Annotated in this window: 213 protein-coding genes, 1 tRNA gene, 2 pseudogenes and 1 riboswitch (1 of these 217 running past the window's edge); of the genes and pseudogenes, 110 read left to right on the forward strand and 106 right to left on the reverse strand. The window is 59.6% G+C overall.

The features are described 5' to 3' along the window. From GVN17_RS12630 to GVN17_RS12670, 9 genes and pseudogenes are all read left to right on the forward strand, one after another. Positions 1–1327 (forward strand): annotated as a pseudogene (locus GVN17_RS12630) (EAL domain-containing protein) (its annotated part extends 1631 nt beyond the left edge of the window); the annotation flags it as partial. 16 nt (positions 1328–1343) lie between these two features. Further along, a tRNA-Ile gene (locus GVN17_RS12635) sits at positions 1344–1420 on the forward strand. A 459-nt stretch (positions 1421–1879) separates the two neighbouring features. Further along, positions 1880–3070, forward strand: coding sequence for a DegT/DnrJ/EryC1/StrS aminotransferase family protein (locus tag GVN17_RS12640; protein ID WP_166595612.1), 1191 nt, complete (start codon positions 1880–1882; stop codon positions 3068–3070). Between the two features lie 62 nt (positions 3071–3132). Continuing rightward, complete coding sequence (locus GVN17_RS12645) at positions 3133–3915, forward strand: ABC transporter permease (protein ID WP_166595613.1); 783 nt, start codon at positions 3133–3135, stop codon at positions 3913–3915. Continuing rightward, entirely contained in the window at positions 3912–4658 is a 747-nt protein-coding gene (locus GVN17_RS12650) for an ABC transporter ATP-binding protein (RefSeq protein WP_166595614.1), read from the forward strand. Before GVN17_RS12645 ends, GVN17_RS12650 begins: the two co-directional genes overlap by 4 nt. An 11-nt stretch (positions 4659–4669) precedes the next feature. Beyond that, positions 4670–6979 (forward strand): glycosyltransferase family 4 protein, encoded by a 2310-nt coding sequence (locus tag GVN17_RS12655; RefSeq protein ID WP_166595615.1) that lies wholly within the window; start codon positions 4670–4672, stop codon positions 6977–6979. Continuing rightward, a complete protein-coding gene (locus tag GVN17_RS12660; protein ID WP_166595616.1) occupies positions 6970–8622 on the forward strand; it encodes a glycosyltransferase in 1653 nt (550 codons plus the stop codon). Before GVN17_RS12655 ends, GVN17_RS12660 begins: the two co-directional genes overlap by 10 nt. Further along, the gene (locus GVN17_RS12665; protein ID WP_166595617.1) at positions 8612–9253 is read left to right on the forward strand and encodes a NeuD/PglB/VioB family sugar acetyltransferase; all 642 of its coding nucleotides are present in this window, start codon (positions 8612–8614) and stop codon (positions 9251–9253) included. Before GVN17_RS12660 ends, GVN17_RS12665 begins: the two co-directional genes overlap by 11 nt. Before the next feature lie 117 nt (positions 9254–9370). Next, entirely contained in the window at positions 9371–10417 is a 1047-nt protein-coding gene (locus tag GVN17_RS12670; RefSeq protein WP_166595618.1) for an FUSC family protein, read from the forward strand. Positions 10418–10511: 94 nt separating this feature from the next. Here the strand turns inward: GVN17_RS12670 and ppk2 are convergent, their stop codons facing one another. The 6 genes from ppk2 to GVN17_RS12700 form a co-directional block, all read right to left on the reverse strand. Next, positions 10512–11423 carry a polyphosphate kinase 2 gene (gene ppk2, locus GVN17_RS12675; RefSeq protein ID WP_166595619.1) on the reverse strand — a complete coding sequence of 304 codons (912 nt, stop codon included), beginning with the start codon at positions 11421–11423 and terminating at the stop codon, positions 10512–10514. 164 nt (positions 11424–11587) lie between these two features. Then, positions 11588–12358, reverse strand: a complete 771-nt coding sequence (locus GVN17_RS12680) for a DeoR/GlpR family DNA-binding transcription regulator (protein ID WP_166595620.1) — start codon at positions 12356–12358, stop codon at positions 11588–11590. Positions 12359–12411: 53 nt separating this feature from the next. Further along, positions 12412–13413 carry a 4-hydroxythreonine-4-phosphate dehydrogenase PdxA gene (gene pdxA / locus GVN17_RS12685; protein WP_166595621.1) on the reverse strand — a complete coding sequence of 334 codons (1002 nt, stop codon included), beginning with the start codon at positions 13411–13413 and terminating at the stop codon, positions 12412–12414. Beyond that, positions 13410–14702: a four-carbon acid sugar kinase family protein gene (locus GVN17_RS12690; RefSeq protein WP_166595622.1), complete on the reverse strand. Its 1293-nt coding sequence runs from the start codon at positions 14700–14702 to the stop codon at positions 13410–13412. Before GVN17_RS12690 ends, pdxA begins: the two co-directional genes overlap by 4 nt. Further along, positions 14699–15703, reverse strand: coding sequence for a 2-keto-3-deoxygluconate permease (locus tag GVN17_RS12695; RefSeq protein ID WP_166595623.1), 1005 nt, complete (start codon positions 15701–15703; stop codon positions 14699–14701). Before GVN17_RS12695 ends, GVN17_RS12690 begins: the two co-directional genes overlap by 4 nt. 172 nt (positions 15704–15875) lie before the next feature. Beyond that, a complete protein-coding gene (locus tag GVN17_RS12700; RefSeq protein ID WP_166595886.1) occupies positions 15876–16463 on the reverse strand; it encodes a helix-turn-helix domain-containing protein in 588 nt (195 codons plus the stop codon). A 430-nt stretch (positions 16464–16893) separates the two neighbouring features. Between GVN17_RS12700 and GVN17_RS12705 the strand changes: the two genes are divergently transcribed. The 12 genes from GVN17_RS12705 (at position 16894) to GVN17_RS12760 (ending at position 30145) form a co-directional block, all read left to right on the forward strand. Then, entirely contained in the window at positions 16894–17931 is a 1038-nt protein-coding gene (locus tag GVN17_RS12705; protein ID WP_256665207.1) for an ABC transporter substrate-binding protein, read from the forward strand. A 32-nt stretch (positions 17932–17963) separates the two neighbouring features. After that, entirely contained in the window at positions 17964–18731 is a 768-nt protein-coding gene (locus GVN17_RS12710) for a class II aldolase/adducin family protein (RefSeq protein WP_166595625.1), read from the forward strand. A gap of 295 nt (positions 18732–19026) precedes the next feature. Further along, positions 19027–19488, forward strand: a complete 462-nt coding sequence (locus GVN17_RS12715) for an Lrp/AsnC family transcriptional regulator (protein WP_166595626.1) — start codon at positions 19027–19029, stop codon at positions 19486–19488. A 132-nt stretch (positions 19489–19620) separates the two neighbouring features. After that, entirely contained in the window at positions 19621–21315 is a 1695-nt protein-coding gene (locus GVN17_RS12720; RefSeq protein ID WP_166595627.1) for an NAD(P)/FAD-dependent oxidoreductase, read from the forward strand. A 10-nt stretch (positions 21316–21325) separates the two neighbouring features. Further along, on the forward strand, positions 21326–22126 hold the full coding sequence (locus GVN17_RS12725) for a carbon-nitrogen hydrolase family protein (protein ID WP_166595628.1): 801 nt from the start codon (positions 21326–21328) through the stop codon (positions 22124–22126). A 269-nt stretch (positions 22127–22395) separates the two neighbouring features. Next, on the forward strand, positions 22396–24831 hold the full coding sequence (pqqF, locus tag GVN17_RS12730) for a pyrroloquinoline quinone biosynthesis protein PqqF (RefSeq protein WP_166595629.1): 2436 nt from the start codon (positions 22396–22398) through the stop codon (positions 24829–24831). 174 nt (positions 24832–25005) lie between these two features. Next, complete coding sequence (gene pqqA / locus GVN17_RS12735; RefSeq protein WP_003422658.1) at positions 25006–25080, forward strand: pyrroloquinoline quinone precursor peptide PqqA; 75 nt, start codon at positions 25006–25008, stop codon at positions 25078–25080. 119 nt (positions 25081–25199) lie between these two features. Beyond that, on the forward strand, positions 25200–26111 hold the full coding sequence (gene pqqB / locus GVN17_RS12740) for a pyrroloquinoline quinone biosynthesis protein PqqB (protein WP_166595630.1): 912 nt from the start codon (positions 25200–25202) through the stop codon (positions 26109–26111). Positions 26112–26166: 55 nt separating this feature from the next. Continuing rightward, on the forward strand, positions 26167–26922 hold the full coding sequence (pqqC, locus tag GVN17_RS12745; protein ID WP_166595631.1) for a pyrroloquinoline-quinone synthase PqqC: 756 nt from the start codon (positions 26167–26169) through the stop codon (positions 26920–26922). Continuing rightward, a complete protein-coding gene (pqqD, locus tag GVN17_RS12750) occupies positions 26919–27194 on the forward strand; it encodes a pyrroloquinoline quinone biosynthesis peptide chaperone PqqD (protein WP_166595632.1) in 276 nt (91 codons plus the stop codon). Before pqqC ends, pqqD begins: the two co-directional genes overlap by 4 nt. Beyond that, positions 27166–28353, forward strand: a complete 1188-nt coding sequence (gene pqqE, locus GVN17_RS12755) for a pyrroloquinoline quinone biosynthesis protein PqqE (RefSeq protein WP_166595633.1) — start codon at positions 27166–27168, stop codon at positions 28351–28353. Before pqqD ends, pqqE begins: the two co-directional genes overlap by 29 nt. Then, on the forward strand, positions 28319–30145 hold the full coding sequence (locus GVN17_RS12760; protein WP_166595634.1) for a S9 family peptidase: 1827 nt from the start codon (positions 28319–28321) through the stop codon (positions 30143–30145). Before pqqE ends, GVN17_RS12760 begins: the two co-directional genes overlap by 35 nt. 159 nt (positions 30146–30304) lie before the next feature. Here the strand turns inward: GVN17_RS12760 and GVN17_RS12765 are convergent, their stop codons facing one another. Next, entirely contained in the window at positions 30305–30466 is a 162-nt protein-coding gene (locus tag GVN17_RS12765) for a YqaE/Pmp3 family membrane protein (RefSeq protein WP_081564967.1), read from the reverse strand. A gap of 180 nt (positions 30467–30646) precedes the next feature. Continuing rightward, positions 30647–31348 (reverse strand): aminotransferase class III-fold pyridoxal phosphate-dependent enzyme, encoded by a 702-nt coding sequence (locus GVN17_RS12770; protein WP_166595635.1) that lies wholly within the window; start codon positions 31346–31348, stop codon positions 30647–30649. Positions 31349–31530: 182 nt separating this feature from the next. Between GVN17_RS12770 and GVN17_RS12775 the strand changes: the two genes are divergently transcribed. Next, a complete protein-coding gene (locus tag GVN17_RS12775; protein WP_166595636.1) occupies positions 31531–32439 on the forward strand; it encodes a LysR family transcriptional regulator in 909 nt (302 codons plus the stop codon). 247 nt (positions 32440–32686) lie between these two features. Here GVN17_RS12775 and GVN17_RS12780 read toward each other — a convergent pair whose 3' ends face one another. From GVN17_RS12780 to bioB, 9 genes are all read right to left on the reverse strand, one after another. Continuing rightward, positions 32687–34465 (reverse strand): acyl-CoA dehydrogenase C-terminal domain-containing protein, encoded by a 1779-nt coding sequence (locus GVN17_RS12780; protein WP_166595637.1) that lies wholly within the window; start codon positions 34463–34465, stop codon positions 32687–32689. 222 nt (positions 34466–34687) lie between these two features. Next, on the reverse strand, positions 34688–35983 hold the full coding sequence (locus GVN17_RS12785) for a GGDEF domain-containing protein (protein ID WP_166595638.1): 1296 nt from the start codon (positions 35981–35983) through the stop codon (positions 34688–34690). 205 nt (positions 35984–36188) lie between these two features. Next, positions 36189–37994: a phenylacyl-CoA dehydrogenase gene (locus GVN17_RS12790; protein WP_166595639.1), complete on the reverse strand. Its 1806-nt coding sequence runs from the start codon at positions 37992–37994 to the stop codon at positions 36189–36191. 366 nt (positions 37995–38360) lie between these two features. Next, a complete protein-coding gene (locus GVN17_RS12795; RefSeq protein WP_166595640.1) occupies positions 38361–38657 on the reverse strand; it encodes a pyrroloquinoline quinone biosynthesis protein PqqE in 297 nt (98 codons plus the stop codon). Between the two features lie 136 nt (positions 38658–38793). Next, the gene (bioD, locus tag GVN17_RS12800; RefSeq protein ID WP_166595887.1) at positions 38794–39474 is read right to left on the reverse strand and encodes a dethiobiotin synthase; all 681 of its coding nucleotides are present in this window, start codon (positions 39472–39474) and stop codon (positions 38794–38796) included. Between the two features lie 88 nt (positions 39475–39562). After that, positions 39563–40411 (reverse strand): malonyl-ACP O-methyltransferase BioC, encoded by an 849-nt coding sequence (gene bioC, locus GVN17_RS12805; protein WP_256665208.1) that lies wholly within the window; start codon positions 40409–40411, stop codon positions 39563–39565. Next, positions 40404–41135 carry an alpha/beta fold hydrolase gene (locus tag GVN17_RS12810; RefSeq protein WP_166595642.1) on the reverse strand — a complete coding sequence of 244 codons (732 nt, stop codon included), beginning with the start codon at positions 41133–41135 and terminating at the stop codon, positions 40404–40406. Before GVN17_RS12810 ends, bioC begins: the two co-directional genes overlap by 8 nt. After that, positions 41128–42318: an 8-amino-7-oxononanoate synthase gene (bioF, locus tag GVN17_RS12815; protein ID WP_166595643.1), complete on the reverse strand. Its 1191-nt coding sequence runs from the start codon at positions 42316–42318 to the stop codon at positions 41128–41130. Before bioF ends, GVN17_RS12810 begins: the two co-directional genes overlap by 8 nt. Before the next feature lie 173 nt (positions 42319–42491). Next, positions 42492–43547, reverse strand: a complete 1056-nt coding sequence (gene bioB / locus GVN17_RS12820) for a biotin synthase BioB (protein WP_166595644.1) — start codon at positions 43545–43547, stop codon at positions 42492–42494. A gap of 106 nt (positions 43548–43653) precedes the next feature. On the opposite strand from bioB, the gene GVN17_RS12825 reads away from it, so the two are divergent. The 7 genes from GVN17_RS12825 (at position 43654) to GVN17_RS12850 (ending at position 50742) form a co-directional block, all read left to right on the forward strand. Then, complete coding sequence (locus GVN17_RS12825; RefSeq protein ID WP_166595645.1) at positions 43654–44388, forward strand: ComF family protein; 735 nt, start codon at positions 43654–43656, stop codon at positions 44386–44388. Between the two features lie 209 nt (positions 44389–44597). Next, positions 44598–44732: a hypothetical protein gene (locus GVN17_RS29670; protein WP_256665210.1), complete on the forward strand. Its 135-nt coding sequence runs from the start codon at positions 44598–44600 to the stop codon at positions 44730–44732. 56 nt (positions 44733–44788) lie between these two features. Then, positions 44789–45016: a hypothetical protein gene (locus GVN17_RS29510; protein WP_218576198.1), complete on the forward strand. Its 228-nt coding sequence runs from the start codon at positions 44789–44791 to the stop codon at positions 45014–45016. Between the two features lie 259 nt (positions 45017–45275). Then, positions 45276–46538, forward strand: a complete 1263-nt coding sequence (locus tag GVN17_RS12835) for a hypothetical protein (RefSeq protein WP_166595646.1) — start codon at positions 45276–45278, stop codon at positions 46536–46538. 178 nt (positions 46539–46716) lie between these two features. After that, positions 46717–47481 carry a TOBE domain-containing protein gene (locus GVN17_RS12840; RefSeq protein WP_166595647.1) on the forward strand — a complete coding sequence of 255 codons (765 nt, stop codon included), beginning with the start codon at positions 46717–46719 and terminating at the stop codon, positions 47479–47481. Between the two features lie 105 nt (positions 47482–47586). Continuing rightward, the gene (locus GVN17_RS12845) at positions 47587–49515 is read left to right on the forward strand and encodes a PhoX family phosphatase (RefSeq protein ID WP_166595648.1); all 1929 of its coding nucleotides are present in this window, start codon (positions 47587–47589) and stop codon (positions 49513–49515) included. A 252-nt stretch (positions 49516–49767) separates the two neighbouring features. Beyond that, a complete protein-coding gene (locus tag GVN17_RS12850; RefSeq protein WP_166595649.1) occupies positions 49768–50742 on the forward strand; it encodes a serine/threonine protein kinase in 975 nt (324 codons plus the stop codon). Between the two features lie 261 nt (positions 50743–51003). On the opposite strand, the gene GVN17_RS12855 is transcribed toward GVN17_RS12850, so the two are convergent. Further along, entirely contained in the window at positions 51004–51519 is a 516-nt protein-coding gene (locus GVN17_RS12855; RefSeq protein ID WP_166595650.1) for an ACT domain-containing protein, read from the reverse strand. 433 nt (positions 51520–51952) lie between these two features. On the opposite strand from GVN17_RS12855, the gene GVN17_RS12860 reads away from it, so the two are divergent. Further along, the gene (locus tag GVN17_RS12860) at positions 51953–54130 is read left to right on the forward strand and encodes a malate synthase G (protein ID WP_166595651.1); all 2178 of its coding nucleotides are present in this window, start codon (positions 51953–51955) and stop codon (positions 54128–54130) included. Positions 54131–54371: 241 nt separating this feature from the next. Here the strand turns inward: GVN17_RS12860 and GVN17_RS12865 are convergent, their stop codons facing one another. Further along, positions 54372–54818: a response regulator gene (locus GVN17_RS12865; protein ID WP_166595652.1), complete on the reverse strand. Its 447-nt coding sequence runs from the start codon at positions 54816–54818 to the stop codon at positions 54372–54374. Between the two features lie 226 nt (positions 54819–55044). Between GVN17_RS12865 and GVN17_RS12870 the strand changes: the two genes are divergently transcribed. The 8 genes from GVN17_RS12870 to GVN17_RS12905 all read left to right on the forward strand — a co-directional run bounded on the left by GVN17_RS12870 (position 55045) and on the right by GVN17_RS12905 (position 64339). After that, positions 55045–56979: a putative nucleotidyltransferase substrate binding domain-containing protein gene (locus GVN17_RS12870; protein ID WP_166595653.1), complete on the forward strand. Its 1935-nt coding sequence runs from the start codon at positions 55045–55047 to the stop codon at positions 56977–56979. A 10-nt stretch (positions 56980–56989) separates the two neighbouring features. After that, positions 56990–57709, forward strand: coding sequence for a PolC-type DNA polymerase III (locus tag GVN17_RS12875; RefSeq protein WP_166595654.1), 720 nt, complete (start codon positions 56990–56992; stop codon positions 57707–57709). Positions 57710–58127: 418 nt separating this feature from the next. Beyond that, positions 58128–58646, forward strand: a complete 519-nt coding sequence (locus GVN17_RS12880; protein WP_166595655.1) for an RNA polymerase sigma factor — start codon at positions 58128–58130, stop codon at positions 58644–58646. 2 nt (positions 58647–58648) lie between these two features. Continuing rightward, positions 58649–59632 (forward strand): FecR family protein, encoded by a 984-nt coding sequence (locus GVN17_RS12885; protein WP_166595888.1) that lies wholly within the window; start codon positions 58649–58651, stop codon positions 59630–59632. A gap of 153 nt (positions 59633–59785) precedes the next feature. Beyond that, on the forward strand, positions 59786–62221 hold the full coding sequence (locus GVN17_RS12890; RefSeq protein ID WP_166595656.1) for a TonB-dependent siderophore receptor: 2436 nt from the start codon (positions 59786–59788) through the stop codon (positions 62219–62221). Positions 62222–62304: 83 nt separating this feature from the next. Beyond that, entirely contained in the window at positions 62305–63438 is a 1134-nt protein-coding gene (locus GVN17_RS12895) for a PepSY domain-containing protein (protein WP_166595657.1), read from the forward strand. Beyond that, positions 63435–63626, forward strand: a complete 192-nt coding sequence (locus GVN17_RS12900) for a hypothetical protein (RefSeq protein ID WP_166595658.1) — start codon at positions 63435–63437, stop codon at positions 63624–63626. Before GVN17_RS12895 ends, GVN17_RS12900 begins: the two co-directional genes overlap by 4 nt. Before the next feature lie 98 nt (positions 63627–63724). After that, the gene (locus GVN17_RS12905; protein WP_166595889.1) at positions 63725–64339 is read left to right on the forward strand and encodes a glutathione S-transferase family protein; all 615 of its coding nucleotides are present in this window, start codon (positions 63725–63727) and stop codon (positions 64337–64339) included. 196 nt (positions 64340–64535) lie between these two features. On the opposite strand, the gene creD is transcribed toward GVN17_RS12905, so the two are convergent. The 4 genes from creD to GVN17_RS12925 form a co-directional block, all read right to left on the reverse strand. Next, positions 64536–65909: a cell envelope integrity protein CreD gene (creD, locus tag GVN17_RS12910; RefSeq protein WP_166595659.1), complete on the reverse strand. Its 1374-nt coding sequence runs from the start codon at positions 65907–65909 to the stop codon at positions 64536–64538. A gap of 87 nt (positions 65910–65996) precedes the next feature. After that, positions 65997–67412, reverse strand: coding sequence for a two-component system sensor histidine kinase CreC (gene creC, locus GVN17_RS12915; protein ID WP_166595660.1), 1416 nt, complete (start codon positions 67410–67412; stop codon positions 65997–65999). Beyond that, entirely contained in the window at positions 67412–68095 is a 684-nt protein-coding gene (creB, locus tag GVN17_RS12920; protein ID WP_166595661.1) for a two-component system response regulator CreB, read from the reverse strand. Before creB ends, creC begins: the two co-directional genes overlap by 1 nt. A gap of 76 nt (positions 68096–68171) precedes the next feature. Next, a complete protein-coding gene (locus tag GVN17_RS12925; protein ID WP_166595662.1) occupies positions 68172–68672 on the reverse strand; it encodes an ATP-dependent zinc protease in 501 nt (166 codons plus the stop codon). A 195-nt stretch (positions 68673–68867) separates the two neighbouring features. On the opposite strand from GVN17_RS12925, the gene GVN17_RS12930 reads away from it, so the two are divergent. Next, on the forward strand, positions 68868–69761 hold the full coding sequence (locus tag GVN17_RS12930) for an acyltransferase (protein ID WP_166595663.1): 894 nt from the start codon (positions 68868–68870) through the stop codon (positions 69759–69761). Between the two features lie 4 nt (positions 69762–69765). Here the strand turns inward: GVN17_RS12930 and GVN17_RS12935 are convergent. Both GVN17_RS12935 and GVN17_RS12940 read right to left on the reverse strand, forming a co-directional pair. Then, a pseudogene (locus tag GVN17_RS12935) lies at positions 69766–70683 on the reverse strand (Abi family protein). A 319-nt stretch (positions 70684–71002) separates the two neighbouring features. Next, positions 71003–71551: a DUF2780 domain-containing protein gene (locus GVN17_RS12940; RefSeq protein ID WP_166595890.1), complete on the reverse strand. Its 549-nt coding sequence runs from the start codon at positions 71549–71551 to the stop codon at positions 71003–71005. Between the two features lie 243 nt (positions 71552–71794). Between GVN17_RS12940 and GVN17_RS12945 the strand changes: the two genes are divergently transcribed. Together GVN17_RS12945 and GVN17_RS12950 are read left to right on the forward strand one after the other, a co-directional pair. Further along, the gene (locus GVN17_RS12945; protein WP_371928539.1) at positions 71795–72433 is read left to right on the forward strand and encodes a sigma-70 family RNA polymerase sigma factor; all 639 of its coding nucleotides are present in this window, start codon (positions 71795–71797) and stop codon (positions 72431–72433) included. Beyond that, positions 72430–73104 carry an anti-sigma factor domain-containing protein gene (locus GVN17_RS12950; protein ID WP_166595665.1) on the forward strand — a complete coding sequence of 225 codons (675 nt, stop codon included), beginning with the start codon at positions 72430–72432 and terminating at the stop codon, positions 73102–73104. The genes GVN17_RS12945 and GVN17_RS12950 overlap by 4 nt, the downstream gene beginning before the upstream one ends. Positions 73105–73111: 7 nt before the next feature. Here GVN17_RS12950 and GVN17_RS12955 read toward each other — a convergent pair whose 3' ends face one another. The 13 genes from GVN17_RS12955 to GVN17_RS13015 all read right to left on the reverse strand — a co-directional run bounded on the left by GVN17_RS12955 (position 73112) and on the right by GVN17_RS13015 (position 87933). After that, the gene (locus GVN17_RS12955) at positions 73112–73768 is read right to left on the reverse strand and encodes a DUF1190 domain-containing protein (protein WP_166595666.1); all 657 of its coding nucleotides are present in this window, start codon (positions 73766–73768) and stop codon (positions 73112–73114) included. A gap of 186 nt (positions 73769–73954) precedes the next feature. Beyond that, positions 73955–75109 (reverse strand): glutathionylspermidine synthase family protein, encoded by a 1155-nt coding sequence (locus GVN17_RS12960; protein ID WP_166595667.1) that lies wholly within the window; start codon positions 75107–75109, stop codon positions 73955–73957. A gap of 11 nt (positions 75110–75120) precedes the next feature. Then, complete coding sequence (locus GVN17_RS12965; RefSeq protein WP_166595668.1) at positions 75121–75789, reverse strand: DUF1190 domain-containing protein; 669 nt, start codon at positions 75787–75789, stop codon at positions 75121–75123. A 9-nt stretch (positions 75790–75798) separates the two neighbouring features. Then, positions 75799–76224 (reverse strand): DUF350 domain-containing protein, encoded by a 426-nt coding sequence (locus GVN17_RS12970; RefSeq protein ID WP_178115728.1) that lies wholly within the window; start codon positions 76222–76224, stop codon positions 75799–75801. Between the two features lie 148 nt (positions 76225–76372). Further along, positions 76373–77572: a formaldehyde dehydrogenase, glutathione-independent gene (fdhA, locus tag GVN17_RS12975; RefSeq protein ID WP_166595670.1), complete on the reverse strand. Its 1200-nt coding sequence runs from the start codon at positions 77570–77572 to the stop codon at positions 76373–76375. Positions 77573–77727: 155 nt separating this feature from the next. Further along, positions 77728–78585 carry a formyltetrahydrofolate deformylase gene (gene purU, locus GVN17_RS12980; RefSeq protein ID WP_166595671.1) on the reverse strand — a complete coding sequence of 286 codons (858 nt, stop codon included), beginning with the start codon at positions 78583–78585 and terminating at the stop codon, positions 77728–77730. A gap of 129 nt (positions 78586–78714) precedes the next feature. After that, on the reverse strand, positions 78715–79347 hold the full coding sequence (locus tag GVN17_RS12985; protein WP_166595672.1) for a sarcosine oxidase subunit gamma: 633 nt from the start codon (positions 79345–79347) through the stop codon (positions 78715–78717). Between the two features lie 156 nt (positions 79348–79503). Next, complete coding sequence (locus GVN17_RS12990) at positions 79504–82524, reverse strand: sarcosine oxidase subunit alpha (protein WP_166595673.1); 3021 nt, start codon at positions 82522–82524, stop codon at positions 79504–79506. Beyond that, positions 82521–82835, reverse strand: coding sequence for a sarcosine oxidase subunit delta (locus tag GVN17_RS12995; protein WP_166595674.1), 315 nt, complete (start codon positions 82833–82835; stop codon positions 82521–82523). The genes GVN17_RS12990 and GVN17_RS12995 overlap by 4 nt, the downstream gene beginning before the upstream one ends. Positions 82836–82855: 20 nt before the next feature. Next, positions 82856–84106, reverse strand: a complete 1251-nt coding sequence (locus GVN17_RS13000) for a sarcosine oxidase subunit beta family protein (RefSeq protein WP_062385335.1) — start codon at positions 84104–84106, stop codon at positions 82856–82858. A 15-nt stretch (positions 84107–84121) separates the two neighbouring features. Continuing rightward, complete coding sequence (locus GVN17_RS13005) at positions 84122–85375, reverse strand: serine hydroxymethyltransferase (RefSeq protein WP_166595675.1); 1254 nt, start codon at positions 85373–85375, stop codon at positions 84122–84124. 334 nt (positions 85376–85709) lie between these two features. Beyond that, the gene (alaC, locus tag GVN17_RS13010) at positions 85710–86927 is read right to left on the reverse strand and encodes an alanine transaminase (RefSeq protein ID WP_166595676.1); all 1218 of its coding nucleotides are present in this window, start codon (positions 86925–86927) and stop codon (positions 85710–85712) included. Positions 86928–87186: 259 nt separating this feature from the next. Further along, positions 87187–87933, reverse strand: coding sequence for a TraX family protein (locus tag GVN17_RS13015; RefSeq protein ID WP_166595677.1), 747 nt, complete (start codon positions 87931–87933; stop codon positions 87187–87189). 114 nt (positions 87934–88047) lie between these two features. Between GVN17_RS13015 and GVN17_RS13020 the strand changes: the two genes are divergently transcribed. Then, on the forward strand, positions 88048–89088 hold the full coding sequence (locus tag GVN17_RS13020) for a low specificity L-threonine aldolase (RefSeq protein ID WP_166595678.1): 1041 nt from the start codon (positions 88048–88050) through the stop codon (positions 89086–89088). A 143-nt stretch (positions 89089–89231) separates the two neighbouring features. Here GVN17_RS13020 and GVN17_RS13025 read toward each other — a convergent pair whose 3' ends face one another. Further along, a complete protein-coding gene (locus GVN17_RS13025; protein ID WP_166595679.1) occupies positions 89232–89534 on the reverse strand; it encodes a cell division protein ZapA in 303 nt (100 codons plus the stop codon). After that, positions 89531–89764, reverse strand: coding sequence for a hypothetical protein (locus GVN17_RS13030; protein WP_166595680.1), 234 nt, complete (start codon positions 89762–89764; stop codon positions 89531–89533). The genes GVN17_RS13025 and GVN17_RS13030 overlap by 4 nt, the downstream gene beginning before the upstream one ends. 321 nt (positions 89765–90085) lie before the next feature. On the opposite strand from GVN17_RS13030, the gene GVN17_RS13035 reads away from it, so the two are divergent. Both GVN17_RS13035 and GVN17_RS13040 read left to right on the forward strand, forming a co-directional pair. After that, entirely contained in the window at positions 90086–91711 is a 1626-nt protein-coding gene (locus tag GVN17_RS13035; RefSeq protein WP_166595681.1) for a methyl-accepting chemotaxis protein, read from the forward strand. Between the two features lie 216 nt (positions 91712–91927). Further along, complete coding sequence (locus GVN17_RS13040) at positions 91928–93553, forward strand: methyl-accepting chemotaxis protein (protein WP_166595682.1); 1626 nt, start codon at positions 91928–91930, stop codon at positions 93551–93553. A gap of 138 nt (positions 93554–93691) precedes the next feature. Here GVN17_RS13040 and gbcB read toward each other — a convergent pair whose 3' ends face one another. Further along, positions 93692–94792: a glycine-betaine demethylase subunit GbcB gene (gene gbcB, locus GVN17_RS13045; RefSeq protein WP_166595683.1), complete on the reverse strand. Its 1101-nt coding sequence runs from the start codon at positions 94790–94792 to the stop codon at positions 93692–93694. 331 nt (positions 94793–95123) lie between these two features. On the opposite strand from gbcB, the gene gbcA reads away from it, so the two are divergent. The 3 genes from gbcA (at position 95124) to GVN17_RS29680 (ending at position 97967) form a co-directional block, all read left to right on the forward strand. Further along, on the forward strand, positions 95124–96422 hold the full coding sequence (gene gbcA, locus GVN17_RS13050) for a glycine-betaine demethylase subunit GbcA (RefSeq protein ID WP_166595684.1): 1299 nt from the start codon (positions 95124–95126) through the stop codon (positions 96420–96422). A 1030-nt stretch (positions 96423–97452) separates the two neighbouring features. Then, positions 97453–97680: a hypothetical protein gene (locus GVN17_RS29675; RefSeq protein ID WP_256665212.1), complete on the forward strand. Its 228-nt coding sequence runs from the start codon at positions 97453–97455 to the stop codon at positions 97678–97680. A 149-nt stretch (positions 97681–97829) separates the two neighbouring features. Beyond that, on the forward strand, positions 97830–97967 hold the full coding sequence (locus tag GVN17_RS29680) for a hypothetical protein (RefSeq protein WP_256665213.1): 138 nt from the start codon (positions 97830–97832) through the stop codon (positions 97965–97967). 48 nt (positions 97968–98015) lie between these two features. Here the strand turns inward: GVN17_RS29680 and GVN17_RS13060 are convergent, their stop codons facing one another. The 6 genes from GVN17_RS13060 to GVN17_RS13085 all read right to left on the reverse strand — a co-directional run bounded on the left by GVN17_RS13060 (position 98016) and on the right by GVN17_RS13085 (position 105746). Then, the gene (locus GVN17_RS13060) at positions 98016–98819 is read right to left on the reverse strand and encodes an electron transfer flavoprotein subunit beta (protein ID WP_166595685.1); all 804 of its coding nucleotides are present in this window, start codon (positions 98817–98819) and stop codon (positions 98016–98018) included. Beyond that, the gene (locus GVN17_RS13065; protein WP_166595686.1) at positions 98809–100029 is read right to left on the reverse strand and encodes an electron transfer flavoprotein subunit alpha/FixB family protein; all 1221 of its coding nucleotides are present in this window, start codon (positions 100027–100029) and stop codon (positions 98809–98811) included. Before GVN17_RS13065 ends, GVN17_RS13060 begins: the two co-directional genes overlap by 11 nt. After that, complete coding sequence (dgcB, locus tag GVN17_RS13070; protein WP_166595687.1) at positions 100029–101975, reverse strand: dimethylglycine demethylation protein DgcB; 1947 nt, start codon at positions 101973–101975, stop codon at positions 100029–100031. The genes GVN17_RS13065 and dgcB overlap by 1 nt, the downstream gene beginning before the upstream one ends. A gap of 112 nt (positions 101976–102087) precedes the next feature. Beyond that, positions 102088–104148 carry a dimethylglycine demethylation protein DgcA gene (dgcA, locus tag GVN17_RS13075; RefSeq protein ID WP_166595688.1) on the reverse strand — a complete coding sequence of 687 codons (2061 nt, stop codon included), beginning with the start codon at positions 104146–104148 and terminating at the stop codon, positions 102088–102090. Between the two features lie 15 nt (positions 104149–104163). Further along, positions 104164–104694 carry a DUF5943 domain-containing protein gene (locus GVN17_RS13080; RefSeq protein WP_166595689.1) on the reverse strand — a complete coding sequence of 177 codons (531 nt, stop codon included), beginning with the start codon at positions 104692–104694 and terminating at the stop codon, positions 104164–104166. 74 nt (positions 104695–104768) lie between these two features. Further along, entirely contained in the window at positions 104769–105746 is a 978-nt protein-coding gene (locus tag GVN17_RS13085) for a dipeptidase (protein WP_166595690.1), read from the reverse strand. Between the two features lie 228 nt (positions 105747–105974). Here GVN17_RS13085 and GVN17_RS13090 point away from each other — a divergent pair, with 228 nt between their 5' ends. Next, positions 105975–106379, forward strand: coding sequence for a lysozyme inhibitor LprI family protein (locus tag GVN17_RS13090; RefSeq protein ID WP_166595691.1), 405 nt, complete (start codon positions 105975–105977; stop codon positions 106377–106379). Positions 106380–106427: 48 nt separating this feature from the next. Continuing rightward, the gene (locus GVN17_RS13095) at positions 106428–106850 is read left to right on the forward strand and encodes a DUF3010 family protein (protein ID WP_166595692.1); all 423 of its coding nucleotides are present in this window, start codon (positions 106428–106430) and stop codon (positions 106848–106850) included. Positions 106851–106922: 72 nt separating this feature from the next. On the opposite strand, the gene GVN17_RS13100 is transcribed toward GVN17_RS13095, so the two are convergent. Further along, entirely contained in the window at positions 106923–107882 is a 960-nt protein-coding gene (locus tag GVN17_RS13100; protein WP_166595693.1) for a GlxA family transcriptional regulator, read from the reverse strand. 221 nt (positions 107883–108103) lie between these two features. Between GVN17_RS13100 and GVN17_RS13105 the strand changes: the two genes are divergently transcribed. The 3 genes from GVN17_RS13105 (at position 108104) to GVN17_RS13115 (ending at position 110783) form a co-directional block, all read left to right on the forward strand. Next, a complete protein-coding gene (locus GVN17_RS13105; protein ID WP_166595694.1) occupies positions 108104–108991 on the forward strand; it encodes a 3-keto-5-aminohexanoate cleavage protein in 888 nt (295 codons plus the stop codon). Between the two features lie 184 nt (positions 108992–109175). After that, positions 109176–110141 (forward strand): L-carnitine dehydrogenase, encoded by a 966-nt coding sequence (locus GVN17_RS13110; protein ID WP_166595695.1) that lies wholly within the window; start codon positions 109176–109178, stop codon positions 110139–110141. A 165-nt stretch (positions 110142–110306) separates the two neighbouring features. Then, positions 110307–110783, forward strand: a complete 477-nt coding sequence (locus tag GVN17_RS13115) for a thioesterase family protein (protein WP_166595696.1) — start codon at positions 110307–110309, stop codon at positions 110781–110783. Positions 110784–110863: 80 nt separating this feature from the next. Here GVN17_RS13115 and GVN17_RS13120 read toward each other — a convergent pair whose 3' ends face one another. The 9 genes from GVN17_RS13120 to tkt all read right to left on the reverse strand — a co-directional run bounded on the left by GVN17_RS13120 (position 110864) and on the right by tkt (position 120751). Beyond that, positions 110864–112132, reverse strand: a complete 1269-nt coding sequence (locus GVN17_RS13120; protein ID WP_166595697.1) for an MFS transporter — start codon at positions 112130–112132, stop codon at positions 110864–110866. Between the two features lie 91 nt (positions 112133–112223). After that, entirely contained in the window at positions 112224–113102 is an 879-nt protein-coding gene (locus GVN17_RS13125; protein WP_166595698.1) for an alpha/beta fold hydrolase, read from the reverse strand. A gap of 74 nt (positions 113103–113176) precedes the next feature. Beyond that, on the reverse strand, positions 113177–114196 hold the full coding sequence (locus GVN17_RS13130) for a PdxA family protein (RefSeq protein WP_166595699.1): 1020 nt from the start codon (positions 114194–114196) through the stop codon (positions 113177–113179). A 314-nt stretch (positions 114197–114510) separates the two neighbouring features. Continuing rightward, the gene (gene fba, locus GVN17_RS13135; RefSeq protein WP_093468420.1) at positions 114511–115575 is read right to left on the reverse strand and encodes a class II fructose-bisphosphate aldolase; all 1065 of its coding nucleotides are present in this window, start codon (positions 115573–115575) and stop codon (positions 114511–114513) included. A 124-nt stretch (positions 115576–115699) separates the two neighbouring features. Then, positions 115700–116023: an MliC family protein gene (locus GVN17_RS13140; RefSeq protein WP_166595700.1), complete on the reverse strand. Its 324-nt coding sequence runs from the start codon at positions 116021–116023 to the stop codon at positions 115700–115702. Positions 116024–116122: 99 nt separating this feature from the next. Beyond that, entirely contained in the window at positions 116123–116350 is a 228-nt protein-coding gene (locus GVN17_RS13145; RefSeq protein WP_166595701.1) for a hypothetical protein, read from the reverse strand. A 28-nt stretch (positions 116351–116378) separates the two neighbouring features. Then, on the reverse strand, positions 116379–117542 hold the full coding sequence (locus tag GVN17_RS13150; RefSeq protein ID WP_166595702.1) for a phosphoglycerate kinase: 1164 nt from the start codon (positions 117540–117542) through the stop codon (positions 116379–116381). 16 nt (positions 117543–117558) lie between these two features. Next, the gene (gene epd / locus GVN17_RS13155; protein WP_166595703.1) at positions 117559–118608 is read right to left on the reverse strand and encodes an erythrose-4-phosphate dehydrogenase; all 1050 of its coding nucleotides are present in this window, start codon (positions 118606–118608) and stop codon (positions 117559–117561) included. 145 nt (positions 118609–118753) lie between these two features. After that, entirely contained in the window at positions 118754–120751 is a 1998-nt protein-coding gene (gene tkt, locus GVN17_RS13160) for a transketolase (RefSeq protein WP_166595704.1), read from the reverse strand. 258 nt (positions 120752–121009) lie between these two features. Here tkt and GVN17_RS13165 point away from each other — a divergent pair, with 258 nt between their 5' ends. Continuing rightward, the gene (locus GVN17_RS13165) at positions 121010–122005 is read left to right on the forward strand and encodes a metalloregulator ArsR/SmtB family transcription factor (RefSeq protein ID WP_166595705.1); all 996 of its coding nucleotides are present in this window, start codon (positions 121010–121012) and stop codon (positions 122003–122005) included. A 20-nt stretch (positions 122006–122025) separates the two neighbouring features. Continuing rightward, positions 122026–123216, forward strand: coding sequence for a methionine adenosyltransferase (gene metK, locus GVN17_RS13170; RefSeq protein WP_166595706.1), 1191 nt, complete (start codon positions 122026–122028; stop codon positions 123214–123216). A 75-nt stretch (positions 123217–123291) separates the two neighbouring features. On the opposite strand, the gene GVN17_RS13175 is transcribed toward metK, so the two are convergent. Then, the gene (locus GVN17_RS13175; protein ID WP_166595707.1) at positions 123292–123912 is read right to left on the reverse strand and encodes a LysE family translocator; all 621 of its coding nucleotides are present in this window, start codon (positions 123910–123912) and stop codon (positions 123292–123294) included. A 193-nt stretch (positions 123913–124105) separates the two neighbouring features. Here GVN17_RS13175 and ligB point away from each other — a divergent pair, with 193 nt between their 5' ends. Together ligB and GVN17_RS13185 are read left to right on the forward strand one after the other, a co-directional pair. Further along, the gene (gene ligB, locus GVN17_RS13180; RefSeq protein ID WP_166595708.1) at positions 124106–125791 is read left to right on the forward strand and encodes an NAD-dependent DNA ligase LigB; all 1686 of its coding nucleotides are present in this window, start codon (positions 124106–124108) and stop codon (positions 125789–125791) included. 57 nt (positions 125792–125848) lie between these two features. Continuing rightward, positions 125849–126265: a DUF1090 domain-containing protein gene (locus GVN17_RS13185; RefSeq protein ID WP_166595709.1), complete on the forward strand. Its 417-nt coding sequence runs from the start codon at positions 125849–125851 to the stop codon at positions 126263–126265. Between the two features lie 186 nt (positions 126266–126451). Here GVN17_RS13185 and GVN17_RS13190 read toward each other — a convergent pair whose 3' ends face one another. The 3 genes from GVN17_RS13190 to GVN17_RS13200 all read right to left on the reverse strand — a co-directional run bounded on the left by GVN17_RS13190 (position 126452) and on the right by GVN17_RS13200 (position 128252). Then, positions 126452–126877: a cytochrome c gene (locus GVN17_RS13190; protein ID WP_371928546.1), complete on the reverse strand. Its 426-nt coding sequence runs from the start codon at positions 126875–126877 to the stop codon at positions 126452–126454. A gap of 135 nt (positions 126878–127012) precedes the next feature. Beyond that, complete coding sequence (locus tag GVN17_RS13195; protein WP_166595711.1) at positions 127013–127399, reverse strand: MAPEG family protein; 387 nt, start codon at positions 127397–127399, stop codon at positions 127013–127015. 13 nt (positions 127400–127412) lie between these two features. Further along, positions 127413–128252, reverse strand: a complete 840-nt coding sequence (locus tag GVN17_RS13200; RefSeq protein ID WP_166595712.1) for a DMT family transporter — start codon at positions 128250–128252, stop codon at positions 127413–127415. Between the two features lie 226 nt (positions 128253–128478). On the opposite strand from GVN17_RS13200, the gene GVN17_RS13205 reads away from it, so the two are divergent. Then, complete coding sequence (locus tag GVN17_RS13205) at positions 128479–129297, forward strand: DeoR/GlpR family DNA-binding transcription regulator (RefSeq protein ID WP_166595713.1); 819 nt, start codon at positions 128479–128481, stop codon at positions 129295–129297. A gap of 141 nt (positions 129298–129438) precedes the next feature. Here GVN17_RS13205 and GVN17_RS13210 read toward each other — a convergent pair whose 3' ends face one another. Continuing rightward, positions 129439–129906 carry a hypothetical protein gene (locus GVN17_RS13210; RefSeq protein WP_166595714.1) on the reverse strand — a complete coding sequence of 156 codons (468 nt, stop codon included), beginning with the start codon at positions 129904–129906 and terminating at the stop codon, positions 129439–129441. A gap of 579 nt (positions 129907–130485) precedes the next feature. On the opposite strand from GVN17_RS13210, the gene ltnD reads away from it, so the two are divergent. From ltnD to otnI, 5 genes are all read left to right on the forward strand, one after another. Further along, entirely contained in the window at positions 130486–131391 is a 906-nt protein-coding gene (gene ltnD, locus GVN17_RS13215) for an L-threonate dehydrogenase (RefSeq protein ID WP_166595715.1), read from the forward strand. A gap of 10 nt (positions 131392–131401) precedes the next feature. Continuing rightward, complete coding sequence (gene otnK, locus GVN17_RS13220; protein ID WP_166595716.1) at positions 131402–132694, forward strand: 3-oxo-tetronate kinase; 1293 nt, start codon at positions 131402–131404, stop codon at positions 132692–132694. Beyond that, positions 132691–133341, forward strand: a complete 651-nt coding sequence (locus tag GVN17_RS13225) for an aldolase (protein ID WP_166595717.1) — start codon at positions 132691–132693, stop codon at positions 133339–133341. Before otnK ends, GVN17_RS13225 begins: the two co-directional genes overlap by 4 nt. A 235-nt stretch (positions 133342–133576) precedes the next feature. Beyond that, complete coding sequence (locus GVN17_RS13230) at positions 133577–135034, forward strand: SLC13 family permease (protein WP_166595718.1); 1458 nt, start codon at positions 133577–133579, stop codon at positions 135032–135034. 68 nt (positions 135035–135102) lie between these two features. Continuing rightward, entirely contained in the window at positions 135103–135894 is a 792-nt protein-coding gene (otnI, locus tag GVN17_RS13235) for a 2-oxo-tetronate isomerase (RefSeq protein WP_166595719.1), read from the forward strand. An 87-nt stretch (positions 135895–135981) separates the two neighbouring features. Here the strand turns inward: otnI and GVN17_RS13240 are convergent, their stop codons facing one another. Then, positions 135982–136386: an acyl-CoA thioesterase gene (locus GVN17_RS13240; RefSeq protein WP_074752526.1), complete on the reverse strand. Its 405-nt coding sequence runs from the start codon at positions 136384–136386 to the stop codon at positions 135982–135984. A gap of 190 nt (positions 136387–136576) precedes the next feature. Next, positions 136577–136685, forward strand: a riboswitch (S-adenosyl-L-homocysteine riboswitch). 20 nt (positions 136686–136705) lie between these two features. Here GVN17_RS13240 and ahcY point away from each other — a divergent pair. From ahcY to GVN17_RS13265, 5 genes are all read left to right on the forward strand, one after another. Next, on the forward strand, positions 136706–138115 hold the full coding sequence (gene ahcY / locus GVN17_RS13245) for an adenosylhomocysteinase (RefSeq protein ID WP_166595720.1): 1410 nt from the start codon (positions 136706–136708) through the stop codon (positions 138113–138115). A gap of 187 nt (positions 138116–138302) precedes the next feature. Next, complete coding sequence (gene metF / locus GVN17_RS13250) at positions 138303–139148, forward strand: methylenetetrahydrofolate reductase [NAD(P)H] (protein WP_166595721.1); 846 nt, start codon at positions 138303–138305, stop codon at positions 139146–139148. 106 nt (positions 139149–139254) lie between these two features. Further along, positions 139255–140337 carry a hypothetical protein gene (locus GVN17_RS13255; protein WP_371928540.1) on the forward strand — a complete coding sequence of 361 codons (1083 nt, stop codon included), beginning with the start codon at positions 139255–139257 and terminating at the stop codon, positions 140335–140337. 83 nt (positions 140338–140420) lie between these two features. Beyond that, positions 140421–141245: an ABC transporter substrate-binding protein gene (locus GVN17_RS13260; protein ID WP_166595722.1), complete on the forward strand. Its 825-nt coding sequence runs from the start codon at positions 140421–140423 to the stop codon at positions 141243–141245. Positions 141246–141463: 218 nt separating this feature from the next. Beyond that, positions 141464–143383, forward strand: a complete 1920-nt coding sequence (locus tag GVN17_RS13265) for a DEAD/DEAH box helicase (RefSeq protein ID WP_166595723.1) — start codon at positions 141464–141466, stop codon at positions 143381–143383. Positions 143384–143514: 131 nt separating this feature from the next. Here GVN17_RS13265 and GVN17_RS13270 read toward each other — a convergent pair whose 3' ends face one another. The 3 genes from GVN17_RS13270 to GVN17_RS13280 all read right to left on the reverse strand — a co-directional run bounded on the left by GVN17_RS13270 (position 143515) and on the right by GVN17_RS13280 (position 146828). After that, entirely contained in the window at positions 143515–144111 is a 597-nt protein-coding gene (locus tag GVN17_RS13270; protein ID WP_166595724.1) for a YceI family protein, read from the reverse strand. A 29-nt stretch (positions 144112–144140) separates the two neighbouring features. Continuing rightward, complete coding sequence (locus GVN17_RS13275; RefSeq protein WP_166595725.1) at positions 144141–144692, reverse strand: cytochrome b; 552 nt, start codon at positions 144690–144692, stop codon at positions 144141–144143. A 357-nt stretch (positions 144693–145049) separates the two neighbouring features. Then, positions 145050–146828 carry a flavin monoamine oxidase family protein gene (locus GVN17_RS13280; RefSeq protein WP_166595726.1) on the reverse strand — a complete coding sequence of 593 codons (1779 nt, stop codon included), beginning with the start codon at positions 146826–146828 and terminating at the stop codon, positions 145050–145052. Between the two features lie 235 nt (positions 146829–147063). Here GVN17_RS13280 and GVN17_RS13285 point away from each other — a divergent pair, with 235 nt between their 5' ends. Both GVN17_RS13285 and GVN17_RS13290 read left to right on the forward strand, forming a co-directional pair. Then, positions 147064–148470, forward strand: coding sequence for an adenosylmethionine--8-amino-7-oxononanoate transaminase (locus GVN17_RS13285; RefSeq protein WP_166595727.1), 1407 nt, complete (start codon positions 147064–147066; stop codon positions 148468–148470). 147 nt (positions 148471–148617) lie between these two features. Then, on the forward strand, positions 148618–149337 hold the full coding sequence (locus tag GVN17_RS13290; protein WP_166595728.1) for a 16S rRNA (uracil(1498)-N(3))-methyltransferase: 720 nt from the start codon (positions 148618–148620) through the stop codon (positions 149335–149337). Positions 149338–149503: 166 nt separating this feature from the next. Here GVN17_RS13290 and GVN17_RS13295 read toward each other — a convergent pair whose 3' ends face one another. After that, positions 149504–150121, reverse strand: coding sequence for a hemolysin III family protein (locus GVN17_RS13295; protein WP_166595729.1), 618 nt, complete (start codon positions 150119–150121; stop codon positions 149504–149506). A gap of 164 nt (positions 150122–150285) precedes the next feature. Between GVN17_RS13295 and GVN17_RS13300 the strand changes: the two genes are divergently transcribed. After that, positions 150286–151206, forward strand: a complete 921-nt coding sequence (locus GVN17_RS13300; RefSeq protein WP_166595730.1) for a LysR substrate-binding domain-containing protein — start codon at positions 150286–150288, stop codon at positions 151204–151206. 182 nt (positions 151207–151388) lie between these two features. Here GVN17_RS13300 and madM read toward each other — a convergent pair whose 3' ends face one another. The 16 genes from madM to pilG all read right to left on the reverse strand — a co-directional run bounded on the left by madM (position 151389) and on the right by pilG (position 170129). Further along, on the reverse strand, positions 151389–152153 hold the full coding sequence (gene madM / locus GVN17_RS13305; protein ID WP_166595731.1) for a malonate transporter subunit MadM: 765 nt from the start codon (positions 152151–152153) through the stop codon (positions 151389–151391). 1 nt (position 152154) lies between these two features. After that, a complete protein-coding gene (gene madL, locus GVN17_RS13310) occupies positions 152155–152589 on the reverse strand; it encodes a malonate transporter subunit MadL (protein WP_166595732.1) in 435 nt (144 codons plus the stop codon). A 63-nt stretch (positions 152590–152652) separates the two neighbouring features. Next, on the reverse strand, positions 152653–153588 hold the full coding sequence (gene mdcH, locus GVN17_RS13315) for a malonate decarboxylase subunit epsilon (protein ID WP_166595733.1): 936 nt from the start codon (positions 153586–153588) through the stop codon (positions 152653–152655). Next, a complete protein-coding gene (locus GVN17_RS13320) occupies positions 153585–154223 on the reverse strand; it encodes a malonate decarboxylase holo-ACP synthase (protein WP_166595734.1) in 639 nt (212 codons plus the stop codon). Before GVN17_RS13320 ends, mdcH begins: the two co-directional genes overlap by 4 nt. Next, positions 154217–155017 carry a biotin-independent malonate decarboxylase subunit gamma gene (gene mdcE, locus GVN17_RS13325; protein ID WP_166595735.1) on the reverse strand — a complete coding sequence of 267 codons (801 nt, stop codon included), beginning with the start codon at positions 155015–155017 and terminating at the stop codon, positions 154217–154219. Before mdcE ends, GVN17_RS13320 begins: the two co-directional genes overlap by 7 nt. Beyond that, positions 155014–155865 (reverse strand): biotin-independent malonate decarboxylase subunit beta, encoded by an 852-nt coding sequence (locus tag GVN17_RS13330; RefSeq protein WP_166595736.1) that lies wholly within the window; start codon positions 155863–155865, stop codon positions 155014–155016. The genes mdcE and GVN17_RS13330 overlap by 4 nt, the downstream gene beginning before the upstream one ends. Then, positions 155858–156157 carry a malonate decarboxylase subunit delta gene (locus GVN17_RS13335; protein ID WP_166595737.1) on the reverse strand — a complete coding sequence of 100 codons (300 nt, stop codon included), beginning with the start codon at positions 156155–156157 and terminating at the stop codon, positions 155858–155860. The genes GVN17_RS13330 and GVN17_RS13335 overlap by 8 nt, the downstream gene beginning before the upstream one ends. Before the next feature lies 1 nt (position 156158). Further along, positions 156159–157046 (reverse strand): triphosphoribosyl-dephospho-CoA synthase, encoded by an 888-nt coding sequence (locus GVN17_RS13340; RefSeq protein ID WP_166595738.1) that lies wholly within the window; start codon positions 157044–157046, stop codon positions 156159–156161. Continuing rightward, a complete protein-coding gene (gene mdcA, locus GVN17_RS13345; RefSeq protein WP_166595739.1) occupies positions 157046–158719 on the reverse strand; it encodes a malonate decarboxylase subunit alpha in 1674 nt (557 codons plus the stop codon). Before mdcA ends, GVN17_RS13340 begins: the two co-directional genes overlap by 1 nt. 106 nt (positions 158720–158825) lie before the next feature. Further along, positions 158826–160016 (reverse strand): Fic family protein, encoded by a 1191-nt coding sequence (locus tag GVN17_RS13350; RefSeq protein ID WP_166595740.1) that lies wholly within the window; start codon positions 160014–160016, stop codon positions 158826–158828. A 167-nt stretch (positions 160017–160183) separates the two neighbouring features. After that, positions 160184–160654 carry a chemotaxis protein CheW gene (locus GVN17_RS13355; RefSeq protein WP_166595741.1) on the reverse strand — a complete coding sequence of 157 codons (471 nt, stop codon included), beginning with the start codon at positions 160652–160654 and terminating at the stop codon, positions 160184–160186. Further along, positions 160647–166628: an Hpt domain-containing protein gene (locus GVN17_RS13360; RefSeq protein ID WP_166595742.1), complete on the reverse strand. Its 5982-nt coding sequence runs from the start codon at positions 166626–166628 to the stop codon at positions 160647–160649. The genes GVN17_RS13355 and GVN17_RS13360 overlap by 8 nt, the downstream gene beginning before the upstream one ends. 36 nt (positions 166629–166664) lie before the next feature. Then, the gene (locus GVN17_RS13365) at positions 166665–168707 is read right to left on the reverse strand and encodes a methyl-accepting chemotaxis protein (RefSeq protein WP_166595743.1); all 2043 of its coding nucleotides are present in this window, start codon (positions 168705–168707) and stop codon (positions 166665–166667) included. A gap of 44 nt (positions 168708–168751) precedes the next feature. Then, the gene (locus tag GVN17_RS13370) at positions 168752–169291 is read right to left on the reverse strand and encodes a chemotaxis protein CheW (RefSeq protein WP_166595744.1); all 540 of its coding nucleotides are present in this window, start codon (positions 169289–169291) and stop codon (positions 168752–168754) included. Between the two features lie 16 nt (positions 169292–169307). Beyond that, positions 169308–169673 carry a twitching motility response regulator PilH gene (pilH, locus tag GVN17_RS13375; RefSeq protein WP_093468272.1) on the reverse strand — a complete coding sequence of 122 codons (366 nt, stop codon included), beginning with the start codon at positions 169671–169673 and terminating at the stop codon, positions 169308–169310. A gap of 45 nt (positions 169674–169718) precedes the next feature. Then, a complete protein-coding gene (gene pilG, locus GVN17_RS13380; protein ID WP_074752373.1) occupies positions 169719–170129 on the reverse strand; it encodes a twitching motility response regulator PilG in 411 nt (136 codons plus the stop codon). 264 nt (positions 170130–170393) lie between these two features. On the opposite strand from pilG, the gene gshB reads away from it, so the two are divergent. The 7 genes from gshB (at position 170394) to GVN17_RS13415 (ending at position 176630) form a co-directional block, all read left to right on the forward strand. Next, positions 170394–171347, forward strand: coding sequence for a glutathione synthase (gene gshB, locus GVN17_RS13385; RefSeq protein ID WP_166595745.1), 954 nt, complete (start codon positions 170394–170396; stop codon positions 171345–171347). A gap of 245 nt (positions 171348–171592) precedes the next feature. Beyond that, complete coding sequence (locus tag GVN17_RS13390) at positions 171593–172495, forward strand: energy transducer TonB (RefSeq protein WP_166595746.1); 903 nt, start codon at positions 171593–171595, stop codon at positions 172493–172495. Positions 172496–172736: 241 nt separating this feature from the next. Next, complete coding sequence (locus GVN17_RS13395; RefSeq protein WP_166595747.1) at positions 172737–173306, forward strand: YqgE/AlgH family protein; 570 nt, start codon at positions 172737–172739, stop codon at positions 173304–173306. Then, positions 173306–173746, forward strand: coding sequence for a Holliday junction resolvase RuvX (ruvX, locus tag GVN17_RS13400; protein ID WP_166595748.1), 441 nt, complete (start codon positions 173306–173308; stop codon positions 173744–173746). Before GVN17_RS13395 ends, ruvX begins: the two co-directional genes overlap by 1 nt. Before the next feature lie 77 nt (positions 173747–173823). Then, positions 173824–174345 (forward strand): bifunctional pyr operon transcriptional regulator/uracil phosphoribosyltransferase PyrR, encoded by a 522-nt coding sequence (gene pyrR / locus GVN17_RS13405; protein WP_166595749.1) that lies wholly within the window; start codon positions 173824–173826, stop codon positions 174343–174345. Between the two features lie 12 nt (positions 174346–174357). Beyond that, the gene (locus GVN17_RS13410) at positions 174358–175362 is read left to right on the forward strand and encodes an aspartate carbamoyltransferase catalytic subunit (protein WP_166595750.1); all 1005 of its coding nucleotides are present in this window, start codon (positions 174358–174360) and stop codon (positions 175360–175362) included. Beyond that, the gene (locus GVN17_RS13415; RefSeq protein WP_166595751.1) at positions 175359–176630 is read left to right on the forward strand and encodes a dihydroorotase; all 1272 of its coding nucleotides are present in this window, start codon (positions 175359–175361) and stop codon (positions 176628–176630) included. The genes GVN17_RS13410 and GVN17_RS13415 overlap by 4 nt, the downstream gene beginning before the upstream one ends. A 95-nt stretch (positions 176631–176725) precedes the next feature. Here GVN17_RS13415 and GVN17_RS13420 read toward each other — a convergent pair whose 3' ends face one another. After that, positions 176726–177145 carry a TM2 domain-containing protein gene (locus GVN17_RS13420; protein ID WP_166595752.1) on the reverse strand — a complete coding sequence of 140 codons (420 nt, stop codon included), beginning with the start codon at positions 177143–177145 and terminating at the stop codon, positions 176726–176728. 250 nt (positions 177146–177395) lie between these two features. Here GVN17_RS13420 and GVN17_RS13425 point away from each other — a divergent pair, with 250 nt between their 5' ends. Further along, entirely contained in the window at positions 177396–178121 is a 726-nt protein-coding gene (locus GVN17_RS13425; protein ID WP_166595753.1) for a C40 family peptidase, read from the forward strand. A 157-nt stretch (positions 178122–178278) separates the two neighbouring features. On the opposite strand, the gene GVN17_RS13430 is transcribed toward GVN17_RS13425, so the two are convergent. Further along, complete coding sequence (locus GVN17_RS13430; RefSeq protein WP_166595754.1) at positions 178279–179313, reverse strand: type IV pilus twitching motility protein PilT; 1035 nt, start codon at positions 179311–179313, stop codon at positions 178279–178281. Positions 179314–179367: 54 nt separating this feature from the next. Between GVN17_RS13430 and GVN17_RS13435 the strand changes: the two genes are divergently transcribed. The 9 genes from GVN17_RS13435 (at position 179368) to GVN17_RS13475 (ending at position 186092) form a co-directional block, all read left to right on the forward strand. Further along, positions 179368–180054, forward strand: coding sequence for a YggS family pyridoxal phosphate-dependent enzyme (locus tag GVN17_RS13435; protein ID WP_166595755.1), 687 nt, complete (start codon positions 179368–179370; stop codon positions 180052–180054). 24 nt (positions 180055–180078) lie between these two features. Next, the gene (gene proC / locus GVN17_RS13440) at positions 180079–180897 is read left to right on the forward strand and encodes a pyrroline-5-carboxylate reductase (protein ID WP_166595756.1); all 819 of its coding nucleotides are present in this window, start codon (positions 180079–180081) and stop codon (positions 180895–180897) included. An 11-nt stretch (positions 180898–180908) separates the two neighbouring features. Further along, entirely contained in the window at positions 180909–181499 is a 591-nt protein-coding gene (locus GVN17_RS13445) for a YggT family protein (RefSeq protein ID WP_166595757.1), read from the forward strand. A gap of 193 nt (positions 181500–181692) precedes the next feature. Beyond that, positions 181693–182832 carry a homoserine O-acetyltransferase gene (locus GVN17_RS13450; RefSeq protein WP_166595758.1) on the forward strand — a complete coding sequence of 380 codons (1140 nt, stop codon included), beginning with the start codon at positions 181693–181695 and terminating at the stop codon, positions 182830–182832. Positions 182833–182839: 7 nt separating this feature from the next. Next, entirely contained in the window at positions 182840–183460 is a 621-nt protein-coding gene (gene metW / locus GVN17_RS13455; RefSeq protein ID WP_166595759.1) for a methionine biosynthesis protein MetW, read from the forward strand. A 23-nt stretch (positions 183461–183483) separates the two neighbouring features. After that, on the forward strand, positions 183484–183930 hold the full coding sequence (locus tag GVN17_RS13460; RefSeq protein WP_166595760.1) for a DUF4426 domain-containing protein: 447 nt from the start codon (positions 183484–183486) through the stop codon (positions 183928–183930). After that, complete coding sequence (gene rdgB / locus GVN17_RS13465) at positions 183927–184535, forward strand: RdgB/HAM1 family non-canonical purine NTP pyrophosphatase (RefSeq protein ID WP_166595761.1); 609 nt, start codon at positions 183927–183929, stop codon at positions 184533–184535. The genes GVN17_RS13460 and rdgB overlap by 4 nt, the downstream gene beginning before the upstream one ends. Further along, the gene (gene hemW, locus GVN17_RS13470) at positions 184532–185746 is read left to right on the forward strand and encodes a radical SAM family heme chaperone HemW (protein WP_166595762.1); all 1215 of its coding nucleotides are present in this window, start codon (positions 184532–184534) and stop codon (positions 185744–185746) included. The genes rdgB and hemW overlap by 4 nt, the downstream gene beginning before the upstream one ends. Positions 185747–185768: 22 nt before the next feature. Further along, positions 185769–186092, forward strand: a complete 324-nt coding sequence (locus GVN17_RS13475; RefSeq protein WP_062385487.1) for a DUF3392 domain-containing protein — start codon at positions 185769–185771, stop codon at positions 186090–186092. A 109-nt stretch (positions 186093–186201) separates the two neighbouring features. Here the strand turns inward: GVN17_RS13475 and trmB are convergent, their stop codons facing one another. The 4 genes from trmB to GVN17_RS13495 form a co-directional block, all read right to left on the reverse strand. Further along, a complete protein-coding gene (gene trmB / locus GVN17_RS13480; RefSeq protein WP_166595892.1) occupies positions 186202–186915 on the reverse strand; it encodes a tRNA (guanosine(46)-N7)-methyltransferase TrmB in 714 nt (237 codons plus the stop codon). A 55-nt stretch (positions 186916–186970) separates the two neighbouring features. Further along, the gene (locus GVN17_RS13485) at positions 186971–187765 is read right to left on the reverse strand and encodes a thiazole synthase (RefSeq protein ID WP_166595763.1); all 795 of its coding nucleotides are present in this window, start codon (positions 187763–187765) and stop codon (positions 186971–186973) included. A gap of 67 nt (positions 187766–187832) precedes the next feature. Beyond that, on the reverse strand, positions 187833–188033 hold the full coding sequence (gene thiS, locus GVN17_RS13490; protein ID WP_166595764.1) for a sulfur carrier protein ThiS: 201 nt from the start codon (positions 188031–188033) through the stop codon (positions 187833–187835). A gap of 111 nt (positions 188034–188144) precedes the next feature. After that, positions 188145–188528, reverse strand: coding sequence for a DUF423 domain-containing protein (locus GVN17_RS13495; protein WP_166595765.1), 384 nt, complete (start codon positions 188526–188528; stop codon positions 188145–188147). A gap of 79 nt (positions 188529–188607) precedes the next feature. Between GVN17_RS13495 and mtgA the strand changes: the two genes are divergently transcribed. Further along, complete coding sequence (gene mtgA / locus GVN17_RS13500; protein ID WP_166595766.1) at positions 188608–189318, forward strand: monofunctional biosynthetic peptidoglycan transglycosylase; 711 nt, start codon at positions 188608–188610, stop codon at positions 189316–189318. A 188-nt stretch (positions 189319–189506) separates the two neighbouring features. Here mtgA and rpoH read toward each other — a convergent pair whose 3' ends face one another. The 4 genes from rpoH to ftsY all read right to left on the reverse strand — a co-directional run bounded on the left by rpoH (position 189507) and on the right by ftsY (position 193737). Then, positions 189507–190361 carry an RNA polymerase sigma factor RpoH gene (rpoH, locus tag GVN17_RS13505; protein ID WP_065991120.1) on the reverse strand — a complete coding sequence of 285 codons (855 nt, stop codon included), beginning with the start codon at positions 190359–190361 and terminating at the stop codon, positions 189507–189509. Positions 190362–190499: 138 nt separating this feature from the next. Then, complete coding sequence (gene ftsX / locus GVN17_RS13510) at positions 190500–191525, reverse strand: permease-like cell division protein FtsX (RefSeq protein ID WP_166595767.1); 1026 nt, start codon at positions 191523–191525, stop codon at positions 190500–190502. Continuing rightward, a complete protein-coding gene (ftsE, locus tag GVN17_RS13515) occupies positions 191522–192193 on the reverse strand; it encodes a cell division ATP-binding protein FtsE (RefSeq protein ID WP_166595768.1) in 672 nt (223 codons plus the stop codon). The genes ftsX and ftsE overlap by 4 nt, the downstream gene beginning before the upstream one ends. Then, positions 192190–193737: a signal recognition particle-docking protein FtsY gene (gene ftsY, locus GVN17_RS13520; protein ID WP_166595769.1), complete on the reverse strand. Its 1548-nt coding sequence runs from the start codon at positions 193735–193737 to the stop codon at positions 192190–192192. Before ftsY ends, ftsE begins: the two co-directional genes overlap by 4 nt. Before the next feature lie 294 nt (positions 193738–194031). On the opposite strand from ftsY, the gene GVN17_RS13525 reads away from it, so the two are divergent. The 9 genes from GVN17_RS13525 to GVN17_RS13565 all read left to right on the forward strand — a co-directional run bounded on the left by GVN17_RS13525 (position 194032) and on the right by GVN17_RS13565 (position 202564). After that, a complete protein-coding gene (locus GVN17_RS13525) occupies positions 194032–195384 on the forward strand; it encodes a pitrilysin family protein (RefSeq protein WP_166595770.1) in 1353 nt (450 codons plus the stop codon). Continuing rightward, positions 195381–196877 (forward strand): M16 family metallopeptidase, encoded by a 1497-nt coding sequence (locus tag GVN17_RS13530; RefSeq protein WP_371928542.1) that lies wholly within the window; start codon positions 195381–195383, stop codon positions 196875–196877. Before GVN17_RS13525 ends, GVN17_RS13530 begins: the two co-directional genes overlap by 4 nt. Continuing rightward, positions 196877–197497 carry a 16S rRNA (guanine(966)-N(2))-methyltransferase RsmD gene (gene rsmD, locus GVN17_RS13535; RefSeq protein ID WP_166595771.1) on the forward strand — a complete coding sequence of 207 codons (621 nt, stop codon included), beginning with the start codon at positions 196877–196879 and terminating at the stop codon, positions 197495–197497. Before GVN17_RS13530 ends, rsmD begins: the two co-directional genes overlap by 1 nt. Beyond that, a complete protein-coding gene (locus GVN17_RS13540; protein WP_166595772.1) occupies positions 197481–198485 on the forward strand; it encodes a hydrolase in 1005 nt (334 codons plus the stop codon). The genes rsmD and GVN17_RS13540 overlap by 17 nt, the downstream gene beginning before the upstream one ends. A 196-nt stretch (positions 198486–198681) precedes the next feature. Beyond that, on the forward strand, positions 198682–199410 hold the full coding sequence (locus tag GVN17_RS13545) for an AzlC family ABC transporter permease (protein ID WP_166595773.1): 729 nt from the start codon (positions 198682–198684) through the stop codon (positions 199408–199410). Then, positions 199407–199730: an AzlD domain-containing protein gene (locus GVN17_RS13550; protein WP_166595774.1), complete on the forward strand. Its 324-nt coding sequence runs from the start codon at positions 199407–199409 to the stop codon at positions 199728–199730. Before GVN17_RS13545 ends, GVN17_RS13550 begins: the two co-directional genes overlap by 4 nt. 151 nt (positions 199731–199881) lie before the next feature. Beyond that, complete coding sequence (locus GVN17_RS13555; protein WP_166595775.1) at positions 199882–200886, forward strand: methionine ABC transporter ATP-binding protein; 1005 nt, start codon at positions 199882–199884, stop codon at positions 200884–200886. A gap of 18 nt (positions 200887–200904) precedes the next feature. Beyond that, a complete protein-coding gene (locus tag GVN17_RS13560) occupies positions 200905–201573 on the forward strand; it encodes a methionine ABC transporter permease (RefSeq protein WP_166595776.1) in 669 nt (222 codons plus the stop codon). A gap of 64 nt (positions 201574–201637) precedes the next feature. Further along, on the forward strand, positions 201638–202564 hold the full coding sequence (locus tag GVN17_RS13565; RefSeq protein ID WP_166595777.1) for a MetQ/NlpA family ABC transporter substrate-binding protein: 927 nt from the start codon (positions 201638–201640) through the stop codon (positions 202562–202564). A 43-nt stretch (positions 202565–202607) separates the two neighbouring features. Here the strand turns inward: GVN17_RS13565 and GVN17_RS13570 are convergent, their stop codons facing one another. The 5 genes from GVN17_RS13570 to GVN17_RS13590 form a co-directional block, all read right to left on the reverse strand. Next, positions 202608–203462 carry a sulfurtransferase gene (locus tag GVN17_RS13570; RefSeq protein WP_166595778.1) on the reverse strand — a complete coding sequence of 285 codons (855 nt, stop codon included), beginning with the start codon at positions 203460–203462 and terminating at the stop codon, positions 202608–202610. 63 nt (positions 203463–203525) lie between these two features. Beyond that, a complete protein-coding gene (locus GVN17_RS13575) occupies positions 203526–204215 on the reverse strand; it encodes a TetR/AcrR family transcriptional regulator (RefSeq protein WP_166595779.1) in 690 nt (229 codons plus the stop codon). Between the two features lie 114 nt (positions 204216–204329). Next, complete coding sequence (locus GVN17_RS13580) at positions 204330–205457, reverse strand: DegT/DnrJ/EryC1/StrS aminotransferase family protein (RefSeq protein WP_166595780.1); 1128 nt, start codon at positions 205455–205457, stop codon at positions 204330–204332. Positions 205458–205460: 3 nt separating this feature from the next. Continuing rightward, positions 205461–205907: an FdtA/QdtA family cupin domain-containing protein gene (locus GVN17_RS13585; protein ID WP_166595781.1), complete on the reverse strand. Its 447-nt coding sequence runs from the start codon at positions 205905–205907 to the stop codon at positions 205461–205463. 102 nt (positions 205908–206009) lie between these two features. Further along, positions 206010–206942 carry a phytanoyl-CoA dioxygenase family protein gene (locus GVN17_RS13590; RefSeq protein WP_166595782.1) on the reverse strand — a complete coding sequence of 311 codons (933 nt, stop codon included), beginning with the start codon at positions 206940–206942 and terminating at the stop codon, positions 206010–206012. A 61-nt stretch (positions 206943–207003) separates the two neighbouring features. Between GVN17_RS13590 and GVN17_RS13595 the strand changes: the two genes are divergently transcribed. From GVN17_RS13595 to ggt, 6 genes are all read left to right on the forward strand, one after another. Beyond that, on the forward strand, positions 207004–208311 hold the full coding sequence (locus GVN17_RS13595) for a formyltransferase family protein (RefSeq protein WP_256665222.1): 1308 nt from the start codon (positions 207004–207006) through the stop codon (positions 208309–208311). Between the two features lie 159 nt (positions 208312–208470). After that, the gene (locus GVN17_RS13600) at positions 208471–210042 is read left to right on the forward strand and encodes a glycosyltransferase family 61 protein (RefSeq protein ID WP_166595783.1); all 1572 of its coding nucleotides are present in this window, start codon (positions 208471–208473) and stop codon (positions 210040–210042) included. Between the two features lie 82 nt (positions 210043–210124). Then, complete coding sequence (locus GVN17_RS13605; RefSeq protein WP_166595784.1) at positions 210125–211564, forward strand: coniferyl aldehyde dehydrogenase; 1440 nt, start codon at positions 210125–210127, stop codon at positions 211562–211564. A gap of 138 nt (positions 211565–211702) precedes the next feature. Continuing rightward, a complete protein-coding gene (gene coaD / locus GVN17_RS13610; RefSeq protein ID WP_166595785.1) occupies positions 211703–212188 on the forward strand; it encodes a pantetheine-phosphate adenylyltransferase in 486 nt (161 codons plus the stop codon). A 91-nt stretch (positions 212189–212279) separates the two neighbouring features. Continuing rightward, the gene (locus GVN17_RS13615) at positions 212280–212531 is read left to right on the forward strand and encodes a YfhL family 4Fe-4S dicluster ferredoxin (protein WP_074752410.1); all 252 of its coding nucleotides are present in this window, start codon (positions 212280–212282) and stop codon (positions 212529–212531) included. Positions 212532–212614: 83 nt separating this feature from the next. Next, positions 212615–214357 carry a gamma-glutamyltransferase gene (gene ggt / locus GVN17_RS13620; protein ID WP_166595786.1) on the forward strand — a complete coding sequence of 581 codons (1743 nt, stop codon included), beginning with the start codon at positions 212615–212617 and terminating at the stop codon, positions 214355–214357. On the opposite strand, the gene GVN17_RS13625 is transcribed toward ggt, so the two are convergent. From GVN17_RS13625 to GVN17_RS13635, 3 genes are all read right to left on the reverse strand, one after another. Continuing rightward, entirely contained in the window at positions 214339–214677 is a 339-nt protein-coding gene (locus tag GVN17_RS13625) for a multidrug transporter (RefSeq protein ID WP_166595787.1), read from the reverse strand. The two genes, ggt and GVN17_RS13625, sit on opposite strands and share 19 nt — an antisense overlap. A gap of 107 nt (positions 214678–214784) precedes the next feature. Beyond that, positions 214785–215597: a bifunctional DNA-formamidopyrimidine glycosylase/DNA-(apurinic or apyrimidinic site) lyase gene (gene mutM, locus GVN17_RS13630; protein ID WP_166595788.1), complete on the reverse strand. Its 813-nt coding sequence runs from the start codon at positions 215595–215597 to the stop codon at positions 214785–214787. 39 nt (positions 215598–215636) lie between these two features. Next, a complete protein-coding gene (locus GVN17_RS13635) occupies positions 215637–216449 on the reverse strand; it encodes an HDOD domain-containing protein (protein ID WP_166595895.1) in 813 nt (270 codons plus the stop codon). A gap of 213 nt (positions 216450–216662) precedes the next feature. Between GVN17_RS13635 and GVN17_RS13640 the strand changes: the two genes are divergently transcribed. The 4 genes from GVN17_RS13640 (at position 216663) to ilvD (ending at position 220692) form a co-directional block, all read left to right on the forward strand. After that, complete coding sequence (locus GVN17_RS13640; protein ID WP_166595789.1) at positions 216663–217859, forward strand: class I SAM-dependent rRNA methyltransferase; 1197 nt, start codon at positions 216663–216665, stop codon at positions 217857–217859. Between the two features lie 40 nt (positions 217860–217899). Beyond that, the gene (locus GVN17_RS13645) at positions 217900–218076 is read left to right on the forward strand and encodes a hypothetical protein (RefSeq protein WP_166595790.1); all 177 of its coding nucleotides are present in this window, start codon (positions 217900–217902) and stop codon (positions 218074–218076) included. Positions 218077–218110: 34 nt separating this feature from the next. Then, complete coding sequence (locus tag GVN17_RS13650) at positions 218111–218572, forward strand: transposase (protein ID WP_166595791.1); 462 nt, start codon at positions 218111–218113, stop codon at positions 218570–218572. 272 nt (positions 218573–218844) lie between these two features. Beyond that, a complete protein-coding gene (ilvD, locus tag GVN17_RS13655) occupies positions 218845–220692 on the forward strand; it encodes a dihydroxy-acid dehydratase (RefSeq protein ID WP_166595792.1) in 1848 nt (615 codons plus the stop codon). Positions 220693–220917: 225 nt separating this feature from the next. On the opposite strand, the gene GVN17_RS13660 is transcribed toward ilvD, so the two are convergent. Beyond that, complete coding sequence (locus GVN17_RS13660) at positions 220918–221973, reverse strand: haloacid dehalogenase-like hydrolase (protein ID WP_166595793.1); 1056 nt, start codon at positions 221971–221973, stop codon at positions 220918–220920. A 291-nt stretch (positions 221974–222264) separates the two neighbouring features. Next, positions 222265–222777: a dihydrofolate reductase gene (locus GVN17_RS13665; protein WP_166595896.1), complete on the reverse strand. Its 513-nt coding sequence runs from the start codon at positions 222775–222777 to the stop codon at positions 222265–222267. Positions 222778–222958: 181 nt separating this feature from the next. On the opposite strand from GVN17_RS13665, the gene GVN17_RS13670 reads away from it, so the two are divergent. Continuing rightward, positions 222959–224338, forward strand: coding sequence for a DUF2868 domain-containing protein (locus GVN17_RS13670; RefSeq protein WP_166595794.1), 1380 nt, complete (start codon positions 222959–222961; stop codon positions 224336–224338). Next, positions 224331–225716 (forward strand): DUF3482 domain-containing protein, encoded by a 1386-nt coding sequence (locus GVN17_RS13675; RefSeq protein WP_166595795.1) that lies wholly within the window; start codon positions 224331–224333, stop codon positions 225714–225716. The genes GVN17_RS13670 and GVN17_RS13675 overlap by 8 nt, the downstream gene beginning before the upstream one ends. A gap of 156 nt (positions 225717–225872) precedes the next feature. On the opposite strand, the gene GVN17_RS13680 is transcribed toward GVN17_RS13675, so the two are convergent. Then, entirely contained in the window at positions 225873–226439 is a 567-nt protein-coding gene (locus GVN17_RS13680) for a phosphonate degradation HD-domain oxygenase (RefSeq protein ID WP_166595796.1), read from the reverse strand. A 172-nt stretch (positions 226440–226611) separates the two neighbouring features. On the opposite strand from GVN17_RS13680, the gene GVN17_RS13685 reads away from it, so the two are divergent. After that, a complete protein-coding gene (locus GVN17_RS13685) occupies positions 226612–227067 on the forward strand; it encodes a YkgJ family cysteine cluster protein (RefSeq protein WP_166595797.1) in 456 nt (151 codons plus the stop codon). 194 nt (positions 227068–227261) lie between these two features. On the opposite strand, the gene typA is transcribed toward GVN17_RS13685, so the two are convergent. Together typA and thiI are read right to left on the reverse strand one after the other, a co-directional pair. Further along, positions 227262–229082 (reverse strand): translational GTPase TypA, encoded by a 1821-nt coding sequence (typA, locus tag GVN17_RS13690; protein WP_166595798.1) that lies wholly within the window; start codon positions 229080–229082, stop codon positions 227262–227264. 140 nt (positions 229083–229222) lie between these two features. Beyond that, positions 229223–230677 (reverse strand): tRNA uracil 4-sulfurtransferase ThiI, encoded by a 1455-nt coding sequence (gene thiI, locus GVN17_RS13695; RefSeq protein ID WP_166595799.1) that lies wholly within the window; start codon positions 230675–230677, stop codon positions 229223–229225. Between the last annotated feature and the right edge of the window lie 9 nt (positions 230678–230686).

A 230686-nucleotide genomic window follows, 5' to 3' on the forward strand; every position in this document is an offset into this window, starting at 1 on the left:
GGCCCATCACGACCCTCTAACAGGTCTGCCAAATCGGACGCTGTTCGAAAGCAGGCTGCATGCCGCGCTGACACACAGCAAAGAAGCGAACAGCCTGGGCGCCGTGCTGTTCCTCGACCTCGACCGCTTCAAACACATCAACGACAGCCTCGGGCACCCGGTCGGCGACCTGTTGCTCAAAGGGATTGCCCAGCGCCTGAAAGAGAACCTGCGTGACATCGACACCGTCGCACGTTTGGGCGGCGATGAGTTCATCATCCTGCTCCCCGGCCTGCAAACCGACAGCGACGCCGAAGCGATCGCCACCAAGCTGCTCAACAGTTTCTCCGCCCCCTTCCAGGCGGGTGAACACGAGTTTTTCATCAGCACCAGCATTGGCACTGCGCTCTTCCCGTCAGATGGGGCCGACGTCGCCACCCTCATCAAAAACGCCGATGCCGCGATGTACCGCTCAAAAGCAAAAGGCCGCAACCGGGTCGAAAGCTACACCCGCGACCTCACCGCCCAGGCCAGTGAGCGCATCGCGCTGGAACATGAACTACGACGCGCCATCGAACGCAACGAATTCACGCTTTCCTACCAACCCAAGATCAGCCTTCTGACACAACGATTGGTCGGCGCCGAAGCTCTGATTCGCTGGACCCACCCGACCTTCGGAGAAGTCCCACCTGAGCGGTTCATTCCTCTGGCAGAGGAAAACGGCATGATCCTGCAGATCGGCGAGTGGGTGTTGGAGAAAGCCTGTCAACAGCTGTATCGCTGGAATCAGAGCTACGACGTTTTCGGCCCCCTCTCCGTGAACCTGGCCGGCGCCCAACTGCGCCAACCCAATCTGGTCACCCGCATTGAGCACCTGCTCCAACAATACGAACTGCAGCCAGGCTGCCTGCAACTGGAAATCACCGAAAACTTCATCATGTCCCAGACCGAAGAGGCACTCTCCGTGCTGCACCGCCTGAAAAAACTCGGCGTGCAACTGGCCATCGACGACTTCGGCACCGGCTATTCATCACTGAGCTACCTCAAACGTTTGCCGCTGGACATCCTGAAGATCGACCAGTCTTTCGTACGCGGCCTGCCAGACGACCAGCACGACGCCGCCATCGTCCGCGCCATCATCGCCCTGGGCCGCAGCATGCAACTGACCGTCATCGCCGAAGGCGTGGAAAGCCTTGAGCAACAGCAATTCCTCGCCGACGAAGGCTGTGAACAGATCCAGGGCTACATCGTCAGCCTGCCCCTGCGCCCGGAAGAATTCTGCGCGACGTTTCTTCGTATAACCGTTTCAGACTTTTCGGATAGCACAGCACGGAAACCATCGTTATAATCCGCCGCCTGACTGAGGGCCTATAGCTCAGTTGGTTAGAGCAGAGGACTCATAATCCTTTGGTCCACGGTTCGAGTCCGTGTGGGCCCACCATCTTGAAAGCCGCGCATTGCGCGGCTTTTGCGTTTTTTGAAGCGTGCTTATCCAGCCCACCCCTAAGCTGCATCTGGTCCAAATAGGTCAAATCTTGGCCTAACGCTTTGGCTCCACCAAGGCCTTTGAAACAGTTAGTACATTTTCCTACAGAGGAAGGTATTTATTCACCGGAACTCTCAGACTCGTCCGTATTTATAAAAAACCTTAACGTCTGTAGAGTCTCCGCCATCAATAACCAGCAACTACTGAGCAGTAAATATCGTTACCGAACAATTACCCAATAGAGATCGCCTATCAAGTCCCTGACATTTCTTTAGAATATGTTCTGAAAAATCATCGCGCTCAAATCACTGCCCAAACAAGGCTTAGTCATACCTTCACTGAAGATAAATCACTAATCTTTATTGTGGACATGCGGGCTTCAGCACACGGCAACCCCATACATGGAGAAACGTTATGTACAAACGCTCGGACGCCATTGCCACGCCCGAAACATGGCCGACTATCGACAATAACGCGATACGCTCCACCGTCGCCGACAAACCAGTCAAAAGCGCCCTTCGCATTCCTGTCTATCAGCCTTATCTTGCTGGTCAAGAAGCTGAGTACGTTAATACATGCCTCAACACGAACTGGATTTCGTCACGGGGCGAATTCATACAACGTTTCGAAGACAAATTCGCAGCGTTCACTAAAGCATCATTTGCAACTGCGGTGTGCAACGGCACCACCGCCATTCATCTGGCTTTGGCTGCACTTGATATTGGGCCAGGCGACGAAGTCATCGTACCGACGTTTACATATATCGCTTCAATTAACCCTATTCTTCAAATGGGGGCCGTACCGGTCTTTGTTGACTCGCTTGAAGACACTTGGCAGATGGACCCCGCTCAAGTCGAGCAGAGAATCACACCCCGTACCAAAGCAATCATGGTAGTCCATCTGTACGGTTTGCCCTGCGACATGAATGCATTAAGCGAGCTATGCAAGAGGTACAACCTCCTGATGGTGGAGGACTGCGCTGAAGCATTTGGCACTTTCTACCAAGGCCAGCACGTAGGGACATTTGGCGACGCAGCCACCTTCAGCTTCTTTGGCAACAAAACCATTACTACTGGTGAGGGAGGGATGGTCATCGCACGATCGCAAAGCGTGATCGAGCGCGCCCGCCATCTGAAAACTCAAGGTGTATCAGCGATACGCGAGTATTGGCACGACCAATTGGCATATAACTATAGGATGACCAATCTGTGCGCGGCCATTGGCGTGGCGCAGCTGGAACAGGCTCAGGAAATACTGACTCGTAAGCGGAAAATTGCTGAGTGGTATATGGAGGAGTTTGCAGGCCTTCCCATTGCACTGCACGCGGAGCAATCCGGAACCACTCACTCGTTCTGGATGTGCTCTGCGTTACTTGAAACTTTAAAAGACCGGGACGATCTCCGCTCACACCTTAGAGCCAGCGGCATTGAGACACGCCCCTTGTTTCATCCAGCACATACCATGCCTCATTGTAAGAGTGATGAAATATTTCCGGTTGCCGAAATGTTAAGCGAACGGGGGCTTAACCTACCCAGTTATCCAGCGTTAGAACGAGATGACATCCGATATATTGGTGATGTCACGCGCAAATATTTTGGTCTCTAGTTTAGCTTTTGAAAAAAGGCACCATTACACGCCTCAACTCGCTGATCAGTGGATAACTATTTATGAATGCATATTGGGCGGGCATCTGGGATGCCCGCTATTTTTGGGCGCATCTGGCACTGTCCGATTTGCGTGCGCGCTGGCGTCGCTCTTTTCTGGGCATGTTATGGTCCATTCTTCAACCGCTAGGGCTGGCGTTATTACTGGCGGCGGTATTCAGCCGTCTATTGCAGACGGACATCATTGCCTACGCCCCCTACATCCTCTCAGGGATTGTGGTATGGGAGTTCCTGGTTTCTGTTGTTACATCCGGCTCAATGGCGTTCGTACAAGCGGATGCCTACATCAAACAATGTCGGCATCCCCTGGCCATCTACACGCTGCGGACCACGCTGAGCAGCCTGATTATTCTCATTGTGGCCAGCAGCACCCTTCTGGGATGGTCAGGGCTGGCGCTGCCTCAGAACTTTGGAATTACCTGGCTAGCCCTGATCAGCTTGCCGCCTGTTCTTCTTCTTATAGGTTGGCCTTTCGCAACCCTGCTCGCCTACATAGGCACGCGATTCCGCGATTTGACGCCTGCACTGGCGCTGGCCATGCAGGCGCTATGGTTCATCTCCCCAGTCTATTTTGAGGAGGATCTATTCCGTCGAGGTGGATTGGAATTCTTGGTCGATAGCAATCCTATCTACCACATACTGCAAATCGTCAGAGCCCCATTGCTTCATGGCGTATGGCCGACGCCGACAAATTACGCATTTGCTTTTGGCACCTCAGCCGTGCTCGCGCTGGCCGCATGGCTCGTTGGGCGCCAGGCAGAACGCAAAGTGATCTTCTACCTATGAATAATGCAAGCATCAAACTGTCCAAGGCCAACCTGCACTACGCTGCCACTGCATTTAAAGAGCGCTCACTCAAATCGTTGATTACTCAGCCCCTGCGTGAACGAAAGCCCGTTTCAGATATTCACGCACTTCGAGACGTCAGCTTTGAAATAGGTGGCGGAGAGCGGGTGGGCTTGCTCGGGCACAACGGCGCCGGCAAGAGCACGTTACTCAAGGCGATCGCAGGGCTTTACCCTCTCTCAAGCGGCGCGCGAGATGTCCAGGGCCGCATTCGTTCACTGTTCGACATCAGTCTTGGTTTTGAACCCGATGCCAGCGGCCGGGAAAATATTCTGTATCGCGGCTTGCTCATGGGCATGACCCCTCGGGACATGCGCATATGTGAAGCCGAAATTATCGCTTTTGCGGACCTCGGCGAATTCATCGACTACCCCATAAAAACCTATTCAGCAGGCATGCAGGTGCGGTTGGCGTTTGCAATTTCCACTCAGATAGGCGGGGAAGTGTTGCTGCTTGATGAAGTGATCGGCGCGGGTGACGCAGCTTTTCTCGCAAAAGCACAGAAACGCATAGCCGAATTGATGGAGGACGCCGACATCATCGTCCTCGCCTCCCATGACCTTGGTGCACTTAAACGATGGTGCCAACGAGGCCTGGTTCTTCAAAACGGTCGTCTCGTTTTCGACGGTGCCATCCAGAACGCAATCGAGCACTACCAGCGTATTTATCCGGTAGCCCAATGACGCACGCACTCATGAATGAAATTTTGCCACCCGCCGGGGAGCGCCCGCTAAGGGCAATGTGGTTACTCAATCACTCGGCAGCAAGACGCTTTGAAATCCCGATGTTGAAGCGCATGGGTATTGATGAAATTTTTTTGCCGAAATCATTCCCTAGTGATCCTACATTTAGAAGCGCTTCGATTGACTGGAGCGAAGACGCTAACCTGAGTATTCCCACACACGATCTTGCACTGCTGAACTCAATAGACTGGTACAGCGGGGGAACTCGTGAAGGGTGGGAAGTCGCAAATCGTCACTTCGATGTGGTGTTCTTTATCGTCCACACACATCACCTGCTTGAACAGATTGCCTATCGTTTCGAAGGCATCGCGTTGTGGAGAGCTTATGGCCTGCAGAAAAGTTCTAGCTACGACCTGTTAGTGAATCAGTTTAGAGATGGGCGCTTGCGCCACGCTATCGATACTTTGGGAAGTCGCTTCTATTTTGCTGAAGCGTATCCTCATCTGGCAGACGATGAGCCGGAATACCTTAAAAGCAGGCGGTTATGTCTGCCATTGGGCATTGCACAAGACGGAAAATTATCCGCTTGGGAAGGCCATCTGAAGCAGATTATGTTCGTATGCCCGGACATCGCACTTAATACCTACTATTCAGGTATTTACGATGCGTTCAAGCGGGACTTCGGGGATCTCCCACACATCATTGGAGGCGCACAGCCTCTCATTGTTGATGACGATACAGTGCTCGGATTCGTAACGGCAGAGCAGCATACGCACAATATGACTCAAAGCCGCGTGATGTTTTATCACGGCACCGAGCCAAATCATGTTCACTACCACCCGTTCGAAGCTATCCAGACCGGGATGCCTCTTCTGTTCATGGCAGGAGGATTGCTGGATAAATTGGGGGGCGTCGACTTGCCGGGTAGATGCCGGTCTATCGGGGAAGCGCGACGCAAGCTCCAGCAGGTTCTCGGCGGTAATCAGCGCCTGATCGACAATCTCTGCTCCACTCAAAAAAAGCTGCTTGACCCCATGAAGGCCGAGTCATGTCTCCCTCATTGGAAATCCGGCTTCATAACGATACGCTCCAGGCTGGCTGCGTTAAAGCTGGAGAAAACTTCCAGACCCATGGTGCCGCGCAAGAAGCGAGTAGCGGTGTGCCTGCCTATCGGCTACCAAGGAGGCACGCTCCGTGGCGCGCGAATGCTCGCCCACGCAATCTGGCTCGGTAGCTGCCACGCGGGGGAAGAAGCAGAGGTCGTGATGCTCTATCCGGCGGATGGAGATTACACGCCAGAAAGCTGGAAAAGACTGCCGCAGCAAATACGGCGCAGGGTCTTCAGTTGGCGGATCCTGGACGCATCAGAAGCCACTCGCGCCATGCATTACGCTGGATTCACGGGATGGCAGCCTTATGCTGAGCGTTTCATTATCCCTGACGACGGTATAAACCAACTGCAAGATTGCGATCTCTGGGTGTTTGTCTCCGATAGGTTATCGCTGCCGTTGCTTCCCCTGCGGCCCTACATCTTGATGGTTTACGATTACCTACAACGCTATGAAGCTGTAATGCCTCCGGACCATGATCGTTCATTCCTGGATGCCGCCCGGCGTGCCAAGCAGGTTTGGGTGACCACTTTATTTACCAAAAACGACGCACTTCAATATGCCGGAATTAAACCGCAGAACGTCCGCAAGCTTCCCATGCTGGCATCGGAAATTACACGGCCAAACAGTTCGACGTCCACTGATCGATATTTTTTATGGCCTACCAATATCGGTGTCCACAAAAACCACGGCTGTGCCACTCAAGCGTTGAAAATTTACTACGAAGAACTGGGTGGAGTATGGGACTGCTGGATAACGGGCATTAGCCGTAACGATTTGCTGAGCTCTGAATTGCCCCAGCTGGTCATCATGAAAGAGGCTTTTAAAACCTCCAGACACTTGCGCAACCGCGTCAAATGGAAAGGAAACCTGAGCGACAGCGGCTACCGCCAAACCTTGGCGGGGGCCAAATTCCTGTGGCTGCCTACTCGTATAGACAATGGTAGCTTTAGCGCTGTGGAAGCAGCCGCATCTGGCGTGCCATCAATGTGTGCGAACTACCCAGCAATGCGTGAGATGAATTGTAATTTTAACCTCGGCCTGACATGGATGAATGTCGATGACCCGGACCAGATGGCTCGGCAACTCAAGTCCATGGAAACTCAGGCTGCAGCGCTGAGACATCAATTACGGGACAGTGATTGCCTAGCCGGAAACAGATTGGACGATCTGGCTAGCCCCTATTGGCAGGAGATACGGGAATGCCTGTAAAACGATATGGAATCTATCTAGCTTACGCCCCTACGGTTGATCTTCGTAATGAAGGCCTGGGGCGTTATCTCGCCAACTTCGTACGGGGTGGCACACAGTCAGCTGACGTAGAGTTCGTGATCGCATGCCCAAGCTGGTCCAGAGAATCATTGGAGGATCTCTTCAAGAGTGAAGCCGTGAGTGCTGAAGTTTCCGTGATTTCACCGAGCGGGAAGCCCTATTTACTGTACGCGTATGAAACCTACAGATGGCTAGTGCTAAAAAAATCCGCCAAGTCAGGGGGCGAAGATACGTTATTAAAAAAACTAAGTGCTTACCGGGACGACGTTGAAATACGGGTGAGCCAGACCCACAGCCTACTGTCTACCCTACCGCTTATATTTTCTATAGCGCGGCTGCTTCTACTGTTTCTCTGCTTGGTGCCTCTTGTGATGTCCAGATCAATAGGGAGCAGACTTTGGAGGATGATCAGATTTACAGCAAGGCCGATTTTCAAAAAGCTCGAAAACTTCATCGCACGCGTGACACATTCCCCCAAAAATAACGAGTGGGTGCGATTGCGATTTCAGTCCATGAGCGAGACCGAAAACAAGCGCATGAAGGTTTTGATCGAGGCCCAGACAGACGTTATCGCCTGGTACAGCCCGACCTCCTTTTGGCCCGCATTCAATGAATTGAACGTGCCGAAACTGATGTGTGTTCCCGATGTCGTCATGACCGACTTCTCCGTGGGTTTTGCGGGCGTGGGAGGCAATCGCTTTCTGGAAACTTTCAATACGGTCGAAAAAGCGCTTCGTGGTGCGCAACATATCGTCACGTACAGCCAACATACTAAATGGCATACGTTAGTCGACCGCTTTTGCGTGAGCCCTCCACGCATTCGAGTGGTGGAACACGCACCGAATCCCCTGGACCACTTGATTGACGTCAATGGTTTTCCCGATGCGCTAGAGACTTCGCGCACTTACTGCAAAAACCTGCTCCTTTCTGCTATGCAACGCACCCAGAATGTCTACACAGCGCTATTTGCAAATCAGGACGTTGAGTACATTTTTTATCCAAGCCAAATCCGCCCAAACAAGAACATCCTGACCCTGCTCCGAGCTTACAAACATCTACTCCATAACCGCAGACTGGGGCTGAAGCTCATTCTCACAGGTGATGTATACGGCTCGGCGGCACTTAGCGCATTTATTGACGAACATCGACTTCAAGCCGATGTTATTTGCCTGCGCGGTCTATCAACGAGTGAGCTTGCCGCATGCTACCGGCTCGCCTTGCTTGCGGTGAACCCAAGCCTCAGTGAGGGTGGGTGCCCTTTCACCTTTTCAGAAGCCCTGTCAGTCGGTACTCCTGCTGTGATGTCGCGAATCCCAGTAACCCTGGAAGTGCTTACCGACCCAATCTTGCAGGAAACCAGCCTCTTTGATCCCTACGACTGGGAGGACATGGCCGAACGAATCGAATGGGCCATTAAAAATCGAGCAGAGCTCCTCACCTCCCAGCAGGAGGCTTACGCACTCTTGAGCAAGAGGAGCTGGGCGGATGTCGCGCGCGAACACATCATCCTTCTCGACGCCATTGCCCGCGAGAGTCATCACGGCGATTTGCCTCAACTCGTGGAAGAGACGTATGCAAGCTAATACATATCCGAAAGGACTGATTATCTTCGGTTTCGGCGGTCACGCCCGCAGCGTCGCCGATGTCGCGACAGTAATGGGCATAATGAACCTCCGGTTTATCGACTCCACAGCGCGAGATAACGAACGATATCTTGACCATCCTGTAGAGGCGGATTGGGAACAAGAACTGCCGACAGGCTGGGCCGTATTCTCTGCCTCCGGAAATAACGGCCAACGTCGTGCTCACCTGGAGGAAGCTCAGCGCCGCGGATGGCCTGTCGCAACACTTATCGCGCCCAGTGCGAGCTTGGGTGCGTCGTGCCGGATATCTCCTGGATGTTTTATCGGTCAGCACGCTCACATTGGGCCGCAAGCTCACATAGCTGAAGGATGCATCATCAACACTGGTGCAATCGTGGAACACGAGTCAAGGGTGGGTGAGTACTCCCATGTGGCTGTGAACGCGACTGTCGCAGGCAGGAGCGCAATTGGAGCCGACAACTTTATAGGCGCAGGCGCCACCGTGATTGATGGCGTTTCCCTCACCGACCGAGTCCAGCTCGGCGCGGGCGCGGTGGTCACTCGGAATCTAACGGCTGCTGGTTTATATCTGGGTATTCCTGCGCGCCTGTATCGAAGCAACCAATCTTGACTCATAGCTCGTCCCACCTTGAACTGCATCTGCGGTTCAAGGTTCGCCGCTTCCCTCAGCTTTCAGGTAGTTTACGAAAACGCGGAATTACCGCTTTTCTCAACGGTCAGTTAGCCCATGAACTTGCCTTCCCTCCCCCTGTTCCTCCGCCGCCTCCTCCGTCCACTTCTGGACCCTTACCGCCGCTACCGCCACGCGCGCTATATCCATGCGGGTCGCATTGTCGTCGGCCTTTTGGTCTCCATTCTGCTCACCACCGGCATCCATCTGCCCCACGGCGAGTGGGCGTCGGTGACGATGTTGATTGTGATCGGCGGTTTGCAGCATCACGGCAATATCGGCAAGAAGTCGGTGGAGCGGGCGTACGGGACGCTGATTGGTGCGGCGTTGGGATTGGCGGTGGTGGCGCAGGAGAATTACCTGGGCATGCCGTTGCTGACGTACGTGGTCATGTCGCTGATCTGTGGTTTTTTCGCGTATCACGCGATTGGCAAAGGCGGGTACACGGCGCTGTTGTCGGCAATCACGCTGTTTATCGTCGCAGGGCATGGCGATAACCCGATTACAGACGGGCTGTGGCGGACGGTGGATATTCTGATCGGGATCGTTTTGGCGCTGGCGTTCTCTTTCGCGTTGCCGCTCTATGCGGTGTATTCGTGGCGGTACAACCTGGCCAGCGGTTTGCGGGATTGCGCGAAGGTGTATGAGCGTATCAGCAGTGGCCAGTCGATTGCGGCGGACGAGCATTTGAAGCTGATGGCCAGACTCAACGCGACGATGTTGCAGTTACGCTCGCTGATGCCATCGGTGTCGAAGGAAGTGAAGATTTCGCTGGTCGAACTGGACGCCATTCAGGGGCATTTCCGGATGTGCCTGAGCACGCTGGAGATCCTTTCCAACCTCAGGCCGGCGGACCTGGGGAATGTGGGAATGAGCGCTGAGCAGCGTCGGATTCGGCGTATGTTGATCGGCATGGCGAGGGCGTTGCAAAGCGGTGCTACTGAGCGTCTGGCGCGGCCAAGCGAATCGTTGGCGGTCGGACCGGAGGCGCCTGCGGTGTCGGCAGACGTGTTGGGTTATCAGTTGATGAATCGACAGCTCGCGCTGAACATTGAGGGCCTGCAGCAACGGCTGGCGAAAACGGCGAAGAAGTGGAAGATTTGAGCCGCGACACATCACGCACTGCTTCCGTCAAACGTGTCGGCGGCAGCGATTTCCAGATCGCTACCACCGGCAAGTCATGGGGCTACAACGGCACTCAATAAACCGACGGGACAACCATGTCACGCGGCACCGGCGCACGCAGGTAGTTGGCGTTGTATTCGCGCTCCGGCAGCAAGATCTGCGGCGACTCCACTTCGCCACGCGGGATTTGCTCCAGCAAGTGATGGATGCAGTTCAGACGCGCGCGCTTCTTGTCATCTGCCTCGACGATCCACCAGGGTGCGACGTCGGTGTGCGAGCGCGTCAGCATTTCTTCCTTGGCGCGGGTGTAGTCTTCCCAGCGACGGCGGGATTCCAGGTCCATCGGCGACAGCTTCCACTGTTTCAGCGGGTCGTGGATGCGCATGAGGAAGCGGCGATATTGCTCGTCGTCGGTGATCGAGAACCAGTATTTGATGAGGATGATGCCCGAGCGCACGAGCATTTTTTCGAACTCGGGAACGGTGCGGAAAAACTCCTCGTACTCGTTGTTGTTGCAGAACCCCATGACACGCTCGACGCCTGCGCGGTTGTACCAACTGCGGTCGAACAGGACCATTTCACCTGCGGCTGGCAGGTGCGAAACGTAGCGCTGGAAATACCACTGCGTGCGCTCGCGTTCGCTCGGTGCGGTCAACGCTGCCACTCGGCAGACCCGTGGGTTGAGGCGCTGGGTGATGCGTTTGATAGCGCCGCCCTTGCCCGCTGCGTCGCGGCCTTCGAACAAGACAACGACTTTGAGCTTCTGGCTGACAACCCAATCCTGAAGCTTCACCAACTCGCCTTGCAGACGCAGTAGTTCGCGGAAATACACGCGTCGATCGATGCCTTTCGGCACTTCCTCGCCCAAATCGGAGAGCAGGCCATCCAGGCGCGCGTCGTCGTATTCCATCTCCAGCTCTTCGTCGAAGCTGTCGAGGATGTCGGCTTGGATGTAGCGGGCGGTTTCGGATAGATCCAGAGTCATGACAGAGCTCCCGGCGTGGATTCAAGGGTCAGGGACCGAATTTAGACACGCCGGGGGTGACAGCAGAATGACAACGCGGTGACAACGGGGAAAAGTCCTACAAATAGGAGTTGAAAGAGCTACACAACCTTAAGCAAGACAGCTCCCTCAGAGGCATCACGCGCTCAATTGCCTGCGGTTTCCACCGTGATCTGTTGCACCGCTCTGAACGGCGCCAGCAACGACTCATCCGCCTCGACCGCAGTGATCAGCGTCCACTCCCGTTCGATGGGCGTCCAGTGTTGCTGGCGCGCGCGGCCAAGTTTGTCGGCGTCAGCAAGAACGAAAACCTGCGCGGCGCGTTTGATGATGCATTCCTTGAGATAGGCCTGCTGATCGCTGGCTTCACACAGACCGAATTCAGCGACCACGCCATCCGCCCCCATGAACGCTTTGTCGACGCTCAAACGGCTGAGTGTCAGCTCGGCGAGTGGACCAAGCGTGCTCATGCTTGAACCGCGCAGATCGCCCCCGATCAACGTCAAACGAATGCCCGACGCATTGGCGAGGGTCATCACGGCCAACAAGTTATTGGTGACGACGTGCACGTTTTGCCGCGAGCACAGGTGCAACGCCAACGCCGCGCACGTGGTGCCGCCATCGAGCAGCACGGTGTCGCCATCCTGGACATGCATCGCCGCTGCCTTGGCAATGGCGTCTTTCTGATCGCGCTGCGCAGACTTGCGCTCGTCGAGGGAGGCTTCCGGTTCATGGACGCCAATCAGCGCGGTCGCACCGCCGTGGGTGCGAACCAAATGCCGCTGCTTGGCGAGCATGGTCAGGTCGCGGCGCACGGTCGCTTCCGACACCCCCAAAGCCGCGCTCAACTGCTCGACATTGGTGTCGCGAGCGCGGACCAATTCGAGAATGGCGCGATGACGGTCGGTGGCTTTCATGGGCGGCCTCGTTGCGGAAAGGCCGTGATCTTACACGACCGCGCCGTCACACCTCATCCTCGACGCGTGGCCAGTTCGGCACCCTGACGCAGCGCTTCCAGCAAGCTGCGCTCGTCGGCGATGCCCTTACCGGCGATGTCGAATGCGGTGCCGTGATCCACGGACGTGCGAATCACTTCCAGACCCACCGTCACGTTGACGCCCGCTTCCAGCCCCAGCACTTTCACCGGGCCATGGCCTTGGTCGTGATACATCGCCACCACCAGATCGAAATCGCCACGACCGGCGCGGAAGAACAGCGTGTCAGCAGGCAACGGGCCAGTGACGTCCAGACCTTGCTCTTGCAGCAGCTTCACAGCCGGGATGATCTTCTCTTCTTCCTCGCCGTAACCGAACAGGCCGTTCTCGCCCGCGTGAGGGTTGATGCCGCACACGCCGATGCGTGGCTTGGCGATGCCGGCCTTGATCAACGTCGCGTTGCCGCGTTCGATCGTGCGCTGAACCAGACCCGGCTCGATCTTGCGAATCGCGTCGATGATGCCGATGTGAGTGGTGACGTGAATGACGCGCAGGTGCGGCGCAACGAGCATCATCGACACTTCGTCGACGTTGGTCAGGTGCGCGAGCATCTCGGTGTGGCCCGGGTATTTGTGGCCGCCAGCGTGCAACGCTTCTTTATTAAGCGGCGCGGTGCAGATCGCGTCGATCTGCCCGGCCTCGGCCAGTTGAACGGCGCGGGCGATGTACTGAAACGCAGCGTCACCGGCAATCGGCGACAGCTGGCCGAACGGCAGGCCAGTCGGGATCAGGTTGAGGTCGATGCAGTCAATGGTTCCCGGCTGGTATTGCGCTTCGGCCGCTTCTTTGATGCGACGCACCTTCACGCTGCCTTTGACGATCTCGTTGGCCAATTCCAGACGCCCCGCATCGCCGATCACCAGCGGGCGGCATTGCTGGTACACAACGTCGTGAACGAGGCTTTTGACGATGATTTCCGGGCCAACGCCAGTCGCGTCGCCCATGGTGATGCCAATGATGGGCAAATAGTTACTCATGATGTTTTACCTTGTGAAGCAGGAATCGGGACAGGTTCTGCGCTGTATCGCGCAGGTTCTACAGCGTTATTCATGTGCAGCCAGGCCGCGTACAGCGCGTGGTCGGTGCCGAACGCGCCGGCTTTGGTGACCACACCGGGGCGGTGGCCTTCGCGGGTTGAAATGGGATGGCCAAACGCGACACCCGCTTCGATTTCACACAGCAATTGCAGGCTGCCGATGCCCACGGCGCCGAGCATGGCGCGGGCCGTTTCGCCACCCGTCGCCACCAGACCGCCGACATGGGCGAAATGCGGACGGACCATGGCGGCCAGCTGGGTCGAGAGTTGAGCGCCTTCAGCGGGGTTGAACGCGTCGTCGCGGCCAATACGCAGCAACAAATCGTCGCCGCCGCGCAGATATGCACGAATACGCAGTTCCCAGCCCGCCCAATCGGGGTGCGACGCGCCTTGCCGCAGAATCGCAGGCGGCACCACAAGTTCGCCAATACCTGTGCGCTCTTTCAACAAGGCGCATTGCCGCTCCGAAACGCTCGACAAGCTGCCGACCAGCACCAGCGTCGGCGCGTATTTTTCACCCGGCGCCATGGATGTCCGGGACGGCGCCGATAACAGATCCGGCAGCCCCGCCAGCTCGCGGGCCAGTCCTCCAGAACCCACCCAAAACAGTGGCTCACTCATCTGAGCGGTTACCACGGCGAGGGTGTGCAGGTCTTCCGTGGTTTGGGCATCAACAATCAGCGCGTTGGTATCGCTGCGGGCCATTTCGGCGATGTGTTGCGCCAGCGCAGCTGCATCACCGCGCAGTATGTCCAAGGAGAGCTTGGCGACACTCAGACCGGCATCGCTCAGCATCGATGTAATGTCCGCCGAGCGATCGGCGTGTTCGAGCTTCCAGGTGTCGGTGGTTTCAAGCGGCTGACCGTTGACCAGCACCTGGCCGCGCAATGTTGTCCGACCGGTGGCAGGAAACGCTGGGGCGATGATGGCCAGCCCGGCCTGCGGTTGTAGTGCCGCCACTTCCGCCGCCCAGTTGCCACGCAGGGTCGAGTCGATTTTCTTGTACAGACGTTGACCGGGTTTGCGCAGGGTCTGCCATGCCGTCAACGTGCGTTCGCCCGCTTGGGCTATCGACAAGCGACGGGTGTCGGTGTCGATGGCAACCACGCTCGCGTCGCCCGTGTCGTGGGATTCATCAAGGGTCACCACCGTGCTCAATCCGGCACCGGCGAAGGCGATCGCGCAATCCGCAGCACCCGACAGGTCATCGGCAATGATCAGCAATGTCATCGAGCGACCTCCCGTTCCGCGTTCACGTCCGCTGTTTTTGCAGCGTGACGCTCTTTGTAGCGTTTGGCGACAGAGGCCGTAAGAATCGGCGACAGCACGGCGGTGACCACGACGCACGCGGCGACCAGCAACGTCGCGGAGTTAGCGGCCTCGGTGTAAACCGGGTTTGCAGCTGCCACCAGGGCAGGCACCGCCGCAGCGTTGCCCGCCGTGTTCGCGGCGGCAACCCCGGCCACGCCTGTACCACCCGACACGCGGTCAGCGAAATACAACGGAATGCCGGTCAGCACCACGACCGCCAGGCCGAGGCCGATGCCCAGCAGCCCAGCTTGCCAGACCTTGTGCAGGTCCAGGCTCGCGCCCAACGCCAAGGCGAAGAACGGAATCATCACCGGCACGGCCTTGGCCAGGAAGTCACGCATCTCGCGGTCGAGATTGCCCAAGAGCATGCCGAGCAGCAACGGAAGAATCGCACCGACCAGCGTTGGCCAAGGAAACGCCGCCAGACCTGCAACACCCAGCGTCACCATGGTCAGGAACGGGCCGGACTCCAGCGACATCACTGAATACGCGCCTACATCTTCGGAGCGCCCGTATTGCCCCATCAACGCCATATAAAGGCCGCCGTTGGTGTCGTTCATCGCGGCCACGACCGCGAGGGTCGAAAGCCCGGCAAAAATGCCCGACGTAATCGGCTGTTCGCCCAGGAAGTGACCCATGATCACACCGATCACAATCGCGGTGCCGACTTTGGTGCCGAACAGCACCCCGCCTTTCTTCAGCAAGTAAGGCGTGGCTTTGATGTCGATGCTGGCGCCCATGCACACGTAGAACACCGCCAGAATCGGCAGCGAACCGGTGAACAACGCATTGGTGAACGAACCGAAGAATTTAGGCATGTCAGGGAGAAAGGTCGCGACGAGGGAGCCGATCAGCAGCGGCACGATCATCATGCCACCGGGTACTCGTTCGATACTGCGCTTGATAGGAATCTGGGCCATGGCGGGTACTCTTTGTTTTTATAGTGCGTGCGATTGGAGCATCTGAATTTGAGCGAAATGATCATTTTGGTGATCGATTTGCTCAAGCGAGCTTATTCCAACGACGCGAATTGCGCAAATCGATCAGCCAAATGATCGATTTGAGCATTTCAACAAAGAGCGGCCGGAAAGATCAGTACGTTGGGGGTGTGATCACCCAGAGCACGACAGCATCGGTTTCGCCGGGGTTGCCGTAGCGATGAGGCTCGTTGCTGGAGAACCGGAAGCTGTCGCCTTCGCCAAGCTCGAAGTGCCGCTCCCCGACCCACAATTCGAACGTGCCGCTCAGCACATAGCCGACTTCCTCGCCTTCATGGGTGTAGCTGGTGCGGTTGTATGCGCCCGGCGGAAATCGCGAATGGACCATCTCGATCTGACCACTGGGGCTTGGCGTGAGGAGCTGGTCGTAGATGCCGTCGTCGTAATGGATGTTTTGTCGACTCTCTTTGCGCACCACATACCCGGCATCGGCTTCGCTGGCCTCGGATCTGGTAGAGAAAAACCACTGAATGTTCACGCCCAGACAGCGGCCGATTTTCAGCAAGGTGTCCACCGACGGGCGAGACAGGTCGCGCTCCAGTTGACTGATGTAGCCCACTGACAGCTGACTCCGTTTCGCCAGCTCGGCGAGGGTCAGCCCTTGTCGCTTGCGCAGGCCACGAATGCGCTCACCCAGAAAGCTCTCGCCAGCCGTGAGGTCATCACCCACTGAATCCGCCATCCTGGCGCTGTCGTTGATTTTTCCGTCGCTCATCGTGCTGCTCCGATGCCTGTGTGCTGAGTCTGCGAAACGTGGCGCAGTTTAAGCGGCTGAAGGTGAAAAAAGTCTAATCGCTGAGAGGCTCATGCCGTTGTTTTTTACTCATTGTGAAAATCTAGCTATTTTTTTCACTAAATAATCATTCCCATCTTCTTTTTTCAGAAAGCGTGGATTAGTCTCTAGCCACGCCCGCCTCCCATCTCGCGGGTCAACAACAATAATGAAACACCCCACGCGACCGTCCATGCAGTCGTCGCGAAGTTGCAGTCCAGCGTTCCCGTTTTTCACACCATTGCCTGTTTCTGTCCGTTTACCCCTGTGCAGCAGAGGGTCAGCCTGTGTGCGCCTTCGTCTGCGAAAAAAAGAGCCTTACGGCCAAAGGAAAATGTCGATGAACAGTAAGAACCTGAAAATTGCGTGTGCGGTATTGATGCTTTCCCCCCTGTCCGCATTCGCGGCGGAAAATCTGGTCATCGTCGGCTTCGGCGGCGCCGCGCAGAAAATCCAGAACACCACCATTTTCGAACCCTTCGCCAAGAAAGCCGGTGTGGGCGTCGTGCAGACCGAATACAACGGGGAAATGGCCAAGATCAAAGTGATGGCCGAAACCGGGCATGCGGACTGGGACGTGGTTCAGGTCGAAGCGCCAGACCTTGAGCGCGGGTGCGCAGAGGGGCTGTTCGAGAAGCTGGAGTGGCCAAAGCTCGCGGGCGGCCAACAATTGATCGAAGGTGCTCAGCAGGAGTGTGGCTCGGCAGCGTTGGTGTGGGGCATGCCGTTGGTGTACGCCACTGACAAGGTCAAAACCGTGCCGTCGAGCTGGGCCGATTTCTGGGACACCGAAAAATACCCCGGCAAGCGCGGCCTGCGCAAAGGCGCCATGTACACCCTCGAATACGCGCTGCTGGCGGACGGCGTCGCGCCTGCCGATGTCTACAAAGTGCTGGCCACTCCGGCTGGCGTCGATCGTGCATTCGCCAAGCTGGACAAGCTCAAGCCCTACATTCAATGGTGGGAAGCCGGATCGCAGCCGATGCAATGGCTGGCCTCGGGCGACATCGTCATGACCACCACTTTCAGCGGCCGTGGCGCAGTGGCGGCAAGCGAAGGCCTGAAAGTGGCGCCGATCTGGAAAGGCTCGCTGTACAGCATGGATTACTGGACCATCGTCAAAGGCTCACAGCACAAAGACGCGGCGAATAAATTCATCACCTACGCCAACGACAGCGCGCCGCAGCAGGCATTCTCACAATCCATTGCCTACGGCGTGACCAACAAGGCCTTGAGCGACAAGTTGGACCCGAGCAAAGCGCCATGGATTCCGACTTCGCCACAAAACATGGCCGTGGCCGTGCCGTTGAACATCGAGTTCTGGGTCGATCATGGTGAAGAGCTTGAAGAACGTCTGAACGCCTGGCTCGCACGCTAACCGGGTCAGCGACTGACAGCATCGGAGGAAAAATGACACACGCGTACAGCCCGCAGGAATGGCAACTCAGGCAGGAATTGGCGGCCTGCTATCGCCTGATCGCTCATTACAGGATGACCGATCTGATTTACACCCACCTGTCCCTGCGCATACCGGGGCCGGAGCATCATTTCCTGATCAACCCGTACGGGCTGATGTTCGAGGAGATCACGGCGTCGAATTTGGTGAAGATCGACCTCGACGGCAACAAAGTCGAGGCCTCTCATTACCCGGTCAACCCGGCGGGCTTCGTTATTCACAGCGCGATTCACCGCGCCCGTGAGGATGCCCAATGCGTGCTGCACACGCACACCAAAGCCGGTTGCGCGGTGGCGGCGCAGGAAGCGGGTTTGCTGCCGGTGAACCAGATCTCGATGGAGTTTTATGGTCGCGTCGGTTATCACGACTACGAAGGCATCGCCTTGGACTTCAGCGAGCAGCAGCGTCTGGTTGCCGATCTGGGTGACAACTCGGTGATGATCCTGCGCAACCATGGTTTGTTGACAGTCGGTAACACGGTCAAGCAAGCGTTTTTGCGGATGTATTACCTGGAGAAGGCCTGCGAGATTCAGATCGCGGCACAGGCGGGCGGCACGCTGCGATTGCCGCCTGAAGACGTGCGTGTGCGTACTGAGCGGCAGTTCAACGCGCCGGGCCAAGGGGTGGCGGAAGGCGAGCTGAGCGATACGGATTCCGTTGATTTCGCCTGGGCCGCATTGCTGAGAATGCTGGACCGCGTTGCGCCGGATTACAAAAACTAACGACTGCAGACACGCCCTCTGTGGGAGCGAATTTATTCGCGATAGGCCGGTACAGACGATGCAGATTCGTCGACCATGCCATCGTCATCGCGAATGAATTCGCTCCTACAGTTAGGCCGCGTTAGGCGCATATCTCACGGTGTTCCCGAACCTCTGTAGGAGCGAATTCATTCGCGATAGGCCGGTACAGACGATGCAAATTCGTCGCACATGCCGGGCCGCTATAGGCGCAGCAGCCTGCCATCCATCCTCGGCAACGGGTAACATCACCCGCTTGCCGATGGAGATCAACCCCTTGTCCGATTTACGCCCACCTGCCCTCGATGACGTCGACCGCCAACTGATCGCCGCGCTGCAGATCAACGCGCGCGAGCCGGTCGCCAACCTCGCCCGTCAGTTGGGCATCGCGCGCACGACCGTCACGTCACGTCTCGCGCGTCTGGAAAAGGCAAAGATCATCACCGGTTACGGCGTGCGCCTCAGTCAGCGGGTGGTGGACGGCGGCTTGCAGGCGTATGTCGGCATTACCGTTCAACCACGTTCGGGCAAAGAGGTGCTGCGTCGCTTGAGTGCGTTGGCTCAAGTGCAGCAATTGTGCGCGGTGAGTGGCGAGTTCGATTACGTGGCCTGGCTGCGCACCGACTCCCCCGAACAACTGGACCAATTGCTCGACCTGATCGGCAGTATCGATGGCGTCGAAAAGACCACAACGTCCATCATCCTCAGCAGCAAAATTGATCGTGGACAGCCGGTCTGATTCGTCATTAGGACCAACTATCTCGTCACATAGCGCAAATTCTCTACAAAACGACGACACTCTGCGTCTTATTAACGTCTCAACTGTTATCTAGACTCTCCTCTTTCGCGCCACAGCCGATTAAGGTCAGCCATGAAGAACAATCGCCACCCCGCCGACGGCAAAAAACCGATCACGATTTTTGGTCCGGATTTCCCCTTTGCCTTCGACGACTGGATCGAGCATCCAGCCGGACTGGGCAGCATTCCGAGCGACAATCTGGGCAAGGAAGTGGCAATTGTCGGCGCTGGCATTGCCGGGCTGGTTGCGGCTTATGAGCTGATGAAGCTGGGCCTCAAACCGGTTGTTTATGAAGCCTCGAAAATGGGCGGTCGTTTGCGCTCGCAGCAGTTCGAAGGCGCAGAGGGCATCATCGCCGAGCTGGGCGGCATGCGTTTTCCGGTGTCTTCCACGGCGTTCTATCACTACGTCGACAAGCTCGGCCTTGAATCCAGGCCCTTCCCTAACCCGCTGACTGCCGCGTCGGGCAGCACGGTCATCGACCTGGAAGGCACCACTCATTACGCACAGAAGCTGTCGGACTTGCCTGCGCTGTTTCAGGAAGTGGCTGACGCCTGGGCCGACGCACTGGAAGATGGCGCGCAGTTCGCCGACATTCAGCAGGCCATCCGTGATCGTGACGTGCCTCGGCTTAAAGAGCTGTGGGACAAGCTCGTGCCGCTGTGGGATGACCGCACGTTCTACGATTTCGTGGCCACCTCCAAGGCATTTGCCAAGCTGTCGTTCTACCACCGCGAAGTGTTCGGCCAAGTGGGTTTCGGCACCGGCGGCTGGGACTCCGATTTCCCGAACTCCATGTTGGAAATCTTTCGCGTGGTCATGACCAACTGCGACGATCACCAGCACCTGATCGTCGGCGGCGTCGAGCAAGTGCCGCTTGGCATCTGGCGTCATGCCCCGGAGCGATGCGCCCACTGGCCCGAAGGCACCAGCCTTTCGACCCTGCACCACGGCGCGCCACGCACTGGCGTCAAACGCATCGCCCGCGCCGCGGACGGCAAGTTCGCAGTCACCGATAACTGGGGCGACACCCGCCATTACGACGCGGTGCTGGCGACCTGCCAAAGTTGGCTGCTGACCACCCAGATCGAATGCGAAGAAACGCTGTTCTCGCAAAAGATGTGGATGGCGCTGGACCGCACGCGCTACATGCAGTCGTCCAAAACCTTTGTCATGGTTGATCGTCCGTTCTGGAAGGACAAAGACCCGGAAACCGGTCGCGACCTGATGAGCATGACCCTCACCGACCGCCTGACCCGTGGCACTTATCTGTTCGACAACGGCACCTACTCCAACGGCACCGAAAAACCGGGGGTGATTTGTCTGTCGTACTCGTGGATGAGCGACGCGCTGAAAATGCTGCCGCACCCTGTGGAAAAACGCGTGAGCCTGGCCCTCGGCGCGTTGAAAAAGATCTACCCGAAGGTGGATATTGCCGCGCGCATCATCGGAGATCCGATCACCGTATCGTGGGAAGCTGACCCGCACTTCCTCGGCGCCTTCAAGGGTGCGCTGCCGGGTCACTACCGCTACAACCAGCGGATGTACGCGCATTTCATGCAGAAGGACATGCCTGACGAACAACGTGGCATTTTCATCGCCGGCGATGACGTGTCATGGACCCCGGCCTGGGTTGAGGGCGCAGTACAGACCTCGCTGAACGCCGTGTGGGGCATCATGACCCACTTCGGCGGCAAGACTCACGCCGAGAATCCTGGCCCCGGCGATGTGTTCCACGAAATCGGCCCGGTTGTGCTGCCGGAATAAGGAGGCCGCCATGCGCGTTGCTTTGTATCAATGCCCGCCGCTGCCGCTGGACATCAGCGGCAATCTGCAACGTCTCAACACTCAAGCGATTGAAGCGGCCGCCCAAGGTGCTGCGTTGTTGGTGTGCCCGGAGATGTTTCTCAGTGGTTACAACATCGGCGCTCAGGCAGCGCGCGCGCTCGCGCAACGTAGCGATGGCCCGGCAGCGCAAGCCATTGCGGCCATCGCTCAGGCCACCGGCGTGGCAATTCTGTATGGCTATCCTGAGTTGGGTGCCGAGGATCAGGTCTACAACGCTGTGCAGTTGATCGACGCAAAAGGTGCACGTCTCTGCAATTACCGTAAGACGCATCTCTATGGCGAGCTGGATAAGTCGATGTTCAGCGCAGGAGATGAGCATTTCCCGGTGGTGGAATTCAACGGATGGAAGCTGGGATTCCTCATCTGCTATGACGTGGAGTTTCCCGAGAACACCCGGCGTCTCGCGCTATCGGGGGCTGATCTGATTTTGGTGCCGACCGCCAACATGGCGCCTTACGACTTCGTCTGCGAAGTGACGGTGCGAGCCAGGGCATTCGAAAACCAGTGCTATCTGGTGTACGCGAATTACTGCGGCAGCGAGGACGAGATTCAGTACTGCGGACTGAGCAGCATCTGCGCGCCGGACGGCAAACAGGTCGGACTGGCGGGTCTGGACGAGGCGTTGGTGATTGCGGACCTGGATCGGCAGGTGATGAGCGAGTCCCAAGCGATCAATACCTACTTCAAGGATCGACGGCCTGGGTTTTATTCGGGGTTGGCGAGAGACTGAAGCACGCCCGCTTTTCTCTGACCTATTCGCTCCTGCAGATGTTCTTGCGCCACGAAACTTGAGCCAGACCCGGACTCAACTGTGGGAGCGAATTCATTCGCGAATATGGATCAGGCGGCCGAGATGTACCGGCCACACCGGCCAATCGCGAATAAATTCGCTCCCACAGTTCAGGAGCGTGCCGTCAACAAATGCGCGCCGTTCAGGCTATAGCCTTCCCAATCCGCTAGCATGACGAATCACGTTCCTACGCTATCGCGGAAATCTTCATGCCGGTGCCCGACCCAACCACCCATCGTTTCCTGACCTTGCCCAACGGCTTGCGCGTGGTGCTGTGTTCCGCGCCGCGTCTGAAACGTTGTGCAGCGGCATTGCGGGTGGCGGCGGGCAGTCATGATGTGCCGGCGCAATGGCCGGGGCTGGCGCACTTCCTTGAGCACCTTTTCTTCCTCGGCACCGAGCGGTTTCCCGCAGACCAGAATCTGATGGCCTACGTTCAGCGCCACTGTGGACAGGTCAACGCCAGCACCCGCGAGCGCACCACTGACTTTTTCTTTGAGCTTGGGCCCGCCGCCTTCGCAGGTGGGCTGGAACGGCTGTGCGACATGCTCGCTCATCCGCGCATGAGCCTGGCCGATCAGATGCGTGAGCGTGAAGTGTTGCACGCAGAATTCATTGCATGGTCGCGGGATGAAGCGTCCCGCGATCAACTGAAACGGCTTCAACCTCTGTCGCCTCTACACCCGTTGCGTGGGTTTCACGCGGGCAATCGTTTCAGCCTGCCCGTCCCGCGTCCGATCTTTCAGCGCGCGTTGCAGGATTTCTACCGCAGGTTTTATCAGGCAGGCCAGATGACATTGAGCCTTGCCGGGCCGCAGACGGTGGACGAGTTGCAGGCGATGGTCATGGCGTTTGGCGCCTCTTTCACTACTGGCCGTAGGATCGAACAGCAGAAACCGCCTGCACTGATGCACCAACAACCCCGTGAGTCCCAGAGCGAAGATGACCCGCGTCGGATGCATCTGATGTTTGCGTGCGAAAGCCTGCCGCAAGGGCACGAACAGGCGACGGCCTTTTTGTGCACGTGGATGAACACTGCGCAGCCAGGTGGGCTGATGGCGGTGCTGCGGGAACGGGGGCTGATCGAGTCACTGAAGGCTCAGGCCGTGTATGAGTTCGCGGGGCAGGTTTTACTCGAGATCGAGATTGCTCTAACAAACCCCATCGCGAGCAAGCTCACTCCTACAGACCGTACGCAGTCCCCTGTGGGAGTGAGCTTGCTCGCGAAAACGTCGGTACACGCCACGCAAATCTATGGCCTGATCTTCAATTGGCTGGCATTTTTCAAAGCGAATTACCACGCACTGCTCGACGAGTTCGGGCACCTGCAACAGCGCCACCTGGACGTCAGCAACGCACTCGCACTTGCACGGCATTACAGCGCTGATCACGCTCCATCGGGCCTGCAAGCCAAGACCATTGACGCGCTGCTCGATCAACTCACGCCAAGTGCCCTGCTGCATCCGATCACGCCCACCGCTATCACTGACATCCTCTGGCACCTGCCCAGCCCGAACCCGTTCCTGCGACCTCGCGAGCCGTTTCAAACCGCTGCGTTTTTGCCACCCGCATTGACCATCAGCAATGCCCTCCCGGCAACCGGCGAGGCTACGATTTACCTGAGCTGGACGCTGCCGTCACCGGAGCCCAAGTGGCATCGCATGCTCGCCGAAAGCCTCAAGCCTCTTATTGCCGACGCGAAACAAGCGGGCGTCATCCTGGCTTTTGATGCGTACGGCGCTCACTGGCAACTCAAACTGGGCGGTTTCGCCGACCCTATCCCTGCCGTCCTGGAGCAAGCGCTGACACACCTTGGCGAACCGCCTGACGAAACCCTCGCCCGTTTCGGGGTGTTAGCCCATGAGCCAACGCCCATCCCGATTCGCCAGTTGCTCAAGACCTTGCCTGATCATTTCTTGAACAGCCCAAGCGCCAGCGAATCAAGTGACCTGCAAGGCGTCTGGTCCCTGGCACGCTGGAAAGGGCTGGCCCTGGGATTTCAGCCAAGTGACCAAGCTGCGTTGGCTCACGCTCTGACGCGCATCCGAGGCACTCCGGAAAACCTGCCAACGCTTGGTGCCGCGCAGATGCCCGATCAACGCTGGCAAATCGAGCCGTCGGAATCGTCCGAAGATGCTGTGCTGATGTTCTATCCGACGCCCACGAACAGTATCGAAGACGAGGCGAGCTGGCGACTTCTCTCTCATCTGGTGCAGGGGCCGTTCTACCAGCGTCTGCGTGTCGAGTTGCAATTGGGCTACGCGGTATTCAGCGGTTTCCGACAGATTGCCGGGCGAGGCGGGATGCTGTTCGGCGTGCAATCCCCCAGCGCCAACGTGGGTGAGTTGGTCGAGCACATCGAAGCATTCATGAAAGACGTGCCCGCGCGGATCGAACACGCTGACCTGCCAGCACAACTGACTGCCCTTCAAGCTCAACTCGATCCAACCGGCATGGACCCTCAACAATCAGCCGAGATGCTGTGGCAGGCTCATATGGCCGGACATGGCACCGACTATGCCGCTCGTCTGCAACATTCATTTGCACATCTTCATCGAGAGGACCTGATAGACATCGCAAACCGGATAGCGCTGTCTCAAACCCCGGTATTCAAGTTGTCAAATCGCGCCAACCCGTGCGGATAGCGACTCTCCGCCGTACGATCATTGCCTGAAATGCAAAAAGCTTTATCCAAACTTTCATCATTGGAGAGCTGATATTTTTAGTAACATAGCTGCCTAAGCATTTGAACGTCTCCTCTTGCAGGTGTACTAAAGATGTACCCACCCACCGCTGCACTCACCCGGAAGGAGTTCCTTATGTCGTGGACTAAACCTGCTTACACCGACCTGCGTATCGGCTTTGAAGTCACCATGTACTTCGCAAGCCGCTGATTGTTGCGCGATGAAAAGCCTCGGTTCGCCGGGGCTTTTTTGTTACAGGATTCAAGATTTTCAGACGCTGCGTTCGCGCACGTCTCGGGCCAAGCGGCCTCATTTGGTAGGGAGCACACATGCACATCCAGATTCTCGGCTCGGCGGCGGGCGGCGGTTTTCCTCAGTGGAACTGCAACTGCGCCAATTGCGCAGGCTTTCGCGACGGCAGCTTGCGGGCACAGGCTCGCACCCAGTCGTCCATCGCTTTGTCAGATGACGGCGTGAACTGGGTCTTGTGCAATGCGTCTCCGGACATCCGCGCACAGCTGCAAGGCTTCGCGCCGATGCAACCTAATCGCGGCCTGCGCGACACCGGCATCAGCGCGATCATCCTGATGGACAGCCAGATCGATCACACTACGGGCTTGCTGAGCCTGCGCGAAGGCTGCCCGCATCAGGTCTGGTGCACGGACATGGTTCATGAAGACCTGAGCACGGGCTTTCCGCTGTTCAATATGCTCAAACACTGGAACGGTGGACTGGTCTGGAACCGCATCGAACTGGAAGGCAGCTTTGTGATTCCAGCCTGCCCGAACCTGCGCTTTACGCCGTTTCCTCTGCGCAGCGCAGCTCCGCCCTACTCGCCTCACCGATTCGACCCACACCCGGGCGACAACATCGGGCTGATGGTCGAGGACACGCGAACCGGCGGCAAACTGTTCTACGCACCGGGCCTGGGCAAAGTGGACGACGCCCTCATGGAGAAAATGAGCGGCGCCGACTGTCTGTTGGTAGACGGCACGATGTGGGACGACGACGAGATGAAGCGTCGCGGCGTGGGCACGCGCACCGGCACAGAGATGGGCCACCTGGCGCAGAACGGCCCCGGCGGCATGCTGGAAGTGCTGGAAAAACTGCCACGGCAGCGCAAGGTGCTTATTCACATCAACAACACCAACCCGATCCTCGACGAAGACTCCCCCGAGCGCGCCGAACTGGCCCGCCGCGAGGTTGAAGTCGCGTTCGATGGCATGAGCATCGAGTTGTAGGAAAACGCAGCTCAACCTGTGGGATCTGCCACTATTCTTGAGGATGACTGACGACATGAGTGAGCAAACGCCACTGTCCCCCGCCGCATTCGAACAGGCCCTTCGCGCCAAGGGCGCGTATTACCACATCTATCACCCGTTCCACATCGCGATGTACGAAGGCCGCGCCTCCCGTGAGCAGATTCAGGGCTGGGTCGCCAACCGCTTCTATTACCAGGTGAACATCCCCCTGAAAGACGCCGCGATTCTGGCCAACTGCCCGGACCGCGAGATTCGTCGCGAATGGATTCAGCGCCTTCTCGATCACGACGGCGCCCCCGGCGAAGACGGCGGCATCGAGGCCTGGCTGCGCTTGGGTCAAGCCGTGGGGTTGGACCCTGACCAACTGCGTTCGCAAGAATTGGTGCTCCCGGGCGTACGATTCGCCGTCGACGCCTATGTGAATTTCGCCCGCCGCGCCAACTGGCAGGAAGCCGCCAGCAGCTCGCTAACCGAATTGTTCGCGCCGCAGATTCACCAATCGCGCCTCGACAGTTGGCCGCAGCATTACCCCTGGATCGATCCCGCAGGCTATGAATATTTCCGCACCCGTCTGGGACAGGCCCGTCGCGACGTCGAGCATGGTCTGGCAATCACGCTTCAGCACTACACGACCTGGGAAGGCCAGCAGCGCATGCTGGAAATCCTGCAGTTCAAACTCGACATTTTGTGGAGCATGCTCGACGCCATGACCATGGCCTACGAGCTGAACCGCCCGCCCTACCACAGCGTCACCGACCAACGCGTCTGGCATAGAGGAATCGCGCTATGAGCTTCAATCGTGAACAGGTGCCAAGCTGGCGTCGGGGTTATCGCTTCCAGTTCGAGCCTGCGCAGAACGGCCACGTGCTGCTGTACCCGGAAGGGATGATCAAGTTGAACGAGAGCGCCAGCGAGATCGGCGGTTTGATCGACGGTCAGCGTAGCGTCGGTGCAATCATTGCGTTGCTCGACGAAAAATTCCCTGGTGTTCCTGAGCTTGGCACTGACGTCGAGCAATTCATGGAGGTCGCCCGTGCCGAACACTGGATCGAACTTGGCTGAGCCCACGACAGCTGAATCCAAGGTGCACATTCCGCCTACGCCTCCGGTCGGGCTGCCGCTGTGGCTGCTCGCCGAGCTGACTTACCGTTGCCCGCTGCAATGCCCGTATTGCTCCAACCCGCTGGATTTTGCCAAGCAGGGGCAGGAACTGACGACTGAGCAGTGGTTCAAGGTGATGGCCGAAGCGCGGCAGATGGGCGCGGCGCAGATCGGGTTTTCCGGTGGCGAGCCGTTGGTGCGCCAAGACCTCGCTGACCTGATCGCCGAGGCCCGTCGACTAGGTTTCTACACCAACCTGATTACCTCTGGCATCGGCCTGACCGAACAGAAAATCATCGACTTCAAAGAGGCCGGTCTGGATCACATTCAGATCAGTTTCCAGGCCAGTGACGAGCAAGTGAACAACATGGTCGCGGGGTCGAAAAAAGCCTTCGCGCAGAAGCTGGAGATGGCCCGTGCGGTGAAAAAGCACGGTTATCCGATGGTGCTGAATTTCGTCACCCACCGGCACAACATCGACAAAATCGACAAGATCATCGAGCTGTGTGTGGCACTGGAAGCCGACTTCGTCGAGTTGGCCACCTGCCAGTTCTACGGCTGGGCACAACTAAACCGCGTGGGCCTGCTGCCGACCAAGGATCAACTGGTGCGTGCCGAACGCATCACCAACGAATACCGCGTGCAACTCGCCGCCGAGCATCATCCGGTCAAGCTGATCTTCGTGACCCCGGATTACTACGAAGAACGTCCGAAAGCCTGCATGAATGGCTGGGGGAATCTGTTCCTGACCGTCACGCCAGACGGCACCGCCCTGCCCTGCCACGGCGCGCGGCAGATGCCGATCCAGTTTCCCAACGTGCGCGATCACACGATGCAGCACATTTGGTACGAGTCCTTCGGCTTTAATCGCTTTCGCGGGTACGAATGGATGCCCGAGCCGTGTAGGTCGTGTGATGAGAAAGAGAAGGACTTTGGCGGATGTCGCTGTCAGGCCTTCATGCTCACGGGTGACGCCAGCAACGCCGACCCGGTATGCAGCAAATCGCCGCAACACAGCCTGATCACCCAAGCGCGCGATGAAGCCGAGTATGCTAGCCAGACCATTGAGCAACTGGCTTTCCGCAATGAACGAAACTCACGCCTCATCGCAAAATCCTGACCTGTTCTCTGCCGCCCAGGCTGTGGCGGCAGGCATCGATTTCGCCGAACTGAGCGTCAGTCCCGCCGGCCTTTTCTGGAATGAATTTCGCCCGCAGGACGCGGCTTCGCGCATCTGGCGCTGGAGCGAAGGCGCCACCACCTGTCTGACCCCGGACGGCTTCAGCGTTCGCAGTCGGGTCTACGAATATGGCGGCGGATCGTTCTGCCTCACCGACGACGCAGTGGCGTTCGTCAACGAGGCAGATCAGCAGATCTACGTTCAACCTTTCGACTCCAGCACCCCTCTACCCCTGACCCAAGGTGACAAGCACTACGGCGATGTCCGAATCGCTCGTGGGCAAATTCTGGCGGTCGAGGAGGAAAAAGACGTTCACCGGTTGGTAGCGATTGACCTGATCGATGGCCGGCGCGAAGTCCTGGCCGAAGGTGCCGATTTCTACGCATCACCGACGCTGAGCCCGGATGGCACCCGGCTGGCGTGGATTGAATGGTGGCGCCCGCATCAGCCGTGGACCTCGACCCGGCTCCTGAGCGTTGAGCGCCAAGCGGATGCCACATGGGGTCGGGCCCATTGTCTGGCGGGCGGATTGGGGCTTGAAGCCCTGCAACAACCGCGCTTCGATGCTCAAGGCCGCCTGTATTGCCTGACAGATCGCGCCGGGTTCTGGCAACCGTGGGTCGAGACTCTGGAAGGGTTTGAGCCTCTGCCAGCGGCGAAAGCCGACCATGCGCCTGCACCTTGGCAATTGGGAGGTTCAAGCTGGCTGCCGTTAAATGACGGCGCGTACCTCGCCACATGGTCGGAAGACGGCATGGGCGTGTTGGGCATCCGTTCGGCTGACAATACGGTGAGCCTATTCGGCAGCGACTACAGCCGTTTTCGCAGCTTGGCGATGGACGATCAGTACCTCTATTGCATCGCTGCGTCGGCCATCAGCCCTTCTGCGGTGCTGGCGATCAGTCGCGCCGACCAGCGCGTTCAGGTACTGGCGGGCGGAGTCGCGCCGCTTCCAATCGAGCGCATCAGCCGTCCGCAAACCTTGCGCTATCCGAGTGGTGGCGAGGAAGCACACGGCTACTTCTACCCGGCCATGAACGGCGAAACGAAGCCGCCGGTGGTGGTGTTCATCCACGGCGGGCCTACGTCAGCCTGCTACCCGGTGCTCGACCCGCGCATTCAATACTGGACGCAGCGCGGCTTCGCGGTCGCCGACCTTAACTACAGAGGTAGCACCGGCTATGGCCGCGCGTATCGGCAGGCGCTGTTTCTGGAATGGGGCGTAGTCGATGTGGAGGATGCTTGCGCGGTGGTCGAATACCTGGGCAATCAGGGGTTGATAGATCCGAATAACGCGTTCATTCGCGGAGGCAGCGCGGGCGGCTACACGACCCTCTGTGCTCTGGCGTTCAAGAACGTGTTCCGCGCAGGCGCGAGTCTTTACGGCGTCAGCGATCCCCTCGCGCTCGCCGAGGCGACGCATAAGTTTGAAGCGGATTATCTGGACTGGCTGATCGGCGATCCGGACATCGACATGGTCCGTTACAAAGAACGGACGCCGTTGTTACATGCTGACCAGATTAAGGTGCCGGTGATCTTCTTCCAAGGCGAACTCGATGCCGTGGTTGTTCCCGCCCAGACACGCGACATGCTCAACGCCCTGTTGGAAAAAGGCATCCCCGCTGAAGGGCATTTCTACCCGGACGAGCGCCACGGCTTCCGCAAAGCCAGCAACCAAGCCCACGCGCTGGAAACCGAATGGGCGTTTTATCGGAAGGTGATGGAAGGGTGATGCGCTCGCTTTCAGGCGGGCGACGCTGACTTTTTGTGGGAGCCGGCGTGCTGGCGAAGGCGATCTGTCTGTGACGCCTAGGGCGACTGAGACACCGCTTTCGCTAGCAAGGCGGCTCCCACAGGTATTACGGCTTACACCGCAATACCTGTGCAGGGCTTACTTCCGGCTGGCGATGATGTAAACGGCGTGAATGATGCCGGGGAAGTAGCCCAGCAGCGTCAGCAAAATGTTGAGCCAGAAAGCGCCGGCAAAGCCGACTTGCAGGAACACGCCCAGGGGTGGCAGCAGGATGGCGATGATGATGCGAATGATGTCCATGGGTGATGCTCCAGATTAAGAAGATGGCCTGACAAGGCCACACAGCTAATCGACTCTGCGTTGAGTCAGGGGTTCCACGGCCCATATCATCGAGCCACTACCCGCTGCAAAAAAACGCCCCGCACCCAGTGCTTCTGGTGCAGGGCGAAGCGTACGGAACGCCAGACGGTAGTTTTAGGCTCAGGCCATCAGGCCGTCGAACACGGTCGTCAGTGGGGGGGTTATGACGGGCGGGCGTCGCGCCGAAAGGCTCGACACCGGCTCTGGCACGAAGCCCGGCAATTGGTCGATCCGACCGGCGCAGGCCTGGCCACGAACCAGTAACGCTGGACTGCGCGGACACCGATTCGAGTGGTCGCCCAGCACGACGATGTCGGCGCGCACACCGTAGCTGTCTTCGCACAACACACCGCCGTGCTGCCCAATCGGGCCACGCGCCTCGTTGAGAATCAGCAGGATATTCAGCGCACGACAGAGCTTTTCCACGCCTTGCAGGTAAGCGTGCGAAGCAGGCGTCACGACGGATGAACCCTGAATCGGCTCCAGGATGATCGCAACTGTTCGTGAATCCACGGCCGCTTCCATCGCAGACAGATCGTTGAAAGGGACGCGACTGACGTCTGGGGCCATCGATTCGATCAGCCGATCAAACCGTCCGCCGCTGGCGACCACGATGCCGCACTCGCCCCGTCGGTACAGCTCCCCCCAGCGACGCGCCAGCGTGAGGGCCGCCGCATAGGCGTCCTGCTCGGCGGAGAACAAACCCACCTCGTCGCTCTTCGTGCGTTGACGCAGGCGCTCCAGCGGTGACAGCAATGCCAGCGATTCAGCACCGTCGATACCCTCGGCACTGGCCTGGCGCTGACGGTTGAACAGGTTCATAGGCGCTGCCCCTGTTCAATGCCATGAATCCGGTTTTCCGCTTTGCCTATGCAAATGCTGCCTGTTACGACACTGCTCATTGCACCGTATGCCCCTGCAACCCTCATGAGTTGGGCGTAGACTATGCCGCGAGCGCTTTAACGACCATTTCGATTTTCCAGCCATTTCGATAAGCATGACTTATGGATTTCCGCCAACTGCGTTATTTCGTCGCGGTTTATGAAGAAGGCCATGTGGGACGCGCTGCCGAGCGTCTGTCGTTGTCACAACCCGCGCTTTCACAGCAGATTCGCCTGCTCGAACACAGCCTTGATGTCAGCCTGTTCGAACGCAGCAGCAAACGCCTGCTTCCGACCCTTGCCGCACACACGCTCTATAACCACGCTGTCCCGCTACTCGATGGCATGCAACGCGCCCGGGATGCACTGCGCAACTTCAAAGGTCAGTCGCAACGCACTCTGGCGATTGGCGTAATGCAAACCGTGCACTCAAGCCTGGTGCCGCAGATGCTGGAGCATGTGCGCAAGGCGCAGCCGCACCTGGTGGTGCAGATCTATGAGTTGAGTGCGATGGAGATCGAGCGCCGCTTGCTCAACGGCTCGCTGGACATCGGCATCAGCTACCTGCCGCCCCGCCAACCGGGGTTGCACGGCATGCTGCTGTATGAAGATGAACTGAAGCTCGTCATCCCTTTCAATCATCCACTGCGGGAATTCAAGAAAGTCTCGATGACCCAAGCGGCTGAGCTGCCGATGTTGCTGCTGGGCGAAGAGTTTCAGGTGCGGCAGATCTGGCAGACGCAATTGAGCAATCTCGGACGTCGTCCGCATGTGCAGGCTGAGCTGAATAACATGGCGGGCATTCTCGACAGCCTCACGCACATGAAGTTGGCAACGGTGCTGCCGGGCCGGGCGCAGGATATTCAAGACAACGCGGAATTGCTCTGGAAGCCGCTAAGCGAACCACGAGTACCCCTGCAAATCGGGCTGGTGTATCGCGACGCGCAAAGACAACAAGCCACGCTGGAGCTGCTGAAGTCCGTGCTGGAAGAAATGGAGAATCCGAAGCCTGTCTTGCCGGATGGCGCTTGAGGCGGGGTCAGACATTTACAAAAGCCAGATAAAAGAAAACCCCGCCGAAGCGAGGTTTTCCAGACTGTTTCCCTTTTGACTTCCCTTTCTTCCCACCATCCTGGCAGGCATTCCCTACGTGTCCATGTTGTCTGTTTGCGCATCCTGCGCGACGTCCATGTGTGTAGATTAACTTTGGATCCCATAACGCGATAGAGCCAATTGTCAGCGCGTCGTGTAAGCCAAAGCTTACACGACGTCTACCCCATCAAAACTGCGCAGCGTCCAGCAAGAACAACGACTCGCTGCCCGCCCTAACCGATGCCGCCAGCGATTGAATACGCGGCAGCAGGCGCGCGAAATAGAAGCGCGCGGTGCCCATTTTGCTGGCGTAGAAATCTTCTTGAGCCTCTTTTCCCTGCGCCGCTCTGGCCGACATGGCCCACATGTACGCGTACGCCGTGTAGCCGAACACGTGCAGGTACTCGACGGAGGCAGCGCCGATTTCATTCGGGTTGCTGCGCGCGCGATCCAGAACCCAGTCAGTCAATTCATCAAGGGTTGTCAGCGCGGCGCTCAGGGGTTTGGTGAATTCGCTCAGCGACGCGTCAGACGCCGTAATGAATGCCCGAACTTCGTCGGAGAACAGCCGGTAATGCGCCCCGCCGGTGGCGACGATTTTGCGCCCCATCAGGTCAAGAGCCTGAATACCGTTGGTGCCTTCGTAAATCTGGGTGATACGCACGTCGCGGACCAGTTGCTCCTGCCCCCATTCACGAATGTAGCCGTGGCCGCCGAACACCTGCTGACCGAGGACCGTAGTGTCCAGCCCCATGTCAGTGAGGAACGCCTTGGCGACCGGCGTCAGCAACGCGACGAGCGCGTCGGCGCGATGGCGAACGTCGTCATCTTCGCTGTATTTGGCCGTGTCCAGCTGCATGGCGACGTAGGTGGAAAACGCTCGACCACCTTCATTCAGGGCTTTCATGGTCAGCAGCATGCGACGGACATCAGGGTGAACAATGATCGGATCGGCGATAGTGTCTTTGGACTGAGCCCCGGTCGGTGCGCGGCTCTGCAAGCGGTCGCGGGCGTACTCGATAGCGTTCTGGTAAGAACGCTCGCCCGACGACAGGCCTTGAATACCCACGCCCAACCGCTCGTAGTTCATCATCGTGAACATCGCAGCCAGGCCTTTGTTCGGCTCGCCCACCAGATAGCCTTCAGCTTGATCGAAGTTCATCACGCAGGTTGCAGACGCCTGAATGCCCATCTTGTGTTCGATGGAACCGCAGGAAACGCTGTTGCGAGCGCCCAGGCTGCCGTCGGCATTGACGAAGAATTTCGGCACCAGAAAAAGCGAGATGCCTTTCGGCCCCGCAGGCGCATCCGGCAGCTTGGCCAGCACCAGATGGATGATGTTTTCAGTCAGATCGTGTTCGCCACCGGTGATGAAAATCTTGGTGCCGCTGATCTTGTAGGAACCGTCCGCCTGCGGGTCGGCCTTGGTGCGAATGATCCCGAGGTCGGTCCCGGCATGGGCTTCAGTCAGGCACATGGAACCAGCCCAGATCCCGGCGTACATGTTCGGCAGGTACGTGGCTTTCAGGTCTTCGCTAGCGTGGGTGTTGATCGACACGCAGGCGCCGGAGGTCAGCATCGGGTACAGGCCGAACGCCAGGCTCGACGAGTTGACCATTTCTTCAACCTGAGCCGATACAGCCTTGGGCATGCCCATACCGCCAAACTCGGGGTTGCCACCAACGCCAACCCAGCCACCTTCGGCGTAGGTTTTGTACGCTTGAACGAAACCTTTGGGTGTCGTCACGACGGTATCAGCCCAATGACAACCTTCTTCGTCAGCGGCACGGCTGAGCGGTGCGACGGATTTGCTGGTGACCTTACCGGCCTCCTCAAGAATCGCTTCGACGGTTTCCGCATCCACTGCTTCGGACAACTCTGGCAGCGTGGCCCAGAGTCTGGAGACTTCGAACACTTCATTGAGGACGAAGCGCATATCACGTAACGGCGCTTTGTAGTCAGCCATGGCAAACCTCGCAAACAGCAACAGAGACCCGGGGAAAGAGACGCTGCAGACAGGGTGCAGCATCAATGTGTCAGTGAGGCCGAGTGTACAGGAACACCATTTGCGACACATAGGGTCAAGTAGTGACCATTTATCAAGTTAAAGTCACATAAAAATGAAGACACTAAAATAGCCCCTGCCTTGCAGCAGAAGCTTTTGATTACCCTTGGAAAGGAAGGAGTCTTAGCTCGCAGCGGCCATTCGCACGGCGCCGCGTTTGTTGGTCTGGCCGTGCGCGATCACGCAATTGCGGCCCGCGCCTTTGGCCGCATAAAGCGCCTGATCAGCCGCCTTGAGGACTTCTTCGGGATTGCGGTGTTCAGGCAGCCGTTCGGCGACGCCCATACTGACTGTCACCGAGACCGTGGACGCCTGCGAGCCTGCACGGCGTTGGCGTCCTTGCAGATCGTCCTGAGGACGGTTGTCCTGATTACGTAAATGGATGGCGTAGTTGGCGATGGTCTCGCGGATCACTTCCAGGTGCGGCATGCACTCATCAATCGTCTTGCCCGCGAAGACAATGGCGAACTCTTCACCACCGTAGCGGTAGGCGCGACCGCCACCATTGGTGATCTTCGACAGCTTGCTCGCCACCAGGCGCAGCACTTGATCGCCCACATCGTGGCCGTGGGTGTCGTTGAATTTCTTGAAGTGGTCAACGTCACTCATCGCCAGCACGTAATTGCGCCCCAGACGCTGCATCCTTTCATTGAGCGCTCGCCGACCTGGCAATCCGGTCAACTCATCACGAAACGCCATTTGATAGGCCTCGTGTGCCACACCCGCAGCAATCATCAGCATGACCTGGCTGCACATGATGTTCAGCGTAAACGGCAGGATGAAGGTTTTCGGCAATGCCCAGAACAACCCGAGCAGGCCCACCAATTGCGCGGCATGCAGCGGCCGAGGTTTACGAATGTACTGAGTGATCAGCACGCCGAAGGCAATCAGGAACGTCACGTAGGAAAGCTGGATCAGGCTCATCCACTCCCCGTGCAGTGCAGGCCAGCGAATGTCGGCGAGCCAGGCGAGGAGGCTTTCCGGGAAACTCTGCTCCAGCCCCAGTGCCACGCTGCCGACCGCGACCAGGACGGCCAGACGTGCCACCAGATCCTGCAACAGATGCGTGCGTTCTTCCCAAGCGGCGAACAGCCCGAACATAACCGGCAGCAGAAGGCAGCAGAGGTGAAACACCACGGCGGCGTCCTCTCGGACTTTTCCATTGTCACGGTAGTAATCGGTCTGGGTGTCGAGCAGGAAATAGGCGATGTACACGGTGATCATCAGGAACAGTTCGCGCTGACGCTTGTAAACCCCGCAGTACGCACCGCCCAGCAACAGCACCAACGTGGGCAGTACGTTGAACAGTGAAGTGAAGAACACGTTCAAGTCCTTCACGTATGCAGCCGCGAGCCCGGCGATCAACAACGCCAGTGACGGTAGAAAATGGCTAAGGCGTGCAGCTGAAGGGCGCAGCAAGAGGACGGACTCCTACCCGTGTGGAGCAAGTGCAAATCAAATGGCATTGTGCCTGTATCGGCCACTTTACTCATTTGATGAGGAAAATGGTGAGAGAAATCACTGTTTTTTGTCGTCATTAATTTGTCATCTTGAAAACGACGCTCACAAAAAAGCCGCTTGTCCCGAAAGACAAGCGGCTTTGAGGTAAAGCTACCCGGCTGACTCAGTAAGCCAGGCCGAAATGCTCTTCGTTCATGTCCATCAGGTTATTCGCGCCCGACAGCATGGCCGCAACGTGTGTGCGGGTGCGCGGCAGGATGCGTTGGAAGTAGAAGCGCGCGGTCTGCAGCTTGGCGGTGTAGAAGGCTTCTTCGCCGGTGCCCGCAGCCAGTTTCTCAGCCGCCAGACGCGCCATGTCAGCCCAGAAGTACGCCAGGCAGACGTAACCGGAGAACATCAGGTAATCCACCGATGCAGCGCCGACTTCTTCGCGATCTTTCATGGCGGCCATGCCGACCTTCATGGTCAGGTCGCCCCATTCCTTGTTCAGTGCGGCCAGTGGCGTGACGAATTCGTTGACCGCTTCGTTGCCTTCTTGCGCCTGGCAGAATTTGTGCACGATCTTGGTGAAGCCCTTCAGCGCTTCGCCCTGGGTCATCAGTACTTTACGACCCAGCAGGTCGAGCGCTTGAACGCCCGTGGTGCCTTCGTACAGCATCGAAATGCGGCTGTCGCGAACGTTCTGCTCCATGCCCCACTCGGCGATGAAGCCGTGGCCGCCGTAGATCTGTACGCCGTGGTTGGCGGATTCGAAACCGACTTCGGTCATGAACGCTTTGGCGATCGGAGTCATGAAGGCCAGCAGGCCATCGGCTTGCTTCTTGGCTTCAGCGTCGTCGCTGTACTTGACGATGTCGACCTGCTTGGCGGTGAAATACACCATCGCGCGGGTGCCTTCGGCGAAGGCTTTCATGGTCAGCAGCATGCGACGTACGTCAGGGTGAACGATGATCGGGTCAGCGGCTTTGTCCGGCGCTTTTGGGCCAGTCAGGGAGCGCATTTGCAGACGTTCACGGGCGTATTTCAAACCGCCCTGGAAGCCGATTTCAGCGTGAGCCAGACCTTGCAGTGCGGTACCCAGACGTGCGGTGTTCATGAAAGTGAACATGCAGTTCAGGCCTTTGTTCGGCGGGCCGATCAGGAAGCCGGTGGCGCCGTCGAAGTTCATCACACAGGTGGCGTTGCCGTGGATGCCCATCTTGTGTTCAAGCGAACCGCAGTTCACGGCGTTGCGCTCGCCCACGCTGCCATCTGCAGCTGGCAGGAATTTAGGAACGATGAACAGCGAAATGCCCTTGGTGCCCGCAGGCGCATCAGGCAGGCGGGCCAACACAATGTGGACGATGTTATCGGCCATGTCGTGTTCGCCAGCGGAAATGAAGATTTTAGTGCCCGAGACTTTGTACGAACCGTCGGCCTGAGGTTCGGCCTTGGTGCGCAGCATGCCCAGGTCGGTGCCGCAGTGAGGTTCGGTCAGGCACATGGTGCCGGTCCACTCACCCGAAACCAGCTTGGTCAGGTAAGCCTCTTGCTGTTCAGGGGTGCCGTGCTCGGAGATGGTGTTCATCGCGCCATGGGACAGGCCTGGGTACATGCCCCACGACCAGTTGGCTTCGCCCACCATTTCACTGACGGCCAGACCCAGCGACTCAGGCAAGCCTTGGCCACCATGTGCAACGTCGTGAGCAAGGCTTGGCCAGCCGCCCTCGACGAATTGTTTGTACGCTTCTTTGAAGCCAGTCGGAGTCTTAACGCCGGACTCGCTCCAGGTGCAACCTTCGGTGTCACCGACACGGTTCAACGGGGCCAATACCTGCTCACAAAACTTGGCGCCTTCCTCAAGAATGGCGTCGACCATGTCAGGCGTGGCGTCCTGGCAAGCTGGCAGACTCTGATAGTGCGCTTCGTAGCCGAGCAGCTCGTCACGAACGAAGCGAATATCACGCAAGGGGGCCTTGTAGTCAGGCATAGCGATAAACCTCTGCTGATGAATCCTGGAATTGGATGACCGTAGGGTCACTGTAGGGACTTACCCCTCCACCGAGATGTCTTTTTATTCGATGGTCAAACAGATGTTTGAAACATACGTTTACGCCTAATTGATGTCAAGGGTGCACCGCGAACCTTTCATCGACGCCGAGACGGTCGTCACGGGCGCGCACACGCGGCACGGCTCCGAGCCCCTGATTCAGTGAGTAGAGTTTAGTAGAGCAAACCCGCGACGCAGACGTCAGAGCGCCGCGATTCGGTCGGGTGATAGGGCGTTATTCAGAAAGGGGGCGCATACGAAAACGCGCACAAGAAGTGCGCGTCAGAAGAGCGGTTTTGCAAATAATCAGGCAAAGGTGTCGATCAGCGTGCCGAGCGCTTCGTCGGAAGCTTTCTCGACTTTCGCGCCCAACTGAACCTGAATGCGCCCTTGGGTCAGCTCGACGACATTCGTGGCCATGTCGGAACGCTGGGGGCGGTCAACCGAGCGCAGTCGCTCAAGCTGAAAGTCCGAGGACTGGCTGCGACCCGCCACTTCGGTGCCAGGGCTTGCCAACTGAGTGGCAGCTTGATCGACACGATCTTGCCCGACCTGCATTGCGCTCAGGCCTGGGTACAGCGTGTTGTTCAGCGTGATTTGCATGATCACAATCCTCTGTTCATAAAACGAACAGCGTCATTAAACCAGTAAAGGCCGTGAAACACTCGGCAAAAAGACTAATGGCATTGCGCCTTGTGATAGAGGTCACAGACAGCACGGTATAGACGGGCTGTTTCCGCTAATCCAACAGTTCCAAATGCAAATGCTCGGCAACCATTTCCGGCGTCGATTTCTTCATGTGCGGCACGCGCCCTAAACAGGGCGCAGGCAGGCGCTCGGCCAGGGTGGCGAGGTTTTCTTCAAGGCGAGACGTCTTCGGGTCGATGATGTTCGCTACCCAACCTGCCAGTTGCAGGCCGTCATTGGCGATGGCTTCGGCCGTCAGTAAGGCATGGCTGATGCAGCCAAGACGCACGCCCACCACCAAAATCACCGGCAATCCCAGCGCAACCGCAAGATCAGAAAGATTGGCCTGATCCGCCAGTGGCACCCGCCAGCCACCCGCACCTTCGATTAGGGTGAAATCAGCCTGTTTTTCCAGAATATGACGCATTGGCCCAAGTAGGGACGCAACGGTCAGTGCAACACCGGCCTCGCGAGCGGCCAGGTGTGGAGCAATGGCTGGCTCGAACGCGACCGGATTCACCTCGTCGTAGGTCAACTGAATCGAACATTCAGCGCGTAACGCGATGGCATCGGGATTGCGCAACCCTTTCGGCTTCACATCGCAGCCCGATGCAACAGGTTTACCGGCGGCCGTGCTCAGCCCGGATTGGCGTGCCGCATATAACAGCCCAGTGGCAACGGTGGTTTTGCCAACATCGGTGTCGGTTCCCGCGATGAAATACGCAGCACTCATCTTGGCGACCATCCGTTCAGATTTTTTCAAACTATTGCTCACTCACTATAGCGCTCACACGAACGACGCTCATGAAACCGGTCACTTTTTAAACAGTCGCCGGTTTTTCCAATACGGCGTAAATCACTTGATACGTCGCAGGCAGGCCTTTTTCCTGTCGAAACGTTTCGTAGGCGTCGATCAACGCCTGAATCCGCACCCGACCCGTCAAACCTCCCGGCCTGCCCGGATTGATGTTGTGCGCGCCCAGCGCCTTGAGCTCGTGAGTCAGACTGCGCACATCGGGGTAATGCAGCACATGGGGCAACACACTCAGGCTGCGCACTTGCAAGCCACTCGCCGCGCACAACCGTTGATACTCGTCGAACTCACGGAAGCGATTCACATGGACCATGCCGTCCACGGCCTGCCAGCTGTCCCGGAGTTCATACAACGTGCCGACGCACAAGCTGGCAAAGCCGAAGACTCCACCAGGCTTCAGCACGCGCCTGGCTTCAGAAAGCACAGACGCTAGATCCGAGCACCATTGCACGGCCAGGCTGGAAAACATCAGATCAACACTGGCGTCGCGCAGCGGCAGGTTTTCGGCATCACCCACCACGTAATGATCCGCGCCGCCCAAAGGCCGTGCGTGATTGAGCATGCCTTCGGCAATGTCCAGCGCAAGGCCTTCGCCATGAGGGAAACGTTGAGCCAGCGCACGACTGAAATAGCCGGTGCCGCTGCCGAGATCAAGCCAACGAGCGGGCGTCGTTTCAGGCAAACGCGACATCAGCTCATTGCCGACCGCACGCTGCAATTCGGCAACGCTGTCGTAACTCGCCGCCGCCTTGGAGAACGACGCTGCCACCTGACGCTTGTCAGGTAGAGGGTTTTCAATTTTTGCCTGTTGCTGTTTCACAGCTTTCAGCACCGCACAGTGGGAAAGATCAGTCATCACCGGACTCATGTAGAAAAGCTTGGACCGCCGCAGCCACGCCATGGGGGTTTTCCAGGATAAACGCGTGACTGGCCTGCTCGATCACGCCGACTTCGATGTCCGGCAAGAGGTTGAGCAGATCAGCCGACGCTTCGGCAGGCACCAGCGCATCGAGGCCCCCGAACAGGTGCAATTGCGGGCCGCGATAGGCTTGCAACGCCGCGCGGGTGTCCATCTGTTCGAGCAATTTGAGGCCCTCGATCAGGCCAACGCTCGTGCCATGAGGCGCACCCGCCTTGAGTTGTCGAGACAGTGCGCGCGGCTCTTCAGCACCTTGCACGCACAGAAGACTGAAGCGCTTTAGGGTGGCCTCGGGATCGGCTTTGCAGCCCGCGATGAACGCGTCGAAATCGGTTTGCGGCATCGCGCTCGGCCACTGACTGCGGGCGACGAAGCAGATGTTGCTGGCAAAGGTCGCCAGCCCGCAGCAGCGCTCGCCACGTCGCGCTGCCAACTCTGCCGCCAACATGCCACCGAGGGACCAGCCGCCCAGCCAGGCGTTGTCGGGCAGGGTCGAGTCCAGCTCGTCGAGCCATTCATTGAGGTCGTCAGTGTCCAGATCCGGCAACGGCTCGATCTCGACGTGCAGGTGTTCGTCCAGACCGCGCAACGCGGCGGCCAACGGCTCCAGAGGGGTTACGCCAAGCCCCCAGCCCGGCAACAGGATCAACCGATCACGCATGTTGTGGCTCCACCGATTCGCCTGTTCCCAGCAGCGGATAACACTGCTCCAGTGCATCCAACAATAGCTGCACCTGGGCTTCGCTGTGGGCGGCGGAGAGCGTGACCCGCAAACGCGCGCTGCCTGCGGGAACGGTCGGCGGACGAATCGCGGTGACCATCAGGCCGCGCTCGCGCAGCATCTGTGACAGACGCAAGGCTCGGTCGCTGCTGCCTATGAGGATCGGCTGGATCGGCGTGAAGCTGTCCATCAGCTCAAGCCCGATAGCCTGAGCGCCGTCTCGGAACTGCTTGATCAGCGCCCGCAAATGCTCGCGACGCCAATGCTCGCGACGCAGCAGCTCAAGGCTTTTCAGGGTGGCGCAGGCCAGCGCTGGTGGCTGGCTAGTGGTGTAGATGTAAGGGCGAGCGAACTGGATCAGCGTCTCAATCAGCTCCTCGCTTCCAGCCACGAACGCACCGGCCGTGCCGAAGGATTTGCCGAGGGTGCCGATCAGCACGGGCACGTCTTCCACGCTCAAGCCGAAGTGTTCGACGATCCCTGCGCCGTTGGCGCCCAACGGTCCGAAACCGTGAGCGTCATCGACCATCAGCCAGGCGTTTTTGGCCTTGGCAACCTTGGCCAACGCAGGCAGGTCAGCGATGTCGCCGTCCATGCTGAACACGCCGTCGGTGACCACCAGCGTATCGCCGACCGCCTTCTCCAGCCGCGTGTTCAGGCTGTCGGAATCGTTGTGCAGATAACGGGAAAACCGTGCGCCACTCAGCAAACCGGCATCGAGCAGCGAAGCATGGTTGAGGCGATCTTCCAACACGGTGTCGCCCTGCCCCACCAACGCGGTCACGGCGCCAAGGTTGGCCATGTAACCGTTGGAGAACAGCAGAGCGCGGGGGCGGCCAGTGAGGTCAGCCAACGCTTCTTCAAGTTCGTGGTGCGGCGTGCTGTGACCGATCACCAGATGCGACGCCCCACCGCCCACGCCCCAGCGCTCGGCGCCTGCCTTCCACGCAGCGATGACGTCGGGGTGATTGGCCAGGCCCATGTAATCGTTGTTGCAGAACGCCAGCAAGGGCTGGCCGTCCACGACGACTTCAGGGCCTTGAGGGCTCTGCAACAGAGGGCGTTGGCGGTAGAGGTGGTCGGCACGACGGGTAGCGAGACGTGCGCTCAGATCGAAAGACATGCAGGCCTCGGGTCAGATGCAATGCGCATTTCCCTGTAGGAGTGCGCTTGCTCGCGATTGCAGTGTGTCAGTCACGTTATGTGTTACAGACAAATCTCAATCGCGAGCAAGCTAACTCCTACAGTTTTTGTGCATGCCACAGGTTGTATATAGGCAGTGAACTGGCGTCAGTCTTAAACCGCCGCGTCGTAAAACATCTCGCTGCTCTTCTGCTCGATCAGCGCCTGTTCGATCGCTGCCTGATGCACTTCGTCCGAATGCTCTTCACGGGCTTCCGGCTGAATGCCCAGACGCGAGAACAGCAGCATGTCCTTGTCAGCCTGCGGGTTGGCGGTGGTGAGCAGTTTGTCGCCGTAGAAAATCGAGTTGGCACCGGCAAAGAACGCCAGGGCTTGCATCTGATCGTTCATCGCTTCGCGGCCTGCGGAGAGGCGCACGTGAGATTGCGGCATCAGGATACGCGCCACGGCCAGCATGCGGATGAAGTCGAATGGATCGACGTCTTCGGCATTGGCCAGCGGCGTACCGGCGACTTTCACCAACATGTTGATCGGCACCGACTCCGGGTGCTCTGGCAGGTTGGCCAGTTGGATCAGCAGGTTGGCGCGGTCGTCCAGCGACTCGCCCATGCCCAGGATGCCGCCGGAGCAGATCTTCATGCCCGCATCTCGCACGTACGCCAGGGTCTGCAGACGCTCGCTGTAGGTGCGGGTGGTGATGATGCTCGTATAGAAGTCCGGCGAGGTATCGAGGTTGTGGTTGTAGTAGTCAAGGCCCGCATCAGCCAGCGCCTTGGTCTGGTCCTGATCGAGCTTGCCCAAGGTCATGCACGTTTCCAGGCCCATGGCTTTCACGCCTTTGACCATCTCCAGCACGTACGGCATGTCTTTGGCGGACGGGTGTTTCCAGGCAGCACCCATGCAGAAACGGGTCGAGCCGATGGCCTTGGCACGAGCGGCCTCTTCCAGCACCTGCTGGACCTGCATCAGCTTTTCTTTTTCGAGGCCGGTGTTGTAGTGACCGGACTGCGGGCAGTACTTGCAGTCTTCAGGGCAGGCGCCGGTCTTGATCGACAGCAGGGTGGAGACTTGAACGCGGTTGGCGTCGAAATGAGCGCGATGCACGGTTTGCGCCTGAAACAGCAGGTCATTGAACGGCTGTGTGAACAGCGCCCTGACCTCGGCTAAAGTCCAGTCGTGACGCAAAGTGGCATTGATGCTGGCGCTCATGGGCGGCTCCTTCATGTATTTGGCAAGTACCCGGGCGGTTCGGCAATCGACCAAACCTGAAAGTCCACAGGCGCAACACGGATGTTCGCATAGTTAAGGAAGCGACATGCGCTGTCAACCACACAACGGGTATCAGGTTTACATCTGGTTAAAAAACGTACAAACCTGTTTATTGTGCGATGAGCAGACCGATTCAGACAGCTCAATCTGCACCCCGTGCGAAAGCGACCTGCCCTGGTTGATCGATCAATGCGACCGCTGCGCGCTGCCCATGCCGATGGAGGGCCTGACCTGCGCGCAGTGCACGCAACACTCCCCGGCCTTCAACGAAGTCATCGTGCCGTGGCTTTACGACTTCCCCATCGACGCGTTGGTCACACGCTTCAAGCACCAAGGCAAATGGCCGTTGGGCAGGCTGCTCGCAGAATTGCTCGGCCAGACCTTGCAACATCGATTCGACGAAGGTCTGGCCCGACCCGACTTCATGATTCCCGTGCCCCTCGCCCACAAGAGGCTGCGCCAACGGGGTTACAACCAGGCTGCCATGCTCGCGCACTGGCTGGGGTCGCAATTGGGGCTATCGATAGATGAGCGGCTGATCAAACGCGTAAAGGAAACGCCAGCGCAACAAGGCCTCGATGCCAAGGCCCGCAAGCGTAACTTGCGTGAAGCATTTGCCTTGGCGGACGCCGCGAAAATCGTCGGCCAACACGTCGCGCTCATTGATGACGTACTCACCACAGGCGCGACCGCCGATGCGCTGGCGAGGCTGTTGATCAGTGCCGGGGCGAAGAAGGTGGATGTGTACTGCCTGGCACGGACGGCGAAGCCTGGGGATTGAGAGAGAACCCGCGAAGGGTGCAAGTCGTCCGGCATTGACTAATAGTTCCAATCGCCCGATATCATAATTCGGGAAAACCCCTACGTATATTCAACACAAGTATGTAGGGAATTTCTGATTTTAATGCTAGATGTTGCGATTCACTCCGCGCCGAATTATAAATTGTTCGTCAGGCATTTTTCCTGATCAACAAAACAAAATGGTGACCTATGAAAACTTTTAAAAAAGCAGCACCAAGCATCAAGCCAGATCAAAAACTGTCAGCAGAAGCTAAACAACTTTTGAGCACTCGTAAAAACAATGGTGGCGGTGGCGGCCACTGCCAAGGTGGCGGTAGCTGGTAACCGCTTGTTTAAAGCTGCTAGCAGGTTGCTGGCAGCTCCGACGAAAGGACGCCCCTGTGGACAGACAGTACAAAAAAATCGAAAATACCCTTCCTCACAGTATGAAAGCTCCTGCATCTGAAATTCCCATACCGACTTTGGAAGAGGCGGTCCATCACATCAATGAAATTGATTTCTCATTAATCCGTACAAAACTTTGTTCTAAAGACCCTTTAACTTGCAGAGTTTGGTCTGAGGCTGAAGCAGAGATAGCCATCCAGTATTACAAAAATTTTTGTATTTGAACAAAAAATATTTATCTCAGTTTCGCGTTTTGCCTCCCATGCTGGAGGTGGATGAGATCTGGCACCATCACATATTGGACACACGTCAATATTTCAGAGACTGCCTCCAGATCTTCGGTTACTACTTCCACCACTACCCCTAACTTTGGGATACGTGGGGAGCCTGATAAGCAAAATCTTGATTTAGCTTTCGACGTTACGCAAGAACTGCACGAGATAGAGTTCGGCAGCAGGATGTCCGCCATCTGGGGTGACAACAGTGAAATATAACCAGTCAGTTCAAGCTTCGCTTGCCCCCTTCATCTTGAATCGACTGATCCCTCTAAGCGGGATATCGCTGGTGTTCGTACTGCTTGCCCACAAAGCCCCCGAAGACTTGGGCATGTTTTCCTACACACTCGCCTTGCTGTCCGTGATCTCGACTGTTTTCCCTTTGGTCCTAGCGACTGCGGGCAATAAAGCGGCATCGTTGATTGGTCAGCCCTCTGACTTGCATGATTTTTTTGCAGGTGGGTTCACGCTGTCTCTGATAGTCGGCATTTTGACTGCGACCACCTGTTTACTCGCGGTTCAATTAGCAAGCGAAGTAAGTGGCACCCAACAATGGGACGGAAGAGACTTTTGGTCAATTTCTCTCGTGTACATGATGGCGACTCCGATTATCGCAACGAACGCTTTCTTACAGATGTTTTTAGAAGCTACCGGCAAAGCTACTCACTTCACGCTCACCAAGCTGAAGATTACGTTGATGTGCTCGATGGTCCTTATGCTGTCGTATGAGTATTCCGACACCGACGACTTCAAGTACTGCGCCATGCTTTATTTTTTTCTTACAGAGCTCATGACACTGCTCTTTCTTTTGAAAATGTCGCGACAACAGCGCTATGTTTCTATTCGTTACGGCAAAATCTTCGCTGGCTACTTCCTCCGTACGGGTTTTCCTATAGCCGCCGGGATGAGTGGACAGAAAATTTACTTCTATTTATTGATGGAAAGACTCGCAAGAATCGAAAGCTCGCTAGTAGCCGAGCTGTCCGTATTCATGACCATCACAGGCATCCTGCTCATCCCTTCGCTCGCTCTGACGCAAATTCATAGTTTTCAAGTGAGCCAGCACCTCACCCAGTCCAGCACTTTCTACAGGTCCGGGCTTAAATGGGTTATCGGCACGCTGTTACTTACTGCGTTGGTATTTACTCTCATCGGAGAGCACGCTTTCCAACTTGTCGGCGACAAAACGGTAAATTACAGCGGGCAGATGTTTATGGCTGTGATTCTTTTCATCGCCACGAGCTCGTTTCTTTCGCTGGCAGTTGCGCATTTACGCGCAAGAGGCGAGACGTTGAAACCTCAGTTGCTGGTTAACATCATCATGCTTGGGGTACTTGTACCCTTGCTGTACGCATTGCACTTGGACAGACCGGGTATTGAGACATTCCTAATGTTTCAAAGCGGAGCTGCTGCCGTAGCCTTTCTGATATTGAATATCAGGATTGTTTGCCTTCACAAGAGCGACCCTTAGACCCACTCGCAAGAGGCCGATACATCCAATGCCTCTCGTGTGACAGATGCGCAGCTTTGGCGGACGAGCGGGCTCCTACAAGATCGATGGCCTGCACAACATTTCTCTTCGCCACAAATCCCCCTGAAGATTTCGCTTACACTCCGCCCTCATCACCATAAGACAAACGCCGCCCGACATGTCCCTACCGCCCTCTCTCTCGCAACACATGGTCCGTCGCCCCCATCGCATCGCGCTGTTGCAGCATATTGCCGAGCAGGGGTCCATCACCCGTGCGGCGAAAAGTGCGGGGCTGAGTTACAAGGCGGCGTGGGATGCCATTGACGAGCTGAACAATCTGGCGCTGAAGCCGCTGGTAGAGCGCAGTGTCGGTGGGCGTGGCGGCGGCGGGGCGAAGTTGTCGGCGGAAGGCGAGCGAGTGTTGCGTCTTTATCAGCGCTTGCAGGCGCTACAAACCCAGTTGCTGGAAACCCCGGAAGAGTCGAGCGATTTGGCGCTGCTCAGTCGTTTGATGCTGCGCACCAGCGCCCGCAATCAGTTGCACGGCCAGGTCGCGAGCATCACGCCCTCGGGTCGCAATGACATGATCGAATTGACCCTCGCCGGTGGTCTGTCCATTGATGCGCAAATCACCCATGACAGCACGCTACGACTGGCGCTGGAAAAAGGTGCCGACGTGTTCGCGCTGATCAAGGCCAGTTGGCTGGAGTTGTTGCCGCCGGACCAATCTGCAACACCTGGTCACAATTGTCTAAACGGCAAAATCGAGGAGATTCTCGACGGGGAAGACGGCCCCAGCGAGGTACGAATCGCCCTGTCCAGCAGCCAGATTCTGTGCGCGGTGGCTGAGCCCGATCATCTCAACACCTTGAAATTAAAGGTGGGGGGCGACGTGAAAGTACAGTTCGCGCCCTCTTATGTATTGATCGGAACGCCGCTGTAAATCGTTTGAAAAAGGCTCACACGGGAGCCAGCGTCGTCATCGGACGGACACAATAGCGTCATCCGGGCGGAATAAGGTCTGCGCAAAAACCGCAGGAAGCCCGTGATGAAATTATTAGAAGAACACCAGTCCACCGACCTCGAAACCCTGGTGCAGCAAAACAGCGTCGGCCTCACCCGGCGAGGCTTCATCAGCGCGGGCGCTCTGTGTGGCGCGGCGATGTTCCTGGGTGGAAACCTGCTCAGTCGCAGTGTGATGGCTGCCAGTGTCAGCGCGGTCAACCGCACGTTGCTTGGCTTCGACAGCATTGCCTCCTCCTCCGCTGACAGCATTGCACTGCCGCCCGGCTACACATCTTCCGTCCTGATCAGCTGGGGTCAGCCTCTTCACGCGGGCGGTCCCGCTTTCGACCCGTCCGGCAAGGGCACGGCGAAGGCGCAGGAACTTCAATTCGGCGATAACAACGACGGCATGAGCCTGTTCACCTTTCCCGGTGACGACGTCAATAACGCCACCCGCGCGCTGATGGCCATCAACAACGAATACACCAACTACCGCTACCTGTTCGATCACGGCAAAGACCCACAATCCGCCGACGACGTGCACAAGGCATTGGCCAGCGAAGGTGTTTCGGTGATCGAAGTGAAGCGCGAAGGTGGCCAGTGGAAGTTCGTGCAAGGCTCGAAATTCAACCGCCGCGTGCACGGCAACACGCCGATTCACCTTAGCGGCCCGGCGGCGGGACACGAGTGGCTGAAAACGGCCGCCGATAAAACGGGTAAGAACGTTCTCGGCACCTTCCAGAACTGCGCCAATGGCAAGACGCCTTGGGGCACTTATCTGACGTGCGAAGAGAACTTCACCGACTGCTTCGGCAGTAGTGATCCTGCGCAGCAATTCGACGCCGCTGCCAAGCGCTACGGCGTTGTCGCCACCAGCAAGGAAGTGAACTGGCATCCCCACGACCCGCGCTTCGACGTCGCCAAAAACCCGAACGAATTCAACCGTCACGGCTGGATCGTGGAAATCGACCCGTTCGACCCTAAATCAACGCCTGTCAAACGCACCGCCCTGGGCCGTTTCAAGCATGAAAACGCGGCGATCACAGAATCGAAAGATGGCCGCGCGGTGGTTTACATGGGCGACGACGAGCGCGGCGAATTCATCTACAAGTTCGTCAGCCGCGACAAGGTCAATCACAAGAACCTGAAAGCCAATCGCGACATCCTCGATCACGGCACCTTGTACGTTGCGCAGTTCGATAATGGCGACAGCAACCCTGATCACCCGAAAGGCCAGGGTAAGTGGGTGGAACTGGCTCATGGCAAGAACGGGGTCGATGCGTCGAGCGGCTTTGCCAATCAAGCAGAGGTACTGATTCATGCGCGCCTGGCGGCGAGCGTGGTTAAAGCGACGCGAATGGATCGGCCCGAGTGGATCGTGGTCAGCCCCAAGGACGGTCAGGTCTATTGCACGCTGACCAACAACGTCAAGCGTGGCGAGGAAGGCCAGCCAGTGGGCGGCCCGAACCCGCGGGAGAAAAACCAGTACGGCCAGATTCTGCGCTGGCAGGAAACCGGTTCGGATGCGGCATCAATGGATTTTGCGTGGGATCTATTCGTGGTCGCGGGCAATCCCGGGGTGCACGCAGGCAAGCCTCAAGGCGGTTCAAGCAACATCACCCCGCAGAACATGTTCAACAGCCCCGACGGTTTAGGTTTCGACAAGGCCGGGCGGTTGTGGATTCTCACCGATGGCGATTATTCGAATACCGGGGATTTTGCGGGCATGGGCAATAACCAGATGCTGTGCGCCGACCCTGCCACTGGCGAGATTCGCCGGTTCATGGTCGGGCCGGTGGGTTGCGAAGTGACCGGCATCAGTTTTGCGCCAGACCAGAAAGCGCTGTTCGTGGGGATTCAGCATCCCGGCGAAAAAGGCGGCTCGACTTTCCCGGAACATCTGCCCAATGGCAAACCAAGGTCGTCGGTGATGGTGATCACACGCGAGGATGGCGGGGTGATCGGCGCGTGATGCAGCGCCATCCCCAAGCGGTATAAGGCGCACCTGTGGGAGCGAATTTTTCGCGAAGGTAGATAGTCGACAGATCAGTGTCGGATGTACACCGTTTCGCGAATAAATTCGCTACCACAATTTCAACTGAGGCGTCGGCAACATTTCGTGCAGCCCTCCAATCCCGAACACATAACGCGTTGTGTCGGCCATCCCATGCCTGAGTTACCATGACGGGCCCGACGCGGCAGCCTGCTGCGCGCAGGAGTCAGCATGGCCCACCCGTTTGCGACACTCACACCCGACCTTGTCCTGGACGCCGTTGAAAGCATCGGTTTTGTCAGCGACGCTCGCATTCTCGCGCTCAACAGCTACGAGAACCGCGTCTATCAGGTTGGCATTGATGAAAGCCAGCCGCTCATTGCCAAGTTTTACCGCCCTAATCGCTGGACAAACGAAGCGATTCTCGAAGAACACAGCTTCACCGCCGAACTGGCCGAAGTGGAAATCCCGGTGGTCGCACCCCTTATCCACAACGGGCAAACGCTGTTCGAACACGCCGGTTTTCGCTTCACCCTCTTCCCCCGTCGTGGCGGTCGCGCACCGGAGCCGGGCAATCTCGACCAACTCTATCGCCTCGGCCAACTGCTGGGCAGGATTCACGCGGTCGGCGCCACTCGCCCGTTCGAACATCGCGAAGCGCTGGGCGTGAAGAACTTCGGCCACGATTCACTGAACTATCTGCTGGAAAATGACGTAATCCCGCGCAGCCTTCTGCCTGCTTACTCGTCGGTTGCCAAAGATCTGCTCAAACGTGTCGAAGATGCCTACGCCGCAACGCCGCACCGGAACATCCGCATGCACGGCGACTGCCACCCCGGCAACATGATGACCCGCGATGAGATCTTCCACATCGTCGACCTCGACGACTGCCGGATGGGGCCTGCCGTGCAGGACGTCTGGATGATGCTCGCCGGAGACCGTCAGGATTGTCTGAGTCAGCTGTCGGAATTGATGGATGGCTACAACGAGTTTCACGATTTCGATCCTCGCGAACTCGCGCTGATCGAACCGCTGCGCGCCTTGCGCCTGCTGCATTACAGCGCCTGGCTGGCTCGCCGCTGGGATGACCCGGCATTCCCCCACAGCTTTTCTTGGTTCGGCACTGAACGCTATTGGGGCGATCAAGTGCTGGCGCTGCGCGAGCAACTGGCGGCACTGAACGAAGAGCCATTGAAGCTGTTTTGAACAGCGCCCCTACCGGTCGACAGCACCCGCGCGAACTGATCAAATAATAAACAAACCTCTGTAAGCCACGCCGTCCGTGGCTTACAGCGATTTTTGCGCAGGTTATCCACAGCCTGGTTCACGTTATTTGTGCACAAGCCCCTGAATTTGCTGGTTTTTTGATCAACCGTCTCAAAGCGTTGGCCGGCAAGGGCTGTGCGCCTGTATCCGCAGCTTATCCACAGGCGGGCTCATGGAAAAACTGGATAACTGTGCGACGGCTCAGTCGTCAGACTTGATCTTCAATTCCACCATCAGCTCGTCCGCCAGTGTTTCCAGCCGTTCCTGCAACGCATCGAGCGACAGGTTTACCGGCAGACCCAAGAGTGCCTGGGCGCGGAAAAGCGTTTCATTGCTCATGGGCGCCGGTTCAACGCTGGTCACCAGACGCTCAACGTTAACGCCCTGCTCGCTCAACAGGCGAGTCACGTCTCGAACAATCCCCGGCCGATCATTGCCCACCAACTCCATAGTGATGGGTTTCGAGTACGAAACAGGCTCGCCGCCGACGTCAGCGAACTGCACGCGAATACCGTGGGAGAGCCCCTGCAGCGCACTCCTCAAATCATTTTGCGATTCAGCGGGCACATCGACGCGAACAATGCCCGCGAACTGACCGGCCAAATGAGCCATACGGCTTTCCAGCCAATTGCCACCGTGATTTGCAATGCACGAGGCGATCTGTTCGACCAGCCCCGGTTTGTCCGGGGCAGTGACGGTAAAGATAAGCTGATGCACTGTGAACTCCTTCTGCTTTATGTGTCCGCTGGCCGAACCTCGGCGCCTGCGCGGCTGCCCGGCAAGTATAGGCAAGGGCTGGAGGAGCGCCTGAATGCTTCCTCCGGAAACGATTTGTGTACCGTTTTTATAATTATCTGGAACAATTCGCCTATTTTTTGAGAACATATGTAACCCCAGCGTGACCATTTGCGGAAAACCAGTCGTTCGGTGACATATTTAGTCTGATTTTCACGCCGCAACTCATCATGTAGTATTCCGCCGCGTCCACTACATAAACGTTGGGATGATGCCTGACTCGGCATTCCTGCTCGTCAATCCTTACGCCCAGCCGCCTGCGAAGGCATGTTCTGGCGAGGGTGAGCAGCGATGTCGGTGGCTTTAACAAGAAAGCGCCAAGAGGCGCGGATAGCTGAGCAGAGTGAGGCAAGCAATGACTGAACACGTTCAAGTCGGTGGCCTTAAGGTCGCCAAGATCCTTCTGGATTTCGTGAACAACGAAGCCGTCCCCGGAACCGGTATTGAAGCCTCGGCGTTCTGGGCCGGTGCCGACGCGCTCATCCACGAGCTGGCACCGAAGAACAAAGCCCTGCTCGCCAAACGTGACGACTTCCAGGCGCGCATCGATGCCTGGCACCAGTCCAATGCGGGCAAGGTCCACGACGCCGTTGCTTACAAGGCGTTCCTGCAGGAAATCGGTTATCTGCTGCCAGAAGCGGCGGACTTCCAGATCACGACGCAAAACGTCGATGAAGAAATCGCCTCCATGGCCGGCCCGCAACTGGTGGTCCCGGTGATGAACGCCCGCTTCGCGTTGAATGCTTCGAACGCCCGCTGGGGTTCGCTGTACGACGCGCTGTATGGCACAGACGCCATCTCCGAAGCCAACGGCGCTGAAAAAGGCAAAGGCTACAACAAGGTCCGCGGCGACAAGGTCATCGCCTTCGCCCGAGCCTTCCTGGACGAGGCGGCGCCACTGGCCGCGGGCTCCCACGTTGATTCCACCAGCTATAAGATCGTCGACGGCGTTTTGATCGTCGGCCTGAAAGGCGGCAGCAACACCGGCCTGCGTGACGACGCGCAACTGATCGGCTTCCAGGGCGACGCCTCGGCACCGACCGCCCTCCTGCTCAAGCACAACGGCCTGCACTTCGAAATCCAGATCGACGCCACCAGCCCTGTCGGCCAGACCGACGCAGCGGGCATCAAAGACGTGCTGATGGAAGCCGCGCTGACCACCATCATGGACTGCGAAGACTCCATCGCGGCCGTCGATGCTGACGACAAAGTCGTGGTCTACCGCAATTGGCTGGGCCTGATGAAAGGCGATCTGTCTGAAGAAGTCACCAAGGGCGGCGCCAGCTTTACCCGCACCATGAACCCGGACCGCGTCTACACCTCACCAAAAGGCGAGCCGGTGACGCTGCACGGCCGTTCGCTGCTGTTCGTGCGCAACGTCGGTCACCTGATGACCATCGACGCCATCCTCGACAATCAGGGCAATGAGGTGCCGGAAGGCATTCTCGACGGCCTGCTGACCAGCCTCGCGGCGATCCACAACCTCAAGGGCAACACCTCGCGCGCCAATAGCCGCGCAGGCTCGCTGTACATCGTCAAACCGAAGATGCACGGCCCCGAAGAAGTGGCATTCACAAACGAGCTGTTCGGTCGCATCGAAGATGTGCTGAGCCTGCCGCGCAACACGCTGAAAGTCGGGATCATGGACGAGGAACGCCGTACGACAGTGAACCTCAAGGCGTGCATCAAAGCGGCCAGCGAGCGCGTGGTGTTCATCAACACCGGCTTCCTGGACCGCACTGGCGACGAGATTCACACTTCCATGGAAGCAGGCCCCGTCGTGCGCAAGGCGCAGATGAAGGCTGAAAAATGGATCGGTGCCTACGAGAACTCCAACGTCGATATTGGCTTGAAGTGCGGCCTGCAAGGGCGCGCGCAAATCGGTAAAGGGATGTGGGCCATGCCGGATTTGATGGCCGCGATGCTGGAGCAGAAAATCGCTCACCCGCTGGCCGGTGCCAACACGGCATGGGTCCCGTCGCCAACTGCGGCCGCCCTGCATGCGCTGCACTATCACAAGGTCGATGTGTTCGCCCGTCAGGCCGAACTGGCTCAACGTGCACCGGCGTCGGTCGATGACATTCTGACCATCCCGCTGGCGCCGAACACGAACTGGACGCCTGAGGAGATCCAGAACGAGCTGGACAACAACTCCCAGGGCATCCTCGGCTACGTGGTGCGCTGGATCGATCAGGGTGTGGGTTGCTCGAAGGTGCCGGATATAAATGACGTTGGCCTGATGGAAGACCGCGCGACACTGCGAATCTCCAGTCAGCACATTGCCAACTGGCTGCGTCATGGCGTTGTGAGCGAGGCGCAGGTGCTGGAAAGCCTCAAGCGCATGGCGCCGGTGGTGGACCGTCAGAACGCCAGCGATGCGCTGTACCGCCCACTGGCACCGGACTTCGACAGCAACATCGCCTTCCAGGCAGCGGTCGAACTGGTGATTGAAGGCACAAAACAGCCGAACGGCTATACCGAGCCGGTGCTGCACCGCCGTCGCCGGGAGTTCAAGGCGAAGAACGGGCTGTAAAAGGGCGCCAAACCAAAAAGGCGGTGTGTCGCAGGACACACCGCCTTTTTTATTCCCATCGTTAGGCGGTCGCTCTGACGAATGCAGGTCAACCTGTGAGCGAAATCATTCGCGAGAGGCCGGCACATTCGAAGCGTCTCCATCGAATGTGAAATTGCTTCGCGAATGAATTCGCTCCCACAGAGTCCGGCAGCACCTCAATACTTGAGTCGTTCTCGCCTACAAAGGGAACTCTCCACCTTCACGACATCCCCAATTCCCGCTTCACCAGCCTCAACAGCTGCTTGGTGTTAATCGGCTTGAGCAGAAAATCCACGACACTCAGGTGCATCGCGTCGATGGCGTCGCGCACATGGGCGTCGCCCGAGACGATGATGATCGGCAAGGCAGCGCGGTCGGAATCCCTGACCTGTCGAATCAGATCCAGCCCGTCGCACGGCGCCATCCGCAGATCGGTGATCAGCAGCGCAATGGACGGTCGGGTTTGCAGCAGGTGCATGGCACTGGTCCCGCCTGCGGCGGTAATGCAGCTGATGTCGTTGAGGCTGAGGATCTCGGCAAGAATTTCCCGAGCATCCTTGTCGTCATCGACGATCAATACCCGTTGTGGCGATTGTGATGGCGGCGCCATCATGACCTCATTGAGGGCTTCGCGCTCTTCATCACTCAAAATGTCGTGATCGAACATACCCGTCTCATTTTCCCGTCGACTTCATTCTGACAGCGCAAACAGACTGAATACGCTGCGCACTTTGTCGGCTTCATGCCTGGCCATTTCGGCCACCTGCGTGATGCGGTTTTACACCACGCTCCCTCGCACTCCAACGCCTTTTATGCGACCTAAGACTTACGTCCAATGGGCACTGCCCGATAAGCGGTCGACCATGGAGCCATAAAAACAAGCGGTATCGGTCATGAGCAAAGCGGACGCTTTCACCCAGGCAGGCAAGACAGCCGTGCTGCAAAACATTCACGGCACGATGCAGTTCCTGCAAAAATTCCCGCCATTCAATCAGATGGAAAGCGCCCACCTTGCCTATCTGGTGGAACAGTGCCAGCTGCGTTTCTACGCTACGGATGAGAGCATCATCAAGCCTGGCGATGGGCCAGTAGAGCACTTCTATATCGTCAAACAGGGTCGCGTCGTCGGGGAACGCCCGCATTCCGCGAAGGGCGGCACCGAAACCACCTTTGAAATCACCACCGGCGAATGTTTCCCCCTCGCCGCCCTGCTGGGCGAACGGGCCACGCGCACCGAGCATCTGGCGGCCGAAGACACGTTCTGCCTGCAACTGAACAAACAGGCTTTCATCAAACTCTTCGCGCTCTCCAGCGTCTTTCGAGATTTTGCGTTGCGGGGCGTCAGCAGCTTGCTTGAACAGGTGAATCAGCAAGTAAAGCAGAAGGCCGTGGAAACACTCGGCACGCAATACTCGTTGAACACCCGCCTGGGCGAATTGGCGATGCGTCACCCCGTAACCTGCTCGCCGGACACCCCGCTGCGCGAAGCCGTGAAGCAGATGGATGAACAACAGGTCGGCAGCATCGTGATCGTTGATGAAGACAAAGCGCCCTTGGGGATTTTCACGCTGCGCGACTTGCGCCAAGTGGTCGCCGACGTGAACGCTGACTTCGGCGGGCCGATCCGGCACAGCATGATCCAGGCGCCCTTCTATTTAAGTCCCGACGCCAGCGCCTTCGACGCCGCCATTGCCATGACCGAGCGGCACATTGCCCATGTGTGTCTGGTCAAGGATCAGCGCCTGTGCGGCGTGGTCTCCGAGCGCGATTTGTTCTCCCTGCAACGGGTGGACCTGGTGCACTTGGCGCGGACCATTCGCAGCGCCCCGCGTATCGATTCGCTGAGCAACATGCGCGGCGACATCGTGCAACTCGTGGATCGCATGCTGGCCCACGGCGCCTCGTCGACACAGATCACCCAGATCATCACGCTGCTCAACGACCACATGGTCTGCCGGGTCATCGAGCTGACGCTGGAAGAAAAAGGCGACCCCGGCGTGCCGTTCAGTTGGCTGTGTTTCGGCAGCGAAGGCCGCCGCGAACAGACGCTGTACACCGATCAGGACAACGGCATTCTGTTCGAAGCCAAGGACGCCGCCGAAGCCGCTGAAATACGCGGGCGTCTGCTGCCGATTGCCGAACGCATCAACCAGAGTCTGGCGCTGTGCGGCTTTGCGCTGTGCAAGGGCGGGATCATGGCCAGCAACCCCGAGCTTTGCCTGTCTCGGGTCGAATGGGCGCGGCGGTTTGGCGCGTTCATTCGCGAGGCAACGCCGGAAAACCTGCTGTCTTCCAGCATTTATTTCGACCTGCGGGTGGTCTGGGGCGACGAAAGCGGTGGCGAGCAATTGCGCCAGAGCATTCTGGCTCAAGTGGCCGACAACAAACTCTTCCAGCGCATGCTGGCCGACAACGCGTTGCGCCAGCGGCCTCCAGTCGGGCGCTTCAAGGATTTCGTTGTGGCGCGCAAAGGCAGCGAAAAGGACACGCTGGACCTCAAGACCCAAGGCCTGACTCCCTTCGTCGACGGCGCACGGCTGCTGGCATTGGCGAACGGCATCGCCGCCAACAACACCCTCGAACGGCTGCGCCAACTGGTCACGAAGGAAGTGATCGACCCCCTGGACGGCGCGGCGTATGAAGAGGCCTATCACTTCATTCAGCAAACCAGAATGCAGCAGCACCAACAGCAGAGCCGACAAAACCTGCCGTATTCAAACCGGATCGACCCGGATGTGCTCAATCATCTGGATCGTCGCATCCTGCGCGAGTCGTTCCGACAGGCACAGCGCCTGCAATCCAGTCTGACCCTCCGTTACCAACTCTAAGCGACTTGCCATGAACCTGTTCCAGTGGCTCAAGCCACCCAAACGCACCAAGGCGCCTGATCTCACTGCCGAACAGACAGAGCGGTTAAGCAACCTCCCCCGAGCTGCTGCGTTGAGTGCTGATTCGCTGCGCACGCAACGCTGGGTAGTGATGGACCTTGAGACCAGCGGCCTGAACATGAGCCGCGACGAAGTGCTGTCGATTGGCGCGGTGGTGATCGAAGACGGCGCCATCGACCTGGGTCAGCAATTCGAGCGCACCCTGCTGCGCCCCGATCACAAACTCAGTCCCAGCGTGTTGATCCACGGTTTGGGGCCGAGTGCGATTGCGGCGGGCAGCGAGCCGGTCGAAGCACTGCTGGATTTCATGGACTTCGTGGGAGACAGCCCAATGCTGGCGTTTCATGCGCCCTTCGACCAGCACATGCTCGGGCGCGCATTAAAGGAAAGCCTCGGCTACAAGCTGCAGCACCCGTTTTTAGACGTGGCGGACATCGCACCCCTGCTTTGTCCCCAAGCCTGTTTGCGGCAGGCGGGGCTGGACGACTGGACCGGCTTTTTCGGACTGCATGCCGAGGAGCGCCATCACGCCAGTGCCGACGCGCTCGTCACGGCCGAACTGGCGCTGATCCTGATGAGCCATGCGCGACGGCAGGAAATGGACAGTCCATTGCTGCTTGAGCAAGGTCTGGCGAAGTGGCGGCGTCGGCAGCAGTCGCATTCTTTTTGAGTGAGAACACGTCGCCTGGCTGAACAGGTGCTTCCCTGTGAGAGCGAATTCATTCGCGAAAGATGTTTCAGACGATAAAGAAGGTCGGATCTACCACCGCCTTGCGAATGAATTCGCTCCTACAGTTCGTTTCGCACATCCTCTCTCGCCATTTCCTACAGCAACCACCGCCGCATCGTTGCTCCCCCTGTGGGAGCGAATTCATTCGCGAAAGATACTTCAGACGATAGAGAAGGTCTGGATGTACCACCGCCTCGCGAATGAGTTCGCTCCTACCGTTCGTTTCGCACATCCTCTCTCGCCATTTCCTACAGCAACCGTTTAGCCCAATCCGCTCGGCGCCAATTGCCAGCACCGACGCGCTCTGACACAATCGCGAATAATTCTCGTTAGTTACTTTGTTCTCTTCGGTGCGTACGTGTCGTCACTCCAAAGTCCTCAACATCAGCTTGTCGGAACGCTCTATCGCGACCATCGCAGCTGGTTGCTGGCCTGGCTGAAGCGCAACGTCGCCTGCCCGCACCGTGCCGAGGACTTGAGCCAGGACACCTTCATTCGCCTTCTGGGGCGCGAGCAACTGGAAGTGCCGCGCGAACCCAGGGCATTTCTCGTGCAGGTCGCCAAGGGTCTGCTGTTCGATTACTTCCGACGTGCAGCGCTGGAACAGGCCTACCTCAGTGAGTTGATGCTGATTCCCGAAGCCGAACACCCTTCGCTCGAAGACCAGCAACTGATCCTCGAAGACCTCAAAGCCATCGACCGCATGCTCGGCAAGCTGTCGAGCAAGGCGCGGGCAGCGTTCCTCTATAACCGTCTGGATGGCCTGAGCCACGCAGAAATTGCTGAGAAAGTGGGGGTCTCCATCCCTCGCGTCCGGCAATACCTCGCCCAAGGCATGCGTCAGTGCTATGTCGCCCTCTATGGCGAGCCGACATGAGCATTCCGACGCGCCCGGTTTCATCGCACGTGCTGGACGCCGCGATCGCCTGGCAGCTTTGCCTGGACTGCGGACAAGGCAGCGAAGCCGAGCGGGAAGAGTTTGCCAAATGGTACGCCGCCAGCGAAGAACACGCCCGGGCATGGTCGCAACTGGGCATGCTCGATCAGCGATTCGTACGCGCCACCGGGCCTGCCCGTTCGGCGCTTCTGCGTTCGCGTGAAGGCGTTGGCCGACAGATGCGCAAAGTCGGTCGCGGGGTAGCGGGTTTTGTCCTTGCTCTTGGTTTGACGCTGTTCTTGGGGGACCGCTTTTTACCGATGAATTATTGGCTGGCGGACCAACGCACCGCGACCGGCGAGCAGCGCACCATTCGGCTTTCAGACAACACTCTCATTCGACTCAACACCCATAGCGCTTTGGACGTGAAGTTCGACGCCAAACAACGTCGGGTCATTCTTCAGGAAGGCGAAATCTTCGTCGAAACCGGCAGCCACGAAGACCCACGGCCTTTTATCGTCGAAACCGACGAAGGCCAGATGCGGGCGCTGGGTACGAAATTTCTGGTCAAGCGCCGGGACGACGGCACCTTGGTGAGCGTGCTGCAATCCGCCGTGGCGGCTCATCCCCAGGCGTCCGACAACGAGATGATTTTGCGTGAGGGTCAGCAAATGCTGATCCAGCGCCACAGCCTGGGGCCGATGGTCGCGATTGCGCCCGGTGCAGACGCGTGGATGCGCGGCATGCTCGTGGTGGACAACGCCGCGCTCAAGGACGTCATCGCGGAAATTGGCCGATACAGGGCAGGTTTTTTGAGCGTGGCGCCGGAAGTGGCTGATCTGAGAATCACCGGCAGCTTCCCGCTGAACGACACCGACCTCGCCCTGAAGGCCCTGATGCCCACCCTGCCCGTGGCCATCGAAGCGCGCACGCACTGGTGGGTGACGGTGGTGGCCAATGATGCGAGGCAGACCCGCAAGCTGTAGGTCAAAGGCAATTCGCTTTCACAGGGCTTAGCCTTTGTACACCTGGTGAACCTGCGAAATTGTAAATCTAAATTATTTTCGATTCGGCCCTATCACTTTTGAAATCTCGTGCGGCACATAGGCATTGAGAACAATTCCACTCAGGAGCCGCCCATGTCCCGCACGCTTCAAACCCTTCTGCGACCGAGCTTGTTGGCTGTCGCCGTTGCTCTGACCGTTCCGTTGGCAAGCACGCACGTCATGGCCGCCTCGCAGGCGTCCAGCGTTCGTCCGTACAACCTGCCTGCGGCATCGCTGTCCACGACTCTGACCCAGATTGCCAGCCAGGCGGGCGTCGCGCTGTCGCTGGACCCGTCGCTGGCAGCGGGTCGCACGTCGGCGCCGGTTCAGGGTCAGTTCGATGCGCCGGGCGCCATGGCCCAGGCGTTGCGTGGCACGGGCCTGCAACTGAGCCAGACGTCAGCGGGCACGTACAGCGTGATCGCCGCGCCAGAAGGCGTGATGGCGCTTCCGGAAACCAGCATTCAAGGTCGCCAGGACGGGTTTGAAAGCGCATGGGGTCCGGCTGAGGGTTATGCCGCCACTCGCACCGCTGCGGGCACCAAAACGGATACCGCGCTGGCCGAGGCACCGCGTTCTATCTCCGTTGCCACGCGCCAGCAAATGCAGGACCGCGCCGTTCAAAACCTCGACGACGCCGTGCGTTACATGCCGGGGGTGGTCGCCAGCAGCTACGGCAGCGACAGCCGCGCAGAATGGCTGAAAATCCGCGGTTTCGAGCCGACCCAGTTCCTCGATGGCCTGCCGCTGCCGAAAGGCGCCTACGTCATGCCGAAAATGGAAACCTGGGACCTGGAGCGCGTTGCCGTGCTGCGCGGCCCGGCCTCTTCGGTTTACGGCCAAACGCCTCCGGGCGGCATGATCGACATGGTCAGTCGTCGCCCGCAAGCTGAAGCCAGCCATGAGATTCAGGCTCAGGTCGGCAGCTACAACCGCAAGCAGATCAGCTTCGACAGCACCGGCAAAATCGACGACGCGGACACGTTTGAATACCGCGTCAGCGGTGTGGTCCGCGACAGCGGCACGACCGTCGATCACATTGACGACAAGCGCTACAACATTGCGCCGAGCCTGACGTGGAACATCAACCCGGACACCAAGCTGACGTTCCTCAGCCAGTTCAACCGCGACGATACCGGCAGCACCAGCCAGTTCTTGCCGATCCAGGGCACCAAATACCCGTCGGCCGCCGGTCATGTGAAATACCACGAGAACCTGGGCGATCCGCACTGGGAAAACTACGACAAAACCTATTACGCACTGGGTTATGCCTTCGAAACGCGCCTGAACGACGTCTGGCAGTTCAAGCAAAACCTGCGCTACACGAAAAGTGATCTGGAATTCCACACCATTACCGCAGGCGGCTTCTTCGGCTCGGTGGCGGACGACGGCACACTTTCCCGCGGCGCCAACGTCGTGAACGAAGACATGAGCCAGTTTGCGCTGGACAACAACTTCCAGGCTGACTTCGACACTGGCGCGCTCAAGCACACCTTGCTGCTGGGGCTGGATTACCAGCGCATCAACCACAACTACAAGTGGTTGTTCGGCAGCGCGCCAAACAGCAACATCATCACGCCGATCTATGGTCAGGACTTCAGCAAAGTCGCTTACACGGCGTTCCAGAACTACAACCAGAAAACGGACGACGTCGGTGCCTACTTTCAGGACCAGATGGCCCTGGACAACTGGCGCCTGACCCTGGGCGGTCGTCAAGACCTGCTCAAGACCGAGTCCAAGTTCTACAACACCAATCAGTCTGATGACCGCACCGACAGCGCCTTCACCGGCAACGCGGCACTGAGCTATGTCTTCGACTCGGGCTTTACTCCTTACGTTTCCTACGCCGAGTCGTTCCAGGCAGAACAAGGTGGCGCCAATGGCAACGCCTTCAAGCCGGGCACTGGCAAGCAGTACGAAGCGGGGATCAAGTACCAGCCTCCGGGCACCGACCTGCTGTTCACAGCCGCTGCTTACGACCTGACCCGTCGCGACATCGTGCTGAGCGACACACTGGGCGTGCAGCGTCCTCTGGGTGAAGCGAAAGTACGGGGTTTCGAACTGGAAGCCGTCGGTAACGTCACCGACAACCTGAAAGTGACCGCGTCGTACACCTACGCCAACAGCAAGATGACCAAAGTTACCGATCCGCTGGACAAGAACCGTCCACTGCCGCTGACGCCTGAAAACGCTGCTTCCATCTGGGGCGACTACACCTGGCATACCGGGCTGCTCGACGGCTTCGGTCTGGGCTTCGGTGCACGCTACATCGGCGAAACCGACAACATTGCCATTGGCAGCTACGGCTTCGTTGCTGACTCGAACTACGGTCACAGCAATGCGTACACCGTTTATGACGCCGCCGTTCACTACGACCTCGGTCGCATGAGCAACTCCCTCAAAGGCGTGAGCGTCTCGGTGAACGCGAACAACGTGTTCGACAAGGAATACATTTCCACGTGCGACGGCTTCTATTGCTACTTCGGTGATCGCCGCAGCGTGCTCGCAAGCGTGGACTACAAATGGTAATCGTTTAAACTCTCGAAACTGTACAACAAGGGCCGCTCGCAACAGCGGCCCTTTTGCTTTCGCTTAAACCCGGTACCCGCCCCATGAAGAGCCAAACCATCCGCCGCTGGTCGTTCATCCACACGTGGAGCAGCCTGATTTGCACGCTGTTTCTGCTGATGCTGTCGATCACCGGCCTGCCGCTGGTGTTTCATCATGAGATCGATCACCTGCTCGGCGATGCCCCTGAAATCAAGGAAATGCCCGCCGATACGCCGCGCATGGACCTCCAGCAACTGGTAAAAGCCGCCGAAGCCCATCGCCCCGGCGAGGTCGTCCAATACTTCGGCTGGGACGAAGACGAGCCCAACGGCATCTATGCGTACATGGGCAAGACAGCGGGTGGCGACCCCAACGATACCCATACTTTCATGCTCGACGCCCGCACCGGCGAAGCGGTTGAAACACCGTCAGCCAACGGCGGTTTCATGATGGTGATGCTGCGTTTGCATGTGGACATGTACGCCGGGCTGCCCGGAAAGCTGCTACTCGCCTTCATGGGGCTGCTTTTTGTATTAGCGATTATTTCAGGCGTAGTGCTGTATGCGCCGTTCATGCGCCGACTGGATTTCGCCACCGTGCGCCCGAACAAATCGACGCGCGTGCGCTGGCTCGATCTGCACAACCTCATTGGTGTAGTGACCCTGACGTGGGCCACCGTGGTCGGCATCACCGGCGTGCTCAACGCCTGCGCAGACCTGGTGATCGCGCAATGGCGCAACGACTCACTCGCCGCGATGGTCGCGCCCTACAAGGACGCCCCGCCGCTGACCGACCGCGCACCCGCCACGCGCTTACTGGACATCGCCAAGACCACGGTGCCGGGCGCTGAGCCTTCGTTTATCGCGTTTCCCGGCTCGCGCTTTTCCAGCGAGCACCACTACTCAGTGTTCATGAAGGGCGACACGCACCTGACCTCGCACTTGCTGACACCCGTGCTGATCGACGCGAAAGACCTGACCGTCACGGCCATCGTCAGTAGCCCGTGGTACATGGACGCGCTACTGCTGTCGCAACCGCTCCACTTCGGCGATTACGGCGGCATGCCGATGAAAATCCTGTGGGGCGTGCTGGATGTGCTGACCATCATCGTGCTGGGCAGCGGCGTGTACCTGTGGTGGGTGCGGCGTAAAGCGGCGACAACGGCCAATGTTCGTCAGGCAGTGGAGGCAGCATGACCCGGCAGAGGAAGCATTCGGGGTTCTGGAAGACTTTCGCCAAACCGACATGGATCGCCGCGCTCACCGCCGCCGGCCTGTTCGCCGCGCTGATGGGTGATGGCGCGTGGGACGTGCTGTCATGGGTCGGCATGGGCATTCCGGCCTGGTTAAGCCTCAAGGGATTGATGGTGCGGCGACGGGCTTGACTGCCGATCCAGCGAAACCCGGTCGAACATTGCGCGGGGCACTGGCCCTGACTAGTCTTAGGGCCAGTTCGCTCAGAGGAATGTCCATGTCCCCCAGCATGACGCTGTATTTCAACCCGGCCTCGCCGTTCTCGCGCAAGGTGCTGATTCTGCTCCACGAAACGGGACAGACAGGGAGAGTCCACCTCAAACCGGTCAATGTCACGCCCGTCAATCCCAATGCCGAGGTGTGTCACGACAACCCTTCCGGCAAAATCCCCGCGCTGGTCCTCGCTGACGACAATGTCATCCACGACAGCCGGGTGATCCTCGACTATCTGGACCATCAACACGTCGGTAACCCGCTGATCCCCCGCGAAGGCCCGTCGCGCTGGCGACGCTTGACACTGGCGTCACTGGCCGACGCGATTCTCGACGCAGCTGTATTGATCCGCTACGAGACCTTTCTTCGCCCCGAGGAGAAACAGTGGAATGACTGGCTCGAAAACCAGAGCGAAAAAATCGCCCGATCGCTTTCCTATTTCGAAACCGAAGCGGTAACTGAGCTGAGTGCGCGTTTCGACATCGCGTCGATCAGCCTCGCCAGCGGGTTGGGCTATCTGGACTTCCGCCAACCCGACCTGGGCTGGCGCAGCACCTATCCCCGCCTGGCCAGCTGGTATTACGAGGTCAGCCAGCGTCCATCGATGCTGGAGACCCAGCCACCCGCTTAGTCTTTCTGCAGCTCAAGCGGACCCTGTGGCAGCGAATTCATTCGCGAAGTAAGGTGGGGTCCACGCAAACCCGTCGGATGTCCCCGCCTCTCGCGTGTACATTCACTCCCACAGATATCCAGCGTCAGCCAACGGCCGATTTCCCTGGAAAGCCCACGGCCCATCCGCTGATCCTCCCGCAACCCTAGCCAGTGACTCATTGGGCCACCTCCGAGGAGGCTACGACGGGTTTGGCCGGTCGCTGAGCGATGGCGTACCAATCAAGTTTGCGGGTCAGCACCATGAACACCACCAACAAGCCGAACAGCAGCAACGAGCCCATCAGCAGTGCGTAATCCTCGGCGCTGAGCAACCCATAAAGCAGCGCGTACAACGTGCCCAGCCCAATGCCGAACCCCGTCCCATGCGCCACGCTACCCAGCACGTGGGAGACATAAAAGCTGATGAGCGCGACGCAGACCGTTGCCGAGATCAGATAGGCGACTCCAAAGCCGATGTGCTCCGACAGCGACAACAGCAACAGGTAAAACAGCGCCAGCGCCGCACCGACCAGGGCGTATTGAACCGGGTGCACGGCCAGCCCCTTGAGCACTTCGAACAGCAGGAAACAGGCAAACGTCAGGGCGATGAACAGCAGCGCGTATTTGATCGAGCGATCTGCCTTGAGGTATTGATCGACCGGCGAGATGAAGCTGACGCCAAAGCTGCGTGACGTGAGCTCAGTGCAGATTTTCGACGCCGGGCAGCGATTAAGAATGTCCTGCAAGTTGGTTGAGAAGAATGAGGTTTCCCAAGTGGCATTGAAATTTGTGTCGGACACGTTGCGAGCGCTGGGCAGGAAATTGCCGATGAAGCTGGGGTGCGGCCAATCCGCAGAAAGCTCCACGCGGCTGGATTTGCCGACGGGCGTGACCTGGAGCTGCCCGGTGCCTTGCAGGCGCAGGTCGAATGTGAACTTCAGCGTCGTCTTTTCGGCGCCGTTTTCTGTCGGCAGCATGACCCTGACGCCTTCGCCGAGCAGCGGAACATCGGTGCCCGGCACGAAATCGAATGTCTTGCCGTCAAGGTTCAGCTTCAGATCATTTTCGATGCCACGAACATCGCTGATACCCACCGCCAGGAACGGCTCGTCGAAATGGTAATTCTTGTATTCGTCGCCTAACCCGAAACGTTCAGGCAAAACGAAATTGCCCGCGATCGTGTTGGTCGCATGGTAGAGCCGCGCCTCGTAAATACCCCGAGCGCGCACCTCGGTCTGCACCTTGCCGTTGAGGGTGAATTCATCGGGGAGAAAATACAGCCGCCCTCGCTCTTCGACAGGCTCTTCGTAACGCTGTTGCGTGACCTCGCTGCGGCGAGACGCCTGAACGGTCCTGCGATACGGCACGATCAGCACGGGGCCGGTCAGTTGCTGGCTATAACTGGAACTGCGAGCGATGTCGTGGATCACAACGTTGCGCCGACTCTGCCGGTCCTGAATGATCCCGTTGATCATCATCAGCGGGATCAACAAGAGCAGCATCAGCAGCCCGATCATCCCCAGTTTGTACAACGACACGCCTTTGTTCATGTGACTCTCCCGGTTTTCGATAGGAAGAGTGTGAGAAGCCCGTGTGGAGGAATGATGGGGTGAATGTGGAGTTTGTGTGGAGATCGGCTACAGAAGAACGCTCACCAGAACGCCGCCTTCAACATTTCCAATGTGCAGTTCACCGCCGTGCAGCTGCACCACTTCCTCAACGAAATTGAGTCCAAGCCCCGTGCTTTTACGGCCGCTGTCAGGCCTTGGCAGTGAATAAAAGCGCTCACTCAGGCGAGGCAGTGCGTAGTCGGGAATGGCTTCGGCGCTGTTGAACAGACTGACACGCAGCCGCTCACCCTCTCGCTCGGCAGAGAAGCGCAATGTGCCCTCGCCCGGAGTGAAGTCCAGCGCGTTCTCCACCAGATTGGCGAACGCCTGACGTAACAGAAAACGTTCGCCCGTGACGCTGACGTCCGGCCCAATCGACTGCTCGATCTTCAGCCGTTTGCGCTCAATGCGCCCACTTTGAGCCGCGAGAACGTCATCGATCAATTCCGCAACAGGTACGCTGACAGACTCTTCCAGCGCCTGGCGTTGCTCGACCATCGCCAGGTTCAGGAGTCGCTCGATCAACTGCTGCATCCGTGCGCTCTCGTTGTCGATGTTGCTGATGAAACGCCGACGTTGCTCGGAGGGCATGTCTTCGTGAAGTAACTCCGCTGCCCCACGGATGGCCGCCAACGGGCTTTTCAGCTCGTGAGTCAGCGTATGCACATACCGTTCGACGTAGGCCTTGCCCTCAAGCTGTGTGCGCATGTGCTCCACCGCGTGTGAGAGTTGCGCCAGCTCGCCGCCCCGGTAATGCGGCAGCTCGGCGCGTCGCCCTTCACTCACAGCCTGCGCGTAGCTCGTCAGCCGGCGTAAGGAGTGGCTCAGCCAACTCGACAGCAGCGCGGCGAATAACAGCCCCAACACCACCAGCCCCGCGCCGTACCAGAGCAAGCGTCGCTCGGTCCGGTCCACATAGGGTTGCAGCGAGCTGTTAGGTTTGGCGACGGTCACGACGCCGATGATCTGGCCGCCGTCACGAATCGGCGCGCCGACGTGCATCACGGACGAGTCCGGGTTGTGTGGATCGAGGCGTGTCGAACGCGCGCCGTACTCGCCTCGCAAGGTCAGGTAGACGTCGTTCCAGCGCGAGTAATCCTGCCCCACCGCTTCGCCGCTGGAGTCGAGCAGCACGATGCCTTTGGCGTCGGTCACGTAAACCCGGTTGTTGACCTGATTCTTCGGCAAGCCCCAGATCGTCGCGCCCGGCTGACGCAGACCGTAGGCCTTCAACACCTCGGGGAAATGGCTCTGGCTCAAAGTGCCGTTCTTGACGTCCTCACGCAGCACTTCGGCCAGCAGGTTGGCCGTGTCGACCAAGGTTTCCTCTGTGGACTGACGAACGCCGGGACGGACTTCCTTCATCACGGTACTGAGCACGAAATAGCCGGTCAGGCCGATGAACAGCGCATAGACCAGAAAAATCCGGATGCTCAGGCGCATCAGCTACGCTCCGGGCTGTAGCTGTACCCCAAGCCACGATGGGTCTGGATCGGCTCCGCATCGGGCGCAATCATGCGCAGTTTGGCGCGCACGCTCTTGATGTGACTGTCGATGCTGCGCTCATAGCCCGCATCGCTAGGCACGCCCAACGCGTCGAGCAATTGCTCGCGACTGAATACCCGCTGGGGTTGTTCCAGCAAGCACTGCAACAGCCGAAATTCGTGACGCGTGAGGCCAAGCGGTTGCCCGCGATAGGTGATGAGCACGCGATCCGCGTCGATCAAAAAATGACCATTGCTGGAGGCCGAGGGATCGATGCGTGGTGACATACGCTTGAGAATCGCCCGAACCCGCGCGGTGACTTCCCGGGGGCTGAAAGGCTTGACGACGTAATCGTCCGCGCCGATTTCAAGCCCCACCACCCGGTCGATTTCACCATCGCGAGCACTCAGAAACATCACCGGCACTTCGGTGAAACGGCGCAGTTGCTTGCAGGTTTCGAAGCCGCTGATATCGGGCAAACCGATGTCGAGGATGACCAGATCGGCGGGGGTCGCGCGCTGATACTCGACGGCCGCCAGCCCCAGCGTCTGCCACGTGGTGGTGAAACCCTCGCCCTGCAAGGCATAGACGAGGGTATCGGCGATGGCGGCTTCATCTTCGACAATCAGAATGTGGGGCATGGCATCCGAGCACTTGGCGTAAAGCCGGAACGGTGCCGGATATCAGGTCCGCACGTCAATCGGCGCTACGGCTACATCAGCACTCGGGCTTGTCGGCGGTGTAACGACGGGCCGGGTTCACGGCCGCGCCGAATTCACGCAAGGCCTTGGCGCCGATCAGTAACGGGTAGTTGAAATGGCTTCGGTCTACAAGGTTCACCTCGACGGTGCGCTTGACGTTGCCGAGGCACAGCTCCAGGTCCACCACCGGGCGTTTGGTCGGATCGACCGGCTCATCGTCATCATCGCCATCGGACCGGCCTTTGATGCGGCTGATGCGCGACACCTTGTGTTCGTAGACCTTGTTATCAGCGTCTTTGGTGGCCAGACGGAAGCGCACCCAGTCATCGCCATCACGCTTGAACAGCTCGATGTCCTTGGCCGACAACGAGGCAGTGAGCGCGCCGGTGTCCATCTTGGCCTTGAAGGTTTCGCCGAACTCCGAAACCTGAATGTACTCGTAGCGACCGTACAACGTCGGTTCGGCGGCCATGACAGGCAACGCCAGCAGAGACAGAAGCGCCAGAAGGGATTTCACGTAACAGGTTCCTCGCAATGGGGTGGGCGTTGCACGAGCCCGATTTTAGACCGCAACTTTGGGGTTCGTTCGCTTACAAAGAAAGAAGTCAGGCTATAGATAACCGAGTGAAACATTTGTCAGCGCTGGCCGGATTTGGCTACCTGAACCAAGCTGCTTATCATGCCCACCCCTGCCCTCGACCCTGAGTGATTTATGCGTCACCTGCTCACCGGAATTGCTGTCACGCTCCTGCTTCTGCTCAACACCCTGGTGCTGTTCGGGCCATTGATGGTCTTCGCGCTGCTGAAACTGGTGTTCCAGAGCGAGATGCGAGACCGCTGTTCGTGGGCGGTGATGTGGATTGCCGAGACGTGGGCCGAGGTCAATAAGCTGATCTTCAAGCTATGCATTCCGACGCGCTGGGAGATCAACGGCGACCAGGGCCTGCGCGACGACACGTCGTATCTGGTGATCAGCAATCATCAATCGTGGGTCGACATTCCGGCGCTGGTGCAGGCGTTGAATCGCCGGACGCCGTTCTTCAAATTCTTTCTCAAGAAAGAGCTGGTCTGGGTGCCGTTTCTCGGTCTCGCGTGGTGGGCGCTCGACTACCCGTTCATGAAGCGCTACACCAAGGCGTTCCTGGCGAAGAATCCCGAGCTGAAAGGCAAAGACCTGGAAATCACCAAGGAGGCCTGCGAGCTGTACAAGCGCCAGCCCGTCACCATCGTGAATTACCTGGAAGGCACGCGTTTCACACCCGCCAAACACGCGGAACAGGCGTCGCCCCACTCCTACCTGCTCCGCCCCAAGGCCGGTGGCGTGGCCTTCGTGCTGGCCGCGATGGGTGAACAGCTGGACGCCGTGCTGGACGTCACCGTCGTGTACCCCGGCGACCGCATTCCCGGTTTTTGGGACTTGATCTCAGGGCAAGTGCCAAGGGTCATCATCGACATCAAAACCCGAGAACTCGACCCCGCCCTGTGGCGAGGCGATTACGAAAACGACCCGGTGTTTCGCGAATACGTGCAGGACTGGGTGAACCGGCTGTGGAACGAGAAAAACGCGAGGATTGCTGAGTTGCGTGGGGATCACGCTAAGAACTGATGCATCACCCCCCGAACGATGAACGCGGAAATCCGGCCTCACTGGCGAACCCCATCGCCTTGAATGTACAACCAGGCATCAACGGCTTTTTATCGATCAGATCGGCGACGTCATTTATCCATGTGGAGGCTGGGGCGATTGTGCGTAAGAGATACCCAATAATTGCCACAAGACCGAACAACCTTTTGAGCGCATGTTGATCCAGATTCAGCGCTTGGAAATAGGGATCATCCGGAACTGCCAGTGGGTTTGGTGAGGCCTGATTCCAAATACGGGCATGATGCGCGCATCGGTTGCGTAGATGACTGATCTGCTGCAACCAGCGGCTTAACATTTTTGCGTTGGTCACCCCCAAACGCGCAAGGATGAAGTTCTGATACCGGTGACCCAGCAACTCGAAAAATTCTGAAAGATCCCCGAAATCCCACGCCTCTACCGCCACCCAAACAGGAATGGACTTGCCAGCCTGCCTATGCCAGCGAATGCAGTCCTCTCGGCTACGAGCAATGTGCGACTCTTGTTTGCGCCGCCACTATTCCCATTTGTTGCGCTCGTTGCCGCGAGAGTCTGTGTAAAACAAGGTCCATTTGCGCAGCACAAAGCGCTGATCGACGTAAGCCATCGGGCCGTGATAACCCACCTCGTGCGCCATCAGGGTCTTGAGATGAACCTCGAGGCGCTCGATCGCGTCCAGCATCAGCAGCCGCAGCCGCTTATCGAATTGATAAAGGCTCACCACGTTATCGAAGGAAGTTCCCGATTGAAACGCCTCCAGCCGGACGGGCCTGCCTGTTACCTCACATGTTTCAGATCTGGAGCCGTTCATCTTGAAGGTGCGAGCGGGGTACCAGAATCCGCTCAGTCGGTAATAGCCCAACTGAGCAAGCTTGCGGTGCGCACGATGCCGATCATTGATAACCATGCCGCGCTCGGCCAACAGTCAACCAACCGCGCATACGTACAAAAAGGTTTGGGAGGCGCTAGCTTCGACAACGTCCATGTCTCAAAAATAAGAAGGCCCGAACGTAATGCCGGACTAAGCCAGCACCAGAGGATCGGGCGCAATTGAGGCGTATGTTCACGCTGGCAGCATGTTACGTCAACGGCCAAACTGACCAATCTGGTAATGGTCAGGCGTCACTGAAATAGCCAACGCATTGATCGCCAAGCCGTATCGGCCGCTGAAGCGTATCGTTAAATTCTTTTGTTTCAGGGCGTTAATCGGGTCAGGACTGATCCGATCATTTCGCCCCCCACACCCCACCCAACGCCGACAGCGCCGAGCCGCTTGCGCCTTGCTGACTCAGGTATTGCAGGATCACCGGGACGAACTGGCCGACCATGTTGCCGTCCATGCCCAGTGCGCCGAAGGCTTTGGTCACGTCGCCCATGCTTTGCACGTTGCCCAGTGCGTTGTTGACGGCCGATTGGCTACCGGAGTTGCCGAGCATGCCGCCCAACCCGCCGAGGCTGCCGAGTGCAGAGGTGCCGGCGAGTTGATCAAGGCCGGGGACGGACTGGCTCAGTTGCGAGTAGTCATTGCCAGAGAGCTTGTTCTTGGCCAGACCCAGCAGTGCGCCGGTGCCGCCGACGGCTTGCTGCGGGGTGACGTTCAGTTGGGTGCCGAGCGTGTTGAGCAGTCCGGCAGCCTCAGGGGCTGCGGTGGCTTTCTGCTGGCCGCCGGTGGCGCCGGAAACAGCGTTGGCGGCGTCGTTCAGGTTGAAAGCGAAAACCGGGGTTGCCGCCAGTGCCATCAGGGTCGCCAGAATAGCGCCGCGTGCGTTTTTCAGTGATACGTTCATTGAGCCAACCTCACATGCAAAAGAACCGGCCGGGGCCGGCGTAACTCCGCGTTGGACCGCTGCCCCGATGGAAGTTCAAACCCGCCAGAATCCGCAGAGCCTGCGAAATATCTGCGTTTGCCGTGCATCCAGTTGATCCGCCGCGACGTATCCCCTGCATGGACGAAAACGCGCGCACTGTCCTGCCCGATGGGCGGTGGCGCTCCCGATTCCTTTTCGCGAGTAAAAACGGTGAATGGAACTGCGGCTCAACCTGGACTAATCTGCCAGCATTCTGGCCACCTGCGTGGCCGTCGCCGAACCCATGCCGGGAGCACGCTTATCTCTTCTGTCGACGCCGATGAACTCCGGCAACTGCTGGCGCAATGTTCGCTGGGCAATCGCCGGGCGTTCGAAACCCTCTACCGCAAGGTGTCCGGCCAATTGTTCGCAGTGGCGTTGCGTTGCATGGGCCATCGCGATCAGGCCGAGGATGTGTTGCAGGAAGCCTTCGTGCGGATCTGGAACAGCGCGTCGCAATACGAGCCGAGCCTCTCGGCGCCGATGACCTGGATGGTCAGCATCACGCGCAACAAGGCCATCGACCAACTGCGCAAACACCGTGAAGACCCGCTGACCGACGAGCAAGTGCAAGCCCTGTTCGATGAGGCGCCATCGGCTCATGAGCAGATGGAAAGCCTGCGCGATGCCACGGCGCTGCGTCGCTGCCTCGACACCTTGGAAGGCATGCAGCGCCAGTCGATTATCACCGCGTATTTTCACGGCGCATCCCACGGGGATCTGGTCACGCAACTGGCCGCGCCGCTGGGCACGGTCAAATCGTGGATTCGCCGCGGCATGGAGCGTCTGCGCAGGTGCCTTGAATCATGAATTACCTCCAGCCTGAATTGCGCCGTGCCCTCGCCGCCGACTACGCCATCGGCCTGATGCCCTCGACCGCCCGCAGGCGCTTCGAAAGCCTGCTGCTGGACGACCCCAATCTGCGCGCTGAAGTCGCTCAGTGGCAGGAAAGCCTGATCGGGCTGACGACTGAGTTGCGGCCAGAACCAGTGCCTGATCGCGTGTGGCAACAGATCGTCGCGCGCATCGAGCCGCAGCGTCTGCACGTGCCGGAAAAACGCTCGTTCTGGAGCTGGATACGCGTGGCCGCTGTCGCCTGCTCGCTGTTGGTCGCGATCATCGTGGGCGTGATCTACACCCGCGACAAACCGGACTTCAACGCCACACTGGTGGCCAACGACCAACAGCCGGCCCTGACCGTTCAGGCGTTCGAACGCTATCTGAAAGTCGAGCCAGTGGCCGTAGCCTCGGTCGATCCGGGCCGCAGTCTGGAGCTGTGGGCGATTCCGCTGGATGGCGTGCCTGTCTCGCTGGGCGTGATTCCCGACGACGGCAAAGGACGCGTGGACTTGAGCGATGCTCAGCGCAAGTTGCTGAGCGGACAAACGACGATGGCGATTACGCTGGAGCCGAAAGGAGGCTCGCCGTCAGGCAAACCAACCGGACCGATTCTGTACAAAGGCCAGTTGGCGTCGCTGTAAGCGCGGCTTAGGGAATCGCAACGTCAATCAGGCGTTGCGGCTCGAAAAACCGCGCCAACTGACGGGTCCATAACACCGAACCCGACTGGACTGGCGGGCGTTTGCTGAAGGCGTTGGCGAAGCGCTCCCCATTGCGCAGTTTTTCTCGCAGGCTCGTCAGGCGAGCGCCGCCCTGATGATCACGCTCCCAGTACAGCGGCTCACTGAAGTAACGCACCCGTCTCGCAGGCTCCGGTGCCTCACCGACGCCCTGCAATCGCTGCGACCACGACTGACTGACGTTAGCGAACCGTTCATGCCCTTTGGTGGTCGGCAATTGCGCCTGGGTGATCAGGGAGAAGCCTGAAAGCCAGGGCGTCCACAGACGTGACACGCCACCGACAAAACATTCCCCCGGAACGAAATCGGCCTCACAGCTGGCTTCGTCGTGATAAGCCGGTGCGATTCGAACGTGCTGGCGGTAGGCAGAGCGATAACCGGATTGGCAAATCTGCGCAGGCACACCCGCCCACTGGCAGGCGTTGGCGTTTTCGAAGAAGACCACTGAGGAAATCCAGCGCGGCGCTTGCGCGTCCGAATCCGCCTTGGCCAACACGGCGGGCACGGCAATCAACCCGATGCCAATCCCCACGATAAACCCCGCTTTCAACGCCCCCATCGACATGCTGCATCCGCACCCAGAAAAAACCGGGCAGACAAATAGCACGCGATCACACCTCTAGAAACAAGCGGGAATAGAAATCAAAAATTCCCCAGGCAATCACAGAAACGCCTTACATCGCCCAGGGCTTCGCCCTACGCCAGACGTAAAAAAGGCGACCCGAAGGTCGCCCTGTTCAGTCATCCGCAATCATCGAATGATGTGCGGCAGAAAGCGGCTGGTGTCCTTGGTAATCAACGAATCATCCTCGCGAATGCCGATCCCGGCAGGCTGATCGCCAATCATCCAGCTGCCGATGACGGTGTAATGGCCCTCGAAACAGGGCAGCGGGTGAAATTTCTGCAGCACGCTCGGGCCTGAGCCATAAGGGCCGTTCTGATAAACCCTGCGGCCATTGTCTGTGCGGATGTCGATGTTGGCGCCTTCGCGGGAGAAGAACGGTTTGCGCACCCAGCCGTTGGCCAGTGGCTGAGTCGGATCGGCGTCGAAGAAGGTCGGCAGCAGGTTCGGATGCCCTTCGTGCAATTCCCACAGCAGCGCCAGCGCGCCTTTGTTCGAGAGGATCGACTTCCACGCAGGCTCGATGAACAGCGTGCCACTCTTCTCGATGGCAGCACCGAATTCCTCCTGAAACATGTGCTCCCACGGGTACAGTTTGAACAGCGTGCGGATCGGTGCGTTCGACTCATCGACGAATGTGCCGCGCGTGTCCAGGCCGATGTCTTCGATGTCGATCAGGTGGGTCTGTAGCCCGGCTTCACGGGCGATGTCTCGCAAGTATTCCACCGTGCCACGATCCTCGACCGAGCCTTTCACGGACGAGAAATAAAACGGGGTTTCGATGAACAAGCCGCGAAACAGATCAGTCAGCTTTTCTTCCAGGCTGTTGAACTGATCCGACTCAGAGGGCAGTTGGCCACGCTGAATCTGCTGGTCGAGCCACAGGTACTGAAAGATGCTCGCTTCGTACAACGACGTCGGCGTGTCGTAGTTGGTCTCCAACAACTTTGCCGGACCGTGGCCGTCGTAGCTGAGGTCCATGCGGCCATATAAATGAGGCTGCCGTTCCTTCCACGAACGCCGAACGAAGTCGCGGTACTGCGCAGGGATCGCCAGTTTTTCGAGCCATTGCTCGCTGTCTACCACCCGTGCGACGAGGTCCAGGCACATCTCATGGATTTCCCGCGTGGGGTCCTCCAGGTCGTTCTCGATCTGCGCCAGCGAGAACTGGTAATACGCAGACTCGTCCCAATAGGGCTCGCCGTCGAACGTGTGGAAACCAAAGCCAAACTGCTCAGCGGTCTCTCGCCAGTCCGGGCGCGGGGCGATTCGGATTCTTTTCATCGAAAGCCCCCTCAGCCGCCGGAGCCGCCACGGGCGCCAAAACCGCCCCGACTCACGCGAATGGGCTCCGCGCCGGACAGCTTCACGCTGGTGGAGAACGACTCAGGACTGGAGACCTTGAAGCGCCCGTTTTTGGCTTTGGGGAACGTCTTGCCTTCGCTGAGCTGCTGATTCAACGAAACCAGCCGCGATTGATCGATCCCGACACGCTCACGGTACAGCGGCTCGCTGTAATAACGCGGACCGTCATCGCCGTAACTGAGCCAGCGCCAGAAGCCGCCCGAGCCATGCCCACCGCCTCCGCCCCCACTGCCGCCACCGGACGAGGTCGCTGGCTCATCGGCGGGCACTTCGCGTTGCGTCGTCACGGCAAAACCGCTGGAGACCGGCATGATCCGCCCGTTGTTCGAGCGCTCGGTGCACATACCGACGTCGTAGTCCGCTTCACAATCGGCGTAGCTGTCGTAGGACGGCGCCCGGTTACGATGCAGCTCATACGCAGCGGTGTACGCGTCGATACAAACGTCTGTCGCCACACCGGATTTGGTGCAGGCTTCGAGGTTTTCGTATTGCCTGGTTTCACTGACGGTTTTCATCGGGCGCTTCCCGCTGTCGCACGCGGTCAACGCCAGCGAAAGGCTGCCCAGAGCGGCCAGCCGAATGCTTTTGCTGCGTTTCATGGCGACTCCTCAGGCAGACGGCGTCATGCAGGCCGCGTTGAGCAGCCCGATGCTGATGGAGATGGCGGCGACGAACACCGCAGCGGCGATCTCACCGCTTTCGATACGGCGCGAAAGGCCTTTGAGCACGAAGCTCACGCCGCCGAACACCAGCAATTGCACAACGGACGCGATCAGCGCCCAGACGAGAAAGTCGAGGAGGGAAATCGAATGGGAGATGACGCTGGCGACCGGAATCGCAAAACCGATCAGCGCGCCTGACAACGCGATGGAGGCTGCCGTGTTGCCCTCGCGGATCAGCGCAAATTCGGCATGGGGGGTCAGGCGGGTATAGGCGACGGCGAAGAGCGAAAAGATCGCTACCGCGCCTATCAGGTACAACACGAAGCCGAGAACAGCGTAACCCTGCAGGGACATCTTCAGCGCGTCGATCACCATGAAACCACTCACATCCTTGTTGAATAGGTGCGTGTTAATACCATGAAACATCTGCCGAATACAGCGTCACCGCGAGGCTTTGCGCCATTCGTCGCGCACAAAAAAGGCGACCCGAAGGTCGCCTTTTGGTGCTCTGCCGCCTGGCTTACGCCGCGCTGAACAGTTTGTGCGGGTCGATCACGAATTTCTTCGGAACGCCTGCGTCGAACTCGCCGTAACCGCGTGGCGCGTCGTCGAGGCTGATGACCTGCACGCCCACCACTTCAGCGATGTTGATGCGGTCCCACATGATGGCTTGCATCAGTTGACGGTTGTACTTCATGACCGGGGTCTGACCGGTGTGGAAGCTGTGGGATTTCGCCCAGCCCAGACCAAAGCGAATGCTCAGGCTGCCCATTTTCGCGGCAGCATCGACAGCGCCCGGATCATCAGTGACGTACAGGCCAGGGATACCGATCTTGCCCGCGACGCGCACGACGCCCATCAGGGAGTTGAGCACGGTGGCCGGTGCTTCTTCCTTGACGCCCGCGTGACCATGACCACGGGCCTCGAAGCCCACGGCGTCGACGGCGCAGTCCACTTCAGGCTCGCCCAGCAATGCGGCGATCTGTTCGTGCAGTGGGGTGTCGGTGGACAGGTCAGCGATTTCGAAGCCCTGAGCCTTGGCGTGCGCCAGACGAACAGGGTTCACGTCACCGACGATGACGACCGCCGCGCCCAACAGACGGGCCGAAGCGGCCGCCGCCAGACCGACAGGACCGGCACCGGCGATGTACACCGAGCTGCCTGGGCCTACACCGGCAGTGACAGCGCCGTGGTAGCCAGTCGGCAGAATGTCGGAGAGGCAGGTCAGGTCACGGATTTTTTCCATGGCCTTGTCGCGATCAGGAAGCTTGAGCAGGTTGAAGTCAGCGTATGGAACGAGGACGTATTCAGCTTGGCCGCCGGTCCAGTCGCCCATGTCGACATAGCCGTAAGCACCACCCGGACGGCCCGGATTGACGGTCAGGCACACGCCGGTGTGTTGCTCTTTGCAGGAACGGCACAGGCCGCACGCGACGTTGAAAGGAACGGAAACCAGATCACCGATCTTCAGGTTTTCGACGCCAGTGCCCTTTTCGACCACTTCACCCGTGATCTCATGGCCCAGCACCAGACCAACCTGGGCAGTTGTACGGCCGCGAACCATGTGTTGGTCGGAGCCACAGATGTTGGTGGATACCACGCGCAGGATGACACCGTGCTCGATCTTCTTCCCACGCGGGTCCTGCATTTTGGGATAGTCGATCTTCTGTACTTCGACCTTGCCTGCGCCGAGATACACCACACCACGATTACCAGACATGCTTTCACCTCGCTGAATTGTTGTTATGGATACAGCTAAGCTCCAAGCCATAAGCTTCAAGCAGCAAGAAAAGCCCTGCTACCACTGCCTCAGCTTGAAACGGGTCTACAGCTTTCTAGCTTTTCCTCTTGTAGCTTGTGGCTTAACGCTTGGAGCTACAGGACGACTGTCCTGTTGGCGTTGAGGAACACACGCCGTTCAATGTGATAACCCACCGCTCGCGCCAGGGTCAGGCCTTCGATGTCGCGGCCCTTGGCGATCAGGTCCTCGGGGTAGTGACTGTGGTCTACCACCTCGACGCCCTGGGCGATGATCGGACCTTCGTCCAGATCGTTGTTGATGTAATGCGCCGTCGCGCCGACCAGTTTCACGCCCTTGTTGTAGGCCTGGTGATACGGCTTGGCGCCCTTGAAGCCCGGCAGCAGCGAGTGGTGAATGTTGATCGCCTTGCCATCGAGCTTGCGGCACAACTCCGGCGACAGCACCTGCATGTAACGGGCAAGCACCACCAGCTCGGCGCCGGATTCCTCGATCACCTGCCAGACCTTCGCTTCCTGCGCAGGCTTGTCGTTGGGGTCGAGTGGGAAATGGTAGTAGGGAATATCGTGCCAGCGCGCCAGTGGTTCGAGATCGGGGTGGTTGGAGACCACGGCGACCACGTCCATCGACAGCTGATTGATGCGCTGACGGTAGAGCAGGTCGTTGAGGCAGTGATCGGCCTTGGAAACCATGATCACCACTTTTGGGCGGTAATTCGGCGCCGTCAGCTCGAAATTCATGCCAAAGGCTGCGGCACGTTCGGTCAGGCCCGCGCGAAAAGATGCCTCGTCGAAGCCGTCGGGCTGACGGAATTCAACGCGAATGAAAAAGCGGCTGGACAGCCGGTCATCGAAGGAATGGTGCTCAGTAACATAGCAGCCCTGCTCGAACAGAAAGCGCGTCACCGCATCCACCGTGCCCAGTACGCTGGGGCAGTCGGCGGTCAGAATCCAGGTATCGGGGGCGCGGCTCATAGTTTTTCCTCAGATCGTTCCCACGCTCTGCGTGGGAATGCAGTTCAGGACGCTCCGCGTCCTTCACATGGAACGCAGAGCGTCCCGGGATGCGTTCCCACGCCGAGCGTGGGAACGATCAAAGCTGAATCAGGCTGCGATCCCAAGGCCATACTCGGCGCTCGCATCCTGCAGCCACAGCCACCAGTAATCGGAGAAGCTGCGGCGGATCAGCAGTTCCCAGCTTTCTTCGCCCGTACGACGGATCACCAGTTGCGACTTGGCGAACACCGTGCCGACGGCCTTGCCGACCGGGAAGTTACTTGGGTGTACATCGTAGCTGGTGGATTTCATCAGCACGTCGCGCACGTTCGGGCCGGTCAGTTCCAGAATGGATTGGCCGCCGGACACGTTGACCACCTGAATGTGCAGGCCGGCCAGCGCTTCACGCAGTTTCTGCTCGACAGCGAACTCTTCGCCGGTTGGCACGATCAGCAGCCACTCATCCGGGCCCATCCACTGGATCGAACTCTCGCCGCTGGAAACCAACGTCAACGCACCTGGCAATTCCATGCCCAGCGCTTTGTGAACACCGGCAGCGAAGGCCGGATCATGGGCATCGCCACGAATGGTCAGGTGGCCCAGCAGTTTTTTCTCGCGCAGCACCACACCCGGGTTGGTGCGGCCTTTGCCGACCAGGCTTTTCAGGTCGGCGTGAAACAGAGGCGACTCGACTTTAGCGTCGGTCGTTGGCCGCTGTTGGTAAACGTTGGCTGTGGTCATAGAGCACCTGTCTTGAATTCTGTTATAGCGGTGAACACGGCCCCTGTAGGAGTGAGCTTGCTCGCGAATGCATTGTGTCAGTCACCGCATCTGGGTCTGATCTGACGTAATCGCGAGCAAGCTCATTCCTACAGGGATTTCAACAAGCCCGCAGGCTTACTCCACGTTCTGCCGGTCGCCCTTCGGATCGAAGAACACCGAGGAAACGATTTCTGCCTCGATCACGCTGCCATCCGCTTGCGGCGAGAACACACGCTCGCCCATACGCTTCAGACCGCCCTTGACCACGCCCATGGCGAACGAATAACCCAGCGAGTTCGCCGCGTAGCTCGACGTCACGTGACCAACCATCGTCATCGGGATCGACTGTTTAGGGTCGAACACCAACTGTGCGCCTTCCGGCAGCCACTTGTTCGGGTCGATTGGCTTGAGGCCAACCAGTTGCTTGCGCTGATCACGCACGCAGTCTTCACGGTTCATACCGCGCTGACCGATCCACGAGAACGGTTTGGTGCGCCCAACACACCAGCCCATGTTGAGGTCGTCCGGGGTCATCGAGCCGTCGGTGTCCTGGCCGACGATGATGAAGCCCTTCTCGGCCCGCAGTACGTGCATGGTTTCAGTGCCGTACGGGGTCAGGTTGTACTTCTTGCCTGCTTCGGCGATTTTTTCCAGAACGCCCATCGCGTAGTCGGCCTGGATGTTCACTTCGTAGGAAAGCTCACCGGTGAAGGAGATCCGGAACACACGAGCCGGTACGCCACCGACCAGACCTTCTTTCCAGGTCATGAACGGGAAGGCTTCGCGATCCAGGTCGATGTCGGTCACTTCGCTGAGCAGCTTGCGGCTGTTCGGGCCCGAAAGGGTCAGGGTCGCGTAGTGGTCAGTTACGGAGGTGAAGTACACCTTCAGGTCCGGCCATTCAGTCTGCTGATAGATTTCCAGCCATTGCAGGACGCGTGCAGCGCCGCCCGTGGTGGTGGTCATGATGAAGTGGTTATCAGCGACGCAAGCGGTCACGCCGTCGTCGAAAACCATACCGTCTTCTTTACACATCAGGCCGTAGCGCGCCTTGCCCACATCGAGCTTGGTCCAGGCGTTGGTGTAGATGCGGTTCAGGAACTCACGCGCATCCGGGCCTTGAATGTCGATCTTGCCCAGGGTCGAGGCGTCCAGCAGGCCGACGCTGTCGCGCACGGCTTTGCATTCGCGGCGCACGGCGGCATGGATGTCTTCACCGGCTTTCGGGAAGTACCACGGACGTTTCCACTGACCGACGTCTTCGAATTCGGCGCCGTTCTTGACGTGCCAGGCGTGCAGCGCGGTGAAGCGCACCGGCTCGAAGATGTGGCCGCAGTGACGACCGACAATCGCACCGAAGGTGATCGGCGTGTAGTTCGGGCGGAACATGGTGGTGCCCATCTCAGGGATGGTGACGTTCAGCGAACGGGCCGCGATGGCCAGACCGTTGACGTTGCCCAGTTTGCCCTGATCGGTGCCGAAGCCCAGCGCGGTGTAGCGTTTTACGTGCTCGACCGACTCGAAGCCCTCGCGGGTCGCCAGTTCGATGGCGGCGGCGGTGACGTCGTTTTGCAGGTCGACGAATTGTTTCGGCGCGCGGGACGTGCCCTTCTCGTGCGGCACCTGGAAGATCGCCAAGGTAGGCTCTTCCACGCGGCTCAACGCTTTCGGAATCACGCCCTCTACAGGTTGGAAACCCGCTTCGGTGGCTGCGCGCACGCCGCCTTCGAAACCGTCAGCCAGCGCGTCGCCGAGCGCGTAAACGCCGTTGATCCCGCCCACGCAGACGCGTTTCTGAGGGGCTTCACCCGGTACGAAACCGAGGATGTCTTCACGCCAGACCGGCTTGCCGCCCAAGTGGGAGGCCAAGTGAACGATCGGGCTGTAACCGCCGGAGCTGGCGATCAGGTCGCAATCAAGCCATTCGCCTGGGCTGGTAACTTTGTGCGCTTTCACGTCAATCGCTGCCACGCGGGCACCGCTGACGCGCTTGCTGCCGCGAGCTTCGATCACGGCGCTGCCGGTGAGGATGCGGATGCCTTTGGCACGGGCTTCTTCGACCAGCGCGCCACGAGGGTTGTGACGCACATCGGCGACAGCAACCACTTGCAGACCGGCGTCGAGCCAGTCCAGCGCCACGCGGTAGGCGTAGTCGTTGTTGGTGGACAGGACCAGTTTCTTGCCCGGCGCTACGCCATAACGGCGGACATACGTCGACACGGCACCGGCCAGCATGTTGCCCGGCACATCGTTGTTGCCGTAGACCAGCGGACGTTCGTGAGTGCCAGTCGCCAGCACGACGCGCTTGGCGCGAACGCGGTGCAGACGCTGACGCACCTGGCCAATCGGTGCGCGGTCGCCGAGGTGGTCGGTCAGACGCTCGTGAATGGTCAGGAAGTTGTGGTCGTGGTAGCCGTTCACGGTAGCGCGTGGCAGCAGAACGACGTTGGCCAGGCCTTTCAGCTCGGCAACGACGGTCGCGACCCACTCAGCGGCGGGCTTGCCGTCGAGGCTTTCGCGGGAATCCAGCAGGCTGCCACCGAATTCTTCCTGTTCGTCAGCCACGATCACACGGGCGCCGCTGCGTGCAGCCGCCAGTGCCGCCGCGAGGCCAGCAGGGCCTGCGCCAACCACTAGCACGTCGGCGTGGTGGTTCATGTTGTCGTAGGTGTCCGGATCGTTTTCGGTCGGGGAACGGCCCAGACCGGCGGCCTTACGGATGTACTTCTCGTAGGTCATCCAGAACGATTGCGGGTACATGAAGGTTTTGTAGTAGAAGCCCGGTGGCATCAGCTTGCCGCCGACCTTGCCGAGAATGCCCATCATGTCGGTGTTCACGCTCGGCCAGCCGTTGGTGCTGGTGGCGACCAGGCCCGAGTACAGCGCTTGTTGCGTGGCGCGCACGTTCGGGATCTGGGTGGCTTCGGTCGCGCCGATCTGCAGCACTGCGTTCGGCTCTTCGGAGCCGGCCGCGAAGATGCCGCGAGGACGCGAATATTTGAAGCTGCGGCCGATGACGTCAACGCCGTTGGCCAGCAGGGCTGCGGCCAGGGTGTCGCCTTCAAAGCCTTGATAGGTCTGGCCGTTGAAGTTGAAGTTCAGGACCTTGCTGCGGTCGATGCGGCCGCCATTGGGCAGACGATTGGATTGGCTCATGCTTTGTCTCCCTTTCCGACCGCAGGCACAGGGTTCACGAACTGTGGCTTGGTGCCAATCAGATAGGTTTCGAGAATTTCGTAAGTCACGGTGTCACGCGTGGCGTTGAAGTACTGACGGCAACCGGCGGCGTGAATCCACAGTTCGTGGTGCAGGCCACGCGGGTTATCGCGGAAGAACATGTAGTCGCCCCACTGTTCGTCGGTGCAGGCAGCCGGGTCCAGTGGACGCGGAATGTGAGCCTGACCCGAACCGTGGAATTCCTCTTCGGAGCGCAGTTCGCCACAGTGAGGACAGAAGATATGAAGCATGGGATTTCTCCTGTGAGTGGTTAGTGCGCGACCGCGGCAGCGCCGTGCTCGTCAATGAGTGCGCCGTTATGGAAACGGTCGATGGAAAACGGCTTGGCCAGCGGGTGCATTTCGCCTTTCGCCAGACTGGCAGCGAAGACGTTGCCCGAACCCGGAGTCGCTTTGAAGCCACCGGTGCCCCAACCGCAGTTGAAGAACATGTTCGGCACAGGCGTCTTGGAGATGATCGGGCAGGCGTCCGGCGTGGTGTCGACGATGCCGCCCCACTGACGGTTCATGCGCACCCGCGACAGCACCGGGAACATCTCGACGATGGCCTGAATGGTGTGCTCGATCACCGGGTACGAACCGCGCTGACCGTAGCCAACCCAGCCATCGATACCCGCGCCGATCACCAGGTCGCCCTTGTCGGACTGGCTGATGTAGCCGTGAACGGCGTTGGACATGATCACGCTGTCGATGATCGGTTTGATTGGCTCGGACACCAGCGCTTGCAGCGGGTGCGACTCGACCGGCAGACGGAAGCCTGCGAGCTTGGCCATGTGACCGGAGTTACCGGCTGTCACCACACCGACGCGCTTGGCGCCAATGAAACCTTTGTTGGTTTCAACGCCGATGCACACGCCGTTCTCTTTACGGAAACCGGTGACTTCGGTTTGCTGAATCAGGTCCACGCCCAAAGCGTCGGCGGCACGGGCGAAGCCCCAGGCCACGGCGTCGTGACGCGCTACACCGCCGCGACGTTGAACGGTCGCGCCGATGATTGGGTAACGGGTGTTCTTCGAGCAGTCCAGGTACGGAATTTCTTCCGCCACCTGCTTGCCGTTGAGCAGTTCACCATCGACGCCGTTCAGGCGGTTGGCGCTGACACGACGCTCGGAATCACGCATGTCCTGTAGGGTGTGGCACAGGTTGTAGACGCCACGCTGGGAGAACATCACGTTGTAGTTCAGGTCCTGGGACAGGCCTTCCCACAGTTTCATCGCGTGTTCGTACAGGTGAGCGGATTCGTCCCACAGGTAGTTGGAGCGCACGATGGTGGTGTTCCGGGCGGTGTTACCGCCGCCCAGCCAGCCTTTTTCGACCACGGCCACGTTGGTGATGCCGTGCTCTTTGGCCAGGTAGTACGCGGTCGCCAGACCGTGACCGCCACCGCCCACGATGACCACGTCGTAGACCTTTTTAGGGGTCGGCGTGCGCCACATGCGCTGCCAGTTTTCGTGGTGGCTGAGGGAGTGTTTGAAGAGGCCGAAGCCCGAGTAATGCTGCATGGTGCGACTCCTGACTCAGCGGTAAACCGGGAAATCGGCGCACAGCGCGGCGACTTGGCTGGCAACATTGGCCTCGACATCGGCATCGCCGAGGTTGTCGAGAATGTCGCAGATCCAGCCGGCCAGCGTGACGCATTGGGTAACTTTGAAACCGCGGGTGGTGACGGCCGGGGTGCCGATACGCAGGCCCGAAGTCACGAACGGCGATTGCGGGTCGTTCGGTACGGCGTTCTTATTCACGGTAATGTGCGAACGGCCCAGTGCAGCGTCGGCTTCTTTACCGGTCAGCCCCTGACGGATCAGGCTGACGAGGAACAGGTGGTTGTCGGTGCCGCCGGACACAACGTCGTAACCGCGATCGATGAACACCTGAGCCATGGCCTGGGCGTTGTCGATCACTTGCTGTTGATAAGCCTTGAAGCCTGGCTCCATGGCTTCCTTGAAGCACACGGCCTTGCCAGCGATGACGTGCATCAGCGGGCCGCCCTGAGCGCCCGGGAATACCGCGGCGTTCAGTTTCTTTTCAATTTCTTCGTTGGCTTTGGCCAGGATCAGGCCGCCACGTGGACCGCGCAGGGTTTTGTGGGTGGTGGTGGTGACCACGTCAGCGAACGGAATCGGGTTCGGGTACAGACCGGCAGCGACCAGACCGGCCACGTGGGCCATGTCGACGAACAGCAGCGCACCGACTTTGTCAGCGATGGCGCGGAAGCGTGGGAAGTCCAGGGTCTTGGAGTAAGCCGAGAAGCCTGCAACGATCATCTTTGGCTTGTGCTCGACGGCCAAGCGCTCGACTTCGTCGTAATCGATCAGGCCGGTGGTGGTGTCGATGCCGTATTGGACGGCGTTGTAGAGCTTGCCCGAAGACGAAACTTTGGCGCCGTGGGTCAGGTGACCGCCGTGGGCCAGGCTCATGCCCAGAATGGTGTCGCCGGCTTGCAGCAGGGCCAGGTAAACGGCGCTATTGGCGGACGAACCGGAGTGCGGCTGAACGTTGGCGTAATCAGCGCCGAACAGTTGCTTGGCGCGGTCGATGGCCAGTTGCTCAACCTTGTCGACGTGCTCGCAGCCACCGTAGTAACGCTTGCCCGGGTAGCCCTCGGCATATTTGTTGGTCAGGCCGCTGCCCTGAGCCTGCATCACGCGCTTGCTGGTGTAGTTCTCCGAGGCGATCAGCTCGATGTGATCTTCCTGACGTTGATCTTCGGCATTCATCGCTGCCAACAGTGCATCGTCATAACCCTGGATTTGGTCTTGCTTGCTGAACATCGCGGTTCTCCCAGCGGCGGCGCGGCGCCTGAATTGTCGTGTTGGGGCTTTTGGATCACCCCTTGGCAGCGATGGTAGGGCTGACGCAGACAGGCCAGATGCCTACGCACGCCACGCAAAGGCGCGTTTACGACATGGTTTTGCGGGGAGAGTGAAATGCAGGGTTTAACATGACACTTGTAGGAGCGCGCTTGCCCGCGAAAACGTTGTATCAGGCGGGTTCTATGCCTCTGACACACCGCCATCGCGGGCAAGCGCGCTCCTACGCTTTGGTCGTATTCCAAACAAAAATCCCCGACCTGGGCCGGGGATTCTGGAATAACGAATGTCGCATTCAGACCGATTTTGCAGGCAACAACCCATCCGCCCGGAACATCCCGCGAATACCCCGCACCGCCTGACGAATCCGGTCTTGGTTCTCGATCAGCGCGAAACGCACGTGATCGTCGCCGTACTCACCAAAACCGACACCCGGCGAGACGCAGACCTTGGCTTCGAGCAGCAACTTCTTGGCGAACTCCAGCGAGCCCAGGTGCGCGTAGGCCTCAGGAATCTTGGCCCAGACGTACATCGACGCCTTCGGGTTTTCCACCATCCAGCCCAGTTCATGCAGGCCTTTGACCAGCACGTTGCGGCGTTGGCGGTATTGCTCGGCGATGTCGAGCACGCACTGTTGGTCGCCTTCCAGTGCCGCGATCGCCGCCACTTGCAGCGGCGTGAAGGTGCCGTAGTCGTGGTAGCTCTTGATTCGGGCCAAGGCGTTGACCAGTTCGGGGTTGCCGACCATGAAGCCGATGCGCCAGCCCGCCATGTTGTAGCTCTTGGACAGGGTGAAAAACTCCACTGCGATGTCCTTGGCGCCGGGCACCTGCATGATCGACGGGGCTTTCCAGCCGTCGTAGACGATGTCGGCGTAGGCCAGGTCGTGCACCACCAACACGTCGTACTGTTTGGCGAGCGCGACCACGCGTTCGAAGAAGTCCAGCTCGACGCACTGCGCGGTCGGGTTGGACGGGAAGCCCAGAATCATCATCTTCGGCTTGGGGATCGAGCCACGAATGGCTTTTTCCAGTTCGGCGAAGAAGTCCACGCCCGGCACCAGCGGCACCGAGCGCACCTGAGCGCCTGCGATCACGGCACCATAGATGTGGATCGGGTAGCTGGGGTTCGGCACTAGCACCGTGTCACCTTGGTCAAGGGTGGCGAGCATCAGGTGCGCTAGGCCCTCTTTCGAGCCAATGGTGACGATGGCTTCGGTTTCGGGGTCGATGTCGACCTCGTAGCGGGTTTTGTACCAACTGGAAATCGCCCGACGCAAACGCGGGATGCCACGCGAAGTCGAGTAGCCGTGAGTGTCTTCACGTTGGGCGACGGTGACCAGTTTTTCGACGATATGCGGCGGCGTTGCCCCATCGGGGTTACCCATGCTCAGGTCGATGATGTCCTCACCACGACGACGAGCAGCCATTTTCAGCTCGGCAGTGATGTTGAACACGTAAGGGGGGAGTCGATCGATGCGCGCAAAACGGCGCGGCGAACCTTGGTCAGCCATGGAAACCTCAAGAAGACGTAAGCGCCCGGAACCGTCCGAGCGACGCTGGCCACTGCGGTGGCCTGGTGCGGAAGATAAGGGGCGTGATGGCGGTTTGTCTACAGGGTCGTGGAGAGAAATACCTATTCCGCGATCACCACGTCCCCTGTAGGAGCCGGCTTGCTGGCGAACGCGATGCATTACCCGACATTGATGCAACTGACCCAACGCATTCGTCGGATCGCCGCCCGCAGCAAGCCGGCTCCTACTGAGGTACGCGTCAAACCATGACCATGTGACGCACACCGAGCAGCACCAAAAAATGCAGCGGATAGATCAGATACGCCCACCTGCGCATCGGCCAGACACCGAATCCGGGTCGCCATCGCAACAGCGCCAGCCCCAGAAACGGCCCCAGCAGACACGCGATCAACGCCCCAATCGAAATCGGATCGCCCCACATCATTCCGTCGATGATCTTCGGCCATTCATTGCTCAACAGGCAGACCACCCCCGGAACCACCGCGAGCCACAACGGCCCGCGCAGCACCAACAGAAAGGCCGTCGGCAGCAACACCCCATAGGCCCCGAACATGAGTTGCTCGCCAAACGCGACACCCATACCGAGTGCGACAACACCCAAAATGCGGGGCATCGATGAACGAGCAACCGCGCCCTGCGCCACCAGCAGCCCCAGTACCAAGGTCGGCAGGACGTTCAGCGTAGTGACCTCATCCGCCATGTACAGCCGATAGGGAAACTCGGCGACCACGGAAAAAACCACCAGCCACGTCAGATATTTCCAGTCCGGACGAGGCGTCACCCCGCGCGAAAGGCTGCGTCCGACATTCGCCGCAATCGCCAGACAGAACCACGCAAACGCCAATCGTCCCGGCACGTACAGCCCATCGACATGCCAACCGACATAACGCAAGTGATCGAGCACCATACTCAGCATCGCCAGCCACTTGAGCAGGTCCAAGGCCCGGTCGCGCTCGGGGCGCACCGCTGAAATCGTCTCGGTCATCGAGCCTCACTCATTTGCTGCTCTCCGTTTTACTGAATGTTCTGACGCAAGAATGCATGACCTCTGCATTGAAATCTGGTTACAGTCGCAACCTTCGATTACAGGGAACCGGCCATGTCAGACCAAAGCCAGCAGTTTGCCAGCGACAACTATTCGGGAATCTGCCCGGAAGCGTGGGCGGCCATGGAGCAAGCCAACCATGGCCACCAGCGTGCCTACGGCGACGACCAATGGACAGCACGCGCTGCCGATCAATTCCGCCAGCTGTTCGAAACCGACTGCGAAGTGTTTTTCGCCTTCAACGGCACGGCAGCCAACTCATTGGCGCTGTCGTCGTTGTGCCAGAGCTACCACAGCGTCATCTGCTCCGAAACCGCCCACGTCGAAACCGACGAGTGTGGCGCGCCGGAGTTCTTTTCCAACGGCTCGAAGCTGCTCACCGCTCGCAGCGAGAACGGCAAGCTGACGCCCGCGTCGATTCGTGAAGTCGCGCTCAAGCGCGCCGACATCCACTATCCGAAACCGCGTGTCGTGACGCTGACTCAGGCAACCGAAGTCGGCAGCGTCTACCTGCCCGAAGAGCTGAAAGCCATCAGCGACACCTGCAAGGAACTGGGCCTGAACCTGCACATGGACGGCGCCCGTTTCGCCAACGCCTGCGCATTTCTGGGCTGCTCACCGGCTGAGCTGACCTGGAAAGCGGGCATCGACGTGCTGTGCTTCGGCGGCACCAAGAACGGCATGGCAGTGGGTGAGGCGATTCTGTTCTTCAACCACAAGCTGGCAGAAGACTTCGACTATCGCTGCAAGCAGGCAGGGCAACTGGCGTCGAAAATGCGTTTTCTGTCGGCTCCTTGGGTGGGCCTGCTGGAAAACGATGCGTGGCTCAAACACGCTCGCCACGCCAACGCCTGTGCGCAATTGCTGGCCGACCTGGTCAAGGACATTCCGGGCGTTGAGCTGATGTTCCCGGTGCAGGCCAACGGCGTATTCCTGCAACTGTCGGAGGCAGCCATTGCCGCACTGACCGCCAAGGGCTGGCGGTTCTACACCTTCATCGGCAGCGGCGGCGCGCGCTTCATGTGCTCGTGGGACACCGAAGAGGCCCGCGTGCGCGAGCTGGCCGCGGATATCCGTCTGGTGATGGGGGCCTGATCGCAGCCGCCGATCTCTCTGACCAAACGCAATATCCCCCTGTGGGAGCGAATTCATTCGCGAAAAAGGGTACATCCGACATTGATGTGTCGGATGTACCTACCAATCGCAAATGAATTCGCTCCCACAGGGAATCGCGGCATTCACCCCTGCGCAATCACCTTCTCAATCACCTCGACCGTCGCACTGACCTTGTCTTCATAGCGGCTCAGCGCTTCGGCGTGTTGCTGCTTGAGTTCGATCTGCTTCGAACACAGGTTCAGCGCCGCCAGCACCAAGAGGCGATCACCGATCAGCGTCGGATAACTGCGCTTGGTCTCGGACAGGGCCGACTTGAGCATGACCACGGCATCCATCAGCGTCTGTTCCTGACCTTCAGGCGCTTTGATCGTGTAATCGTTGCCGAGAATGGAAATGACCTTGGTGGTGTCGCGGTCAAGGATCATGCGCCGACCGCACTTGCGCTGGTGGCGCGATCAACCAACGCCTGAATACGGGCGGCCGTGGCGCCCTGCTTCTCTTCCTGCTCCAGCAGACTCAACTGCAAACTGTCGTTGTCATCCCTGGCTTGTTTCAATTCTTCGGCGAGCTGAACATTCGTGTTCTGCAGCGTCTGATTCTGCTGAACCAGATCACCGACGAGTTTTTCCAACTGGCTTAGAGATGCTTCCAACATTTTGATTTCTCAGGCAAATTTCAAAGGGCGCGTACGATAAAGAAAAGTCACTTCAGCTACCAGTGAAATCAGGGCATTCACGCCACAACACCGACACAAAAAGCACAGATACCGCTTCAATTCCGCAAACGCATAACGGACCTGATTGACTGCGTTTTCCCCCTCTTGTTCCTGCTGTTCGTCAGATCGACCTGCCTGCGACAGATGCGCGCACTATGGACCAACCAGTTCAAGTCTTGGCATGCCTGACCGATAAGCAAGTATTCCTTTTCGTACCTCCCCTTTGTTTCGCATGGATCGCGCCCTAATTCAGGAACAGTCATGTCCCTTCGCAACATGAACATCGCGCCCCGTGCTTTTCTCGGCTTCTCCATCATCGGCTTGCTGATGCTGGTGCTTGGCATCTTCGCGCTCGCGCAGATGAGCAAGATCAACGACGCCACTGAAGCCATGGCCACCAACAGCATGCCCAGCATCAAGGCGCTGGATAAGCTGACCGAGGCCAGCGTTCGTCTACGCGTCCTGTCCTATCGTCTGATGCTCAACCGCGAAGCCGATACCCAGCAAAAGACGCTCGACCTACTGGCCACCCGTAACCGGCAGATCGAAGAAGCACGCGCCGTTTATGTGAAGTTGATCTCCGCCCCTGAAGAGCAGGCGACGTACGATCAATACGTGAAACTGCTGGGCGACTATCGCCAGCTCGAAGACCGCATGAAATCGTTGAGCAGCGCTAACAAGCTGGACGACCTGACGGCTTTGCTTAACAACGACCTGCAAACCAACTCGGACCAGATGAACGTGGTCTTGAGCAAGCTGGTGGAAATCAACACCCAGCAGCTCAACGACACCAACAAAGACGCCTCGAACCAGTATTCGACGGCCTTCACGATGGTGGTCACGCTGTTGATCATTGCCACTCTGCTGACGCTACTGTTCGCCTGGCTGCTGACGAACAGCATCACTCGCCCAATCTCCTCTGCGCTGAAAGCGGCGGAGGAAATCGCCGAGGGTGATCTGACCCGCACCATTCAGGTAGACGGGAATGACGAAGCCGGTCGTCTGCTGGCGGCCATGCTGAAAATGCAATCGAAGCTGCGCGACACACTGCAACGCATTTCCGGTTCCGCGACTCAACTGGCGTCTGCCGCTGAAGAGCTGAACGCCGTCACCGACGAAAGCGCCCGTGGCCTTTCCCAGCAAAACAACGAGATCGAACAGGCCGCGACCGCTGTCAACGAGATGACCAGCGCCGTCGAAGAAGTGGCCCGCAACGCCGTCAGCACCTCCGAAGCATCGAAAAACGCCACCACCTCGGCCAGCGACGGCCGCGATCTGGTGCAGGAAACCGTCAGCGCCATCGAACGCATGAGCGGAGATGTGCAAAGCACTGCCACCCTGATCGGCAACCTCGCCGAGCAATCCCGCGACATCGGCAAGGTGCTGGACGTGATTCGGGGTCTCGCCGACCAGACCAACCTGCTGGCCCTCAACGCCGCCATTGAAGCTGCACGTGCGGGCGAAGCCGGCCGTGGCTTTGCCGTCGTGGCCGACGAAGTGCGCGCCCTCGCCCACCGCACCCAGCAATCGACCAGCGAAATCGAACGCATGATCGGCAGCATTCAGGGCGGGACCGAGGAGGCCGTCAACTCGATGCGCAGCAGCACCGAACGCGCCGAATCGACGTTAAACATCGCAAAAGGCGCAGGCGTTGCGCTGGACACCATTAACGGTGCGGTGGTGGAAATCAACGAACGTAATCTGGTAATCGCCAGCGCCGCCGAAGAACAGGCTCAAGTGGCTCGCGAGGTGGACCGCAATCTGGTCAACATTCGCGATCTGTCGACCCAATCGGCCACGGGCGCCAACCAGACCAGCGCAGCGAGCAACGAACTGTCGCGTCTGGCCGTGGACCTGAACGGCATGGTCGCCCGCTTCCGCCTGTAAGCCGCTGACAGCCATGAAAAAAGGGGAATGCGCCTATGCGTATTCCCCTTTTTTCGTCCCTGCTGGTTTGAAAACCTTCGGATCGACAGCAAGCTATTTATTTCAAAATAATGCAAATACGCTCAAGGCCCCGGATTTACGACCGATAGGCAGTAACCAGACTCGTTTAAAAACGGCCAGGGCGCAGGTCTGCGCCCATTTCTCGGATGATCGGTTATGTCACTGCGCAACATGAACATCGCTCCACGCGCGTTTTTCAGTTTTGCCCTGATAGGCGCCCTGATGTTGTTTCTCGGCATCTTCTCGTTGACGCAGATGAGCAAGATTCGTTCTGAAGGCAACGAAATCGCAAAGAACACCGTGCCGAGCATTCGCAGCCTGGACAAGATGATCGACACCAGCGTGCGCTTACGCGTCCTGTCTTTCCGGCTGCTGGTCAACCGTGACCCGGCCGTTCAACAGAAGACCCTCGACGCCATGACATCCCGCTTCCAGCAAATGGGTATTGCCCAAGCTGTTTATGAAAAGCTGCCGACGACCGCGGACGAAAAAACCAACTATGCCGAATTCAAGCAGCTGCTGACCCAGTACCGTCAGCTCGAAGACCGCATGCGCGCCCTCAGCCAAGACGGAAAAACGGAAGAACTCGCCCGGCTGTTGAACGTCGACTTGCAGGAAAACTCCGACAAGATGAATGCCGTTCTGTCGAAGCTGGTGGAGATCAACAGCAAAGAGTCTGACGCCGCCAACGCCTCTGCGGGCGAGCAATACAACATGGCGTTCAATATGGTGGTCGGGTTGCTGATCCTTGCGACGGTCCTGACGTTGCTGTTCGCCTGGCTGCTGACCAACAGCATCACTCGCCCGATAGGTGCTGCGCTCAAGGCCGCCGAAGAAATCGCCGAGGGCGACCTGACGTCAACGATTGTCGCGGACGGTTCGGACGAAGCGGGTCGCTTGTTGACGGCCATGCTGAAGATGCAATCAAAACTGCGCGACACGCTGCAACGCATTTCCGGCTCAGCCACTCAACTGGCGTCTGCCGCTGAAGAACTCAATGCCGTGACCGACGAGAGTGCCCGAGGCCTGTCGCAACAGAACAACGAAATCGAACAGGCCGCGACCGCTGTCAACGAGATGACCAGCGCCGTCGAAGAAGTGGCCCGCAACGCAGTCAGCACCTCCGAAGCTTCAAAGAACGCTACGTCTTCGGCCAGCGACGGCCGTGATCTGGTGCAGGAAACCGTCAGCGCCATCGAACGCATGAGCGCAGACGTGCAAAGCACCGCCACCCTGATCGGCAACCTCGCGGATGAATCCCGCGACATCGGCAAGGTGCTGGACGTCATTCGTGGCCTGGCCGACCAGACCAACCTCCTCGCCCTCAACGCCGCCATCGAAGCCGCACGCGCCGGTGAAGCCGGTCGCGGTTTTGCCGTCGTGGCCGACGAAGTGCGCGCCCTCGCCCACCGTACCCAGCAATCGACCAGCGAAATCGAACGCATGATCGGCAGTATTCAGGGCGGCACCGAAAAGGCTGTCAACTCGATGCGCAGCAGTACCGAACGCGCTGAATCGACGCTGAGCATCGCCAAAGGCGCAGGCGTTGCGCTGGACACCATTAACACCGCGGTGGTCGAGATCAACGAACGCAACCTGGTGATCGCCAGCGCCGCCGAAGAACAGGCCCAAGTGGCGCGAGAAGTGGACCGCAACCTGGTCAACATCCGCGACCTCTCTGCGCAATCCACCACCGGCGCCAGCCAGACCAGCGCAGCCAGCAACGAACTGTCGCGACTGGCGGTTGATTTGAACGGGATGGTGGCGCGGTTCAGGGTGTAATAACCCTCTACCAAAACGCATAAGCATTGTGGGAGCGAATTCATTCGCGATGAGGCCAAGCCAGACGATAGTTATCTATCAACTGAAAGACCTATCGCGGATGAATCCGCTCCCACAGTTTTGATCGCAGCGAGTGGATCAATACTCGATTCGCACGTCGCCCTTCGGAATGCTGCAGCACGACAGGATGTAGCCTTCTTCCACGTCGTCGTCGGTAATGCCGCCGTTGTGTTCCATCTCGACTTCGCCGCTCAGCTTCATCACCTTGCAGGTCCCGCAGATGCCCATACCGCAGGCTTTCGGGATCATCAGGCCCAGCTTGGCAGCGGCGGCGTGAACGGTTTCGCCTGGCGCCACGCGGATGCTCTTGCCGGTGTCGGTGAACTCGACCTGGTGCAGTTCGGCAATATCGATTTCCGGCGCGTCGGCGGCCTGTTCGGCGTGTTCCACGGCGTCGGCGCGGGCTTCGGGCGGCGTCGCTCCGAAGGATTCCTCGTGGTACTGGGCCATGTTGAAGCCGTTGGCTTCCAGCAGGCGCTTGACCGCGTTCATGTATGGGGTCGGGCCGCAGCAGAAGACTTCACGTTCCATGAAGTCCGGCGCCATCAGCTCCAGCATCTTTTGGTTCAGGTAGCCGCGATAACCGGCCCATGGTTCGCCGAGACCGTGCTTCTCACAGACGATGTGCAGCGAGAAGTTATTGATTCGCGACGCCATCTGCTCAAGTTCGCGGTGGTAGATGATGTCTTTTGGCGAACGGGAGCTGTGAACGAACACCATGTCGACGTTGGCGTTGGTGTCGTAATACCAGCGCGCCATGGACATGACCGGCGTGATGCCGACGCCGCCGCTGAGGTACAAAATCTTCGGGTTCGGGAAGTCGATGGCGTTGAACAGCCCGACAGGCCCGTGAACCGCGAGCTCCTGGCCTTCATGCAGGGTGTCGTGAAGCCAGTTCGAAACCTTGCCGCCCGGCACGCGCTTGATGGTGATCGAGAAGCTGTACGGCACCGAGGGCGAGCTGGAAATGGTGTAGGAGCGCATGGTCGGCACGCCGTCGATTTCCAGCTCCAGGGTGACGAACTGGCCCGGCTTGAAAAAGAACAGGATCGGCTGGTCGGCCATGAAGCAAAAAGTGCGAACGTCCCAGGTTTCCTGGATCACTTTGACGACGCGCACAAGGTGGCGGCCATTGGCCCAGGTCTGCGTGGTAACCGGGCTGAGGAAACTCTGGGACATACTCACTCTCCACGGCCGACTGTCGGCCTCTTATGGTGGCGATTCTGCGTAACGCACGAGCCGCCTATTTACCTATCAGCGACATTCACATACTTATGGCGACCAGCCCCGATCTATAGGGGCTGCGTAGTCGGAAACGGATTCGGCCATGTCGCCCATGGATAAGGTTCGCGTCGCGACCGGCTACACACTCGCCGTCAATCGAATACAGATTTTTTACCTAATAAACATGAGCGACTTCCAAGACCGTCGCCTCGCGTGCCAGACACACAACACAACCGTATTAGCCACATTCGTAGGCCGCTGAAACCGCGACCTGAGGACTTGAAAGATGGACGTCACCGCAACTCTGAGCCTGGGCGATCCGCTGGAACCCGCACGCAAGGCAACCGCCGAAATGCTGCAGACCCGCGAGCGCACTTACTCGCTGCCGCAGCCTTTCTACAGCGATGAGCGGCTGTTTGAAATCGACATGCAGGAAATCTTTCAAAAGGAATGGCTGATCGCGGGCATGACCAGCGAGATTCCGGCCAAAGGTAACTTCCTGACGCTGGAAATCGGCAAGAACCCGATCCTGGTCGTGCGCAAGCCTGACGGCACCGTCGCCGCGTTCCACAACGTCTGCCGCCACCGCGGTTCGCGTCTGTGCACCAAAGAGAAAGGCAAGGTCGCCAAACTGGTGTGCCCGTACCACCAGTGGACCTACGAGCTCGACGGCCGCCTGCTGTATGCGGGCACCGAAATGGGCGCCGACTTCGACATGCAGAAGTTCAGCCTCAAGCCTGTGCACTGCAAAGTGTCCGGCGGCTACATCTTCATCAGCCTGGCGCAAAACCCGCCGGCCATCGACGAGTTCCTGCAGACGCTGAATCACTACATGGAACCGTACGACATGGAAAACACCAAGGTGGCGGTGCAAACCACCTTGATCGAGAAGGCCAACTGGAAGCTGGTGCTGGAAAACAACCGCGAGTGCTACCACTGCAGCGGTTCGCACCCCGAACTGCTGAACACCCTGCTGGAGTGGGACGACACCAACGATCCGCGCGCCGACCAGAAATTCAAGGATCACGTCGCTGAATCCGCCGCCGCGTGGGAAGCCGAGAAGATCCCTTACCTGCACAAGAGCTTCGGCCTGCGTAACCGCATCGTGCGCATGCCACTGCTGAAGGGCACCGTGTCCATGACCATGGACGGCCAGCAAGGCAGCAAGAAACTCATGGGCCGCATCAAGAACCCGGATCTGGGCTCGATGCGCATCCTGCACCTGCCGCACTCGTGGAACCACTGCATGGGCGATCACGTCATCGTGTTCACCGTATGGCCGCTGAGCGCCCAGGAAACCATGGTCACCACCAAATGGCTGGTGCACAAAGACGCCGTCGAAGGCGTGGACTACGACGTCGCGCGCCTGCGTGAAGTCTGGGACGCCACCAACGACCAGGACCGTCGTCTGGCGGAAGAAAACCAGCGCGGCATCAACTCCGTCGCCTACCAGCCAGGTCCGTACTCGCAAACCTACGAGTTCGGCGTGGTCAACTTCATCGACTGGTACAGCGCCAAGCTGCTGGAAAACATGGGCGCAGAGCCTGCGCCTTATTTGAAGGGTGTGGCGGTTAATCACGAGTAAACCGGTGGTCCTATAGCAACACCGCTTGCTGGCGGTGGCGATTTCCAACTCGCTACCGCCAGCAAGCCGGACTGCTACACGTCCTGGTGGAATCTTCAGGCTTTATTTGATCAAAAAAACACCAAAGCTCGGTTATACCCATCCCGCTGCACCTCTCCAGCATCCGCAAACAACTTATCCACAGCAAAACCCACAGCAATTGGGGGAAGTCAAATCTCGTCTGTGCAAAAAACCAGGAAAAACCGTGACTTATTTAACCTGGTGGGAATGAGACATGGCTGATTATATTTTGATCAAACCTCCGAAAGGCACGGAATATATGGCTCACAGAGGGTCGCGAACACCTTATCCACAGAATCGCCAACAGAGATTGTGCGCAACTTCGCGCAATAAGCTCATGACTGTGGAAAAGAGTATTGACTGCTGAGATCCAGAGAACTGAAAAGCTTAATCGTCAGACAAACGTCGGATTGATCAATATTTGCACAATTGCTTTAAAGCCCCGTGTTATAGGGCCCGTAGAGAATAGCGAACATCTTATCCACATAGACACGCACAAAGAATGTGGGCAGAACTGCGCGCAATTTCGAGTTGGCTGTGGAGAAAAAACCGTTTAAACACCGCGAGATAGGTCGGTTAATTTTTAACCTTCGACTTGTAAGCCACGCAATACAAGGCCTGCAGAAATGGCTGAACAGTTTATCCACAGGTGGGTTAGCAGGGATTGTGGGTATGTGGACAGGTTGGAGGGCGCAAGAATCGGAAGCGTCTGACAGTCAAATGACTTCACATTCCATAGACTGCCGATACAGCAAACCTAGAGGAATTCACCCATGTACGAATGGACTCCCTTTTCTCCCAAAGTAATTCTCGAAGCGAATCGCCGGCTATCCCAGCGTAAACAAGGAACCTCTTTCGCACTGCCTGCGGAGCTGACAGGAATCTTCAACTTCAGGCCGAAGACTACCGAGGAACTTAGCGAAGCATTCCGGGCGGCTTCTCGAAAGCTTAGACAAGGGACCCAAGCGTAATGAACGCGCGCTACAACCACATTTTCAACGCGCTGGTCGCCGACGAAGACGACATTCTTGGACAATTGGCTTATGCCGCCTATAAGCGCCAAAAAATTGAGTTCATTCAAGCTTTCAAAGACAAGAACGGCACCGATCCAGAGGACAAGGTCTTGTTCCATTCCACGACATCAGCAACGGGCCTTGCCAGCTGGAAAACTACCGCACCCAAGCCGCAAAGCTTGTAAAGGCGTTTTCCGAGGCGTCGCTAGCCTCCGAAGTGGACGGGCTCCGACAATTTTATTCAGAGAAAGCCAGCAATGAGATCCGCTCGGCCAGACCAGGATTCTGGAAAGGTATATCACAGAGCGTTTTGGGGTCTGGAGCGTTCACCCTCTTGATCGGATGTCTGGTGTTCTTCACCTGGAGCCTCAAGCAAGGCCCTCGCCACGTGATAGAGAAGGTTTTCGATGTGACCATCGTCGATATCGTGTCCAGCGGGCCGACAGTTGCCGTGGATGATCTGCAACTCTAAACACAAAAAGCGCCAAACAGGCGCCTTTTGCGTGAGAAGAGAGAGCCCTTAACGCACCACTCCCTCCTCCACCAACAACTTCAAAATCGCCGCAGCGCCTTCCTGGGGGCTTACGCCTTTAAGCACTTGCCCGCCACCGCCGCTGGCTTTTGCCGTCGCCGCTTTCATCCGGTCCGCTCCGCTCTTCGCCTTGATCACTTTCAAGCGTTTCGGCCGAGGTTTGGCCGGGGTCAGTTCGGCGCCTGTGAATAACTCGTCGATGGTGACTTCAATGTCTTCCACGTCCAGCGTGCCGCGTTGTGCCGGGCCGTAGGCACTTTGACGCGGTTTCGGCGCGGCGTTATCCACAGTGGCGAGAAACGGCAGACGAACCTTCAGGCGGCGACGCTGACCCCGTGGCAACGCCTGGAGCACCTGAGCGCTGCCGTTGCTGATGGACTCCACTTCAGCCATCCCCACCACCAGTGGCCAGCCGAGCTTTTCGGCGAGCAGGTAGGGCAGCATGCCGGAGCCTTCGCCGGTTTCGGCTTGAGTGCCCGCCAGCACCAGCTGTACGCCGGATTCGCGAATGTAATCGGCCAGCCCTGGCAGCGCATCGGCGCCTTCGGGCTGATCGAGGACGTGCAGTTCTTTCAGGCCCATACCGAGATAGGCACGCAGCGCGGGCTCTTCGGCATTGCCGGCGTGCAGCACGTGCAAGTTATCCCCAGCCAGTTGCAGGCCCAGCTCAACCGCACGGGCATCCTGTTCGGCGCGGCGTGGACGCCGCGAGGTCGGGTGCGCGCCAATGGAAACGAGGCTGATGACGTGCAGAGCGGCTTTATCCACAGGCAGTTTTTTGTCAGGCAGCATCGCGTTTCGCCTCGTTCCGGTAGGCCTCGACGGCTTCGATGAGCGCGTTGAGGATTTCAGCGCTTTCGCCAATCACTGACAAATCAGCACGTTTGATCATGTCGCAGGTTGGATCAAGGTTGATCGCCACGACTTTGTCGCACGCGCCGATGCCTTGTAAGTGCTGGATCGCACCTGAGATACCCACAGCCACGTAAACCCGGGCCGTGACCCAGGTGCCCGATGCGCCGACCTGGCGATCGCGGGTCATGAAGCCATCGTCCACCGCCACGCGGGAGGCGCCTTCGGTGGCGCCCAGCGCAGCAGCAGTACGGTGGAACAGCCCCCAATCTTTCACGCCATTGCCGCCAGAGAAAATGAATTCCGCTTCGGCCATGGGGATAAGTGCAGGGTCAACCGCCACCGCGCCGAGGTCTTCGATGCGCGGTAGGCTGCGGGCGATGGTTGTGGACAACTCGACCGGCAGGGCTTCGTGGCGGGTCTCGCTGACCGGTTCGGCACACTCGGCGGCGGCCAGGATGAGGCGAGAAACTGCACGGGAAATATCTTCACGGCCAGCGCCAGCGCGGCCTGTAGCCTGTTGATCCTTGATCTGCCAAACCCGCGTCGCCGGGCGTTCACCCAAGCTGGCGGCAAAGCGACGGCCCAACTCGCCACCACCGGTGCGGCTATCAGGCAGCAGCCAGTGGCGTGGGTCGAACTGGTTATCCACAGCCCGCAAACCTTGCACGCGCTGTTCCGGTGAGTAACCTGCGAATTCGTTGCCTTCCAGTACCAGCAGACGATCCACGCCAGCGGTTTCGAACGCACTTTCCTTATGCTCGCCGAAAACCACGGCCAGTACGGCGCCGTCGCTGCCCGCCAGACCATGGGCCAGGCCCAGCAGGTCGCGGTCGTGGCTGCTCAGGCGACCGCCGACCATGTCAGGAACGACCGCAATGAAAAACGCCGGATCAGCCACTTGATGCAGCGGCAATTGCACTTCAACGGAAGCCGAACGCTTCGTGGTCCCGCCCTGCTGTGCGCCACTGCGGTCGATGCGCTTGATGCCGTTGGGGCCAATGAAACCAATGCCATGCAGGTTTTTGCGGATGATACCGTTCGGTCCCATCCAGCTGGACTGCGCCGGTTGCATGGCGGCGTGCAGCGGGTGCAAGCGGTTGCGGGCGATCCACTCGGCACGAGGGTCGCGGCGGATAATGTCGCTCATCAATGCGCCTCCGCAGGTTCACGTTTGGTCGGTGCCGGTTTGACCGGTGCAGCGTCTTCGAGCAGCGCGTCGGCCACCAGTTCGGCGATGTCCTTGATCATCGGGCGTGGTTCGACCACACCTTCCAGCATCGCGGTGCACTGTGGGCAACCCACGGCCACCAGTTCGGCGCCGGTTTCGCGGATGTCTTCCATGCGCATGTCGGGTATCCGCTGTTTGCCCGGAATGTCGGTGATCGGCGCGCCGCCACCGCCGCCGCAGCAACGGGAGCGGAAACCGGAGCGCTGCATTTCCTTGACCTCAATACCCAGCGCCTTGAGCACGTCGCGCGGCGCTTCGTACTCGCCGTTGTATCGTCCCAGGTAGCACGGGTCGTGATAGGTCACGCTGGAGCCTTTGTGCTGGCCCAGATTCAGCGCGCCACCGCCGATCAGCTCGGCCATGTAAGTGCTGTGGTGCTGCACGAGGTAGTTGCCGTCAAAGGCGCCGTACTCGTTTTTCAGCACGTGGAAACTGTGGGGATCGCAGGTGACGATGCGTTTGAAGCTGTATTTCGACAGCGTCTGAATGTTGCGTTTGGCGAGCATCTGGAAGGTCGCTTCGTCACCCAGACGACGGGCCACGTCACCGCTGTCGCGCTCTTCCAGGCCCAGTACTGCAAAGTCGACTTTCGCCGCTTTCAGCACTTTGACGAAGGCGCGCAGCGTACGCTGGTTGCGCATGTCGAACGCGCCATCACCGACCCAGAACAGAACGTCGGTCGCCTTCTTTTCACTCATGACACTGAGGTTCAGGTCAGCCGCCCAGTTCATACGGCCGCCCGGTGCAAAGCCGCCCGGGTTGTCGGTGGCGATGAGGTTTTCCAGCACTTCGGCACCCTTGTTCGGGGTCGCGCCTTTTTCCAGGGTCAGGTGGCGGCGCATGTCGACGATGGCGTCCACGTGCTCGATCATCATCGGGCACTCTTCCACGCAGGCGCGGCAGGTGGTGCATGACCACAGGGTTTCGGCATCGACCAGACCGTTGACGATGGGTTGATGCGGGTTGCCTTTGTGTTCGCCGATTGCTTTGCCTGGATAAGGGCTGCCTGCGAAGTTTGCGTCAGTGCCGCCCGCCAGACCGACGACCATGTCCTGAATCAGCTTTTTCGGGTTCAGCGGCTGGCCAGCGGCGAACGCAGGGCACGCTGCTTCGCACTTACCGCACTGCACGCAGGCGTCGAAGCCCAGCAGTTGGTTCCAGGTGAAATCCTTGGGTTTTTCCACGCCCAGCGGCGCGGTCGGGTCGGCCAGGTCCAGCGGTTTCAGGCCGGTCGAACGACCACCGCCAAAGCGCTCGGCGCGACGGTGCCACGCCAGGTGCAGCGCACCGGCGAAGGCATGCTTCATCGGGCCGCCCCAGGTCATGCCGAAGAACAATTCGGAAACGCCCCACAGCACGCCGATCCCCAGGATGATTGCCAGCAGCCAGCCACCGAAGTTTTCCGGGAGGATGCCCGCGACCGGCAAGGTCACCAGAAAGAACGAGCCAGAGAACGCCAGCAAGCTTTTCGGCAGGCGCATCCACGGGCCTTTCGACAGGCGGCTAGGCGGGTTGCGGCGACGCATATAAACGAAGATCGCGCCGACGAACATCACCGCCGTCATCAGTAGCAGCGCGTAACCGAGAATGCGGTTATGCAGGCCGAAACCGTGGACCAGAATCGCCAGAATGATCGACGCCACCGCGCCGCCCGCCGTGGCGACGTGGGTGTTGGCGATGTATTTGTCCCGCGCGACCACGTGGTGCAGATCGACCATGTAGCGCTTGGGCATGGCCAGCAGGCCGCCCAGCAGATCGACCTTGGACGCACGCCCGTTGCGCCACATGGCCACCCGCCGCAAGGCGCCGAGGACACCAAGGCCCAAGGCGGCGAACAGCAGGATTGGAAGAAGGGTACTCAACATCAGACTCACCTCTGCGAGGTGCAAGCCACAAGCTGCAAGCTGCAAGAAAGAGCAACGGTGAACGCAGCGCTTTTAACTTGAAGCTTGCAGCTCAAAGCTCGCAGCTATGCCGTCAAAAATCCTTACAAAGCCGGAGCGCGTCATAGATGGCGGCATGGGTATTACGCTGCGCCACGCAGTCACCGATGCGGTACAGCAGATAGCCATCACCCGCCTGGCTCAACAACGGCTGAGGCTGGATCGCGAACAGTGCGTCGATGTCGATCTGACCCTTGTTGCGCGAATCTTCCTTCAGGCCGTAGTACAGCTCTTCGTCAGGACGCACGCCGTTCTCGATCACCACCTGGTCGATCACCCGCTCCTCTTTGGCGCCGGTGTATTCGTTCTCCAGCACCGCCACCAGCTTGTCGCCTTCGCGGTAGACCTTCTCCAGCATCATGTCGCCAGTCATGATGATTTCTTTCGGGTACATGCTGCGGTAGTACGTCGGGAACGACGTACCGCCCATGGCCACGCCCGGCTTGATGTCGTCGGTGACGATCTCGACCTGGCTGCCTTTGTCCGCCATGAAGTCGGCAACCGACATCCCGGTGAATTCACAGATAGTGTCGTAGACCAGCACGTTCTTGGCCGGCGCAACCTTGCCGTCCAGCACGTCCCAGCTGCTGACCACCAGTCCTTCAGCCGCGCCCCAGTGCTCGTTCTGTTCGATAAACGGGTGACCGCCCACTGCCAGCACCACCACATCCGGACGCAGGTCGCGAATGGTGGCGACATCGGCCGCGGTGCCCAGACGCAGATCGACCTTCAGACGCGCCAGTTCCAGCTGATACCAGCGGGTGATACCGGCGATCTGATCACGCTGCGGCGCTTTCGACGCCGTGGTGATCTGGCCGCCAATGGCGTCCTTCTTCTCGAACAGGGTCACGTCGTGGCCACGCTCGGCCGACACACGCGCTGCTTCCATCCCGGCAGGACCGGCACCGACGATCACCACTTTGCGTTTCACGCCGGTGGTTTTCTCGATGATGTGCGGCACACCCATGTATTCACGGGAGGTCGCGGCGTTCTGGATGCACAGCACGTCCAGACCCTGATACTGGCGGTCGATGCAGTAGTTGGCACCAACGCACTGACGAATTTGGTCCACCTGGCCCATCTTGATCTTGGTGATCAGGTGTGGGTCGGCGATGTGCGCGCGGGTCATGCCGACCATGTCGACGTAACCGCCTTCCAGAATACGCGTGGCCTGGTTCGGGTCCTTGATGTTCTGCGCGTGCAGAACCGGGGCCTTGACCACTTCCTTGATACCGGCCGCCAGGTGCAGGAACGGCTCCGGTGGATAACTCATGTTGGGGATAACGTTGGCCAGGGTGTTGTGCGTATCGCACCCCGAACCCACCACACCGATGAAGTCGATCATGCCGGTCTGGTCGTAATACTTGGCGATCTCTTTCATGTCTTCATGGCTGAGACCGTCCGGGTGGAACTCGTCGCCGCAGATACGCAGGCCCACGCAGAAGTCAGGACCGACTTCCTTACGCACAGCCTTGATCACTTCCAGACCGAAGCGCATGCGGTTTTCGAAGCTACCGCCCCACTCGTCGGTACGCTTGTTGACGCGCGGGCTCCAGAACTGGTCGATCATGTGCTGGTGCACGGCCGACAGTTCAACGCCGTCCAGGCCACCGGCCTTGGCGCGAGCCGCAGCGCTGGCGTAGTTGCCGATCACGCGCCAGATTTCTTCCGGCTCGATGGTCTTGCAGGTCGCGCGGTGAACAGGCTCGCGGATACCCGATGGCGACATCAGCGTCGGCCAATGGTCGCCGTCCCAACGGGAACGACGGCCCATGTGGGTAATCTGGATCATGATCTTGGCGCCGTGCTTGTGCATGGCGTCCGCGAGGTTCTGGAAGTGCGGAATGATCTTGTCAGTGGCCAGGTTGACCGACTTCCACCAGCTTTGCGGGCTGTCGATCGCCACGCTGGAAGAGCCGCCACAAATGGCCAGGCCGATGCCGCCTTTGGCTTTCTCCTCGTAATACTTCACGTAACGGTCGGTGGTCATGCCGCCATCGGTGGCATAAACCTCGGCGTGCGCGGTACTGAGGACGCGGTTGCGGATTGTCAGTTTGCCGATTTGAATCGGCTGAAACATTGCTTCGAAAGCCATCTCACGGTCCTCGGCTTACAACGGTTTTACGACGAACAGGCCATCTTCGTGGCCCTCTTCCGATCCGCCGTAAACCTGCTCGGCTACAGTGCGAACGGAACTGCCTTTGGCAGCGAGAATCTGGTCCATGGCGCCGGCGAACCAGCCTGTGAACATGTAATCGACCTTGCGACCAACCTTGCCGTACACGTAGACGAACGCCGAGTGCTCCAGCTTGACGCTGCAGGTGCCTTTATCCAGGTCGATTTCCTGGATCTTGAACAGGCCCCAGCCACGCTGCGACAGGCGGTTCATGTAGTGTTCAAACACCGCGACGCCTTCGATGCCGTGGCATTCGGCTTCTTTTTCGCACCAGTGCCAGGCGGACTTGTAACCGGCTTTGTACAGAATCTCGGCGTAGGCTTCAGCGCCCAGCACTTCCTCGATGCCCATGTGGTTGTTCACGAAGAAGTGACGCGGCACGTACAGCATTGGCAGGGCGTCGGAGGTCCAGACACCGGTCTCGCTGTCGACTTCGATTGGCAATTGCGGGGCGATCTTGGCCATGGAAACTTAACTCCAGAAAATTTTGTTGGATGCCCTCTCCGCGAACGGGAGAGGGAGGAATTCAGTAGAAAGGGTTACTCGCCCCAGACATCGCCCAGGATACGAACCCAGTTCTCGCCCATGATCTTGCGTACAACGCGCTCCGAATGGCCGCGTTTGAGCAGGGTTTCGGTCAGGTTCGGGAACTCGCCGACGGTACGGATACCCAGCGGGTTGATGATCTTGCCGAAGTTGGTCAGACGACGGGCGTAGCCCTTGTCGTGGGTCAGGTATTCGAAGAATTCCTGGCCGTGACCCTGGGTGAAGTCAGTGCCGATACCGATGGCGTCTTCGCCCACAATGTTCATCACGTATTCGATGGCTTCGGCGTAGTCGTCGATGGTCGAATCGATGCCCTTGGCCAGGAACGGCGCGAACATGGTCACGCCGACAAAGCCGCCGTGGTCAGCGATGAACTTCAGTTCGGCGTCGGATTTGTTGCGAGGGTGTTCTTTCAGACCCGAAGGCAGGCAGTGGGAATAGGTCACTGGCTTCTTCGATTCGAGGATGACTTCTTCGGAGGTCTTGGAGCCGACGTGGGACAGGTCGCACATGATGCCGACGCGGTTCATTTCCGCGACGATTTCACGCCCGAAGCCCGACAGGCCGCCGTCGCGCTCGTAGCAACCGGTGCCGACGAGATTCTGGGTGTTGTAGCACATCTGCACGATGCCCACGCCCAGCTGCTTGAAGATCTCGACGTAGCCGATCTGGTCTTCGAACGCGTGGGCGTTCTGGAAGCCGAACAGGATGCCGGTCTTGCCCAGCTCTTTCGCCTTGCGGATGTCAGCGGTGTTGCGCACCTGGATCACCAGGTCGCTGTTCTCGCGGATTAGCTTCTGGCTGGCAGCGATGCTGTCGACAGTCTGCTTGAAGCCTTCCCACACCGACACTGTGCAGTTGGCCATGGTCAGGCCACCTTTACGCATGTCTTCAAACAGCTCACGGTTCCATTTGGCAATGATCAGACCGTCAATAACGATGCTGTCTGCGTGCAATTCGGCTGGGCTCATCAGGCTGTCCCCTCTAGGTTAATCACGCGCCGAAACGTCTGCCGGCGCTTTGGGGCCAGCATATGCCTGAGGGTCGGACGAGCCGGGTGCAAAAACGACAGGGGAATTGCCGAAAGCGTCAAGAAACGACAAAGGGCGACCGCATGCATCTGCCGCCTGCGTTTGATAACTGTTCTTTGCCGCCGGGTTGGGCGAGAATTCCCGACATCACTGAATCGGGAAACCCCAATGAAGACGATTTTTCTGGCTCTGGCTCTATTCGCGACAGGCGCACATGCAGCGGCAAATCCGGACGCCACCCCTTGCGACGGCGTGGACGAGGACAAACAGACCCTGGAATGCTCCGTGTACAGCCGCGACACGGCGGTGAAACTGCTGGACGAAAACTTCGACAACCTGCAAGAGCGCGTGAATACCCAGTTCGGCGCCAACAAAGCACAGGCCAACGAATTCATCGCCAAGCTGAAAACCGCCCAGGATGCCTGGAAAAAACTGCGCGACGCCGACTGCGCCGTGGAAGTCTTCCCTGCCAAGCCTGGCACCAAAGAATTCAACATCGGCCAGAACGACTGCCTGGCGCGCACGAGCGACGAGCGGTCTGAGTATCTGGAAAGCATCGCCCAGTCTGAATGACGTTCGAATGCGCTACCCTGACGCCTTTTACAGGCTCAAGGTCAGCACATGAATATCTGCGGCGTAGAAATCAAAGGCAGCGAAGCCATTTTCGCTGTCGCCACTCGCGCCTCCGGCGCGCCTGAACATCTGCCACTGGCAACCAAAAAGATCGCCCTGGAAGACGATGACGAAGCCGCCAACGTCAAAGCGTTCGGGCGTCAAATCTCGACCTTCATTCACGAAAACGCCATCACCCACATCGCCATCAAAAAGCGCAGCAAAAAAGGCGAATTCGCAGGTGGCCCGACCACATTCAAGATCGAAACGATTTTTCAGCTGCTGGATGACTGCGACGTCGTGCTGTTGTCGCCCCAGACCATCAACGCGCAGATGAAAAAGCACAACTTCGAACTGCCTGCAGGACTGAATAAATATCAGCATGAGGCGTACAAAGCGGCGTGTTCGGCGTTGATGAAAGGCGGGAAGTGATTCGGGACTTATGGTCAATTATGGCCGCGGGTATAAATTATACCCGCGGCCATAATTGACCATAATTCAGAGTCAAACGACCTTGGGCTCCCGCGCCACCCGCCCACGATCCTCCCTTGGACATACCACGTACCGCGCCTTGTAACTGCGGGTGAAATACGACGGCGATTCAAACCCGCAGGCAATGCTGACCTCCAGCACACTCATGTCGCTCTGCCGCAGCAACTGTCGGGCCTTCTCAAGGCGCAGGCCGAGGTAAAAGTTGCTTGGCGTGTCATTCAGATGCAGACGAAACAGCCGCTCCAGTTGGCGGCGTGTCACCTGAATGCCTTCGGCCAATTCCAGCGTGCTCAGCGGCGGCTCGGTGTGCTGCTCCATCACGCCAATCACCTGCACCAGTTTCTTATTGTTGATGCCGTAGCGCGTGGCGATCTGCATGCGTTGGTGGTCTTTGCGCTGGCGGATGCGGCCCAGCACGAACTGTTCTGACACCTTGATCGCCAGATCCGGGCCGTGGGCCTGGCCGATGAGGTCGAGCATCAGGTCGATGGAGGCCGTACCGCCTGCCGAGCTGATGCGGCGGCGGTCGATTTCGAAGAGTTCCTGGGTCGCTTGCACCTTCGGATAAGTTTCCTTGAAGGCGTCGAGCGCTTCCCAATGCAGGGTCAAACGGTAGCCGTCCAACAGGTCCGCTTCGGCCAGTACGAAACTGCCGGTGTCGATGGCTCCCAGCGTCACACCTTCCAGATCGAGGCGTCGCAGCCAGTGCTCCAGCGTTGAGGTGTAACACTTCAGCGGGTCCACACTGGCCATGACGCACAACGTCGCGCCCTTTTTCAGCGGCTCCAGCGCGGCGTCGGCGTTCACCGACATGCCGTTGCTGGCGATCACCGGCCCGCCGTCGGCGCTCAGCACATGCCACCGATACAACTCGCCCCCAAACCGGTTGGCCACGCGCAGAGGCTCCAGCGCCGAGACGAAGCCCATCATGGAAAAACCGGGCATGAGCAGAAAATAGAAATCCTGGGACATCGTTGGCGCGTTCCTTGGGGATTTTTGTCGGGCAAAGCCTCTATAGCCGGTATGAGATACGCCTGTTCAGACACCGAGGCAATAACACAGGTCGCTCCCGTGCAAGAGCTTGTCGCCGCTGTGCGTTTTGAGGGGCCTTGGGCTGCGTAGCTTTGCACCTCAAAAGCAGGTGCTAAAAAGCCTGCGCCTCACACGACCCTGGCCTGCAAGGAACCTCACTCATGAATCACGACGTCATCATCACCTGCGCACTCACCGGTGCTGGCGACACGACCGGGAAAAGCCATCTGGTCCCGATCACCCCGAAACAGATCGCTGCGGCCGCCGTCGAGGCCGCTAAAGCAGGTGCGACCGTCGTGCATTGCCATGTGCGTGATCCGCAGACCGGCAAGTTCAGTCGTGACGTCGAGCTGTACCGCGAGACCATGGACCGCATCCGTGAAGCGGACATCGACATCATCGTCAACCTGACCGCAGGCATGGGTGGCGACCTGGAAATCGGCCCGGGCGAGCGTCCCACCGATTTCGGCCCGAACACTGACCTCGTCGGCCCGCTCGCCCGTCTGGCGCACGTCGAAGCGCTGCTGCCAGAAATCTGCACGCTGGACTGCGGCACCCTGAATTTCGGCGACGGCGACACCATTTATGTGTCTACCCCGGCGCAACTGCGTGCTGGCGCCAAGCGTATTCAGGAGCTGGGGGTGAAGGCCGAGCTGGAAATCTTCGACACCGGCCATCTCTGGTTCGCCAAGCAAATGATGAAAGAAGGCCTGCTTGACAACCCGCTGTTCCAGCTGTGCCTGGGCATCCCGTGGGGCGCCCCGGCGGACACCACTACGATGAAGGCCATGGTCGACAACCTGCCAGCGGACGTGGTCTGGGCCGGTTTCGGGATCGGACGCATGCAGATGCCGATGGCGGCGCAAGCGGTGCTGCTGGGCGGCAACGTGCGGGTCGGCCTGGAAGACAACATCTGGCTGGATAAAGGCGTGCTGGCAAGCAACGGCGCACTGGTCGAACGCGCCAGCGAAATCCTCAGCCGCATGGGTGCCCGGGTCATGACCCCGGCTGAAGGCCGCGTGAAGATGGGCCTGAAGAAGCGCTTTTGATTCAACAGCCATTCCCTCTGTAGGAGCGTGGCTCGTCCCGCGATCGGCCGGGTACCGGTCGTGAAACCGACAAACCGGGTGTGTCAGGCATACCGCATTCGTCGGGTTTGCTGCCGCTTCGCGGCAGATCGCGGGACAAGCCACGCTCCTACAGGGTTCTGCGAACTTTCTTTGAGTGATCACCATGACCTTCATCACCGAAATCAAAACCTTCGCCGCGCTGGGTAGCGGTGTCATTGGCAGCGGCTGGGTTGCCCGCGCCCTTGCCCACGGCCTCGACGTCGTCGCCTGGGACCCGGCACCGGGTGCCGAAGCCGCCCTGCGCAAACGCGTCGCCAACGCTTGGCCTGCGCTGGAGCAGAAAGGCCTGGCCGCTGGCGCCTCTCAAGATCGCCTGAAGTTCGTCGCGACCATCGAAGAATGCGTGCGCGATGCCGATTTCATTCAGGAAAGCGCCCCGGAGCGTCTGGACCTGAAGCTCGATTTGCACAGCAAGATCAGCGCCGCCGCCAAGCCCAACGCGATCATCGGCTCCAGCACCTCGGGTCTGCTGCCGTCGGAATTCTACGAAAGCGCGACCCACCCTGAACGCTGCGTGGTCGGCCACCCGTTTAACCCGGTTTACCTGCTGCCGTTGGTCGAGGTCGTCGGAGGCAAGAACACCGCACCCGAAGCCGTTCAGGCGGCGATCAAAGTGTACGAATCCCTTGGCATGCGCCCGCTGCATGTGCGCAAGGAAGTGCCGGGCTTCATCGCCGACCGTCTGCTCGAAGCGCTGTGGCGTGAGGCGCTGCACCTGGTCAACGATGGCGTGGCGACCACGGGTGAGATCGACGATGCGATCCGCTTTGGCGCCGGGCTGCGCTGGTCGTTCATGGGCACGTTCCTGACTTACACCCTGGCAGGCGGGGATGCGGGCATGCGGCATTTCATGGCGCAGTTTGGTCCGGCCCTTCAACTGCCGTGGACGTACCTGCCAGCGCCTGAGCTGACCGACAAGCTGATTGACGATGTGGTCGATGGCACCAGCGATCAGCTCGGCACGCACAGCATCTCGGCGCTGGAGCGTTATCGCGATGACTGCCTGCTGGCGGTGCTGGAAGCAGTGAAAGCCACCAAGGCCAAGCACGGGATGGCGTTTGAGGACTGATCAGCGCCTGATTGAATAACGCGCAACCTGTGGGAGCGAATCTATTCGCGATGCGGTGGTACAAACGATGGATCTGCGTCGGGTGTATCGGCCTCTCGCGAATGAATTCGCTCCTACAGGGGACCGCGCTGGCCCGCCACTCTGTGACCTTTCTGGATGTTTGCCATGCCCGCTCTGATCACCCACAAAACCCCGATCCTCCAGGATTGGGTGGACTACAACGGCCATCTTCGCGATGCGTTCTATCTGCTGATCTTCAGCTACGCCACCGACGCGTTCATGGACCGTATCGGCTTGGCCAGCGACGACCGGGCTGCCAGCGGCAACTCGCTGTTCACCCTGGAAGCCCACATCAACTACCTGCACGAAGTGAAACTCGGCGAAGAAGTCGAGGTGCGTACGCAGATCGTTGCTCATGACCTCAAACGCGTGCAGCTCTATCACAGCCTGTATAAAGCGGGTGGAGATGAAGAGCTTGCGGCCAGTGATCAGATGCTGCTGCATGTGGACCTCGCGGCAGGTCCCAAATCGGCGCCGTTCAGTGAGCAATCGCTGGAAGCATTGCGCTTGCTCAGTGAAGCGCAGCACGACCAACCGGCTCCAACGTATGTCGGTCGAGTGATCGCGCTACCGAAACGCTGATGTCCATGTGGCCGTGCGGCTCGCCGGCGGTGGCATGGGTGAAATCGCTTCCGCTTTCGAGCCGTACGGCTATCGATGATCTACGCCACCACCCGTTTCCCGGTGGACGGTGAAACGGAGCTGACAGCCGGTTCATCGTCCAGCTTGATGAACATCGCCAGCACCGGTCCCAGCAACACCACGACGATGGACGCCGAGAACGCCGCCATCCAATTGGTGCCTGTCACGTCCAGCAACCAGCCGATCACCACCGGCGACACCGCCCCTGCCACGGCCATGCCGAAGAAAGTGCACGCGCTGGAGGTGGCCGAATGCTCGTGAGAGACCTCCGTCCCGATCACCCACAACGGCGAGTCCGCCAGCTCCGAGCAGAAGAACGAAAAGCTCAGGCCTGCCGCACAGATGTAGATGTTTTGCGTGAACATCAGTGGAATCAGCCCGATGATCGACGCCAGAAAGCCAAAGATGATCAGATCACGACGCGAGCGCAGCTTGTTGCCGGTTACCTTGAACCGCCAATCCGAGAGCATTCCGCCCACTGCCGTACCAACCGTCCCGCCCAGCAATACGAAGGTGGAAAACAGCGCGGTCTTCGACAGATCCATCCCGTAACGCTGCGTGAAAAACGATGGAATCCAGTTCAGAAAAAACCACAACACCCAGCCGTGACAGAAACAGGTCGCTGCAGCCGGCCAGACTTTGCGCAACATCGTCGGCCAATGCACCGGCGTCGGTGCACGAACCGGCTCCATGACCACGGCTTCGACCTGTTTCTTCGACTCGCCGAGAATGAAGTACATGACAAACATGTAGATCAGCGTCAGCACACCCAGAATGATGAATGCCATACGCCACGAGAACTGCAGGATCAGGAAAGTCACGATCAGCGGCGCCAGCGCATTGGCCAGTCGTCCTGATGCATGCATCACGCCTTGGGCCGTGCCGCGCTGCGTGATGGGAATGGCCCGCGCGATCATCCGTGCGGCAGTCGGGTAGATCGGCGCCTCGCCAATACCGACCACGAATCGGGCAATGACCAGCACGACCAGCCCGCTGACCAGGCCGGTCGCAATCGTCGCCACCGACCAGATCACGCCGTACAACAACATCGCTTTGCGTGAGCCGATGCGGTCACTGAGCCAGCCGCCGGGGATCATGAAGCAGCTGTAGGCCACCGCAAAGGCCGAGAACATCATGCCGAGGTTGGTGTTGCTGAAACCCAGCTCTTTACTGATGGTGGGGGCGGCGACCGCCAGGTTGGTGCGGTCGACATACATGATGAAAGCCATGACGCAAAGCAACACGAAGGTCAGTGTCGCCCTGCGCTTTTGCGCATGAGTCGGTAACATTTTTTCCACCTGTTCTTATCTTTATCGTGGAACGAGCGGCCTTCCCGGCTTGGGTCAGGCCGCTCGCGTCGCTACTGCTGACAACTGCGACTTACTTGAAGAAGCCCTGCAACACCTCGTAGGTCTCGTCGGGGCACTCTTCCTGCAGGTAATGCCCTGAGGGCACGGTGGCCGTCTGCACGATATTGGTCGCGTAACGGCCCCAGACTTCGGCGGCGTTGTGATTGCGGCCGACGCCGCCTTTCTCGCCCCACACGATCAGCGACGGGATTTGCACCTTGCGGCCTGCGTCGAAGTCCGCGGTGTCCATGTCCAGATCGATGCCGAATGTGGCCCGGTAGTCTTCACACATGGCATGCGTGGTGGCCGGGTTCTTGATGCAGCGGATGTAATCGGCCAGCGCTTCAGGGCCGAAAAAGGCCGTGCCCTGCGCGGTTTTCGAGAGTTTGCGCAGGATGAAGAACTCGGGGTCGGCGTTCATCATGGTTTCCGGGGTCGGGTAATCCTGCGCCATGAAGAACCAGTGCCAGGAAAACTTGCCCCATTGCCGGGTGACGTTATTGAGCAAATGATGCTGCGGCAGCATGTCAACGAAGCCCGCTTTGAGCACTTTTTCAGGGTGATCGAGGCACATGCGATGCAGCACACGCGCGCCGCGATCATGCCCGGCGGCGTTGAACTGTTCGAAGCCCAGCGACTGCATGACTTCGACCTGATCCTGCGCCATGGAGCGGAACGAATAAGCCGAATGGTCGCCACCGCCTTCGGGTTTGGAGCTGTCGCCATAGCCGCGCAAATCGGTGCAGACAACGGTGAAATCCTTGGCCAGACGCGGCGCGATCTTGTGCCAGGACAGGTGATTGAACGGGTTGCCGTGCATCAGCAACAGGGGTGGTCCTTCGCCGCCGACGACGGTGACGATCTCGGCGCCGCTGGTTTTGACGGTGGTCTTGGTGAAATTCTCGAACATATCGCCAGCCTCTTTCTTATCGGTTTTATTCTTGAGTACGAACGTCCTTTACCAACCGGGTGAATTCCCTGTCCTTATGCGGTGGCCACCTCGCGCTTGAGTTTGCGGGCAGCCGCGTTGTCGGTGGCGACGCGGAAAGCCGCAGCCATAGCCCCCACGTCCGCCTTGCCGGTGCCGACGATGTCGTAGGCCACGCCGTGAGCGGGGGTTGCGTAGACCGTTTTCAATCCGCCGGTCAGGGTCACGCCTTGGGAGAAGCCGAGCAGCTTGGTCGCGATCTGGCCTTGGTCGTGGTACATGATCACCACCGCGTCGAAGTCCCCGTTGCGGGCCTTGATGAACACAGTGTCAGACGGGAACGGGCCTTCGCTGGCCAAGCCTTTGGCACGCAGTTTTTCGAGGGTCGGGCGGATGATCGTGATCTCTTCATCGCCAAACAGGCCGTTCTCGCCGTTGTGCGGATTGAGCGCGGCAACGCCGATGCGCGGCGCTGGATTACCGAGCGCTTTCAAGGTGTCGTGAGCCAGTTGCAGTGCGCCTTCGATGCGATCCGGCTGGACCATATCGACCGCTTTGCGCAGCGCGACATGGGACGTGACGCGGAACGTGGAAAACTGCGGGATGATGTTCACTTCGCCGAAGTAGCCGACATGATCGGTCCAGGCCGCGAACATCTGATGTTCATCGTGGTAATTCCAGCCGCCGCGATGCAGGCCTGCCTTGTTGAGCGGCGCGAAACAAATGCCGTCGAGTTCGCCAGCCAGTGCAAGATCGGTCATCACTTTGAGGGTTTCGCCGGTCAGGCGACCGGATTCGGCGTTGACCTGGCCGCGTTCGAACAACGAAGGGTCAACGTTGTGCAAGTCCAGCAAGGGAATGGCTTCGCCGCTGTGATCGGCGTCGCTGAGGGTCGAGATAACGGTGTAAGGGATGGTCAAGCCTGCGTCATGCATCCCCAATTGCAGGACACGTTCGTCACCGATGATCACCACGTCAGCCCGTTCACGCGCCAGGGGAGTCGAGAGCAGCTTCACCACCAACTCAGGGCCGATGCCTGTGACATCACCGAGCATAAGTCCAATCAGAGGCTTCATCAGGTGTTTCTCCGGTTCAGTTTTGTTTTTGTAGTGATCCTCATCCTAGACCTGCCCTGTTCCCCAACAACGTGCAAACCGTGGCAGGGCGATTCACGGAGTGTGGTTTCAGAACGCTGCTGTGCCCTTCACCTGTGGGAGCGAATTCATTCGCGATCGGCCGATACAGACGACGGATATGCAGTGGATGTACTACCCCTTCGCGAATAAATTCGCTCCCACAGTTTGAATCGATGCGCGCCCGACAAAACCCAGCCACAAAAAAGCCCGCATCGCTGCGGGCTTCTTCGTGTCGATGACCGATCAAATAATGATCAGTTAACCTTGGCGTTCAGCTCGCCTTTGGCATAACGCTCGAACATCTTCTCCAGGGAGATCGGTTTGATCTTGGAGGCGTTGCCAGCGGTGCCGAAGGCTTCGTAACGGGCGATGCAGACGTCGCGCATGGCCGAAACGGTTTTCGCCAGGTATTTACGCGGGTCGAACTCGCTCGGGTTCTTGGCCATGAACTCGCGGATGGCACCCGTGGACGCCAGACGCAGGTCGGTGTCGATGTTGACCTTGCGCACGCCGTGCTTGATGCCTTCAACGATTTCTTCGACCGGCACACCATAGGTTTCTTTGATGTCGCCGCCGAACTCGTTGATGATCTTCAGCCATTCCTGAGGAACGGACGACGAACCGTGCATCACCAGGTGAGTGTTCGGAATGCGCTTGTGAATCTCTTTAATGCGCTCGATCGCCAGGATATCGCCGGTTGGCGGTTTGGTGAACTTGTACGCGCCGTGGCTGGTGCCGATGGCGATGGCCAGGGCGTCAACCTGAGTCTTCTTCACAAAGTCCGCGGCCTCTTCCGGGTCGGTCAGCATCTGGCTGTGATCCAGTTGACCTTCGGCGCCAACGCCGTCTTCTTCACCGGCCATGCCGGTTTCCAGCGAACCGAGAACACCGAGCTCACCTTCAACGGAAACGCCGCAGGCGTGAGCCATGGCGACGGTTTCCTGGGTGACGCGGACGTTGTATTCGTAGTCGGCCGGGCTCTTGCCGTCTTCGCGCAGGGAGCCGTCCATCATCACCGAGCTGAAGCCCAGTTGGATCGAACGCTGGCAGATGGCAGGGCTGGTGCCGTGGTCCTGGTGCATGACCACCGGGATGTGCGGGAATTCTTCGATTGCCGCCAGGATCAGGTGACGCAGGAACGGGGCGCCTGCGTATTTACGCGCGCCGGCCGAGGCCTGAACGATCACCGGGGAATCGGTCTTGTCGGCCGCTTCCATAATGGCGCGCATCTGTTCCAGGTTGTTCACGTTGAAGGCTGGAACGCCGTAGCCGAATTCGGCGGCGTGGTCCAACATCTGGCGCATGCTGATAAGTGCCATTGTCTGTCTCTCTCCCGGTAGGGTCGTTAATCGCGTGTGCCTGCCGTAACGGCGGCTATTCAAATTATAGGGGCGTTACTGCTGATCACCGCCCGGTGTTGCATCGGTCGAACCACTTAGCGCATCAAGGCGCTGTACAGCCCCGACCGATCAAATCGTTGGTAGCGTCCCAATAGACCAGGCCATCGCTACCTTTGTTGTCGAACGCCAGGACCCCGTTGCTGTACAGCGCACCCGAAGCACCGGGCGCGGCCTGCAAACGGAACACCTGCTCACTCTGGTTCAAACGCACATCGACCTCTTTCTTCGCAGGGTCAGCGTAGCGCCAGTAAATCTCCGCTTTGCTGTCACAAACCCAATGGGTCCAGGGCGTAGCGGGTTCAGAAGCCTTCATGCTGGCGCAACCGCCCAGCAGCATCAGTGTCGCAAGGGCAATCAAGCCTTTCATTACCACTCCTGGAACCCCTGCGGGACGCGACTTCCATCAACGTTCCAATACCCAGGGGCAGTTCTGTTTCTGATGTTTCTGTTCGCTGTCAGTTCAGATTCAGCGACAGGCTACCGGCCCGACAGCGGGCATGAACTCGTACTTTTCCCAGACCTCAGGACCGCCGCGCTTATACACGATCGGCACGGTTTCCGCCTGCCAGCCCGCTTGGTAGCAACTGACCTGAAGCTGTTCCGGCGCCGCGTTCAGCGCCGTCTGGGCTTCGGGCTTGCTCGCGCAGCCGACCAGCAAACCCGCCATGATCAACAGCGGTAATGGCTTGACCATCTCACTCCCCTTCACCTCAGCCTGGAATTCAGGCCTTGGCGCGTTGTTCCAGAATTTCCACGGCTGGCAAGACCTTGCCCTCGACGAACTCAAGGAACGCGCCGCCGCCGGTGGAAATATAAGAGATGTCGTCCTTCACACCGTATTTGTCGATGGCCGCCAGCGTATCGCCGCCACCTGCGATGGAGAACGCCGAACTGTCGGCAATCGCTTTGGCCAACGTCTTGGTGCCTTCACCGAACTGGTCGAACTCGAACACGCCCACCGGGCCGTTCCACAGAATAGTCTTGGAAGATTTCAACAAGTCGGCGAATTGGGCGGCAGTTTTCGGGCCAATGTCGAGGATCATGTCGTCGTCGGCCACGTCGGCGATCAACTTCACGGTCGCTTCGGCTTTGTCCGAGAACTCTTTGGCAACCACTACATCCACCGGCAATGGCACGCTGACCTTGGCCGCAATGGCTTTGGCGGTGTCCAGCAGGTCCGGTTCGTACAGCGATTTACCCACCTTGTGACCGGCTGCGGCCAGGAAGGTGTTGGCGATGCCGCCACCGACGATCAGTTGATCGCACTTCTCGCTCAGGCTGTTGAGCACGTCCAGCTTGGTCGAAACCTTGGAGCCAGCGACGATGGCCGCCATCGGCTTGGCCGGGTTGCCCAGCGCCTTGCCCAGCGCGTCCAGTTCGGCGGCCAGCAAAGGACCGGCCGCAGCGACTTTGGCGAATTTGGCGACGCCGTGAGTCGAGCCTTCAGCGCGGTGAGCGGTGCCGAAGGCGTCCATCACGAAGACGTCGCATAGCGCTGCGTACTTCTGCGCCAACTCGTCGGCGTTTTTCTTCTCGCCCTTGTTGAAGCGCACGTTTTCGAACAGCACGATGTCGCCGGCCTGGACGCTGACGCCGTCCAGGTAATCAGCCACCAGCGGCACGTCGCGGCCCAGGGCCTTGCTCAGATAATCGGCAACGAGCTTGAGGCTGTTTTCGGCGGAGAATTCACCTTCGGTCGGACGACCCAAGTGCGAGCAAACCAAGACGGCTGCGCCCTTCTCCAGCGCCAGTTTGATGGTCGGCAGCGAAGCAAGAATGCGTGCGTCGCTGGTGACGACACCGTCCTTGACCGGAACGTTGAGGTCTTCGCGGATCAGTACACGCTTACCTTGCAGATCGAGGTCGGTCATCTTCAACACGGTCATGAGGCGTTCCCTGTTTTTACTGTTGTTTATGGATACTGCGCAGATAGTGATCAGCGACATCCAGCATTCGGTTGGCAAAACCCCATTCGTTGTCGAACCACGCCAGGACGTTGACCAGTCGCGGGCCGGAGACCCGTGTCTGGCTGGCATCGATGATGGCCGAATGAGGGTCATGGTTGAAATCACAACTGGCGTGCGGCAATTCGGTGTAAGCCAGCAAACCTTTGAGCGGGCCGCTGGTGGCGGCCGCACGCAAAATGCGGTTGATCTCGACCGCGTCGGTGTCACGTGCCACCTGCAACGTGATGTCCAGGCAAGAGACGTTCACCGTCGGCACACGAACTGCTTTGGCCTGAATTCGGCCGGCAAGTTCCGGAAGCAGCCGCTCAATGCCCCGCGCCAGACCAGTGGACACCGGAATGATCGACTGGAAGGCCGAGCGCGTGCGACGCAAATCCTCATGATGATAGGCGTCAATCACGGGTTGGTCGTTCATGGCCGAGTGAATCGTGGTGATGGTGACGTATTCCAGGCCCAGCTCGCGGTTCAGCAGGTCCAGCAACGGCACGCTGCAGTTGGTGGTGCAGGAGGCTGCGGACACCAGCAACTCGTCGCCGGTCAGCGTTTCCTGATTGATGCCGTAGACGATCGTCGCATCGACATCGGCCTCGCTGGCCATCGGCTGCGAGAACAGGACACGCGGCGCGCGGGCGGACAGAAAACGTTCGCCATCAGCTCGGCTGTTGTAGACGCCCGAGCATTCGAGCACCAGATCGACGTCCAGCTCGTTCCAGTCGATGCCTTCCGGCGTCGCGCTGCGGAACACTTTGATGACGTGATCGTTGATGTGCAGATAATCGCCTTCGACCCGCACTTCGCCGGGAAACCGGCCGTGTGTGGAATCAAAGCGCGTGAGGTATTCGAGACTGGCCATGTCGGCCAGGTCGTTGATCGCCACCACTTCAAAGCCCGCCTTCGCACCTCGCTCGCACAGCGCGCGCAGCACGCAGCGGCCGATCCGACCGTAACCATTGAGGGCGACTTTATAAGGGCGTGACTGAGGCATGGGGGGGTTCTCAAATATTTGGCTGATGTTTAGAGAACCTGTAGCAGTGAGCTTGCTCGCGATTGCGGTACATCTGTCGACGAATTCATCACCGACAAACCGCTATCGCGAGCAAGCTCACTCCTACAGTGATTGCGCAGGCTTCTTAGTCTTCCAGCAGCTCTTCAGCCGTGCTGATGACGTTCTCCAGCGTGAAGCCGAACTCTTCGAACAGCAGGTTCGCAGGCGCCGACTCACCGAAGGTGGTCATGCCGATCACGCGACCTTCCAGACCGACGTACTTGTACCAGTAGTCCGCGTGAGCGGCTTCGATGGCGATACGCGCACTGACTTCCAGCGGCAGGACCGACTGCTTGTACAGAGCGTCCTGGGATTCGAAAACGCTGGTGCATGGCATCGAGACAACGCGCACGTTTTTGCCGTCGGCGGTCAGCTTGTCGAATGCCTGAACGGCCAGACCGATTTCCGAACCGGTGGCGATCAGGATCAGGTCCGGCTCGCCGTTGCAGTCGCGCAGCACGTAACCGCCACGGTTGATGTTCTCCAGTTGCAGCGCATCACGTGCCTGGTGAGGCAGGTTCTGACGGGAGAAAATCAGCGCCGAAGGACCGTCGCTACGCTCGATGGCGTGTTTCCAGGCCACGGCCGATTCCACGGCGTCGGCTGGACGCCAGGTGTCCAGGTTCGGCGTGGTGCGCAGGCTGGTCAGTTGCTCGATCGGCTGGTGCGTCGGGCCGTCTTCGCCCAGACCGATGGAGTCGTGGGTAAACACGTAGATCGTGCGTTGCTTCATCAGCGAAGCCATGCGCACCGCATTGCGGGCGTATTCCATGAAGATCAGGAAGGTCGCGCCGTACGGCACGAAGCCGCCGTGCAGGGCGATACCGTTCATGATCGCGCCCATGCCGAACTCACGCACACCGTAGTGCAGGTAGTTGCCGCTGGCGTCTTCGCCGGTGATCGATTTGCAGCCTTTCCAGATGGTCAGATTGGAACCGGCCAGGTCAGCCGAGCCGCCGAGGAACTCTGGCAACAGCGGGCCCAGGGCGCTCAGGGCGTTCTGGCTGGCTTTACGGCTGGCGATGGTCTCGCCTTTGGCGTTGACTTCAGCGACATAAGCCGCCGATTTCTCAGCGAAGTCAGCCGGCAGCTCGCCGCTCATGCGACGGATCAGCTCGTTGGCTTCGGTCGGGAATGCAGCGGAATAGGCCGCGAAACGCTGGTCCCACTCGGCTTCGGTCGCCAGGCCTTTTTCCTTGGCGTTCCACTCTTTGTAAATGTCGGCCGGGATTTCGAACGGACCGTGGGTCCATTTCAGTGCGGCACGGGTCAGGGCGATTTCGTCGTTGCCCAGTGGCGCGCCGTGGCACTCTTCCTTGCCCTGCTTGTTCGGCGAGCCGAAACCGATGGTGGTCTTGCAGCAGATCAGGGTCGGCTTGTCGCTCTTGCGAGCGGTATCGATGGCGGTCTTGATTTCGTCGGCGTCATGGCCGTCAACGTTGCGGATCACCAGCCAGCCGTAGGACTCGAAACGCTTCGGCGTGTCATCGGTGAACCAGCCTTCGACTTCACCGTCGATGGAGATGCCGTTGTCGTCGTAGAAGGCGATCAGCTTGTTCAGTTGCAGCGTGCCCGCCAACGAAGCGACTTCGTGGGAAATGCCTTCCATCATGCAGCCATCACCCATGAACACGTAGGTGTGGTGGTCAACGATATTGTGGCCAGGACGGTTGAACTGGGCCGCCAGGGTCTTTTCCGCGACAGCGAAACCGACAGCGTTGGCGAAACCCTGACCCAGCGGGCCGGTGGTGGTCTCTACGCCTGGGGTGTAACCGAATTCAGGGTGACCCGGGGTACGGCTGTGCAGTTGACGGAAGTTTTTCAGGTCTTCAATCGACAGGTCGTAACCGGTCAGGTGCAGCAGCGAGTAGATCAGCATCGAGCCGTGGCCGTTGGACAGGATGAACCGGTCACGGTCAGCGAACGAAGGGTTGCTCGGGTTGTGCTTCAGATAATCGCGCCAAAGGACTTCAGCGATATCCGCCATGCCCATCGGGGCACCTGGGTGGCCGCTGTTGGCCTTTTGCACGGCATCCATGCTGAGTGCACGAATGGCATTGGCACGCTCACGACGGCTTGGCATCGCTGATCTCCTGGGGCAGAAAGAAGTGGGATCTGAAAAAGGCGGCCATTTTCCCTCAGGCACTGCTTCGGGGCAATGACAGATGCGGCCTGATGCACGTTTTTCCTGAGTTGCAGGCGTTTTTCGTCCAACCATGCGCGGCTTGCGCCTTGAAACGGCGTAATCGCGGCGCTCAACGTCTGACACTCGTCACCAATATCAAAACTTTTTGATATTGGTCTTGCAGCGGACCTAGTCGATAACTAGACTGCCAACCCTATGAATCTCCACGCGCCTGCCCTTGACCATGATCAAAGCGACGAACTGGCTGCCTTGTGCAAGGCAGGTGGCGATCCGCTGCGGCTCAATGTGCTGCGCGCGCTGTCCAACGATTCCTTCGGTGTGCTGGAGCTGGCGCAAATTTTCGCCATCGGTCAGTCGGGCATGAGCCATCATTTGAAAGTATTGGCCCAGGCCGATCTGGTGGCGACCCGCCGCGAAGGCAACGCGATCTTCTACCGCCGCGCCCTGCCCCACACCGAACAGGTGGGCGGCAAGCTGCACGCGGCGCTGCTCGAAGAGGTCGACGGTCTCGCCCTGCCGGAAGACGTTCAGGCCCGAATCGGTCTGGTTCATCGCCAGCGCGCCACCGCCAGTCAGGACTTTTTCGCACGCACTGCGGAAAAATTTCGTGCCCAGCAGGACCTGATCGCAGGACTGCCTCAGTACCGCGACAGCCTGTTGTCGCTGCTGGACAAACTCAGCTTCGCGCCTGACGCCACGGCAGTGGAAGTCGGCCCCGGTGACGGCGGTTTTCTGCCGGATCTGGCGAAGCGTTTTCGGCATGTCACGGGGCTGGACAACAGCCCGGCCATGCTTGATCTGGCGCGCAGCATCTGCGAGCAAAAGGCGCTGCAGAACGTCGAGCTAAAACTGGCTGATGCGTTGTCAGACGCTAATGTTTCCGGCGACTGCGTCGTCTTGAATATGGTGCTTCATCATTTCTCGGCACCGGCCGAAGCATTGAAACAACTGGCCAACCTGCTGAAACCGGGCGCAAGCCTGCTGATCACCGAGTTGTGCAGCCACGACCAGAGCTGGGCCAGGGAGGCCTGTGGCGATCTGTGGTTGGGGTTCGAACAGGAAGACCTGGCCCGTTGGGCCATCGCTGCGGGGCTGGTCCCCGGAGAAAGTCTGTATGTAGGTTTACGTAATGGTTTCCAGATTGAGGTCCGCCACTTTCAGCGGCCATCTGGCAACACTCACCATCGGTAACACTCAGGAAAATCGTCGAGATGAGCGAATACTCCCTTTTCACCTCCGAGTCCGTGTCCGAAGGGCATCCGGACAAAATCGCCGACCAGATCTCCGATGCGGTGCTGGACGCTATCATTGCCCAGGACAAACACGCACGCGTTGCTGTGGAAACCCTGGTCAAGACCGGCGTTGCCATCGTCGCCGGTGAAGTCACCACCAGCGCGTGGGTCGATCTGGAACAGATCGTTCGTGACGTGATCAGCGGCATCGGCTACACCAGCTCCAACGTCGGTTTCGACGGCGCCACTTGCAGCGTGATGAACATCATCGGCAAGCAATCCCCTGACATCAACCAGGGCGTGGACCGCGCCAAGCCTGAAGATCAGGGCGCGGGCGACCAAGGCCTGATGTTCGGCTACGCCAGCAACGAAACCGCAGAACTGATGCCTGCGCCGATCGCGTTCTCGCACCAACTGGTCAAGCGCCAGGCTGAAGCGCGCAAATCCGGCCTGCTGCCATGGCTGCGCCCGGATGCCAAATCCCAGGTCACTTGCCGCTACGAAAACGGCATCGTGGTTGGTATCGACGCCATCGTGCTGTCGACCCAGCACAACCCGGAAGTCTCCTACGCCGACCTGCGTGAAGGCGTGATGGAGCTGATCGTCAAGCATGTGCTGCCAGCCAACCTGCTGCACAAAGACACCCAGTTCCACATCAATCCGACGGGTCAGTTCATCATCGGCGGCCCGGTCGGCGACTGCGGTCTGACCGGTCGCAAGATCATCGTCGACAGCTACGGCGGCATGGCCCGTCACGGCGGCGGCGCGTTCTCCGGCAAAGACCCGTCCAAGGTCGACCGCTCGGCAGCCTACGCCGGTCGTTACGTGGCGAAAAACATCGTCGCGGCTGGCCTGGCCGAGCGTTGCGAGATTCAAGTGTCCTACGCCATCGGCGTTGCACAGCCTACGTCGATCTCGCTGAACACCTTCGGCACCGGCAAAATCAGCGACGACAAGATCGTCAAACTGGTCCGCGAGCACTTCGACCTGCGTCCGTACGCAATCACCAAGATGCTCGACCTGCTGCACCCGATGTACCAGGAAACCGCAGCCTACGGCCACTTCGGCCGCACGCCGCAAACCAAGACCGTGGGCGAAGACACCTTCACCACGTTCACCTGGGAAAGAACCGACCGCGCCGACGCCCTGCGCACTGCTGCCGGTCTGTAATACGCGTTAGCTGTACAGCGCGTTGAAAAGAGCCCCTGGCGATGTGAGTCGTCAGGGGCTTTTTCGTTTACTCACTCACCCCCGCCGCGCCACTAACAAAAACGACGCCGCGCCCGCCAACAACCCCGCACAGGTCCGGTTGAACAAGCGCTTGCCGCTCGGTCTGGCGAACAGCCGACGCGCATGAATGCCCATGTAGCAGTACAGGCCGATGGCAATGCATTCCAGTGCCAGAAACATCGCGCCCAGTTGTGCGAATTGGCCACCGATGGGGGCGGAATGGTCGACAAACTGGGGCAGAAATGCGGTGAACAGCAGGATCGCCTTGGGGTTGCCCATCGCCACCAGAAATTCCTGACGTGCCAGCCGGCCCGATCCGACGTCCACCACTCCTTCATCCAAATTGGAATCCGCCGGCGCACGCCACAGCTGAACGGCGAGGTAGAACAGGTACGCCGCGCCAAGAATCTTGATCGCATGAAACAGCCATTCCGAGGTGTGCAGGACCGCAGTCAAGCCAACCCCAGCGAACGCGATCATGATCGCGAAGCCGAGCAATCGGCCCAAGCCTCCCGTGCACGCGCGAACGAATCCGTAGCGCGAGGCGTTGCTGATCGACAGGAGGTTGTTAGGGCCGGGGGCCATGTTCAGGGCGAAGCAGGCAGGGATGAAAACGGCGAGGGTCGACAGCTCCATGATGGTTGTCCTTATAGGGCGCTGGTTGAAACATCATTTTGCACTCGTCCGAAATCCGCTCAAGGGACAGCTATGGTGCGAAACGGGCCTCGACTGTACGGGTGGCGGACAAACCCGGTAACGGCTGCGCAGGAGAACAGCGACGTTTCAAACCCTAGCCTTGCGGGTCTCACTTCCCTGCAAGGATGCTTCGATGCTGCTCTCCCCCCGTGTTGTCGCAGGTGTATTGGCTGCCCTCTGTTTGAACGTCGCCCACGCGCAAAGCTGCCCCGACTGGCCTCCTGCTCAGGCCGAGCGGGAGCTGTCGACGCTGCAAAATCAAATCACACAGTGGGACGACAGCTATCATCGCCAAGGCAACTCGTTAGTCGCCGACGAGCTGTACGACCAGTCCGTACAACGCCTTTGGCAGCTGAAGGCTTGCTTCGCGCCCTCGTCCCGACCTGCTCAAAATCCCCTCAAGACAGCAAGAGGTGAACTCCTTCATCCCGTGCCCCACACCGGCATCGCCAAACTGGCAGATGAGCGAGCGGTGGAGCAATGGCTCAAAGGAAAAAGCGATCTGTGGATTCAGCCCAAAGTGGACGGGGTGGCAGTCACCCTCGTTTATGAGAATGGCAAGCTGGTTCAAGCCATCAGCCGAGGCGACGGAATCAAAGGGCAAGACTGGACGGCCCACGCCTTGAAGATCTCAAGCATTCCCGCTCACGTTGCGGAAAAGGAAAGCCTGGTGCTGCAAGGCGAGCTGTATTGGCGCCTCTCAGAGCATGTGCAGGCTGAAGCCGGAAGCCTGAACGCGCGAAGCCAGGTGGCAGGGTTGCTGGCGAGAAACAGCATTGATGAGGTCGAGGGTGCTCAGATCGGACTGTTCGTCTGGGACTGGCCGAGGGGGCCCCGCGACATGAAGGAGCGGCTGGAACGCCTAAAGACGCTGGGATTCGACGACAGCGCCCGGTTCAGCGAGCCCTTGGAAACCTTCGCGCAGGCGAAGCAATGGCGTGAGCACTGGTACACCCACCCACTGCCGTTCGCGACCGACGGCGCGGTGCTGCGCCAGGGTGAGCGTCCCTCGGCGGATCGCTGGCAAGCCAAGGCGCCCTACTGGCTCGCGGCGTGGAAATACCCGTTCGCGCAGGTGCTGGGCGATGTGCGCAAGGTTCATTTCAACATCGGTCGCAGTGGCAAAATCACGCCGGTGCTGGACATCGAACCAGTGCGACTGGATGACCGAACCGTGTCCCGGATCAATGTTGGCTCCCTTAAACGCTGGCAAACTCTGGACATTCGTCCGGGTGATCAAGTGGCGATCAGCTTGGCCGGATTGACCATTCCCCGATTGGACGGGGTGGTTTCACGCAGAGCGGAACGGGCGTCCATGGAGGTTCCAGACGCAACAGCGTTTCACGCGCTGAGTTGCTGGCAGCCCACTGAGGGGTGCGAAAGCCAGTTCCGCGAACGTCTGAAATGGCTAGGCGGCAAGAAGGGTTTGGCGCTCAAGGGCGTAGGACCTGGCACATGGGACAAGCTGATCGAAGCCGGCCTGGTGAAAGGCTTGCTGGACTGGATGCACCTGGACAGTGCACTAATGTCGAACATTCCCGGCCTTGGTGAGCTGAGCAGCGCTAAACTATTAAAGAGTTTTGACGCCGCGCGCGAACAATCCTTCGAAACTTGGCTCAAAGCGATCGGTTTACCACCCGCCGCTGGGGCGGATTTGGGTGATTCGTGGGACACGCTAGCGATTCGCAGCGTCGATCAGTGGCAGTCCGAGCCGGGCATTGGCCCAGCTCGTGCGAAGCAGTTGTATGCATTTTTCCAAGACCCGCAGGTGCAAGCATTAAGCACGCAATTGCGGGAGCAAGGTATCAATGGATTTTAGGCATTGTGTCCCGGTCAGCCGTGTCGACTGGCCGGGTCTTTATTTTGAGGATTCGTCATGAAGTTTCAGTCATCTCTTATTGCGTTCGCGGCATGCGGTCTGTTGGCCGCGCCTGTGTTCGCCGCAGAACAGGCACCCGCACTGACCGGCTGCGCGGCCAAACGCCAAGACATTAGCACTCAGATTGAACACGCCAAGGCTGCTGGCAACAGTTATCAAACGGCCGGACTTGAAAAGGCCTTGAGTGAGGTGACCGCCAACTGCACCGACGCAGGCTTGCTCAAGGAACAGGAAAAGAAAGTGCTCGACGCCAAGCGCGAAGTCGGCACCCGCCAGGCCGATCTCGATAAGGCCATGAAAAAAGGAGACCCCGACAAGATCAACAAGCGCAAAGACAAACTGGCTGAGTCGCGCAAGGAATTGCAGGACGAGCAGCAGAAGCTGGAGCAATTGCAGCCGGATGAAGACGACTAAAAACCGCATTTGATTCTGGCCGTAGGCCGTAGGAGCCAGCTTGCTCGCGATCTGGTGCGCAGCGCCAGCAAGATCAAACGACCTCGGCTGGGTCAGGTACACCGCATTTGCAGGTTTTACTGCCGGTTCCCGGCAGATCGCGAGCAAGCTGGCTCCTACGGCCTGCGGCCAGAAGCAGGCTCAGCATCAGTGATTGCGAAACTCTTTATGACAAGCGTCGCACGCGTCCTCGACGTTGTTCATCGGCGGGATCATGTTTGCAGGGGTCAGTTGAAGGGTTTGAGTGGCCATCACCAACTCCCCGGTCCGGGCCTCCAGCGCCCGGGCAAGCTCTTGAAAACGCGCCTGGCGTTCCCAGACCGCATCTTTCGCACTGGTGTGCTCGGACTCTTTCACTGCCGGAAAATGCTTCCACGGCTCGTGCGCCAGGGCATCGAGCTTCAGCGCGCCTTCGGCGAATTTAGGTCCATCGAACGGCAAGCGGCCACGTAACATTCCGCCAGTGTCTTCGCTGGTCTTGAGCATCTGCTTGAAAATCGCCTTGCGTTGCGACAGGGGCGAATTCGGATCTTCCCCGCTACACGCGCTGAGCATCACGCCCACCATCAGCATCAGGCCAACGGCTTTCAGGGTCGGGGGTACACACGGTTTTTCCACGGCAACGCTCTTCGATTTCATGGCGGCTCTGGGCTGAAAAATGGCGGCCAGTATCTGCGTCCGCCATGAAAAATCCAAGATGGGTGTCCGTCAAACGGAAACCCCGAACAGCGCGACCACCAAAGCCAAGCCAATGAACCACGCGAGCGAACGCAGGGCCGCGAGATCAGCGAGGTAAAAAATGATGTACAGCAGACGGCTGGTAACGAAGAGCACCGCGAGTACATCAATGGTCACCAACTGCGCGACACCCGCGACGTGGGCAATAAGGACCCCTGCGGCGAACCCTGGAATCGCTTCGAAGCTGTTCTGCTGTGCGGCGTGGGCACGGCGCGGCAGGCCTTCGAGATTGTCGAGAAAGTCCCGTGGGTTGTGGTTTTGCCGAGCGCCGAATTTTCCGCCACTGAACTTGGCAATGGACGTACACACCAGCGGCAGCAAAATCACGATCAACACGCACCAGAAGGCAACGGTCATGAACATCTTCCTTTTAAAATTTGAGCTTCATCAGAAGCATTCCAAGCAGCACCAACCCACAGGCTAAGAGCCGTGGCCGGCCAAAAGGTTCTTTCAGATAGCGCATGCCGAACAGCACCACCAACACCACGCTGACTTCGCGCAACGCGGCGGCCTCAGCGACCGAGCCCAACTGCATCGCCCACAACACCAGGGCATAGCTGGCCAACACGCAAAAACCGACGCTCAAGCCGAGTTTCCATTGCTCGCGCCAGAACAGCATGAAGGCCGGACGCTTGTTGACCACCGCCAGCAACGGGAAGGGCCACGCGCTGATAAACGTCAGCCACACCAGATAATCCAGCGGCGCGACACCCCGCTTAAGCGCCTGACCGTCGATCCACGTGTAGAAACCGATGCACAGCCCGATCAGCCCTACCACCGGCAGCATCGACCATGGCAAACGGTCGCCTCCTCCGCCCTGCCACAACAAGCAGGCCATGCCGCACGGGATCAGCAGAATCCCGAGAATCTGCTGAGTGCTCAGATGCTCTCCCGCGAAGATCAGGGTCAGCGCCAGTACCACCAAAGGCGACAATCCGCGCATCAGGGGATACACCAGTCCAAGGTCGCCGACCCGATAGGCTTTGATCAGCAGCGCGCGATACAGCAGCTCGAACAACGCCGACGCCACCAGCCACGGCCAGATGTGCAGCGGAGGCGGCGACACGAAACCCAATGCGATCAGGGACAGACCGAACGCGACCACGTCCATGCTGGCGATGACCAGCAGGCGCTCGCCGCTGAATTTGATGAGGGTGTTCCAAGTGGCATGCAGCACCGCTGCGAGCAGGACCAGCATTGTCGCGAGCACGTGTTCTCCTTATCCGCCCTGGCGAAAGCGCCGAGCGATTTTTCTTCCGGGCAACGCAGTCATCGATAGCCGCCAAAGCCCCGTGGCGGTTGAGGATAAGGGATTTCTCATGACAGAAGACATCCGCCTCATTTGGGGGTGCCTGTATTTCTCGCTGCTGCCACAACCTGAACGATTGGCTAAGATGCCTGCCACCGTCGCGGTAAGCCGATCCTCAGGAGCCTGAATGTCCAGCGAAGAAGACACCACCGTCAGTGGTGCAGCGCCCATGATTCCCGACCAGCGCAGGGAGTTGATGCTGCGTCAGTTGCGCAAGCACCAAGTGCTGAGCGTGCATCAACTGATGGAGATGTTCGACTGCTCGCACATGACCATCCGCCGAGACATCGCCCTGCTGGAACAGAGCGGGCGAGCTTATTCCGTAACGGGCGGCGTGCGCATCGCCAGCCAGGTGCACAGCGAGCCAAGTCACCAATCGAAAGCCGTGGTCGAGCTGCCGCACAAACAGGCGATGGCGAAACTCGCGTCCGGATTGCTGCACCCGGAAATGACGGTATACCTCGACGCTGGCACCAGCACGCTGGAAATCGTGCCGTACATCGTCGCGCTGTCGGGGATGACCGTCGTCACCAACGACTTCGGCGTGGTGAATGCATTGGCCGACGCGACCCACGTGGCAGTGATTCACACCGGCGGCCAACTCGACCACCCAAACCGCTCCTGCGTCGGCGGCCTGGCTGCGGCGACGTTGCGCCAACTCGCGACGGACGTCGCCTTCATGTCCACCAGCTCCTGGGATCTTCAACGCGGCACCACCACGCCGTCGGCCCTGAAAGTCGAAGTCAAACAGGCTGCGATGCAAGCGGCGTCGCGCAGTGTGCTGCTCACCACCAGCTCGAAATACGGCACGTTTGGCATGTACAAGGTCGCGGGACTCGAACAGTTCGACACGATCATCAGTGATAACGGGCTTGCAGAAGCTGCGGCGGAAAGCATTCGGGCGCAGGGGGTGGAGTTGATGTTGGCGTCGGTGGAGAAGCGTTGATTTCGCGGTCTCATCTGTAGCCGCACGGCTTACCGGCGGGGGCGTTCAAGAAATCGCCACCGCGGGCAAGCCGCGCGGCTAGACGGAAAGCGGTACGCCGAAAGTTGTTTGCGGCTAGACGTTTGGATCACAGCAACGTAGTCACTCCGTACGCTTTAGGTTCTCGGTGGATTCGTAAGTAACGTAGTTCTCCTGCCGCACTGTTTTCACATTGTCGTCCTCACCCATTTCCGGATCGAGCTTGAAGTCGTCAGTCAGGGTACCCAGTGTATACGTCGATTTATCTTCATCAATGAACTGACCCGTTGAACCCTCTTTGAAACCCAATCTGAAATCCACCTTTTCATCAGTTTTTCTTTCACCCTTCCCCTCTACTGAAAAGGTGTTATCTCCTACACCTTTCAAGATGTATTCCAAATATGAATACGCACCCGTATTACCGCCATGTCCAAGCCGTACGACGAATGTCGAGCCTGGTTTGCTCAGAGGGGCGCGAGCGACAAGCTTGCCGGAAAATCTATATCCAGACGGTCCGGCTGCGCTAGCATCGCCCTCGAACCGCGCCTCTGGCTTTACACTTAAATTGAGATCCAACTTAATAGCAGCCACAGTGATAATCTCCTATTGAATTAACTTCCGATTGACTAAAAACGTATCAGCCATGGATGACTATTGTTCTGACATTGGAAAAGATCAAGGCGCGGCTGCCACAAAACACTGTTGACTGACCGACGGCCTATTTAACTAGCCGCAAACCGCCCTGATAGAACCATTCGAAATAATATCAATTCTCCTCACTTCAAAAGCCACTCATTAATCTGAACACTCCAAATAGTCCTATGGCGACAGGCACCCTCCATGGCGAAAAGCATTTCAACTCAGCCTAGAGGATGGATCGATAACGGTGTCAATAAATAAGCCCGGCATCTAGGCACGCTAAAAGTCTGTGCGAGACGCCGGAGCTGTGCGAGGGCATCTGCCACAGTGAAGGATTCACCACAGTGATGACCGGCCCCGGCTATAAACCGAGGCTTTAATACCTGATCAAAAAACAGCCAATGTTAATTTTTGTTAACCAAAAAATCTACTTCACATTATCCGCTCACAGGTTCACTATCTTTAACAGATCAGAACAAACACCGTTCGAGTGCCTGACGCAACGATGGCGCTCAACCCGAGGAGAGCTTCATGAATAACAAGAATGTCGGCGTCGTTGGACTGGGTGCGATGGGTCTGGGCATCGCCCGCTCCCTGCTGCGCAGCGGTTTCAATGTTCATGCCTGCGACGTCCGCGCTGCCGTGACGGAGCAATTCGCCAGCGAAGGCGGCGTTGCCTGTGATTCTCCTGCTGCCATGGCCGCGCTCTGCGATGTGATCGTGACCGTTGTGGTCAACGCCGAGCAGACTGAAACCGTGCTGTTCGGTGAGAACGGCGCCGTGGCTGCGCTGAAGCCCGGCAGCCTGGTCATCGGTTGCGCCACTGTCGCCCCGACCTTCGCCATCGAGCTGGGCCAGCGCCTGACCGAAAAAGGTCTGCTGTACCTCGATGCGCCGATCTCGGGCGGCGCTGCCAAGGCCGCTGCCGGTCAGATGACCATGATGACCAGCGGCCCTGCCGACTCCTACGCCAAAGCCGACGCCATCCTCAACGGCATGGCGGGCAAGGTCTATCGCCTGGGCGACGTTCACGGCCTGGGTTCGAAAGTCAAAATCATCAACCAGTTGCTGGCCGGCGTGCACATCGCTGCGAGCGCCGAAGCCATGGCCCTGGGTCTGCGTGAAGGTGTCGACGCCGATGCCCTGTACGAAGTGATCACCAACAGCGCCGGCAACTCGTGGATGTTCGAAAACCGCGTACCGCACATCCTCAAGGCTGACTACACGCCGCTGTCGGCCGTGGACATCTTCGTCAAGGACCTGGGCCTGGTACTGGATACCGCCCGCGCCAGCAAATTCCCGCTGCCGCTGTCGTCCACTGCCCACCAGATGTTCATGCAGGCCTCGACCGCAGGCTTCGGTCGTGAAGACGACTCGGCCGTGATCAAGATCTTCCCGGGCATCACCCTGCCAGGCGCCAAAGCAGCCAACGACTGAGGATTCGCATATGAGCACCACGACTCCGCGCCCTCTGCTGGGCTGCATCGCCGATGACTTCACAGGCGCCACTGACCTGGCCAACATGCTGGTGCGCGGCGGTATGCGCACCGTGCAGAGCATCGGCATTCCAAGCGCCGACAGCCTGGCTGAACTGGACGCCGACGCCATCGTCATCGCGTTGAAATCCCGCACCACCCCCGCTGCCGAAGCCATCGAAGAGTCCCTGCAAGCGTTGCAGTGGCTGCGTGATCGCGGCTGCGAGCAGATTTTCTTCAAGTACTGCTCGACCTTCGATTCGACCGCCAAAGGCAACATCGGCCAGGTCAGCGAAGCGTTGCTGCAGGCGCTGGGCAGTGACTTCACCCTGGCGTGCCCGGCCTTCCCGGAAAACGGTCGGACCATTTTCCGTGGCCACCTGTTCGTGCAGGATCAACTGCTCAACGAATGCGGCATGCAAAACCACCCGCTGACACCGATGACGGACGCCAACCTGGTGCGCGTGCTGCAGTCGCAGACCGAGAAAAAAGTCGGCCTGCTGCGCTACGACAGCATCGCCAAGGGCGTGGAAGGCGTGCGGGCGCGCATCGCCGAGCTGCGTGCCGATGGCGTGACCATGGCGATTGCCGACGCGCTGTCTGATGCCGACCTGTACACCCTTGGCGAAGCCTGTGCCGACCTGCCGCTGCTGACCGGTGGCTCGGGTCTGGCGCTGGGCTTGCCGGGCAACTTCCGTAAAGCGGGCAAACTGCGCGACATCGACGCGGCCCAGTTGGAGCAAGTCGAAGGTGGCGAAGTGGTCCTCGCCGGGAGCGCTTCGGTCGCGACCAATGGCCAGGTGGCAGCGTGGCTGGACGCCAAACGCCCTGCCCTGCGTATCGACCCACTGGCGCTGGCCGACGGCAAACCGGTGGTTGAAGACGCCTTGGCCTTCGCCCGTGATGCCGGTCAAACCGTTCTGATCTACGCCACCAGCAGCCCGGAAGAAGTCAAAGCCGTGCAGCAAAAACTGGGTGTCGAGCGCGCAGGCGCGATGGTTGAGGATGCACTGGGCAAGATCGCCAAAGGCCTGCTGGACGCGGGCGTGAAGCGCTTCGTCGTTGCAGGTGGCGAAACTTCGGGCGCGGTGGTTCAGGCCTTGGGCGTGAGCCTGCTGAAGATCGGCGCGCAGATCGATCCGGGCGTTCCGGCGACCATCAGCAGCGGCGATCAACCGCTGGCACTGGCATTGAAATCCGGCAACTTCGGCGGCCGTGACTTCTTTGACAAAGCCCTGAAGCAGTTGGCAGGGGGTGCCCAATGAACAGCCAAGGGAGCGCAGAAAACAAACTGCGCGACGAAATCTGCGACATCGGTCGTCTGCTGTACGGTCGCGGTTACACCGTGGGCAGCGCGGGCAACATCAGTGCGCGTCTGGAAGATGGCTGGCTGATCACCCCGACCGACGCGTGCCTCGGTCGTCTCGATCCGACGGCCATTGCCAAGGTCAACCTGGCCGGTGAATGGGTGTCGGGCGACAAACCGTCCAAGACGCTGATGCTGCATCGCGAAGTCTACGACCGCAATCCGGGTGTTGGCGGCGTGGTGCACACCCACTCCACGCATCTGGTGGCCTTGACCCTTGCGGGCGTCTGGCAGCCGGACGACATCCTGCCGCCCATCACGCCGTATCAGGTGATGAAGGTCGGGCACATTCCCTTGATTGCCTACGAGCGCCCCGGCTCGCCAAAAGTCGCCGAACAGGTGGCAAAACTGGCGAACAGCGTGCGCGGCGTCATGCTTGAACGGCTGGGCCCGGTGGTCTGGGAAAGCTCCGTTGCCAAGGCGGCCTACGCCCTGGAAGAACTGGAAGAGACCGCAAGGCTGTGGCTGATGAGCAACCCCAAACCCGAGCCGCTGGACGCAACGGCTCTGGAAGAACTGCGCCAGACCTTTGGCGTGACCTGGTAATCCACTCAGCGTTTTGATCGGAGACTGTCGCGGCGGTCTCCGGCGACCCGGTTTTGCCGGAAACAATAACAACAAAGGCTGATGTGAAAACGTAGCGAGCGAAGGCAAGACAAGGCAAATACAGGCGGAAAAGCGGAGTCTAGGTGTTCTAAATGAGCATTTTCCGCCTGTTTTTAACGCCGTATTGCCGAGCGCAGTAGTTTTCACTCAGCCTGAACAGGACACTACACATAACATGACCCCACTATTACTGATGATCATCGCCGGAGCCGGCATCGCGCTGTTGCTGCTTCTGGTACTCAAATACAAATTCCAGCCGTTCGTGGCCCTGATGCTGGTCAGCATCATCGTCGCGCTGGTCGCCGGGGTAAAACCGGCTGATCTGGTGGCGACCATCGAAGGCGGCATGGGCAAGACGCTCGGCCACATCGCGATCATCATTGCGTTGGGTGCCATGATCGGTCGGATCATCGAACTCTCGGGCGGCGCGGAAGCACTGGCCAAGTCGCTGATCAACCGTTTCGGCAACAAGCGCACGCCGCTGGCCTTGACGGTCGCGGGCTTCATGGTAGGCATTCCGGTGTTCTTCGAAGTGGGCGTGATTATCCTCATGCCGCTGGCCTATGGCGTCGCTCGCGCGGCCCGCAAGCCCCTGCTGATTTTCGCCCTGCCGATGTGTGCTGCGCTGCTGTCGGTGCACGCGTTTCTGCCGCCGCACCCGGGCGCCGTCGCGGCTGCCGGTCAATTGGGCGCGGACTTGGGCCGTGTGCTGATGTTCGGCATCCCGATCGTCGCGGTGCTGTGCCTGATCGGCTATGTGATTGCAGGTCGCATGACGCGCAAGACCTACCCGATGACCGACGACATTCGCAGTGAAGTCTACGGCCCGCACATCACCAACGAAGACTTGGTGGCGTGGGCGAACAACGACTATTCTGCTAGCAAAGAAGCGACTCAGACCAAAGAACTGGGGCTGGAAGAAAGCGCCAGCAGCCTGGCCGCTCGCTTGCCAAAGGCGCCAGCACCGGGTGCGGGCCTCATCGTTGCTCTGATCCTGCTGCCCATCATCCTGATCCTGCTGGGCACGCTGGCCACCACCATGCTGCCTGCCGACTCCGGCCTGCGCAGCATCCTGACCGTGCTGGGTGCACCGTTGGTTGCGCTGCTGATCGACACCCTGCTGTGCGCCTGGGTGCTGGGTTCGCGCCGTGGCTGGAGCCGCAGTCAGGTCTCTGACGTGATTGGTTCGGCGCTGCCGGGCGTGGCGATGGTGATCCTGATCGCCGGTGCTGGTGGTGTGTTCGGTAAGGTACTGGTCGACACCGGTATCGGTGCGGTCGTTTCCGAAGCATTGCGCAGCACCGGCCTGCCGGTTCTGGCGCTGGGCTTCATCCTGACCCTGCTGTTGCGCGCCGTTCAAGGCTCGACCACAGTGGCACTGGTCACCACCGCTGGCATTCTCAGCCCGCTGATCGCGACCCTGAACCTGAGCGCCAACCACATGGCCCTGCTGTGTCTGGCCATGGGCGGTGGCGGTCTGGCCATGTCGCACATCAACGACGCCGGTTACTGGATGTTCACTAAACTGGCTGGTCTCAACGTCGGTGACGGCCTGCGCACCTGGACCTTTTTGGTGACCGTTCTAGGGACTCTCGGCTTCCTGATGACACTGCTGCTCTGGCCCTTCGTATAACCCGGCCTGTCTGGAAGCTGCCGCGCTCGCGGCGCTTCCAGACAGATTGGCATTTTTTGGAGATTGCTATGCCTCGCTTCGCTGCCAACCTCAGCATGCTGTATCCGCAACACGACTTTCTGGCCCGTTTTGGCGCTGCGGCGACTGACGGCTTCAAAGGCGTGGAGTATCTGTTCCCGTACGACTTCAGTGCAGCCGAAATCAAGCTGCGTCTGGAAGACTTCGGCCTGACCCAAGCGCTGTTTAACGCACCGCCAGGCGACTGGGCCAAGGGCGAACGAGGCATTGCGTCGCTGCCAGGTCGGCAGAGCGAGTTTCGCAGCGGCTTTCAGAAAGCGCTCGAATACGCAGCGGTACTGGGCAACGACCGGATTCACGTGATGGCGGGTTTGCTGCCGAGCGAAGACCTGCGCCAGAAACACCACGCCGTGTACCTGGAGAACCTGGCCCACGCGGCAGAAGAAGCGGCCAAAGTCGGCATTACGGTGCTGATCGAACCGATCAACACCCGTGACATGCCGGGTTTCTTCCTCAATCGTCAGGATCAGGGTCAGGCGGTGTGCAAGGAAGTCGGCGCGGACAACCTGAAAGTGCAGTTCGATTTTTACCACTGCCAGATCGTCGAAGGTGACGTGACCAGCAAACTGCGCCGCGACTTTGCAGGCGTCGGCCACATCCAGATTGCAGGCGTGCCGGATCGTCACGAGCCGAACATGGGCGAAGTGAATTACCCGTGGCTGTTCGAAGAGATCGACCGCCTGGGTTACACCGGCTGGGTCGGCTGCGAATACCGCCCGCGTGGTGACACCAGCGAAGGGTTGCAGTGGTTGCGGGATTGGAAGGCGGCTAATCCGGAGTGATCCCCACGCCAGATTGCAGCAAATCTACCTGTGGGAGCGGTGTGTCTGTCACCCCCGGCTCCCATGGCTTTCAGCCAAAAGCGGCGATCACTCGTTGATCACTTCATCCTTGAACTGGTCTTTCACGTACGTGATCTCGGTCTTGCCGTGCGGCGCTGGCAGGCCGTCTTCCCCCAGGTTCACGAACACCATCTTCTCGACCGTCAGGATGCTTTTGCGGGTGATCTTATTGCGCACTTGGCAGGTCAGGGTGATGGACGTCCGGCCAAACTCGGTGGCCGTGATGCCCAGTTCAATAATGTCGCCCTGACGCGAGGCGCTGACGAAGTTGATTTCGGAAATGTACTTGGTCACCACACGCTGGTTGCCCAGTTGAACGATGGCGTAAATCGCCGCTTCTTCGTCGATCCAGCGCAGCAGACTGCCACCGAACAGCGTGCCGTTCGGGTTGAGGTCTTCGGGTTTTACCCATTTGCGAGTGTGGAAGTTCATGGGGGGCTCCAAGGCGTTTGGGAAATCGTGGCGTTTGTACCCCCAAGCTTCGAGCTTCGAGCCACAAGCTGCAAGTAAAAGCAGATCCGCTTTCACTTGTCGCTTGCAGCTTGCCACTTGCCGCTCAACCCTTATAATCGGCACCGCTTCAAAAAACGGTCATCACCGCTTGATACCGTTTTCCCGCCACCTGTCCGAGGGGCGCTGCAGCAGGTCAGACCTGTCAGGCTCGGAGAGGGCGTTGTTTGGTCTGGCGTTCCGCCGATCAAGCCTTAAACGCACAACGGCGCCCATTCGCACCCTACGAATGGAGACTCTTATGAGCGCTGTACTGACGCCCAACGATTTCAACGACTACAAGGTCGCCGACATTTCCCTGGCAGCCTGGGGTCGTCGCGAAACCATCATCGCTGAATCCGAAATGCCTGCCCTGATGGGCCTGCGTCGCAAATACGCCGGTGAGCAACCGCTGAAAGGCGCGAAAATCCTCGGCTGCATCCACATGACCATTCAGACTGCCGTGCTGATCGAAACCCTGGTTGCCCTGGGTGCCGAAGTGCGCTGGTCGTCCTGCAACATTTTCTCGACTCAGGACCAGGCCGCTGCCGCCATCGCCGCTGCCGGCATCCCTGTTTTCGCCTGGAAAGGCGAGACCGAAGCCGAGTACGAGTGGTGCCTGGAGCAGACCATCCTCAAGGACGGTCAGCCATGGGACGCCAACATGATCCTCGACGACGGCGGCGACCTGACCGAGCTGCTGCACAAGAAATACCCGGCGATGCTGGAAAAAATCCACGGCGTCACCGAAGAAACCACCACCGGCGTTCACCGCCTGCTGGACATGCTGGCCAAGGGCGAACTGAAGATCCCTGCGATCAACGTCAACGACTCGGTCACCAAGAGCAAGAACGACAACAAATACGGCTGCCGTCACAGCCTGAACGACGCCATCAAACGCGGCACCGACCATCTGCTGTCCGGCAAGCAAGCGCTGGTCATCGGCTACGGTGACGTGGGCAAGGGTTCGGCTCAGTCGCTGCGTCAGGAAGGCATGATCGTCAAGGTCACCGAAGTCGACCCGATCTGCGCCATGCAAGCCTGCATGGACGGTTTCGAACTGGTTTCGCCGTTCATCGACGGTGAAAACGAAGGCACCGAAGCCAGCATCGACAAAGCGCTGCTGGGCAAGATCGACCTGATCGTGACCACCACTGGCAACGTCAACGTCTGCGACGCGAACATGCTCAAAGCGCTGAAAAAACGCGCCGTGGTCTGCAACATCGGTCACTTCGACAACGAAATCGACACCGCCTTCATGCGCAAGAACTGGGCATGGGAAGAAGTGAAGCCGCAAGTGCACAAGATTCACCGCACCGGCGCTGGCGAATTCGACGCGCAGAACGACGACTACCTGATCCTGCTGGCCGAAGGCCGTCTGGTGAACCTGGGCAACGCCACCGGTCACCCAAGCCGCATCATGGACGGTTCGTTCGCCAACCAGGTTCTGGCTCAGATCTTCCTGTACGGCCAGAAATACGCTGACCTGAGCCCTGCTCAGAAAGCCGAGCGCCTGACCGTTGAAGTGCTGCCGAAGAAGCTGGACGAAGAAGTCGCCCTGGAAATGGTACGTGGCTTCGGCGGCGTCGTGACCAAACTGACCAAGACTCAGGCCGACTACATCGGCGTGACTGTCGAAGGCCCGTTCAAGCCGCACGCATATCGTTACTGATACGCCTGCAGGACGGCATGCCCGTTGATTCGGGCACGCCACCCCTGCAAGAACGACCATTACCCCTGTAGGAGTGAGCTTGCTCGCGATAGCGTCAGATCTGAGAAGGATGATTGACTGACCCGACGCTATCGCGAGCAAGCTCACTCCTACAGGGTTTTGCGTAGGCTTTTCCCAGGATACGACCATGTCCCAAGACCGTCGCTACAGCTTCGAGTTCTTCCCCACGAAGACCGACGCTGGTCATGAAAAACTGCTCGCCACCGCTCGTACGCTGGCTGGCTACAACCCTGACTTCTTCTCCTGCACTTACGGTGCCGGTGGGTCCACGCGTGACCGCACGATCAACACCGTGCTGCAGCTGGAAAAAGAAGTGAACATTCCCGCCGCCCCGCATTTGTCGTGCGTCGGCGACAGCAAGGCCGATCTGCGTGGCCTGCTGACTCAATACAAGGATGCGGGCATCAGCCGTATCGTTGCCCTGCGCGGCGACCTGCCGTCCGGCATGGGCATGGCCAGCGGTGAGCTGCGTCACGCCAACGATCTGGTGAGTTTCATCCGCGAAGAAACTGGCAGCCACTTCCACATCGAAGTCGCCGCCTACCCGGAAATGCACCCGCAAGCGCGCAACTTCGAAGACGATTTGAAGAACTTCGTGCGCAAGGCCAACGCCGGTGCCGACAGCGCCATCACCCAGTACTTCTTCAACGCCGACAGCTATTTCTACTTCGTCGAGCGCGTGCAGAAGATGGGCGTGAGCATTCCGGTGGTGCCAGGGATCATGCCGATCACCAACTACAGCAAACTGGCGCGTTTTTCCGACGCATGCGGCGCTGAAATCCCACGTTGGATTCGCAAGCAACTCGAAGCCTACGGCGACGATTCGGCGAGCATTCAGGCATTCGGCGAACAGGTCATCACTGAGATGTGTGACCGCTTGTTGCAAGGCGGAGCCCCGGGTTTGCACTTCTACACGCTGAATCAGGCCGAACCAAGCCTGGCCATCTGGAACAACCTGCAACTGCCCCGCTAAATCGTCGGAATCCCATCGGGATGCTCCGGTCACATTAAGGCAATGTTTTTCCAGCAGGCTTCGTCACGACGAGGCTTGCTGTAGCCTTGATTAAGACGGACATCCAGTGACTGCATTCAGACCCATCCTTGCGCGCCCCCAGCTTGTCTACCTGGTTTTCGGCGCCGACACCTACCATCAGGAAGCCGTGTTCAGCATCGCGAGCGCTTTGGCGCAGGCGGGCGACGGGCGTTCATTCGACATCCAGGTGTTCACCGACAATCCTTCGCCCTATCGCCCATTGCCGGTCCGTGTCCGGGCACTCGACGCCGATCAACGTCGCGAATGGAGCGGTCCTCATCAATACGCTTTCCGCTGCAAGCATGTCGTCGCCCGCAAGGTGCTGCAGGAGTCGGAAAAAGTCGTGCTGATCGACACTGACACGTTCTTCCAGGACAGCCCCATGAAGCTGTTCGAAAGAGTCCAGCCCGACACACTCCTTTGCAATGCCTTCCAGTTACGCTACGACGACTGCAAGGAAACCGTGCTCTACACCGCGCTGGCCGAAACGCTGGCACAGCGGGATCTGGCTGACGATCATATGCGCCTGGTGAATTCAGGTGTGATCGGACTGACCCACGCCAACGTCGCGATACTCGACCGGTCCATCGCGCTGATGGACGAGTTCTACCCCATCACGCCGGGCGCCGTGACGCTGGAGGAGTTCTGCCTGGGAGTGGCCGCGTACCGGACGCTGAAAATCGATCAGTGCACCGACGTGATTCATCATTACTGGAGTCGCAAGCAAGTGTTCCGCGCCAAGGTTCGCGCCTGGCTGCGCAAACACGAAGATGCCCTCCTGAGTGACGAAGCATTGGCCGATACGCGCAACGTGTCTGCCCGTCTTCCTCGCCCCAGCACATGGCAGCGGTGGCTGTACAAAAGCGCGACACTGACCGTTCCCAAGACCCAGCGCCAGTTCATCCGAGAACTGCTCTATGGCTGCTGCGAACACGCTAACGAATTCGACCGGGCCTGCTCGGCGGTCTGGTGGGAGAAGGCGTTTCACAACGCTGAAAAACGCCATAAAGGCTCGATTACCCCATCACAGCTGAATCAATGGCTGGAGCACTGGGCGGTGAAACGGTTACTCGGACGCCGGCGCGTCGCGATTTATCGGCACCTGGTTCAAGCCCGATCGACGCGCTGAGTATTGAGGTAGAGCGCTCGGGTTTTGCCGCCTCGCACGTGCCACCTCTTCTATTTGCGGGTCGAGCGTCGTAATCTCCTGCCATGCCTCTAGCCTTCCGCCTATTGTTCGCTGCCCTCCTCGCCTGCCTGAGTTTCAGCGCAATGGGTGAGAAGATTCGCATCGTCACCGAGCCGTGGGCCCCCTATGTGATGGTGGAAAACGGGAAGGCGTCTGGTCTGGACTACGACACTACGGCCATCGTCTTTCAACGACTGGGGATCGACGTGCAGTGGCAGTTCCTGCCCTGGAAGCGCTGTCTGATGATGCTCCAGCAAGGCGAAGCCGATGGTGCGCTGGATATCTTCAAGGTCAGCGAGCGCGACGATTTACTGCTGTACCCCAGCGAGCCGATGTCCGACGTCAACTGGGTGCTGTTTCAAGCCAACGCCCGCCCGCACCCTTTTAACAGCCTCGACGATCTCAAGGGACTGACGGTGGGCGTTTCGCCGGGCTACCTGTATTCGCCCGAATTCGACAGCTCGACGACCTTCATCCGCGAGCCCGCCCCCAGTCACGAAGCGAACTTCGGCAAGCTGATTCGGGGACGCATCGACCTGTTGGTGACCGACCGCAGGCTGGGCCAGCAGATGCTCGACCAACTCAAGCTCCGGGATCAGGTCAGCCAATTGCCGACTGTATTGAGCACGCGAGAGCAATTTCTTGCAGTGCGCCGTAACGCAGGCATGGATTTACTGGTACAACGTTTCGGTGCCGAGTTGAAACGCTTCAAGCGCGAACCGGCGTATGCGCAATTGGTGTCGCACTACACCGGGGAAACGTTGCAGATGCCACAGCAGTCGCCGACAGTTTCGTCAGCGATCAGCGTGGAAAAAACCGTTGAGCAGCATGAACGCAGCGCGTTGTGATTGCTCTGTTATACTCCGGCCTTCCCGCCAGGCTTATCGCCCGGATGCTCGGTCTCACAGAAGACTTCTCGATCACGTCAGCAGCGCATTCTCTTTCTCGCGCTCATGCCACGAGTTGAACTTACAGACCCCGGGATCGCGCCATTTGAATGCCAATTCGCGCCGCGCAGCTCATTCCTATTCGGGCCACAGTGCCCCAACTTAAGACAGGATTACTCATGTCCTTTGCTTCCCTCGGTCTCTCCGAGGCTTTAGTCAGCGCCATCGAGGCTGCTGGCTATACCCAGCCTACTCCGGTGCAACAGCGGGCCATTCCCGCCGTGTTGCAAGGCCGCGATCTGATGGTCGCCGCTCAGACAGGTACTGGTAAAACCGGCGGTTTCGCCCTCCCGATTCTGGAGCGCCTCTTCCCCGCCGGCCACCCGGACAAATCCCAGCGTCACGGCCCGCGCCAACCACGCGTACTGGTCCTGACCCCAACCCGTGAACTCGCGGCCCAGGTTCACGACAGCTTCAAGATCTACGCCAAGAACCTCAAGTTCGTCAGCGCCTGCATCTTCGGCGGCGTCGGCATGAACCCACAGGTTCAGGCGATGGCCCGTGGCGTTGACGTCCTCGTCGCCTGCCCGGGTCGCCTGCTTGACCTGGCTGGCCAAGGCAGCGTCGATCTGTCCCACGTCGAAATCCTCGTGCTGGACGAAGCCGACCGCATGCTCGACATGGGCTTCGTTCACGACGTGAAGAAAGTCCTTGCCCGCCTGCCTTCCAAGCGTCAGAACCTGCTGTTCTCGGCCACCTTCTCGGCCGACATCACCGCCTTGGCTGGCAAGCTGCTGCATAACCCGGAACGCATCGAAGTCACGCCGCCGAACACCACGGTCGAGCGTATCGAACAACGCGTGTTCCGCCTGCCGGCCAACCACAAGCGTTCGCTGCTGGCGCACCTGATCACTCAGGGCGCGTGGGAACAGGTGCTGGTCTTCACGCGCACCAAGCACGGTGCCAACCGTCTGGCCGAGTACCTGGACAAGCACGGCCTGAGCGCTGTGGCGATCCACGGCAACAAGAGCCAGAACGCCCGCACCAAAGCGCTGGCCGACTTCAAGGCTGGTACCGTGCGCATCATGGTTGCTACCGACATCGCGGCACGGGGTCTGGACATCGACCAACTGCCTCACGTGGTCAACTTCGAACTGCCGAACGTCGACGAAGACTACGTGCACCGCATTGGCCGTACCGGTCGTGCAGGCCGTACCGGTGAGGCGATCTCTCTCGTGGCGCCGGACGAAGAGAAGCTGCTGAAAAGCATCGAGCGCATGACCAAGCAGAAGATCGCCGACGGTGATCTGATGGGCTTCGACATCAACGCCGTCGAGGCCGAGAAGCCGGAAGTTCGCGAGCGTCCGGACGTGCGCAACCCGCGCAACGCCCGTGGCCCGCGTGGCGACGGTCCGAACGGCGGCGGTGGTGGCGGCGGTCGCAAGGACAAAGGCAAAGACAAGGGCAAGGAAAAACCGGCAGCCGCCGCAGCCTCGGGCGAACGCCCGGCGCGTCCAGCCCGTCAGCAAAAGCCTCGTCAGGGCACGCCATCCAACGAGGCGCGTTCGGCACAACAGCCACCAGCCCCTCGTGCGGACCGCGCGCCGGATGAGTTTCTGGATGACGAAGTCGATAACTTCGGCAACCGCGCTGACTACGTGAGCCCTTATCAAGGCAAGAACCAGCAGGGCCGTAACCGTCGTCCTGGTGCTCCGGCCACTGGCGCAGCTCCGGCAGCGCGTGGTCAGGCACCGAGCCGTAGCGGCCCTCGCAGTGGTTCCGGTGGCGGCGCCAGCACAGGTGCCGCCGCAGGTGCAGGCGCGCCTGCCAAGCGCAGTGGCCCGCGCAACGGTTCCGGTCGTGATGGCCAGGCCCGTCGCGAAGACCAACCACGCAACCGTCGTCCGGCTCGCGACGATCAACAGCCTGCTCGTCAGGAGCCGGCCGTTCGTGGTCCTCGTGACGGCCAGCCCGGCCCGAAGATCATGCACAAAGAGTCCAAGAGCGACCGTTTCCCGTCCGCCGAGCTGCTCGACCAGTTGCCGAGCCGCCCACGGGGTGAGAAACCCGCCCTGCTGACCCGCAACCGCGAAGGTTAAGCACAGGCTGTAACGAAAACGCCTCGACTGGTTCGGGGCGTTTTCATTTGTCGTGAACGTCGCCGGTGTGGGAGGGGGGTCCAGCAAAAACGCCGACCCTGAGGTCGGCGTTTTCGGTGCTGCAGCCCGTTTTACTTGGCTTTGACGCCTTCGAACGAGATGTCGAAGGTGACGGTGTCAGACTGTGGACCCAGGTCCATCATCTTGCCGAAGTCAGAACGCTTGATCGTGGTGGTACCGCTGAAACCTGCGCGGTAGCCGCCCCATGGATCCTTGCCTTCGCCGTTGAAGACAGCTGCGATGACGACAGGCTTGGTGACGCCGTGCAGGGTCAGGTCGCCGGTCACGTCAGCCGTGGTTTTCCCATCGGCGTTCTTGGCGACGTTGCTGACTTTAGTGGACACGAACTTGGCGTCCGGGTAGGTCGCGACGTCCAGGAAGTCCTTGCTGCTGATGTGCTTGTTACGCTCAGCGTGGTTGGTGTCAACGCTGGCCGTTTTGATGTCGATGCTGATTTTGCTGTCTTCAGGCTTGGCAGCGTCGAAGCTGAAGTTACCGCTCCAGTCCTTGAACGTACCGTGGATGAAGCTGTAGCCCAAGTGGCTGATCTTGAAATCGATGAAGGCGTGCTGGCCTTCTTTGTCGATGGTGTAGTCAGCCGCCATGACCTGACCGGCCGACAGCAGAGCGGTACCCAGAGCCAGTGCAGCAAAAGTCTTTTTCAACATACGTCGTCTTCCTGTTTAGTGAGTCGAATTCAGGCCTTGCGGCCCAGCATGCGAATGAGTGTGGCATCACGATCGATGAAGTGATGCTTCAAGGCGGCCAGCCCGTGGAGTACCGCAAAAATCACCAGCGTCCAGGCCAGATACAGGTGCACTTCGCCAGCCACGTCCGCCTGGTCGGGCAGTCCGCTGATCAGCGCAGGCACTTCAAACAATCCAAACACCGGTATCCCGACGCCTTCGGCAGTGGAAATCAGGTAACCGGCAAACATCACCAGGAACAGGTCCAGATAAAGGAACGCGTGCCCCAGTTTGGCAGCGATACGCACGAACTGGCTGTGATTAGGCGGTGACGGCGGTGGCGGGCTGATGAGACGCCAGACCACGCGGATCAGCATGAAGAGAAACAGCGTGATGCCGATGCTCTTGTGCAGATCAGGTCCCGCTTTACGCCAAGTGTCGTAGTAGCCGAGACCGACCATCCACAAACCCAAGGCAAACATCCCGAACACAGTCAGCGCGACACCCCAATGCAAAACGATGCTGACCCAGCCATATCGAGAAGAAGAGTTGCGTAACTGCATGGTTTCTTTCCTGTAGAAGCTGAGTGGAAGATTATCGGTTTATCTATCGAAAGAAAGCGCAAAATACTGCTTTGAAATATCAAGGAATACGATAGAAATGCGTCGTCGTATTTTTCCTTTGGGTGGATTAACGGAACGTTATGGGCGTGTCCATTATCCAGAGCATGCCTCCGTTTCCTGTAGGCGCGAATTTATTCGCGAGACATCTGGCGGGTGAAGGGACGTATCGCCTGGCCCAATGCTTCGCGAATAAATTCGCGCCCACCGGGTGTACAACACTCTAGACGTCGCTTTTATTCGCGGGCAAAAAAAAGCGCGGTATCAGACCGCGCCTTTCTCATTGCCTCATCTCAACGATCAGTTTTTGCTGTCCGTTGCCGGGGCTGCCGCTTTGTCGGTGGCAGGTTTGGCCGGGGCCTTCTTCGCGGCATCGGCTTTGGCAGGTGCCTTGTGGGTGGCAGCTGGCTTCGCAGGGGCCTTTTTCGCAGGCTCCTTTTTGGTCGGCTCTTTCTTCGCCGGAGCCTTTTTCGCAGGCTCGGCAGGTTTGGCGGGCTCGACCACCGGCGCAGGCGGCGGCGTGACAGGCGCTGGAGCCGGGGCAGGTGCTGGCGCAGGAGCAGGCTCTGGCGCTTTTTCGGCCGGTTTCGGCTCTGGTTTGGAACCGCCGAACATGTCAGAGAAGAAGCCGCCGATGCCGCTGCTGCTTTCTTTCGCAGGCTCAGGTGCCTTCGGTGGGGCGACTTTCACAGGTTCGAACGATTTGCCGGCTGCCAGATCCTGTACTTGGCTGGCTGCGCGCTGACCGGTGCGCAGCGCGCCTTCCAACGTGCCCGGGTACAGGCTGTCGGTGTGCTCGCCCGCGAAGGCTACACGCTGCAACGGTTTTTCCCACAGGCGCCAGTACTTGCTGATCTGGCCAGGGCCGAACGCCAGGTAGGCACCGCCCGTGGAAGGATCGACGCTGGAGCGACGGATTTCATAACCGGTGAATGCACCGCGCGCCTGAGGGTAGAAAGCGTGCAGACGGATCAGCACCTGATCCACCATCTGTTTGTCGCCGAAGGCCTGCATGATGCGCGCATTGTCGCCAGACAGATTGATCACGGCATTGGCGCCGCCCTTCAAAGCAGGCTCGATCCAGAGCATGCCCAGCCCGGTGTTGCTGTAGATTTCGCCGGACATGCGGGCCTTGCTGTCCCAGACCGGGGTCTTGAACTTGAGCATGATCTGGTCATGCCAGCCGTAGTTGGTGCTCTTGATCGCGCCCTGATGCTGAGCATCCAGCGCCGGGGTCAATGTGATTTTGCTCAATGCGCGCAGCGGCACCGCGAGGACCACGTACTCTGCCTCGTAACCCACCGAACCGACTTTAACGGTGACGCCGTCCTTGTCCTGGTTGATGGCCGAGACCGGCGAGTTGGTCTTGATCACTTTCAGCTGTTTGACGAACGCCTCCGCCAACACCGCGCTGCCGCCTGGCAAACGTGCGGCACGGCGGTCGCGGTCATCGATATCGCGACTCACCCGGGCCTGCTGTGCGAGGTACAGCAACGACAGGCGCGAAGGCTCGTCATAGCGTGTACGAATCTGCTGATTGATCAATTGACGAGCCGTTGGCGGGAGGGCCAGACGGTCGAGCCAGTTGGCGACGTTGATCTGGTCCAGCGCAAACAGCGTGCTGTTGGCGGCCGGGTTCAGAGGGTCGGTGATCGAGCGCGCCATGTCGTCCAGCGCCGCTTCATAGCGCTTGATCGCTTCGGCCGTGGCGGGCTGTTTGGTGGCCAGATCGGCAGCGGAGAAATACTCGCCTTCGATCAGATAACCCGGTGTGCGCACGAACTCTGGCGCAGGCACCGGGCTGAGCTTGAAGCGCTCCAGGTACTGATTGAGCACCGGCTGCGCCTTGGCATTGCCGATCCATTCGCTGCCCGCCAAGCCGGATCGACCACCGGCCGTGGGTTTGGCTTCCAGCAGCGTGACTTGCCAACCCTTGTTTTGCAGCTCGTAGGCCGCCGTCAGACCAGCAAGACCGCCACCGACCACAATGGCCGTATGGGGTTTATCCACAGCGAGCGCCGAAGCGCTGACCAGCCCAACCATCACCAGCGCACAGGCGCGCAGCCAACCAGAAAGCATTCAGCGAACTCCGGAATAAAACGTAGGAATTGTCGGGCTTTATCGCTCGATTCTTCAAAGAGCGCGAAGAATACGCCAGCCGGGAGAGGCCCGCCAGCAATGTCCGTCGGCGTTATTTCTGGCGTCAGCTATCCGAGAAAAGAAGGCATCAAAGGTTGTCCCGTTGCCGTGCATTGCATAGGCTTGCGCGATTGTTTTGCCTCGCCGAGTGCGAGCCGCCAGCTGGAGATGACCGATGGGCCTTAATAACGACTGGATGCAGCGCGACCTCAAGGTGTTGTGGCACCCCTGCACCCAGATGAAAGACCATGAAAACCTGCCGCTGATCCCGATCAAACGGGGTGAAGGGGTGTGGCTGGAAGACTTCGAAGGCAAGCGCTACCTCGACGCCGTCAGCTCGTGGTGGGTCAACGTGTTCGGCCACGCCAACCCGCGCATCAACCAGCGCATCAAGGATCAGGTCGACCAGCTGGAACACGTGATCCTCGCCGGTTTCAGTCATCAGCCGGTGATCGAGCTGTCCGAGCGCCTGGTCGCCATGACGCCCGAGGGCCTGACCCGTTGCTTCTACGCCGACAACGGCTCGTCCTGCATCGAAGTCGCGTTGAAAATGAGCTTTCACTACTGGCTCAATCGCGGCAAGCCGGAAAAGAAACGCTACGTCACCCTGACCAACAGTTATCACGGCGAAACCGTGGCAGCGATGTCGGTGGGCGATGTGCCGCTGTTCACTGAAACCTACAAGGCGCTGCTGCTGGACACCATCAAGGTGCCAAGCCCGGACTGCTATTACCGCCCTGAAGGCGTGAGCTGGGAAGAACACACCCGCACGATGTTCGCGGTGATGGAACAGACGTTGGCGGACAACCATGACACCGTCGCGGCAGTGATCATCGAGCCGCTGATCCAGGGCGCGGGCGGCATGCGTATGTACGACCCGATCTACCTCAAGCTGCTGCGTGAGGCCTGCGATCGCTACGGCGTGCACCTGATTCATGACGAGATAGCGGTAGGCTTCGGTCGCACCGGGACGATGTTTGCCTGTGAGCAAGCCGGTATTCGTCCGGATTTCCTGTGCCTGTCGAAGGCTCTGACCGGCGGTTACCTGCCGCTGGCAGCGTGCCTGACCACCGATGACGTCTACAGCGCGTTCTACGATGACTACCCGACCCTGCGCGCCTTCCTGCACTCGCACAGCTACACCGGCAACCCGCTGGCCTGCGCGGCGGCACTGGCGACGCTGGACATCTTTGAGCAGGACGACGTCATCGAAAACAACAAGGCGCTGGCCCAGCGGATGAAGACCGCGACGGCGCATCTGGTGGATCACCCGAACGTCGCCGAAGTACGCCAGACCGGGATGGCGCTCGCCATCGAGATGGTGCAGGACAAGGCCACCAAAACGGCCTATCCGTGGCAGGAACGTCGCGGCCTGAAAGTCTTCGAACACGCCCTGACCCGTGGCGCGCTGCTGCGACCGCTCGGTAGCGTGGTGTATTTCCTGCCGCCGTACGTGATCACGCCTGAGCAGATCGACTTCCTCGCCGAAGTGGCCAGCGAAGGCATCGACATCGCGACCCGCAGCAGCATCAGCGTGGCGGTGCGTGAGAACTTCCATCCGGATTTTCGTGATCCGGGTTGACGCTTTTCTGCGGATAACTCTGTAGGAGTGAGCTTGCTCGCGATTCGTCGTTTCAGACATCTTGATGTTGACTGACACTCCGCTATCGCGAGCAAGCTCACTCCTACAGAAGATAGCGTTGCACTCAACGAATACAGAGAAACAACCATGAGACTCTCCCGCTTTTTCATCGACGCCACCCTGAGCATTGGTGAGCACGAACTCCCCGAAGCCCAGGCCCATTACATCGGCCGAGTGTTGCGCATGGCCGAGGGCGATGCGGTGCAACTGTTCGACGGTTCAGGCCAGGAGTTTCGTGCCACATTGGTGGAAGTCGGCAAGAAGCGGGTCCGCGTTCAGGTGACCGAAAGCTTCGCGGGCCTCGCCGAACCGACCTTGCAGATTCACCTCGGCCAAGGCCTGTCTCGCGGCGAGCGCATGGATTGGGCGATTCAGAAAGCCACTGAGTTGGGCGTCACGCAGATCACCCCCATCGTCAGCGAGCGCTGTGAAGTGCGCCTCAAGGATGAGCGCGCCGAGAAACGTCAGGCGCACTGGCAACAAATTGCGATCAGCGCCTGCGAGCAATGCGGGCGTTCCGTGGTGCCAGTGGTCAACCCGCCGGTCACCCTGAGCGACTGGCTCAAGCACACCGAAGCCGACCTGAAGCTGGTCTTGCACCCAGTGGCCGAACCGCTGGTAAGTCATGAGAAGCCCGGCACCCTGGCGTTTCTGATCGGGCCGGAAGGCGGTTTGAACGATGCCGAGGTGGATCAGGCGCAAGACGCCGGTTTCCACGCCGCCCGCCTCGGACCGCGCGTGCTGCGTACCGAGACCGCGCCAGTCGTCGCGTTGAGCGTGGCGCAGCAGTTGTGGGGGGATTTTTAAGGGCCGGGTGTCAAACCCGACATCGGCAGCAGCACCCTAACCTGTGGGGGCGAATTCCTTCGCGAAAGGCGGCACATCCGATGGAGATGGGCCGTCTGGAACATCGATTCGCGAATGAATTCGCTCCTACAGGTTTGCGACCGCCCGCGAGAGCGGATACGGACCCTTAAAGCACGTAGCGAGTGATCGCCACAAAGTGCAGCAAACTCCCGGCAATCACAAACAAATGCCAGATGCCGTGCCAATGCCGAAAGCGCTTGTCGTAGGCGAAGAAAATAATCCCCACGGTGTACAGCACGCCGCCCAGCGCCAGCCAGGTAAACCCCGCCGTTCCCAGCGCGGCCATCAGGGGTTTCACCGCCACCAGCACAATCCAGCCCATCACCGCGTAGATCACGATGGACATCACCCGCGCCTCTGAGCGGGGCTTGATTTCCTGCAGGATGCCGATCACCGCCAGCCCCCAAACGATGCCGAACAGCGTCCAGCCCCACGGCCCACGCAGAGTCACCAGGCAAAACGGCGTGTAACTCCCCGCGATCAGCAGGTAGATCGAAAAGTGATCCACCTTCTGCATGATCACCTTCGCCCGCCCCCGAACACTGTGATAAACGGTCGACGCGCTGTACAACATCACCAGCGCCACGCCATAGACCGCGACACTGACGATCTTCCACACATCACCGGCAAGGCTTGCGATCACCAACAACCAGACCGCACCGATGGACGCCAGCACCGCACCCACAAGGTGGGTCCAGGCGTTGAATTTCTCTCCGTAGTACATCCGCAAAAAACCTCTCTCAGTTGTACGACACTCGACAAGGCTCCAGCTTATGACCCAAAAGCGCAATGCATGTGTCAGTGTTAATGAGATTTTATGCAGCCAGTCGGGTGTCAGTTGGGCACAATCAGCGGCTCGAACAACAAGAAAGGTCTGGAAGCGCCACGATGCAGATCGACGAAGAACTGACCCTCAAGAAGCTGGAGATTTTTCTGGCGTTCATGCGCACCGGCAATCTGGCCCGCGCCGCCGCGGAATTGCAGACCAGCACCGTCAGCGTTCACCGGGCGATTCACTCGCTGGAAAACGCCTTGCGCTGCCCGCTGTTCAAACACGAGGGGCGCAACCTGACGCCGCTGGAAAGCGCCTACGTGCTGGAAGAAAGGGCGCAGAAGCTGGTGCAGGACGTGTTGAGCACGGTTGAGCAGACGCGCGCGGCGGCAGGGTTTTCAGCGGCGCGGTTCAAGCTGGGCGCGCTGTATTCGTTAACGGTGAAGACTGTGCCGCAGCTGATCATGGGCCTGAAGCTCCGCCGCAGCGAGCTGAATATCGACCTGATTCTGGGATCGAACATCGACCTGTTCTACAAGTTAAAGAACATGGAAGTGGACGCGATTCTGGTGTCGCTGAACGAAAGCGTCAGCGACCCGGATTGCGAGCAATTGCCGCTGTTTTCCGACGACATTTTCCTCGCCACCCCTGCTGATTCGCCGTTTGCGCAACAGGCGGAAGTGGACCTCGCTGACCTGCGGGAAATGACCTTCATCACCCTGACGCAAGGCTTCGCCACTCACCGCGACGGCACGCGAGTGTTCGAACAGGCGGGTTTTGAGCCGAAGGTGGCGATGCAGGTGAACGACATCTTCACGCTGCTGAGCATGGTCAGTTCAGGAGTCGGGTACGCGTTGCTGCCGGGGCGAATTGCAGCCGTCTATGAAAACCGCGTGCGCCTGATACCGCTGCAAGCGCGTTACCGCATGCAGCAGCACATTGGCTTGGTGTTCCTCAAAGCCCGTGAGCGCGACCCGAATCTGCTGGCGTTGCTGGCGGAATGCCGGATGTATTCGAATCGGTTGGAGCAGGGTTAGCCTCCTCCTACGCCATGCGCGGTCCAACCTGTGGGAGCGAATTTATTCGCGATGGTCTTTCAGGCGATACGTCTCTATCGCCCGGACGATTTTTCGTCGGATTGCCGCCCAGAATGAATTCGCTCCCACAGAAGACCCAGCACAACTGAACATCCCAGGTATGCCGCAAATCCTTGGGGCTGCTAACCCAAAATCCCGCGCACGATGAAATACAGCAACGAAGGCCCGAGCAAGCAGCCCAGCCCGGTATGGAACGTCGCCGTCAGCGCGCCGTACGGCACCAACCGACGATCCGTCGCTGCCAGCCCTGCGGTCACGCCGCTCACTGTCCCGGCCAACCCACCAAACACCATGGCCGAGCGCGGGTTATCCAGGCCCATCCAGCGCGCCGCCATCGGGGTGCCGACCATCACCAGAATCGCCTTGATCAACCCTGTGGCAATCGACAACGCCATTACGTCCGAGCTTGCGCCCAATGCCGCACCGGTCACCGGCCCGACGATGTACGTCACAGCGCCAGCGCCAATGGTGGTGATGCTCACTGCATCGCGATAACCGAACGCATAAGCCACGCAGCAACCGACGATGAATGGCAAAACGGTGCCGAGGAACAACGAAAACGCGCCAATCAAACCGGCCTTTTTCGCCTCGGTCGCCTGCACTTCAAACGCCGTGGCGACGATAGCGAAATCGCGCAGCATCGCGCCGCCCATCAGGCCGATCCCGGAAAACAGCGCCAAATCCGCCAGGCCCTTTTGCCCGCCGGTCATCACCCCGCCGACCCACGCCAGCACCAGGCCGATCACGATGGCAATGGCCGAGCCGTGAATACGCCCGAAGGTCAGGCGCTTGGACAGCACCACGGAAATCCACATCACCACGCCGACCACCGCGAAAGCCGTGACGAGGCCCTGACTGATCAGGTCTTTCTGAATGAGATCCCACATATCAACGGCCTCCCGCTGGCGTTACGGTCGGCACGATTACCGGCGCCGGAATAACAGGGTCGTCTTCTTTGGGCAAGGGCTCGCCCTTGTTGATGCGGCTGATGAGCGCAATCGTGCAGCCACAGACAACCACCGAACCAATCGCAGCGATCACTGCAATCGGGCCGCCTTTCAAGGCCGTGACAACGTTTTGCTGGGCAGCCATGGCCACGACCACCGGAATGTACATTGCGCCCCAGAAGCCGACGCCCATTTCGCAGCCTTCGCTCATGCCACCGCGTTTTTGCATGTAGAGACGGGCGCAGATCAGCAGGATCATCGCGATCCCGACACCGCCCACGTTGGATTTGACGCCCAGCAGCACGCCGAGCAAATCACCGAGAATCACCCCCGCGAGGGTGCAGATAGCCAGTAACGCAACGCCATAAATCACCATTGTTCTTATCCTCACTGTGCATCGTCGAAGTTGTTGTTTTTGTGTTCTTCGAAAGCAGCCGGTCTATGGGTGGCGAAGGTCCTCCTCTCGCGACAGGGCGCTCAATGTGTCCAGCCGGGCGCCCTGAAAAGCGACAACCGACCCTTGTTCAAACGTTTTTCGCGCCAGCCCCGTCAGCACGGTCCCGGGCGGCATTTCAATGTGCAGGCGCACGCCACGCTCATAGGCGGTTTGCACGGTGCTGCGCCAGTCGATGACCCGACACATGTTGAAGGCCAGGTCGTCGCGTAATTTGTCGGCAGTAAACAGCGGGCGGGCGGTGCTGCCGCTGAGGTATTTTAGGGTCGGCGCTTGAATCGAGACCTGCGCGAACGCCTCGGCCAATGTCTGTGCGGGTTCGCTCAGCAGCTCGCAGTGAGACGGCACGCTGACCGCCAACCGTTTCGCCGCCGCGGCGCCCTGCTCTTTCGCCAGGGCCGCAACGCTGGCCATCGCTTGATCACTGCCCGCGATGACGAACTGGGTGTCGGCGTTGATGTTGGCCAGGTACACCGGCGTGCTTTCGCCGTGTATTTGCTGCACCAAGGACTCGACCGCGCCCTGATCCAGGCCGATCAGCGCGGTCATGCCGTAGCCCTGTGGATACGCGTTTTGCATCAGTTCGCCACGCAGCGCCACCAAGCGCACGGCATCGGCAAAGCTCAGCGCCCCGGCAATCACCGCCGCAGGATACGCACCAATCGAAAGGCCGGCGACGTAATCGGGTTTGATGTCTTGAGCCATCAACAACCGCGAGCAAGCGACCCCTGCAATCAACAGACACAACTGAACAGCGCGGGTCGACTGCAGCGCTTGGGCGGAGTCCAGATCGAGCACGTCCTCATTCAACGCATCGCTGGCTTCGCGCAGGCAGTCATCGATCAACGGATCGCTCGGCAGTGCGTGCAACATGCCCGCCTGCTGCGCCCCCTGACCGGGAAATGCCCACAAGCTGCTCATGCTGCGCGCTCCTGAGGCTGCCATGGGTTGCTGACCAATCGCGCGCCATCGTCGGCCTTGAGCAACACCTGACGCGCCGACCCGGCCCACTCACGCAAGGCAACGGCACCGAATGGGGTTTGCAGTTGCAGGTCGATTCGACATATCGCGCTGTCCAGCGCGGTCACCCATTCAGCGGCCTGTTCGCGACTGAAGCGTTGATCCGTACGCAGAATCAGGTCGAGGTCGCTGTCGATATGCAGCACGTTGATGCCCGTGGCCAGCTCAAAACCCGCACTGCCTGCGACACCCCATGGCAACGCCACGGCGTCGAGGAAAGGCCGAATCTGTTTCAGCGCACGCAAGGCGGGCCAGTCGGATTCGACCTTTTCCACAACCTCCACCAACTGCTCAGGCTTAACCTGCCGCGTGATATCGGACAGCTTCATCACCGTGGCAAAACGCTGATCCCGAGAACCCCCGCGCACGCCCACTGCCACCCCACCATCGGCGACTTTTGCCCGGCGCACCACGACGGGATGCCCGAGGCTGATCACCTCGCCCGCCCACGCCGGAGCGTCAGCAGGCAGAGCGGCCAAGGGCAGCCCCCACAACAAGTCATGGGGCTGCACAGGCAGATGAGCGTTCATTACCACTGCGCCCGCAGCAGTTCACGCACTTTCGAGGACGCTGCACGGTTCGGCGCACCCAGTCGCGAACTCAGGTCGTTACCGCTGCCTCGAACGTCTTTCACTGCGGCGATCAGGCATTCCTGCACGGCGGTGATATCGCCAGCGGAAGGCTGTTCAATCTGGCTCACCGACAGAGTTTCCCAGAGCAGGCCAAGTCCGGCGTAACTGTCGATGTCATAGGCCATCGGCGGAATGCTCGCGGCGAGTTTTTCCAGTTCTTCGACGCTGCGCAATGTCACCCGCGCCGCCGATGCCTTGCCCATCGCGTGCACCATCACGCCGGGATCGCGCAGGGCAATCAGGCGATTAGCCTGGTAGCCGTGAGCGAGGAACGCGCCGGACATCGCCTTGCCCACCAGCAGGCCAATCACCGGATGCCCGGCCAGACGAGCGCGAGCGTAAGCATCAACGGCTCCGGCCAGCGCCTGATGAATGCCCAAGGCTTCTTCGCGACGACCATACGCCTGACTCGGCACATCGATGACCGCGATCAGAACGCGTTTCTGTGGATTTTGGCGGTCTAGCTCGATGGCGGCATCCACAGCCTTCGCCAAACCCCAACCTTCGAGCAGTCCGACTTCACCGTTTTGCGCACGAGGAAAACGGTTGTCCGCATCCGCGACAACGGCCAGGAACCGCGCAGGCTGATCGCCCAGTTGACCGTCAGCGGCCTTCACCGACGTAGGCAGGCCGACGACCTCGGCAGCGCCCGCACTCAGCGCGTTGAACCAGTTCAAACCACGGCTCGATGCACTCATGGCTGTTCTCCTTGATACAGGCTGCGCACAGCGGCTGGGTCGATCTGCGACGTGGTGTCCAGCGCCGACAGGCGTTGCAGGAACACGCCGTATTGGCTGCTGCGCTCATGTTCGGGTGTGCCTTTTTGCAGCAACGTTTCCACCTGCTGCGAAATGGCCGCGATATCGTCAGGGACGTAGGCGTCTACCAGGCCGCTGGAGAAGCGCTGCTCGCCACCGGTGAGGCTCCAGATGAAAGGCCGGTCGCGGGAGTCGTACTCTTCGATGCCCGCTTCCTGCTCGATCACCTGCGGGCCGTTCAATCCGAGGCGAGCTTCCTGAGTCACCACCAGATAACTGCACAGCCCCGCTGCGATGGACATGCCGCCGAAGCAACCGACGCTGCCCGCCACCACACCGATCACCGGCTGATAACGACGCAGATCGACAATGGCTGCGTGAATCTCGGCAATCGCGGCCAAACCCAGATTGGCCTCCTGCAAGCGCACGCCGCCGGTTTCCAGCAGCAACACCGCTGCGGTGGGGATGCCTTTACGATTGTCTTCTGCCGCCAATTCCAGCGCGCCGGCCATTTTTGCGCCGCCGACCTCGCCCATGCTGCCGCCTTGGAAGGCGCCTTCGATGGCGCAGATCACCACCGGCTGGCCACCTATCGAACCCTTGGCGACGATCACGCCGTCATCGGCTTGAGGCACCACGCCCTGCTTCGCCAGCCAGGGCGACGTGACGCGGGCGAACGGGTCAATCAATTCACGAAAGCTGCCTTCGTCGAGCAAGGCGCGGGCGCGCTGCCGAGCGCCGAGTTCGACGAAGCTGTGCTGTTTCAACAAACGAGTGCTGTCAGTCATGACCGATCTCCTCGAAGCCTTGCTCCAGACGCAGACGCACCACGCCAGGGGTCGCGCCGAAATCGTGGATGTCGATGCTCAGCGCAGGCGGGGTCTGGCCGTCGAACATGCGCTCGAACAGGTGCTGCCAGCGCGCCGAGCTGCCGTTGACCGAGGTCAGCACCTGAATCGTCAATTTGCCGGGCACACCGGGTTCCAGCAGCACTTCCAGATCGCCAGACCCGACGCAGCCCACCAGCGCACGGCCAAGTGGCGGCTGACCGGCGGGGAATTCAAAAGACAAGGTTTCCATTTCAGACATTCCTCGTTTCATTGCCGAGCGCAGGCTCCAAGCAATCGATGAACAGGCAGGCAGCGAGCAAATCGGCCGCGCCGCCAGGGGATGCATTCAGGCTTAACAGCTGCTGATCCAGCTCATGCAGGGAGCGACGTCCGCTGAGGGTCGCGCTGCCACCCGCGTCCAGCACCTTTTGCGCGCCGTGCTGCATGGCCTGCAAACCCTGCTCGCCCGCGCGATACAGCACGCACGTGTCGGACAGCGTGGTCATGATCGCCAGCAGGGCGTCGAGCCGTGCGTTCTGCTCGCCATTACCTGTCGAGCGGCTGCGTTTGAGTTGTGGCAAGCCAGTTTGCGTGACTGCCGGAAAGCCCATCTGCGCCTGTTCGCGTGCGCCCATCGCGCCGAATTTGCGCGCGACCTGAGCGCCGTGGCTGTTGCTGACGGGCTGATTACGGTCTTCGATCAAGGCCAGACACCCAGCGCGCAGTCCCAACCCCGCAGGCGACAAATCAGACGCATCAAGTGCAGCGGCCGTGACCAGCAGACCAAGCGCCCAGATCGCGCCACGGTGGGTGTTCACGCCCCCAGTGGTACGCATCATCGCGACTTCGCCTTCACGTCCGATGCGGCCAATCGCTTCACGCAAAGGCTGGCCAATCTCGCCGATCTCAATGGCCGCTTCCGCCATTTCCTTAAAAGCAGGCCATAGCGACAAGGCCGACGCGTGCATCAGGCCCAAGTGCAGGTCCGTGTGCGCGCCGCTGCTGCGACGGTCGACCAGCGCCGGTTTGGGCGACAGATCGGCTTCGTCGATCAGCGCGTCCACCGCCAGATCTGCCAGACGCTCGGCCAGAGGCAGCGAACGCGGTGCGTCGTTGAATGCAACGTTGAGTGCACGCATCACCAGCTCCTGAATTTCGCAGGCGGGTTGTACAAACCACCGGACCACTCCACCAGCTCGGCGATGCTTTTGGCGGCCAGCAATTCGCGGCTGGCGTCGGTGCGCCGAATCCCTAGGTCTTCGGGCAACGCGATCAAGCCTTCGCGGCGCATGCGGGCGGTGTCTTTGGGGTTGTGGCGCAGGCCAATCGGGGTGACGCCCGCGACCGCTGCGATCATTGCCTGACGCTCTTCGAGGCTGCGTGCCTTGTAGAGATAGGCGATGCCCTCTTCGGTCAGCAAGTGGGTCACGTCGTCGCCGTAGACCATGATCGGGGCCAGCGGCATGCCGCTTTTCTTGGCGACGTCGATGGCGTCCAGCGTTTCGACGAAGGTCGGTTTACCGCCTTCCTGGAAGGTCTCGACCATCTGCACCACGAGCTTTTTGCCGCGTTCGAGGTAGGCGTCGGTCTCCGGATTTTGCTGACGCATGTCGAGCCATGCCGGCGTGCTGTGACGACGCCCGCGTGGGTCGTGACCCATGTTGGGCGCCCCTCCGAAACCCGCAAGCCGACCCCGCGTGACCGTCGAGGAATGCCCATCACCGTCCACTTGCAGCGTGGCACCGATGAACAGGTCCACGGCGTACTGGCCTGCCAGCTGGCACATCATCCGGTTGGAACGCATCGAGCCGTCGCGACCGGTGAAGAACACGTCCGGGCGGGCCGCGATGTAATTCTCCATGCCCAGTTCGGTGCCGAAGCAATGCACACTTTCGACCCAGCCGCTTTCGATGGCCGGGATCAGGGTCGGATGGGGATTGAGGGTCCAGTTGCGGCAGATTTTGCCTTTCAGACCCAGCGACTCGCCGTAGGTCGGCAGGATCAGCTCAATGGCAGCCGTGTTGAAACCGATGCCGTGGTTCAGCGACTGAACGTTGTGTTTCTCGTAGATGCCGCGAATCGCCATCATCGCCATCAGCACGTGAACAGGCTTGATATGGCGCGGATCACGGGTGAACAGCGGTTCGATGTAGAAAGGCTTGTCGGCCACCACCACGAAGTCGACCCAAGAGGCGGGAATGTCCACGCGCGGCAGGTCGCTGACGTCGTCCACCAGTTGATTCACCTGCACGATGACGATGCCGTCGCTGAACGCGGCAGGCTCGATCAGGGCCGGGGTGTCTTCGGTGCTGGCGCCGGTGTAGATGTTGCCTGCGCGGTCAGCCATGAACCCGGCAGACAGCACGACGTTGGGAATCAGGTCTACCAGCAGGCGGGAATACAGCTCGATGTACGTGTGAATCGCGCCGATTTCCAGCAGGCCGTCTTCCAGCAACTGGCTGATGCGCAGACTTTGCGTACCGGCAAAAGAGAAATCGAGCTTGCGGGCGATGCCACGTTCGAAGAGGTCCAGGTGCTCGGCTCGGCCGACGCTGGGCATGATCATGTGCAGGTCATGGAGCTTGCCGGGATCGGCTTTCACCAAAGAACGTGAAAGGAAATCCGCCTGTTTCTGGTTGTTGCCTTCAAGCACCACGCGATCACCGGGCGCAATCAACGCCTCCAGTGCCGCGACGATCTTGTCGGTGGGCAGAACCACGCCATCGGCGAGGGAACGCACTTGTTCGAGCCGCCGCTGCTTTTCGCTGCGACGACGCGACCAGCGCGGGTCAAGTTTTGTTGTAGTCGTCATGCTGACTCCACGAGTTCGCTGTCGTGGGTCACATTAGGGCGAGTAGGTTGGGGGCATCAATCAAGCAGAGACGTGGATCGTTACGGTTGGAGTAATGATGGGTGCGTCACCCGTTGATTTGATAACGGGTATTTCGGCCGCCACCTGGAAGTTTCATCAGGCAGCCTTTTTCCAACAGGTCTGAAAGATGGCGAGTTGCGGTGGCCTTGCTGACCTTCGCGACGGCCTGATATTGGGCCGCGCTGATCCCCTCGACGAATCCCCCACCGGCTTTTTCGGACAACACGTCACCGTTCAGCAAACGGTTGAGGACTTTGGTTTGCTCAGGAGAAAGGCCAGCATCCCGGTGCTTTTGCCAGAAACGCGCCTTCGCCAGCACGCGGTCGATACGTTGCATCGCCTGTTCGAGCGCGCTGAGTAAAGTCTCCAGAAACCAGGTCAGCCAATGTGTGATATTCAGACCGCTGCGCTGGCTCGACTCCAGAACGTGGTAGTAACTCTGCCTCGTACTCAGGATGCTTGCGGACATGGCATAAAACCGAATGGCCTGATGATCGGCTTGCGCCAGCGCCAGATCGGTAATCGCGCGGGTCAGGCGGCCATTGCCGTCATCGAAGGGGTGGAGCGTTACGAACCAGAAATGCGCGACTCCTGCACGCAGCATGGGGTCCAGCGCATCGTTCGTGCGGCTGGCGTTGAACCAGTCGAAGAAATCATTCAACTGCCCTTCCAGCCCCTCTCGCCCCGGCGCCTCGAAATGAACGATGGGCCGGTCAATCCGCCCGGACACCACCTGCATCGGCTCACTTCCCCGTAACGTTCCTACGCTTACACCTTTGGCCAGCAGTGAATCGACTTCGGGAAAGAGCAAACGATGCCAGTGCATCAGTCGGGGGAACGTCAGAGGTGCGTCGTGATGCTGGGTGGCGTCCAGCATCAATTCCGCAAGGCCTTCACTGCGCGGCGTGACTCGCTCATCGCTGGCGAGCCCGAGGCGCTTGGCCAGAGAAGAGCGCACAGAGCCTACATTCAGTTGCTCACCTTCAATGGCCGATGAGGTGAGGATGTTTTGCAGCATGGCATCGAGCTCAGTCTGCGCATTGGCAGATATATCCGAGACGCAAAGCATGCCCAGTAGCCTTCCCTGGGCCTGATTACAAGCCCGCAACAGAGGCGCTAACAGCCCGTCGTCCCAATTGAAATTGGGCCATCGGGCGTGTTGCCAGATCCATTCGGGAGAGCGATTCACAGAAATCCTCACAGTGCGTGAGCCGAATATTGGGGAAATATGGCTCATATATTGAGCCGAATATGCGTTTTATTCGGCTCATAGTCCAGCGTGAGGATAAGTAGAACGCACCGCTCCCTGTAGCCGTCGGGCTTGACGGCGGCGTCACGGAAATCGTCGCAGCCGGCAAGCCGGACTGCTACAGAGGTCTTGCCCACTACCTGCCAGTAGGCTCCCTACACCAACCCCGCATCCACCAACCACTGCTCCAATCCCACCAGATCCGGCACTTTCGCGACCGTCTCGCCCACCTGCACCGCCGCCAGTTCCAGCTCGGCAAGCGGCACATCGACGTAACTCAATTGGCTGTCCAGTTTGCAGGACCGAGGAATCCCTTGGGTCAGCAGGGCGATGAATTTCAGGTCAGGCCTTGCGCCCAATGCGTTGAGGACGACGATGCGCGCTCGGCCGCCGACGCGGGCGCGGTTGCCGCAGGCGGCTTCGAAGCAGAGCAGCGGGAGACTGCGGTGGCGCCAATTGATGGGGCCCAGGTACCACGGAGGCGCGGCAGGGTCGGCGACGCTGTCCTGATAGTCGATCAATTCGGCGACAGCCACGTTGGGCAGCAGCAGGTGCCGGTCGCTCAAGGGGATGAGCAGGCCGGTGAGGCTGGTCAGGCGTGCGGTTTGGGTCGTGGTGTCAGACATGCACGTGGCTCCAGTGGGCGATGCTCTCCAGCAGCGCCGCTTCCTGATACGGCTTGCTCATGTAGTCGTTGACCCCCAGCGCCATGGCCCGATCCCGGTGTTTCTGCCCGGAGCGGGAGGTGATCATGATGATCGGCAGGTGCTTCAACGCTTCGTCTTCGCGCACTTTGCTGGCGACTTCGAAGCCGTCCATGCGCGGCATTTCGATGTCGAGCAGCATCAGGTCTGGCGTGTGTTCCTGAAGCAACGCCATGGCGTCCACCCCGTCCTTGGCGGTCAACACGTTCATGCCGTTGCGCTCCAGCAAACGGCCCGTGACCTTGCGCACGGTGACCGAATCGTCGACCACCATCACCAGCAACGGACGTGTCTGTTCGGGTTCGACATAACGGGACGGCGCCTGCCCCGACACCTGCAGCGCCAGCATCTGTGCGTGCAAGCGGCGGATGTGGGCGAACAGGTCGAGGATCAGCACCACGCGCCCGTCGCCGAGAATGGTCGCGCCGGAAATCCCCTGCACGCCCGCGAACTGCGGGCCGAGGTTTTTCACGACAATTTCCCGCGACCCCATTAAAGCGTCCACCTGCACGGCCACCCACTGGTCATGCACGTGCACCAGGAGCACCGGCAGCGGTTGGGTCTGGCCCGAGAATTTCGGTGGTTGGCCATTGTTAAGCAGCTCACCCAGATAGCGCAGCTCATACGTGCGCTCGCCATACTGATAACGCGGGGGCGCTGACTGGTAATACGTTTCCAGCTCACCGGGCATCACGCGCACGATGCCTTCGACACTGTTCAGCGGTACCGCGTATTGCTCGTCGCCGCACTGCACCATCAACGCCCGATTCACCGACACCGAGAAGGGCAGTCGAATGCGAAACCGTGCGCCCTGCCCCGACCTCGAGTCAATGACCATAGAGCCGCCCAGCTCTTTCACTTCAGCATGCACCACGTCCATCCCGACGCCACGCCCGGAGATCTGCGTGATGGTCTCAGCGGTCGAAAAACCGGCCTGAAGAATGAACTGCAAGGTGTCGTGTTCGCTCAGCTCGGCATCCGGGGCAATCAAGCCGCGCTTGATCGCCTTGCGCCGCACGGCTTCGAAATCGACACCGGCGCCGTCGTCGCTCAATTCGATGACGATATCGCCGCCTTCGTGGGCGAGGCTCAGGGTGATGTGGCCGGTTTCAGACTTGCCCGCAGCGAGGCGTTTTTCGGTGCTTTCCAGGCCGTGGTCAATGGCGTTGCGCAGCATGTGTTCCAGCGGCGCGACCATGCGTTCCAGCACGTTGCGGTCCATTTCGCCTTCGGCGTTGACCACGTCGAACTTGACCTTTTTATGCAGCTCGCCCGAGACCTGCCGCACGATGCGGCGAAGGCGCGGCACCATGCGCTCGAAAGGCACCATGCGTGTGCGCATCAGGTTTTCTTGCAGCTCGGTGTTCACCCGCGCCTGTTGCGACAGCAGCGTTTCGGCCTCATGAGTGCGGGTGTCCAGGGTTTCCTTGAGATCCATCAGGTCGGACGCGGACTCGAACAACGCCCGGGATAACTGCTGCAATTGCGAATGTCGGTCCATTTCCAGCGGATCGAATTCCTCGTAGCCCTCACGCGCGGCCTGATGATCGCGGCTGAGAATTCGGCCCTGGGTCTCGATGTCCAATCGACGCAATTGGTCGCGCATCCGCTCGATGGTGGTTTCCATCTCGGCAAGCGTGATCTGGGCGTCGCTGACCTGCTGTTCAATGCGCCCTCGGAAGATCGACGTTTCACCCGCCAGATTCACCAAATCCTCCAACTGCTCGGCAGGCACCTTGACCATTTCCGGGCCGCTGCGCTCGGCTTCGGCGTCCGGCGCGGCGGGGGCTGGCTCTGCAACTGACGGTGCTATAACGGGCGAAATCTCCGCCGGTTTGGCGACGACTTCCTGAGCGCTGCCCGAAGCGGAATAGTGCGCAATGCTCTCGATCAGCAGCGCCGGGTTGGGCAACGGCTCGTAACCGCGCACGGCATCGACCATGTCAGCGAGCATGTCGTGTCCGCTTTGCAGCAGGCCGTTGAGCAGCGCGCTGTTCTTGAGCGCACCGGAGGCGAGGCCTTCGTACAGCGACTCCATTTCATGGGCGAGGTCGCCAATCGGGGCGATTTCCACCATGCGAGCGCCACCCTTGAGGGTGTGCAGGTCACGCAGCAGGTTTTCTACTTCGAGCGTGTTTTGCGGATCGGCCTGCCAACGCACCAGCGCGGCGCTGGAACTCTCAATGATGTCGTCGGCTTCTTCGAGGAAGATTTCCAGCAACTCGGGATCGCGCTCGTCCAGCGGCTGGATCATCGAGCCGACATTTCTTGGCTCGGCGTCGGGTGCCAGCACCGGCCCTGTGGATTGTCGAAACGACCGGATTGATTCGATCAAGGCTTGGGGAGAGGCCAGTTCGCTGCGGTTTTGCAGCTGTTCGAGCATCAAGGCCAGATGATCGTGGCTGCGGATCAGCAAATCCGCCAGCGCCGGGGTGTGACTGCAACGTCGGTCGATCAGGCTTTCATAAAGCGATTCAAGCTCGTGCCCCAAATCGCCGACTGGACCGATTTCGGCCATCCGTGCGCCGCCCTTTAGGGTGTGCAAATCCCGTTGCAACGGAGACAGTGGCATCGGGTTTTCGGGGTCGTCCAGCCAGCGCTGAAGTGCATGGCCTGCGCTGTCGAGGATGTCGACGGCTTCCTCAAGGAAGATGTCGACGATTTCCTGATCGATGTCGTCTCGCTCGGACTTGGCTTCAATCGGCTCAGCCTCCAGATGACCGGTGGCCTCGCTCAGTTCCGTCACGCGGGTCGCCAGCCCGCCTTCGCTCGTGATCACGCCCATGGCAGACGGGTCGAGACCTTCTTCCAGCAACTCGCGCAGTGCCCGAACCCGCTCAGGGCATGGCTGGACCTGCTGACCCGCCGCGACCTGATCGAGCATGTTGATCAGTGCTTCATGGGCGTTTTCGGCTTCATGAAAGAAGCGGTCGCTGACCGCCAGACTGCTCTCTTCAACCGCGCCATACAGGTCGAGCAGGGCTTCGCACAATTCATCGACCTGCGGCAGATCCGCCATGTGCGCGCCGTGACCGAGCATGGTCAGTTCATCGAGCAGCGCGTTGAGCTCCTGACGCTCACCCGGATGCTGCCGCCAGCGTTTGAGCAGGTTTTCGGCGTCCAGCAGGATGTCCATGCCTTCGGCCAGGAAGCTGGCGATCAGTTGCGGATTACGGCGAATACGCAGGCCGTTGTTGTCGGCGCTCAAGGCAGCGGCCATTCGGTCGTCGAGCAGTTCGTGAGCGGCGGCGATCAAGGCGCCAGCGCCTTCGATGGGCATCAGCGGATCGACATCCAGCTGCGCCAACCCTTGATGAAACAGCGGTTCGGCTGAGCGCAGCAGCTCGATTTCAGGCGAGCCGACGGCGATCAGGTTGGTCTTGAACTCGCGCACCAACTGATCCAGCGGGCTGGCCAGTTCGGCCATCGGCAACACGCCCGCCATGTAGGCGCTGCCCTTGAGGGTGTGCAACGCGCGGAGCAGTTCGTCGCTGAACGACGGAGATTCTTCGCCCTGAGCGGCGTTGAGGTAGCGATTCAGCACGTCCAGATGGGTCTGGGCTTCCTGACGGAAAATCTCCAGCAATTGCGGGTCGAAACCCTCGTCTTCCGGTTCTGCAACCAGGACAGGTGCCGTCACCTCAGGCGCTTCGCTTTCGCCTTGGGCCAGCGCGTGGGCACGGGCGGCGAGCAGGTCCACGTCGTCGCGCTGACGCTGCACGTCTTCGGCGAAGTCCCGGATGACATCCGGCAGCAGCATCAGCACATCGCGCAACAGCTGCTGGACTTGAGGCGCGGGTTCAACGCTGTGCTCCAACACGCGGTTGAGCAGGTTCTCCACCGACCACGCCAGCTCGCCAATGATGAGCGCCCGGACCATGCGCCCGCTGCCTTTGAGCGTGTGAAACGCGCGACGCATCTCGCTCAATGCCGTGACGTTTTCGGCATCGTGCAGCCAGCGCGGCAGGTATTCGTGCAGCGCTTCAAGGACTTCATCGGTTTCTTCGAGGAACACGTCGCGCAGTTCGTCGTCCACCGGCGGCTCGTCCTTGGGCGGCGGCAACAGGCTGGCAGGGACATGGCGCGCAGGCGGGTTGACGGCGGACACCGGGCTGGCCAGGACTTGGGCGATGCTCTGGCCATCATTAGACACAGCTGGCTCGTGCAGCTCGTCCTGACGCACGATCTCTTCGAGGACCGGTACGTCGGCCTCGGCGACCGGCGAATAACCGAGTTTGGCCAGGCTCTCCTGAGCCAGGTCCAGCACATGCTCGCCCGGCGCTTCCGGGTCTTCGGCCATGCGCTCCAGGTAATACTCGATGCCGATGATGACGTCGGCCAAGTGGTCCAGCTGCGACCAGGCCGGACGCTGACCGTCTTTCAACAGGTGCTCGACGATGTAGTCATTGCACGCTGCCAGCAACCCCGATGCGCGGGCCAGTGGAATCATCGCCAGCGCGCCGCGCACCTGCGTCAGCTGCGCAGACAGTGGAGACAACCGCTCGCGATCCCGTTCGCCATCCACGTAATCGTCGATGGCGTCCTTGGCCTGCTGCAGCACGGCGCGGGCCTCCTTGATCACCAACTGATGAATCTGGCTCAGATCGGTGGTGGGCAAGCGGCTTTCTTCGGGGCTGCTCTGATCGACGGTCCCGGCCATGCCTGCCAGCGTTGCTTCGACGTAGAGCAACGCGCCCGCGACGTCCATGAGGGTCGGGTCATTGGGTTCCCGTTGGCCCTGGGCCATGCCTTGCACCACGGCAAGCTGATCGATGATGACCTTGCGCGGCTGGCCGAAACCCAGCACCGCCAGCGTGTCGGCGATCTGCCGAAGCGGCGGCAGCAAGGCGTTGAGTTCGCTCACGTGCTGCCGGTCGCCACGGACGAAAACGTCCAGTCGCTCCTTGGTGCCGACAAGCTCATCGCACAAGGCGATGATCACCGAGCGCATGGCGTCCCGGTCGGGGCCGGCCAGCCGGGTGCGCTCTTCATCCACCAGCGCGCTTTCAGGCAGGGCTTCGGCCAGGCCGTATTGATCCTTCAAATCCATCATCCTTTGCGCCTGACTGTCCGATTTGGCGATGTAAAACAGCAGACTTTTCAGCAGCTCATCCGGAGCGGGCTGATTGATGCCTGCGATGCCCTGCTCCAGCAGCCGCTTGAGTTCCTTGTCGGCATCCTTGAACAGGCTGCGCAGGGCCGGGCTGTTGGTGAAATGTCCGCCCGCCATGGTCTCGACCAGCGCGGACGCGATGCGCCACAGCGGTTCTAGCGGCGCATCCCGACACAGCACTTCGAGGCGGGCGAAGACCTTGCTCATGTAGCCGAGCTGGGTCTGCATGTCTTGTTCGCGCAGCAGGCCGACCAGTGCGGTTTGCAGGCTCTGGCGCCACTTGCGCAATTTGACGGGAAGTTCGGGAAAGTCGCGCTCAGCCAGCGCCTGTTCGTCGAGCGCCGGAGTCGACAGCAGTTGCGGCGAAAAGAGGCTGGTTTCCGAGAGCAGGCTTTCACCTCGTGCGCTGCGCAGATCGTTGAGCAGTGGCAGCACCACCAGCGGCAAGTCGCGTCGGGCGGAATACACGCGGTCCAGGTACACAGGCAATTGGCTCATCGCCAGGTTCAACAGCTGGACGGCTTCGGCTTCTTGCCCCACATGCCCCTTTTGCAGCGCCACCGCGAGCTGCTCGATCTCTTCGGCGAACAGCGCGGCGCCATAGAACTCGATCATTTGCAGGCTGCCGTGGACCTGATGGATGAAGCCCAGGCAGACGTCCATGGCCGCAGGGTCATGAGGACGCGCGACGAAAATGTCGAGTGCCTGCCGGGCGTGCTTCAGGGTGTCGGCGATCTCGCCCTTGACCCACTCCAGGGCCACGTAGTCGTGACGGTCAGCCATGGTGGCTCCAGTTGCCCAAGTCCTGTGACCTGACGATCAATGTGAGTCCCGCGAGGGCGGCAGTGTAAAACCGGACACCGAACGGCGCATCTCGCTGGCCATCTTCGCCAGATTGCCCATGCTCTGCGCAGTGGCTGCGGTGCCCGACGTGGTCTGCGTGGTGGTCTGCTGGATCACGGTCATGGTCGCCGAAATCTGCTGGCCCAGCGCGGCCTGCTGCTGCGCGGCGTTGGTGATGCTTTCGACGAGCGCCGCCAGCACTTTGGAGACCCCTTCGATTTCCTCCAGCGCCACACCGGCATCCTGCGCCAAACGTGCGCCCCGCACCACCTCAGTCGTCGTCTGCTCCATGGAGATGACGGCCTCGTTGGTGTCGTTCTGAATCGCCCGAACCAGTGTTTCAATCTGCTTGGTCGCCGACGATGAACGCTCGGCCAGACGCTGAACCTCGTCCGCCACCACCGCAAAGCCTCGACCGGCATCTCCCGCCATGGACGCCTGAATCGCGGCATTGAGCGCAAGAATGTTGGTCTGGTCGGCAATGTCGTCGATCAGGCTGACAATGTCGCCAATTTCTTGAGAGGACTCCCCCAAGCGTTTGATGCGCTTGGACGTGTCCTGAATCTGTTCGCGAATGTTGTCCATGCCGTTGATGGTGTTGTGCACCACCTCGTTGCCCTTGTTGGCAATTTCCACAGAGCGCTCGGCCACGGCCACCGATTCGCCTGCGTTGGCCGAGACCTGATCGATGGACATCGCCATGTCGTTGATCGCGTTGGACGCTGCCGCAATCTGCAACGCCTGATGCTCGGACGCCGCGGCGAGTTGGGTCGCGGTGGTCTGAGTGTCCTTGACCGCGCCGAAGACCTGCTCGGCGGTGAGGTTGATGGTCGCCACCAGCTCGCGCAATTGGTCGATGGAGTAATTGATCGAGTCAGCGATGGCACCGGTGAAGTCCTCGGTGACCGATGCCGCCACCGTCAGGTCGCCGTCGGCCAAATCTTCGATTTCATCCAGCAAGCGCATGATTGCGGTCTGGTTGCGCTCGCTTTTCTCGGCGGTCTCGCGCAACTGGCGGTTGGTTTCCCGCACCATCACCAGGCCGATCAAGATGATCGACCCCAACGCCAACAGCCCCAACAGATAGCCCACGTAGATGTTGGCTTTCCGCCCGCCAGCCATGTGTTCGAAGCTGTTCGCCAGCACCGACGCTTCGTCGAGCAGCGTTTGGGACAGGGTAAAAATGTTGCCAGCCGACTCGCGCACATCGAGCAGTTCCGGCGACGTTTCCAGAATTTCGTCAACCGATCCCGACACGAACTGGAACAGCTCGGCGATTTCGGCCAGTCGTGCGCGGGCGTCGCGGTCTTCGACCTGGGTGATTTTCAGCGTTGCGTTGCCCTCCAGCATGCCGTTGAGAACGCGACCAAACTGGCTGGCATCCCGGCCAAACGCGTCAGCGGCCTGAACCGCGGTTTCGTCGCCCGAGAGCACGGTGTTCACGGCGCCGAGAATCCGCTCGGCCAGCAGTGACTGACGCTGAGCGAGCGCGACCTGGCTGGCTGGGGCGCGTGTTTGCAGCAGAATATCAACGACCTTTTCTGACTCGATCTGCAATTGCGGGATGGTCTCGGCCAACGTCGCAGCCACCTGATGCAGGGACAGCACCGTTTGCTCACGGGAGAGAATGACATCGGTGCTTTTTCGCAGATTTTCCCAGTCGTTCTGTACCGCTTTCAGCTCATCGCTGACTTCGATCGGCGCCGCAGGAAGCCCTGTGTTTTTGTCGCCTTTTTTCAGATATTCCCAGCGCGTGTCGAAATCGTTGCGCGCGTCGGCCAGCAGTTTGAAGGCCGCAGCCTTGCCCGCCGCCGCTTCGGTGGCGTTCTTGGCGATGCGCTGGGACAGCACGCGCAGCTCGCCCGCGTGGCCGATGTACTGTTTGTCGTAGTTGGATTGCGTGCTCAGGTACGCAAAGTTGACGAACAGCAACATGATGAAAATGATCAGGCAGACGAACAGCACGACGATTTGCGAGCGGCTGAATGCGCCTTCCAGTGACTTGCCGGTATTACTCATTGCTCAGGGCTCCGCCTGACGTTCGGTTGTGTGGCCAAACCGGATTAAAGGGCGACATTCAAGAAGCCCGGCGATTGCACCAACGCTCTGGGGCTGAACACCCGCCAGGCCTGCTCGCGCAGGAAACGGCCTTGGAGGTAGGGCGCAATGTCGGGGTCGCTGTCGTCAGGGGATTCCGGCATCAGGCTGCGCTCATTGAAGTGCTGCATGCCCAACACCTCGTCCACCAGCAGACCGGCGAACACGTCCTGATGATCGATCACCAGCACCCGGCGCTGCTTGCGCAAGGGCGACAGTTCATGGCCGAAGAAAGCGTGCAAATCCATGATCGGCAACAACCGCCCGCGCAGGTTGGCGATGCCCCGAACCCAGGGCTTTACGCCCGGCAGCGCGGCATAACGAGGCTCATGCAGGATTTCGTCGACTTCGCCCATCGGCGCGACGTACAAATGCTCGCCCATGCGAAAACCGATGCCGCTCCAGCCTTGCTGCCGGGTTTCCTGCAACGGAAGTCCGGCCGCCAACGAGCGGCACCGCTGGTCGATGTCGAGCAGCAGTTGAAAGGCAGTTTGTGACTGAGCCATGGACGCTGGCCGGCCTTCAGCCCGCCAACACCGCGTTCAGGGTTTTCATGAGGGTTTCTTCGTCCACCGGCTTGGTCAGGTAATCCCGCGCACCCTGGCGCTTGCCCCAAACCTTGTCGGTTTCCTGATCCTTAGTGGTGATCATGATCACCGGGATCATGTTGGTGTCGGCATCTTTAGTCAGTTGGCGGGTGGCCTGGAAGCCGTTCAGGCCGGGCATGACGATGTCCATCAGCACCGCGTCGGGTTTTTCCTGACGCGCCAGGGCGACGCCATCGGCACCGTTTTCAGCCTTGAGCACCTGATGACCGTGCTTTTCCAGCATCCCGGTCAGCTTGTACATTTCGGTCGGCGAGTCGTCGACGATCAGAATTCGAGCCATGGTGCATCCCCATAGAAACAGCCGCCCCTCACGGAAGGCACGGCATCAAGATAGTTGTTGTTCTACTGCCACGAACCCTGGCACATGAGCCTTGATCGCGCTGAGCAGCTCTTCCTTGCTAAACGGCTTGGTCAAAAACTGATCGGACCCGACGATACGCCCCTTGGCCTTATCGAACAGCCCGTCCTTGGAGGACAACATGATCACCGGCGTAGACTTGAATGCCCGGTTGTTCTTGATCAACGCACAGGTCTGATACCCGTCCAGCCGGGGCATCATGATGTCGACAAAAATGATTCTTGGATGATTATCGGCGATCTTGGCCAAGGCATCGAAGCCATCGACAGCGGTGATCACCTCACAACCGACGTTCTTCAACAGCGTCTCGGCGGTCCGACGAATCGTGCGCGAGTCGTCGATGATCATGACTTTCAGTGGGGCTGAATGCTGTTCCATATCTGCTCTACCATCGCCAAGGCGATTCAGATGGGTTTGCCTTCTGCCTGGCTTCTGGTGCTGTTTGAATCGCTGAACCCCCATCTAGAGGGGTATATGACAACTGACCTGACGTCAGATGCCGAGCCTTTTTAGCACACTCTAAAGGCGCAATCCATAAAGCAAATGCGCCACGCTTGCCCCTTGACCGCGAGCCAGCGCAGCGCCACCCTGACGCGTATTTTCAGGCCCACACAGGCCATTACCGGACAGAGGATATACCCCATGAGCGTTCGCGTTGGCATTGTCATGGACCCTATCGAGCGCATCTCCTATAAAAAGGACAGCTCGCTGGCCATGCTCCTGGCGGCGCAGGCGCGCGGCTGGTCGCTGTTCTACATGGAACAGCAGGATTTGTATCAGGTAGCCGGTCAGGCCCGCGCCCGCATGAAACCGCTGAAAGTCTTCGCGAACCCGGAGCACTGGTTCGAATTCGAAGCCGAAATCGACAACGGCCTCGACGATCTCGACGTGATCCTGATGCGCAAGGACCCGCCGTTCGACATGGACTTCATCTACACCACCTACCTGCTGGAACAGGCCGAACGTGCGGGCACGCTGATCGTGAACAAGCCGCAAAGCCTGCGCGACTGCAACGAGAAGCTGTTCGCGACGCAATTCCCGCACTGCACGCCACCCACGCTGGTGAGCCGTCGCGCCGACATTCTGAAGGCCTTCGCCGCCGAACATGGCGACGTGATCTACAAGCCGCTGGACGGCATGGGCGGCACCTCGATCTTCCGCCACCGCGCCGAAGACCCGAACCTGTCGGTGATTCTCGAAACCCTGACCGTCAACGGCGCGCACCAGATCATGGCCCAGGCTTACCTGCCAGCGATCAAGGACGGCGACAAGCGCATTCTGATGGTCGATGGCGAGCCGGTGCCATACTGCCTGGCGCGTATTCCTGCAGCGGGCGAAACCCGTGGCAACCTGGCCGCCGGTGGCCGTGGCGAAGCCCGCCCGCTGAGCGACCGCGACCGCTGGATCGCCGCCGAAATCGGCCCGACCTTGCGTGAAAAAGGCCTGTTGTTCGTAGGTCTGGACGTGATCGGCGACCACCTGACCGAAATCAACGTCACCAGCCCGACCTGCATCCGCGAAATTGACAATGCGTACGGCACCGATATTGGTGGGCTGCTGATGGATGCGATCGAGAAGAAGCTGAAGGCCAAGTAACCCTCTCCACTGTAGGAGTGAGCTTGCTCGCGATAGCGGTGTGTCAGTCAATGAATGTGTTGCCGGCCCAACGACATCGCGAGCAAGCTCACTCCTACACGTGCTATGCGTCGATTGCTCTGCCCACTAATCGGCCCGCCGTCATCAAACCCCAAGACGTCCCTGACATTGCGTTATCATGCGCGGCCTGAATTTCGCCTTAGGTTGGTTTTCGCAATGCTGGTTCATGTGATTCCGGAGCGCCGATGAACGCGGCGGTCGACAGTGATCTCCCGATGGCCCTGATCCGCACCCACGTGCGCCCGCGTGATCGCCTGGGTTTTACCCTGCTGATCGCGGCCCTTGTGCATTTGGCGCTGATCCTTGGGGTGGGCTTCACCTACGTCAAACCCGAAACCATCAGCCAGACCCTGGAAATTACCCTCGCCCCCTTCAAGAGCGACACCAAGCCGAAGGACGCAGACTTCCTCGCCCAGGAAAACCAGCAAGGCAGCGGCACCCTCGACAAGAAAGCGGTGCCCAAGACCACTGAAATCGCCCCGTATCAGGACACCCAGATCAACAAGGTGACTCCACCGCCTGCCGCCAAGCCGGTGGTGAAGCAGGAAGCGCCCAAGACCGCCGTCGCCACCAAGGCACCCGCGAAAGAAAAGACCGTCGCCAAACGGGACGAAGTCAAAACTGAAGAGCCGAAGAAAGCCGCGCCGACCTTCGACAGCACGCAACTGAACAGCGAAATCGCCAGCCTTGAAGCCGAACTGGCCGACGAGCAGCAGGCGTACGCCAAGCGTCCGAAGATTCATCGCCTCAGCGCGGCCTCGACCATGCGCGACAAGGGCGCCTGGTACAAAGAGGATTGGCGCAAGAAGATCGAGCGCATCGGCAACCTCAACTACCCCGAAGAAGCCCGGCGCCAGCAGATCTACGGCAGCCTGCGGATGATGGTGTCGATCAACCGCGATGGCTCTTTATATGAAGTGCTGGTGCTGGAGTCGTCCGGGCAGCCGCTGCTGGATCAGGCAGCCCAGCGCATCGTCCGACTGGCCGCGCCCTTCGCCCCATTCACCGGCGACCTGTCGGACATCGACCGACTGGAAATCATCCGCACCTGGAAATTCGCCCGTGGGGACAAGCTTTCCAGTAATTGAGTCCAGACATCAACACCTGTAGGAGTGAGCTTGCTCGCGATTGCTGTTGATCAATCAACATCTTGGGTGCAGACATACTGCTATCGCGAACAAGCTCACTCCTACAGGCGCGTCATTCGCCGTGAAATCGCTTCAGCCTCGGTGACTCAACACATGAAACCTGACCCACGTCGCGATTTATCCCCCGCTGCGTCGGTTCTGCCAGTTGTCACAGCAGCCCTACGGCGCCACACTAGGGCTCATGAAAAACGTCACTCCGTCGTACCTCAAGCACCAATTTCTGATCGCCATGCCCCACATGCACGATGAGAACTTCGCTCAGACCTTGACCTACATTGTCGAGCACAACGCCAATGGCGCCATGGGTCTGGTGATCAACCGACCGCAAAGCCTGTCGCTGGCCGATATTCTCGAACAGCTGCGACCGGAATTGGCGCCGCCCGCCCGTTGTCAGCACATCCCCATTCATGTCGGCGGCCCGGTGCAAACCGACCGTGGCTTCGTCCTGCACCCCACCGGCCAGGTGTTCCAGGCCACGGTCGACCTGGGCGGCATCTCGCTGTCCACCTCCCAAGACGTGCTGTTCTCCATCGCTGACGGCTACGGCCCTGATCAAAATTTGATCACGCTGGGGTACGCGGGCTGGGATGCGGGCCAACTGGAAGCTGAATTCGCCGCCAACGCCTGGCTCAACTGCGCGTTCGACCCGGCCATTCTGTTCGAAGTCGACAGCGAACTCCGCCTCGACGCCGCCGCCGCCAAACTCGGCATCAACCTGAATCTGCTGACCAGCCAGGCGGGCCACGCCTGATGGCTGCATTGCGTCTGCTTCTGGGCTTCGACTACGGCACCCGCCAAATCGGCGTTGCCGTCGGCCAGGTGATCACCGGCCAGGCCCGGGAACTCTGTACTTTGAAAGCTCAAAACGGTGTTCCCGACTGGGACAAGGTGCAGGCCCTGATCACTGAGTGGAAACCTGACGCCATCGTCGTCGGCCTCCCGCTGAACATGGACGGTACGCCCAGCGAGATGAGCGCCCGCGCCGAAAAGTTCTCACGCAAGCTCAATGGCCGCTTCAATCTTCCTGTTTACACCCACGACGAGCGCCTGACGACCTTCGAAGCCAAAGGCGAGCGCATGGCCCGTGGCGGCCAGCGTGGCAGCTATCGCGACAACCCGGTGGACGCCATCGCGGCTGCATTGCTGCTGCAGGGCTGGCTGGACGCCAACGGCGCGCTGTTTGAAACCTGAGCGGTTTACACTGCACGACATCCGAGTTTTAGCCCTGCCGTCCGCAACCCCACGGCCGGGTTCTTGAAGGAGCCACTATGACCCTGCCCAACCCCGCCGCCCTGATCAGCCAGATGGCAATCGATCTGAACGCGCACCTCAGCAAACGTGGCATCAGCGAACCCCGCTTCATCGGCATCCGTACCGGCGGCGTGTGGGTCGCGCAAGCCCTTCTAGAAGCCCTGGGCAGCCAGTCGCCGCTGGGCACGCTGGACGTTTCTTTCTATCGCGACGATTTCAGTCAGAACGGCCTGCACCCTCAAGTGCGGCCGTCGGAGCTGCCGTTCGAGATCGAAGGCCAGCATCTGGTGCTGATCGATGACGTGCTGATGAGCGGCCGCACCATTCGCGCGGCCCTCAATGAACTGTTCGACTATGGCCGCCCCGCCAGCGTGGCGCTGGTGTCGCTGCTGGACCTGGACGCCGCCGAGCTGCCGATTCGTCCGAATGTGACCGGCGCGACGCTGAATCTGTCTCCAGACGAACGCGTCAAGCTGTCCGGCCCGACGCCGCTCACGCTGGAGCTGCAAGACCTTTCCACCGATTCCGCCGCCCTCTAAGAGTCCTTTGCGATGACGCCTCTCGACGCCAAGCGCCCGCTGCAACTGAACCATCAGGGTCAGCTGCAACATTTCCTTTCGCTCGACGGTTTGCCCCGCGAACTGCTCACCGAAATCCTCGACACCGCTGATTCGTTCCTCGAAGTCGGCGCCCGGGCGGTGAAGAAAGTCCCGCTGTTGCGCGGCAAAACCGTGTGCAACGTGTTCTTCGAGAACTCGACGCGCACCCGCACCACCTTCGAACTGGCGGCACAGCGGCTGTCAGCGGACGTCATCACCCTGAACGTGTCGACGTCCTCCACCAGCAAGGGCGAGACGCTGTTCGACACCCTGCGCAACCTTGAGGCCATGGCCGCCGACATGTTCGTCGTGCGCCACGGCGATTCGGGCGCGGCGCACTTCATCGCGGAGCACGTTTGCCCGCAGGTGGCGATCATCAACGGCGGCGACGGGCGTCATGCACACCCGACGCAAGGCATGCTCGACATGCTGACCATCCGCCGCCACAAGGGTGATTTCAAGAACCTTTCGGTGGCCATCGTCGGCGATATCCTGCACTCCCGCGTGGCGCGTTCGAACATGATCGCGCTCAAGGCGCTGGGCTGCCCGGACATCCGCGTGGTCGCGCCGAAAACCCTGCTGCCGATTGGCGTCGAGCAGTATGGCGTAAAGGTCTACACCGACCTGACCGAGGGCCTCAAAGACGTGGACGTGGTGATCATGCTGCGTCTGCAACGGGAAAGAATGTCCGGCGGCCTGCTGCCAAGCGAAGGGGAGTTCTACCGCCTGTTCGGCCTGACCACCGCTCGTCTGGCCGGCGCCAAGCCTGATGCCATCGTCATGCACCCCGGCCCGATCAATCGGGGCGTGGAAATCGAATCGGCGGTAGCCGACGGCGCCCACTCTGTGATCCTCAATCAAGTGACCTACGGCATCGCGATCCGCATGGCCGTTCTGTCCATGGCCATGAGTGGCCAAACCGCCCAACGTCAGTTCGAGCAGGAGAACGCCCAGTGAAGTTCAGCATCCTCGGCGCTCGCGTCATCGACCCTGTCAGCGGTCTGGATCAAGTCATTGACGTTCACCTTGAGGCAGGCAAAATCCTCGCTCTGGGCGCGGCCCCCGCCGATTTCTCGCCTTCGCAAACCATCGACGGCAAAGGCCTTGTGGCTGCGCCGGGCCTGGTTGACTTGAACGTGTCTCTGCGCGAACCGGGCTATAGCCGCAAAGGCAGTATCGCCAGTGAAACCCGCGCCGCTGCGGCCGGTGGCGTGACCAGCCTGTGCTGCCCGCCGCGCACCAAGCCGGTCCTCGATACCTCGGCGGTGGCTGAGCTGATTCTGGACCGCGCCCGCGAGGCCGGTCACAGCAAAGTGTTCCCCATCGGCGCGCTGAGCAAGGGTCTGGAAGGCGAGCAACTGGCCGAACTGATCGCCCTGCGCGATGCCGGTTGCGTGGCGTTCACCAACGGCCTGACCAATTTCAAGAGCAACCGCACGCTGTGCCGCGCGCTGGAATACGCCGCGACCTTCGACCTGACCGTGATTTTCAATTCGCAGGACCACGATCTGGCAGCAGGCGGTCTGGCTCATGACGGCCCGACGGCAGCGTTCCTCGGCCTGCCGGGCATTCCGGAAACCGCTGAAACCGTGGCGTTGGCCCGCGACCTGCTGCTGGTCGAACAAAGCGGCGTGCGCGCGCACTTCACGCAATTGACCAGCGCGCGGGGCGTGGCATTGATCGCTCAGGCGCAAGCCCGTGGTTTGCCGGTGACGGCCGACGTGGCGTTGTATCAGCTGATTCTGACGGACGAAGCGCTGATCGACTTCTCCAGCCTCTATCACGTGCAACCGCCCCTGCGCACCCGCGCCGACCGCGACGCGCTGCGTGAGGCGGTCAAATCGGGCGTGGTTCAAGCGATCTCCAGCCATCACCAGCCTCATGAACGTGACGCCAAGCTGGCCCCGTTCGGCGCGACCGAACCGGGGATCAGCAGCGTCGAGCTGCTGCTGCCGCTGGCGATGACATTGGTGGAAGACGGCCTGTTGGACCTGCCGACGCTCCTGTCGCGTCTCAGCGCAGGCCCTGCAGCGGCCCTGCGTTTGCCTGCGGGCCAGCTGGCAGCGGGTGCGGCGGCAGATCTGGTGTTGTTTGATCCTGCGGCTTCCACTGTGGCAGGCGAAAAATGGCTGTCGAAGGGCGAAAACAGCCCGTTCCTCGGCCACTGCTTGCCGGGCGCCGTCAGGTACACCTTCGTGGATGGGCGGATGAGCTATATTGCGTAGTTAACCCCCGTAGCAACAAGGCTCGCCGACGGTGGCGCCTTCAAAATCTCTACCGTCGGCAAGCCAGACTGCTACAGGGTTTCGCGACGTTCGTTTCAACGACGTCGGGCATTTTTCTCCGAAATCTGGTCATTCAACGTCCAGAAGTCATACAAAATTCCCACGAAGAACAGGCCTCCGGTGAGCAGGTAAATGATCCCGGTGATCCATTTGCCCTGATACATCCGATGCAGCCCGAACACGCCTAGAAACGTCAGCAGAATCCACGCGACGCTGTAATCGGTCGGTCCGTCGCTAAAACGCGTGTCCGCCTGTTCGTCCATCGAGGGGATCAGGAACAGGTCAATCAACCAGCCAATCCCCAACAGCCCCAACGTGAAAAACCAGATCGTCCCGGTCACCGGCTTGCCGTAATAGAACCGGTGAGAGCCGGTAAAACCGAAAATCCACAACAGGTATCCCATGACTTTGCTGTGGGTGTCTGGCCGCTGGCCGTCCGGGTAATAGGTGTTCATTGGGTACCTCTTTTGCGGCAATAGAAAAAAATATGCGTAAGTTTTGTGACTTTAGTGATGCCGTCCGACGTATGGCTTGAACCTCTGTCCATCCCTGCAAACCCTTGTTCTGCAAGGGGGAGGCTACAGCGATGTGACATTTTTGCGGTCAATTCTGACTTCAAGGGCAGTAAATTGTTCGACAAGTGGGATCAGAATCCTTGAAAAAGCTGTTATAAAGTTGCGCGCTGACCCACATGAGCCCTGCCTAATGCGTCCATTTTTGAAGACATGGCTGACTATCTGTCTATTTATGCCACTGGCCGCCCACGCCACCAATCGTGAGCAACCGCTACCTCCAAGCTTCACCGGATTTACAGCGAACAGTCATCCTTCGCCAACATCGGTAGCGAGTAAAAAAGTCACCCAAGAGGCCCTCGAAGAAACGGCAATGCCGCTCGAAACCTCTGGTAAGAAAAGCCGAACCACCAAAGGGAAAAAAGCCCAGGCCGGTTCTCACAAGATTTCGCAGCACACCGTCGCCCTCGCCACAACGGGGCAGATGGGCACCAAGCAAAGCAGCAATGTAGTCAACCGGGCCGTCAAGGCCATCGGTACACCTTATCGTTGGGGCGGTACTAGCCCAACAAAAGGGTTCGATTGCAGTGGCTTGGTGAAATACGCGTTCAACGACGTGAGTGAAGTGGATTTGCCGCGCACCTCCAATGCCATGTCCGAAGGACACGGGCAAAAGGTCGATCGCAAGGACTTGAAGCCAGGCGACTTGCTGTTTTTCAACATCAAGAGCCGTCAGGTGAATCACGTCGCGATTTATCTGGGTGATGACCGCTTCGTCCACGCGCCTCGCCGTGGCAAGGCCGTGACGATCGACACGCTGAAAAAGCCGTACTGGGATAGCCACTACGTCGTGGCCAAACGTGTACTGCCGAAGCAGCCACCGAGCAAGAAAGGCACCGTGCGGATCGCTCAACGCTGATCTGCGACGTTCTGTCTGACGCCGGAACAGCCTGTTGAATGCAATGCCTGTGGGAGCGAATTCATTCGCGAGACGGTGGTACAGCCGATAGAGTTTTATCGGATGCACCGGCCAATCGCGAGTGAATTCGCTCCCACAGTCGTTTAGGGCTTTTGAATCAAAAGTTATCCGGCGTCTTCGCCTTCTCGCGAGCGCTTTCCCGCGTGATCAGCCCTTTGGTCACCAAGTCTTTCAGGCACATGTCCAGTGTCTGCATCCCCAACGCGCCCCCGGTCTGAATCGACGAGTACATCTGCGCCACTTTGTCCTCGCGGATGAGGTTACGGATCGCCGACGTGCCGATCATGATTTCGTGCGCCGCGACCCGACCGCCGCCTACCTTTTTCAGCAAAGCCTGCGACACGATGGCGTGCAGCGATTCGGACAGCATCGAGCGAATCATCGATTTTTCCTGAGCCGGAAACACGTCCACAATCCGGTCGATACTTTTCGCCGCCGACGTGGTGTGCAGGGTGCCGAACACCAAGTGCCCGGTTTCCGCAGCGGTCAGCGCCAGTCGAATGGTTTCGAGGTCCCGCAGCTCACCCACCAGAATCACGTCCGGGTCTTCCCGCAGTGCCGAACGCAGAGCTTCGGCAAAACCGTGGGTGTCGCGGTGGACTTCGCGTTGGTTGATCAGGCTCTTCTTGGACTCGTGAACGAATTCGATCGGGTCTTCGATGGTCAGGATGTGGTGGTGCTTGTTGGCGTTCAGGTAATCGACCATCGCGGCGAGCGTCGTCGATTTACCCGAACCGGTCGGCCCGGTGACCAGCACCAGTCCACGGGGTACGTCTGTAATCTTCCGAAACACTTCCCCCATGCCCAAGTCTTCCATGCTCAGGACCTTCGACGGAATGGTCCGAAACACGGCGCCTGCGCCACGGTTCTGGTTAAACGCGTTGACCCTGAACCGCGCAACGCCAGGCACTTCAAAGGAAAAGTCCGTCTCCAGATCTTCCTCGAAGTCCTTGCGTTGCTTGTCGTTCATGATGTCGTAGATCAGCGCCTGGACTTCTTTCTGGTCCAGCGCTGGCAGGTTGATCCGCCGCACATCGCCATCGACCCGGATCATCGGCGGCAGGCCAGCCGAGAGGTGTAAGTCCGACGCGCCTTGCTTGGCACTGAAGGCAAGCAGCTCGGTAATATCCATACAGCTCCTCATCACATAGAATGCCGCAGACTTTAGCCCTGCTGGCGCAAATCAATGTCCACGATAGCAGAGAACATTTCAACGCTCGCAGAGCGAATTCGTCACGCCGCTCAGGTGGCCCAACGCGACCCGTCGTCCGTCCGGCTGCTGGCCGTGAGCAAGACCAAGCCCGCCAGCGATCTGCGCGAAGCGTATGACGCCGGGCTGCGCGACTTTGGCGAGAATTACCTGCAAGAAGCTCTCGGCAAACAGACCGAATTGAGCGACCTGCCCTTGATCTGGCATTTCATCGGCCCCATCCAGTCAAACAAGACTCGCGCCATCGCCGAGCATTTTGACTGGGTACATTCCGTGGATCGCTTGAAAATCGCACAACGCCTGTCCGAACAACGCCCCACCGAACTGCCTCCGCTCAACCTCTGCATTCAGGTCAACGTCAGTGGCGAGGCGAGCAAATCCGGCTGCACCCCTGAAGATCTGCCTGCGCTGGCACACGCCATCAGCGCCCTGCCCAATCTGAGATTGCGCGGCTTGATGGCAATTCCCGAACCGACCGAAAACAGCGACGAACAGAACGCCGCGTTCGCGACCGTGCGCAACCTGCAAGACCAACTGAACCTGCCGCTGGACACTCTTTCAATGGGCATGAGCCACGACCTGGAAGCCGCCATTGCACAAGGCGCGACCTGGGTGCGGATCGGCACTGCCCTCTTTGGCGCCCGCAATTATGGGCAGCCTTAACTCTTGCCTCACAGGAAGCCGTTCATGAGCAAAACCCGTATCGCGTTTATCGGCGCCGGAAACATGGCCGCCAGCTTGATTGGCGGCATGCGCGCGCAGGGCGTCGCAGCTGATTTGATCCGTGCCAGCGACCCCGGCCAGGAAACCCGTGAGCGCGTGGCCAAAGAGCACGGCATCACCGTTGTGGCCGATAACGCCGAAGCCATCGAAGGCGCCGACGTGGTGCTGCTGGCGGTGAAGCCGCAGATGATGAAAGCCGTCTGCGAAGCGATCAAACCGGCCCTGAAGCCGAACCAATTGATCGTCTCGATTGCCGCCGGTATCACCTGCGCCAGCATGAAGGCCTGGCTGGGCGATCAGCCGCTGGTGCGCTGCATGCCCAACACCCCGGCGCTGCTGCGTCAGGGCGTGAGCGGGCTGTACGCCACAGATGACGTAACTCAGACCCAGCGTCAGCAGGCCGAAACCCTGCTGTCCGCCGTCGGCATCGCGCTGTGGGTGGACACCGAAGCCCAGATCGACGCTGTGACCGCCGTATCGGGCAGCGGCCCGGCGTATTTCTTCCTGCTGATCGAAGCGATGACCGCCGCAGGCGTGAAGCTGGGCTTGTCTCCGGACGTTGCCAAACAGCTGAGCCTGGAAACAGCCCTCGGCGCCGCCCGCATGGCCACCACCAGCGATGTCGATGCGGCTGAGCTGCGTCGTCGCGTCACTTCGCCTGCGGGCACCACGGAAGCCGCGATCAAATCGTTCCAGGCCGATGGCTTTGAAGCGATTGTCGAGAAAGCGCTGGGCGCCGCCGCGCATCGCTCGGCCGAGCTTGCCGAACTGCTGGGCAAATAAAGGAGCAATTCATGAATGCACTCACTGGCGCCACGATTTTCGTCATCCAGACGCTGATCAGCCTGTACCTGACCATCGTCCTGCTGCGCTTCGTGCTGCAACTGGTCAAAGCCAACTTCTACAACCCGCTCTGCCAGTTCGCCGTGCGCGCAACCCAGCCGTTGCTCAAGCCGATCCGCCGCGTCATCCCGAGCGTGCTGGGGCTCGACACCTCATCCCTGCTGCTGGCCATTGTGATTCAGGCGCTGCTGATGGCGTTCGTGCTGATGATGACCTACGGCACCATCGGCGATGTGCCGCATCTGCTGATGTGGTCGATCATCGGCATCACCTCGCTGCTGCTGAAAATCTTCTGGGTGGCGATGATCATCATGGTGATCGTGTCCTGGATCGCGCCGGGCACCCATAACCCGGCTGCCGAACTGGCCTACCAGATCAGCGAACCGATCCTGGCGCCGTTCCGCCGCATCATCCCGAACCTGGGCGGCCTCGACATCTCACCGATCTTCGCCTTCCTTGCAATCCAGGTGCTTCAGTCGTATGTCATGCCTGAGCTGGCAGCCTACGCCGGTATGCCGCAGGAGTTGTGGCGGTTGATCTAAACCCGCCACCCTCCTGTAGGAGTGAGCTTGCTCGCGATGGCGGTATGTCAGAACCGTAGATGGCGTCTGATACACCGCAATCGCGAGTAAGCTCACTCCTACAGGTACTCATCTACCAGCCGCCCTGTTGTTTGCTTGCCGCTACCCCCCGCGATCTTTAGACTTACGCCTCATTTCAGTGAGAGCAGGGTCGATGTCCACGGTCTTTCCCGAAGATTCTGTCGGTCTAGTCACGCCGCAGACGGCGCATTTCAGCGAGCCACTGGCTCTGGCCTGCGGGCGTTCGCTGGCCGATTACGACCTCATCTACGAAACCTACGGTCAACTCAACGCTGCCAAGAGCAACGCGGTGCTGATCTGTCACGCCCTGTCCGGCCATCATCACGCTGCGGGTTATCACAGCGAAGATGAGCGCAAGCCCGGCTGGTGGGACAGCTGTATCGGCCCCGGCAAGCCTATCGACACGGACAAATTCTTCGTCGTCAGCCTGAACAACCTCGGCGGCTGCAATGGCTCCACTGGCCCGAGCAGCATCAACCCGGAAACCGGCAAGCCTTTCGGCGCCAACTTCCCGGTGCTGACGGTCGAGGACTGGGTCCACAGTCAGGCCCGTCTGGCCGACACCCTCGGCATCATGCAATGGGCGGCCATCGTTGGCGGCAGTCTGGGCGGCATGCAGGCGTTGCAATGGACCATCACGTACCCGGATCGCGTGCGCCATTGCCTGGCCATCGCCTCGGCGCCCAAGTTGTCAGCGCAAAACATCGCCTTCAACGAAGTGGCGCGACAAGCGATCCTCACTGACCCGGAATTCCACGGCGGCTCGTTCCAGGAAATGGGCGTGATCCCCAAGCGCGGCCTGATGCTGGCGCGCATGGTGGGGCACATCACCTACCTGTCCGACGACTCCATGGGCGAGAAATTCGGCCGTGGCCTGAAGAACGAAAACCTCAATTACGACTTCCACAGCGTCGAGTTCCAAGTCGAAAGTTACCTGCGTTATCAGGGCGAAGAGTTCTCTGGCCGTTTCGACGCCAACACTTACCTGCTGATGACCAAGGCGCTGGACTACTTCGATCCAGCGGCTAACTTCGACGACAACCTGGCGGCGACCTTCGCCAGGGCCACGTCGAAGTTCTGCGTGATGTCGTTCACCACCGACTGGCGCTTTTCCCCGGCCCGCTCTCGCGAGCTGGTGGATGCGCTAATGGCGGCGAAGAAAGACGTCTGCTACCTGGAAATCGACGCACCGCAGGGCCACGACGCCTTCCTGATGCCGATCCCGCGCTACCTGCAGGCCTTCTCCAGCTACATGAACCGAATTGCACTCTGAGGACACCATGAGAGCCGACCTGGAAATCATCCAAGACTGGATACCGGCAGGCAGCCGCGTGCTCGACCTCGGCTGTGGCGACGGCGAATTGCTGGCCTGGCTGAAGGACAACAAGCAAGTGACCGGCTACGGCCTGGAAAACGACGCCGAGAACATCGCGCGTTGCGTGGCCCGTGGCGTCAACGTCATCGAGCAGGACCTGGACAAGGGGCTGGGCAACTTTGCCAGCAACAGTTTCGACATTGTGGTCATGACGCAGGCGCTGCAAGCCGTGCACTACCCCGACCGCATCCTCGACGAAATGCTGCGCGTCGGTCGCCAGTGCATCATCACCTTCCCGAACTTCGGTCACTGGCGCTGCCGCTGGTACCTGGCGAGCAAGGGCCGGATGCCGGTTTCCGAGTTCCTGCCGTACACGTGGTACAACACGCCGAACATTCACTTCTGCACCTTCGAAGACTTCGAAGAGTTGTGCCGGGGCCGCTCGGCGAAGGTCATTGATCGGCTGGCTGTCGATCAACAGCATCGTCACGGTTGGGCGAGCAAGCTTTGGCCTAATCTGTTGGGTGAGATCGGCATCTATCGGGTCAGCAGCCCCGGCTTGCAGGACCACCAGATCGCCGTGTGATCCCTATTCACAGGAGAACGATCATGGCTCGTCTGATTGCACTGCTGGGCATGCTGATGACGCTGGGGACGCCGCTGATGGCCGCCAACAGCGCCAGCCCGAACCGACAGGAACAGTTCGGCGACCTGATCATTCACTACAACGCCTTCGCCTCCGGCCTGTTGCAACCGGCCATCGCGCAGGAAGCCGGGCTGATTCGCAGCAAAGGCCAAGGCGTGATCAACATTACAGCGGTCAAGAACGGCAAGACCGTTCCGGCCACTGTGAGCGGCACGATCCAGGACCTCACGGGCCGCGAAAAGCCGCTGACCTTCAAGCCCTTCAACGAAAACAGCGCGGTGAATTATCTCGCGCAATTTGCGGTTGAGCCCGACAGCTCGGCGACCTATGTCTTCACCATCAACGTGAAGACCGGGGACGACGACACGCACACGCTCAGCTTCAACCAACAGATTTTCTCGGACGAATGATGACGTTTTCCCAACTCGTACTCGCCAGCCACAACGCCGGCAAACTCAAAGAACTCCAGGCCATGCTCGGCGGCAGCGTGCAGCTGCGCTCGATTGGCGAGTTCAGCAGCGTCGAGCCTGAAGAAACCGGCTTGTCGTTCGTCGAGAACGCGATCCTCAAGGCCCGCAATGCCGCGCGCATTTCCGGCCTGCCCGCGCTGGCCGACGATTCAGGGCTGGCGGTGGACTTCCTCGGCGGAGCGCCGGGCATTTATTCGGCACGTTATGCCGATGGCAAAGGCGACGCGGCGAACAACGCCAAGCTGCTCGACGCCTTGAAAGACGTGCCGGAAGAGCAGCGTGGCGCGCAGTTCGTGTGCGTGTTGGCGCTGGTCCGTCACGCCGACGATCCGCTGCCTATCCTCTGTGAAGGGCTGTGGCATGGCCGCATTTTGACCGCCGCCAGTGGCGAGCATGGGTTTGGCTATGACCCGCTGTTCTGGGTGCCTGAGCGCGGCCTGTCCAGCGCCGAGCTGACGCCCGCCGACAAGAACCAGATCAGCCACCGCGCCCGCGCCATGGCCATTCTGCGTCAGCGCCTGCTCCTGGATGTGACGGGGAAATGACCCAAGATTCAGCCACCCGGCCGCTGATCCTTGGCGCGGCCGGTTTCAGCTCCGAACAGCCTCGAAGCCCATTGCCCGTGCTGCCTCCGCTGTCGCTGTACATCCATATCCCGTGGTGCGTGCGCAAATGCCCGTACTGCGACTTCAATTCCCACACCGCCAGCCCTGTTCTGCCCGAGCAGGAATACGTCGACGCGCTGTTGGCTGACCTGGATCAGGACCTGCCCCACGTCTACGGACGCGAGCTGAGTTCGATCTTCTTTGGCGGCGGTACGCCCAGCCTGTTCAGCGCCGACGCATTGGGGCGATTACTGAAAGGCGTCGAGCAACGCATCCGTTTCGCCCCAGACATTGAAATCACGCTGGAAGCCAACCCCGGTACGTTCGAGCAGGTCAAGTTCAGCGCCTATCGCGGCCTGGGGATCAATCGCCTGTCCATCGGCATCCAGAGTTTTCAAGAAGCCAAACTCACGGCGCTAGGCCGCATCCACAACGGCGATGAAGCTGTGCGGGCAGCGGACATGGCGCGTCAGGCCGGTTTTGATAACTTCAACCTGGACCTGATGCACGGCTTGCCCGATCAGTCGCAGGACGACGCGCTGGGCGATTTGCGCCAGGCCATCGCCCTCGCCCCGACGCATCTGTCGTGGTATCAGCTGACGCTGGAACCGAACACCGTGTTCTGGAATCAGCCGCCAACGCTGCCAGAGGACGACATCCTCTGGGACATTCAGGAGGCGGGGCAGACGCTGCTCAGGGAAAACGGCTACGCGCAGTACGAAGTGTCGGCCTATGCGCAACCAGGCCGTCCTGCGCGGCATAACCTGAATTACTGGAGCTTTGGCGATTTCATCGGCATTGGCGCGGGCGCTCACGGCAAACTCAGTCACCCCGATGGTCGCATCCTGCGCACGTGGAAGACCCGCTTGCCCAAGGATTACCTTAATCCGGCCAAGCCGTTTCAGGCGGGGGAAAAGCTGCTGCCACTGGACGAAATGCCGTTCGAATTCCTGATGAACGCACTGCGCCTGACAAATGGTGTGGACGCTGCATTATTTCAGTGTCGCACGGGTCTAAGCGTCGATTCGCTCGCCAGCGCGCGTCAGCAGGCCGAACAACGGGGCTTGCTGGAAACCGATCCAACGCGTCTGGCGGCCACTGCCCGAGGTCAACTGTTCCTCAATGACCTGCTGCAGTACTTTCTTCTTTAAGGCTTAACGCAAAGGAAACTGAATGGACCTCGTACTCGACCTGCTGGCCACTGTCTCACGCTGGAGCCGCAGCAACCTGTCGGAAATCGCACTGGCGTTGGTAGGCTGCCTGCTGATCCTGTTCGGCGCAGACATCAAAGGCTGGATTGAAGGTCGCCTGAGCAGCTTTGCCGGTGCATTGCGCGTACCGGTCATGGCCCTCCTGTGCACCATCGGCAGCGGCGCCGCGCTGATTTACGCCACACCTTGGGTCGTGCGCGGGCTGAGCCAGTTCAACAACTACAGCCTGGCGCCCGTGCTGTTGGTGGTGCTGGTGTTGATCGGGGTGGTTGCGGACAGGAAGTGATCCTGAACCCCGGCGCTAAACGGACTGTGGGAGCGAATTCATTCGCTCCCACAGGTTCATGCCAACCTCTGAATCCGCGTCCGACCCTATTGGGTGGGACGCGGTTGAATCAGGCCAGCTTCTCGAACTTCAAATCCCACACCCCGTGCCCCAAACGCTCACCACGGCGTTCGAACTTGGTGATCGGGCGCTCCGCAGGGCGTGGGACGCATTTGCCGTCTTCGGCCAGATTGCGATAACCCGGCGCGACGTTCATCACTTCCAGCATGTACTCGGCATACGGTTCCCAGTCGGTGGCCATGTGCAGAACGCCGCCCGGCTTGAGCTTGGTGCGCACCAGTTCAGCGAATTCGGCTTGTACGATGCGGCGTTTGTGATGACGCGCCTTGTGCCACGGGTCCGGAAAGAACAGCATCAGGCGATCAAGGCTGTTGTCGGCCACGCAGCGGTTGAGCACTTCGATCGCGTCGCAATCGTAGACCCGCACGTTGGTCAGGCCTTGCGTCAGCACGCCATTGAGCAACGCGCCAACACCTGGGCGATGCACTTCAACGCCGATGAAATCCTGCTCCGGCGCCGCCGCTGCCATTTCCAGCAACGAGTGGCCCATGCCGAAACCGATTTCCAGGGTGCGCGGCGCCGAGCGACCGAACACCTTGTCGAAATCAACCGGCGCGTCGGCCAGTGGCAGCACGAACAGCGGCTTGCCTTGATCCAGGCCGCGTTGCTGGCCTTCGGTCATGCGACCGGCGCGCATCACGAAGCTCTTGATGCGCCGATGGTGGCTGTCATCGCCTTGGGCTTTACCGTCTTCGTCGTTCATCACTTCGTCGTCCGGAAGTGGGTCAGGCGTTTGCGAATCAATCATCAACAGGCTCTTACTTGATCAGACCATCCAGCGGCGAGGACGCGCTGGCATAGAGTTTCTTCTGCATACGGCCAGCCAGGTAAGCCATGCGGCCTGCCAGGATGGCGTGTTTCATGGCTTCGGCCATGAGGATCGGTTGTTGCGCATGGGCGATGGCCGAGTTCATCAGCACCGCTTCGCAACCCAGTTCCATGGCGATGGTGGCGTCGGACGCAGTGCCAACACCGGCATCGACCAGCACCGGGACTTTCGATTCTTCGAGGATGATCTGCAGGTTATACGGGTTGCAGATCCCAAGACCGCTGCCGATCAGACCGGCCAGCGGCATGATCGCGCAGCAGCCGATTTCGGCCAATTGACGCGCGATGATCGGGTCGTCGCTGGTGTACACCATCACGTCAAAGCCTTCCTTGACCAGCGTTTCGGCGGCTTTGAGGGTTTCGATCACGTTGGGGAACAGGGTCTTCTGGTCAGCCAGGACTTCCAGCTTGACCAGGTTGTGGCCGTCGAGCAGTTCACGGGCCAAGCGGCAGGTGCGCACGGCTTCGATGGCGTCGTAGCAGCCAGCCGTGTTTGGCAAGAAGGTGTAGCGATCCGGTGACAGCACTTGGAGCAGGTTCGGTTCGCCTTCGGTCTGGCCGAGGTTGGTGCGGCGCACAGCGAAGGTGACGATTTCGGCGCCGGAGGCTTCGATGGCCAGACGGGTTTCTTCCATATCCTTGTACTTGCCCGTGCCGACCAACAGGCGCGACTGGAAAGTACGACCGGCCACTGTAAACGGCTTGTCGCTACGAACATTGCTCATCGGAAATCCTCTTTACGGTTGAGGTTCTTGCAGTTCTTCTGGATCGGGCCGGCTGCAGCGCTGCGAATCAGCCGCCGCCGATGGCGTGGACCACTTCGACCTGATCGCCTTCGTTCAGCGCCGTGGCAGCGTGCTGGCTGCGTGGGACGATATCCAGATTCAGCTCCACCGCGATTCGACGCCCCGTCAGTTCCAGACGGTTCAGCAACGCCGCGACGGTCTCGCCATCGGGCAGTTCGTAGGATTCACCGTTCAACTGAATGCGCATGCGAAAGGCAGCCATCATTTTTAGGGGCGAGCATTCTAGCCCGATCAGCCGATGGGACCAAGGCAAAGCAGTGCCATTCGTCTCACATCGGACTGCCGGGTCAGGTTCTCTTTAGAGCGTATCGAGCCCCAGACGCCAGGCGAGCCAGCCCAGAATGAACCAGCCGATGAGGAAGCACAGCCCGCCAATCGGCGTGATGATGCCCAATTTGCTGATGCCGGTGAGGGTCAGCAGGTAAAGACTGCCCGAGAACAGCAAGATACCCAGCACAAAGGCGATGCCCGCGTAGCTGACCAGCCGCCCCTGAATCTGCGTTGCCAGAATCGCCACACCAAAGATTGCCAGGGTGTGGATCAATTGATACAGCACGCCGGTGTGAAAAATCGCCAGGTACTCAGGCGTCAGGCGGTTTTTCAGGCCATGGGCCGCGAATGCGCCAAGGGCGACGCCGGTGAATCCGAAGAAAGCCGCCAACATCAGAAAGGTTCGTAACATGTGAAACTCCAGGCAAAGTCGTTCAATGGCGCGTGGTCTGTATAATGGCCCGCTCAACCGGTTCGGCCAAGCCATCCCTATGCTGCGTTTCCTTCTCCATCGTGTCGCCAAAGGCCTGCTCTGGTTCGCAGCGGCCAGTGTCGTGCTGGTTTTGATCTTTCGCTTCGTGCCTCCGCCGTTCACCGCGTTGATGGTCGAGCGCAAGGTCGAATCCTGGTTCGACGGCCAACCCATCGACCTGCAACGGGACTGGCAACCGTGGGAGAAAATCTCCGACGACCTGAAAGTTGCGGTCATCGCAGGTGAAGACCAGAAATTCGCCGAGCACTGGGGTTTCGATATCGACGCCATTCAGGCCGCACTGGTTCATAACGAACGTGGCGGCTCGATTCGCGGCGCCAGCACGCTGAGCCAGCAGGTCTCGAAAAACCTCTTTCTGTGGTCCGGCCGCAGTTATCTGCGCAAAGGCCTGGAAGCCTGGTTCACCGGCCTGATCGAGGTGCTCTGGTCCAAGCAACGGATTCTTGAGGTATACGTCAACAGCGTGGAATGGGACGACGGCGTGTTCGGCGCCCAAGCTGCGGCGCAACATCACTTCCACGTCAACGCCAGCCAACTTTCGACCCAGCAAGCGAGCTACCTTGCCGCGGTGCTCCCCAACCCTCGAGAATGGAGCGCCAGCCACCCCAGCAGCTACGTCTCGCGACGGGCCGGCTGGATTCGCCAGCAGATGCGCCAGTTGGGTGGGGATGAGTATCTGGTGGGGATAAACAATCGGCGAGAGTGGTAAACCAAACCTTTTAGAGCCACACGCAAAACCTGTAGGAGTGAGCTTGCTCGCGATGGCGTCATACCAGACACCCAGGCAGTGACTGAAAGGCCGCTATCGCGAGCAAGCTCACTCCTACAGGTCATCATCAGGCTCACAAACAAAAACGCCCCGATCATCTCGGGGCGTTTTGCATTTCGGTTGACCGCTTACGCAGCAATCGACAGTTTGAGCTTGTTCATCGCGCTCTTTTCGAGCTGACGGATACGCTCGGCTGAGACGTTGTACTTTTCGGCCAGGTCGTGCAGCGTCGCCTTTTCCTCAGCCAGCCAGCGCTGGTAAAGGATGTCGCGGCTACGGTCGTCCAGCACGTTCAAGGCTTCGTGCAGGTTGGCGGTCGAGCTGTCAGTCCAGTCGGAATCTTCCAGCTGACGCGCCGGATCGTAACGATGGTCTTCCAGGTAGTTGGCCGGAGACTGAAACGCGCTGTCGTCGTCGGCTTCAGCAGCCGGGTCGAACGCCATGTCGTGACCGGTCAAACGGCTTTCCATCTCGCGCACTTCACGCGGCTCTACACCGAGGCTTTCAGCCACACGGTGCACTTCTTCGTTGTTCAGCCACGCCAGACGTTTCTTCTGGCTGCGCAGGTTGAAGAACAGCTTGCGCTGGGCCTTGGTGGTCGCGACTTTCACGATGCGCCAGTTGCGCAGAATGAACTCGTGAATCTCAGCCTTGATCCAGTGCACGGCGAACGATACCAGACGCACGCCCATTTCTGGGTTGAAACGCTTCACGGCCTTCATTAGACCGACGTTACCTTCCTGGATCAGGTCAGCCTGAGCCAGTCCATAACCGGAATAACTGCGTGCGATATGCACCACAAAACGCAGGTGGGCGAGCACCATCTGCCGAGCCGCCCCTAAATCCTGCTCGTAATAGAGACTCTCGGCCAGTTCACGCTCCTGCTCGGGCGTCAGCAATGGAATGCTGTTGACCGTGTGCACATAGGCTTCAAGGTTTGCACCCGGAACCAAGGCATAAGCAGGTTGCAAAGAATTGGTCATACGAAAAAACCTCCGACACATGACTCGTGCAGTTCAGCACTGCGAAATTGACCGGGAGCCGCTAAACAAGTTCCCTTAGCTGAAAAGTCAATAGATGAAACAAAATTTACGCTTAAAAGATTACCCGAACATTAAAACTCAACGAGGTGCCAGCTCTCTCAAATGGCGTGCAACGGCAATCCACGCACCGATATACCCCAACAGCACCGCCCCAAGCAATAGGGACAGACCATCGGCAACCGGCACACCAGCCAGTGCGAAATTGCTTCCATAAAGGCCAGCCAATCGCACCACCGCCTCGTTCAACCAGTCCAGGCCGAACGCCAGCACACCCCAAGACAGAATCCCGGCACCGAAGCCATACAGCGCGCCCATATAAAGGAAGGGCCTGCGCACGTAGGCATCGGTACCGCCCACTAGTTTAATGACTTCGATCTCGGTGCGGCGGTTCTCGATATGAAGACGGATGGTATTGCCTATCACCAATAACAATGCCACCACCAACAGCACTGTCAGGCCGAACACGAAGCGGTCACCCAATTTCAGAATCGCCGCCAGACGTTCGACCCAGACCAGATCCAGCTGCGCCTGCTGCACTTTCGGTAATTCAGCGAGACGCGTACGTAATGCCTCCAGCGCCGGCTTGTCAACTTCCTGTGGAGTCACCAGCACGACGCCAGGCAGCGGGTTTTCAGGCAATTCCTTGAGCGCTTCGCCCAGGCCTGATTGCTGCTGGAACTCGTTCAGCGCCTGATCGCGGGAGATGTACTCTGCTTCGGCGACGCCGGGCATCTCTTTGATCTGAGCGGCCAACCCTTCGCCTTCACTTGGCGAAGCATTCAGTTGCAAATAAAGAGAGATCTGCGCCGCGCGCTGCCACGAACCACCCAGCCGCTCGACGTTGCTCAGCAGCAACGACAAGCCCATCGGCAGGCTCAATGCAACGGCCATCACCAGACAGGTAAAAAAGCTGCCAATTGGCTGCTTGCCCAGACGCCGCAAGCTGTCGGCCATGCTGGAGCGATGGGCTTCGATCCATGCGTTGAACAGTTGGCCAAAGCTTGGGCCGTCGTCATCGTCGTGTTTCTTTTTCTTCTGCGGGCCCGGCTCGGCGGCCTTTGGCGCCACGCGTTCGGAAACCTTGGGGCTGCGAGTGGCACTCATACGCCAGCCTCCCCGTCACCAATCAGTCGGCCGCGTTGCAGGGTCAGCATGCGGTGGCGCATGCGTGCGATCAGGGCCAGGTCGTGACTGGCGATCAGCACGCTGGTGCCCAGGCGGTTGATGTCTTCGAATACGCCCATGATTTCCGCTGCCAGCCGTGGATCGAGGTTACCGGTGGGTTCGTCCGCCAGCAGCAAGGCCGGGCGGTGAACGATGGCGCGTGCAATACCGACGCGCTGCTGCTGACCGGTGGACAAGTCGCCAGGGTACAGCTCGGCCTTGTCAGACAGGGCCACACGCTCCAGCGCCGAATCGACGCGTTTGGTCACTTCGGCTTTGGACAGCCCCAGAATCTGGAGCGGCAGGGCGACGTTGTTGAACACCGTGCGGTCGAACAGCAACTGGTGGTTCTGGAACACGACGCCGATTTGCCGCCGCAGGAACGGGATCTGCGCATTGCTGATCTGCCCGAGGTCTTGCCCGGCCAGCAACAGTTTGCCGGTGGTGGGACGTTCCATCGCCAGCAGCAGGCGCAACAGTGTACTTTTACCGGCACCGGAGTGGCCGGTTACAAACAGAAACTCGCCGCGACGCACTCGAAAGCTCAGCTCATGCAAGCCGACGTGTCCGTTCGGATAGCGTTTACCGACCTGTTCGAAACGAATCATGTGCGCTCCCGCTCGGCGAAGAGGGCCTGAACGAACGGTTCGGCCTCGAATGTCCGCAAATCGTCGATGCCTTCACCGACGCCGATGTAACGAATCGGCAGTCCGAACTGCTTGGCCAGCGCGAAGATCACCCCGCCCTTGGCCGTGCCGTCGAGCTTGGTGAGGGCAAGGCCCGTCAGGCTCACCGTCTGATTGAATTGCTTCGCTTGGTTGATGGCGTTCTGGCCAGTACCGGCATCCAGCACCAACAAGACTTCGTGAGGCGCGGCTTCGTCCAGCTTGCCGATCACGCGGCGCACCTTTTTCAGCTCTTCCATCAGGTTGTCTTTGGTGTGCAGACGACCGGCGGTGTCGGCGATCAACACATCGACACCACGGGCCTTGGCGGCCTGCACGGCGTCAAAGATGACCGAAGCCGAGTCGGCGCCAGTGTGCTGGGCGATGACAGGGATCTTGTTGCGCTCACCCCAGACCTGAAGCTGCTCGACCGCCGCAGCGCGGAAGGTGTCGCCTGCCGCCAGCATGACTTTCTTGCCTTCAAGCTGAAGCTTCTTGGCCAGTTTGCCGATGGTAGTGGTCTTGCCCGCGCCGTTGACGCCAACGACCAGAATCACGAACGGCTTGTGTTCTGATGTGATGACGAGCGGCGCTTCCACCGGCTTGAGCATTTCCGTCAGTTCACTTTGCAGCGACTTGTACAGCGCGTCGCTGTCGGTCAACTGTTTGCGCGCCACTTTCTGGGTCAGGTTGCGCACGATCAACGACGTGGCTTCAACACCCACGTCGGCGGTCAACAAGCGCGTTTCCAGCTCATCGAGCATGTCATCGTCGATGGCCTTCTTGCCCAGAAACAGGCTGGCCATGCCTTCACCAAGGCTGGCGCTGGTCTTGGACAGACCCTGTTTCAGGCGGGCGAAGAAACCGGGTTGCCTGGCTTCCACGACGGGAGCCGGAGCTTCAGGGACGACTAGCGCTGGCGGGGTCTCGATCACGGGTGCAACCGGCACAGTCGGTACTGGCTCAGGAACAGGCGAAGGCTGAGACAAGGCAGGCAAATCATCGCCAGCGACCGGGTCCGGCAGGGCAACCGGGATCGGCTCGATGGACGGTGGCACTTCAAAAGACGTGGTATCGACCACCGCAGGCTGAGCTGGCGGATGCGGAATGGCGATCTCAGATTGCACGTGCGACGCGGTGTACACCGGAATCTCGGGGGTGACGTGCGGCTCGTGTTCATCCGTCAGCGCCACCGGCTCTTCGGCGACCGGTAGCTTCAGCCAAGGCTCGCCAGCTGGCTGTTCAATGATCGGCGTCGGTGCTTCGAAAGCCGTGGCGACATGTGGCGCAGCAGGCGGGATCGCCGGAGGGGTTTGCGGCTCGGCAGCAGGCGGCGTCGGTTCGGCGACAGGCTCGGGCGCTGCGGCGGTTGAATCCTGTGGCGGCTCGGCAACGGCTTCCTGCGGCTTTTTGCGCAGCCATCCGAACAGGCCTTTTTTCTCGCCAGCCGGGGCTGGGGTCTTCTTGTCGTCGTTGGAACCAAACATGGAGGACGGCTATCTCAAGGTAGCGACGCGCCAGAGCGGCGCCTCTGAAAAATTCTGTATGCGAAACAGACTGCTTTTATGTCCGCTTGTTCATCAGTTGCCCCGGCACGTGGCATCAGTGAATCCGCTTCATAGCGTTCAGCCACTGTCGCCCCAATCAGCCTTAAGGCCATGGCTTATCCGAAAACTCCTACATCTTAGTCGTGGTCGGCAAGCAAACTGGCCGCTATCCTAACACCCCCGCGCCCGCCGACGCTAAGTTCAAGCAGGCCGTCTCGAAGGTTCAAATGACGAATGAATGCTATTGCCCGCCGTGCCGCAGGCCTTCTGCTCGGCACATTGTGTTTGCCCCTTGCTGCTCTCGCCGCCGACCCTCAACCCACTTCCGAATTCACGCTGGATAACGGCCTGAAAGTCGTCGTGCGCGAAGATCATCGCGCGCCGGTGGTGGTGTCGCAGGTCTGGTACAAGGTGGGCTCCAGTTACGAGACGCCCGGCCAGACCGGCCTGTCCCACGCGCTGGAACACATGATGTTCAAGGGCAGCTCCAAGGCGGGTCCGGGTGAGGCGTCGCTGATCCTGCGCGACCTTGGCGCTGAAGAAAACGCCTTCACCAGCGACGATTACACCGCGTACTACCAGGTGCTGGCTCGCGATCGCCTGAGCGTGGCCTTCGAGCTGGAAGCCGATCGCATGGCCAGCCTGCGCCTGCCGCCTGAAGAATTCGCGCGCGAGATCGAAGTCATCAAAGAGGAGCGCCGCCTGCGCACCGATGACAAGCCGAACGCCAAGGCTTACGAACGCTTCAAGGCCATGGCCTACCCGGCCAGCGGCTACCACACGCCGACCATCGGCTGGATGGCGGACCTCGACCGCATGAAGGTCGAAGAACTGCGCCACTGGTACGAATCCTGGTACGTGCCGAATAACGCCACGCTGGTCGTCGTGGGCGACGTGAAACCCGACGAAGTGAAGGCTTTGGCCGAACGCTTCTTCGGGCCAATTCCACGGCGTGATGTGCCGCCATCGAAAAAGCCGCTGGAATTGCCTGAACCGGGCCTGCGCCAGATCACCGTGCATGTTGCAACTCAAATGCCGAGCCTGATGTACGGCTTCAACGTCCCAAGCCTGTCCACCGCGACCGATCCGCAGTCAGTCAACGCACTGCGCCTGATCTCGGCACTGCTGGACGGCGGCTACAGCGCGCGCATTCCGACGCGTCTGGAGCGAGGTGAAGAACTCGTGACCGGCGCCTCCTCCGATTACGACGCCTACACCCGTGGTGACAGCCTGTTCACCATCAGCGCCACGCCCAACATGCAGAAGAAAAAAACCCTCGCCGACACCGAAGCCGGTATCTGGCGTCTACTGGACGAGCTGAAAAACCAGCCGCCGACCAAAGAAGAGCTTGAGCGGGTTCGGGCGCAGGTCATCGCCGGTCTGGTGTATGAGCGTGATTCGATCACCAGTCAGGCCAGCACCATCGGCGAGCTGGAAACCGTGGGGCTGTCCTGGCGCCTGATCGACGGCGAACTGGCGGCGCTGCAAAGCGTCACTCCGGAAGATATCCAGAAAGCCGCTCGCACCTATTTCACCCGCGAACGCCTCGCCGTCGCGCACGTTCTGCCTGAGGAGAAAGCCAAATGACCCCGCGCAACGAAACACGCCTGGGGCGAACGCGGGCCCCTTCGATGCTGCTGGCAGCGACCCTCGCGCTGTTTAGCGCTGCACCGGTCATGGCCGACACGGCCGCCGAAGCGCCCAAGGCCATCGATAAAGCTGCCAACACCCTCGAATCCCTGAAGGAGCTCGACGGCAAGGCCCCGGCCCGTCGCTCATTGAACATTCAGTCGTGGAACACCGCCGAAGGCGCCCGCGTGCTGTTCGTCGAAGCTCATGAGCTGCCGATGTTCGACATGCGCTTGCTGTTCGCGGCTGGCAGCAGTCAGGACGGCGCCACCCCGGGGATCGCGCTGGTCACCAACGCCATGCTCAATGAAGGCGTGAAAGGCAAGAATGTCAGCGCCATCGCCGAAGGTTTCGAAGGGCTGGGCGCCGACTTCGGCAACGGCTCCTACCGCGACATGGCGCTGGTTTCGCTGCGCAGCCTGAGCGCGCCCGAGAAACGCGAACCGGCACTCAAGCTGTTCTCGGAAGTGGTGGGCAAGCCCACCTTCCCTAGCGACTCGCTGGCCCGGATCAAAAACCAGCTTCTCGCCAGCTTTGAATATCAAAAGCAAAACCCCGGCAAACTGGCGGGCGATGAGCTGTTCACGCGTCTGTATGGGAATCACCCCTACGGGCATCCAAGCATGGGCACTGCCAAAAGCATCACGCCAATCACGCTCGCGCAGCTGAAAGCCTTTCACGCCAAGGCCTACGCGGCGGGGAACGCGGTGATTGCATTGGTGGGCGATCTTTCTCGCGCAGATGCCGAAGCGGTTGCCGCTCAGGTGTCGGCGTCGCTGCCGAAAGGCCCGGCATTGGCGAAGACCGTTGCGCCGACCGAGCCGAAATCTGGCGAGACTCACATTGAGTTTCCTTCCAAGCAGACTCACCTGATGCTGGCCGAGCTGGGCATCGACCGCGCCGATCCGGATTACGCAGCGCTCTCGCTGGGCAACTCGATCCTCGGCGGCGGCGGCTTTGGCAGTCGCTTGATGACCGAAGTTCGGGAAAAGCGTGGCCTGACGTACGGTATTTCGTCGGGCTTCACCCCGATGCAGGCCCAAGGCCCGTTCATCATCGGCCTGCAAACCCGTGCCGAACTCAGCGAAAACACCTTGAAGCTGGTCAAGGACGTCACCCGTGACTTCCTCGCGAACGGCCCCACCCAGAAAGAGCTCGACGACGCCAAGCGCGAACTCGCAGGCAGCTTTCCGCTGTCCACGGCGAGCAACTCGGCGATCGTTGGCCAATTGGGGGCAATCGGCTTCTATAATCTGCCCCTGAGCTACATCGAAGACTTCATGACGCAGTCTCAGAGCGTCACCGTCGAGCAGATCAAAACGGTGATGAACAAGCATCTGGACGTGGACAAGCTGGTCATCGTGACCGCTGGTCCTACCGTCCCGCAGAAACCTCTGCCGCCCCCTACTGATCGACCTGCCGAGCAACCCCTCGGCGTTCCGGAGCACTAATGACCTCGACTTCCAAGCCGCCACGCATTCACAAAGGGCACAAAGTCCATACGGGCCTCGGCCAACTGCGGATCATCGGCGGCGAATGGCGCAGTCGGCGTCTGAGCTTTCCTGATGCCCCCGGCCTGCGCCCGACGCCGGACCGGGTGCGCGAGACCCTGTTCAACTGGTTGGCGCCGTACATCGAAGGCGCCCGCGTGCTCGACCCGTTCGCGGGCAGCGGCGCGCTGTATCTGGAAGCACTGTCCCGTGGCGCGAGTCTGGGCCTGGCGCTGGACAGCAACTCCGCCGCCATTTCCAACCTGCGCGAGCATCTCGGCACTTTGCGCTGCACAGTGGGCCGGACATCGACCGGCGACGCCCTGCGTTATCTGGAGACCCAGCCCGCCGAGCAGTTCGACGTGATCTTCCTCGATCCGCCGTTCCACCAAAACCTGCTGGCACCGGCCTGCACGCTGCTCGAAGAACGTCAGTGGCTGGCGGACAACGCGTGGATCTACACCGAAAGCGAAACTGCGCCCTCCACCTTGGGTATGCCCGGCAACTGGCGACTGCACCGCGAGAAAAAGGCCGGGCAGGTGTATTACGCGCTGTGGGAACGAAGTGCCGTCGCCAGCTGACAGCCGGGCCTTCGTTCCGGCAACCGGCCTCGGCAACCCCCACCTGCAAACCTTGTGGGGGCCGCTGTGGCGCAAGACCGTTCACCTCGACCGTCGTCGCGAGCGCATCTGGCTGGGAGACGGCGACTTCCTCGACCTCGACTGGCATGGGCCTCATGACGCCCAAGTGCCGGTCGTCATTGTGCTGCATGGCCTGACGGGGTCTTCCAATTCGCCTTACGTGGCGGGTTTGCAGCGGGCGATGGAGAAGCGCGGCTGGTCCAGCGTTGCGGTGAACTGGCGTGGCTGTTCGGGAGAGCCCAATCTGTTGCCTCGCAGCTACCACTCCGGCGCCACGGAAGACCTCGCTGCCGTGATCGATCACTTGCGAGCGGCCCGCCCCTTGGCGCCGCTCTATGCCGTCGGTTATTCGCTGGGCGGTAATATCTTGCTCAAATACCTCGGCGAATCCGGCCTCCAAAGCCAGTTACAAGGGGCTGCGGCGGTGTCGGTGCCGTTTCGGCTGGACGAGTGCGCGGACCGTATCGGGCTGGGTTTTTCCAAGGTGTATCAGCGCCACTTCATGCGCGAGATGGTCGGTTACATCCGGGACAAGCAACGCCGTTTTCAACACGAAGGGTTGAGCGACGGGCTCGCGGTCCTCGCAGCACTGGGTTCGCTGGACAACCTGCGCACGTTCTGGGATTTCGACGGGAAGGTCACCGCGCCGCTCAACGGTTTCCTCGACGCCCACGACTATTACCGGAAAGCGTCTAGCCGCTATTACCTCGGTGCGATTCGCACACCGACGCTGCTGGTGCAGGCATTGGACGATCCGTTCGTGTTTCGCCACAGCCTGCCCGAGCCTGGCGAGTTGTCTGACAGCACCCGATTCGACTTTCAGGCTCAGGGTGGCCATGTCGGGTTCGTTGGCGGGACGATCAGAACACCGACCTATTACCTGGAACAGCGGATTCCGGAGTGGTTGGTGGAGGTGCATGGGGCGTAAGACTGAGACCTATGCGTTGACTGAAAAACCCTCGTCGCTGCCGTCGTTCCTCCGGCGTCTCCCACAGGATGTGTGGTAGCCCGAATAAACCATTCGCAAACCGATCCGCGGCCAAACAGCAGTGCGGCATCGTGCAAGATCGTTCAAGACACTCCCACCCCGAACGCCTACCCTGCGGGACATAAGGAGAAGAACCATGTCCCGTAATCAACTGTTCGTTCGCGGTCTTCGCGACAGCGTGCCCATGCTGGTCGGCATTGCACCGTTCGGCATCATCTTTGGAACCCTCGCAGGCGTTGGCGGCTTGTCGCTGTGGCAGGCGGTCGGCATGTCGATGTTTGTCTATGCCGGATCGGCGCAGTTCATCGTTGTCAGCTTGATGGGCGCGGGCGCCAGCGCGGTCGTGATCTTGCTGACCACGTTCATCGTCAACCTTCGCCACGTGCTGTACAGCGCCACGATGCAGCCTCAAGTTCAGGGGTTACCCCAGCGCTGGCGGTTGCTGCTGGCGTTCTGGCTGACCGATGAAACCTTCGCGGTCGTCCAGCGCTTTTACCTCGTTCATGGCCGTACCCCGCTGGCCCATTGGTACTGGCTGGGGGTCACCGTCGCGCTCTACGCTTGCTGGGTCAGCAGTTCACTGGTCGGCGTTTTATTCGGCCAAGCCGTGCCGGACATGGCGAGTTGGGGGCTGGAATTCGCAATGTTGGCGACGTTCATCGGCATCGTCGTCCCGCTTCTGCGCAACCGACCGCAGGTCGCGGCTGCGCTGGCGGCCGGTGCTGTCGCGCTGATGACGTGGGCATGGCCCTACAAACTGGGGCTGATGGCGGCCGCGTTCAGTGGCATCGCCGTGGGTGTACTTCTCGAACGTCGGCAGTCTTCCGACGCGCAGGACGCCCCGAGCAATGAGGTGCATTCATGAGCTATTGGTGGCTGATTCTCGGCATGACCGCAATTACGTTTCTGATGCGCTACAGCCTGTTCGCCTGGCCGAATCTGCGTTTCCCGCCGGTGGTTCGCCAAGGGCTGCACTACGTGCCGACTGCGGTGCTCACTGCGATCGTTGTGCCGGGCATGCTCCTGCCGGACGGCCAGCATTGGCAGGTGTCATGGCACAACGCGTATCTGCTGGCTGGGATCGCCGCCATCGCCATCGCTGCCTTCAGCCGCAACCTGCTGGCGACCATCGGCGGTGGGCTGGCGGTGTTCTTTTTGCTGCGCTGGGCGATGGGACAGATTTGAACGAGGTTATAAGCAAAGAATTAAAAATTCCTTTCAGCTATAACCAGCAGCACTGATTATGCAGTTCTTGAATGATTGGCGGCACGTCTGATGTCGGCGGTTTTCGACGTCTGATTTGTCGCGCAAGCGAATATCACCAAGGACAGCTGCAGTGAGTGATCCGATTTTCCGTCTGACCCACGTCAGCAAAACCTTCAACCGCGACAACACCGCCACCACCGCGCTTGACGATGTCGATCTGACAATCGAGCGCGGCGCGTTTCTCGGCATCGTCGGCACATCGGGCGCTGGCAAAAGCACGCTGCTGCGTCTGCTCAATCTGTTGGAAGCGCCATCGGCGGGCACCGTTGAGTTCGACGGCCAGGACCTGGCATCGCTGGATGCTCGGGGTCAGCGCGAATACCTGTCGAAAGTCTCGACCATTTTTCAGCACTTCAATCTGTTTCACGGCAAGACCGTCCTCGACAACGTCGCGTTTCCGCTCGCCATTCGCGGCGTACCGGCCGCTGAGCGGTATGCGCGCGCGAGGGCGTTGATCGAAAAAGTCGGACTCCAAGATCGCGAAGGGCATTACCCCTCACAGCTGTCAGGTGGGCAGAAACAGCGCGTCGGCATAGCCCGCGCCCTGATCACCAACCCCCAAGTCTTGCTGTGCGATGAGGCCACCAGCGCGCTGGACTCACAAACCACTCAGACCATTCTTGATCTGCTGGGAGAGCTCAAGCGCCTTTACGGATTCACCGTGATCCTGATCACTCACTCATGGGATGTCATTCGCTACGCCTGCGATGCCGCCGTGCTGATCGAACACGGGCGTATCACCGAAGCGGGAACGCTCAAGGACGTGATTCAGCGGGAGCACTCGGTCCTCAAGGACCACCTTCTGCCCCTGAACAAAGATGCCGCCTGGCAAAACGGACCCGACACCCTTGACCTGATTTTCGAGCATCCCGAAACCCAGACCGACTTGCTGTCCACACTCGCGGGGGCGCTGAGTCTCGACTTCTCGATCCTGTCCGGGCGGGTCGACAACCTTGGCAAAACCCCGGTCGCCCGGTTTCAGGTGCGCTTTCGCCCACGCCACCCGCAGACCCACCTCGATGTGGGACAGGTCAAGCAATGGCTGACCGACCAGATGATCACCGTCAACCTCTGATTCCCGTTCGAGCGCCCCATGAACCCCATGACTTGGCAAACCTACCTTCCGGATTTCTGGGCCGCCCTGGCGCAGACCCTCTACATGATCGCCATCGCGGGCCCCTGCATCATCGTGGCTGGCCTCACGGTGGGCACCACGCTGTACCTGATCGCGCCACAATCCATTTCACCGAGACCTGCGCTGTATTACCTGCTGACCACCGCCGTCAACGTCGGTCGCTCCATTCCGTTCCTGATTCTGATCGTGCTGCTGATCCCCGTCACCCGCGCCACCGTGGGCACAACGCTTGGGCCGGTGGCGGCCATCATTCCACTGGTACTGGGTTTCACGCCGTTCTTCTCAAGGCTCGTGGAGTCGGTGCTGCGGGAGATTGATCAGGGCCGAATCGAGGCCGCACGTTCCATGGGCGTGACCCGCTTTCAGCTGATTTTCCGGGTGCTGCTGCCCGAGTCTTTCTCAGGATTACTCAACGCCATGACCATCATTCTGGTGGGCACCGTGGAAGGCACCGCAGTGGCGGGCGCCGTGGGTGCAGGCGGCGTCGGGGATTTCGCCATCGAGTTTGGCTACCAGCGTTTCTACGGCGAGCTGATGTTCATCTCGGTGTTTTCGATGGTCATCATCGTCCAGTTCATCCAGATCACCGGCGACGTGTGGATTCGTGCCCGTAGCCACAAGCGATAGCCGCAAACACTCATCGGCAGGTCGCCAGGCCTGCTGCCCCGCTCAACCTTGTCGAAGAGAAATCATGGAAAACACACGCGCCACATCCAGACGCACGGTGGCATTGGCCGCCGCCTTTACCGCGATCGCTGCCAGTATTGCGATGGTCATTCCGGCCTTCATGGGCGCTACCGCGTCGGCCAGCGAGGTGACGGCCACCGCCAACAAGGGCACGACCGTCCCAGACACGCCGCTGAAGATTTACGCGACGGCTTCGCCTCAGGGCGACATTGTGCGTTTCGTACAGAAACTCGCGGACGCTGACGGTTCCGGGCTGAAGCTCAAGCTGACCACCAGCGGCGGCAGTGGCGCGCTAGACTCGTACGAATTGCTCGCCAGCGGCGACACCGACGTGAACTTCACGGGGCACCAACCCTACGTCAACGCCTGGAAAGCGGCGCACCCCAAGCTCAACAACTTCGATGGCAAAGCGACAGTGCTGCTGAACGCCTTTGGCTTGTACTCGGTGAAATACACCAGCCCCAAAGACCTGCCGGACGGCGCGAAAATCCTGGTCCCCAACGAGCAAACCAACCTGCCCCGCTCACTGTTCATTCTTCAGGACTTGGGGCTGATCAAGCTCAATGTGGAAAAGCTCGACAGCTCGCCAGCGGCGATTTCGGTGAGCGAAAAATCGATCATCGACAACCCGCGCCATCTGCAATTGATCCCGACCGACACAGTGTTGCGGGCCAAAGCCTTGCCTGATGCCGATGCCAGCTTCATCAACGGGGACGTTGCCCTGTCGAACGGCGTCGATCCATCACGTGCGCTGGTGCGGGAACACACGGCCGACAACCCGTACGCCAACCTCATCTACGCACGCAACGAGATGCTGGACGATCCTCGACTGACCCTATTGGCGAAGTACCTGACCGGGCCGGAAGTGAAGCAGTTCATCGAGACCAACTACAAAGGCTTCGTAGTGCCCGACCAGAAACTCGTCCGCTGATACGGGACATCTGGCGCCGCTGCTCGTAACGGCGCCATTTGCATCACTCCCCTTTCGCCACGCCACGCTGCGGATCGTTGATCCACTCGCTCCACGACCCCGCATACAGACGTCCCAATGGATAGCCGGCCAGGCACAGCGCAAACAGGTTGTGGCAGGCCGTCACGCCCGAACCGCAGTAGGCGACCAGTTTTTCGGGCGGGCGGCCGTTCAGGGTTTCCGCGAAACGTTGCTTGAGCTGATCGGCAGGCAAAAACCGGCCATCCGGCCCAAGGTTGTCAGTGAACGCTGCGCATTGCGCGCCCGGGATGTGCCCGGCGATAGGGTCGATTGGCTCGACCTCCCCGCGGAAACGCGCCGGGGCACGGGCATCGATCAGGGTCACTTCAGGTTTATCGAGCTTCTTCTGCACATCGGCCGCGCTAAGCACCAGCGCATCGTCAGGCTTGCCTTCGAATCGCCCCTCGACGTGCTGCGGCGGGTCGAGGCTCAACGGCAAGCCCGCCGCGTGCCAGGCCTTGAGGCCACCGTCGAGAATGAACACGCCTTCGCGTTTGCCCAGCCACGCCAGCAGCCACCATGCACGCGCGGCATAGGCGCCTGGGCCGTCGTCGTACAGCACGATGTCGCTGTCATTGTTGACGCCCCAGAAACGCAAACGGTCGATCAGCGTGTTGGGGTCAGGCAATGGGTGTCGACCGGTCACGCCCTTGGTGATCGGGCCGCTCAGGTCATTGAGCAAGTCGGCGTAGGACGAGCCTTCGATATGGCCCTCCGCGTAGCTGCGCTGGCCGTAGTCCAGATCCTCAAGAGAGGAACGGCAATCCAGAATCACAAGGCCGGGCTGTTTTTGGCGTTCGGCCAGTTGTTGCGGGCTGATCAATTGCGCGATGGACATGACGGGCTCCTGCAGACAGTGAAAGTGGCTAAAGCGATAAGACCATTGGATTGAAGGAGACGCTCATGGGGTCGCCTCCTCCAGTGCCTTGTTCAGCGGCACGTAAAATTCGGTGCACAGCGCGTGGACCGCGTCGTGCGCCAGCGGCGTGACGTAGGCCAGTTCCAGCACCAAGACTTGATAGACACCGCGCCGAATGGCGTTTTCGTTCAGGTGCGCGGCGTTTTCCCGCGTTGTGCAAAGAAAACGTACCCAGGACGTCAGGATGATCCAGGCGTTGAGGGTCAAGGATTCGATCTGCACAGTGTCCATTTTCAAGATCCCGGCCTCGACAAAGCCGCCATAAATGGCCATGGCCTTGATCAGACAATGCTGGGAAAACCGGCGATAGCGCGTCGCCAATTCTGGATCGGCGTCGAGCAGGTGCTCAAGGTCGCGGTGCAAGAAACGGTAGCGCCACATCCCGTCAAGGATTGCCATCAGGTAATGGCGCTTGTCTTCGACATCCGGCAAACGCCCTTTCGGCGGGTGCAGAAAACTGTCCACCAGCGTTTCGTACTCGCTGAAGAGCTCGGCGATGATCGCCTGCTTATTGGGGAAGTGGTAGTACAGATTGCCCGGCGAAATCTCCATGTGCGCGGCGATGTGGTTGGTGCTGACACTACGCTCGCCCTGCAGATTGAACAGCTCCAGACTGCTCTGCACGATGCGTTCACGGGTTTTGATGCGTAGGGTTTTGATGCGCGGCGCCATGTTCGACTCGAACGTGTGGTTGTCACAGTGATGTGCTGGATCTTAACGCATGCGGTCGCGACTCGGTGCGTCTTGGCAGCACATCACACGCCCCCGGCGTGAAGAGCACACTCTTCAAACGTGTCCGGACGCGTTCTCCCGCTTGAATTCGTTGAGCGCCGCCACGACCCGTTCTTGCTCGCCTTGGGTCAGTGTCGGATAAATCGGCAGCGACAGAATTCGCTCATGCAAGCGCGCCTTCTCCATGGGAAGGCTCAGTTTCAAGGTCTTGTACGGTGCATGATCAGGAATTGGCAGTGGGTAGTGAATGGCGGTCTGAACACCACGCCGCGCCAAATGCTGTTGCAGGGCGTCGCGCTCAACGCATTCGACCACGAAGAGATGCCAGACATGAGCGTTGCGCTCGCTAACGCCAGGCAGCGTGATCAGCGGGTTGTTGACCCCTCGCAGGTAGCGCTCGGCCACTTTCCGACGACGCTCGGCATCGGCGTCCAGATAAGCCAGTTTGACCGACAGCATCGCGGCCTGGATTTCGTCCAGCCGGCTGTTCACGCCGGGGTAGTCGTGCCGGTATTTGACGCTGGAGCCGTAGTTACCCAATGCCCTGACCAATCGTGCCAGCTCTTCATCCGACGTGACCACGGCGCCACCGTCCCCGAGCGCGCCGAGGTTTTTTCCTGGATAGAAGCTGAAGGCGGCGGCATGCCCCCAGTTACCGGCCTTGCGACCGTTCAACTGAGCACCATGCGCTTGGGCGCAGTCTTCAAGCACCAGCAACCCGTGCCGCTCCGCCAGGGCCATGAGCTTTGGCATCGGCGCCAGTTGGCCGTAGAGATGAACCGGCAGCAGCACGCGTGTTCGAGGAGTGATAGCGGCTTCGACGGCTGCACAATCGAGGTTGTGCGTGGCGGGGTCGATATCGACCAGCACGGGTACGAGCCCGGTTTCGGTCACCGCAGATACCGTGGCAATGAACGTATTGGCAGGGACGAGCACCTCGTCCCCGGTCTTGAGTTTGCCCTGTTGTTTCCAGGCGCGAAGCACCAGTATCAGCGCGTCCAGGCCGTTACCGGTGCCGACAGCGAAGGGGACACCACAGTATTCGGCAAAGGCTTTTTCGAACCGGGCCAACTCGGCGCCACCGATGTACCAGCCTGAATCGATGACCCTGGCGCAAGCCGCTTTCAACTCGTCGGCGTATTCATGATTGACCGCTTTCAAATCGAGAAACGGGATATCCATTCACTAGCCTCGTGCCGCGGTCAAAAAAGGTCGATACGCATCCGGGGCCATCTCGTCTGCAACCATCTGCTGAAAAGTGGCGTAGTCCCTGACGTAATCGGCCTCATCGTAGAGATTGTCGGCCAGCACCATCAGCACGCAGTCTGGGGAGAAATCGTACATTTCCCGCCAGATGAAGGACTCGATCAGTAGCCCTTGTTGCGGGTGATCGAGACGGATATCGATTTTCTCCGTCCCGTCATCCAGCATGAAACGGCACGAGCCTCGCACGGCCACGGCCACCTGTTTCAGCGACTTGTGGGCGTGAAAGCCACGACGGACCCCCTCCCCGGTTTCGAACATATAGTAGACACGCTTGACCGAGAAGGGGATGTTCTTGCCCTCTTCCAGTGCGATCAATGAGCCGCGCTCATCGCCATGTGTCTGCAACTGCAGGAATTGGATTTTCATAACGTTTTGCTCGCGAACTCGCGCAATCCCTTGCAGCCTGTCGACAACCTGTTGATGTACCGAAGTTGGCTGCCGGAGAGTCGAACTCCGGATCTGGCCGCTTCAACCTTTCGCATTGATGATATTGCCGCGCATCCGCGCAGCCCCTCTGTCGTCCAGGTCCCGGCGCGTGCGCATCGGCTTGAGATCCCCTTGAAGCGTCTCGTTGATCTCATCAATGGCGGTCTTCGTTTGATTGCCGTTCGACTTACCCACCAAATAACGCAGTGACAAACGAAATTGCTCAGACTCGTGCGCAACGGGTCGCGTGCCGTGCAAGGTGCAGTTGTGCCACAACCCGACATAGCCGGGACCGCCCAGCAGGGTGCGATCCTCGCAGCGGATCGCGTTGCCGTGGTCATCGGCGTACATCCACTGATCACCCCCCAAGGGCTCAAGGCTGTGCGGAAACAGCGTGGCGCCAAACTGGTGGGAGCCAGGAATCAGGTGCAGTGGCGAATCGTACTCCGTCACGTCATGCAAATAGACATACAGCGTCAGAAACGTAGAGGGGTCCAGTTCGACCCGCCCTTGGGGCCAATCAATGATGTCCTGATGAAAATCGATGCCGCGAAAATAGGTGATGTCGCGGTAAGGCTTCTTGATGTATGGGCCGAGGTTGGCCACGTTCACGTCGCGAATCCGCTCGCGAATCCAGTCTGGCAGCCACGAATCCGGGACGCCACAAACCGCCTTTTTGATCACCACTTCATAATCGTCGCCCAGCAACTCGCTGAGCGCGCCCGTCAAGCGCGTGTCCTGCTCGATGAACTGCAACTGCTCGTCGAACTGATTCAGAAAATTAAACGCCTTGGTCGGGTTGGCGTTGAAATGGTTTTCCTGGGCCAGATACTCCGCTTCGTCCATGAACAGGCTGCCATCGAACGCACGTGCAGCGACCATGGCGCGGTAGAGCGCCTGGACTTGCTCGACATTCAGCATTTCACCAAACAGGTGGGCGCCTTGTTCAATCAGATTCTTTACGCAGCTTTGCATGATCTACCCGCTAAACGGTCCGCGAACACTCTGATAGCCTTATCGGCAGAGCTGGATTTAAATGAAATCGAGCCAGGAAAAATATCTGCCAACTGCTTGCCCGGACGAAACGCTACTGATGGACAGGCTGTGGCCTTCGTCGTCAGTATTTGCCATCGCGTCACGGGCCGAGGAAACGCAGACAGTGATCATCATCGCCGGTAAGAACAACATCGCCGTGCACGGCCTGGAGCTGGCACTCAAACACTTCCCCGCACAGGTTTTGGCGGTGGTCTGCAACCGAAACGAAGGTGGTGTTGATACGTGGCAACGGTCGCTGCGTGCCGCTGCCAAGCGCCACGGCGTGCAGGAGATCACCCTCGACGACGCCTACAAAACGACCCGCACCGCCTTTCTGTCTCTGGAGTTCGACCAACTGGTCGTGCCCTCGCGATTCTCGGTACCAAATCTCTTCAACATCCACTTTTCGCAATTGCCTGCGTACAAGGGCATGTACACCTCGGTCTGGCCGCTACTTCACGGCCAACAGGAAGCGGGGGTGACTCTGCACTATCTTGAACCCGGCATCGATACTGGCGATATCGTGGCGCAACTGACGTTTCCTTTGGTCGAATGGTGGACGTGCAGGGATTTGTACTTCGCCTTCAATCAACACGCTGCCCGGCTGCTCGACACATGGTTTGCTCGACTGGTGAACGATTCAGTGGAAGCGCAGGCACAGGCCGCTGCGGGATCAAGCTATTTCTCCAAGGCCTCTATCGATTATTCGACGCTGGGCATCGGCCCCGTCACCACCGCGTGGGCGTGCGTTAACAAGGTCCGCGCCTTCACCTTCCGCGAATACCAGTTGCTCAAGTGGGAAGGCTTCCCTATCGCCTCGGCCAGTGTTTTGCCGACCAAATCGACGCGCGAACCCGGCGCGGTCGTCGAGCGATCAGAAAACCATGTCGATATAGCCAGCATCGACTTCGATGTTCGGCTCCATTTCGACCGGTTGCCCGAGATGCTCCAAGCCTGTGAGAACGGCAATCTGGAGGCCGTCATCGCCTTGGAAAACAATATCGCTGGCTTCGACGACGCCAACGATAAAGGCTGGACCCCGCTCATCATCGCCAGTTATGCAGGGGCCTACGACGTCGTGCGCTGGCTCCTGGCAAAGGGGGCATCGCCTGACCGCACTAATAACAAAGGAACGACACCGTTGATGTACGCGAAAGATGCGTACTTCTCAGGTCGTTGTCGAAAAACGTTCTCTCTGCTGAAGGAAAACGGCGCCGATCCTTATGCGCGGGATTACTCGGGCAAACAGGTGTCCGAATACGTAAGTGCAGCGCAATTCGAAGAACTGTTAACGCCTATCAAGGTGTGAACCATGCCCCACAGACAACTCGACAGAAACTATCCGAACTTGGCGCTCGCACCTATTTTGACGTCAACAAATACACGCACTCAGAGACTTGACAAGTTGGTGGCCCATCGCAAACTACGCCTTGGTCAAATCCGAGCGATCATAGTTAACGGGTGAAGTATGGCTATCGGATTCAAGAAAAAAGCGCGCATTCTGATTTTTGGAACGGGGGCTGGCGGCGTCAATTTTTACAAGACCTGCCGAGGGCGCTTTCAGATTGAAGGTTTTGTCGATAACAACGTGCAGAAACAGGGACAGCAGCTGTTTGGCAAGTTTATTTATGCACCCCGTGAACTGGTTAACCTAGAGTTTGATACCGTTATTATCGCCAGTGACTACCATGGCGAGATATACCCGCAATTGGTTGAGTTGGGTATTTGCGAAGCGAAGATCGATGTTTTCCATCATCAAATCCATCAACGTTCTTCACCGGTACAACGGCTCGGCAACGCGCTGTCGGTGCACCTTCTGGAGTTGATCTGCTGGCGCGAAGGATGGATCTCCGATCTGGCATTTTCACTGTTTTCGCGGACCCAGTCAGGGCAGCAACGCGCGCTCAAGCGGGTGCGTTTACAGTGGCTGGATGAGACCGATGAGTTCAAGGTTCATGTGCTCCGCCCCGCAATCTCGGGCGAGGTCCAGGGTCCACGTTTCATCGGCCAGCACATTCAGCCCACGCCCGTCACGTATCCAGAAATTGCGCTTCACCGCATGCGCCAAGGTCAGGTGGGCTCCGTGTCACGCTCCGTCATTTTGCCCGACGGGCGCGTCGTCATCGAACGCGTTACGACAGTCAAAGCGCGTAACGCCGACTACAGCGTTGCCCATATCGTTCACCACGGTAAACGTCTGGTGTTGGTGGCGCGTGCTGACGTGCCTGTGCACATTGAAAAGGGCATTTTGATCAACTGTGGTAGCGAAACGAATTATTACCACTGGGTGATGGAAACCCTCTCCCAGTTACAGTTCGTGGCAACGTTGCCTGAGCAGTTTGCGGATTACCCTATTCTGATTTCCAGACGCAGTCAGACCATTCCATCCATCCGTGCGCTGATTGACAGTTTCGGTATTGATAGACCTTTCGTCTATCTCGACACCCTGCCGGTATACACAGTGGATGACTTGTTGTTCATCAATGCGCCCAACAACATGATTCCCAACTTCAAGAATTCGGGAGGGAATTTGACCGACAGCAACTTCGCGCGACCAGAGTCGGTTTATTTTCTACGCCGACATGGGCGCAGCTTGACGCAGGACATCGACCCCGGCTCTTTGCCGAAACGGGTGTTTCTGGCACGCAAAGGCTTCTTACGCCGTTTTAACCAGGCTGAAATCATTAATTTGGTTCAACCCTACGGCTTCACCAGCGTCCACATGGAAGAACTGGACGTCAGCCATCAGGTCGCGGTCATGGCCAATGCCGAGATGATCATCGGCCCGACAGGCGCGGCATGGACGAACATAATGTTTGCTTCGAATGGCGCTCAGGCGCTGTGCTGGATGGCCGAGGAATATGGGAATCTGTCGTGCTTCTCCAATCTGGCGAGCATCGTCGGCGTGGACATGGAGTTCATCACTTACCCGACCGGCGCCCGCGACTCCCGCGAACTGTATTACAAGGGCTATCACCTTGATGTGAGCCAAGTGAAAGCGTGGCTTCAGCATCATTTGCCTGGAGGCCCAGGACAGTAAAGCAGATGAGGTCTGCAAGCCATTTGACTTTATAGAGTCAAAACTCTAGAAACACTCTATAACTTCAAAAGGAACCGCAGCAATGCCTGTCGAATCCGTGCAATGGCCAACGCTCAAGGCGGCATCCACACCGCCTGATACGCTCGAACGCCTGTTCGACCTGCAACGTCAGGCCTTTGCGGCCAATCCCATGCCAATTGCCGGGCAGCGCCTGCAATGGCTCGACAGCCTGCATCAATTGCTAAGCGACGAACGCCAGGCGTTGATTGAGGCGATCAGCACGGATTTCAGCCATCGCAGCGCTGATGAAACGCTGCTCGCCGAGTTGATGCCGAGCCTCCACAACATCCGCTACGCGCGCCGCCACGTGAAGAAGTGGATGCGCACGTCTCGACGCAGCGTCGGCATGGCGTTTCAGCCCGCGTCAGCAAAAGTCATCTATCAGCCGCTGGGCGTCGTCGGTGTCATCGTCCCGTGGAACTATCCGTTGTATCTGGCCATTGGCCCCTTGGTCGGCGCGCTGGCGGCAGGTAATCGGGTGATGCTCAAGCTGAGCGAGTCAACGCCTGCGACCGGGGAACTGCTCAAAACGCTGTTCGCCAGGATTTTTCCAGAGGATCTGGTGGCCGTGGTTCTGGGGGAAGCCGAGGTGGGGATAGCGTTTTCGAAGCTGCCTTTTGATCATTTATTGTTCACCGGCGCCACTAGCATTGGACGGCACGTGATGCGCGCCGCCGCTGAAAACCTGACGCCCGTTACGCTGGAACTGGGCGGGAAGTCTCCGGCCATCGTTTCGCAGGACGTGCCGATCATGGACGCCGCCGAGCGAATCGCGTTTGGCAAGACCATGAACGCCGGACAGACCTGCGTGGCGCCTGACTACGTGCTGGTACCCGCGAACCGGATCGATGAGTTCGTCGGCGCCTACCGTGAGGCCGTCAAACGGTTTTATCCGACACTGGCGGACAATCCGGACTACACCGCCATTATTAATCCACGGCAAATGGCACGGCTGAACGGTTACATCGCCGACGCCAGCAGCAGAGGTGCGCAGATCATCTCGTTGTATGAGCAGGGCCAAGGGCGACGTATGCCTTTCAGTCTGCTGCTCGACGTCAACGACGACATGCGGGTGATGCAGGACGAGATCTTCGGCCCTTTGCTGCCCATCGTGCCGTATGAGCGCATCGAACAAGCGTTCGACTACATCAATCGCCGGCCTCGGCCGCTGGCCCTTTACTACTTTGGGTACGACAAGGCCGAGCAGAATCGGGTGCTGGAGCAGACACATTCCGGCGGAGTCTGTCTGAACGACACGCTGCTCCACGTCGCGCAGGACGATTTGCCTTTCGGTGGTATAGGCCCCTCCGGCATGGGCCATTACCACGGCCACGAAGGTTTTCTGACATTCAGCAAGGCCAAGGGCGTGTTCATCAAACAGCGTTTCAACGCAGCACGGCTGATTTATCCGCCTTACGGGAAAGCGATTCAGAAATTGATCCACAAGCTGTTCATTCGGTAGGCCGCAGCCATGCACGGGGTTGGTGGCGTCGCGGAATGTCGGCACGCCCGCGATTCCTGTGGAAACGCCCGCGACTTGGCCGCCTCGCCCCGCTGCGCTACCATCCGAATCCCTTCGGACTCCGACCAGGACGACGCGATGAACCGAGTGTTGTACCCAGGCACCTTCGACCCTATCACCAAGGGTCATGGCGATCTGGTCGAGCGCGCATCGCGCATGTTCGACCAAGTGGTCATTGCCATAGCCGCCAGCCCCAAGAAAAACCCGCTGTTTTCGCTGGAGCAACGCGTCGAGCTTGCGCGCGAGGCGACCAAGCACCTGCACAACGTCGAAGTGGTGGGTTTCTCGACCCTGCTGGCGCATTTCGCCCAGGAACAGAACGCCAACATCCTGCTGCGTGGCCTGCGTGCTGTCTCCGATTTTGAATATGAATTCCAGCTGGCGAACATGAACAAACAACTTGCGCCGGACGTCGAGAGTCTTTTTCTCACGCCGTCCGAACGCTATTCGTTCATTTCATCTACGCTGGTCAGGGAAATTGCTGCATTGGGGGGAGACATCACCAAGTTCGTGCATCCGGCTGTCGCCCAGGCGCTCAAGGAGAGGTTTCAGCCGGGTACGTGAGTTATGTTCAGGTGCATACCGAGCGCTAATGCGGCACAATTCGCCGCATTAGTTTAGTTATGCCCCGGCATTGGCCGCGGCTGGAGTTTCCATGTCCCTGATCATCACCGACGATTGCATCAATTGCGACGTCTGCGAACCCGAGTGCCCGAACGAAGCGATTTCCCAGGGTGAAGAGATCTACGTGATCAACCCGAACCTGTGCACCGAATGTGTTGGCCACTATGACGAGCCGCAGTGCCAGCAAGTTTGCCCCGTGGATTGCATCCCACTGGATGAAAACCACGTCGAGAGCAAAGACGAGCTGATGGCCAAGTACCAGTTGATTACCAGCAAGGCATAAACGAAGGCATATCCTGTCGGCATACGCGCTTTCGCCGAAGACACTGGCTGTAATGCCTGTTGACCTGAGCGAGCGAGATACGCATGACATTGAAGCTTACGTGGATACCGTCCTCGTTTGGCGCCACACTTTTTCTGTGCGCCCTCTCGGCTCACGGCAGCCCTGACCATCCCCGGCAGGCCGCCATTGCCAGCCCACACCCCATCGCCACCGCCGCCGGCCGAGAAATCCTGGTCGATGGCGGCAACGCGTTCGACGCCGCCGTTGCCATCAGCGCCACCCTCGCCGTGGTTGAGCCTTACGGTTCTGGATTGGGGGGCGGCGGTTTCTTTTTGCTCCGCCAGGCCGGAGAGCCGGTGCAGTACCAGTTTCTCGATGCGCGAGAAAAAGCGCCCTTGAAGTCCAGACTCAAGATGTTCACCCGCAACGGCATCGTGCAGCCGGACTTGTCCCTGAACGGCCCGCTGGCGGCTGCCATTCCGGGTTTGCCCGCCGCGCTGGTCGAACTCGCAGAACGTTATGGGCGACTGCCCCTCAGCATTTCCATGGCACCCGCCATTCGCATCGCCTATCGCGGGTTCAAGGTGGATGAGATCTATCGTGAACGCGCCAGTTGGCGACTCTTCGCGTTGCGGGCCAACAAAGAGAGCGCCCGGTTGTTCTTGCGCAACAACGATGTGCCGGACCTGGGCGAAGTCATCAAGCAACCGGAATTGGCCCAAACTCTCGACCGCCTGGCTGATAAAGGCCGCGCTGGTTTCTACAGCGGTCTGACGGCGCAATCGATGGTCAATGGCAATCGGGCGGCAGGCGGAATCTGGAATTACCACGACTTCGAAGAGTACGACGTCGTCACCCGCACGCCGCTACGCTTTCAACTGGCGGATCAGCGCGAATTGATCAGCGCCCCGCCCCCATCGGCGGGCGGCATCGCGCTGGCGCAGAGCCTGTACATGCTGCAACAGCTGCCGTGGCGCGAATCCGAAAAGGTGCAACGCGCCCATTACGTCGTCGAAGTGTTGCGCCGCGCTTACCGTGATCGGGTGTTGTTTGGCGACCCCGACTTTGTACCCAATCCCATTGCCCAAGTGCTGGCGCCTGATTATCTGCTCCAGCTCTCGACCAGCGTTGACCCTCACATGGCGACGCCGAACACTGCGTTGCCACCGGCGCCCCGCTGGCGGGAAGGCGACAACACCAGCCATTTCTCAGTGCTCGACGACGAAGGCAATGCCGTTGCGGCAACGCTGTCTCTGAACCTTCCGTTCGGCTCGACGTTTACGGTGCCCGGCACCGGCGTGATCCTCAACGACGAAATGGACGATTTCGCTGTCGATCCCAAAGGCAGCAACACGTACGGATTGGTGGGCAGTCAGGCCAACATCATCGAACCGGGCAAACGGCCGCTGTCGAGCATGAGCCCCAGTTTCATCGAAAGCCCGCATACCTTCACCGCTTTCGGCACTCCGGGAGGAAGCCGGATCCCGAGCATTGTGCTGCTGTCGATGCTGGAATACCTGGACGACCGGCCAGTGGCCCAATGGGTGTCGGCGCCGCGTTACCACCATCAGTACATGCCGGATGTGATGGAGTACGAGCCGGGGGCGTTTACCGCCGAAGAATTGAGTGACCTGCGCGAACGAGGCTACAAGCTCAGGGAAACGAAGCGCGATTTCGGTAACCAGCAAGTGCTGCTGTGGCACAAGAACAGCGCCAACGTCGAAGCCGCGAGCGATCCTCGCGGCGTAGGGATTTCAGCGATTTTCAGGCCCGATGCACCGCTGAGTCTGGTTCGGACCTGCGCGGATCAGTCGTGTTTGCCGTAGCCGCTGGTGGTGCAGCCGAGGCAGCGAACGAAGGCGGCCTTGCCGGGATCGACCACGAGAGCCTTGCCGGTGGCACCCAAATTGCCGCCTGCCGCCGCGAATGGCGAGGCCACGACAAACAGCGCCGCACCCGCGACCGTGGCGACGATCAGCAGCGGGCGGGCAATCAACAGGTCGCCGATCATGGCGTACGCCGGTGGGTTCTGGATTTCATAAACGGGGTCGCCGCTGCCTGAGGCTTCGACCTGCGCCATCGCCGGGGTCATCTGCAAGCCGAAAAACAAGGCCAGGGTGGCAGCGAGAATGCGAAACGGGCTCATGGCGTGATCCTTCAGGCACAGCGGAAAAGTGATGCTGCTCACTATAAACAGGGATTGGGGTTAAGCAAGGGGGCCATGCAGACCCTGCCCACAAATTCCGTCTCGTTTTACTTCTGACATTTCGGGCAAAACACGCTCGCCCGTTGCCCCAGCTTCACCTCGCGCATGATCGTCCCGCAGACCTTGCACGGCTCCTCGCCTCGGCCATAGGCGAACAACTCCTGCTGGAAATACCCCGGCTGCCCATCGCCGCCAATGAAGTCCCGCAGCGTGGTGCCGCCGCGTTCGATGGCCGCCGCGAGAATGCGCTTGATCTCAATCGCCAGCTTTATATAGCGGGCCTTTGAAATACTCTTGGCCTCACGGCGCGGATCGATGCCCGCCGCAAACAAGGCTTCGGTCGCATAGATATTCCCCACGCCCACCACTACGGCGTTATCCATGATGAACGGCTTGACCGCCATCGAACGGCCACGCGACAGCTCATACAACCGCAGCCCGTCGAACAGATCGGTCAACGGCTCAGGCCCCAGCCGAATCAACAACTCATGGTTGTGTGGGTCGAGGCTCCACAGCATCGCGCCGAAACGCCGCGGGTCGGTGTAACGCAGCGCCAGCCCCGACTCCAGCTCGATGTCCACATGCTCATGCTTGAGGGCAGGCAACCCCGCCTCGACCAGCCGCAAATTCCCGGACATGCCCAAATGGCTGATCAACGTGCCGACTTCGGCCTGGATCAGCAGGTATTTGGCGCGTCGCTCGACCACCACGATCTTCTGGCCAGACAACCGTACGTCCAGGTCTTCCGGAATCGGCCAGCGCAGGCGGCGATCACGCACGATCACGCGGCTGACGCGCTGGCCTTCGAGATGGGGCGCGATGCCCCGACGAGTGGTTTCGACTTCAGGTAATTCAGGCATGGGGCGGCTCGATAGCGGGTGAAACGCGAGCGCGCAAACTCAGTGTGCGCTCAGTTCTCGGATACTTTCTTTGAGGTTTTCGAAGTCGTAGTCGGACAGGCCAACGTAATCCAGAACCAGGTGACCAATGCTGTTCCACTCATGGTCCACCGCCTGATTACCCAACACCCGATGCGATGAGCAAATGTGTTCGGCCATTTTCAGGATCGCCAGCAGGTTCTTCAGCGGCGCGTTACGGCCCGACTCTTCCTGGAAAATCGCCAATGCATTGTGGTGGTTAGCGATGGCATTGCTCACATGTTCAGGTAAACGCCAGGATTTGGCCGTGAAATAGCCGACAACCGCATGGTTCGTGTTGAGAATGTGATTTTCCGTATCCACCACGCGCCGGTCCGGCCCCGCCTTGGCGTAAGCCTCTTCCAGCACATTCATGTACTCGGGGAAGCGCTTGAGCATCAGTGGCACACCGCAGTCGTGAAACAGACCGAGCGCGTAGGATTCGTCCACAGTTTGCGAGCCGATTCGCTTGGCCAGCGTCAGACTGGTCATCGCAACGTCTTGGGCGGTGTCCCAGAAACGATTGAGCACCACGATCGTCTCGTCGGTCATCTCGCCCTTGATCGACTGCGCGTTGATCAGGTTGATCACCGAGCGGCTGCCCAGCAGGTTCACTGCACGCTGAATCGACGCGATTTTGTTCGCGAGACCGTAGTGAGGGGAGTTGACGATCTTAAGCAAGGCGCCGGAAAGCCCCGGGTCCTGTGCGATCAACCGGGCGATCACACCCAGATCAGGGTCGGGCATGTACTGCTCCATCTGCAAATCGACCATGATTTGCGGCTGGGGCGGCACGCTGATGCCTTGCAACGCCTGCTGAATCTGCTCGGAAGTAAGCTCTTGGGACATAAGTACACACTCAAGGTCAGGGGGCGATTCTAACCCTTACCGCCCATGCTTCGACAACCGCTGAAACACTCTTTGGTCCCGACAGACCGCCTACAGGTAAATTCACCCGAGCGAGCGCGCAGCGGTATAATCCCGCTCTTTTTTCCCCGGAGCGACGTCATGTCCCTGCCTAGCTTGCGCCTCAAGCCCAACGCCGACCGTCGCCTGCGCGCCGGTCATTTGTGGATTTACAGCAACGAGATCGACGTTGCCGCCACCCCGCTCAATGGCTTCGCTCCAGGCGCTCAAGCCATTCTTGAGGCGGCAGGCGGCAAGCCGCTCGGCATCGTGGCCATGAGCCCGAACAACCTGATCTGCGCGCGACTGCTGTCTCGCGATATCAAGTTGCCACTGGATAAATCCCTGCTGGTGCACCGCCTGAACGTCTGCCTGTCCCTGCGCGAGCGCCTGTTCGACAAGCCGTTCTATCGCTTGGTCTACGGCGACTCCGACCTGCTGCCAGGCTTGGTGGTTGACCGTTTCGGCGACATTCTGGTGGTGCAATTGGCATCGGCCACCATGGAGCAACACAAGGACGACGTGCTGGCTGCGCTGATTCAAGTGATCAAGCCAAGCGGCATTCTGCTGAAAAACGACTCGGCCGCCCGTGACGCCGAAGGCCTGAACCGCTATGTGGAAACGGCGTTCGGGCTGGTACCGGAGTGGGTCGCGCTGGAAGAAAACGGCGTGAAATTCGAAGCGCCGGTGATGGAAGGCCAGAAAACCGGCTGGTTCTACGACCACCGCATGAACCGCGCGCGCCTGGCGCCGTACGTCAAAGGCAAGCGCGTGCTGGATTTGTTCAGTTACATCGGCGGCTGGGGCGTGCAAGCGGGTGCGTTCGGCGCCAGCGAAGTGTTTTGCGTCGACGCGTCGGGCTTCGCCCTCGATGGCGTTGAGCGCAACGCTGGCTTGAACGGCTTTGCCGAGAAAGTCACCTGCATCGAAGGCGATGTGTTCGAAGCCCTTAAAGAGCTGAAAAACGCTGAAGAGCGCTTCGACGTGATCGTGGCCGACCCGCCCGCCTTCATCAAACGCAAGAAAGACCTCAAAAACGGCGAAGGCGCCTACCGCCGCCTGAACGAACAGGCCATGCGCCTGCTCAGCAAAGACGGCATCCTCGTCAGCGCCTCCTGTTCGATGCACCTGCCGGAAGACGACCTGCAGAACATCCTTCTGACCAGCGCCCGCCACCTTGACCGCAACATCCAGCTGCTGGAACGCGGCGGCCAAGGCCCGGATCACCCGGTCCACCCGGCGATCCCGGAAACGCGGTATATCAAGAGCATCACCTGCCGGTTGTTGCCGAACAGCTAAGCGGCGATACGCGGGACGCCATCTCTTGTAGGAGCGTGGCTTGTCCCGCGATCTGTTGCGCAGCAACAGCAATCCCGGATCCCGCGATTCTCCTGAAACACCGCAATCGCCTGATTTTACTGCCGGCCCCCGGCAGATCGCGGGACAAGCCACGCTCCTACAGGTCTGCGATTTTCTGAAACATAATCTGGCGGCCTTAAGCGCTGTCAGCTTCTAACGTTGTCCTCAACATTTATTAATGGGGCAATGCTTTGGATGACACGACGTCGGGTACCTGTCGGCTCCGCCTAGGGCGCTTCTCTGAGAGCGGCCGCATTTATCTTTTAACCAGTGTTACGCGCAATCGCATACCGTTCTTCGGCGACTGGAGAAAGGGACGACTGCTAGTGAACGCGTTTCGTCAGGCAGAAGACGAAGGCGCCGCACGGTCTCTTGCATGGGTGGTCATGCCTGATCACTTCCATTGGCTGATAGAGCTCCAGACCGCTTCATTGCCTATTTTGATGTGCAAAGCCAAGTCACGAACGGTGCGGGCATTTAACGTTGCAACCGGAAATCAGCACCGCCTCTGGCAGAAGGGTTATCACGATCGGGCCGTGAGGAAGGAGGAGAATCTCTTGGCTATCGCCCGGTATATCATCGCGAACCCGATCAGAGCAGGGCTTGTAAAGCGAGTCCATGACTACCCCCTGTGGGATGCCATCTGGATCTGAGGCTGCTGCGCAGCCTATCGCGGGGCAAGCCACGCCCTACGCTCTCACACCTACCAGGCAACGCTTGCCCATTCCCTCACGCCCTCACAGGTGTAGAATCGCCCTATTCATCGCCAATCATCCCCCGGCGGGTTTATGAGCTCCGGTCGAGCGCGCAGTGATCCTGTGACGTCGCCGACCTCATCCGTAACGGCAGCGACCTGTCGCCGTTGCAATGGACCAAGAGAAGCTCACTCCCTTACTGAACCTGATTAGCCGCCCGGAGTGCTCCAATGCCTGATTACCGCTCGAAAACGTCTACCCACGGCCGCAACATGGCCGGCGCGCGTGCCTTGTGGCGTGCGACGGGGATGAAAGACGAAGACTTCAAGAAACCGATCATCGCCATCGCCAACTCCTTCACCCAGTTCGTTCCGGGCCACGTGCACCTGAAAGACCTGGGTCAACTGGTTGCCCGCGAGATCGAGAAAGCCGGCGGCGTGGCCAAGGAATTCAACACCATCGCGGTCGATGACGGCATTGCCATGGGCCACGACGGCATGCTGTATTCGCTGCCAAGCCGCGAGATCATCGCCGACTCGGTCGAGTACATGGTCAACGCCCACTGCGCCGACGCCATTGTCTGCATCTCGAACTGCGACAAGATCACCCCCGGCATGCTGATGGCTGCCCTGCGGCTGAATATCCCGGTGATCTTCGTGTCCGGCGGCCCGATGGAAGCTGGCAAGACCAAACTCGCCAGCCACGGTCTGGACCTGGTTGACGCGATGGTCATCGCCGCCGACTCCAGCGCCTCCGACGAGAAAGTCGCCGAATACGAGCGCAGTGCGTGCCCGACCTGCGGTTCGTGCTCCGGCATGTTCACCGCCAACTCGATGAACTGCCTGACCGAAGCCCTGGGCCTCGCCCTGCCAGGCAACGGTTCGACCCTGGCCACTCACAGCGACCGCGAGCAGCTGTTCCTGCAGGCTGGCCGCACCATCGTCGAGCTGTGCAAAACCTACTACCGCGACAACGATGACTCGGTACTGCCGCGCAACATCGCCAACTTCAAAGCGTTCGAAAACGCCATGACGCTGGACATCGCGATGGGGGGCTCGACGAACACCATCCTGCACTTGCTGGCCGCCGCTCAAGAAGCCGAAATCGCCTTCGACCTGCGCGACATCGATCGCCTGTCGCGCAAAGTGCCGCAACTGTGCAAAGTGGCGCCGAACATCCAGAAGTACCACATGGAAGACGTGCATCGCGCTGGCGGTATTTTCAGCATCCTGGGTTCGCTGGCCCGTGGCGGACTGCTGCACACCGACCTGCCGACCGTGCACTCCAAGTCGATGGAAGAAGCCATCGCCAAGTGGGACATCACCCAGACCGACGACGAAGCGGTCCATCACTTCTTCAAGGCCGGTCCTGCTGGCATCCCGACGCAAACCGCGTTCAGCCAGTCGACCCGTTGGGACACGCTGGACGACGACCGCGAGAACGGCTGCATCCGCAGTGTTGAGCACGCCTACTCGCAAGAAGGCGGCCTGGCTGTGCTGTACGGCAACATCGCGCTGGACGGCTGCGTGGTGAAAACCGCCGGTGTGGATGAGTCGATCCACGTGTTCGAAGGCAACGCGAAGATTTTCGAAAGCCAGGACAGCGCCGTGCGCGGCATCCTCGCCGACGAAGTGAAGGCTGGCGACATCGTGATCATCCGTTACGAAGGCCCGAAAGGCGGCCCGGGCATGCAGGAAATGCTGTACCCGACGTCCTACCTGAAATCCAAAGGCCTGGGCAAAGCCTGTGCACTGCTGACCGACGGCCGTTTCTCTGGCGGGACTTCCGGTCTGTCCATCGGCCACGCTTCGCCGGAAGCGGCGGCGGGTGGCGCGATTGGTCTGGTGCGTGATGGCGACAAAGTGCTGATCGACATCCCGAACCGTGGGATCAATCTGTTGATCTCCGACGAAGAAATGGCGTCCCGTCGTGCCGAGCAAGATAAGAAAGGCTGGAAACCGGTCGAAGCGCGTCCGCGCAAAGTGACCACCGCCCTCAAGGCCTACGCCCTACTGGCGACCAGTGCCGACAAAGGCGCCGTGCGTGACAAGGCGCTGCTGGACAAGCTGGTGCCGTGATCGGCGCCTGACGTTGCGAATGAAAAAACCCGGCAGCGATGCCGGGTTTTTGTTTTGCACGGTTTCATGCTCGGCACATGACCTGTAGGAGTGAGCTTGCTCGCGATGGTGGTGTATCAGGTTCAAATACAATGATTGGCACAACGCTATCGCGAGCAAGCTCACTCCTACAGGTTCTTTATGTGCCTCAATGCCGCAGTCAGGCTGCGGCACCTACGCCTTTGATTACTGAATCTCATCCGGCTTGACGATCACCCAGTTCTTGTCCGCCGTTACGGGCAACCCTTCCTTGGCCTGTGCCTCGGCGTTGGACTTCATCATGCCGTTGAGCTGGGTCATGTATTTGTCCTTGCGGTTGACCCACAAGTGCACGCCGCCCTTGGCCACATCGACGCTGTGAAACAGCATGTAGCCGTCGCTGCTCGGGGTGTCGCCACCCACCAGCACGGGGTTTTTCCATTGATCGATGTAGGTCAGGATCGCCGCCTGCTTGCCCGCCATCCAGGTCGCGGGGGTCCACAGATAAGGCGTCAGCTCAAGATTGAGGTTGGCCTTTTCGTCGTACTTGCCTGCCGTGATCTGCTTGCGTGCGGTGGTCAGCTCGCCGGTCTCGCGGTTTTTCAGCAGCGTGGTCACGCCGATGACGTTCTGCGGTTTGACGTTATAGCCGTACTTGGGATCGGCCGCGACCATGCGCACCAGTTCCTCGGACGCAGCGGTCATCACGTAGACCTCGATGCCGTTCTCCATCAGCTTGTTGTACAGCTCGGCCTGGCCCGTGAAGACCTTCGGCGGCTGCACTTCTATGGTCTTGACCACATCGCCTTCGTAATAGGTGCTCGGTACCGGCTTGCCCGAGGCCATCAGCTCATCGACGTAGCCTTTGAGCTCTTTGAGCGTGAAGCCGGAGAACACCTGCGCGACCCATGGATAGCAGACCATGTCGTCGATTTCGCAGAGGCGATAGTAGTAGCTGAACAGGCTTTCCTTGTGTTCAGCGGTGTCCTTGAACGGGATCAGCTTGAGGGAAGGATCGAGCTTTTCGCGGGTCAGCAGACCTTTGTTTTCCAGATACGGCAGCAGCGACTCTTCCAGGTCGTAGCGGTAGCTGGTGTTGTCCATGTCGAACACCGCGAAATTACCCTTGTTGGCATTCGCCGCGATCATGGCATCCAGCTGTTTGGCCGCAGGCTCCGGCCAGTGCTTCAATTCCGTCGAAAACGCCTGACCGGCAAGGCCCAGACAGACCGCAACGGCCAACAATTTTGGTGCGAGCTTCATAACGGTATCCTCCCCTTTATAAATTCGAGGCTGGACCGTAACAAAAAGTAATGACTGTTTTAATGCGTCAGCGACGGTGCGCGTTCTGATGGCGTCATGTTCATTGCCGATCACGACAGATGACGCAAAAGCGACATATTTGTTACAAGCCTGTGGCGTTGGCGACGTAAACCTGTGAGCTCATTCATTCGCGAATCGGCGTGCAGGTAGGCACATCTTTGTCGCCTGATCCATTTTTCGCGAATGAATTCGCTCCCACAGTTTGGATGAGGGGCAGGCGCAGGATTTGTTCTACCTTCGCTCCCACACCTCAAAGCTGTACGCAGGCTTGTCATCCACCGCCGGGTTCTCAGTGTTGGAAACCAACTGCCACTGCGCCTGATCGAACTCGGGGAACCACGCATCCCCTTCAGGGCTCAATGCCACGCGAGTCAGGTATAGACGATCTGCCTGCGCCAGCCCTTGCTCATACAGTTGCGCGCCGCCAATCAACATGACTTCGCTCACACCCTGCTCGGTCGCCCACGCTTCGGCACGCTCAACGGCGGCGTCCAGTGAGGTAAACACTTCGGCGCCTTCCAATTGAAGGTCCGCCTGGCGAGTCACCACGATGTTCAACCGGCCTGGCAACGGACGGCCCAGCGAATCCCAGGTCTTGCGCCCCATGATGATCGGCTTGCCCAGCGTGGAGGCCTTGAAATATTTGAAATCCCCCGGCAAATGCCAGGGCATGGAATTGTCGACGCCGATGACCCGGTTTTCACCGAGGGCGGCAATCAGGCTGAGGGGGAGATGTTTTTTCATGGCGGCGAGGATAGCAGTACCCATGCACACACGCATGCAGGTATGCACGGATGCATAAGATGCGATCGGTTGTAGGAGTGAGCTTGCTCGCGACAGCGGTTGTCCTAAGTTGCAACTGCTTGACTGCGCGAGTCAGCCTCAGCGGTTATGCTCACTTCTGATTTCACCAACGAGACGCCGTGTGACTGCACTGACCCCACTCGATGAACTCTGGCTGACCGAAGCGGTGCGCCTGCGCGAGCAACACGCAGGCCCGCTCGATGACGACGAAGCCAATCGCCGCGCCCGCGTGACAGGGGGCGACTTGTTGACACGCATCAAACACCGAGCCCGCTGGCTGGCCGAGCGCGACGGCATGCTCGCAGCGCTGCGCCACTGGAAACAGGGCGCGCGACTGTCGCTGATCGTGTTGGCCATTTTCGCGGTGATCAGCGGGGCCGGCCTGGCGTTCGCAGCGCTGGGCAACGGCCAAGCCCCAGTCAACGTGTTCTGGGCCCTGGGCAGTTTGTTGGGCGTGAACCTGATTCTGTTGATCAGCTGGCTGCTGGGCCTGTTGTTCGCTGGGGAAAGCGCGGCCAGCCTCGGAAGGCTTTGGTGGTGGCTCAGCGAAAAACTCGCCCGCGATGCTCAAGCAGCGCAACTGGCCCCCGCCCTGATCCTGCTGTTGCAACGCAAACGACTGAATCGCTGGCTGCTTGGCGCCTGTGTCAACGGGCTCTGGCTGCTGGCCCTGCTCAGCGCTCTCACCTTGCTGCTGTTGCTGATGGCCACCCGGCGCTACGGGTTTGTCTGGGAAACCACGATTCTCGGCAGCGATACGTTCGTCAATCTCACTCAAAGTCTCGGTACGCTTCCGTCGCTGCTGGGCTTCAGCGTACCGACCGAAGACATGATCCGTGCCAGCGGCGACAACGTGCTGATGATCGAGAACGCCCGACAGGCCTGGGCAGCTTGGCTGGTGGGCGTTCTCGTCGTGTACGGCATTGCCCCTCGTCTACTGCTGGCCCTGTTCTGCTATGGCCGCTGGCGTGCAGGCCGCAAGCAATTGGCGCTGGACCTGAGCGAGCCTGGCTTCGTCGAGCTACGCGAACGCTTGATGCCGAGCAGCGAGCGGCTGGGGATCAACGACGCCGCGCCCGCCTCGTTGCACTCGGTGCAACCCGGCCCTTCGGTCACTGACAGCGAGGGCGCGTTGCTGGTCGCCATCGAGCTGGATGATCAACGCGTCTGGCCGCCGACGCTGCCCGGAAACGTGGCCGACGCAGGCGTCCTCGACAGCCGCGAATCCCGCCGTAATCTGCTTGACCAACTGACCCGCTACCCGCCCGCACGCCTCGTGATTGCCTGCGACCCCCGCCGCTCGCCTGATCGCGGCAGTCTTGCGCTTATCGCCGAAATGGCACGCTGCGCGACAGCCACGCGGGTCTGGCTGCTGCCCCCGCCCGACGGTGAAGCGCTGGACGCCGACCGGTTGGACGACTGGCACGTCGCGCTGGGACCGTTGGAGCTGACGTGGACCGACAGCGCGCCACTGAATTGGCTGGAGACCGGACATGACTGAAGGATCAAAAGCGCGCCCGCTGAAACTGGCCGTGGTCGGGCACACCAACGTCGGCAAGACTTCACTGCTGCGGACCCTGACCCGCGACGTCGGCTTTGGCGAGGTATCCCACCGCCCCAGCACGACGCGGCACGTGGAAGGGGCGCGCTTGTCGGTGGACGGCGAAGCGTTGCTGGAACTGTACGACACACCTGGCCTGGAAGACGCCATCGCCCTGCTCGACTTTCTGGAGCGCCTGGATCGTCCTGGCGAGCGCCTCGACGGCCCTGCGCGATTGGCCCGATTTCTCGAAGGGAGCGAAGCCCGACAGCGCTTCGAACAGGAAGCCAAGGTGTTGCGCCAGTTGCTGGCGTCGGACGCGGGGCTTTACGTGATCGACGCTCGCGAACCGGTCCTCGCTAAGTATCGTGATGAACTGGCAGTCCTGGCCAGTTGCGGCAAACCGCTGTTGCCGGTGCTGAATTTCGTCAGCAGTTCGCAGCATCGTGAGCTGGATTGGCGCGAAGCTCTTGCTCGGCTGGGCCTTCATGCTTTGGTGCGTTTCGACAGCGTGGCGCCCCCGGAAGACGGCGAGCGGCGGCTGTATGAAAGCCTGGCTCTGCTGCTGGAAAATTCGCGCCCACAACTGGAGCGGCTGATCACTGATCAGCAGGCTCAACGCGAGCTTCGTCGCCACAGCGCCGCACGTCTGATCGCCGAGTTATTGATCGACTGCGCGGCCTGTCGGCGCAGCGTCTCGACAGAGGCCGATCACGTGCAGGCCGCCATTGACGACCTTCGCCAGTCAGTCCGCCAGCGCGAGCAACGATGTGTCGAGGCGCTGCTGAAGCTTTATGCGTTTCGTCGCGAAGATGCGTTGGCCAGCGATCTACCGTTGCTGGACGGACGCTGGGGCGATGACCTGTTCAACCCGGAAACCCTGAAGCTGTTGGGCGTGCGGGTTGGCAGCGGCATCGCGGCCGGTGCAGCGGCGGGCGCAGGCGTAGACCTGCTGGTCGGGGGCATCACCCTGGGTGCGGCGGCGTTGGTCGGAGCGATTGCCGGAGGCGCCCTGCAGACGGCGCGCAGTTATGGCGGGCGCTTGCTCGGCAAACTGAAGGGCCAACGTGAATTGACGGTAGATGACGCGGTGCTGCGACTGCTGGCCCTGCGTCAACGGCAACTGCTGCTGGCGCTGGAGGCGCGGGGCCACGCAGCGATGGACAGCATCAGACTGGATGCGCCGCAGGACAAATCCTGGCGCGAAGGCAAACTGCCAGACGCGCTGCGCAAAGCACGGGCGCACCCGCAATGGTCGTCGCTGAATCCGCATGCGAAGCTGAATCAGGCGGAGCGGCAGGAGCAGGTTGAAGGCCTAGCCGAAATAGTAATTCGCTGACCCAACCTGTTGAGAACTGGTGCACGGGGTCCTGTCGTCACCGAAACCCTGTGGGAGCGAATTCATTCGCGAAAAATCTTACATCCGATACATATCTCGCGGATGTACCGGCCAATCGCGAATGAATTCGCTCCTACAGAAAGCCGCGTCACTCACTCAAGCATTAACCAGCAGCGCCAGCGCCTTTTCCTTCAAAATTTTCAGATCGATCACCGGCACATTCATCTCTTTCGCCCTCTCGTCCCACTGCCGCATCCGCAGGCTCACACCACACAACGGGTCTTGTTCGAAGGCGGTCGCCTCGGCCTCGCTCATCACGCCACCTTGGTATTCCAGCGTGCGGCGGCTCGCTTCGCTGAGTTGCGCGTAATAGCCGGGTTGGCGCAGGGTCAGGTAGCGCTTCGCCTGAACGTGGTACTCGACCAACTTGGCGACGCGCTCGCTGAACCCGCATTTGCGCAGGTAATCGGCGCCAACACGCTCGTGACTCGCCACGCCATAGCCGCCCATACTCGACGCGTCCAGATCGTGATCGCAGATGTGGCCAATGTCGTGAAAGAACGCCGCCAGCACCACTTCGTCGTCGTACCCCTCACCCAGCGCCAGTTGCGCGGACTGGGACATGTGCTCGATCTGCGACACCGGCTCGCCGATGTAATCGTCGCTGCCCCGTTGCAGGTACAGATCAAAGACCTCGTTGACCACGTGCTGTGCCTGTTGCATGACTCCCCCTCAATTCAGCCTCGTTCGCTTGGCCACCCACGCTACCCGCCCTGTGTTGCCGAGTCGTGGCAGCCACGCGCTTTGCCGACAGTCGCGTCGATCAAATTGCGATAGGGGAAATGCCCGCGGCCCGGTATGATCGCGCGCCCGATACACCCGGAACCCCACGCTCATGAAGCCCACTTTGATCGCCGCCGCCGAAATCGACCGTCTCGAAACCTGGCAGAAATATTCCAGCCACATGTGCGGAGGCTGCGTGTCCAGCTGCTGCACCCTGCCTGTGGAAGCGAAGATCAAGGACCTGATCCGCATCGGCATCGTGGACGAGTTCGAGCAGGGCGATAACCCGAAGAACATCGCCAAGCGTTTGCAGAAGGAAGGCATTGTCGAGCGCTTCAACCAGAAGTCGGGGATCTTCACGCTGCAGCGCATGAGCAACAACGACTGCCTGTATCTGGATCGCAAGAGCCGACTGTGCACCATCTACGACAAGCGTCCCGATACTTGCCGCAATCATCCACGCATCGGCCCGCGCCCTGGTTATTGCGCGTACAAGCCGAAAGAAGTCGTGCGCGAAAAGAGCGGCACGCTGAGCTCGAACTCAGGTCGGGTGCCGTTGAAGTTCTAATCCAGGCGCCCGGTAACCCCTGTGGGAGCGAATTCATTCGCGAAAAATCGTACAGCCAATGAAGATGTGTCGGCTGTTGCGGCCCTTCGCGAATGAATTCGCTCCCACAGTTAGAGTTTTTAATTTCAGCGTGTACACAAACAAAAACGCCCCCGGCCTTTCGACCGGGGGCGTTTTCGTTCAGCCGGGGCTAGTTACACCTTGGCTTTCTTGGCAGCGCGGGTACGCTCGCTTTCGTCCAGGATCTTCTTGCGAAGACGGATGGACTTAGGCGTGACTTCGCACAGCTCGTCTTCCTGGATGTATTCCAGAGCCTGTTCCAGGGTGAAGCGAACAGGTGGGACCAGAGCGATGGTTTCGTCTTTACCCGAAGCACGCATGTTGTCGAGCTTCTTGCCCTTGGTAGGGTTGACACCCAGGTCGTTGTCGCGGCTGTTCTGGCCGACGATCTGACCGTTGTAGATCTCTTGACCGTGTTCTACGAACAGCTTGCCACGAGCCTGCAGGGTTTCCAGGGAGTAGGTCAGCGCCTTGCCGGTTTCAACCGAAACCAGAACGCCGTTCTGACGGCCGGACATGTGGCCCGACTTCACTGGAGCGTAACGGTCGAAGATCGAGGTCAGGATGCCAGCACCGTTGGTCAGGGTCAGGAACTGGTTACGGAAACCGATCAGACCGCGAGCAGGGATGTTGTATTCCAGACGAACACGGCCCTTGCCATCCGGCACCATGTTGCTCAGGTCGCCTTTACGCAGACCCATTTCTTCCATGACCTTGCCCTGGGATTCTTCAGGGATGTCGATGGTGACGTTTTCGAACGGTTCCTGCTTCACGCCGTCGATTTCACGGATGATCACTTCAGGACGGCCCAGGGCCAGCTCGAAGCCTTCGCGACGCATGGTTTCGATCAGAACCGAGAGGTGCAGCTCACCACGGCCGGAAACCTTGAACTTGTCAGCCGAGTCGCCTTCTTCAACGCGCAGTGCAACGTTGTACAGCAGCTCTTTGTCCAGACGGTCCTTGATGTTACGGGACGTCACGAACTTGCCTTCTTTACCGCAGAATGGCGAGTCGTTGACCTGGAAGGTCATGGAAACGGTTGGCTCGTCAACGGTCAACGGCTTCATCGCTTCAACGGCGGTCGGGTCGCACAGGGTGTCGGAGATGAACAGCTCTTCGAAGCCGCTGATGCAGACGATGTCGCCGGCCGCTGCTTCTTCGACGTCGACGCGGTGCAGACCGTGGTGACCCATCAGTTTCAGGATACGGCCGTTGCGACGCTTGCCGTCAGCGCTGATCGCCACAACCGGGGTGTTCGGCTTGACGCGACCACGCGCGATACGGCCAACACCGATGACGCCCAGGAAGCTGTTGTAGTCCAGTGCCGAGATTTGCATCTGGAAAGCGCCATCACGGTCAACTTTCGGAGCAGGCACGTGATCGACGACCGCCTGGTACAGCGGGGTCATGTCTTCGGCCATGTCGGTGTGGTCCAGACCGGCGATGCCGTTGATGGCCGAAGCGTAAACAACCTGGAAGTCCAGTTGTTCTTCGGTCGCACCCAGGTTGTCGAACAGGTCGAAAATCTGGTCCAGAACCCAATCCGGACGCGCGCCCGGACGGTCGATCTTGTTGATGACCACGATTGGACGCAGGCCGGCTTCGAACGCCTTCTTGGTCACGAAACGGGTTTGCGGCATAGGGCCGTCTTGAGCGTCGACCAGCAGCAGAACGGAGTCAACCATCGACATCACGCGCTCTACTTCACCGCCGAAGTCGGCGTGGCCCGGGGTGTCCACGATGTTGATGTGGTAGCCATTCCAGTTGATCGCGGTGTTCTTCGCGAGAATGGTAATACCGCGCTCTTTCTCCTGGTCGTTGGAGTCCATCACGCGTTCGTCGTTGAGCTCGTTGCGCTCAAGGGTGCCGGACTGGCGCAGAAGCTTGTCAACGAGGGTAGTTTTACCGTGGTCAACGTGAGCAATGATGGCGATGTTGCGTAGATTTTCGATCACTTGTGTATCTCGATCAGAGGATTCGGTCAGCTGAATAATCTTAGACAGCTATGAACAATGGAGCCGGCGAAAGCCGTTACGGCTGACGACTGGTGTCGGGGGGCCGGTGACGCAAGCCACAGGCAAACAGCCCCGGGCACTTAGCTCGGTCGATAAACGCGCACATTGGCATGCCCCTCACTGAGCAGATGATGAGCATGCAGGCGACTCATGACGCCTTTGTCGCAATAAAGCAGGTACTGGCGCGTGTCATCCAGTTCCTTGAAACGGCTGTTCAATGCAAAGAACGGCAACGTTTGTACTTCGACGCCTGACAGGTCAAGCGGGCGATCCTCGGCTTCATCCGGATGCCGGATGTCGATGACCACTTGCCCGGCCAGCGCCTGACTGACTTCTTCGACCTGGACGTCCTGGCCCAATTCCTCGATCACGCGATCGATGGGCACCAGACGGGCGTTTTCGAGCGCACGCTCAAGCACGGCCATGTCGAACTCTTTTTCTTCATGCTCGACGCGGTGGCGTTTGGCCGCAGTCTTTGGATTGACCGAGATCACACCGCAGTATTCAGGCATGTGCCGGGCAAAATCGCCGGTGCCGATCTGATCGGCCTGGTCGATGATGTCCTGCTTGTGACTGGCGATCAGCGGGCGCAAGACCAGCTTTTCCGTCACGCAATCGATGACCGACAGGTTGGGCAGCGTCTGGCTGGACACCTGGGAAATCGCTTCGCCGGTCACCAGCGCGTCGATTTCCAGCCTGTCGGCAATGTTGGTCGCAGCGCGCAACATCATACGCTTCAATACTACGCCCATATGACTGTTATCGACTTTTCCGAGAATTTCTCCCAGAACTTCCTCGAACGGTACGCTGACGAACAGCACCCGCTGCGAGCTGCCGTACTTCTTCCAGAGGAAGTGCGCGACTTCCATCACGCCCAGCTCGTGCGCCCTGCCGCCGAGATTGAAGAAGCAGAAATGGCTCATCAAGCCGCGACGCATGATCTGATAGGCGGCCACGGTGGAGTCGAAGCCACCGGACATCAACACCAGCGTTTGCTCAAGTGAGCCCAATGGATACCCGCCGATGCTGTCGTGCTGACTGTGGATCACGAACAGGCGCTGATCACGAATCTCGATCCGGACCTCGACCTCGGGTGCTTTGAGGGAGATACCGGCGGCATTACATTCACGACGCAGCTTGCTGCCGACGTACTTCTCGACGTCCATCGAGCTGAAGTCGTGATGACCGGCGCGCTTGCAGCGCACCGAAAAAATCTTGCCGGGCAAGGCATCACCGAAGTGCAGCTTGCACTTCTCGTAGATGTCATCCATGTCGCCCAGCGGGTACTGATCGACCTGCAGGAAATGTGCGATGCCCGGCATGCAGCTCAGGCGCTCAGTCATTTCCTGCAAGACTTTCGCATCTTCGACCTTGGTTTCGACCTCAAGGTTGTCCCACACGCCATCCACCACCAGCGCCGGGTCCAGATCACGGAGCACGGTACGGATGTTCTTGGCCAGCTGCTTGATGAAGCGCTTACGCACAGGCCGGCTTTTGATGGTGATTTCCGGGAAAACTTTAACGATTAGTTTCATGAAAACAGC

Origin of the sequence: Pseudomonas sp. SLFW (genome assembly GCF_009905615.1) — a bacterium.
Lineage (GTDB): Bacteria > Pseudomonadota > Gammaproteobacteria > Pseudomonadales > Pseudomonadaceae > Aquipseudomonas > Aquipseudomonas bambusae.

What these genes read in the sequence shown, in the direction of transcription:
- GVN17_RS12640 (WP_166595612.1), top strand. Translation starts at nt 1,880, where the DNA reads ATGTACAAACGCTCGGACGCCATTGCCACGCCCGAAACATGGCCGACT.
- GVN17_RS12645 (WP_166595613.1), top strand. Translation starts at nt 3,133, where the DNA reads ATGAATGCATATTGGGCGGGCATCTGGGATGCCCGCTATTTTTGGGCG.
- GVN17_RS12650 (WP_166595614.1), top strand. Translation starts at nt 3,912, where the DNA reads ATGAATAATGCAAGCATCAAACTGTCCAAGGCCAACCTGCACTACGCT.
- GVN17_RS12655 (WP_166595615.1), top strand. Translation starts at nt 4,670, where the DNA reads ATGAATGAAATTTTGCCACCCGCCGGGGAGCGCCCGCTAAGGGCAATG.
- GVN17_RS12660 (WP_166595616.1), top strand. Translation starts at nt 6,970, where the DNA reads ATGCCTGTAAAACGATATGGAATCTATCTAGCTTACGCCCCTACGGTT.
- GVN17_RS12665 (WP_166595617.1), top strand. Translation starts at nt 8,612, where the DNA reads ATGCAAGCTAATACATATCCGAAAGGACTGATTATCTTCGGTTTCGGC.
- GVN17_RS12670 (WP_166595618.1), top strand. Translation starts at nt 9,371, where the DNA reads ATGAACTTGCCTTCCCTCCCCCTGTTCCTCCGCCGCCTCCTCCGTCCA.
- ppk2 (WP_166595619.1), bottom strand. Translation starts at nt 11,423, where the DNA reads ATGACTCTGGATCTATCCGAAACCGCCCGCTACATCCAAGCCGACATC.
- GVN17_RS12680 (WP_166595620.1), bottom strand. Translation starts at nt 12,358, where the DNA reads ATGAAAGCCACCGACCGTCATCGCGCCATTCTCGAATTGGTCCGCGCT.
- pdxA (WP_166595621.1), bottom strand. Translation starts at nt 13,413, where the DNA reads ATGAGTAACTATTTGCCCATCATTGGCATCACCATGGGCGACGCGACT.
- GVN17_RS12690 (WP_166595622.1), bottom strand. Translation starts at nt 14,702, where the DNA reads ATGACATTGCTGATCATTGCCGATGACCTGTCGGGTGCTGCGGATTGC.
- GVN17_RS12695 (WP_166595623.1), bottom strand. Translation starts at nt 15,703, where the DNA reads ATGGCCCAGATTCCTATCAAGCGCAGTATCGAACGAGTACCCGGTGGC.
- GVN17_RS12700 (WP_166595886.1), bottom strand. Translation starts at nt 16,463, where the DNA reads ATGGCGGATTCAGTGGGTGATGACCTCACGGCTGGCGAGAGCTTTCTG.
- GVN17_RS12705 (WP_256665207.1), top strand. Translation starts at nt 16,894, where the DNA reads ATGAACAGTAAGAACCTGAAAATTGCGTGTGCGGTATTGATGCTTTCC.
- GVN17_RS12710 (WP_166595625.1), top strand. Translation starts at nt 17,964, where the DNA reads ATGACACACGCGTACAGCCCGCAGGAATGGCAACTCAGGCAGGAATTG.
- GVN17_RS12720 (WP_166595627.1), top strand. Translation starts at nt 19,621, where the DNA reads ATGAAGAACAATCGCCACCCCGCCGACGGCAAAAAACCGATCACGATT.
- GVN17_RS12725 (WP_166595628.1), top strand. Translation starts at nt 21,326, where the DNA reads ATGCGCGTTGCTTTGTATCAATGCCCGCCGCTGCCGCTGGACATCAGC.
- pqqF (WP_166595629.1), top strand. Translation starts at nt 22,396, where the DNA reads ATGCCGGTGCCCGACCCAACCACCCATCGTTTCCTGACCTTGCCCAAC.
- pqqB (WP_166595630.1), top strand. Translation starts at nt 25,200, where the DNA reads ATGCACATCCAGATTCTCGGCTCGGCGGCGGGCGGCGGTTTTCCTCAG.
- pqqC (WP_166595631.1), top strand. Translation starts at nt 26,167, where the DNA reads ATGAGTGAGCAAACGCCACTGTCCCCCGCCGCATTCGAACAGGCCCTT.
- pqqD (WP_166595632.1), top strand. Translation starts at nt 26,919, where the DNA reads ATGAGCTTCAATCGTGAACAGGTGCCAAGCTGGCGTCGGGGTTATCGC.
- GVN17_RS12760 (WP_166595634.1), top strand. Translation starts at nt 28,319, where the DNA reads ATGAACGAAACTCACGCCTCATCGCAAAATCCTGACCTGTTCTCTGCC.
- GVN17_RS12765 (WP_081564967.1), bottom strand. Translation starts at nt 30,466, where the DNA reads ATGGACATCATTCGCATCATCATCGCCATCCTGCTGCCACCCCTGGGC.
- GVN17_RS12770 (WP_166595635.1), bottom strand. Translation starts at nt 31,348, where the DNA reads ATGAACCTGTTCAACCGTCAGCGCCAGGCCAGTGCCGAGGGTATCGAC.
- GVN17_RS12775 (WP_166595636.1), top strand. Translation starts at nt 31,531, where the DNA reads ATGGATTTCCGCCAACTGCGTTATTTCGTCGCGGTTTATGAAGAAGGC.
- GVN17_RS12780 (WP_166595637.1), bottom strand. Translation starts at nt 34,465, where the DNA reads ATGGCTGACTACAAAGCGCCGTTACGTGATATGCGCTTCGTCCTCAAT.
- GVN17_RS12790 (WP_166595639.1), bottom strand. Translation starts at nt 37,994, where the DNA reads ATGCCTGACTACAAGGCCCCCTTGCGTGATATTCGCTTCGTTCGTGAC.
- GVN17_RS12795 (WP_166595640.1), bottom strand. Translation starts at nt 38,657, where the DNA reads ATGCAAATCACGCTGAACAACACGCTGTACCCAGGCCTGAGCGCAATG.
- bioD (WP_166595887.1), bottom strand. Translation starts at nt 39,474, where the DNA reads ATGAGTGCTGCGTATTTCATCGCGGGAACCGACACCGATGTTGGCAAA.
- bioC (WP_256665208.1), bottom strand. Translation starts at nt 40,411, where the DNA reads ATGACTGATCTTTCCCACTGTGCGGTGCTGAAAGCTGTGAAACAGCAA.
- GVN17_RS12810 (WP_166595642.1), bottom strand. Translation starts at nt 41,135, where the DNA reads ATGCGTGATCGGTTGATCCTGTTGCCGGGCTGGGGGCTTGGCGTAACC.
- bioF (WP_166595643.1), bottom strand. Translation starts at nt 42,318, where the DNA reads ATGTCTTTCGATCTGAGCGCACGTCTCGCTACCCGTCGTGCCGACCAC.
- bioB (WP_166595644.1), bottom strand. Translation starts at nt 43,547, where the DNA reads ATGAGCGCCAGCATCAATGCCACTTTGCGTCACGACTGGACTTTAGCC.
- GVN17_RS12825 (WP_166595645.1), top strand. Translation starts at nt 43,654, where the DNA reads ATGCGCTGTCAACCACACAACGGGTATCAGGTTTACATCTGGTTAAAA.
- GVN17_RS29670 (WP_256665210.1), top strand. Translation starts at nt 44,598, where the DNA reads ATGAAAACTTTTAAAAAAGCAGCACCAAGCATCAAGCCAGATCAAAAA.
- GVN17_RS12840 (WP_166595647.1), top strand. Translation starts at nt 46,717, where the DNA reads ATGTCCCTACCGCCCTCTCTCTCGCAACACATGGTCCGTCGCCCCCAT.
- GVN17_RS12845 (WP_166595648.1), top strand. Translation starts at nt 47,587, where the DNA reads ATGAAATTATTAGAAGAACACCAGTCCACCGACCTCGAAACCCTGGTG.
- GVN17_RS12850 (WP_166595649.1), top strand. Translation starts at nt 49,768, where the DNA reads ATGGCCCACCCGTTTGCGACACTCACACCCGACCTTGTCCTGGACGCC.
- GVN17_RS12860 (WP_166595651.1), top strand. Translation starts at nt 51,953, where the DNA reads ATGACTGAACACGTTCAAGTCGGTGGCCTTAAGGTCGCCAAGATCCTT.
- GVN17_RS12865 (WP_166595652.1), bottom strand. Translation starts at nt 54,818, where the DNA reads ATGTTCGATCACGACATTTTGAGTGATGAAGAGCGCGAAGCCCTCAAT.
- GVN17_RS12870 (WP_166595653.1), top strand. Translation starts at nt 55,045, where the DNA reads ATGAGCAAAGCGGACGCTTTCACCCAGGCAGGCAAGACAGCCGTGCTG.
- GVN17_RS12875 (WP_166595654.1), top strand. Translation starts at nt 56,990, where the DNA reads ATGAACCTGTTCCAGTGGCTCAAGCCACCCAAACGCACCAAGGCGCCT.
- GVN17_RS12890 (WP_166595656.1), top strand. Translation starts at nt 59,786, where the DNA reads ATGTCCCGCACGCTTCAAACCCTTCTGCGACCGAGCTTGTTGGCTGTC.
- GVN17_RS12895 (WP_166595657.1), top strand. Translation starts at nt 62,305, where the DNA reads ATGAAGAGCCAAACCATCCGCCGCTGGTCGTTCATCCACACGTGGAGC.
- GVN17_RS12900 (WP_166595658.1), top strand. Translation starts at nt 63,435, where the DNA reads ATGACCCGGCAGAGGAAGCATTCGGGGTTCTGGAAGACTTTCGCCAAA.
- GVN17_RS12905 (WP_166595889.1), top strand. Translation starts at nt 63,725, where the DNA reads ATGACGCTGTATTTCAACCCGGCCTCGCCGTTCTCGCGCAAGGTGCTG.
- creD (WP_166595659.1), bottom strand. Translation starts at nt 65,909, where the DNA reads ATGAACAAAGGCGTGTCGTTGTACAAACTGGGGATGATCGGGCTGCTG.
- creC (WP_166595660.1), bottom strand. Translation starts at nt 67,412, where the DNA reads ATGCGCCTGAGCATCCGGATTTTTCTGGTCTATGCGCTGTTCATCGGC.
- creB (WP_166595661.1), bottom strand. Translation starts at nt 68,095, where the DNA reads ATGCCCCACATTCTGATTGTCGAAGATGAAGCCGCCATCGCCGATACC.
- GVN17_RS12930 (WP_166595663.1), top strand. Translation starts at nt 68,868, where the DNA reads ATGCGTCACCTGCTCACCGGAATTGCTGTCACGCTCCTGCTTCTGCTC.
- GVN17_RS12950 (WP_166595665.1), top strand. Translation starts at nt 72,430, where the DNA reads ATGAATTACCTCCAGCCTGAATTGCGCCGTGCCCTCGCCGCCGACTAC.
- GVN17_RS12955 (WP_166595666.1), bottom strand. Translation starts at nt 73,768, where the DNA reads ATGTCGATGGGGGCGTTGAAAGCGGGGTTTATCGTGGGGATTGGCATC.
- GVN17_RS12960 (WP_166595667.1), bottom strand. Translation starts at nt 75,109, where the DNA reads ATGAAAAGAATCCGAATCGCCCCGCGCCCGGACTGGCGAGAGACCGCT.
- GVN17_RS12965 (WP_166595668.1), bottom strand. Translation starts at nt 75,789, where the DNA reads ATGAAACGCAGCAAAAGCATTCGGCTGGCCGCTCTGGGCAGCCTTTCG.
- fdhA (WP_166595670.1), bottom strand. Translation starts at nt 77,572, where the DNA reads ATGTCTGGTAATCGTGGTGTGGTGTATCTCGGCGCAGGCAAGGTCGAA.
- purU (WP_166595671.1), bottom strand. Translation starts at nt 78,585, where the DNA reads ATGAGCCGCGCCCCCGATACCTGGATTCTGACCGCCGACTGCCCCAGC.
- GVN17_RS12985 (WP_166595672.1), bottom strand. Translation starts at nt 79,347, where the DNA reads ATGACCACAGCCAACGTTTACCAACAGCGGCCAACGACCGACGCTAAA.
- GVN17_RS12990 (WP_166595673.1), bottom strand. Translation starts at nt 82,524, where the DNA reads ATGAGCCAATCCAATCGTCTGCCCAATGGCGGCCGCATCGACCGCAGC.
- GVN17_RS12995 (WP_166595674.1), bottom strand. Translation starts at nt 82,835, where the DNA reads ATGCTTCATATCTTCTGTCCTCACTGTGGCGAACTGCGCTCCGAAGAG.
- GVN17_RS13000 (WP_062385335.1), bottom strand. Translation starts at nt 84,106, where the DNA reads ATGCAGCATTACTCGGGCTTCGGCCTCTTCAAACACTCCCTCAGCCAC.
- GVN17_RS13005 (WP_166595675.1), bottom strand. Translation starts at nt 85,375, where the DNA reads ATGTTCAGCAAGCAAGACCAAATCCAGGGTTATGACGATGCACTGTTG.
- alaC (WP_166595676.1), bottom strand. Translation starts at nt 86,927, where the DNA reads ATGGCTGACCAAGGTTCGCCGCGCCGTTTTGCGCGCATCGATCGACTC.
- GVN17_RS13015 (WP_166595677.1), bottom strand. Translation starts at nt 87,933, where the DNA reads ATGACCGAGACGATTTCAGCGGTGCGCCCCGAGCGCGACCGGGCCTTG.
- GVN17_RS13020 (WP_166595678.1), top strand. Translation starts at nt 88,048, where the DNA reads ATGTCAGACCAAAGCCAGCAGTTTGCCAGCGACAACTATTCGGGAATC.
- GVN17_RS13025 (WP_166595679.1), bottom strand. Translation starts at nt 89,534, where the DNA reads ATGATCCTTGACCGCGACACCACCAAGGTCATTTCCATTCTCGGCAAC.
- GVN17_RS13030 (WP_166595680.1), bottom strand. Translation starts at nt 89,764, where the DNA reads ATGTTGGAAGCATCTCTAAGCCAGTTGGAAAAACTCGTCGGTGATCTG.
- GVN17_RS13035 (WP_166595681.1), top strand. Translation starts at nt 90,086, where the DNA reads ATGTCCCTTCGCAACATGAACATCGCGCCCCGTGCTTTTCTCGGCTTC.
- GVN17_RS13040 (WP_166595682.1), top strand. Translation starts at nt 91,928, where the DNA reads ATGTCACTGCGCAACATGAACATCGCTCCACGCGCGTTTTTCAGTTTT.
- gbcB (WP_166595683.1), bottom strand. Translation starts at nt 94,792, where the DNA reads ATGTCCCAGAGTTTCCTCAGCCCGGTTACCACGCAGACCTGGGCCAAT.
- gbcA (WP_166595684.1), top strand. Translation starts at nt 95,124, where the DNA reads ATGGACGTCACCGCAACTCTGAGCCTGGGCGATCCGCTGGAACCCGCA.
- GVN17_RS29675 (WP_256665212.1), top strand. Translation starts at nt 97,453, where the DNA reads ATGAACGCGCGCTACAACCACATTTTCAACGCGCTGGTCGCCGACGAA.
- GVN17_RS13060 (WP_166595685.1), bottom strand. Translation starts at nt 98,819, where the DNA reads ATGCTGCCTGACAAAAAACTGCCTGTGGATAAAGCCGCTCTGCACGTC.
- GVN17_RS13065 (WP_166595686.1), bottom strand. Translation starts at nt 100,029, where the DNA reads ATGAGCGACATTATCCGCCGCGACCCTCGTGCCGAGTGGATCGCCCGC.
- dgcB (WP_166595687.1), bottom strand. Translation starts at nt 101,975, where the DNA reads ATGTTGAGTACCCTTCTTCCAATCCTGCTGTTCGCCGCCTTGGGCCTT.
- dgcA (WP_166595688.1), bottom strand. Translation starts at nt 104,148, where the DNA reads ATGGCTTTCGAAGCAATGTTTCAGCCGATTCAAATCGGCAAACTGACA.
- GVN17_RS13080 (WP_166595689.1), bottom strand. Translation starts at nt 104,694, where the DNA reads ATGGCCAAGATCGCCCCGCAATTGCCAATCGAAGTCGACAGCGAGACC.
- GVN17_RS13085 (WP_166595690.1), bottom strand. Translation starts at nt 105,746, where the DNA reads ATGAGCCCAGCCGAATTGCACGCAGACAGCATCGTTATTGACGGTCTG.
- GVN17_RS13090 (WP_166595691.1), top strand. Translation starts at nt 105,975, where the DNA reads ATGAAGACGATTTTTCTGGCTCTGGCTCTATTCGCGACAGGCGCACAT.
- GVN17_RS13095 (WP_166595692.1), top strand. Translation starts at nt 106,428, where the DNA reads ATGAATATCTGCGGCGTAGAAATCAAAGGCAGCGAAGCCATTTTCGCT.
- GVN17_RS13100 (WP_166595693.1), bottom strand. Translation starts at nt 107,882, where the DNA reads ATGTCCCAGGATTTCTATTTTCTGCTCATGCCCGGTTTTTCCATGATG.
- GVN17_RS13105 (WP_166595694.1), top strand. Translation starts at nt 108,104, where the DNA reads ATGAATCACGACGTCATCATCACCTGCGCACTCACCGGTGCTGGCGAC.
- GVN17_RS13110 (WP_166595695.1), top strand. Translation starts at nt 109,176, where the DNA reads ATGACCTTCATCACCGAAATCAAAACCTTCGCCGCGCTGGGTAGCGGT.
- GVN17_RS13115 (WP_166595696.1), top strand. Translation starts at nt 110,307, where the DNA reads ATGCCCGCTCTGATCACCCACAAAACCCCGATCCTCCAGGATTGGGTG.
- GVN17_RS13120 (WP_166595697.1), bottom strand. Translation starts at nt 112,132, where the DNA reads ATGTTACCGACTCATGCGCAAAAGCGCAGGGCGACACTGACCTTCGTG.
- GVN17_RS13125 (WP_166595698.1), bottom strand. Translation starts at nt 113,102, where the DNA reads ATGTTCGAGAATTTCACCAAGACCACCGTCAAAACCAGCGGCGCCGAG.
- GVN17_RS13130 (WP_166595699.1), bottom strand. Translation starts at nt 114,196, where the DNA reads ATGAAGCCTCTGATTGGACTTATGCTCGGTGATGTCACAGGCATCGGC.
- fba (WP_093468420.1), bottom strand. Translation starts at nt 115,575, where the DNA reads ATGGCACTTATCAGCATGCGCCAGATGTTGGACCACGCCGCCGAATTC.
- GVN17_RS13140 (WP_166595700.1), bottom strand. Translation starts at nt 116,023, where the DNA reads ATGAAAGGCTTGATTGCCCTTGCGACACTGATGCTGCTGGGCGGTTGC.
- GVN17_RS13145 (WP_166595701.1), bottom strand. Translation starts at nt 116,350, where the DNA reads ATGGTCAAGCCATTACCGCTGTTGATCATGGCGGGTTTGCTGGTCGGC.
- GVN17_RS13150 (WP_166595702.1), bottom strand. Translation starts at nt 117,542, where the DNA reads ATGACCGTGTTGAAGATGACCGACCTCGATCTGCAAGGTAAGCGTGTA.
- epd (WP_166595703.1), bottom strand. Translation starts at nt 118,608, where the DNA reads ATGCCTCAGTCACGCCCTTATAAAGTCGCCCTCAATGGTTACGGTCGG.
- tkt (WP_166595704.1), bottom strand. Translation starts at nt 120,751, where the DNA reads ATGCCAAGCCGTCGTGAGCGTGCCAATGCCATTCGTGCACTCAGCATG.
- GVN17_RS13165 (WP_166595705.1), top strand. Translation starts at nt 121,010, where the DNA reads ATGAATCTCCACGCGCCTGCCCTTGACCATGATCAAAGCGACGAACTG.
- metK (WP_166595706.1), top strand. Translation starts at nt 122,026, where the DNA reads ATGAGCGAATACTCCCTTTTCACCTCCGAGTCCGTGTCCGAAGGGCAT.
- GVN17_RS13175 (WP_166595707.1), bottom strand. Translation starts at nt 123,912, where the DNA reads ATGGAGCTGTCGACCCTCGCCGTTTTCATCCCTGCCTGCTTCGCCCTG.
- ligB (WP_166595708.1), top strand. Translation starts at nt 124,106, where the DNA reads ATGCTGCTCTCCCCCCGTGTTGTCGCAGGTGTATTGGCTGCCCTCTGT.
- GVN17_RS13185 (WP_166595709.1), top strand. Translation starts at nt 125,849, where the DNA reads ATGAAGTTTCAGTCATCTCTTATTGCGTTCGCGGCATGCGGTCTGTTG.
- GVN17_RS13190 (WP_371928546.1), bottom strand. Translation starts at nt 126,877, where the DNA reads ATGCTGATGGTGGGCGTGATGCTCAGCGCGTGTAGCGGGGAAGATCCG.
- GVN17_RS13195 (WP_166595711.1), bottom strand. Translation starts at nt 127,399, where the DNA reads ATGACCGTTGCCTTCTGGTGCGTGTTGATCGTGATTTTGCTGCCGCTG.
- GVN17_RS13205 (WP_166595713.1), top strand. Translation starts at nt 128,479, where the DNA reads ATGTCCAGCGAAGAAGACACCACCGTCAGTGGTGCAGCGCCCATGATT.
- ltnD (WP_166595715.1), top strand. Translation starts at nt 130,486, where the DNA reads ATGAATAACAAGAATGTCGGCGTCGTTGGACTGGGTGCGATGGGTCTG.
- otnK (WP_166595716.1), top strand. Translation starts at nt 131,402, where the DNA reads ATGAGCACCACGACTCCGCGCCCTCTGCTGGGCTGCATCGCCGATGAC.
- GVN17_RS13225 (WP_166595717.1), top strand. Translation starts at nt 132,691, where the DNA reads ATGAACAGCCAAGGGAGCGCAGAAAACAAACTGCGCGACGAAATCTGC.
- GVN17_RS13230 (WP_166595718.1), top strand. Translation starts at nt 133,577, where the DNA reads ATGACCCCACTATTACTGATGATCATCGCCGGAGCCGGCATCGCGCTG.
- otnI (WP_166595719.1), top strand. Translation starts at nt 135,103, where the DNA reads ATGCCTCGCTTCGCTGCCAACCTCAGCATGCTGTATCCGCAACACGAC.
- GVN17_RS13240 (WP_074752526.1), bottom strand. Translation starts at nt 136,386, where the DNA reads ATGAACTTCCACACTCGCAAATGGGTAAAACCCGAAGACCTCAACCCG.
- ahcY (WP_166595720.1), top strand. Translation starts at nt 136,706, where the DNA reads ATGAGCGCTGTACTGACGCCCAACGATTTCAACGACTACAAGGTCGCC.
- metF (WP_166595721.1), top strand. Translation starts at nt 138,303, where the DNA reads ATGTCCCAAGACCGTCGCTACAGCTTCGAGTTCTTCCCCACGAAGACC.
- GVN17_RS13260 (WP_166595722.1), top strand. Translation starts at nt 140,421, where the DNA reads ATGCCTCTAGCCTTCCGCCTATTGTTCGCTGCCCTCCTCGCCTGCCTG.
- GVN17_RS13265 (WP_166595723.1), top strand. Translation starts at nt 141,464, where the DNA reads ATGTCCTTTGCTTCCCTCGGTCTCTCCGAGGCTTTAGTCAGCGCCATC.
- GVN17_RS13270 (WP_166595724.1), bottom strand. Translation starts at nt 144,111, where the DNA reads ATGTTGAAAAAGACTTTTGCTGCACTGGCTCTGGGTACCGCTCTGCTG.
- GVN17_RS13275 (WP_166595725.1), bottom strand. Translation starts at nt 144,692, where the DNA reads ATGCAGTTACGCAACTCTTCTTCTCGATATGGCTGGGTCAGCATCGTT.
- GVN17_RS13280 (WP_166595726.1), bottom strand. Translation starts at nt 146,828, where the DNA reads ATGCTTTCTGGTTGGCTGCGCGCCTGTGCGCTGGTGATGGTTGGGCTG.
- GVN17_RS13285 (WP_166595727.1), top strand. Translation starts at nt 147,064, where the DNA reads ATGGGCCTTAATAACGACTGGATGCAGCGCGACCTCAAGGTGTTGTGG.
- GVN17_RS13290 (WP_166595728.1), top strand. Translation starts at nt 148,618, where the DNA reads ATGAGACTCTCCCGCTTTTTCATCGACGCCACCCTGAGCATTGGTGAG.
- GVN17_RS13295 (WP_166595729.1), bottom strand. Translation starts at nt 150,121, where the DNA reads ATGTACTACGGAGAGAAATTCAACGCCTGGACCCACCTTGTGGGTGCG.
- GVN17_RS13300 (WP_166595730.1), top strand. Translation starts at nt 150,286, where the DNA reads ATGCAGATCGACGAAGAACTGACCCTCAAGAAGCTGGAGATTTTTCTG.
- madM (WP_166595731.1), bottom strand. Translation starts at nt 152,153, where the DNA reads ATGTGGGATCTCATTCAGAAAGACCTGATCAGTCAGGGCCTCGTCACG.
- madL (WP_166595732.1), bottom strand. Translation starts at nt 152,589, where the DNA reads ATGGTGATTTATGGCGTTGCGTTACTGGCTATCTGCACCCTCGCGGGG.
- mdcH (WP_166595733.1), bottom strand. Translation starts at nt 153,588, where the DNA reads ATGAGCAGCTTGTGGGCATTTCCCGGTCAGGGGGCGCAGCAGGCGGGC.
- mdcE (WP_166595735.1), bottom strand. Translation starts at nt 155,017, where the DNA reads ATGAGTGCATCGAGCCGTGGTTTGAACTGGTTCAACGCGCTGAGTGCG.
- GVN17_RS13330 (WP_166595736.1), bottom strand. Translation starts at nt 155,865, where the DNA reads ATGACTGACAGCACTCGTTTGTTGAAACAGCACAGCTTCGTCGAACTC.
- GVN17_RS13335 (WP_166595737.1), bottom strand. Translation starts at nt 156,157, where the DNA reads ATGGAAACCTTGTCTTTTGAATTCCCCGCCGGTCAGCCGCCACTTGGC.
- GVN17_RS13340 (WP_166595738.1), bottom strand. Translation starts at nt 157,046, where the DNA reads ATGCGTGCACTCAACGTTGCATTCAACGACGCACCGCGTTCGCTGCCT.
- mdcA (WP_166595739.1), bottom strand. Translation starts at nt 158,719, where the DNA reads ATGACGACTACAACAAAACTTGACCCGCGCTGGTCGCGTCGTCGCAGC.
- GVN17_RS13350 (WP_166595740.1), bottom strand. Translation starts at nt 160,016, where the DNA reads ATGAGCCATATTTCCCCAATATTCGGCTCACGCACTGTGAGGATTTCT.
- GVN17_RS13355 (WP_166595741.1), bottom strand. Translation starts at nt 160,654, where the DNA reads ATGTCTGACACCACGACCCAAACCGCACGCCTGACCAGCCTCACCGGC.
- GVN17_RS13360 (WP_166595742.1), bottom strand. Translation starts at nt 166,628, where the DNA reads ATGGCTGACCGTCACGACTACGTGGCCCTGGAGTGGGTCAAGGGCGAG.
- GVN17_RS13365 (WP_166595743.1), bottom strand. Translation starts at nt 168,707, where the DNA reads ATGAGTAATACCGGCAAGTCACTGGAAGGCGCATTCAGCCGCTCGCAA.
- GVN17_RS13370 (WP_166595744.1), bottom strand. Translation starts at nt 169,291, where the DNA reads ATGGCTCAGTCACAAACTGCCTTTCAACTGCTGCTCGACATCGACCAG.
- pilH (WP_093468272.1), bottom strand. Translation starts at nt 169,673, where the DNA reads ATGGCTCGAATTCTGATCGTCGACGACTCGCCGACCGAAATGTACAAG.
- pilG (WP_074752373.1), bottom strand. Translation starts at nt 170,129, where the DNA reads ATGGAACAGCATTCAGCCCCACTGAAAGTCATGATCATCGACGACTCG.
- gshB (WP_166595745.1), top strand. Translation starts at nt 170,394, where the DNA reads ATGAGCGTTCGCGTTGGCATTGTCATGGACCCTATCGAGCGCATCTCC.
- GVN17_RS13390 (WP_166595746.1), top strand. Translation starts at nt 171,593, where the DNA reads ATGAACGCGGCGGTCGACAGTGATCTCCCGATGGCCCTGATCCGCACC.
- GVN17_RS13395 (WP_166595747.1), top strand. Translation starts at nt 172,737, where the DNA reads ATGAAAAACGTCACTCCGTCGTACCTCAAGCACCAATTTCTGATCGCC.
- ruvX (WP_166595748.1), top strand. Translation starts at nt 173,306, where the DNA reads ATGGCTGCATTGCGTCTGCTTCTGGGCTTCGACTACGGCACCCGCCAA.
- pyrR (WP_166595749.1), top strand. Translation starts at nt 173,824, where the DNA reads ATGACCCTGCCCAACCCCGCCGCCCTGATCAGCCAGATGGCAATCGAT.
- GVN17_RS13410 (WP_166595750.1), top strand. Translation starts at nt 174,358, where the DNA reads ATGACGCCTCTCGACGCCAAGCGCCCGCTGCAACTGAACCATCAGGGT.
- GVN17_RS13420 (WP_166595752.1), bottom strand. Translation starts at nt 177,145, where the DNA reads ATGAACACCTATTACCCGGACGGCCAGCGGCCAGACACCCACAGCAAA.
- GVN17_RS13425 (WP_166595753.1), top strand. Translation starts at nt 177,396, where the DNA reads ATGCGTCCATTTTTGAAGACATGGCTGACTATCTGTCTATTTATGCCA.
- GVN17_RS13430 (WP_166595754.1), bottom strand. Translation starts at nt 179,313, where the DNA reads ATGGATATTACCGAGCTGCTTGCCTTCAGTGCCAAGCAAGGCGCGTCG.
- GVN17_RS13435 (WP_166595755.1), top strand. Translation starts at nt 179,368, where the DNA reads ATGTCCACGATAGCAGAGAACATTTCAACGCTCGCAGAGCGAATTCGT.
- proC (WP_166595756.1), top strand. Translation starts at nt 180,079, where the DNA reads ATGAGCAAAACCCGTATCGCGTTTATCGGCGCCGGAAACATGGCCGCC.
- GVN17_RS13445 (WP_166595757.1), top strand. Translation starts at nt 180,909, where the DNA reads ATGAATGCACTCACTGGCGCCACGATTTTCGTCATCCAGACGCTGATC.
- GVN17_RS13450 (WP_166595758.1), top strand. Translation starts at nt 181,693, where the DNA reads ATGTCCACGGTCTTTCCCGAAGATTCTGTCGGTCTAGTCACGCCGCAG.
- metW (WP_166595759.1), top strand. Translation starts at nt 182,840, where the DNA reads ATGAGAGCCGACCTGGAAATCATCCAAGACTGGATACCGGCAGGCAGC.
- GVN17_RS13460 (WP_166595760.1), top strand. Translation starts at nt 183,484, where the DNA reads ATGGCTCGTCTGATTGCACTGCTGGGCATGCTGATGACGCTGGGGACG.
- rdgB (WP_166595761.1), top strand. Translation starts at nt 183,927, where the DNA reads ATGATGACGTTTTCCCAACTCGTACTCGCCAGCCACAACGCCGGCAAA.
- hemW (WP_166595762.1), top strand. Translation starts at nt 184,532, where the DNA reads ATGACCCAAGATTCAGCCACCCGGCCGCTGATCCTTGGCGCGGCCGGT.
- GVN17_RS13475 (WP_062385487.1), top strand. Translation starts at nt 185,769, where the DNA reads ATGGACCTCGTACTCGACCTGCTGGCCACTGTCTCACGCTGGAGCCGC.
- trmB (WP_166595892.1), bottom strand. Translation starts at nt 186,915, where the DNA reads ATGAACGACGAAGACGGTAAAGCCCAAGGCGATGACAGCCACCATCGG.
- GVN17_RS13485 (WP_166595763.1), bottom strand. Translation starts at nt 187,765, where the DNA reads ATGAGCAATGTTCGTAGCGACAAGCCGTTTACAGTGGCCGGTCGTACT.
- thiS (WP_166595764.1), bottom strand. Translation starts at nt 188,033, where the DNA reads ATGCGCATTCAGTTGAACGGTGAATCCTACGAACTGCCCGATGGCGAG.
- GVN17_RS13495 (WP_166595765.1), bottom strand. Translation starts at nt 188,528, where the DNA reads ATGTTACGAACCTTTCTGATGTTGGCGGCTTTCTTCGGATTCACCGGC.
- mtgA (WP_166595766.1), top strand. Translation starts at nt 188,608, where the DNA reads ATGCTGCGTTTCCTTCTCCATCGTGTCGCCAAAGGCCTGCTCTGGTTC.
- rpoH (WP_065991120.1), bottom strand. Translation starts at nt 190,361, where the DNA reads ATGACCAATTCTTTGCAACCTGCTTATGCCTTGGTTCCGGGTGCAAAC.
- ftsX (WP_166595767.1), bottom strand. Translation starts at nt 191,525, where the DNA reads ATGAGTGCCACTCGCAGCCCCAAGGTTTCCGAACGCGTGGCGCCAAAG.
- ftsE (WP_166595768.1), bottom strand. Translation starts at nt 192,193, where the DNA reads ATGATTCGTTTCGAACAGGTCGGTAAACGCTATCCGAACGGACACGTC.
- ftsY (WP_166595769.1), bottom strand. Translation starts at nt 193,737, where the DNA reads ATGTTTGGTTCCAACGACGACAAGAAGACCCCAGCCCCGGCTGGCGAG.
- GVN17_RS13525 (WP_166595770.1), top strand. Translation starts at nt 194,032, where the DNA reads ATGAATGCTATTGCCCGCCGTGCCGCAGGCCTTCTGCTCGGCACATTG.
- GVN17_RS13530 (WP_371928542.1), top strand. Translation starts at nt 195,381, where the DNA reads ATGACCCCGCGCAACGAAACACGCCTGGGGCGAACGCGGGCCCCTTCG.
- rsmD (WP_166595771.1), top strand. Translation starts at nt 196,877, where the DNA reads ATGACCTCGACTTCCAAGCCGCCACGCATTCACAAAGGGCACAAAGTC.
- GVN17_RS13545 (WP_166595773.1), top strand. Translation starts at nt 198,682, where the DNA reads ATGTCCCGTAATCAACTGTTCGTTCGCGGTCTTCGCGACAGCGTGCCC.
- GVN17_RS13550 (WP_166595774.1), top strand. Translation starts at nt 199,407, where the DNA reads ATGAGCTATTGGTGGCTGATTCTCGGCATGACCGCAATTACGTTTCTG.
- GVN17_RS13560 (WP_166595776.1), top strand. Translation starts at nt 200,905, where the DNA reads ATGAACCCCATGACTTGGCAAACCTACCTTCCGGATTTCTGGGCCGCC.
- GVN17_RS13565 (WP_166595777.1), top strand. Translation starts at nt 201,638, where the DNA reads ATGGAAAACACACGCGCCACATCCAGACGCACGGTGGCATTGGCCGCC.
- GVN17_RS13570 (WP_166595778.1), bottom strand. Translation starts at nt 203,462, where the DNA reads ATGTCCATCGCGCAATTGATCAGCCCGCAACAACTGGCCGAACGCCAA.
- GVN17_RS13575 (WP_166595779.1), bottom strand. Translation starts at nt 204,215, where the DNA reads ATGGCGCCGCGCATCAAAACCCTACGCATCAAAACCCGTGAACGCATC.
- GVN17_RS13580 (WP_166595780.1), bottom strand. Translation starts at nt 205,457, where the DNA reads ATGGATATCCCGTTTCTCGATTTGAAAGCGGTCAATCATGAATACGCC.
- GVN17_RS13585 (WP_166595781.1), bottom strand. Translation starts at nt 205,907, where the DNA reads ATGAAAATCCAATTCCTGCAGTTGCAGACACATGGCGATGAGCGCGGC.
- GVN17_RS13590 (WP_166595782.1), bottom strand. Translation starts at nt 206,942, where the DNA reads ATGCAAAGCTGCGTAAAGAATCTGATTGAACAAGGCGCCCACCTGTTT.
- GVN17_RS13595 (WP_256665222.1), top strand. Translation starts at nt 207,004, where the DNA reads ATGAAATCGAGCCAGGAAAAATATCTGCCAACTGCTTGCCCGGACGAA.
- GVN17_RS13600 (WP_166595783.1), top strand. Translation starts at nt 208,471, where the DNA reads ATGGCTATCGGATTCAAGAAAAAAGCGCGCATTCTGATTTTTGGAACG.
- GVN17_RS13605 (WP_166595784.1), top strand. Translation starts at nt 210,125, where the DNA reads ATGCCTGTCGAATCCGTGCAATGGCCAACGCTCAAGGCGGCATCCACA.
- coaD (WP_166595785.1), top strand. Translation starts at nt 211,703, where the DNA reads ATGAACCGAGTGTTGTACCCAGGCACCTTCGACCCTATCACCAAGGGT.
- GVN17_RS13615 (WP_074752410.1), top strand. Translation starts at nt 212,280, where the DNA reads ATGTCCCTGATCATCACCGACGATTGCATCAATTGCGACGTCTGCGAA.
- ggt (WP_166595786.1), top strand. Translation starts at nt 212,615, where the DNA reads ATGACATTGAAGCTTACGTGGATACCGTCCTCGTTTGGCGCCACACTT.
- GVN17_RS13625 (WP_166595787.1), bottom strand. Translation starts at nt 214,677, where the DNA reads ATGAGCCCGTTTCGCATTCTCGCTGCCACCCTGGCCTTGTTTTTCGGC.
- mutM (WP_166595788.1), bottom strand. Translation starts at nt 215,597, where the DNA reads ATGCCTGAATTACCTGAAGTCGAAACCACTCGTCGGGGCATCGCGCCC.
- GVN17_RS13640 (WP_166595789.1), top strand. Translation starts at nt 216,663, where the DNA reads ATGTCCCTGCCTAGCTTGCGCCTCAAGCCCAACGCCGACCGTCGCCTG.
- ilvD (WP_166595792.1), top strand. Translation starts at nt 218,845, where the DNA reads ATGCCTGATTACCGCTCGAAAACGTCTACCCACGGCCGCAACATGGCC.
- GVN17_RS13660 (WP_166595793.1), bottom strand. Translation starts at nt 221,973, where the DNA reads ATGAAGCTCGCACCAAAATTGTTGGCCGTTGCGGTCTGTCTGGGCCTT.
- GVN17_RS13665 (WP_166595896.1), bottom strand. Translation starts at nt 222,777, where the DNA reads ATGAAAAAACATCTCCCCCTCAGCCTGATTGCCGCCCTCGGTGAAAAC.
- GVN17_RS13675 (WP_166595795.1), top strand. Translation starts at nt 224,331, where the DNA reads ATGACTGAAGGATCAAAAGCGCGCCCGCTGAAACTGGCCGTGGTCGGG.
- GVN17_RS13680 (WP_166595796.1), bottom strand. Translation starts at nt 226,439, where the DNA reads ATGCAACAGGCACAGCACGTGGTCAACGAGGTCTTTGATCTGTACCTG.
- GVN17_RS13685 (WP_166595797.1), top strand. Translation starts at nt 226,612, where the DNA reads ATGAAGCCCACTTTGATCGCCGCCGCCGAAATCGACCGTCTCGAAACC.
- thiI (WP_166595799.1), bottom strand. Translation starts at nt 230,677, where the DNA reads ATGAAACTAATCGTTAAAGTTTTCCCGGAAATCACCATCAAAAGCCGG.